This window comes from Psychrobacter sp. NPDC078501 (genome assembly GCF_044900935.1).
Classification (GTDB): Bacteria; Pseudomonadota; Gammaproteobacteria; order Pseudomonadales; family Moraxellaceae; genus Psychrobacter.
In genome coordinates, this window is the sequence record NZ_JBJDOS010000001.1 from 346,029 (window position 1) to 576,714 (window position 230,686).

Here is a 230,686-nt window from a genome sequence, read left to right on the forward strand (position 1 = left end):
AACATATATTAACTATATTTAATTTATTAGTATTTTAACGCCATATATATCTGACTATTAACCTTACACTATATTTAATTATTGATATATAAATTATTCGCATATTGCCATATTTTTATGGTTCTATATTCGAAAAACCCCTTTACCGTTTAATAATCGATACTGAAACAGAAGTATTGAGTGATGTAAAATATCAACCATGAAAACTCCTACAGCATCCAGTCCACGTAAAATCATTCATATAGACATGGATGCGTTTTATGCCAGTGTAGAACAACGTGACTTCCCAGAATTACGGGGCAAGCCACTAGTGGTTGGTGGAGATCCAAATGGTCGCGGTGTTGTAGCAGCGGCTAGCTATGAGGTACGTCAGTTTGGGGTGCGCTCAGCCATGTCTTGTTATGAGGCTCGCAAACGTTGTCCAGAAGTCATATTTGTTAGACCACGTTTTGAAGTATATCGAGCTGTTAGCAGCGATATTCGCAATATTATGTACAGCTTAACGCCTCATGTTGAGCCATTATCGCTAGATGAGGCTTATCTCGAAGTCACTGGTCTCACCGTACATAAAGGCTCAGCGACATTAATGGCCAATTGGTTAAGAACACAAATATTGCAACATACAGGATTGACTGCTTCTGCTGGCGTGTCCTTTAACAAGATGTTGGCTAAGATTGCCTCTGATATCAATAAGCCTAACGGCACCGCTATTATCACGCCAGAAGACGCTGATGCTTTTATCAGTACGCTACCTATTGAACGATTTCATGGGATAGGTAAAGCAACGGCAAGACGATTACATGCAATGGGCGTGACTAACGGTGCTGATCTACGCCGTATGTCAGCCGAAGTATTGATTGATGAGTTTGGTAAGCGAGGACAGTTTTATCATGATATCGCTCATGGTCGGGATGAACGCGCTGTCAAATCTGAGCGCCTGCATAAGTCTGTTGGTTCGGAGACTACTTTTAGAGAAAACCTAAACGATGACACGGCGTTACGTGTACAAATCTATGAACAAAACGCGGATGCCTTCGCGCAACTGCACAAAAAAAATCTCGTCGCTCATACTATAACGCTCAAGGTTAAGTATGCTGACTTTACTCAGATTACCCGTACACACACGCTAACCACCGCTTTTAGTAGTGCTGAATCTGCTCATTACTGGTTAGACAAGTTATTCTTAGATATTCCGCGCCAGCTCCCTATCCGATTAGTCGGGGTCACTTTTTCGTCATTGACACCTGCAGCTCAACTATTGCCTCAATTAAATTTATTTGAGTAAAATAAGTGAAAGCTAACGTGATAAACATTAGGACAGTTAAATATTTTTGCTTAGGCTATTTAAGTAATTCAAATATATTTTGTGCACTTTGGCTACTTAGTAAAGCAACCTTTTATAGCAGTATTTCTGCTACAATTATGCCAAAATTTCTATCCATTTAAAGACTGATTATGACCAACGCTCACACTGCATCTTCCGATTCTAATGCCCCGCTTGATACCAATAACAATAGTGACGTCTTAGATTATCTAAGCGTGGAAGATTACGACTATGACCTACCAGATCGTTTGATTGCGCGATATCCATTAGCGCAGCGTTCTGCTTCAAAACTTTTGTACTTGCCTGCTCACACTGACACAAATGCTACGCCTGTAGAAGATTGTTTGTTTTCTGAATTGCCTGAATTGTTAGACGCTGGAGACCTGATTGTCTTTAATGATACAAAGGTAATGAAGGCACGCCTATTTGGTCAAAAAGACACTGGCGGTAAACTTGAGGTTTTGATTGAGCGATTGGTTACTGTCTCAGACTTAGATGTAGCAACACTGCATTTAGAAGATTCAGATAATGAGTTAGTCAATCAAGAATATATTGCCCTTTGCCATGTTAAAGCCAGTAAAGCACTGAAACTTGGTCAACGCTTTCAACTTGCCGATGGTCATATGAGTGGCGCGATGATTGGCCGTCAGGATAATTTATTTGTTTTAGCCTTTGATGCACCAATTTTGCCTGATTTAGAACTTCACGGCGAGCTACCTATCCCGCCTTACTTTGAACGTCATGCCGATGACACTGATAATACTCGTTATCAAACGGTGTTTCATGATCCCGCTAAGCTTGCAAGCGTCGCTGCACCGACAGCAAGTTTGCACTTCGATGACTTGGTGCTTAATAAATTGGCAGAAAAAGGTATCAATACTGCTTTTGTAACATTGCATGTTGGCGCTGGTACCTTTGCACCAGTTAAAACAGACAATCTACTCAATCATACTATGCACAGTGAGTATGCACATCTGCCACAAGCAACTGCTGAGCTGATTAATCAAACGCATGCAAATGGCAATAAGGTTATTGCTATTGGTACCACGGTGACTCGCGTCCTTGAAACGGCGTATCAAAAAACGGCTATCAATGGGCAAGCACTCTCTAGCTGGTCAGGCGACACGGACATCTTTATTTATCCAGGATTTAAATTTGGTGTCATTGATCGACTGTTAACAAACTTTCATTTACCCAAATCGACGTTGCTAATGTTGGTATCAGCTTTTTCTGGCAAAGCATCGATTGAACATGCCTATCAACATGCTATTGAAAAAGAATATCGATTCTTCAGCTATGGCGATGCGATGTTACTTGACAAGAAAACAAGCTGAACATTAAATAAACATTTATGCATTGGACGCAACAGTTGTGAAATAAACTGGTAAACTAAACCGTACTTTGTTATAACAGCAAAGATAACTTATTTTGTAAAGGACTGCTCATGTCTTGTCATTTATCTCGTCGCTTGACTCCTGTACATCGCGCGGTATCGATGGCATTACTTTATTCTGTAGGTTTGGCCGCTATTATTCCAAGCGCGCAAGCTGCAACTATAGGTAAGACAGTCGTTAGCTCAGCTCAACATGAACCGTTGAGCGCAAGTATCGTGGTCACCGACATACGAGCGTCTGATTTTTCAGCAAGCTTGGCCAATCCAGTTATCTATCAGCAGATGGGATTAACGCCGACCGATTCAATGCAAGTGCGCTTTCAAGCAACTTCAGCGACCAGTGGTCAGGTATTAATCAGCACATCGCAGCCTGTGTCCAAGCCCTTTGCTGATTTGGTGTTATCGATCAATGATAATGGGCAGCAAAATGTAGTACCAAAAACATTATTAATGCCGTTAAACGATAGTCTACCGATTAATAATGCTTCCAAGAACAGTATAAAAGGCACTCAGAAACTCAATTTACCAAGTGTTTCTGCAAGCGCTGCAAAACCGTTAACCGTAAGAAAAGGTGCACCGCCGCCATTAATATCGGTATCTAACGCTGCTGCAAATACAGCAGCAGTTGACTCTTCTATTTCTAGATCGGTGTCTAACATACAAGCTCCGACAGTGACTGCTACTTCGCGGACTAGCAACCTTACTTACGCGCCTAGTCGGCTTGATAATGGGCGCTTAAATAGCGACTCTGATATAAAAAATGCTAGCAGTAATGCAAAGAAGACTGATAACGGACTTAGTTCAGCGAACCGTTTAGATAGCAGTTTCTTAAATGCAAACAACAACACTGAAACTACGAAAGCTGTCATCAATGACAGCGATAAGGCAAGTATTAAAAATACTCCAATCTTAGATAAAGTATTGATTGATAAACCACTCGACACTCTAAATATTCAAGTCACACGGCAGATACAGCCGAGTCGTAAAAAAACAGATACTGACATATCACCCGTATCTACTCCGACTACTAGCATCTTAGCAAGCAATACTGAGAACAATGATACTAGCGTTTTGGCAGCTTCTATTGACAATACAACTTCGAAAACTCCTAACAGCGCTACCAATAATGTACCTTCAAATGATAGAGCAACAGATAGCTCGACAATCAATCAGTACCAAGTACAACGTAACGATAGCCTATGGATTATTGCTCAGCAGATCGCGCAAGAAAATAATCTAGATACTTCCGTCGTGATGAAGCAAATTCAGTCTCAAAACCCTGATGCTTTTATCAATAAAGACGTGGATCAATTAAAAGCAGATGCTAAGCTTATTTTACCCAGTTATGATGTCATACCATCACAGAAAAACTTAGAAGCGGCTATCGATGCACAAAGACAGTATATTCGCAGAGCAAATACAGCGGCGATGCAAAAAACAGCTCAAAGACCTTTTAAAAAACCCTCTATAAGTACGCAAGCGGCCAAACGCCCTGAGAAAACCACGACAACTAAAACACAGACTTTATCAAAAGCACAATTTTCTGTGCTTGCGCCTGGGCGAGATGGCAATGCAGATGGCACTCAAGCGAAAGCAGCATCAAACACAGGAAATGGTTTGAGCACAGATATATTAGCGACACTCAAAGCATCGCGGCAGCAGGCAGCATCACAGGCTCAACGATTATCAAGTACAAGTAGCACTCTTAGTAGCTATACTAAAAAAATTCAATTACAAAACCAAAAATTGGCTGAGCTGCAGGCTCGTCTCGAAAAATTACGCAATCAATAATTGCCTAACTGATTCATACATTAGATTGTGATCACAGGCGTAGGAATAACTATGGACAATATGCTATATATCATCGCCGGATTGGCGCTTATTCTGTTAGTGGCTGCTTTATTCTTGCGCAAAAATAAGGCGCAGAAATCGTCATCACCTTCGCCTATTAATGCAAGAAAAGATACGCCTACTCCATCACCAAAAGTAGACTATGATACTCCTACCCACACTAATGTCAGCAATAGCCATAAATTTGACCATATCACTATTGCTCAGCGTTTTGTGGATCAGCAGCGCTATGACAAGGCGATCGAAACCATTAAACGTGGTCTAAGTGAAAAACCTCATAACAGTGTATTGTCTCTTAAACTACTCAGCATATATGCGACGATAAACCAACCAGAAGATTTCAATAGTATTTATGAGTCTATAAAAATACATAGTGATGAGAGCACTATTGTTCGTGCCAATGAGCTAAAAAGCTTATATTTTGAAGAACAGAATCCAGTAGTCGCTCAAGAACTACCTATAGAAAATACGACCAACTTTGAAAGTATCGACTTTGATTTGCCGCCGAGTAACATTGATACCGATGTAGTGTCTAGTCATTCAATTGTTGAAGACACTAACGATGCTGCCATGAATGCACCTATCGAAAGCTCGGTCATCTCATCTGAGACCAGCCTTGATACTGAGGAAGACAACTTTGATCTTACCCTCAGCGATTTAGAGAATGATTTTGATGCGCCTAATGCAACCCCTATTACACCATTGGACAACGCACATAATGATGTTCTAGAAACCTCTACTAACGATGATACTAGTCATAATGAAGATGACGATCTCAGTGACTTCGAGTTTGACTTTGATTCACTTGACGACAATACTTCAACTGAAGCTTCAGGAGATACTAGTCTTTCACATAGTGACAGCAGTAAGGAAACGGTACTAGAAGAAGATTTTATCTTAGATTTCGATGATTTAGCAGCCGATACAGACAAAGACAATATCGTCCCTAATGACGTATCTACGAATTCAGAACAACACTCTTTTGATACTATTCAAAACAGTGAAGATGACTTTTCTTTATCTTTGGGCAGTCTAGATACATTAGATGACATCGATACTGTCTCCAATGACGACATATCTACGACTGAAGACGACAGTGATTTCAACAATTTTATTCTGGAAAATACTGATTTTGGAAATAATACTTCTGAGAGCATGATCCTTGAAGAAGAGAGCTTTACAGATATTAATTTCGAGGAACCATTACTCAATGATGATATCGAGGTTAGCGATGTTGAAGAATCGAATATCGCACCTGCTACACCATTGAGATTTGATGACAATACGCTGATAGACGATGATTTTAATATTGACGATGCTGATTCTCTATTTGACGCTCCATCGGCCACTACCCCAGTATCTACAGCTGCGCCAGTTGAGATTGACACTTCTATCACGCCTCAAGAGACTGAATCAGTAGAAGATTTCTCATCACGTTTTGCAGCAGACTTTGATTTCGTAAAGTCATTAGACAGTAATCAAGTGACATTAGACTTGGCAGATCAATATCTGCAACTGGGTGAATATGACAGTGCCAAACGTTTACTTAATGAGGTCATAGCTCAAGGTACCAGTGAGCAGAAACAGCAAGCACAGCTATTACTTGAGCGTACTGCGTAGTCAATAGTCTAGTCGCTTATCAGCAAGTATTTCCTAATCACGGGATGCTTGCTGATTTTTTTTGCATTTAACTCTAATACTATCTATTATTGAACCCTTTAGCCATCGTTGCTCAATTCTCCAGCACCTCTTTTCTTCCATACTTGTTTACTGTGTTGATACTATGCCATCTTCTGTTATGCTCAAAAATCTATCCGATCCTATTCAACTGATTTATGCTGGTGGTACCTTTGGTAGCTACGGCAAACCTTTAGCGCCATTATCAGCAGAAGTGTTTTTGCCTACTTTACAAAAGCTTTTGTCTGCACAAGACAGTACAAACAATTTACCAACAGTCTCATGGTTAGAAAACACCCTGATCAAAGACAGCAGCCAACTTACCCCTAGCGACTTTGCGCATTTCTATCAACTACTCCTAAATGCTTATGCCAAAGGTGATAGACGCTTTGTACTCATCACTGGCACGGATACGTTGAGTTACTTAGGTGCATTTTTAGCAGAAGCTTTTGCAGGTAGTGATATTTGTATTGTTCTGACCGCAAGTATGCGCCCATTATTAGACAGTGAGATATTGCATTCCTATAACATCGACGAACATAGCGATGCTTGGGGCAATCTCAACGACTCATTAAAACTAGCCGCTGCTGGTGAATCAGGTGTGAAGATTAGTTTTGGCGGCGAATCATGGCCTGCTCAAACAGTACAGAAAATTCACAGCCATGATCTGATGGCATTTACTGGTCATTCTCGCGCCGCTTATCCAGCCAATAGCTATATAAAAAATCTACCTGACACGCGTAGGCAACATTGGCTCGATGACCAACAAGACTTGCTGTCCAGTATTAAAACACGTGCTGAAAACGCAAGTGTTCATGCGCTATATTGCCTACCTAACGATGTTTCGATGATAAACAACCAGCTACAAGCTTTATTGTCGCAGCCACCATGTGGCATTATTCTATTAGGATTTGGCGCCGGTAACATCCCTTACTCAGCTGCATTAGCAGAGACACTGTCCCTTGCTTATGAACGTGGACATATGGTGATATCAGCCAGTCAATGTCCATTTGGTGGCGTCAGCGATAGCTATGCGGCAGGCAGTTGGCAGTACGAGCATCATGTCATTGCTGGTGGACGTTTGACCATACCTGCTATTTATGCCCGATTACTTTGGTTGCTACTTCGCTATGATAGTCCTGCAAGACGCAGACAGCGTTGGTTGAATAATATCAATCAAACTGGCACTAGCATCAAAAAGCGCTAAGCGATTTTTAATTAATTCCCATTTTATAAGTTTAGAAACCCTAATGTCTGAAAATGAAATTATCGAAACTGAACCAACCTACACTTTAGCGATTGCTATTGAGTTCTTAGGAACGCATTATCATGGCTGGCAACGGCAACGAGAGGTTTTGGGTGTACAAGAAGCCTTAGAGACAGCTATCGGCAAAGTTGCCAATGAGCCTGTAGAAATCATCGCAGCTGGGCGTACTGATGCCAGCGTCCATGCGAGCAATATGATTGCCCATTTTACGACTCATGCGTATCGCCCAACTCATAACTGGTTACGCGGTGTGAACAGCCTACTTCCCGATGATATTGCTCTACGCTGGATACAACCTATGCCAGCTGATTTTCACGCGCGTTTTGGTGCTATTGCTCGTCGCTATCGTTATATTACGCTCAACCAAGCACAGCGTCCTGCCATACTAAATCATCAAGTGACTCATATCTATGAACCGCTTGATTTAGAAGCCATGCAGCAAGCAGCAGCTGATATCGTCGGTACACACGATTTTAGCAGTTACCGTGCTGCTGCCTGTCAATCCAATCAACCAGTGCGTACGATTAGCCATGCAAACCTTTTTGCTCATGGCCAATTTATCGTTTTTGATATACAAGCAGATGGGTTTTTACATCATATGGTTCGCAATTTGATGGGTACATTGTATGCCATTGGTAGACATGAGCTAGATCCAGCAGATTTTTTGAATATTTTGCAGAAAAAAGATCGAACGATTGCACCACCTACGGCTTCAGGTGATGGATTGTATTTTATCAATGCCTATTATCCTGAACGTTTTCAGAGCTTATTGCCAGATGCACCGCTAACACCTGTCTGGTTAAATCTACCTGATTAAATTAATATCATTTGGCATACATATCACTTACATGCTGTCAAGTCAAAAGCAGGTTCGTATTGCTTTAATCCACTAACTTACGTATAATATGGGCTTATTTTTTAATTGATTGATACAAATTATGGCAAAAGACGATATTATTGAATTTGAAGGCGAAGTCATTGATACCCTTCCTAATACTTTGTTCAAAGTTCGTTTAGAAAACGGGCACGAAATCATCGCGCATATCTCTGGTAAGATGCGTAAGCATTATATTCGTATCTTGACAGGTGATAAGGTTAAAGTTGAAATGACGCCTTATGACCTATCTAAAGGCCGTATTACCTACCGTGGTAAAAACTAAATACTGACTGACCAATATGGTTATGAAAGTGTTAGCATTGGTAAGATACAGTCAATAGCCGAATAGCTACGTTATCGCTGATAGCTGATATGACGCTTGGGTAGTGAAACTGATAATAATAATGAAAATGCTAATCTGCTCATTATTGCCTATCAATATTTTAGTTATTTAGTAATTGACTGTTTCTACTTACCATAAAAAATACCGCTAGATTTTAGCGGTATTTTTTTCGTCTATTTTTTATGACTTAGTACTATGGCATTTAACTAAATTCAACAGTTGCGCCGTTAACTAAATTCAACAGTTGCGCCGTTAACTAAATTCAACAGTTGCGCCGTTTTTTATGACTCCGAGCAAACTAAGCGCGTCCCAATTGGTCAAACGCACACAACCTGCTGATGCTTGACGACTGATACGAGCAGGATCTGGTGATCCATGGATGCCATAAGTTGGTTTACTAAGCCCAATCCATACTGAGCCTACTGGATTGTTAGGACCTGGTGGAATGATAGACTTGCTACCGTCATTGGCCGTATAAGTATAGTTGGGCTCGTGCACCTTTACTTTGACAGTATGAGTACCTGTTGGTGATGGGGTCGCTGTACTGCCCACTGTCGTCGGATAGCTAGCGATCAAATTGTTGTTCTCATCATAAGCGTAGAGTGTCTCAGTGGCCTTATCAGCAACGACGCGATGCACAGGCTTGGTATTAGGATTACCAGGGTTATATACCGTGATGATTTCACCCGCAGTAAAACTGGCATCAGGATTAAGCGATTTTAAATATTTTTCACTAATATGAAACTTCTCTGCCAACGCCTCAGTAAGACTTTCGTAGTACATTCCCTCAAGCTTGGATTTGGCAACAGAATCAGCAGGTATGGTTGTGGTTTTGACATTCACATCTGCTTCAGTAAGCTGATAACTGACTAGTACTGGTTGAGTCGTGAGCTTCTCATTTTTGGTCAGCGCTTGCCACGTCTCAGCGTTTAACGTATCAGTTACGTCTAAACCATTCGCTTTTTGAAACGCCTGCATGGCTTTGCGAGTATTTTTGCCCCAGTAGCCATCGACAGGCCCTACTCCGTTATGATGCCAGTTTAATAGAGCCTGCAGCTTTGTTCCTATATTACGATCGATCTCTGCATCCGCCGTCCAAGTGACATTGTTTATCTTTTTTGCATTGTCAGATAGGTTCTCAGTTGTGTATTTAATAGTAGGCAGTAGCTTATTCAATGAAGTCGCAGCTTTACTATCTCCTGTTAATTTTTGACTTACGCCATTAGTCACTGGACTGACTTCTGCCGAAGCCTTGACGCTATTACTTGCGTTCACACTATCCGTTGTCTCTGCTGCGATGCTTTGCCCCATGAATAGTAAGCTAGAGAGACTAACCACTGTCAATGCTTTACTGATTCTTGTTAATTGATACATGTAATACTCCTCATTTAAGAAATTCTATTTTTATTTTCAGTTTTCAAATACTACAGTTTTTTGGATTTTTAGAACTTACCTTTGGCATCTAGATTTTGGATATTTTACTTTTGCTAAAAGCGAAATATTTTAGCTCCTTTATAAGCTACTAATATTGTCATATTACCTTGTGAGCATATAACAGCTTTGTGTTAAAAGGAGCTTTGTTGTACAGCGTCTCTGTTAATACGATACTTATAGATAAGCTAACAAATAAACGATAAAAAACCCATACGCCACTTGGTAGCCTATGGGTATACAACACGCAAACTAAGACTGTGGAAAATGCTATATAGGAATAGCCTTTAAACGCAAGTTAACTTATATCAGTTTGGCCAAAACCGCTTGACCCATTTCTTTACAGCCTACCTGCTTAAGTCCAGCTTCGCTGCTATCTAAAATATCTAGCGTACGTAAACCATCATCAAGCACATCACTGACTGCTTGCTCAATTGCTTGTGCCGCTTCTTCTTGCTTGAAGGTGTAACGCAGCATCATAGCAACAGATAAGATAGTCGCTAACGGGTTGGCTTTATCTTGTCCTGCGATGTCAGGCGCTGAACCATGACACGGCTCGTACATACCCTTACCTGACTCATCTAAACTCGCTGATGGCAACATACCGATAGAGCCTGTCAACATCGCAGCTTCATCAGATAGGATATCGCCAAACATATTACCTGTCACCATAACATCGAACTGCTTAGGATCTTTAATCAACTGCATGCAAGCGTTGTCAGCATACATATGTGATAACGCCACATCGCTATAGTCAGCCTGCTGCATCTCGATCATCGTCTGTTTCCACAGCTCGGTGACTTCTAATACATTGGCCTTATCAACTGAACATACCTTAGCTGCTGTGCCTGCTGCTTGCGCACGCGTTTTTGCCAATTCAAAGGCAACTTTACCAATACGCTGAATCTCACTTGTGCTATACACCATCGTGTTATAGCCTTGTTGCTCGCCGTTTTCTAGTGTGCGAATACCACGAGGCTCACCGAAATAGATACCGCCTGTCAGTTCACGAACGATCAATAGATCTAGACCTGAGATAATTTCAGGTTTGATACTTGAGGCATTAGCCAACTGTGGATATAGCTTGGCTACACGTAGGTTGGCAAATAAACCAAGCTCACCACGGATTTTCAATAGACCACGCTCAGGACGTTTACTACGCTCGATCGCATCCCATTTAGGACCACCGACCGCACCTAGCAATACAGCATCTGCGGCGCGAGCACGATCCAATGTTTCATCTGGCAAAGGCTCACCAGTTGCATCAATAGCCACACCGCCAATTAATCCAGACTCAAGCGTTAAGTCAAGTGAAAACTTATCATTGACAGCTTTGAGCACGTCAACGGCTTGGGTCATGATTTCAGGGCCAATACCATCACCCGCTAATGTTAAAATCGTTGCCATACTGATCCTTTTGAAATATTTTTATTGGTTGGTTATATTTTTGAGCTTTTCATACTCATATTTTATGCTGCCATTTTTTTGGCTTTAGGTGCTGATGTTACTGCTTTGGCCATACCAGTCTCTACAAACTCACCTTGATGCTCAGCGTCTAGTTGCTTACAGAATCGGCGCTGTACTTGAGTGCCTTGCAATAGCTCAATACATAAGGGCTCAGGTGATGCTGTGTCTAATAGACTGCCTGATTTTTCGCTGTTCTTCTTTTGATAAGCACGTAACTGATAGGTGCCTGCTTCAGTGAAATCATGAATCATCGCAAAACGCTCAACATAGCCCATGTTGTTCTCTGGATAAAAATTAACATGAACCTCGTGTTTGGCAGGCATGACTCGTGCATAGTAGTTGGTCAATCCTGGCATACTAGAAGGCGCTAACGGCACAACTTTTATGGCATTTTTATTGACCAGTGGTGTCATATCCATATTCATCGATGTTTTCGCCATACCTTCTTGACGTGGTAAGGCTGTCATAATCTGAGGATTGATTGGTTCGTGACTGTTGGGCGCGATAATGAGTGTTTTATCTATCTGCACAATTTCGCAATGATATGTACCCACACAGGCAATATTTACTTCACCAGCGATAGGTTTAATTTTACCCACCCATGCTTCAGCACTCTCTGCCTCATTTATTTTTTGATAGCCCGTCAATAGCTGACAGCCTGACAATAATAAGCTTGCAGCAACAATTGTACTTGTCCATAGAGCATAACGTTTTGTATTCATAATGGCGGCTACTATTCAAGAGAGATAATAAAATGTAGTGAAAAACTATCCTTCATTTTAGACAGTTCACCGCAATAACTCAACGCTGCGTTGCGACTACTCATATTTTATTAGCAATAGATTATAGAATGACCTTCTACGCTCGTACGTCGTTAAATATCCACGGTGTTTTTTGCATCATTTGTTGCTCATAATCTTTGATAGCATCACTTTGTTGCAAGGTTAAACCAATATCATCAAGTCCGTTTAACAAGCAATGTTTGCGAAAAGCATCTACTTCAAAGGCATACTCTTCACCAGTTGGTGTAATAACGACTTGACGCTCAAGATCAGCGGTCAATTCATAGCCTTCGTTATCAAAAGTCGCCTTCATTAACGTATCGACAATCGCTTCATCCAACACAATCGGCAACATGCCATTTTTGAAACAGTTATTGTAAAAGATATCTGCAAAACTAGGCGCAATTACCGTACGGAAACCATACTCTGAAAGTGCCCAAGGTGCATGCTCACGACTAGAGCCACAGCCAAAGTTTCTACGTGCTAGTAAGATAGTAGCACCTTGATAACGTGGTTTGTTTAATACAAAATCTGGATTGATGACTCGTGTGCTGTTGTCTTGACCAGGATAGCCTTCGTCAAGATAGCGCCAATCGTCAAATAGATTTACGCCAAAACCTGTACGTTTAATAGACTTTAAAAACTGTTTTGCGATAATTTGGTCGGTATCGACGTTTGCGCGATCTAACGGGCAAACGATACCTGTTTGGGTGTTATAAGCTTGCATAAAATTTCCTATCAATTATATTTTTGCTGGCTGATGATCTTGATAAGCATGTTAAATAGTAAATAAGTTTTTACCATCTTTGACAGCATGCTCATATATTTATCGTTAATACAAGCATGATGTCAGCTACTTATTATCAGACTTAAAACGTACGAACGTCTACAAAATGACCTGCCAACGCGGCGGCAGCTGCCATTGCTGGGCTTACTAAATGCGTACGACCACCGTTACCCTGACGACCTTCAAAATTACGATTAGACGTTGAGGCGCAATGCTCTTGCGGCTCAAGTTTGTCTGCATTCATCGCAAGACACATCGAGCAGCCCGGCTCACGCCATTCAAAACCAGCTTCAGTAAATAACGTATCCAAGCCTTCAGCCTCTGCTTGCAGTTTCACTTGTCCAGAGCCTGCAACAACGATCGCTTCTTTTACGTTATCAGCAACTTTGCGACCTTTGATTACCGCTGCCGCATCACGTAAATCTTCGATACGTGAATTGGTACATGAACCAATAAATATACGGTCAAGTTGAATATCCGTAATTTTCTGACCAGCTTCTAGCCCCATATAAGTATAAGCGCGTAACCAGCCTTCTTCTTGAGCTTCATCAATGGCTTGATCTGGTGTCGGTACGGATTGCGTGATATCTACCACCATCTCAGGCGATGTACCCCAAGACACCTGCGGTGCAATTTGACTACCGTCGATTTCTACCACAGTATCAAATACCGCGTCATCGTCTGAATATAGTGTGCGCCAGTAGGCTTCAGCTTGTTCCCATTGTGCTTCGCTTGGCGCATATGGACGACCTTTGACATAATCAATTGTCGTGTCATCGACCGCAACCATACCGACACGCGCACCTGCTTCAATCGCCATGTTACAGACGGTCATACGGCCTTCCATACTCATGTCTTCGAACACTTGACCTGCAAATTCAATCGCGTGTCCTGTTCCACCTGCTGTACCGATTTTTGCAATAATAGCTAACACCACATCTTTTGAAGTGACGCCAGTGCCAAGTTGACCAGTGACGCGGATTTGCATATTTTTTGATTTCTTTTGAATCAAACACTGCGTTGCCAATACATGCTCAACTTCAGAAGTTCCGATACCATGAGCCAAGCAGCCAAGTGCCCCATGGGTCGCTGTATGCGAGTCACCGCAAACAACCGTCATACCCGGCAAGACCAAACCTTGCTCTGGACCGACCACGTGCAAAATACCTTGACGCGCATCATTGATAGTAAATTCAGCAATATCAAACTTAGTGCAATTATCGTCCAACGTGACAACCTGCAAGCGTGATACCTTGTCTTTAATCCCAGGCACCCCTTCTAGGCGCTCTTTAGTGACGGTCGGCACATTATGATCTGGACTGGCAATGTTAGCCGATAAACGCCATGGCGCTCTATTTGCCAACTCCAACCCTTCAAATGCTTGCGGACTCGTCACTTCGTGCAACAGGTGGCGGTCGATATAAATCAGGCTCGAACCATCGTCGCGCTTGGTGACTTCGTGAGCGTTCCAAAGTTTGTCATATAACGTTTGACCAGCCATGTTGCTATCCTTTATAGGTTACTAATTACTTAATTTTTACTTACTTGCACATTGCCAAGCTAAGATTCTACGTAAATGCTATGTCTATCTATAATGTTTAATAATTACTATCGTATCTAAGATTTAAATATTATTTCTTTATGAGACTCTAAATATGACTAAAATTAACGCTTAAAATACGTTTTAAATAGCAAATAGCCAATTTTTTAGAATAAATATGTCACAATATGCCTCGATGTCTTGTGATTATAGCAGGCAAATCCTATAATAATAATTGATGATTTTTAACCAGACGCAAACTTTTATTTCTAATATGTTGTGATTGGGTCAGCCAACTTTTATTTATAGCTTGTAAAGTAGCTAAGGACATTCGTTTGAACACCACAAACTTGACGACATTCGTTACCGTTATGCACACTGGCAGTATCTCAGGCGCCGCAGAAAAGCTATTTATCACGCAGCCTGCTGTTAGTAAACGCATCAAGAACTTAGAAGACGAGTTTAACATTACCTTGTTTGATACGGTAGGACGCGGGATTGTGCCTACTCAGGCGGCTAGCGAAATGCTACCTCATGCCAAGCGTTGGCTAGAAGATTATGAGAACTTTAAAATCAACTTACAGCATTCTCAGCATATCGTCTCTGGCAAGTTAGTCATTGGTACTAGCCATCATATTGGCCTACATCATTTAGCACCCGTCTTGAAACACTTCATTCAAGCTTATCCAGCTGTTCAGTTAGAAGTACACTTCGTAGATTCTGAAAAAGCTCATAAAGCAGTACTAGATGGTGATTTGTCTTTGGCCTTTGTAACTCTACCTCCTGTATATGATAAGCGCTTAACTTATCACACGCTCTGGTCAGACCCTCTTTATTTTATGACGGGTACACTATCACCTTTGGCTACTAAATCTAATGTGACGTTGGAGCAGTTAGCGCGCTATCCTGCCATTTTGCCTTCTGCCAATACCTTTACCAGTCAAATTACCTTGGCTGAGTTTGCCAAGCACAATCTGAAGCCTTATGCCACGATGAGCACCAACCCTCTTGAGTCTATCCGTATGCTGGTATCTGTTGGTCTTGGTTGGTCAGTACTACCACAAACGATGGTCAGTCAAGATTTGGAACGTATCGATATGGCTGACAATATTGAATTACAACGCTATTTAGGTGTGGTTATCAATCCAAAATTAACTCAATCTAGCAGCGTGACCGCCCTACTAGACTTACTTGCGCCTATTGAATAAAAAGAGCTCACTATAACAGTCTAAGAATTAAGCTATTCGCATTTGTGATTCTCATGCGTTATAATACGCTTGACGTTGCTTTTATAACAAAAATTTACCACAAGGACACTGATAGTCATATATTGAATACTTCTAGTAAGATATGATGGTTAACAGTAGGTTTAATGGTTTTGGTTGATTGTGTAGGTTGCCAATACTCATATATAAATAGCAGATGCGAGCAATAACAATAGATAAGTGGAATGCGAAATTCCCATTGTTCTCTATCTCTATATGAGTGCTAGCCATAGAACGACATCAATCATATATAACTACAGAAGATACTGAAAAAAGCCATTATGTCTCAATTAATGGCTTTTTTTGTCTTTAAATATTGTTTTGGACATCGCCTTGTAGGACAGAACTTTTATAGTTAAAAAATAATTACAGCCAACCATGTTGGTTAAGGACAATTTATATGAACGGAGTTTCTAGTGGCGTGCTGATATCACTCGGCGCCTATTTCTTAGTGATGATTGGGATTGGTGTTTACGCTTATTTTAAGCAAGCCAATGATACTGAAGGCTATATGTTAGGGGGTCGTAACTTAGGCCCAGCAGTAACCGCACTTTCTGCAGGTGCATCAGATATGTCAGGTTGGTTACTACTTGGCTTACCTGGTTATATGTTTGCCGATGGTGTGGTCAGTATTTGGATCGCGCTTGGTTTGACATTAGGTGCATTATTAAACTATCTCATCGTAGCACCTCGCCTTCGTGTTTATACCGAAGTGGCTGACAACGCTATCACCCTACCAGATTATTTCGCCAACCGCTTTGAAGACAAGTCGCACATGCTACGCGTCATCTCAGCAGTGGTCATCATTCTATTCTTTACCGTCTATACCGCTGCAAGTCTTGTAGGTGGTGGTAAACTCTTCGAAAGCTCACTTAACCTATCGTATAGTACTGGCCTATGGGTTACTGCTGGTGTGGTTGTGGCTTATACGCTATTCGGTGGTTTCTTAGCAGTATCTATGACCGATTTCGTACAGGGTGTCATCATGCTGTTTGCCATGGTAATCGTACCTGTCGTTGCCTTTACTGATCTTGGTGGTATTTCAGCCACTACAGAAGCCGTTAGAAACATCGACCCTACCCTTTTAGACGTTACTAGCGGTATGAGTGTCATCGGTATTATTTCGTTAATGGCATGGGGCTTAGGTTACTTTGGCCAACCGCATATTATCGTACGTTTTATGGCGATTCGTTCAGTGAGAGATGTACCGACTGCACGTAATATCGGTATGAGCTGGATGGTTGTGAGTCTGGTTGGTTCACTAATGACTGGTTTTGCTGGTCGTGCCTACGTACAAAAAACTGCGATGACGTTGGATGATCCTGAGACTATCTTCTTAGTATTCACTCAGTTCTTGTTCCATCCATTGGTTTCAGGTTTCCTATTAGCAGCTATTTTAGCAGCAATTATGAGTACTATCTCATCGCAGCTATTGGTTGTATCAAGCTCTCTAACCAAAGATGTATACAAACTATTCTTTGATAAAGACGCACCAGAAGCTCGCCAGGTATTGGTTGGTCGTATCTCAGTTATCATTGTCGCTATTGTTGCCATTATGCTAGCGTCTAACCCAGATAGCTCAGTATTGAACTTAGTTTCTAATGCATGGGCAGGATTCGGTGCAGCGTTTGGTCCATTGGTTATCTTCAGCCTTACATGGCGTGGTATGAACCGTAATGGTGCTGTTGCTGGTATGGTTGTTGGTGCGTTGACTGTTATCCTATGGATTTATGGTCCTTTCCAAGTAGATGGTATGGCACTAAATAGCTGGTTATATGCTATCGTTCCAGGCTTTATCTTAAGTACTATCGCTATCTTTGCCGTTAGTATCATGACTGGTGGCCCAAGACCTTCAGTTTCTGCTAAGTACAAAGAGATGGAGTTAAACTTAAACAAATAAGTTTACGTAATATCTTAAGATTATTGTTATAGAAAAACCTCGTCATTATTGGCGAGGTTTTTTTATGAGTAACGATTTAGTATATTTAACCTACTACAGTATTAAACAAAGAGAACTTATGATCAATGAGACAGTAGTATGGATAGCTCTGTGATGGATATACTAAGCCAGATTGTCCTAGCCTATTTGGCATTCCAACTGCTGCTCACTTTTACGAAGTAAGCCTTTATCAACAATACTTCTTTTCTTAATATCACATTTGATTACCTATTTAGATCTTTTCCTTGTATACCTCAAGTATGCTACGTTATTAACAACTCATTCGGTAAGGTAAGAGTGCGTATAGGTTCTTAAATGCAAGGGTATTTGCTGTATATGGACACTAAGCTAAACTAGGCAAATAAAATGTAGTCGTGCTATATGAATTAATACTATAAAGATTATATTTGCTGTTCTATCTATATTTGAGAACTTACAGTCAAATAGGTAATAGAAAGCCCATAAAAAAGCGACCCATCATAGGTCGCTTTTTTATTATCCAGCAGTTATATAAAGAAGCTATTTACCTTGATACGACAGCTTTAAACCAGCAATATAACCATCATTATCTTGGAAATCACCAACGATCTTTCCACTAGGTAGACGACCTTTTGCATCACCGAACCATAAGTATTTACCACCAGCAGACACGGCCCAGTTTTCCGTCACGTTGTATTTGGCACCAAGACCGACGCTGTAATAGCCATCGACAGGACCTAACGACGTTGTTGGATCACCGGCACCACTATCCCAACCCACAGTACCACTTATAGCAAGTGCAGGCGCGACACGCTTGGCAAGACCTAGCTCCACTTGCCATTGGTCATCTTCGTATTCAACCAAGTCCAAACCATCAGGGCCGTAATTACGTTTACTAACGTCATTATATAATGGTGGTGTGATGGCAAAATCGCTCCATGGTACCCAACGGACCTTTGCCGTTGCTAAAGTAGTCGGATTGATACCTGTTTGGAAATCAAAGTTGACTGATTTAGGGGTTGTAATCTCATAATTACTGTTCCGGTTAGCAGCCGCAGCCCCTATAGCCGCTGCCTGTGCTGGAGTCGCTCCTTGCTGCAAAGCAGCTCCTTGAGCCAAAATACCTGCTATAGGATAATTCTCAGAGATATCTATATCATGGTCAATCTCAGAACGATAAGTCAACGCTGCTTTTAGAGCAATTTCAGGCTTGCTATAGGCAATACCTGCTATATAACCGTAATCCATATCAGGATTGCTGTTTGAGGTATAACCACTAGCAGGCCCATAAGCTAAGCCACGCAGCTTGGTTTCAGATTGGATACGCTGAGCAACTGGACCACCATAAATTTGGAAGTTTTTATTCGCGCCGAACTTCATACCAAGGATACCCGTTAGGCTTTGGCTACGAACTTCTACATTGGTATTTTCACCTGCAGTACTTGCTTCGGCTAGTGCTATGGCACCTGCAGTCTGTGGGTCTACACCATCACCTACCAAAGCCCCTCCTGAAGCATTCCTGTCTTCACTTGCCACAAAATTACTTTGCGTGTATTCAGCCGCAGCGCCAAAAGGCTCATCATATAGTACACCCACACTGAACGTGTCGTTGATATCAGTTTTTACACCATAACGGAAAAAGTCATAAGCTTCAGCAATATCACCCGTTTTGTCGCCGCGCTCATAGTCATTTTGGCCAGGGTTGACATTCGAACTATCGTAGCCGCTTACATCAGCGTCAATATAAGTATAGACCGCTTCAGCGTAAGTGCCATCTTGAAAAAAAGCAGTGACATCTTGACCTGAACGATCAAGACCAGCAGCGTTGGTTACGCTAGCAACAGAGAGAGTAGCAATAGCTACTGCAAGGGTTTTCAAATGAAAGGTAGTGCGCATTGTGTATCTCCAACGGTCCTTGTTGTATTAATACTTTAATAACCATTATGTAGCATTGCTATGCTTAATACTGGTATTACTAAAGTTTCGTCCTAAGTTGAATACTAATGTCTTTTTGACACTAAAACAACATTTAAAGTGCTTTATTTTTCAAATATGACTGAACAGTACATATAAGATATAAATAAAATGCTGTGGTTTACTTTTTGTCTTTAATGTGATTTTTACAGTAATGTTGATAGTCAGAAAATAAATATTTTTACCCATAAGCTGTTAAATGTGATTTTTAAAAATACATAATAAAAAAGCGACCCATAATGGATCGCTTTTAATATTAATAACAAACAGCATCACATAATTCATTTGTGATTTACTGAGCTTGGTAAGAGACTTTTACACCCAATACAAAACCATCGTTACTTTCGAAATCACTAACAATCGTCTTAGTTGGGATTTGACCTTTGGCATCACCGAACCATAGATACTTACCACCAGCAGATATCGCCCAGTTCTCGGTAACATTATATTTTGCGCCAAGGCCAGCACTATAATAGCCTTCGATAGGACCTAACGAAGTGACAGGGTTACCTGCACCGCTATCCCAACCGACAGTACCACTTACTGCCAATGCTGGCGCTAAGCGTTTGGCCAGACCTAACTCTACTTGCCATTGGTCATCGTCATAGCTGACTAAAGATAAACCTTTATCATCATTAGTTGCTTGCTTGCTTACTTCATTATAAAGTGGTGGAACGATTGCAAAATCACTCCATGGTACCCAACGTACTTTGGCAGTCGCTAAGGTTGTAGGGTTGATACCAGTTTGGAAATCGAAGTTAACTGATTTAGGTGTAGTAATATCTAGCGTATTACCTTGATTCGCTTCACCACCTAAAGCTGCTACTACTGGATATATTTCATCGATATTCGAGCTGTGGTCAATTTCAGAACGATAGGTCAAAGCCGCCTTTAGAGCGATTTCAGGTTTACTATAAGATATACCAGCGATATAGCCATAGTCGGTATCAGGACTAATATGAGCGGTATAGCCTGTAGCAGCACTATAGGCACTACCACGAAGACTTACATCAGCTTTGATACGCTGAACAACAGGACCACCGTACACTTGGAATTCTTTGTTTTGACCAAACTTAGCACCTAGGATACCTGTGATGCTTTCGCTACGGACTTCAACATTTGTGCCTTCATCATTCGCAAGGCGACCATCCGCAAAGCCTTCTAATTGCTCAAGTTGATTTAACTGTGCTTGACCTTCTGCTAGCTGCGTTTCGCCAGCGGCGATACCTGCTAAACCAGCATTAATCTGTGGACGCAGTGCAGGCTCAAGTGCTGGGTTTTGATTAACAGCTGCTTGGGCTTGTCTTACTTGCTCTCTAACTGCATTTAAACGAGTTTCAGCAGCAGTTAACTGGTTTTGAGTACCTTCAACTAAACCTTTCAACTCTTCTACATTATTAACGCCTAATCCACCTAGACGCGATGCAATAATATTATTAACAGCATCAGTTGGTGCGCCTACAAAGTTATTATTTCCAGTGTAATCGGCTGCTGCACCAAAAGGCTCATCATATAAGATACCAACACTGAATGTATCGTTGATATCTGTTTTTACACCGTAACGGAAAAAATCATAAGACTCTGCGATGTCATCGATCTTATTACCTGAGGTATCTTTACCAGTAACGTCAGCATCGATATAAGTGTAGACAGCTTCTGCATAAGTGCCGTCTTGTAGGAATGCGGTGATATCTTGGCCTGAGCGATCAAGGCCAGCAGCACTAGCGACGCTAGCAACAGAAAGAGTAGCAACAGCTACTGCAAGAGTTTTTAAATGAAAGGTGTGGCGCATTTTATATCTCCAAACATCCGCATTGTTTTACTGTTTTACCTAGTTTTAATAGGCAATCAGCATCCGAGGTGGAAGATAGTAAAGACTTTTTAACACTAAAACAACTACAAAAACACATTATTTCTATGTTATGACCACATAGTCATCAGACAGTATCTATATATAAAAATACGTATATATCTTCCGCTATTAGATGCTTTCTTTCCAAATTCTACTCATTAATAATGTGGCGGTCTGTCTGCCATTACATCAAACGGTGCAATACCGCTTTCCGTATCTTGACCTTCAATCTGTTTATAAATCAGCTGTAATTGACGTTGCAGCGTATGAATATCTCTGTCTTGTCGCGTGATTACGTCATCCAGTCGTTCGACGGTCACTTCAAGATGCGCGAGGCTCATTTGCAAATCGATTACTTGGGCTTGCAAATCATTTTGAATATCAGAAGTATCATCTGTAATTCTAGGTTGGTTCATATTTTTCTCTAAATTATATTAAGTATTAAATTGAAAGAATGGATTATTAAGGGGTGCTGTAGATTAGCGATAAATCTATAATAATAGCCATTGACTAGCAGCCGTTAGTAAAAGCAATAAATAGTACTGATAAAACTATTTACTCGCACTACAGTGACGCGGTGGCATGTTATACTGCAGGCAATTTTGCAACAACCCCTACCTCACTATTATATAAGCTTAAGATACTCTATGGCACTGATTCATTTAAAAGACATTCACTTAGCCTTTGGCGTCGCGCCTGTTCTTGATGGTATTGATTTTTCTATCAATACAGGCGAGCGTGTGTGCTTGATTGGCCGCAACGGCGAAGGTAAATCTACTTTGTTTAAACTGATCAATGGCTCATTGCAGCCTGACAGTGGCGAGATTATTACCAACAGTAGCATGCGTGTAGCGATGCTAGAGCAAGACGTTCCTGAGACTAGCGGTCGCATATTAGACATCGTCATGGGCGGCAGTCGTCGCACGGCTGATTTGCTCATTAACTATAATAAGCAAGTCGATATGTGCGCGAATGGCGATATGGATGCCTGTGAGCACATGGCGACCCTACAGCATGATATCGATGCGGTGCATGGTTGGGACTTGGAGCGCGATGCCATGCGTCTGATTACGACCATGGGCCTTAATCCAGAAGATGACTTATCATCTCTATCTGGTGGTCGTAAACGCCGCGTGTTACTTGCTCGGGCGCTAGTTACTAAGCCTGATGTGCTACTACTAGATGAGCCAACCAACCATTTGGATGTTGAAAGTATCGAATGGTTAGAGCGCTTTTTGCTTGACTGGCAAGGCCTGACGTTGTTGTTCGTGACTCATGATAGAGCATTCGTCAATAAACTATCGACTCGCATTATTGAGCTTGACCGTGGCCAATTGACCAGCTATGACGTGACACAAGGCGAAGGTGGCTACGCGCGCTATCAAGAGCTGAAAGAGCTACAGTTACAAGCTGAAGAAAAGAACAATGCCAACTTTGATAAAAAACTGGCACAAGAAGAAGTTTGGATTCGCCAAGGTATCAAAGCACGTCGCACTCGTAATGAGGGCCGTGTACGTGAACTAAAAGCCTTACGTGAAGAGCGTAGCGATCGCCGTGAGCAAGTGGGCAATGTAAACATCACCATGGGTCAAGGCGAGAAAAGCGGTAAGCTTGTCTGTAAAGTCAAAAACTTACATCTTGAATATGACGGCAACGTACTAGTAGATGATTTTACGACCACTATTATGCGTGGAGATAAGATTGGTATTGTCGGCCCTAACGGTGCGGGTAAAACTACGCTTATTAAAGCCCTACTCGATATGTCTGATGACGAAGTTACCAAGTCTGGTAGCGTCGAATTAGGTACTAACCTGAAAATCGCATTTTTCGATCAGCTGCGTGATCAATTGGACCTTGAAGCGAGCGTTGCACAAAACGTTTCGGAAGGCTCTGACTTTGTCGAAGTTGGCGGTCGTAAGACGCATATCATGAGCTACTTGCAAGATTTCTTATTTGCTCCAGAGCGCGCACGTACACCTGTCAAAGCCTTGTCTGGTGGTGAGCGTAACCGAGTACTACTGGCTAAACAGTTATTAAAACCTGCCAATATCTTAGTACTCGATGAGCCAACCAACGATTTGGACATGGCAACACTTGAGCTATTAGAAGAATCAGTCGCCAGCTTTGGTGGTACGATTTTGCTGATCAGTCATGATCGTTCATTCATGGACAACGTCGTTACCTCTACGTGGGTGTTTGGCGAAGATGAAGACGGCAAAGGAGTGGTCAGTGAGTATGTAGGTGGTTATCAAGAGTACCTCGTACAAAAAAACCGTGAAGAAACATCCCGTGCTGCCAAAGCACCTGGCAACAATGCGGCTAGTAATAAAGCGACAAACAAGTCTGGCGCAGCAGCGAAACCAAATAAGGCAGCCAAAAAGCTAAATTATAATGATCAACGCGAACTGGATAACTTGCCAAAAGAAATCGCTGCACTCGAAGCCGAACAAGCTCAATTGCAAGAAAAGCTGGCCGATGGCTCTTGGTTCAATACTGACTTTGATGCGGCGACAGCTGCTAGTGAGCGTCTCCTAACCATTGAAGATGAGATGATGCACAAGCTTGAACGTTGGAGTGAGCTTGAAGGCTAATAATGGCAACTCTCTAACTGAGTTTATTGGAATATCGCACATGTACTGCGTATTGCGTATTTCGATAAATAAGTTTCTGATAGTCTGACAAAACCTTATTAATCATTATGAAAACATCACCACTTTATTATATAGAGTGGTGATATTTGTTTTACAGCAACTTACAAAGTAGTTAGATGGTGAAAGTTAGTGAACATTGCCTGAATTTCAAGTATCATTCGCTATTGCTGAAAATCCTTATTATTTATAAGGTCATCACATCATAATCCTTGTTAAAGCAAAGTTAGCGTTAAACGTTGATAATCCAACTGTTTTGGTTTGATTATCATATTCAACCTTCTAATATGTCCTATTGAGGTTGCTTTATTTTTAACGCAATAATTTATTTTATCACCGAAATAGCTTAGAATAGCAACAATTAGCAAAATTAGGCACAGCTAAAGTGGCTTGATATTGTATATTTTCTAAGCCACAAACCCAGTGTGGGATAATCCCATTTCATTCACCTGGAGGAAGTATTAATGAGCCAAGCCGAAGGCGTTAATGTACAACGCCGTAGAGTTCTTATTGCCTCAACTGCCGCGATTGGTGCAGCTGGGGTAGCTGCCGTGGCGACACCTTTTGTCCGTTCTTGGTACCCAAGCGCTAAAGCTGAGGCTGCAGGGGCTGCAGTGACCCAAGATATTGGTTCTATCGAAGATGGACAAATGATCGTCGTCAAATACCGTGGTAAACCTATTTATGTGGTTAAGCGCACCGAAGACATGGTTGCAGGATTAGAGTCAGTCAAACCTCTATTATCCGATCCTGAGTCTGATGCGTCTCTACAACCTGAATATTGCAAAAATCCTACTCGCTCTTTAGATCCAACCGTATTGGTTGTCGAAGGCGTTTGCACACATTTGGGCTGTGCACCAAACTACCGTCCTGATGTGGGCGCGGTGGATTTAGGTGGTAATGATTGGTACGGCGGATTTTTCTGTCCGTGTCACGGGTCAAAATATGACTTAGCAGGTCGCGTATATAGCGGCGTCCCTGCACCACTTAATTTACCCGTTCCAGAATATGGTATGGATGGTACCATCTTGACGGTTGGGGAGGCTTAATATGAGTATGGGTAAAAAGTTAATGCATTGGGTGGACGCGCGTTTTCCAGCGACCGAAACCTATGAATACCATATGTCAAAGTACTACGCACCAAAGAACTTTAACTTTTGGTACTTCTTTGGCGTGCTATCAATGATTGTACTGGTCAACCAATTGGTGACTGGTATATGGCTTACGATGATGTACAACCCAAGTGCCGAAGGGGCATTTGCGTCTGTTGAATACATCATGCGTGACGTAAAAGGTGGTTGGCTCATTCGCTATATGCACTCAACCGGCGCATCTGCGTTTTTCGTCGTTGTATACCTGCATATGTTTAGAGCCTTGTTATACGGTTCATACCAAAAACCTCGTGAGCTTATTTGGCTCATCGGTATGGGTATCTACCTAGCACTTATGGCAGAAGGTTTCTTCGGTTACCTACTACCTTGGGGCAACATGTCATTCTGGGGTGCTCAGGTTATCTTGAACTTACCTGCAGCGCTACCTGTTATTGGTGATGGCCTTGCTGAATGGGTACGTGGTGACTATATCATCTCTGGTATTACCCTAAACCGTTTCTTCGCTCTACACGTTGTTGCTATTCCATTAGTACTCGTGGGCCTAGTATTTATGCATATTGTGGCGTTGCACCATGTGGGTTCCAACAACCCTGATGGTATCGACATCAAAAAGCTAAAAGACAAAAATGGTGTGCCTTTAGACGGTATCGAATTCCATCCGTACTACACTGTGCATGACATGGTTGGTATCGTAGTATTCTTTATCTGTTTCTTTGCAGTGGTATTCTTCTTCCCAGAAGGCGGCGGTTTCTTCCTTGAGCCACCAAACTTTGAGACAGCGAACTCACTGAAAACACCAGCGCATATTGCTCCAGTATGGTACTACACGCCTTTCTACGCTATCTTGCGTGCTGTTCCTGATAAGCTTGGTGGTGTTATCGCAATGGGTGCTGCAATTGCTGTATTGTTCTTGATTCCATGGCTTGATAGATCGCCTGTACGCTCTATGCGTTACAAAGGTATCTTGTCTAAAATCGCGCTTACTGTATTTGCTATTAGCTTTGTTGTATTGGGCTACTTGGGTGCGACACCTGCTACCCCAACGGCAACTATCATGGCTCGTGTATTCACGATTCTATATTTCTTGTTCTTCTTACTGATGCCGTTCTACACTGCCATTGAGAAGTGTAAACAGCCACCAGAACGCGTTACCGGAGGTCACTAATGAGCACGCTAATTAAATCCCTAGCTGGTCTAGGCTTAGGCGCGGCATTGACGTTGACTGCTGGTACGGCAATGGCAGCTGGTGGTGGTGGATGTGGTACGTTTACCAACGCTGAAGGCGTTGACGAGCATTTGGCTTGTAGTACTGCCCCTATTGATTTTACCAATAAGGGCTCGCTACAAAACGGTGCAAAAATCTTTATGAACTACTGTGCTGGATGTCACTCAGCTAAGTATGTTCGTCACTCACGCATTGCGAAAGATTTAGAGATACCGCCTGAGTTGGTTGAAAAGTATTTGATGGTTACTACCGATCAAATCGGTGACCACATTACTGCTGAGATCGATCCTGAGATTCAAGCATCTTGGTTTGGCGCAGCGCCGCCTGATTTATCACTTGAGACACGTCTGCGTGGCGACGACTGGGTATATACTTACCTACTGTCGTTCTATGAAGATCCAAGCCGTCCTTGGGGTGCAAACAACTTAGTACTGGCCAATGCAGCGATGCCTCACGTATTGCATAACATGCAAGAAGAGTTGAGCCAAGAAGAGTTTGAATCTGAAGTTGGTGACTTGGTTAACTTTATGGCGTGGATGGGTGAACCTGCTCGTCACGACCGTCAAGTAATTGGTTTCTTTGTAATTCTATTCTTATTAGTACTGCTCATCCCAGTTTACTTATTGAATAAAGAATTCTGGAAAGATGTCAAATAAGTCATAGTCAGCAGTTAGTTTTTAGAAATAAAAAAGGCACTACTTCGGTAGTGCTTTTTTGTGCCTTGATATAGAGTGTAAATACTAGATAATCCGGAAAATAAGTCGCTCAGCGCTAATGTTTACGTACTCTACCTTGATAAACGTTGCGAGTTTGTTTACGATGACAACCTTCACTATTAACATTAGGCTTTCATGATTGATGCGAATGACATTCCAAGTAGTCAGCTAATTTTGTATGCTGATGACGGCTACGACAGTCATGTGGTACGCCTATTACTTGAAGAAAAAAAGCTCGCTTACTATTTGTCTCGCTTACATTCTGAGCGCCCTGAAGATTTGACTGAGCTAAACCCCTATCATACCTTGCCTGTTTTGCAGCAGCGTGAGATTGCGCTTTATGAGATTAACGTCATTTTTGAATATCTTGAAGAGCGCTATCATACAAATAAACTGCTCCCTGAGACACCGCAAGAGCGTGCACAGTTTCGCCAACTGGCTTGGCGCATTCAGCGTGATTGGTTAGTACTTGGTAAGCGCTTGTTGACGCATCCAGACAGTTTTAATAAAGCACAAGCTGCCATTGCCAAAAAACAGCTCAGTGATTCATTAATTACTCTGTCACCGCTGTTCGCTCATAAGCCTTATTTTATGGCTGATGAGTTTGGTTGGTGTGACGTGTTATTAGCACCACTATTATGGCGATTAGACGAGATGGGTATTGAGCTGCCACGTGCCATTAGCCGTCCATTGTTTGAATACCAAACGAGAGTGTTTGAGCGCAGTAGCTTCCAAAAAAGTGTGCGTTGATTAGACAAGTATCAAAAGCTGTCCTAAAATAAAGTATAAATAAGATAGACGTTAATTAGCATCTGTCATTTGATAAATTGCTAAACGAGATATTTTTCATTATTAAAAATTATTAGTATAGGAAATCATTAGATGAGCGAAACCACCTCTATTACACCTACCCGCCCTTATATGGTACGCGCACTATATCAATGGATAGAAGACAACGCTCTGACACCATACTTGATGGTCGATGCTACCGCTGACAATGTGCAAATACCAACCGAGCATGTGCAAGACGGTCGTATCGTATTAAATATCGCCAGCCGTGCTACGGGTAACATGAGTATGGAAAATGACTATATTCATTTTAGTGCGCGCTTCGGTGGTGTATCACAAGAAATCTGGGTGCCACTTACTGCGGTGATGGGTATCTACGCTAAAGAGAACTCGCAAGGGATGTTCTTTGATCCAAAAGAGTATGACAACTATCAGCCAGAAGACGACTCAGCACCAATGTCTAACAATAGCCCTGCTAAAGCACCTAAACCAAAGCGCGATAATAAAGCTGGTTTAAAAGTTTTAAAGTAGAAACTCTTAAAATAAATAGAACCTTAGAACAGTTCTATTTAACCCAATAAAAAAGCTAGCCATATTTAATATGACTAGCTTTTTTATTAACTATTTAAAGGCTTATTAACTTTCTATAACTGATAAGCTTTTAAACGGACGCCTACTGATTAGGTTCTTGGCAGTGTCACGCCGCGCTGACCTTGGTATTTACCACCACGATCTTTATAACTGGTCTCACAGACATCATCAGCATCGCTTTGGAAAAACAGCATTTGCGCTACGCCTTCACCAGCATAGATACGGGCTGGCAGGTTGGTCGTATTACTAAACTCTAAAGTAACATGACCTTCCCACTCAGGCTCAAGCGGCGTTACGTTGACGATAATACCGCAGCGCGCGTAAGTTGACTTACCTAGGCAGATAGTCAATACATCACGCGGAATACGGAAATACTCCATAGTACGGGCTAAAGCAAACGAATTAGGTGGAATAATGCACTCATCACCAACGATATCGATAAAGCTTTTATCATCGAAGTTTTTAGGATCAACGACCACTGAATGTACGTTGGTAAAAACTTTAAATTCAGGAGCACAGCGCACATCATAACCGTAGCTTGAGGTGCCGTAGCTAACCAAACGCTCGCCTACATCATTAAAGCGCACTTGACCTGGCTCATACGGTTCAATCATGCCGTGCTCTTCGGCCATTTTACGAATCCAGCGGTCAGACTTAATAGACATTGTTGTTCCTTAGCAAATATTTAATAGCGACGATTATACGGAATTGGTGGCTGAATTTATAGAGGAGCGGCTACTTAAAACTGAATACAGCCATTAATCTCATTTATTCCCATGTTATGTCTTAGAAGCTACCATTTGGCAAAATGATCTTCTGCGAGCCCCATGACATTATCAAGCCTAATAACTTCATCTCTTATTCGAATTTCACCACTATAAAAACCTATCCACTGCTCAAAGATACTGGCTATCACACCAAAATTATCGGTCTTTTTATAGACGATAATCGGTGTGAAGCTCAAATCAATATCGACATTGCTCCACCCTAGATTTTGATGATAGATACGCCATGGCTTTGAGATGCTAGCGTCAGTTTCTACATTTTCTATACTTGGCTCAAGACTATCTGGCTGACTTGATCGAATATTTGAACCCTCACGAGCAAACATAACGGGTGGTAAATAGAATATCTGCCCATCAAGCCAGCAAGCATTTTCACTGGCTCCTGTCTCATTGACACCCATAGACAGATTGAGCAAAAAGCGACGGCCATCTGACAAATAGCTAGTGATACAGCTCCAAAACCAATTGGTCTCATGACGCATATAGCCGAGCGTCCAATCTAGATTGGCAATAGTAGCATCGGTGAAAGTTATTTTTTGAGGTTGAGCATCAGGAGCATCAGTATGAAACTTTGACTTGGCTTTAATGAGTAAATGCCCAGATAGTGCGGTCAACGGCTCTTTTCGCGTAAACGTCCAGCCACGCCTACCAGTCGGCGTACATATGGCTAACGGTTGTGCGCTTCGTGCTAACGCTGCTGTTATTGCAACATACTGACTGTCGAGCGCAATAGTCATCTGAGCAGGACTAAAATCCAAGGTGACGCTGAGCTTTGTATGTGTAAATGCCATCTGCCCTTGATAACCATCACCGTCTAAGTGCGTATGATGCGTCAAAGGCTGTAGCGCCTCACAGACTTCCAGCTGCTGAGTATCCTCATTATAAATGTAAACGAAAGCACTAGTCGCAAGCTTAATCGTCGCCAATGCTAGACAGACTCGATAAGGCGGCTGAATGATTTGGATAAAGCAGAATTGGTTGGCTTTTAGTTCTTTACGCCAGTTAGGTAAGGATTTTTGTGAAATGAGATGACTATAATAGTCTAAGTAGTTGATACTTTTGACTTGGGAGAAAACCCCAAAAACAGGCTGACCATTTTGGATAAGATATTCGAGATTTGCCAGTTTTAAATTGGCGGCAGTATACAGTTTGTCGTGGCTTTTATTCATGATATCGGCATCCTAGCCAAATTTTTCTAAAGGTACTATCTGTCCTTGATAGCGAACTTCAGTACATAGAATACTTCTTCTTGCTTTACTGGAGGCTACATGAATCAATTCTATTATCATCCTAGTTTCAACAGGCGTTAATCCATCCAATAGCTCTTCGCTCACATTAACTACCGCAATACCACTGACCCCATAAGAGTGTTTGGGAAATTTATATAGTAAGTCTACTATCGCTTGTGTAGCAGTAGAAAAGTCTATAAATAGCAGACGGCGATTGCTAAAATCAGCATGAATTTCATAACGTTTGCTACTCCCATCTTTATAGTAGCAAACGGCACTCAACTGATTGTTTGAGAGTTCAATGACGTATATCGGTGGGCGAAATAATCGTAGGACTCTATACTGCTTGGGAGTATTGTCTAAATGGCTTTGATAAATAGATAAGTTCAAGATATCCTCTTTTTAGACAATACATTCACTTTAAAAGTCGCCAGCTTAGGCTACTTCTCCACCATCAAAAAATCCGCTTGTCATCGATAGGCTTTGCAAATTTATTGATGTTGGTTTCGATATTTTTGGCAATATCTAGGTAATATTGTGCAAACTCATCATCAGCTAAGACGCTTGGCACACCTTTATCCACTTGTGCACGAATGCCACTGGCAAGTGGTAGCTGACCCAATAGCGGTACCTGATACTGCTCAGCGATAAACTCACCGCCACCCGTACCAAAGATCGCTTCGGTGTGGTTACAGTTGCTACACGTATGTAGCGCCATGTTTTCAACCACGCCAAGCACAGGAATGTTGGTTTTGTTAAACATCTCAACGCCTTTTTGCGCATCGAGCAAGGCAACATGCTGCGGCGTTGTGACAATAACAGCACCCGTGACTGGAATACGCTGCGCCAATGTCAGCTGTATATCACCCGTACCTGGCGGCATATCAATTACTAGATAGTCTAGCTGCGGCCAGTTGGTTTGATTATATAGCTGCATCAATGCACCCGTGGCTTTTGGTCCACGCCATGCAACCGGAGTATTATCTCCATCAAGCAAACTACCGATAGAGAGCATTGCCATACCATGCGCATCAACTGGCACGAATTGCTCATTTTCTAATTGCGGTTTCACATCAGCAACGCCTAGCATCGTTGGCATACTAGGACCATAGATATCGGCATCTAGCACCCCAACGCGATTACCAAGCTTTTGTAGTGCTAAGGCGATATTGACCGTCGTTGTCGATTTACCAACACCGCCCTTACCCGATGCCACTACGATAATATGGCGAATACGCGGATGCGCTGCTAGCGATGCTTGTGTCGGTGCCGCTTTAGTAATCGGTGGCTCAGCGTTATTGCTATTGTCAGAGCTATGACTATCAGGATTAGTGGCAGGCTTGCTCTGACTATCCATCGCATTGGTCGTCTTTGGCATTTGCTTTGGTAAGCTTGAACCTGAACCCTTTTCTGGCGCAGGCAGACGCACGTTCATATGAATCGTGGTAATACCATGCGGGTGTAGCAACTGCCCAAGCTCCTGCTGGATAACTTCAGGATTGCTATCTTTTGGCAAACGCAGGTCTAACGTAAGTGCTTCGCCATCACGCTCAAGTCCTGTGACCATCGTGGCAATACTGACGGCACCTATCTCATATCCAAGTAGGACTTTGTCGACGGCACTATCACGCTCTGCCTGCTGCTGAGGCGTTTCGGTTTTTGTGGTTTTTTTCTTCATAAAGTTAAACATAGCTACTATTATGGCCTATACAAGTGGGTAGATCTGACAAATCGCTCAAGTCGTCTCGTTGCGCATATTACAACCGATAACGTTAATGAGTATATTAGCCAAACCTTCTATCGTGACAGTGTAGCTGAATTGGACGCATAAAAAAACCACAACGCCAGTAGGTCTGACGCTGTGGTATATGCAAATGGCATATATATTAATTCATAAACCAACCATGACTGGCAACGATAGATTGTCCAGTGAATACATTGGTTGGGAAAGCCGCTAAAAATAGCGCCAATTGGGCAATATCTTCTACTGTCGTAAACTCTTTATCTACGGTATTGACCAGCATAATATCGTTAATAACCGACTCTTCACTGATGCCCTTTTCAGCTGCTTGCTCTGGGATTTGTTTTTCTACCAATGGCGTTTTGACAAATCCTGGGCAAATCACATGCGAACGTACCTTATGCGCTGCACCTTCTTTGGCTAACACACGGCACAGTCCTAGTAGTCCATGCTTAGCAGTCACGTAAGGGGCTTTGTATAATGAGGCCTCATGCGAGTGCGCAGAGCCCATATAAATAACTGTGCCGCCCTTATCGCCTTTATACATGTGCTTAATCGCGGCTTTAGTGGTCAAAAAAGCGCCATCTAAGTGGATATTAAGCATTTTCTTCCAATCGCTAAACGCCATTTTATCAATAGGGTCGATGATCTGAATACCAGCATTAGAAACCAAAATATCAATACTGCCAAAAGTATCAACTAGCTGTTGTACACCATCGTTTACCGCATCTTCTGAGGTAACATCCATAGCAATCGCCAGAGCACGTCCACCAGCAGCTTCAATAGCATCAACCGTCTTTTGTGCTGCTTCGAGATTAATATCAGCAATACCAACCGCTGCGCCTGCTTTTGCATAAGTTTCAGCGATGTCACGTCCGATACCACTTGCAGAGCCAGTGACCAATGCTACTTTGCCTGTCAAATCCTGCTGTAATTGGGTGGCCATATAGGTTCCTTATTATGATCTATAAATATCAGAAGATAAATCCTATTGAGCAATACTGACTGGCGTTTTTTCTTGTAACTCGTCAAAGCTAACACCATCTGCTAATTCAACCAATTTTAGGCCACTGTCAGTAACATCTAATACGGCAAGCTCAGTAATGATACGATCAACCACGCCTTTGCCCGTCAATGGTAGCTCACAGTTGGCTAAGATTTTTGGATCGCCATGCTTATTGACCTGTTCCATCAATACAATCACGCGCTGTACGCCTGCGACCAAATCCATCGCACCGCCCATACCTTTGACCATTTTTTTGGGAATCATCCAGTTAGCAAGGTCACCTTTTTCTGAGACTTCCATCGCGCCCAATATCGCCAAGTTGACATGACCGCCGCGAATCATCGAAAAGGACTCTGAACTACTAAAATAACTAGCCCCTGCTTCTGCAGTCACGGTTTGCTTGCCCGCATTAATCAAGTCTGCATCGACGGCATCTGCTGTAGGGAACTCACCAATACCCAACAAGCCATTCTCTGATTGTAGCCATACGTCTACGCCTTCAGGAATATAGTTAGCGACTAGCGTTGGTAGACCAATGCCCAAGTTGACGTAATAGCCGTCTTGTAGCTCTTTTGCCGCGCGCTGCGCCATTTGTTCTCTTGTCCATGCCATGCTGATTTCCTTATTTTTTACGATATTCTATTTTTATTCATTTAGACAGCCAGTTATCTAATCAATTGGCTGTCTAAACTATTATCCATCTAAAATTGACTGTTAATGTCACATACGATTAAGCGTCGACCACGTTTTTATTTACGCGCCTTCTACAGCTTTAGTCGTGGTCTTTTCGATACGTTTTTCAGGGCTAGCATTCAGCACAATACGTTGAACGAAAATACCCGGTAGATGCACTTCGTCTGGATCAAACGTACCTGTCTCAACGATTTCTTCTACTTCAACAATTGTGATTTTACCCGCCATCGCGCAGTCTGGGTTGAAGTTACGAGCGGTTTTGTTAAAGATTAAATTGCCCGCTTTATCAGCCTTTTGCGCTTTAATTAGAGCGACATCAGCGCGTAAGGAATGCTCCAACACATAAGTACGCCCATCAAAATCACGCGTCTCTTTACCTTCAGCGACTAATGTACCTACGCCTGTTGCAGTATAAAACGCAGGAATACCAGCGCCGCCTGAGCGTAATTTTTCAGCCAATGTACCTTGCGGCGTCAATTCAACCTCTAGCTCGCCTGCCAAGTACTGGCGCTCAAACTCTTTATTTTCGCCCACATATGACGAAATCATTTTTTTGATTTGACGTGTCTGTAGTAGCAGACCAAGACCGAAGTCATCGACACCAGCGTTATTACTGATACAAGTCAGCTCTTTAACTTTGCTATCACGCAGCGCTTCGATTAATGCTTCTGGAATACCGCATAGACCGAAGCCACCGATCGCGAGCGTTTGCCCGTCACTAACGACACCTTTTAGCGCTTCTTCGGCACTGTTATATACTTTTGATTGACTCATGCTTGTCTCCTATGACTGTTATTTATATTTTTAATCCGTGCATAAACTAATGCTGAATTAAGTGTCTCAATTATCCGTTTGATTGTTGCTTTTAATAAAACCTAACAACGAAAACTCATCATGCTTATTTTTCTTTTGCGCGTTATAACCTTGTATAGTCGATTCAATTTAAAAATAGTACAAGGCAACCGAGTGTAGATGTATATTAAATACTTCAAGCGAGGTGAACGCAGTAATACTTTTATAGTGAAATGACTATACCAATAGCCAAAACACGCTCATGATAATAGCACCCGATACTGCCAGTACGATCAGGCAATATCCCATAATGGCTCGCGCATCCAAACCTGCGATACCCAATAATGGCAAAGCCCAAAACGGCTGAATCATGTTGGTCCATGCGTCACCCCATGCAATCGCCATTGCAGTAATGGCTGGACTAACACCCAGTTCGATACCAGCAGGAATCATAACAGGGCCTTGTACCGCAAACTGTCCACCGCCCGATGGTACAAAGACGTTGACCAAGCCAGCACTTAAAAATGCAAAAATCGGAAAGCTGTCTGCGGAAGCAGAATTGACAAAAAATTCGGTCACTTGCGTACTGATAGAGATACCATCCGCATTTGCTCCCGTCATAATGCCCATGATGCCACCGTAGAACGGGAACAATAGCACAATACCCGTGATGCCACCTATCCCCGAGTGTACGGCACGATAATAACGCTCTAACGTGCCATGCGATAGCAAACCTATAAATAGGAATAGCCCAATGACGATATTTAGCCCTAGGTTAAAACCGTTACTACCAAACTCACTGATATAGTACATCAGTGCTAAGGCCAATAAGATGACAGCAATAATACGGCTATCATCTAGCTTTTGTGCAGGCGTGTCTCTTTGGGGCGCGACGTAGACCTCTTCTTTGATCAGCTTGGGATCAATAACCGTAGGGTTTTTAGGATGCATAAAGCGATTTAGCAGAGGCAAAATAATGATAAGTAAACCTACTAGCAGCATGTTGTAGCCTGCAAATACCGTCTGCGATAAAGGTACTGCTTCGGTCATGGTATTGCCTGACAGCGTCAGTAGCGTATCACCGCCCGAGCTAAGTGTCAGCGGTATCGAACCTGAAAAACCGCCATGCCAAATCACGAAACCTGAATACGCGGCAGCGACCAATAGCGGATAGTCGACGTTGGCCACTTTTTTTGCCAAGGCTTTGGCAAAGATAGCCCCGATGATCAGACCGAAACCCCAGTTTATCCATGAACCAACCAATCCCACCAAGGTCGATACGATAATGGCGGTCGTAGGAGAGTGAACACGACTAGCCAGATTGTCCAATAAGCGTTGAATGAATGGCGCACTGGCAAAGGCATAGCCTGTCACTAAAACCAATGCCATTTGCATGGCAAAGCTATGCAGTGACCACAGTCCATTGCCCCAATGCCCTGCCATCGCAATCATATCTTGGCCAGTAATTGCCAGTCCTACAGCAAATGCAATGAGGGTCAATACGATCGAAAACACGAATGGGGATGGTAGATAGCGGTTGACTAACTGTACGCTCGCATTAGTGATGGCACTAAACATATTCACATTCCTTGTAAATTTGATGTTTGGTTTTAAGAGTTATTATTAGAGCTTTATCAGACTTGAGAGCGACGACTGCATACTCTACCTGATAAATGGCACGCATTATATTTTACATTATTATCCATAACAATACATTTTATCTCGCTATATCATGCGTGAAACAGTTGTGATAACTTAACATATTATTTTCGTAGTGATTAGAAAATAACCCAAGAGCACGCGAGTCAACAAAGTATTCCTTATCCTTCAATAATATCGCAATTGGATTTATGTTTAATAAAATATAAAAAATAAGGTTTTTTGATTAATTTTATTGACCTATATCGATAAGCGCGACATACTCGCTGTCTTAATTTTGCCAAGGAGGGCTATCATGTTTAGTACATTTGCGATTGTCATCACCCTATTATTACTCATGTTTTTTGCTTATCGCGGTTATTCTGTGCTGATCCTAGCACCGATTATGGCGACGCTGGCAGTCTTACTATCAAGTGACTTCTTAAACACCATCCCCGCTTATACCGATGTTTTTATGGGCGCGTTAAGTGGATTCTTGCTTAAGTTTTTTCCTATATTCTTGCTAGGGGCACTATTTGGCCGCCTAATGGCAGACTCTGGCGCAGCAACCGCCATTGCCAATACGGTCGTCGAAAAGCTCGGTGCTAGCAAGGCCATCCTTGCGGTGATTTTGGTCTGTGCTATTTTGACCTATGGCGGCGTATCGTTGTTCGTTGTGGCTTTTGCTATCTATCCAATCGCTAAGGACTTGTTTAAAGCGGCAGATATCCCAAAACGTTTGATTCCAGCAGCGATTGCCCTAGGGTCATTTACGTTTACGATGACCGCATTGCCAGGTACGCCAGCTATTCAGAACGCTATTCCAATTCCTTATTACAACACTAACGTATTTGCCGCCCCTATTTTGGGCATCATCGGTGGTACGATCATGTTTGTTTGTGGTTGGATGTGGCTACAAACGCGTGCCAGAAAAGCCAATGCAGCGGGCGAAGGTTATGGTCAGCATGATGAAGAGGATACAGGTAGCATTGGTGCGGCGGCAAAAGAAGCTGAGGTATTAAACACTCATCACACTTCTTTTACCATTGCGATGATTCCGCTGGTATTGGTCATTGGTTTGAACGCTATATTGACCTATGTGGTATTCCCATCGATAGACTTCAGTAGTCTACAAACTCAGTTTCCAGATTTAAATGTCGCAGGCTCGCTTGGGTTGTGGTCAATTATTATCTCGTTGGTCGTGGCTTGTGTAGTATTAATTCTGCTCCGCATCGGACATTGGAATAATTTACAAAAAACCATTAACCGTGGTACTTATGATTCGATGTTGCCTATTTTTAACACGGCATCAGAAGTGGGTTACGGTGCAGTTATCGCGTCGCTCGCAGGCTTCCTTATCATTCGTGATAGCATTCTAAACCTAAATCCTGACAACCCTCTGATCTCAGAAGCAGTCGCGATGACTACGCTTGCCGGTATTACAGGTTCATCGTCTGGTGGTTTAAGTATTGCGCTGTCGACATTAGGCGAAGACTATCTAAGAATGGCGGTCAATGCCGGTATCGACCCTGAGTTGATGCACCGCGTAGCCGTTATGGCGGCAGGTGGTCTAGATACGCTTCCGCACAGTGGCGCTGTCATCACCTTGCTAGCGATTTGTGGTCTGACCCACAAACAGTCTTATTTAAACTTGGCAATGGTTACAATGGTCATTCCATTGGTCGCTGTGGTCGCTGTTATTATCTTAGGTACGATGTTCGGTTCATTCTAAGCTAGCTTAGCCATTTAGCCATTTAGCCATTTATTATGACTAACTACTGGTATCACTGGTATCTAAGCAAATAATGGATAAATAAAAAACCCACTTAGCGATTGCTCAGTGGGTTTTTTTCTGGCTGATTGATAACTATTCTATAACTATCAAATACGATGCAAGGCTATTGTTTATGGTTAATAAGTGCTTGCCAAATGAGAAGTAATTACCAAGGAATATCACAAAATTATCTGAATTACGGTATCATAGGCGCACTTTTTGAATTTTTATTATTTTTAGAAGTTTTTAGCATTAACGATGTCGCATCGATGAGCGATGAACCGCTTAAGATGTTCGATAACTAACCCGTTTATATAAAAATATAGGTGATTTTGTGCGTGAGATTCTAGTAACCAGTGCGCTGCCCTACGCCAATGGCTATATCCATTTGGGGCATCTTGTAGAATATATTCAGACTGACATTTGGGTACGTGCGATGAAAGCGCAAGGCCATCAGGTCACCTATGTCTGCGCGGATGATGCACACGGTACGGCAATCATGCTCAAAGCAGAGGCCAATGGCGTAACGCCAGAGGAACAAATTGCCTCAGTTAAAGCCTCACATGAAGCGGATTTTTCAAAGTTCCTTATCAACTTTGATAACTACCACAGCACGCATTCAGAAGAAAACAAACAGTTCTCTGAGCTGATTTATCGTCGTCTCAATGATGCTGGTCATATCAGCACAAAGGATGTCGAGCAACTATTTGATCCTGAAAAGCAATTATTTCTAGCTGATCGCTTTGTCAAAGGTACTTGTCCAGAGTGTGATTCACCAGACCAGTACGGCGATAACTGCGAAGTATGTGGCACCACTTACGATGCAACAGATCTAAAAGATCCGCATTCAACATTGTCTAATGCAACGCCAGTACTTAAAACATCCAAGCATTATTTCTTTGATTTGCCAGAGTTTGAGCAGTTCTTACAGGATTGGACACGCAATGACAACCGCTTGCAAACGTCAGTCGCCAACAAACTTCAAGAATGGTTTGAGGCAGGACTTGCCAGCTGGGATATCTCACGCGATGCGCCCTACTTCGGCTTCCAAATTCCAGATACCCCAAGCGATGAGCCAGATAAATACTTTTATGTCTGGCTAGATGCGCCAGTCGGCTACATGGCAAGCTTTAAAAACCTATGTGATAAGCGTGCAGGGACAGACCAAGCACTTGATTTTGACCGCTACTGGGCACAAGAAAACGAGCACAAAACCGAGGTTTATCACTTTATCGGTAAAGACATCGTTTACTTCCATGCCTTGTTTTGGCCAGCCATGCTAGCTGGTAGTGAGTTACGCACGCCGACTGGCGTCTTTGCCCATGGTTTCTTAATGGTCAATGGCGAAAAAATGAGTAAGTCACGCGGTACTTTCATCAAGGCCGAAACTTACGCTGAGCACTTGCATCCTGAATACCTGCGTTATTATTTCGCCAGTAAACTGTCTGATAAAGTTGAAGACATCAACTTAGATTTAGAAGACTTTATGCAGAAGGTAAACTCTGACTTGGTTGGTAAAGTCGTCAATATCGCCAGTCGTAGTGCAGGGTTCTTGGTTAAGAAGTACGACGGCATGCTGTCAGAAGTTTGCGTCGAGTCAGAGCTGTTAGAAGACATCACCAAAACGGGCGATGAGATTGCTGCTGCTTATGAGAATCGTGAATTCTCACGTGCCATGCGCCTAATCATGCAATGTGCGGACAAAGCCAACGAATATATCGATGCCAAAAAACCATGGTCATTAGCGAAGTTGGAAGGTACTGAGCAAGAAGTTCAAGACGTCTGCTCGGTCGCTATCAACATCTTCCGTCAATTGATGGTCTATCTAGCACCAGTATTGCCTGAGCTAACTAATAATGCTAAAGCGTTCTTAAATCTTGATGATTTAAGCTTTGCCAGTCGTAATGAGTGGTTACTAGGTCATAAAATCAACAAATTCAAACCACTGATGCAGCGTATCGAAGAAAAAGATATCGAAGCCATGGTAGAAGACTCCAAAGCGTCATTGGCTCAAGCCGATGCACCTGCCGCGACTACAGACAGTAAATCTGCTGCTAAAAATGAAGCGTCAGCAGAGATGAATACAGATGATGAGCAAACGGACTACATTGGTATTGAAGACTTTGCTAAAGTTGAGATGAAAGTCGCACACGTTTTAGAGTGTAACCATGTAGAAGGCGCAGACAAATTACTACAGTTCACCCTAGATGTCGGCGAAGACAAGCCACGTAACGTGTTTAGCGGTATTCGTAAGTTCTATGAGCCTGAGCAACTGACGGGTAAGAAAGTCATTTGCGTGACCAACCTTGCCCCGCGTAAAATGAAATTTGGCGTATCAGAAGGCATGGTATTGTCAACTGGCGAGCCAAAGACAGGCTTAACCGTCGTTACCTTACCTGATGCTTGTGTTGTTGGTGATGTATTGGCTTAACGGTTATTTTTAGGATTAAGAAATAAAAAAAGATGCTCTAAGTGGCATCTTTTTTTATGGCTGATTTAGCAAATTACTAAAAACCAAACCTGATACTTATCTGCTCAAAATATCGATGATCTGCAACGTATCATTAATCACCGTCACAATGTTATTTTCTGGCGTACGAATACGAACGTAACGATCATCATAACGGTCTAAAACGACAGAGCGGTCATAATCCCTTCTATCAATCTTACCGACTACTCTATAACCGTATCTATCAAGATCACGCTTAAATGAGGCATCCGGGCTAGCATTGCGATAAGCGTTGATACTTGGGTGGGCGTTGCCATTATGCTTATAGTTTTTACTGACATGGGCAGAGTTACCTTTGCTATTACCATGTCCATTACCGTGCCCGTTTCCATGACCATCTTTTGCCATAGCAGGCAGTCCAATCAAAGAAGTAGCAGTGATACCAGCGATGGTTAATAATTTAAGATTAGCAGTGTTCATAATATTATCCTTAAAATAGTCATTCGAAAAAGTTAGATAAATAATATCGTCTATTTCATATCCACTATGGCAGCACAATGTCACCAAAATGACTGGATTATCCTTAGACCCATCACATTTCTCGTATGAAAATTAGCTTACGTTAATTATGAAGTGAGTACGTAATAGATGCGTTGCTAGGATGTAAGCCTTTTGCATATAGTTTGAGCAAACAAAAGTACCCTAGCGGCATCTGTTATATTTAGATCTACATAAGAGCTTCAATACATCACGCGTCTTAATAAGATAAAAAGAAGTGATGATTTTTTTATTATCCATCACCATGACCGCTACACATTAATTTCTTATTGCGATAACTTACATTACTGTCATAATATGAACATAATAATCGATGGAACGATTACTTTATTTAATTGTTAGCCTGCTATCTCAGCATCAACATAGCATTGACTTGGCTAATCTGCATTCTTCAATATCATGGCAAAAGACCAAAGTACACCAGACAGATGAGCAAAATCACTACTATATAAGTTAGTAGGCTTAGTCAGTCTGGCGGTATCTACTTGGTTTTCGCGATTGATATAACCTATGAGTTAACCTAATAATGACTATCGCTTCTACTCTACGCTTAAGCCTATATGGCGTTGCTCTTAGTGCCATTAGCACACTTGGACTAATCGGCTGCTCAAACTCCTCTACTGAGACCGCAGCGACTGCTGAAAATAGCACGGCTACAGACAAACCTGCCAAATCTATTGCCATTACTCAAATCGTTGAGCATCCATCATTAGATGATATGCGCCGTGGTATTATTGATGAGTTGGCTGATAACGGTTATGTCGAAGGTCAAAACCTAACTGTTAACTTTCAAAGTGCGCAAGGAAACACAGCGACTGCAGGACAGATTGCCAAGCAATTTGCAGGAGACAATCCTGATGCGATCGTAGCAATCTCAACACCTTCTGCGCAGTCAGTGGTAGCCGCGACCACCACTATCCCTATTATTTACACCGCTGTATCAGATCCGCTAGGTGCCAAACTCATCACGGCAGATGGCAAGCCTTTTCAAAGCAATTTGACTGGACTATCAAGCCAGCTGCCATTAGAGCCGCAATTGGATTTGTTACAGCAGATAAAGCCTGACTTAAAGACCATCGGTTATGTCTATAGCCCAGGTGAGGCAAACTCAGTGTCATTGCGTGAAAACCTAAAACAAGCTCTGCCAGCACGAGGTCTGTCACTATTAGACATTCCTGCCAATCGTCCAACGGATATCGGTATGGCGACACGCAGTTTGCAAGGACGTGCAGATATCATCTATACCTCATTTGACAACAATGTTGCCTCTGCCTTTGAGGCCATGACCCAAGCAGCAAATGAGCTCAAGTTACCGATTGTCGCGTCTGATGAATTCAGTGTAAAACGCGGCGCGACTGCTGCGCTTGGTGTTAATGACTATGATTTTGGTCGTACTACTGGCAAGATGGTATATCGCGTGTTAAATGGCGAAGCGGTTAACACCATCAAACCTGAGGTCATGAATGATCTGACCTTATATGTCAGTCCTAAGCATGCCAAAACACAAGGTGTCAGTTTGCCAGCAGAGTTACTAAAAAACGCTATCAATGTTGATATTGATGCCGAAACCAAATAAAAAGTAGTAAGCTATCTATTAGCTCGTCAATTATTTATATAGTGTATGGACACACTATTATTTTAGGAGTAAGGCCCATGTTGTCTCAAAATCGTTTTGGTCGTTTTAATTTCGGTAAGGCTTTATTATTAGGCGGTGTATGTACGGCTATCTTGACTGGTTGTAACCAATCAGCGCAAGATGATGGCTCCACTGATGCTGCCGCTGGTGGTGATGCAGCGACGGCTATGAAGACCGTTGCTATTACCGCTATTGTCGAACATCCAGCACTTGATGATGTACGTAAAGGTGTCATCGACGAGCTAAACGAAGCAGGATTTAAAGACGGTGAAAACCTAACGGTTAACTTCCAAAGCGCGCAAGGAAACACTGCTACTGCTGGTCAGATTGCCAAGCAATTTGTCGCTGATGCACCAGACGTTATCGTCGCTATCGCAACACCGTCTGCGCAGTCTGTTGCCGCTTCTACTAGCAGCATTCCATTGGTATTCTCAGCAGTTACTGACCCAGTAGCCGCAAAACTGGTACCTAAGCTAGATGGCTCTGGCACCAACGTCACAGGCGCATCAGATGCCCTACCATATGAGCCACAGATTGATTTGATGCGTCAAATCATTCCATCATTAAAGAACGTCGGTTACGTCTATAGCCCAGGTGAAGTCAACTCAACGATTATCTTAAAAAATCTAAAAGAGAAGCTAACGCCGCTCGGTATCAATGTACTTGAAGCACCTGCACAGCGTAGTAACGACATCGCAATGGCAGCCCGTAGTCTCGAAGGTAAGGTCGATATGATCTACACTTCAACTGACAACAACGTAGTATCAGCATACGAGTCACTTTATCAAATCGCTAAACAAAGTAAGATTCCTTTAATTGCCTCAGACACCAGCTCAGTTGAGCGCGGTGCCGTTGCTGCTCTAGGCGTGAACTACTATGAGCTTGGCCGTGAAACTGGTAAAATTGTCGTACGTATCTTGAATGGTGAAAAAGCAGGTGCTATCCCTGTTTACACTCCACAAGCGCTTGATCTATACGTCAGTCCAAAACACGCTAAAGAAGAAGGCATCACGTTGCCACAAGCGGTTATCGATAAAGCTAAAGAAGTGGTAGAATAACGCACCTTTGTATTTGGCTCACAATAGCAGGTATAAATAGGAAAGCGACACTACTTGATACTGTGTTGTATACCTTAAATATACAGCTAATGATTAAATAAGAAACCCAGCTATGAGTCATTAGGCTGGGCTTCTTGTCTAAACAGAGTCTTTTTTGGAAGCGTGTTTAATAGTGCTGTATTTGTTTGGTAATTTATCTGATACTTGTTGAGTAGAGGATAGGTCTATTGATTACATTGCAGTGCCTTGAACCATCGCTTCAAACCAAGGTAGCTTATGATCGCTGTTAATCGTGATATGTTTTGGTTTACCCTAACCGCAGATTGCTTAATCTGTTAAATTCACCGCTTAGCTGTTTAGCAGGTAGATGATTTTGGCAATTGCCATTTAATTATCTTGGTACCATACGCTAGACACTTGGTTATGACTTACTGATCTCTTATGTCTTTAATTGCTTTTTTCGGTGCGCTTGAAAGTGGTCTGATTTATGGCCTAGTAGCACTCGGTGTGCTTATCTCATTTCGTACGCTCGACTTCCCTGATTTGACCGCTGACGGTAGTTTTCCGTTAGGGGGCGCAGTCGCTGGTATTTCTATCATCGCTGGTATCAACCCATGGTTGGCCTGTGCTTTTGGGATGTTAGCAGGTTCAGTCGCTGGTATCGTCACTGCGTGGTTGCATGTCAAACTTGGCATTTTGCAGCTGCTTGCCAGTATCTTGGTCATGGTTGCCTTATATTCTGTCAACCTACGTATCATGGGCGCGCCAAACCTACCCCTCCTTGGTGAAACCACAGTGTTTAGCACCTTGGTGACTGATGGTAATGGTTATTGGATGCGTTGCTTGATTATCGGTGTCGTTGTCGCAGCTGCTATGTTATTTTTGAACTGGTTCTATAGCACTGAGACAGGTCTGTCGATGCGCGCTACTGGCTCCAACCTAAGAATGGCACAGGCGCAAGGTATCAACACCTCGTGGATGACCATCATCGGTATGGCGATTTCCAACGGTTTGATTGCCCTAGCAGGTGCGCTGTTTGTGCAGACTCAGGGCGGCGCAGATATCTCAATTGGTATCGGTACGATCGTTATCGGTCTAGCAGCAGTCATCATCGGTGAGACGATCATTCCTGCCAAGCGTATTTGGCTGATCACCTTTGCCGTTGTTGTCGGCGCGGTATTGTACAAACTGTTTATTCAGGTCGCACTATCAAGCGATACGCTACGTAGCATCGGCTTTGGTCCACAGGATTTGAACTTGATTACCGCACTGCTCGTGGTACTAGCCTTGGTATTGCCAAAAGCGAAAACCAAGTTTTTATCACGCAAGGTTCGCGCCTAATGAAAGTCAAAGCAGGTATTTATAACACTTGCGACGCTTGAAGAGATAATAAGGAATAACGATTATGATGCAAGCCACCGATTTACGGTTGACCTTTAACCCAGGCACGCCTATCGAAAACCCTGCCCTACGTGGTATCAGCTTAAATATTGCTGATGGTGAATTTGTCACTGTCATTGGTACCAATGGTGCAGGTAAATCTACTTTTTTGAACGCAGTAAGCGGTACGACGCGCGTCGATAGTGGCTCAATCTTGCTAAATGGTATTGATGTGACCAAAAAATCTGCCCATCAACGCGCGCATTGGGTTGCTCGTGTTTTTCAGGATCCGATGGCGGGGACTTGTGAAGCGCTAACGATTGAAGAAAATATGGCTTTGGCCTACAAACGTGGTGGTAATCGCGGTCTGAAATTTGCACTGAACCAGAACAACCGCGATTTGTTTCGAGAAAAACTATCCGTTTTAAAATTAGGTTTAGAAAATCGTCTAACCGATCGTATGGGCTTGCTCTCTGGTGGTCAACGTCAAGCGGTAAGTCTGCTAATGGCATCATTGCAGCCCTCTAAAATCTTGTTGCTTGATGAGCATACTGCAGCTCTCGATCCTAAGACTGCGGCGTTTGTCTTAGAATTGACTGATAAGATTGTCACGGACAATAAGCTGACTACGATGATGGTCACCCATTCAATGCAACAAGCATTGGCACATGGCACACGCACCGTTATGCTACATCAAGGTCAAGTCGTGTTGGATGTGGCTGGTGACATTCGCAAAGGCATGACCGTACATGATCTACTCGATATGTTCGAGCAAACACGTGGCGAAAAAGTTGAAGATGACAGCCTGATTTTAAGCTAAGTTTTTGAGCTAATACTACCAATAACTTACGACTTATAAATCTGTACCTGTCGAATATAACCACTTCCGACAACTTCAAAGACCTTCAAGAGAATTGATTTTTCTTGGAGGTTTTTTGTTATCTATAGTTAATGATCATATGAACTTTCCACTGACCATTATATAGTTGTCGTCTATCAAAGCTTCGCTGTTGTCACTTACTATATGAGGTCTGTCATGCGCAAAATTCCTATCTACTCCCACCCTGCTGCTGGTTGGCCTGCGCTGATCTCATCTACCCAAAAGCTAATGGACTATAAGACATTTTTGCGCGGCGGTATAAGTGTATTCAAAAGCAATCAGCCGCAAGGCGGATTTGACTGCCCAGGCTGTGCATGGCCTGATCATAAGTCACACAAAGCTATCGATGTTTGTGAGAACGGTATTAAAGTCATTGCCAGTGAGACCATGACCCATAAAGCAGATGCCGAGTTTTTTGCAAGGCATACCGTCACTGAGCTACAGGGCTGGACTGGTTACGAGCTTGAGCATAGCGGCCGCTTATCAGAGCCGATGTATTACGATGCGGCGCAAGATCGCTATGTTCCTATTCCTTGGGAAGCCGCTTATAGCATAATTGCTGAACAATTGGGGCAGCTTGATTCACCCCATGAAGCATTATTTTACACCTCAGGCCGTGTCACCAATGAGCCTGCCTTCTTATTTCAATTGTTCGTACGCTGCTTTGGTACCAATAACTTGCCTGATTGCTCAAATATGTGTCACGAGCCAACCTCAGTAATGCTAAGCAGACAGCTAGGTATTGGTAAAGCGACAGTGATGCTAGAAGATTTTGAGCAGGCCAAGCTGATATTGATGTTTGGGCAAAACCCAGCGACTAACCATCCACGTATGCTAGAGATGCTCGCTCATGCGCATGAGCAAGGCTGTCGAATCATCTCAATCAACCCCATGCGTGAACAAGGCCTGAGTAAGTTTAGAAATCCGCAAAAACCAACACACATGGCAGCTGGTCAAAGCGCTGACATGGTCGATGATGTTATTCAAATTCAAATCGGCGGTGATGCAGCGCTATTGACGGGCATCGCCAAGTGGTTAATTGAAAACGATAAAATCAATCATGATTTTATTACCACTCATACTTCAGGCTTTGAACCTCTCAAACAGTGGCTAACAGAGCAATCATGGTCAGACATCACACTTGGTTGCGGTATTTCTCAGACAGATATTATCAATCTCGCTGAACTCGTGGCCGATAGTCCAGCAACGATTTGTACTTGGGGCATGGGCATTACTCAGCATGTGCAAGGTGATGACAATGTCGCGATGATTACCAACCTATTATTATTAATGGGCATGATTGGTATTGATGGCGCAGGTGCCTCTCCAGTACGTGGACACTCCAACGTACAGGGTGATCGTACCATGGGTATCCATGAACGCCCTAGCAAAAGCTTATTAGACAGTTTAGAGCGTGTATTTGAGCACCCTATGCCGCAAGAGCATGGCTACGATGTCGTCACAGGTGCCAAAGCCCTTATCGCAGGTAAACTAAAAGTCTTTATGGGCATGGGTGGTAACTACGCAGTGGCGGCACCTGATACCAGCGCTATTGAGCAAGCCTTAACCACTACTCAGCTTAATATATTTGTCGGTACTAAGCTCAATGAAACTATGCTATACCCCGGTGCCAACAATTTAATCCTACCTTGCTTAGGCCGTACCGAACGTATTGTCACAACAAAGGGTGAGCAGTTTGCCACTATCGAAGACTCTATGTGTCAGATCGTACCCACTCAAGGCAAACTAAAACCTGTTAGCGACACTCTAAAATCTGAAGCGCAAATCGTAGCGGATATCGCGACTCATGTACTCGGCGCCGACACGTCTATTCCTTGGCTAGCGATGAGTGAAGACTTCAATATTATTCGGGACTATATCGCTCAAGCGATTAATGGATTTGAAGACTTTAATCAACGTATTCGCACCTCTGAGCGTGGCTTTCATTTGTATCATGCGGCGCGTCATCGTGTATGGAATACCGAAAGCGGCAAAGCCCAGTTTGAAGTGCCACAATATCCGATTACTTTTGTCGCAGCACAAATGGCAGCTGCAAATGATATCGATGATATTGCAGATACAGCGCAAAAGGTTTGGCAATTGACCAGTGTCCGCAGCCACGATCAATTCAACACTATGATTTTCGGGTTTAAAGACCGCTATCGTCAAACGGATCGCCGTGACGTGCTATTCATGCATCCAGATGAAATAAGTCGTTCAGGTTGGCAAAAAGGTGACCGTGTTATGGTCACTCGCCAGCGTGCCAAAGACAGCCTAGAGCAACCACGCGTATTGGGCCCATTGGTATTGAGCGAGATGGATATTGCCTCTAACGCTGTTGCTGCTTATTACCCTGAGTGCAATGATTTATTTGATTTAGATACACATGCGCCAGATTCTCATATCCCAGCGTACAAATCGACGACCGTCGTGTTAGAGCGCGTAGAGGCAAATACATCGATAGCTACGCCTGCGTAAATCATCCTGCGGAGAGCTAATGAGAATGACATTTTCATTGGCTCTCGCTTCAAATGACCATAAGCACACTCATAATTTTAGGCCATGATAAACCGTGATAACCATTGAAAACAACGCTGAGCAAAGTGAGGCTCTTATAGACCCCGCTATGATAGATAAATCAACTAGCACTAAGATAGTTACACCTGAGCTGTCTAACGATGAGAGGTTGTCAGAGACACCACTTGCTCGTAGCCATTTGGCACAAAAGTATCATTATCCGTCAGTTATTAGTGGCCCTAATAATGACTCTCACCTTCAAATCGAATCTCAGACCACCAGCTTAGCAGTAGAAGCTGCTGTCTCTATCATTATTAATGGGATTCATTATGCTGTGCTGATGGCTAGTCCTCATCAGTTAGAGTATTTGGCTGTTGGGTTCTTATTTAGCGAAGGATTAATTCAATACAGTCACGAGTTACTCGACTGGGAAGTGACTCACCTTGCAGATATCGCTAGCTACCAGAAGTTCGTTCAAGATTCGAGTGACGAATATCTTGACTCAGTATCAATTGAGCAAAGCTTAGAACGATTTCAAGATTACGATATCTATGTCGTGGAGTTGGTATTGAGCCAACGCTGCCATCAACGTATACAGGCACAAAAGCGGCAGCTCGCAGGGCGTACAGGCTGCGGTATGTGCGGTATTACTGGACTAACGCAAGCTTTGCCTGATTTAAGTACTTACTCACAAGACCATTTACACCATGAACATAACCGACAGACAGGTATAAATGGCATTCAAACGAGCGCACCAAGTCTTGACTCCCTATTGGCACTGCGTCAACAAGTGGATGCCGCGCAACATACGCATCAACTGACAGGTGCGGTACATGCCGCAGCGACGATACATAATCAGCAGCTATATTTATTCGAGGATGTAGGCCGCCATAATGCACTTGATAAACTCATCGGTTGGCAATTACGCCAAAAAGCAGACGTTAGCTGTGTGCTTATGACTTCGCGTCTGTCTATTGAACTGGTTCAAAAGTCTATTCGAAGTCAAATCCCGTGGCTAGTTGGCATGTCAGCGCCTACCAGTACAGCAGTGCGCGTGGCTGAGCGTTATGGCCTTGGATTGGCTGGATTTTTACGTGATAACCGAGTCACTTACTATACCAAACAAGATAATATATAAAAATTCACTTCTACTTGTTCATTGAGAGCAACCATCATCTATCGCTCATTATCTATTTTTCTAATGAAAGCTTCAGCTAACCATTCATAGGTAAAATTTTGCTCATAATGATATATCACTCGATGCTACTAATAATAAAACCTTATCTTTCAATGCTTTATTAAAAATATTATTAAATCTCTTTAAATAAATACTTATATATCATCTTCGGTCATTGTTTGGTAAATATCGGATAATGTTTGAGGTTAATGACATAATAGGTTACTCTTATCCCGCAAATATGTTACAGGCACTTAACAAATATGTAGTTTTATTTATTAATGCCGCTTAGTAACACATCAATCGCAATAGATGAGTAGAGACTTCTCAGCTATTGTTTATTACAGCTGATAAGGCTGTCTAAATCGAGTTCGGGTCATTTTATCATGGCTTAGTGCTTATTCGTAATTCCGCTATAGACACTCATCACATGAGTTTTCTTTAGCATGTAGCTACCTTTGTGTATGCCTATTAATAGCGTGATGGTTTACCCATTAACTGACGCCTATTGAAAGTAGTCCCTGTCTTTTTGATTTGACACTATCTGTCTCATTAAGATTTGGGCGTAACACTTAGCATTTGCTTACCACTGCAGTTGGTATTTTCGCTATTTATATTAGCCACATACGTTCGGTATGAGGACTGTGTAGGCTATGCTGTATTCCTAATGGTTTGGTATCTTTCATTTTTACTGAACTTTATTCATCAACTAACAATTGCGAGGTCTGAGTTTGAAAACTGAGTCATTGTTCCAATTTTCATCATTAACGATTATTTTATTATTATTAGCATTTTATGGCGGCACCTATTTACTGTCCTTATTAATCAAAAAAGATAAAGAGACCACTTCTGGATTTATGGTCGCAGGTCACGGTGTTGGCTTTGGTATGGGTGCAGCCAGCATGACCGCCACTTGGATTTGGGCAGCCTCATTTTACGCTGCGGCCACCTCTGGCTATAAGTACGGCGTATCAGGGCCGATACATTATGGCTTTTGGGGTGCATTGATGATTTTATTCATCTACCCTTTTGGTATGCGCTTTCGTGAATTGGCACCAGATGGCCATACACTAGGTGAACTGATTCATGCCCGCCACGGTTCATCAAGCCAATTAATCTTAGCCATATCCAATATTATGGGCAGTTTAATTAGCTTGATGGTCAACTTTACTGCTGCTGGAGCCTTGGTATCTGTTCTTTCGCCATTATCGTTCCAAACAGGGGTAATGATCGCAGGTATCGGTGTCCTGAGTTATACATTGACATCAGGGTTTCGAGCATCTGTCTTTACGGATTTCGCCCAGTTGGTCGCTCTAATGGCCATTGGCATTGTCATTATTCCCGCCGTGTTATTTGGCATGGGTGGCCCTGAGGTTATGGTCAGCGGGCTGTCGAACCTGACGTTAGAGCAGCAGAACTTTTTCTCCTCTGAGGCATTCTTTCAACAAGGTGCGCCTTACTTCGTCGCTGTATTAGCATATGCTATCGGTAATCAAACCATCACTCAGCGATTATTTGCGATTGATAAAACTAAGATTAAAGCGACGTTTATCACTGCTACAGTCGGCTATGCTGGTATCGTTATTGGTCTTGGAATGATTGGACTAATGGCTGTGACGATTGGCGTGGAGCCACTCGATGGCAATATGAATAACCTCATTCCTCAAATGGTCAGTACTTATCTGCATCCTGTCTTTATCGCCTTATTCTTTATCTTAGTGATTGGGTCGTTGTCCTCGACCGCTGACTCAGATTTATCAGCGCTATCAACCATTATGATGGCTGATGTCTACGGTAAAAATATCGCCAAAAAAGGCCATGTTAAACCTAAAACAATGATGCTAATTGGTCGCGGCACGATGATTGTTGCGACAGCAGCTGGACTAATTTTTGCGAGCTTTAAGCTTGATATTCTCGTCATGCTAGTATTTGTTGGTGCACTATGGGGGGCTATTGTCTTCCCTGTTATCGCCAGTGTATTTTGGAATCGCGTCACCAATACTGCCTTTACCTCAGCAGTTATCGTCGGACTACTCTTATTTTGCGTTGCCCGTTTCGAATTACTTCCAATCACTGGTGTCACCGCCCTATTCTTTGAAATACTGGCCAGTGTCGGTGCAGCAGTTGTTATTGGGCTAATGGTCTTTGGGTTCTTAGGTCGTAAGATTGGCATGGTAGCCGCAGCCATTACGCTAGTGCTGATGCTTATTTTCGCTACTGGCTTCTTACGTCAATATATGGTCCTGCTAGCCTCTCTAACGGCTTACGGCGCTAGTACCGTCGTCTGTGTGATTATCAGCTTGATGGGAGATGAACACTTCGACTTCGACTTAATTAAGCAGCGCGTGGGCAATTACGATAAAAAGTCGGAAATCCCATCGTCACTTAAATCTTAAATTAAAGTCGCTTTATCCGAGTAATGATTAGTCAGGAGTATCTGGCTAATCGCTACTTACTTAGCAATATTATAAGGAGATATCATGGACAACGTTTTTATCTACGGCTTATATATCTTAATTTGGCCTGCCATTACTCTTGGCGTACTCGTATTAATTTGCACGGCCACTTATCGTGATGTGAAAAGTGCCAAACGTAACAATAAAGATATAGTTTAGCGCACTATATTTTAAACCATCATCATCAAACACTGGTTTACTAATAGTTTGAAAAAGCCTATTAACAGTATAAACGCTTCTAAATTGGGGCTAAATATAGATAAGATAATAAATAAGCTGTTTTTAATGAAAAAAGGACTTGTAATTTACTATATTTTTGCTAATATAGGCGACCTTGATTGGCTGGATGGCAGAGTGGTCATGCAGCGGACTGCAACTCCGTTAACGCCGGTTCGATTCCGACTCCAGCCTCCAATTATTTATTAACTTTACGTTAATTTTGGCTTGCATTATTATCACAACCGATTATAATAGCGACCACTTATCTAGTAACTAGATGGTCTATCAGCTAGTTTACATCTTAGATAAAACAAGTTTTGCCCGGGTGGTGAAATTGGTAGACACAAGGGATTTAAAATCCCTCGCTAGCAATAGCGTGCCGGTTCAAGTCCGGCTCCGGGTACCATTACATAGTCCTATACTATCTTATAGAACAGCTAAAGCCCCTGATATCAGGGGCTTTGTTGTATCTGGTGTTCTATACTGTCCTGCTCTATCTATCTCAATCTGTGCATCTGATGTACATTAATCTCTCAGTGCTCGTTTGAAATAATAATCATGATAAGTGATATAGATGACGAGCATCTCAAACGCCCTACTCACCTATACCACTATTCTTAAAGAAACCTATCTAGATTACACACTTGGTTTTGCAAGTAGCATTGTCAATTTATGCTCTTAACAGCCAAATCAGCTACCTAATAACACGTTGCCATAGTCATCACGCAAATCCTTTTTGACCATTTTCCCAGCGCCATTTAGGACGATATTATCTACAAATATGACTTTGTCGGGTATTTGCCAGCTGGCGATTTTACCTTCGTAAAAGCTCAGCACTTGTGGCTCATCGATTTCTGAATCTGGCTCCTTCACTACAATTAGTACTGGACGTTCGCTCCATTTTTTATGCTTTGCAGCAATAGCGGCCGCCATTCTTATCTGCGGATGGGCGACTGCGATGTTTTCCAGCTCTACTGACGATATCCATTCTCCACCAGACTTGATCAAATCTTTTGAGCGATCCCGAATATTCATATAGCCATCGGCATCAATGGTTGCAATATCGCCTGTGTCGAACCAACCATCTTCAGTTATCGCGTCAGGATTTTCTGTGTAATAATCATTGATGATCCAATGCCCTTTGATCTGTAAACGACCTTGAGACATACCATCTTCTTCGACTCGCTGTAGCGGCTCGTCAGTATCTATGAGACGTAGCTGAACGCCGTAGGGCGGACGACCTTGAGAGTTACGCAACTCATTAATCTCATCTTTACTCAGCGATTTATGCTTGGCTTTTATCTGATTCATCGTTCCAAGTGGGCTGGTTTCTGTCATGCCCCAACCATGCACCGCATCGCAGTTAAAGTCTTCTCTGAACGTTTTGATTACTGATGGTGGGCATGCGGCTCCTCCGACGATAGTACGCGTCATGCTATCAAGCTTACTACCTCTGGCTTTGGCAGCGGTTAATAGGCTTTGCCAGATTGTTGGAACCCCTAGAGCAACCGTAACATGACAATCATCAATGAGAGATACTAGGCTGTCACCATCGAGATTTGGACCAGGAAGTATGAGAGAGCAACCAGTCAGGGCAGCTGCATAAGGTGTGCCCCACGCATTGACATGGAACATCGGTACTACGGGTAACAAAACGTCTTGTGCAGAGAGCGCGGAGACATCAGGCATGCACAATGCCATCGCATGCAGCACAGAAGAGCGATGAGTATATAAAATACCTTTAGGATTACCGGTAGTTCCTGAGGTGTAGCATAAAGAGCTGGCTGTTGCTTCATCGAATTGAGGCCAGTCAAAGTCAGTAGAGTTTTCTGCTAATAGCTCATCAAAGAACAGTACATTAGGCAGTTTTTCTACGATACTATCATCTCGATCACTTAGACAAATGAAGTATTCAACACCTTTGATATGCTCTTTGATTGCCATAATTAGCGGTAGGAAAGTAGTATCAAAAAATAGCACACGATCATCAGCGTCATTGATAATGTAGCTCAGCTGCTCGGGGAACAAACGTGGATTGATAGTATGGCAAACCATGCCACTGCCTGAAATCGCATACCAAGCTTCTAAATGACGACGATTGTTCCAAGCCAAAGTTGCTATGCGTTCTGATGATTTAAGTCCCAGTGTAGCCAACGCATTGGCCAATCGTTTTGAGTTATCTGAGACAGTACGCCAATTGGTATGAGTCATCTGTCCGTCGACTTCTTTGGACAAAACCGCCGTATCACCATGATAACGGGCAGCGTGTTCGATTAGACCACTGATCAGCAATGGCTGATACATCATTTTTCCTAACATAATACATTCCCTGTAGTTATTTGAAAGTCCGCTTATTCTTGCTACTGCATCGCCTGATGCGAAGAATAGGCCTCAACTAAGAATAATTAGAATTATTCTTTAAGACAAGCTAATATTATGTTCTCTATAGACAACAAAAAATTGTGACTTAACTTCAAAAACTTAATGATTACTCTATATAAATAGTTTTTACTTTCTCATCAAAAGTTTGTCAGTATCATTTTTTTAATTAACCATAAAATTTGGACAAAAAAATCCGACCACCTAAGTGATCGGATTTTTAATGTTTGGTGGAGATGGCGGAAACTAAACTATAGATATAAGCTATTGATTTGCATAGATATATGTTTTTTAAAATAAGACGATACCAACCATAATACCAACAATCGATTTTTATTTTAATTTTGCCCAACACCTATTATATTGACTGGATGTTATTTTGTAATTGTTTGTCATGATACTATCAACAAATATTTGATTATCGGTGCAATTATTATGAATAAGCTTTTTATCTTACTTACTGTAATCTTTTTGGCTGCATGCAGTGATTCAAATAGTAAACCTGAATATGGCTCAGATTCTAACTTGCCTATCAATTGTCGTGCTTATATAGAGGAAGCTATAAGCTACTATGAACGTGAGACTGAGCCTTATGAATATGAGACTTTAGATGTAAATTATCATTGCTCACCTGATGACTGGTATAGCAGCTCATGCCAAGAACACATAGATAATGTGGGAGAGGCTTTAGAGGTAAAGACCGAACAAGTCAAAATACTAAACGATTCACTTAGAAGTCATTGTGGTTTAGCCGGTGACTTATGGCCTAACTGAATGATTTTGAAAATCGCTGCATTAGGTAGCTGTATCTCTTAACCTCAACTGGTGCAACCTAGTTTATCGAGTGTTGACTGCCATAATTGAGAGGTCAGCTTGTCGTGCTCATTCACTAGCTTATTATAAGTGCTGCGGTGCATTCCTTTAGGTCGCTCACCAATGCCATGAATAACGCCGTCTTGCCAGCCTAGGCGTGTTCTAATCCGATCTAAACGCCTAAATAAGTTATCGATAGGTTGTTCAAGCTGTGAACCATACTTGCCACCTATGCAATGCCTGCATACATAAGCACCTGCACAATAAAGCACTGATACCCGTTTACTGCAATTAGGGCATAACCACCAATGACGATGACCGCCATAGTTGCATGCTGTTCTTGATAGCTTAATACTATAACTGTATGACTTGCCGCGGTGCTCATAGCCTACCTGCATGCTCTCAGCCTTTTGCTGTGTCAGTAGCTCTCGATAGTGCGATATTCTTAGTTTAAAGTGATGACTTAGGTTTGATGCTGTGGCTATTGCTGGCATGTTTATCTCTCAAGGTTATCTAAATCATTAAGCAAATTTGCTTTGTCCTATTGTAGCTTACTTATTTCATGTTCTCTTTATGGACTCAAGAAAGTCACCATTGGTCAACATGCCCCCAATTTTGCGGTTATCTATACGGACCGTAATCGGACCGTCCTAACCTTAAGTTTTATTAAGTCAACGGCTTTCTGAATAACAGGTTTTAACAGGTTCTCATTTTATGGCTTTTTTTTGGGGTTCGTCATCATGTCGAGGGTGTGAAGTTATTAACGCCCAACTTTGGACGGTGCTAATCCTAGTCCCCATTGGTGACTGGGATTGATTTAGATGAATCCAAACTTGGATTTATTCCTCCCTTTTTATGGAGTCCAAGAATTCCTTCACGATGTCCGAAAACCTCCCTTTTTTATGGACTCAAATAATTCAGGATAGTCGTGTTTCCAGTTATTGATTCATGCGCTGTGTGCAATAAGATTCCCACCAACTGTGGAGATTTGAGCCGTTGGCGGTAATTCAATAAATCGGCGAGCTGCGCTTTAGATGTGAGGTTTTGTGAGGTTCACTACTTCGTACTTTCATTTTGAATGTCAAGTTTTGTCAAGTTTTGCGATGTCCAAAAACCTAGGGGAAACCTCAGGTTTGTAGCTAGCTGTTTAAGCATGACCGCAGTTGGTGTAAATGCTAATACGCTCAATGTTGAGCCTATCTATCTTGCTGTTTAAGGGGTCTTTTTATGGAGTCCAAAAAACCCTCTCTAAGATGTCCGAAAACTCACTGACTCATTAGGTGATTACCTAAAACCTTAGGGAAACCTTAGGGCTGTCGATTCAAAATCACGAGGCATAACGCAGCAGCATTGTATAAGATGGTCTTATCAAACATTGTTGAAGGTGTCGTTGTGAAATATTGGTTGAAGTGGATAGCTGGCGTGATAATAGCGCTTCTTGTCGCGTGGGGCTTGGTGGTGTTGTTTAATAAATATAATACACTACTAGTTTTGTTCATTCTGTGGCAAGCATACCGTCTCGATACGATAGAGAGGTTATTAAAGTCTAAAGTAGAACGTCACGAAGAAACTCACGCAAAAATATATGCTGCCATGGATAGGTTGCGTGAAAGAACTGAGGCTAGAGAAGATAGGTTGTGTGATCGGTTATCTGAGTTAGATGATGACACTAGAAAGTTAAAGCGTCAGAACAACTTTTATGATGATAGTGACCGCTACAAGTATGACTAATATCATTTTATACTCTGTAAAAAGCCGCTAAAGTTGCTAAAGTTCCTCTAAGCCTTGTTGATTATAGTCTGTAGCTTAGATTGCACCTGCTAATGTTCTGCTAAAGTTGCTATAGTTCCGCTAAAGTTAGCCAAGTTTAGCTATAGATTAGCAAGTTTAGCAATGCTTAGCAGCGCCCTACCTAAAGTTAAGCCCTTGACTGGCAAGGGCTATATAAAGTTTAGCAAGTTTAGCAGCTTGTCAGGGTTAGCTAAGGTTAATTGATCAGTTTAGGATTGATACAAACTAAGCGCCTGCGCCCGTCACTTTCCAGCCTGATATGTCCTACGCTTTGTAAGTCTTCAAGTAAGCCGTTAAGCTTCTTGCCTCTTAGTGCATTGGGTGCATTTTGAGTAACAAATGACTTATTCAATATAGGTGGGTTTTTACCCCTCACTTTATCGACTAGCCAGCTACTTAGCTTCTCACTATCGTTCTGCTCACCTGCTGGCGTTGCATCAAGATAGCGCAAGCGTTCGGCTGTTGAGTATTCCACTAGCATAAAAGCGCGCGTTATATCATCAATAGTTACTACCTTGCGCTCATCAAAGAACGCCATCAATGATGCTATACGACTAGCATTTTCTGCCATCCGTGATGCATACGCTTTTAAATACTCCAATGTTTGTCCTTGTGCTTGACGATTCTCTATTGCCTGCATATGTTTATAGAAGACTTGCTCTGCACCATCTGCCCACTGCATTTTGATACGCTGCGGTGTGCCTGTGCTGTCATTGGGTAGGCTGGCTGGTAGCGGATCAAGCAAGCTATGACAACGTGACCAGTAAGCGATCAAATCAGGATTATCGTATGGGCTGTCATTCCTGCGCTGCTCGTCGTCCCAAGTTCTTTGACCGCGTAAGTCTTCAGGACAAGCAATTAAGGCCCTTGCTAAAAACCCTTGTCCGTTCATTAAAGGATCAGTTAATGCCTGCTCTAACACTACCCGTTGACCCTGTAGCAGTAGTGTCATGCGTACGCCATGTGCATCTGTTTGCGGCGTGGCATAAGCAGACTTTTGCGAGCGTAAACGAGACACTTCACCATCACTATATAGCTTAGTAATTGCAGAAAGTGCGCTGCCTGCAGTGTCACCAGTCATCGTATGGCCATTGAAGAATTGCCCTGCTTCATCTGTGGTCCACGATGCGTTGCTCATTTCACCACTAATAAACCTATCGAGTATCGGCTCAATAGTTGCATCATCAAACAATGTCTTAGGATTTTGCGGTTTAGGGTTTTCATCTAAGAATGTAGATAACTCTTTACCCTTTAAACTAGCTTTATCACTTTCCCAAGTTGATACGTCATCTAAATAGCTAGCGTACTTCTGTCGCTCATACTCTTTAATTTTGAAGTGAGTTAAGCCCATTGCTTGTGTCTTACCGCTACCGCTTTCACCTTCCGTTATTAATATCAAGCAAGCTGCCATATGACTATGACCAAAAGGTGCATCAATAAACCGCTGCCCCATGTGTGCTAGTGACCCTAAAACGCACTGACCTGCCATGGCAAGCGGCACTTGTGCATAGTACGCCACTAACTCAATAACCCGCCTTAGTAGTCCTGTGAAAGCATTAATTGGGTATGGTGTGGGTTTGCTAGGATCATTGGCTAATGGTTCAGGTTCGCCCCATATTTCAGCTTGTAGATCGAGTATGGTTGTATCATCAAGGGCTAATATATCTCTATAGCTTAGCTCGCCATATTCTAAATGCTCTAGTACGTTTCTATCACTGGTAACAATGGCTTTGACGTTCTCACCTTTGAAAGGCTTACAAACTGTGTCTTTCTTATCTAAAGTAGTAAAGATAGTCACGGGGTAGGCTTCGGCAAAATGACTAACCATGCTGTTGAATAGCAGCTTATCAAGGCTTACCAGTAGCGTGACGTTATCAGCTATGAGGTAGTAAGCGAGCTTTACAACGTCCTCCAGTGGGACGTCAATCGCTACAAGCTCATTACCACTATCTAACGTGCCAATGATTAAAGCGGAAGGCTGCATACGGTCAATGATTAACGGATCATGATTGCCATTGGCGGTAATGCTGGCAAGGGTGACGGGTTTATCTTGGTTACTGCTCAGTACTAGCCCTATCGTGCCAGCCGTGGGCACTGTCTTACCTGTATCAAAGCCCGTGGTTATGGTAATATTACTATCAAGGTGCAATAGCTTATCTTGCGAACATAACTGCTCACATAGGTTATATAAGTTTAATAATGTATTGTCATCTGCCAGCCCATGCCGTGTGGCTGCATTAAACCTACTTATCATCTCAAAGCCTGCGCTAAATGCGCGGGCTTTTTTATGGGTATCTGTTGGTGTGGTGGTCATCTGTTCCCCCTTGCATGTGACTGTTTTGGCTGGCGCGTAGCTCTGTACTTCTTGTAGTGGCTTTTGCGCTTGGCGTACTTACGGCTCTGTTTTGGAGGGTATGTTCTCACTGGCTGCCCTCCTTGCCGTAACGAGTCATTGCTAGGGTTTTCTTGATTGAACCTAACTGGCTTTGCAGTAGCTCATGCCATGTTTCAGTGGTGTCATGCGTTAAGCGAGCCATTGATATAGCAACATGAGTCTCTATTTTCTCATAGTGGATCAGTGCTAATAACTTGCCAATGTCACTTATAACAACGGCTGCGCTTTCGAGATCACAAGCAATATCTGACAACTCAAAGGCAGACATTAAGATCACTTCGGTGTCGTCTGCTTCGGTTATATCTATTACTGTGCGGTGGTTGGTTTGGTTGCCACTGTATAGCGTGGCTATCGCTTGGCGATTGGCTAGCGTGTCATGGAATAGTGACGGCAAGGCATCTTCAGGACTGCTACGCCCATCAGTATTGAATGAATATTCTATGTTTGCATGATGGATAACAAGGCGTTTGCTGTGCTTGTCTTTGCTCGATTGCAGCTTGTAGCTTTGATTGCTTACAGCTGCCCACAGAACGCTATCACCTGCTTTGAATGCGGATGGCGTGCTGATAGTAGCGGTTTGGGTGTTTGAAGTCGTGCGGATTGAATTAGGCATGATAGCCTCCTGTTAGATTTTGAGTAGGTGCCAAGCTATACGATAAAGGTATAGGGTGACGGGGTTCACTCTCGGTTCTAACAGAAACCGCCCTGCATATTCGCCCAAAGGCTATTTTATTTTGCAGTGTCATCCCGTCATAGTTGTTTGGCAAGCATTGAGGTGCTGCCATAAATATGAGGGTTTGCGCCCTTGATGCGCTTAAGTGCGCTTTAGGGGCTGTGCTTGAATAGTTAGAATGGGTTTGAGAGTCCACTCCATTATCAGGCACAAAAAAAGCCAAAGGGTGACGGCTGGCATGACCGCTGTTAGAATTTGAGAGGACTCTATAGTAACGCTTGTTATCATGACTTGTAAAGCTATGGTTTTCGTTATTACCAGATGTCAAAAAACTACCTAAAAATGGGTAATCTCCCCTGTTACATCCTTTTTTTTCATTGTCAGAAAATAGGTCGTTGTTTGTGTTTTTCGCTAACTTAGTGACCCTATTTGTAATATTACGAATAAGACTCAAATTTGCAGCATTTAGGCTCAAATTTTGGCTATTTACACTCAAATTCCCGTCAATTAGGCTCGAATTTTCACCGTGACGAGCTTTTACATCAGTTTTGGTATAATTATCACTCATGACTTGTTACCTCCTCCTGTGGTACTGCTAATAAGCCGTCCAACTGACCACTTAAATCTTCAGTGATAGTGGCATTACCTGATAGGGCCATGATGACTGCATTAATCACACCTTTTGATATCGCGCAATCGACTTGCACCGCTTGCAGCGCCATCATTAGGTGTTCAGTATCGATCGTTAAAAGTATTAACTGCTCATTGATATGCTCTAACGTGTCTGCTATCTGTAATAGTTTGTCGTTGGACTGATTCATGGTGTCACCTCGTTAGCGTTATTATCTGTTGGCTGATCTATCCAATACCGTTTAAAGCGTTTGCCGTTGTTCTTTACCCATTCATCTTGAATAGTTATGCCTTGATCTCTTAGCTCACTGACGCGCTGTAAAAAGCACGTTATGTTGTAGAGGTCGTACGCTTCATAAGTGGATAGAGTCTTACCTGCTAATAGGTGATTAAGAATGATTTGCTTGTACTTCTGCTTTGTTTGCCGTGTATGCATGAGTTATACCTCGCTAGTGGTTGACGTGTGAGAGTTTAGCCATGCATGAATGTCTGCATAACTCCATGCGGTCATCGTTGGCGATAGCTTTCTGCCCGCTGGGAAACGTCCATCCTTTGACCATTCAAAAAGTGTGGTTTTACTGAATGGTAGGAATGGCAGAATATCTTTAGCTCTACCCATGCCAGTAGTAGGCAGTTGAATAGATAGATTGTTTTCATTAGTTGGTGCGGTATCGTGCGAGGTGTTATCAGTAAAAGAAATTACTGGCGTGTTTTGGGCGGCTTGTTGCTTTGCCATGTTCATAGCTCCATGTCATGCCGTTACACTACGGTGTGTAACGGTTCATGGGCTTATCTTATGGTGTGGGAGTTTATGAAGGTTCTATAGTAGATAGCAGGTTATCTATAGTAGATAACTTTCTTTATCTATAGACACAAAAAAGCCCTACTAATAAAAGTAAGGCTCTCTAATTGATTTGGGCTAGTCTAATTTATAGATAATTGAGCTAATAACATCCAAACTGAGTACACGTTTTTCTATAGGTGTTTCCCTGCGAGTCAGTACCAGAATAAGTCGTACCCATCGCCCCATTGTTTTGAATGGTTTGACGCCATGTGCTACCGTTTGAGCTTGTGCCATTCTGGTATGTGGTATTTCCGTAGGTCGATGAGTTTTGACGCCATGTACTGCCAGTTCTGGAGTTAGTACCAGTCATGTAAGTCGAATCACCAATTTTGTTTACTTGGTAATTATTCCCTGACTGAATATCGTTGCAAGAATACAAAGTATCTGAGCCAAAGCAAGCAGCATTTGCGCCACTGACAAACAACCCGCTTAATAATAAAATAGCTAACTTACCCATACCTACCTCCACATTAGTTGATTCAATAAACTATAAACAAACTAATGCCGCTTAGCAATTCTAATTACTACCACTTGCACCCAATGCCGCGCCTGTCTGCCCTGTGCGCTGCGGTATCAATCCTAGCAGCTTCATTTGCTCGTCAGTCAACCCTAAGCCGCTACCCCTTGTTATGCCTGCCTGCCCATTCATAGCCTTTGCTGTGGCTGTTGCGGCTGCGCCTTTTTTGGACATATTAACCGCACCTGCTACGCCACCAGTTGCAACATTGGAAAGGTGCCCTAGTCCTAGTGGTATCTTGCCCGCCCAGCCTGCCACGCCTACCAAGGCGTTAATCAGTGCGCTTGAAGTGTTCGAGTGGTTCACATTAGAGCCTAGAGGTTGTTGCATCAAAATATCACTGACTTGTTTGATGTCATTGATACGGCTTATTTGCTCAGGCGTGAATAAGGCTTTCATGCGATTGTCACCAAACGAGTTAATAGCCTTGTTCAGTTGTGCGGGACTGAATGCGCCATTGTTGGCCTGCGTTGCACTGCGTAAAAAGTGCTCTATTGTTTCCCCTTGCAAATCGGCTAAGTTTTGCGTGCCCTCTGGTGTGCTCTTTAGGTCATCGACTAATCGTACAAGGTCGCGCTCATCAGCATTGAGCACGTATTTTTTAAAGGCATTATCGGGGGCTTTATCGTCTATTGCGGCTCTTAACGCGGGGTTGCTTTCAATGTTTTGCATACGGCTGGCATGTGCACCCTTTGCACCTGTCCATGCTTCACTGGCTTGCTTGCCAGCGCCGCCGCCTAAGGCATTCATTGTTTCGTCAACTTCTTTGGCTAGATGATCTTTAACCAGTCCCAAGGCGTAACGCTCATTGCCGTCTGTTGTGGTTTTTAATCTAGCGTTGAGCACCTTGTTAATCTCCTCCGACTTGCCTAGTGTCAGTTGAAAATTAGGGTCGTCAAACATGCCTTTGAATATGCCACGTATATCACCTTTTAAGAATGTGCCAAGCCCTTGCGCTTCTAACTCTTGACTGGCACTGTTAATAAAACGCATGTGGTTCAATGGTACGTCATTGCCTGCGCTTGCCCTTGCATTGTCATACAAGCCGCTGACATTCGCCTTTGCTGCTTCATCGCCCTGCTTGAGCGTTTGCAATGTCGAGGCCATGCGCGTGTTGGTGTCTGTAGGCGTTGCGCCTGTTTCATCAGCTAATGACTGCCACTTACTAGCAATTTGCTCATTGTTGTTAGTATGGACACTGTTTAACGGGTTGCCATCTTGTTTGGCTAATTCACGTTCGGCTGCCCATTCTTGTGGATTACGTGATATTTGCGCCCGTGTGCCCTTAATACCATTGTCATCAAGTAGTGACTTGCGAACCGCTGCGGCTGCGTCAATCTGTTTTGATTTCATCAGATTTTTATTAGCTTCATTGACTAGCCTAGCACGTGCGGCTGGCTTGACTGCTATGCCAGTATCGCGGATTGCATCATCGACTAGCTTTGTTGCTGCTCGTGTTGTTGCACCTGATTTGTTAGACCCGCGTCTTGCTACTTGCTTGCCTGCATAGCCTACACCTTTGCCAACTGTTAAGCCTGCCACCCCGCCAACTGCCCCGCCTACCGCGCCAAGTGCTGTGTTTCCCACTTGCTCCGATGTTGAGGTTGAGTGGCGTAGCGAGCCGTCTAAACCGCCTATTGCTGCTTCTCGACCGGCAAACGCGCCTAACCCTTTTAATCCTGCTGATGGCGCACCACCTGCGACATATAACGGTACTTTGGCTGCAATATCACCGCCAAGCTCGCCTAAGTCCATACCGCTGTAGTTTGCTTGGTCACGTAGCTGCTTACGTCTTGCGTCCATGCTCGCTACGTCACGGTCATAGGCTTTGCGGTTGCCTGTCGGTATGTTTGTACCTGTCACGTTATTTATTGCGCCTGACACGGTATCTAACCCGCTGTTAGCCACCTGTGCAACTTTACCGAACGACTTAGCAACACCTGTCATTGCACTGTAATTGGTACTTTTAACTTTATCGGCTAGCGTGGGGTTTTTGTTCTTGGTTCGCGCTTTTGGGTCTAGCTTGGTTGTCTTTAAACCGAAGTATTCCCCTATGGCTTGCGACGGCGATAGGTCGGCCGCTCTTAGTGCTTTAATCATCTTTTGAGCATCTTTACCAGCTTGCCCTGGTATATCAGTCATACCCACTACAATCTTGGCATCAGATGTGCCCTTTCGCTGCTCAGCTTTGATGTATGCTCTGATTTGCTGTTCTGAGTTTGCCATGTTACTACCTCTCTAAGTTATGCCAATGCAACATGCGGCTTTCATTGGCTATAGGGCAAGCGACTAAGCCGCTTTAACCCTAACTTAGATTAAGAGTTGCAGACTCTCTAAGGTTCTATAGTAGATACCAATTTATCTATAGTAGATAAGTTGGTTCAAATACTAAGTATAATGGTAAGATTTTCACATTAAAAACCCTGCTCAGTAGCAGGGTAGTATGTGGTTAAATTAAACCTCTATTTCATGGGCTGAACATTTTTAACTCTAGTTAACCATTTGCCTATGGCTTGGTACTCCAGAGTTAAGCCGTCATTTTGTAATATGGTAGCAATACTAGCGTTCAATGATGGGTTGTTTTGGCTATACGGTCCTGTATTACTTAGCTCAGAAATTTTAGCCATTGCATACATAATCCTATCTACAGTTCTATATGATTGGTGTGGTACATCTTTTAAATCCTCATCAATTGCAGTTGGTCGTTCTTTCAACTCGTTTTTAAGTTTTACTATTTCTGCTTCTGCGCCTGCCACCTGCTTCTCAAGTTCAGCTACTCGCTTCTGATAAAATGAATTTTCTTTATTTAAGCTACTCGTATCGCTTGCTAGATTATCGTTGAAGCCAGTCATTACCCAGCCTTTGCTACGTAAGAATGACTTTAAATCGTCACTATTAAGTTGCCCATCATTATCAAGTGTCAACCTCTCCTTTTTGACACCTCCCTCAATAACTCCTAATGCAAGTTCTAAATCATCATCACTACCGTCAAAGGCAGGGTGCAAGCCTGCGATTAAACAGCCTGCCTGGTGCGGTGTAAAATAATCATAAAGCATCGTTATACGTTGATAATCGTTGGGAGAAATAGCACCTTCATGCTGCTTTGCTTTGATTACATCGCCTATCGTTATTTTCTTAAATTTTGGGGCGTTTACTTTAATGTGGTTTGGTGGTGGTGGTGCTTTTGATTGCCTTACGGCTATATTTTGTGTTTTAGGAGGATTGGATCCCACATAATCATAGAATTTTTTTGCCTCTGAGAATTTAAAATAGAAGTCTTTAAAAGGTTGCATATCTGCATGTGGATAAACTATACCTGTCTGTTCATTGTCTAAACAATCATAAATTGACTGCACAACTTCAGTTGAATTTTCATAATCCAAAAGGCCGGTTGATTTAACTAAAGTATAGGTATAACTACTCTTTCGGTATAAGGCTAAACCAATGAATGAATAATTGGTACCTAAATAATCTAGGATATTTTTTAAAGGCATCTGAGGTGTAGCGTACTTATATAAGTTATCAATCAACTTTAGAACTTGGATATACTCCCCATCTATATTTGCTGCATACGTTTCTAAATCCATCACATTCACACCCCTACACCCTTTAATAAAAATAGGTGCAAGGCAGTGACAGCATAAGGGTGTGTAAATAGCTGTCGTTCGGGTAATTAGTCCTAGCCTTGCATAGTCGTTACAGCATGATATTAGCCATGCTTTTGTTTATGTTGTTTGAAATCTGCACGGATCACGTTATCTATCTTGCCAGCGTAAGCATCATCAATGAAGTTTGCCCACTGGTTCATCATGTCTATTCTGTATGGTAGGTGCTGCGCTCCGTTGTATGCTGCGCTTATCTTGTTTTCTCTGTCATGTGCCAGCTGTAGCTCTATCGCTTCGTGCATAAACTCTTTTTCATGCAGTGTGGTACTAGCAAGCCCTCTAAAACCGTGCCCCGTCATTTTGCCTTTATAACCCATATTCCATAGGGCATTAATAAATGCGCTTTGGCTGTATGGCTTGCGAGTTGAGGTATTAAAGAAAACGTACTGATCGGAAAAACCTAGCTCTTTGATCTGCTCTAATATTGCCAGTGCTTGCGGTGCTAGTGGCACAATGTGCAAGCGCCTAGCTTTCATCTTTTCAGCTGGGACAGTCCATAAGCCACGATTAAAATCTACGTCCTGCCATTCCATGAAGCGTAATTCATTGGTACGCACAAACGTATAGCATAAAAACCATAAGCCCAGCTTAACCAGTACATCACCTTGATAAGCATTGATGTCTGTTAGTAGCTTTGGCAGTTGCTGGCTAGTAATGCGGTGGTGGTTGGTCGTTTTGTGTGGCTTGATGGCTTCGGCTAGGTCTGTGGCTGGGTTATGTGTGGCTAGTCCATTGCGTATCGCATGTTTGAATATCTGCCCTACTTCTCTAATGGTGCGCCTTGCCATTTCATTAGCTCCGCGGCTTTCTACTGCTTTGCCAATGGCTAATATATCAGGCGCGGTTATGTCGTTGATGTTCTTTTGACCAATAGAGGGCTTAACATCGCGCATGTAGGCGGAATAGTTACGGGTAAAGGTGCTTTCTGCTAGGTAGGTTTTGCGTTCTGCATACCATGACTGGGCTATGTTATCGAAAACATTTAAACCGTCTTGGCTGGCTTGCTGCTCTTTCTTGTGGTCTTTAGGGTTCACACCATCAGCTATTAAGCGTTTGATCTCAATATTGCGCTGCCTTGCGTTCTGCAAGCTCATAACTGGATAAGTGCCAATAGTGAGGGTTTGCTGCTTACCTTGCCAACGGTATGCGCTGATCCATGACTTAACGCCCGTGTAACGCACCCATAATTGCAGCCCGTTACCGTCACTATGCTTGTCAGGTCGCTTTGTATCAATCGAGGTGTTACTAGGCTGTAGCTTATTGATAACGGTATGAGTTAAGGGCATTGGGCTATCCTTTGTTGGTATTGAGAGTATGTATAAACTCTAATACCAACAATAATACCAACATTCTATATGGTTCGCCATACCCCTACGAGGTAGTGAAAACCCAAAAAATGCCCAAAATAAAGGGCTAACAGTCTATGACGGTCAGCCCTTTATCAGTGTTTGGTGGAGATGGCGGGAGTTGAACCCGCGTCCGCCAGCATTACGCTCATGAATCTACATGTTTAGTTTCTGTCTTTAGTTTTAATCCGCACCGATCCGACAGTCAGGATGGATTGGACGATTCTCTACTTTTGAACCCAAGCAATTGAGACAATCACTTGTGGCGAGCCTACATGCGGACGCTTCAACTTAGTTAACCAACTGTAGGTAATCAGCAACTAAGTAAGCAGGGTTTAAGCTGCTAGAGCGTAAGTTTCGTCGTTTGCGACTATAACAATATATGTTTGATTAACGAGAGGACATACACTCTCGACATGCATCATTGAGTTTCATCACCAGCGTCGAAGCCAGAACATCCCCAATAAGACTGGCTATTATATAGGAGATATCGGTTATGTTTCAACCTATAAGTAGCCTGCATTACATTACGTTACAGCTTAATGGGCTATGCTAAAACAGTGTTTAACCATTTGCCGATATTTTGAATCTGCGGCATACAGACTTGATGTGCCATCGGATACGTATTGTAAGACACATTATAGTCCTTTGCCGACAATAACTGCTGGGCTTGCTCACCTAGGATGACAGGCACAACTGGATCATGAGAACCATGCTCAATCAAAATCGGCATATCTTTATTGGCAGCACTATACTCAATATTGTCATTGGTTGCTAAGTAGGTAGAGAGCGTCATCAAGCCAGCCAAACGTTTTGGATAGCCAAGTGCCACATGGTACGCAACTGCCCCGCCCTGCGAAAACCCTGCGATAACGATATGCTCTGGTAACACGCCGCGTTCTATCTCACGACTGATCAAATCTTGTATCTGCTGAGCAGACTCTTCAATCTGAGCCACATCTACTTTACGCTCCAGACTCATCTCTATGATGTCGTACCATGCTGGTATCACCATGCCGCCATTTACCGTGACTGGGCGTTTAGGTGCATGGGGGAAGATAAAACGTACTGCCATATCATTAGCCAAGCCAAGCTGCGGTACCACTGGCTCAAAATCATGACCGCTAGCACCTAAACCATGCAGCCAAATCACCGCGCGATCTATCTTTTTTTGAGAGGGATTGTGCTCAACGACGACGGCGTCTAAATAGTTATTCATAGTTATCCTTAATAATGTAGTGAGAGATGCCTTAAGCATTTCTATATTTTTTGCCAAAATAATGTGTGTGTCATTATATGGTCAATATCATCTGTTAGTTTGAGAGTATGGTCAATAGTGAGGTACTAAACGAACAATAGCAAAAATGAGAACAGTATAAGAAGACACGTATGATTTTACGACCGATAAGCTCAATACTATCAAGTGTAAATACTGTCAGCTGTCTATTCTTTAGTACATGTGCCTACAATTGTATCCGCATTAATGCTAAGTTCTTACAAGACCAAGTTCTTACAAGGCTAAGCTTTTACAAGAATGCATAACCCTTAGCTTCTTTTGGCAAGTAACAACCAATAGTCAAACGTTAATTTTTCAATTCCTATCCATACGTCCGATGGGATTTTTTATAATTTTGCAGGAACATTTTACATGACAATTTCTAATAAATCAGCGCTTGAGCTGAGTAAGCACACGCCGGCTAAAGTTAATAAGATGAATCTCGCCTTACCTTTAACGCTGATCAGCTCATTGTTGATAGTAGGCTGCACTACCGATAACCGCTCGACGCTCACATCAAAAACCCCTATATCGACAGCGCAACCACAATTGTCCTCACCTGTCGCATATACCTATGGAGTGCGTCCGTTTTATTTGATAAATGATATGGATGAGGGACCACTAAAAGAAGAGCTACAGGCATGCCGAGGGCAACTGCCAAGTAAGACAGATTTCTCTATTGCGCATCGAGGTGCGCCGTTACAGCTGCCTGAACATACTTATGATAGCTACGTGGCATCAGCACAAATGGGTGCTGGCATCTTGGAATGTGATGTCGCTTTTACCAATGATGGTGAGCTTGTCTGTCGTCATGCTCAAAACGATTTGCACACCACTACTAATATTCTAACCACGCCGCTCGCCAAGCACTGCACTGTACCGCCCACCTTAGATGCTAAAGGCAAACTTACCAATGCTGATAGTATCGAATGCCGTACCTCAGATATCAGTGCCGCTCAGTTTAAAACCTTGACGGGTAAGATGGATGCTGCCAATAAAAAAGCAACCAGTATTAGCGAATATATGAACGCAACCGCGCCTTGGCGAACGGATTTGTACTCGCAAAACGGCAAAGTATTAACCTTAAAAGAGCATATCGCATTGGCTCGTAAGCTAGGTATGAAGCACACGCCTGAGTTAAAAGCTCCCGCCGTGACCATGCCGTTTAACGGCTATCGTTTGGACGATTACCGCCAACAGCTGATAGATACTTATAAGGCAGCGGACGTGCCTGCAAGTGATGTATTTGCCCAGTCATTTAATATAGAAGATCTTGATTACTGGATCAAAAACGAGCCAGCTTATGGTGCTAATGCCGTCTATCTGATCGATGACAGCAATGAGACCGCTAAGGCGAAAACATTTGATAAAAATGACGCAACCACTTGGAAGCACTCATTGGCTGATATCAAAGCACGCGGTATCAATACTATTGCTCCAGCACTTTGGTTGCTAGTCACTACTGATGGTAAGGGAAATATGCAACCATCAGAATACGCAAAACAAGCCAAAGCCAATGGTCTAAAAATCATTACTTGGTCGATAGAGCGTTCAGGACCATTAACCGATGGTGGCGATTGGTACTATAGCGGTCTTGGTGATGCTATCAACAATGACGGTGATATGATGAATTATATTGACGTACTAGCGCAGGACGTCGGTGTCCAAGGTATTTTTTCAGATTGGCCCGCTACAGTGAGCTACTATGCCAACTGCAAAGGTTTTAAATAGATTTTCGCTTAGTCTATTAATAAACAATCACGCTTAGTTTTTATTACCAAGGCCAGCTTATTTATTGAGCTGGCCTTTTTGTTAAATGTATCAAAATGATCAAATCGCAAACCGTCCACTTAATACCTTATTTTTCCATTAACTTTTCACACCATTTAACCCGTGGCAGCAAGAGCAGCCTGCTGTTTTGTGCTACGATAATTTACTAAGCCTATAAGACGATGTAGAGACTATGACCCATATTTTACTGGTAGAAGATGATCCTGCGATCGCGATGTCGCTTAAGGTTACCTGCAAGCGCGAAGGCTGGCAAATAACTTGGTTGGATAATGCCAGTAGTGTGTTACCCATGTTGCATAGTCATAAAGCACAAGATCTATCGGCGATCATTATGGATGTCGGTCTACCAGATGGTGATGGCTTGAGCCTATGTCAGCAAATACGTCATACGCCTGATATCGACGCCTTAAAAGATTTGCCTATCGTGTTTTTGACAGCGCGTAGCGATGAGGTCGATCGTATTCTAGGATTGGAGATGGGCGGTGATGATTATTGCGCCAAACCCTTTAGTCCACGTGAGTTGGTCGCGCGTTTAAAAGCCATTTGGCGACGTGAACAGCTAATTCAGCAGTCAGGCTCTCATACCACAAACTCAGATAACAGTACTGATACTACTTCCTCGAATAATCTATCAGGACAAGCATTAACGTTTGAGAACCAATCTGGTGTGTGGCATTATCAACCGCTCAACTATTCATTAACGTGGCAAGAGCAAAAGCTTGAGCTTAGTAATACAGAACGCAAAATTTTGCTGACACTATTACAAGCACCGCAGCAAGTCTTTAGCCGTGAGCAATTACTTAGCGCAGTAAGCGACTATCCTGACCACCGTTTGGCACGCACGATAGATAGTCATATTAAGTCAATTCGTAAACAGCTTGCTATGGTAGATGTGAATATCGATGTCATCCATACGCATCGCGGACTGGGTTACGCATTATGTCCCGCTTAACAGTGGCTGCTAGTTTATGAATAATAAAACCAATCCTGCTGAAAATGCTATTCATAACGACCAAAGTAATTGGTATGCCAAACTGCATCCTATTGGTACTGCTCAGCAAGCCCCTAAACGCAAACGACTGCTCAATTTAAGTATATTTTTTAGAATTTGGCTAGCCGTTGCGTTGGTGCTCGTCATATGCGGCGTGGTCGTGTTTACTCAATTGTTTGGCTACGTCAAGCCAACTGCGCAACAAGTCATCGAAGACACGCTCTTAGACACCAGTAAATTACTCGCGGCCAGTCTACAGGTGCCGTTATCTACAGGACAGCTCTATGATGAGAAATATCAAGCGCAACTTGATGCTGCATTTGTCGGCATGCCAGCGATGGACGAAACACTCAGTCCTGTCGATCGAACCAAAAGCTACAGTAGCTTTCGCGTATATGTGACAGACAGTAGCGGCATAGTCATTTACGACTCCCTGCCCAGACCTGATAATAATGAAGGGCAAAACTATGGACGCTGGAATGATGTCTATCTCACGTTAAAAGGACAATACGGCGCGAGAAGTACACTGCAAGATTATCAGCGGCGCGATGGTTCGGTCATGTATGTGGCTCAGCCCATCAAAAATCCGTCTGGAGATATCATCGGTGTGGTCAGTGTCGGTAAGCCTGTCGCTAGCGTATTGCCTTATTTAGATGACACACGTAACCGCATGCTTATCACCGCACTACTTATCAGCATCGCTGCCCTTATACTGGCAGGTCTAGTAGCATGGTGGCTCAAGCAGAGCATTACCTTGGTGACTCAATATACCAGTGCATTGGCAGAAGACACTAAAAAGCCCTATTTCTATCTGGGTCATGAATTAAACAGCCTGACAGATACTATCGAGACCATGAAGCATCGACTCGAAAATCGTGCTTATGTCACTGATTATGTCCATACTTTGACCCACGAGCTAAAAAGCCCTTTGACTGCCATACGCGCCAGTAGCGAGCTGTTAGAGGACGATGGACTAGATGGCAATAAACTGGATAATGAAGATCGGCAGATGCTTATTGAGACTGTTGGTGAGCAAAGCGTAAAAATGCAGCAGCTCATCGACCGACTACTGCTACTTGCGAAAGTAGAACAGCCTACCTTTAAGCTCAACCGACAATTGGCTTCCCTATTACCGCTTTTGCAAAGTTTGATCAGAGATAATACAGCCAAGCAGCAACAGCAGAATCTATACCCTATCGATATACATATTGATAATAAGAATGTGACCAATACTGCAAACTTGCCAGTAGAAGTATTGGCAGCGACTAGTGTGTATGCTGACCAATTTTGGTTAATACAGGTATTGCAAAATGTGCTTGATAATGCGATACACTTTGCAAATCGTACCGTTGATATCACTTTGCATAGCACTGCTCGAACCGTCACTATCGATATATTCAATGATGGTAAACTACTACCCGAATATGCTGTTGCAAAAGCATTTGAGCGTTACTTTAGCTTATCTCATCAAAGCCAACCCTCAGCTCAAGCAACGAATCACACAGACAGCAATGATCTATATAAAGAGTCGGCAGATCCAACGACTGAGCCGAGGCAGACTGATTATAATAGTAATACGCTTAAAAAAGGTACTGGCCTTGGTCTAACACTAGTAAAGCAAGTAATTGAACATCATGGTGGTCAGGTAGCCATTAATAATGTTCATGCCAACGATAATAAAATTAGCCCTGATAACACTGATACTGGTAAAAAGCAGCTTTCTGGTGTGATGGTTAGTATCACCCTGCCCTTAGCTTGAGAGTAATAATTTATAGTCGATTCAATTTAAGGGTAGTACAAGGCAACCGAGTGCAGATGTATATGTGATACTTCAAGCGAGGTTAACGCTGTAATACTTTTATAGTGGAATGACTATATATGGATTCATCAACTTTCCATCATGACTACACAAGATTTCTACTTCATTGTTTTACGATAGCACTAAGATCTGTTGAACCGTCAAATTCGTAAAGTAAATTAGGAGTAGAAAATCTATGTCACATCAATTAACGGATAACCCTATTATCAAGAGCCTAATCGGCTTTAGCCGTCATCACTGTACACAAACTTTATCAAGCGAAGGCGTCGATAGTATTGAGTTTGGTCATTGGCTCGCGATTCCTAGTCAGCGGTTGTTATTGGTGTTTCGACATCAACAGTGTGTGGCTATCGATGAGTATCAATTGGCAGCCTAATACTTTACTCACTCAATGCATTGATTGTATTTAAATATAATTCACATTAGGGTCTGTTGAACATTCAAATGTGGTGCTGGCAGTCACTATAACAATCCATAAAAAAGCCCTTTATCATTTCTAGTATTAAACTACTGGAAACAACAAAGGGCTGATTACTCTACGACAAAAATACTAAGTAATCGATTGTACTGGCGGCTTCACATCCGCGTTTTGACCACGGTGACGCAGATAATGATCAAGCACTACAATCGCTAGCATTGCTTCGGCAATAGGCGTAGCACGCACACCAACGCAAGGATCATGACGACCCTTAGTCAGCATATCAACTGCTTCACCTTGAGTGTTGATGCTCTTGCCAGCAGTGGTAATACTAGACGTTGGTTTTAGCGCAATACTTACACGGATATCTTGACCTGATGAGATACCGCCCAAGACACCACCAGCATGGTTGGCTGCAAACCCATCTGGGGTCAGCTCATCACGAGCGCTATGTCCGAATTGACCTGCCACCGCCATCCCATCGCCAATCTCGACACCTTTGACCGCATTGATACTCATCATCGCATGAGCGATATCAGCATCTAAACGATCAAATACTGGCTCGCCTAAGCCTACTGGCACACCGCTCGCAATGATATCAAGGCGCGCGCCACAGCTAGTACCTTCACGGCGCAAGTTATCAATCAAGGTTTCAAAACGGCCAATCGCTTCTTTGTCTGCACAAAAGAACGGATTGCTGTTTACAAATTCCCAATCGATCTGGTTTGGGTCTAGTACATTACTATGCTCGTTACCGATTTGAGTCACATGACCGCGGATTTGAACACCCAGACGTTCTTGCAAATACTTCTTGGCGATAGCACCAGCAGCCACTCGCATAGCCGTCTCACGCGCTGACGAACGACCGCCACCACGATAGTCACGGAAGCCATATTTCATACTATAAGTATAGTCAGCGTGTCCAGGACGGAAAGTATCTTTGATATCGCTATAGTCTTTAGATTTTTGATTGGTATTACGAATCAATAGACCGATAGACGTACCTGTAGTTTTACCTTCAAATACGCCAGAGATAATCTCAACTTCATCAGACTCACGGCGCTGGGTTGAATACTTAGACGTACCCGGTTTGCGACGATCCAAATCTACTTGTAGGTCGTCTGCAGATAATGCTAAACCTGGTGGTACGCCATCAACGATGGCCATCAGGCCTGCGCCATGTGACTCACCGCAAGTGGTGACCGTAAAAACCTGCCCAATACTATTGCCTGCCATAACTGTCCTTAAACAAGTAAACGCTACTGATGACTATGTGACCAATCACTCATGGTTATTGCTTATACTGCTTATAATGAGTAATTGTATTGTTATTTATAGTTTCGGCTCGTGCAGCCGATGTCTATCCGACCCAATATCTGTCTATTGAAGGCTATCTAATAGCTGAACATAAGAGGCAAACAATTGACGGTTTGAGACTAGCTCATCATAGGTAATCGCAAAGACACCTTGACCGCCATGTGCAAACTTCAACCAATCAAACTGGATTTCAGGATAGGCTTGTTTTAGTGCCCATTCGCTGTCACCTACTTCACAGATCAGCAAACCATCTGGGCTAAGGTAATCTGGCGCTTCAAATAAGATACGATGTACCAAATCTAAGCCGTCTTGGCCAGCTGCTAGTGCATGCTCAGGCTCATACAAAAACTCAGGCGGTAAATCTGCCATGATAGCCGCATCGACGTACGGTGGATTGGTGACGATAAGCTCATACTGGTTTTCAGCAGGTATCTTGGCAAACAAATCAGACTCGATTACGTTTACTTGATGGCCAAGATCATGATGATCGACATTGACCATTGCCACTTCTAATGCGCCTTTATCGATATCAACAGCATCGACCAACGCATCAACGAAACGGGTAGCAAGCGCGATTGCGATACAACCAGAGCCAGTACACAAGTCCAAGATACGCTCAGGCTGCGACAATTGCTTCACATCCAAGCCATGGTCATAAAATACCGCTGACTTTTCGTTCGGACTGACACCCAGTGGTTTGGCCAATTCAGTAACTTCAAAGTACGGATGGAACTGCTGACGAATCAACTCTGCAATCGGTGAACGCGGGATAAGAACACGCTCATCGACATAAAAAGGCAGGTCGCAGAAGTATGACAAGTTAATTAAATAACTGAGTGGCTTACGTTCAGCGATACGCTCTTCTAATAGTCCTAGTACCAACTGTTTTTCAGACGTGGTCAGACGACAGTCTAAAATCTGCTCATTAGCAGACCAATCGAGAGACAAAGAGTGCAAGACAATGGCTGACGCTTCTGCAAACTCATCGGTCGTACCTTGTGCAACAACGACGTCGTAGTTACGCAGCTGCGTGACTGAAAAACGAATAAAGTCGCGAATACTGACAAGCTGCTCACGTGCTTCGTTTAGCTCTGCATGTAAGTTAGCAAATTCATCGTGCTCACCAAGAAGTCCAGTCTCTAAATCATACTCCATCTCACCGTCTAAGCCTTCAGACTCATCATTGAAGTATTGGTTTTGAAACTCTTCTGCACTCATTGTTTGGTCTTCTGACATATCGCACCTTGTGGATTAACTGCTAGCGGGTTAAATTGCTTTTTGCTAAAAATCGTTATATTAAATAAAATTCAGTCATACATTATAGACGTAAACCTCTAGTAGCGCCAATAACTGTCATTTTTACTTGCACAAAAAATAGTGCGAATAATGGACAGTTTGCGTAAGAATCGAGCACGACGCCATACACACCTTGGTTAAATTATTACCCAACTGTAGCGAATACGTCAGCAGTTGACGTTTGGCAAGTCTTAAATGCAAAAAGATGTGTCAAAAGTTTGCGATGCAATCAAATTATGCGCATAATAGCCGCATTAGTAGCAACCACAAGTGACTCAATATGATGAAAATAAAGCCAATTATTACTGCCATATCTATCGCAGCTGTAAGTGCTAGTGTAGCCGCACTTGCTGCACCTGCCGATAGTACTCGCACATTGCCAGTACGCACGGCTGACGCTATGCCAGGTCTTGCCAAAAAGGTTAGCCTTAATGTGCAAGAAAACCGTAGTCGCTCAGATGGCGCTGCTACTGTACAGTTAAATACAGAGAAAGCGAAACCAGTCGACAGCATGAACCAGCTTATCAATAATAAGCAAGAAGCCAATCAAAATGTGCCAGCCCCAGCTGCTGACAATATGAGTGCAGCAGAACTGACGCGTAAAGATGAGCAAGCTGACCGTAACGATGACATTAGTGAAGGTCAAGCCGTCGCTGCGCCTAGCGACCTATCATCTATCGACTCGTCTGATCCACTCGCTTTTGAGTTGCCAGAGAGTGAGAAGCGTCAAGACTTTAGCGATGATCCGACCATCAAAAACATCGAAGACAAAGATGGTAAGAAGCATACAACGCTGAACTTGTCGAACTATGCCAAGCAAGTGAACGGTGCTGTTTGGTCACCTAATATGAAAGTCAACTCAGCGATGACCATCAAAATGCAGGCGCTGCTCGATTGGAACCATGCTTCTCCTGGTCCTATCGATGGCGGTTGGGGCATGAACAGCAAAAAAGCCCTTGTTAACTTCCAAACGATGAAAGGCTTGCCAGCGACTGGTAAAATGGATCAAAAAACTTGGGACGCCTTGGTTAAAAACATCCCTGCAAACAAACCTGTCCTTGTCACTTATACGTTGACCGCAGACGATATCAATACCAATTTTGCGACCACACCTTCTGGTTCAGAAGCGAAGTCAAAAATGAAAGGTCTTTATTATCAAGATATCAAAGAGATGTTAGGTGAACGTTTCCATATGGATGTACGTTACTTAGACAAACTCAACAAAAACAAAAAGTATGCTGTTGGCGAGACTATCACAGTGCTAAATACTCGTGACAAGCTGAATCAACGTATCAATCGCGTAGTCGCCAACAAAGCCGACAAAACATTGTATGCCTACAATGGTGATAAGTTGGTTGCTACTTATCCGACGACCGTTGGTAGCGATGCCACACCATCTCCAAAAGGCACGTTCAAAATTATCAATAAAGTAAAAATGCCTTGGTATAAATCAACCGTCGGTGAAGGCGCTCAAAAGAAAGTTCATATGATAGCACCAGGACCAAACAACCCAGTCGGTGTCGTTTGGATGGGATTATCTAAGCCTTCTTACGGTTTACATGGCTCACCAGTACCTGAAGGTATCAGTCGTCAAGGCTCAGCAGGTTGTGTTCGTTTGACCAACTGGGATGTGTTAGAAGTTTATGCCAACATCGAAAATGGCGCGGTTGTCGAACTTCAATAAATAGAACTGTATTAAATCTAGCTTCGATGCTAGTTAGCAAATATTTTTAATGATGACAAAAAAGACCTCAATATTGAGGTCTTTTTTTGTTTGTTGATGGGCGGTTCCACTTCACATCGATAACACTTTCACATCGATAACACTGCTTGTCTTTGTGTCTTACTGTTCGCCTTTATGTCTTATAGCCTTCCTCATTGCCAGTAATACTGCCAATTTTTTTGGTAAAGAATAATCCTGCAGGTATCGAAGCTAGAACGCCCAATCCCACTGCTATTTGAATATGAAATATCTCATCGAACCCTGTAATGAGAGCACCAATCATAAAAAGTCCGATAGTCACAGTAGCTGCCATTGAGTAGATGACAGAAAATAACGGCCAGTTCATAAATTATTCCTTATCTTTATTGTGGATATAATATATTTAACCTTAATTCCACAAAAAAAGTAAGTATTTATCGTGAACCCTTGTAGCATCTATATTGAATGACTTTAGAATAAAAACCATGCTATTATTAAGGTTTTAGACTTAATCATAAGAAATACCAGTTCTTACTCCCACCTTCTCTCAACTCTTTTTTATATTTTCAAGAATCTCCTATATCTTTATCTATTTATCATTACAATAATGACTTTCTTTATCTACTAAGAACGCTATCTGCTATGTCCTCATCTGAAAAAAATACTGCGTCTAACTCAGTGGATCAAAATGATTCATCAGCCACTACTGACGCCTCTCACAATCAAGACGCGACAATCGATCCAGTAGTTGATGATGCCGCTGTAGACAATGATGAAAGCGAAGACAATCAACACAAACAATCGACTGATACAGATGGCGAAACAGACTCCGAAGTAGACACTGAATGTGCGCAGCCACCTGACGCTGAGATAACCATGGAAACCATCAGTGACGATGTGGTCGTAGCAACATTGGAATCGACAGAACCTGAGTCACAGTCAAATACTGAAGCGTCTGAGATTGCAGAGTCAGAAACTATAGAAGCGAAAGAAAAGTCCGATTTCTTCCAGTCGGATACGGCAGAAACAACAGAAAAAAGTGCTCGAGATGATAGTGATGCTGAAGTAACGGTAGAAGTAGAAGACGACTATGCTGATGACCCTGCTGATGACACAAACATCGCAGCACAGTCATCAGATAACAAAATAGCCAATCAACAAAAAACAAAAAACAAATCTAGTCGCAATAATGACCATCAAAATAATGACTCAGAGGATAATAATCAAAGTAAAGAAACCGATGTAGAAGACAGCGACGCTCAAAAGTCTCAAGGTGAAAGTGACGAAGATGAGGTTCAAGAGGAAAAAGAAGCCAAACTTGAGTCTTATAAGCAGTTTGTCGCCGAACAGTTTAGCAATCAAAAAGTAGATTACCCAGAAGTACGGGTTAGGATTGAGGCGAACGCGCTGCCTAGCAAGATGTATTTCATCATGAACATCTTATCTGCCATTATTGCCAGTTATGGGCTAGTGACCAATTCAGCAGCCGTGGTCATCGGAGCTATGTTGGTTGCGATGATGCTAGGCCCTATCACGGGTATAGCACTAGCAATTATCGATCACCGTATGCCATTGCTACGTAAGTCGCTCTTTACCGTCATTATCGGTGTCTCACTGGTGGTATTAGTCGGCTTTATCGTTGGTTGGCTACATAAAGATCAACCGCTAACGGCAGAAATCCTATCACGTACCCAGCCTACTTCCATGGATCTGATGATTGCCTTAGCAGGTGGTACTGCTGGCGCGTACGCGATGGTATCTCCGCATCTCTCGGTTGCTGTTGTTGGCGTTGCAGTTGCCACAGCCTTAGTACCACCACTAGCAGCTAGCGGTATCTTGCTCGCTAATGGCGAGATGCAGCTTGGGCTTGGTGCGCTGTTATTGGCAGCGACAAACATTCTTGCTATCCAGTTTACCAATGCGCTTGTATTATGGGTATTAGGCTTCCGTCGTTTGGTCGATGACGATTATAAATCCAATACTTATCTGACTTTTTTGCAGCGTAACGCGGTGACTTTATTACTACTCGGGGGCTTAGGTGCCTACTTGACTATCAATTTACAAACCAATGCTAAGCAGCAAGTATTTGAGAGTAGTGTAAAAGAAGCCATCAACAACTACTTTATCGATCAAGGCAATGTATTAACCAATACGCAGTTTGATACCTCAGAAGAGAACCAAGTGGTGCGGGCAATCGTACGTGGAGAGACTTTGCCGAGCTCATACGACGTACGCCAGATTGAGACACTCATCACTAATGATATGGCAGAGAATTTCCCAGAGTACTTGCCAATCAAGCTTCAACTACGCTATTTGCCTGTGCAAGTAATCGAGTCTAATCCAACCACACAAGACAAATTGGATGAAACGGATGCGGCAATTTTGACCAACTAGCCTGCATACTCTACAAATTAGGCAATGACTAGCACACGTATAATAACCTAGTAGTTATAACTCTTGTACCAAGAGCTTGGGCGTTTGTGCTAAAATCGCTTGCAAAATTATTTTATGTCATTTACTCAATTCTATCCGTCAGTAAGGAGCCGCTGTGAGCCAGCCATTTCGCTCAGCCGATATTCGCCAAGCCTTTATCGATTTTTTCATAAGCAAGCAGCACACCCAAGTTTCATCGTCTAGCTTGATTCCGCACAATGATCCGACATTGCTATTTACCAATGCCGGTATGAATCAGTTTAAAGAAACTTTTTTGGGTATGGAACCACGTGACTATACACGTGCGGTAACCTCGCAAAAGTGCGTACGTGCTGGCGGCAAACATAATGATTTGGATAATGTCGGCTATACCGCACGTCATCATACTTTCTTTGAAATGCTTGGTAATTTCTCGTTTGGTGATTATTTCAAGCAAGCAGGCATCGAGTATATCTGGGAGTTTTTGACCTCGGAGAAGTGGTTAGCGATTGATAAAAATCGTCTCTATGTGACTATCTATGAGACTGATGACGAAGCCTTTGAGATTTGGAATAAAAACATCGGCATCCCGAGTGAGCGCATCATTCGGATTGGTGATAACAAAGGTGCTCCTTACGCTTCTGATAACTTTTGGACGATGGGTGATACTGGTCCTTGTGGGCCTTGTACCGAGGTCTTTTATGACCACGGCGCCGATATCGAAGGCGGCTTGCCAGGTACGCCAGAAGAAGACGGCGATCGCTATATTGAGATTTGGAACTGCGTATTCATGCAGTTCAATCGTCAAAAGGACGGCACACTATTACCACTGCCTGCACCTAGCGTCGATACAGGCATGGGGCTTGAGCGTATTAGTGCCATCATGCAAGGCGTTCATGGCAACTATGAAATCGACTTATTTGTTCATTTGATGGATGCAGCAGCTGACATCTTAGAGATCAATAATGAGCAACAATCATCATTGAAAGTCATCGCCGACCATATTCGTGCTGTAGCATTTTTGATTGCTGATGGTGTTACGCCAAGTAATGAAGGTCGCGGCTATGTATTGCGCCGTGTCATTCGTCGCGCGGTACGTCATGGCAACAAGCTTGGCGCTGATAGCGAGTTCTTCTATAAGATGGTTGCGCCGCTTGTAGCTGAAATGGGCAGTGCCTATCCTGAGCTACAAGACAAACAAAGCGTCATCGAAAGTGCTATTCAAAAAGAAGAAGCACAGTTTGCTAAAACATTGGCACAAGGCTTACGTTTACTTGCCAGCGAACTTGAAGGCTTACAAGATGGCGATACGCTATCTGGTAAAGCTGCATTTAAGCTCTATGATACCTATGGTTTCCCACTTGATTTGACCGCAGATATCACTCGTGAGCGTGGTATTGCTATTGATGAAGCCGAATTTGATGAGCATATGCAGGCACAACGTGAGCGTGCGCGTGATGCTGGCAAGTTTGACGTCGATTACAGCAGTGTCATCCAAGTAGAAACGCCAACGACATTTATCGGCTATGAGCAGCTTGAAGAAGACGGCGTGACTATTGACGCACTTTATCAAGACGGCAACCTAGCAGACAGCTTAACAGAAGGCATGGAAGGCGTTGTGGTATTAGATCGCACCCCATTTTATGCTGAAGGTGGCGGTCAAGTTGGTGAGCTTGGTGAAATCCGTACAGCATCTGGCGTCTTTGAAGTACAAGATACCAAAAAATCTGGTCAGGCGATTATCCATTATGGTGTCGTGACCATGGGCGATATCAGCACTAAGCAAACCGCTGAAGCGCAAGTACTGTCTAGCATTCGTGCAGCCAGTGCCAAAAACCACTCAGCCACTCATCTATTGCATGCAGCGCTAAGAGAAGTGCTAGGCGACGCGGTCACGCAAAAGGGCTCATTAGTTTCAAGCGAAGTACTACGTTTTGACTTTGCTTATGATAAGCCTGTCAGCGCCGCTGAAATCATGCGTGTCGAACGTCTTGTTAATGAGCAAATTCAAGCCAACACCCCTGCCCGTATCGAGCACATGTCGATTGACGAAGCGATGAACCAAGGCGCTATGGCGCTGTTTGGCGAAAAGTACGGCAGTGACGTTCGAGTCCTAACCATGGGTACAGACCGTATCGTTGATGGTCAGCGCAAGCCTTTCTCTATCGAGCTATGCGGTGGCTTGCATGTACAGCGTACGGGCGATATCGGTGTGCTAAAAATCACCAGTGAGTCTGGTATTGCGGCTGGTATCCGCCGAGTTGAAGCGGTCACAGGTATGAATGCGGTCAAAAACATTCAGCAAAGCGAGCAACAGCTAAGTGAGTTGGCAAGTCAGCTGAAAGTAAAACGTCCTGAAGTAGCGCAGCGTGTCCGTACTATGGCTGATAAGCAACGTAACCTAGAAAAACAACTAGAGCGTTTGCAACAAAAAATCGCCAGTGCTCAAGCAGCCAATTTGCTTGATGATGTACAGACTATCGCTGGCACTCCAGTTCTTATCAGCACTTTAAGCGGTATCGATGGTAAATCCATCCGTACACTGATGGACGATATCAAATCAAAACTGCCTGATAGCGTGATTGTATTGATTGGTGATAAAGATGACCAATTAGCACTCGCAGCAAGCGTCGCAAAATCTGTCACTGCCAAAGTGAAGGCTGGTGATATTATTCGTCATTTGGCAGGTGAGCTTGGTGGTAAAGGTGGCGGTAAGCCTGACTACGCGCAAGGCGGTGCACCGAAGTCTAGTAACAGTGCAGCGGTTATCAGCGCTCTACCTGCTTGGATTGAAACCCAGCTTAGCTAAGCTAGCGAATATTAAACTCGCGAATATACTGGTATAGCGCGTCACAATGTACCTTATATTTATCGCATAGCTTTACTCTACTACGCATAGAATACGTGATTGGTTATAACTACTATAACCAATCGCCATACATCTAAGCACTCCTGAGGCTTAAAGTTATGCGGTAGATATGGTATAAAGGTCAACGTTTGGGCATATTGTTCATTCTATAAGGTTGATAGATACCATTAGAAGAATGAAAGACCTAAAGGCATAACTCTTATCATCTGGCTTTATCTATACAAGCATTGGCGAGTATCACATTGACTCTCATCAATGACAATAAAAAGTCATTATTGAATAAATAGGTAGATTTTTATGGCGTTAATAGTACAGAAATACGGCGGCACCTCGATGGGCAGTATCGACCGCATCAAAAACGTCGCCAAACGAGTCAAACGCTGGCATGACAATGGTCATCAAGTGGTCGTCGTGGTCTCAGCCATGAGCGGCGAAACTAACCGTTTGATTGATCTAGCTCGCCAAATTAGCACGCAACCTGATCCTCGCGAATACGATCAGATGGTCTCAACAGGTGAGCAGGTTTCTATCTCACTACTCGCTATGGCGATTAAAGAGCTTGGTATTGGTGCCCGTTCAATGACTGGTCGCCAAGTAGCGATTAAGACCGACAACGCCCATAACAAAGCCCGTATCGAAAGCATCGATGACAAAAACATACGTGAGCAATTAGATGCTGGCAATATCGTTATTGTGGCAGGTTTCCAAGGTATCGACGAAGAAGGCAACGCGACCACATTAGGACGCGGCGGTTCTGATACCACAGGTGTGGCGATTGCTGCGGCCTTAGGCGCTGACGAGTGTCAAATTTATACCGATGTCGATGGTGTCTATACCACTGACCCTCGTGTGACCTCAAAAGCCAAAAAGCTTGAAAAAATTACGTTTGAAGAAATGCTTGAAATGGCCAGTCTTGGCTCTAAGATTCTACAGATTCGCTCAGTAGAATTCGCTGGTAAATATGGCGTGCCGCTGCGTGTACTTTCTAGCTTTGATGAAAACACAGACGGTAGCTTTGACCAAGAATTTCAAGACAACGTGGGTACCCTAATTACGATAGACGAAGGAGACAATATGGAACAGGCAATCATCTCAGGTATCGCGTTCAACAGAGACGAAGCAAAAATCTTAGTACGCGGCGTGCCTGACCATCCTGGCATCGCCTCTGCTATCTTAAGCCCAATTGGTCGTGCCAATATCGAAATCGATATGATTGTACAAAACCTTTCGGATAACGGTACCACTGACTTCACTTTCACAGTTAACCGCACTGATTTAGATAAGACGCTAAAAGTGCTTAACGAAGAAGTGAAAGATGAAATTGGTGCCAAAGAAATATTGGGCAACAGTGAAGTCGTCAAAGTATCATTGGTTGGTGTTGGCATGCGCTCACACGCAGGTGTTGCTAGTCTTATGTTCCAAACACTGGCTGAAAACAACATCAACATCCAAATGATTTCAACCAGCGAAATCAAAGTGTCGGTTCTGATTCAAGATCAACACTTAGAAAAAGCCGTTAAGTCATTGCACACAGCATTTGGCCTAGATCGTGAAGACGGTGAAAGCAAAATCGCTGGGCTATAAGACACAAAAACTGTTAAAATATAGCATTAGCATTGATGGTTATCTATTAATCGCTATTAATGCCTTTATATAGTATGTAGACAAACAGCATTTAAATTAATAGCGTTTGAATTAATAATATCTAAATAAATACAGTACTTAAATAAAATAGGATCTTTTTAGGTCCTATTTTTATTTTTTAGCATAGTTGAAATGAGCATTTACCTAATAGTTTTGTGAAAAACCGTGACAGTATCTGTTATGCCGCCTATAATGGGGCTTTCATTTGGGCTAAATGAATCTACCTATCATTACCGCTATTGGCACGATATCTGGCATCGTGATAATGGTTATATTGCGTGTTTGGTGCTGCGGTAATGTTCTGCAATTGAGAAGTAATCTGATGAGTAATAATTTGTTGATGCGACATAAGGAGTGTGACGCATGTTAATTTTGACACGCCGCGTGGGCGAAACGCTAATGATTGGCGACGAAGTAAGTGTGACGGTTCTAGGCGTCAAAGGCAATCAAGTACGTATCGGTGTAAACGCACCTAAAGATATTGCAGTACACCGCGAAGAGATTTATCAACGTATTCAGCATGAGCGTTCTGTACAGTCGCAAATGCAGCATCTTGAGCAAGGCAACTTTTCGCCTTCGTTTGATGACGAAGACTACTTTAATCGCTAAGCTAGCTAAATTATAATGCTGAACGCTCAACGGCTATTACCATCATTGAGCACACATAAATATTATATTGTTTTTTTAATCTGCTCTGAGGTCATTTATTTATGAGTATCCGCCAATCAGATGTATCGGCATTACTTAATGGTTTGAACAAAAAAGCCATTGGATTCAATGATGTCATCAGCTTTATCGATGATTTTTATCGCTATGCACCTGCCCCTTTTGTAAATGGAATGGTACATAATGCAGCCGGTGAAAACGAAGGTAGCGCAAAGATTTTTGGTTTTGCTAAGCACCATGGCCTGAACCAATTGGACACGCTTAAACTATTTGGCGAACATTATGCCAAGGTTCAAGCAACGCCTAATGGTACCGATCATGCCAATATCCGTAATTTTTTACATTGGGGCTGGCAAGGGTTTTTGATGCAAAAGAACCCGCTAACGGTTCGTCCTAGTGTCGATACGACTGCTATTTAATCATCTATGATGATTAAGCTATTTCTGATAATTTAATTATTGGTAAAGTAAAAAAAGCCACGCTATATAGCGTGGCTTTTTTATGGTAGTTGTTTTTATAACAACCATTATAGACTTACTTATTTGTAGATCTATTTATCACGGAACTTAACAGGCTGTACCGCGCCTTTAGGATTCGGCATATTAGGATAGTGATGCTCGTGCTCGACGTCACATTCAGCGCCAACGACAGAACCATCATCTTTTACGGGTTTATGAATATAACCTGTACGCTCGGCTGGCGGCAGGTGCTCATGCTCCCATACCATCACTGCTTGCATACAAGTCTCGCGCTGCTCAGCGGTAATCTTACGACCGTCAGGCCATTTACCTAGCTCAATCGCCATACGAAATTTATCAACCACTTCGGGCGTTAGACTTGCTAGTATTGTTTGTTTATCCATCTTACCTACTCTCCACTACCATTTTTTGTATCATATTTTGGTCTAATAGATACGCTTATTCATTGTCTATAATATCATCATCGACATCAAGACTGAATTCTTCGGCATGTACGTTCCAGTGCAGCTTTGTACGGCAGGCCTCATAAAAGTCAAACCCAGGTGGGTGCAACAAGGTAAGCTTATCAGGATGCTTACGAATGTGTAGGCGCTGCTCTTGCTCAAGTGGCACGCTTGGCTTACCGTCCGCACTCACCATCGGCTGAGTACGATTGTCTTCATGAATACGAATACAGACCTCACTATTACCGCTGACCACAATCGGTCTACTAGATAATGTATGGGGATGCATCGGTACCAGACAAATAGCGTCCATACTTGGATGAATGATTGGACCGCCACCTGATAAAGCGTAAGCGGTAGAACCAGTCGGTGTTGCTGCTATCAAGCCATCACTGTGCTGTCTATAAACATCATGTCCATCAATTTTCATCTGAAAATCAATCATATGTACGGATTTACCAGCATGCAGTACGATGTCGTTCAGCGCCATATCTTCATGGATAATTTTGCGCCCTTCTCGTATCTCCATCGTCAATAAAAACCGATGATCCAGTTGATAGTCTCCCATCAATACTTGGCGTAACTTAAACGCAGCTTCATCAGGTTTTACATCTGCTAAGAACCCTAAGCGACCACGGTTTACACCAAGTACAGGTACACGGTAGCGTGCTAGCGCTTCAGCAGCATGTAATATCGAACCATCACCGCCAACCACAATAACCAAATCACAAATCTCACCAATCAAACCACGTTTAACGATTTTGACTCTTTCTATATCTGTGAGGTCAAGCGTTGGTAAATTGGCCGTTTGTACATCCATTATTAACGTCAAATTCATATCATTGACGGTTTGGGCAATCTGTACCAAGCTTTGAGTGACACTACGTTTACCAGCACGGCCCATTAGACCAATACGCCTAAAGGCAGGGTTTTTAATAGCGTGGAATAGCTCTGATTCATGTAAGTGTGGCAATCTTGCTGACTGCGCTGAGTTTTCCATAAAACGACTCGGTATAACGGTGAAGTACAAGGTAATGATAGCGATAAATGCGCGCTTAGACTAGCATGTTTATGAATTATCGTTGTTAACTGTCGTAACTGACCCCATATAAAAGCTATCGAATGTTTTACTTAGTCAGATCTTTCTGTTCAGTTTTTCAATTAGCGTATTGGGCGATACTGTAGCTCGATGCACTAGACAATGAACAGCCTGAGGTTGCACCGCAGCAGTTGTCACGCAAACACAGTTGACAATAATGGCGGTTTTGCTAAAGTAACTAACATCACTATTTTTATATTTTATTATTAAGGACTTATGTATGGCCAATCCTATTGTCAGTCGCGCAGAACTTGCGATCGGCGGTAATCCAATGACGGTCAAGGGCGTAATTCAAAAGACCAGCTTATTACTTGGTTTATCAGCCATTACTGGTGTGGGCTTTTTCTTTTATGCGCTTATGGCAGGTTTATCGCAAGGTTTTATTACGATGGCAGCTTTTGGTAGCATGATTGCTGCGTTTGTTCTGGCGCTTTTTATTACCTTCAAGCCGCAAAAAGCCAAGACTTTGGCAGTGCCTTACGCCTTGCTAGAAGGTATCTTTTTGGGCGGTATCTCATTATTTTTCATGAGAATGTATCCAACAGTACCAGTCACGGCAATGTGTGCAACTTTCGTCACAGCTGCGGTTATGCTAGGTTTATATCGTTCAGGTTTAGTTAAAGTTACTGAAAAGTTCCGCTCTATTGTGACCTCGGCGGTTATTGCTATCATGCTTGTCTATGTAGCACAGTGGGTACTTTCTCTAGCGTTTGGCTCATCATTACCGTTCCTATTTGAAGGTGGCGCTATCGCTATTGGCTTTAGCTTATTTGTCATCGTTATCGCTTCTTTCACCTTGCTGTTAGATTTCGATAATATTGATCGCGGTGTTGCGATGGGTGTTTCTGAAGATTACGAGTGGTTGTTCAGTATTGGTATTCTTGCGACCTTAGTCTGGATGTATATCGAATTTATGCGTCTGCTAAGCTATCTACAAGACTAATTGTAAGAGCTGCTTAACAGTATCTCTTTATAGAAAAAACCGCCCTTCATTTGATGGAAGGCGGTTTTTTTATGATCAAACTTTACAGGCTTGTTTAAATTAAGTACTTCTTAAAGAGGCTAAGCACGTTTTAAGCGCAATGCATTTAATACGACAAATAGCGAACTGAGCGACATACCAATTGCAGCGAGCCATGGTGGTACATAACCTAAAGCCGCTGGTATCAGAACAATACTGTTGTAAGCGAGTGCCCAACGGAAGTTTTGCTTGATAATACGTTCCGTCTTATCAGAGATACGTTTAGCCGCAGTGATGGCCTCGATTTGTCCATTTAAGATAATACTATCACTAGATACTTGTGCTAAGTCTGCCGCACCTGCAATCGAGGTCGACACATCTGCTGCTGCTAGCACTGGTGCATCGTTGATACCATCACCTACCATCAATACCACAGCACCGTTAGCTTGCAACTGCTGAATATGATTGACCTTATCGGTTGGTGATAGTCCGTTGTATGCAGATTGCATTCCCAAGTTCTCAGCCATCACTAACGCTTGCGGGCTTGGATCACCTGTCAACATAACAGACTCGATACCTAGTCCTTTGAGCGTATCGAGCATCGACTGCGCACTATCACGTACCTTGTCATTGAAATAAAAGCATGCCAGCGCCTGCCATGTTTTGCTATCAGTATTTTGACAAGACAATACCACTGCTGAGCTGGCTCGCTGAGCTACCAGATTAATGGTTAAATCATTACTAGCATCTATATCATTGACGCTATTATCTGTTTTATCTAGCGCAAAGTCCTTATGACCGATTCGATATACAGTGCCTTCAATCATTGCTTCTACACCGCCTGCTGGATAATGCTGTACGGCTTGTGTCGATGGCAGGTGTAACTGATAGGCCGCCGTCAGTAATGCGTGGGCAATTGGATGACGACTTCCCACTTCTAGCGCAGCTGCAATGGCCAATAGCGTATCTTTTTGCACTATTAATGATAAATCGTCAATTTCGGTCTGGCTTTTTGGTGTGATTAATTCGATATTTAATAAATTTGGCTTACCATAAGTCAGCGTGCCTGTCTTATCAAAAGCAACGTGCGTGATTTCAGCTAGCGTTTGTAAGGTATGGCCACGCGTCGTCAAAAAACCATAGCTTGCCAGACGATTGGTTGAGACGGTCAAGGCAATCGGCGTCGCCAATGACAATGCACATGGACAAGTAGCGACTAAGACTGCCACGGTTGCCCAAATGGCTTGGCTTGGGTCAACAATATACCAGCCGACAAATACTAAGACGGATAAAACCAAAATACGCGCGACAAACCAACGTGCCAGCTTATCTGCTTGCTGCGCCAATTTGGGTTTTTCGCTCATGGCACGATTCATCAATCGATCAATTAAGCCTATCTGACTGTCTTTTGGTAAGGCGGTGACTAGCATCTCAAACGGCTGGCTATCGTTTTGTGCACCACCAACAATATAATCGCCTTGAGATTTGATGATTAAATCACCCTCGCCCGTCAGTAGACTTTGTGACACTGTTGCAGTAGAGCTTAGCAAGATACCATCACTGATAATCTCAGAACCCGCTTCAACCAAAATGATGTCGCCCACTTGTAAACTATGAGCGGTGACCATTTGCTTTGACTCTATATCGCCTTCGGGCTGTGATTGCGTATTCGGTTGGTTACGTGACTGCTGCCATTCTTGAGCGATACGCGATGTGAGCTGATAAACATTGGCGTCCATACGCTGCATAAAGTCAGGCATCGGCTCTACTGTAGCCGACTCACCTTTAGTAGTTTCATTTTCAATAAGCTCATCTTGCTGAGACTCATTTTCTTTCAGCAGTTGTAAAATACGCTCGGCAGCTGCTTTGTCTTCAGCGACTTTTTGCACCAATACCGGCTCGACCACCACCAAATCATTAGCCATAGTCGCGGCTTTTAGACGTGCGTTATGCTCGATATAACGCCCTGCTAACAGAAAGAAGATAAACATGCTGACCGAGTCATAATACGTCTCCCCTTGCCCAGTGATGGTAGCGTAGAGACTGGCAAAGAAAGTGATAATCAATGCAAGACTGACGGGCACATCCATATTGACTTGGCGCGCACGAATTGCTGACCATGCAGAGGTGAAGAAAGGAATGCCAGCATAGAAAAATACAGGCGTACTCACAAATAAAGACACCCAACGCAAAAAGTCACGTTGGAATATCAACATGTCGCTATACTCACCAAAATAAAGCGCAACGGCATACATCATCGCTTGCATCGAACCTAGTGCAGCGATGCCGAGACGCAATAGCATTTGATTGTTATGACGTGCCAGCATGGCTTCGTGTGTATCTTGGCGATAAGGCTTGGCTTCGTAGCCGATTTCGTTGATGACCGCTAAAATACGACTGATGGGTAATTTGTTTTCATCCCAAATGACCCGCATACGTTGGTTGGTCAAATTTACCTGACATTTACCAATACCCTCTAGCTCATCGAGGCGCGACTCAATCAGCCAAGTACAGGCAGCACAGCGTAAGTTATTAACAGACAGCTCTGCTACTGACATGCCATCTTGCGCGTAAACGAATTGCGATTTTATCTCGTCATGATCGTAGACCTCGAGACGCGTCAGCTGAGTTGGCAAACTTGCCGTACGGTTAATCTCTGAACGGTCAAGATAATATTGCTCAAGACCAGCCTCTACTATGCTTTGGGCAGCTAACTGACAGCCCATACAACACATCTCTCGTGACTGACCTAATATCTCAGCATAAAACGGTGGCTGAGGTACAGGGTCACCACAGTGAAAACAGTGATCAGCCAGCGGAAGCACTAATCCTTCGATGATAGAAGTGTCTTCATAAGAATGATTGGTAGCAGATGATACTGATGATGGGATACTAGACATAGTCGCGCTTACTTCCTTTGACAGGCTTGCTTAAAATGCATTCATTTAAAGCAAACTTGCTCGTATTGACTGTACTGTACGTCATGCAATAGAGCCGTTTTTAATCACTTAAATATCACTACCGCTAGTAGCATAGTATTAATAACAAACGGCTAATAGCAAACCATTAGCAACAGCGAATTCATACAAAATACATCGTGAGGGCAATCGTAAATTGTTATCTTATATGGCGTTTATCTACCAGATTGAAAGTGACTGACGCTTTCTTACAAGTATCGGTATTTTAATAGGGATTATACTATAAGCCATTGCTATGAGCAGTACCATCGCTCATGGCCTACGACCAATAAATGCCCGCGTTGACGATGATAGATTGAAAAATTTGTCAATTTGCGTCATTATGAGGCAGTTTTTTATCCAAAAATGGTGCGACATCCGTGCAAAAACCTAATTACAAGTTACCAAATACCAAGTTATCAGCGTCATCTAAGTCTGCTATGCACACGCTACCCTCGCAGCAGCGCGGCTTGGTCTTTAGTAGTCTGCTATTAATTACCATCATCGCAGGCATGGTGCTGTTGGCGCTATATTTGATCAAACTTGATCGCACCATTACTCATAAGTTTGAGGGTAAGCGCTGGGACATTCCAGCCAAAGTGTATTCGCAGCCGCTTGAGCTGTATCAAGGCGCCAATGTCGATAGAGATACAATGAAGACATGGCTAGAGTTGCTTAACTATCAAAGCAACAAGGCTTATGACCGCACAGGTACTTATCATCGGACTGGCAATACTTACTTTATTCACACTCGCGGCTTTACGTATAGCGCTAATGATAAAGATGCCGAGCAAGTCATCAAAATGACGATTTCTGGCAATAAAGTAGAATCTATCCAGAGTACTCTGCCGGCTAAGAGCGGCATCATTCGTCTAGAGCCTGTCAATATCGGTGGTATCTATCCAGACAGTAATGAAGATCGGATGGTTGTGTCTTTGGACGAAGTGCCTCAGCCGTTGATTGATGCCCTTATCGCTACCGAAGATCGCGCGTTTTATGAGCACAAAGGGGTATCAGTACGTGGTATCGCCCGTGCCGTAATCAATAACTTTACTGGTGGTGCCAGACAAGGTGGCTCGACCATCACCCAGCAGCTGATCAAAAACTTCTATCTCAATTCAGATCGCACTATCAAACGCAAAGCCAATGAAGCATTGATGGCCGTGTTACTTGAGCTGCATTACAGCAAAGATGAGATTTTACAGACCTATTTGAATGAGATTTATCTGGGTCAAAATGGCAATCGCTCTATCAATGGTTTTGGTTTGGCTTCACAGTTTTATTTTGACAAACCTCTTAATGAGCTGCGCTTAGATCAGCAAGCAATGCTGGTTGGTATGGCAAAAGGTCCAAGTATTTATAACCCACGTCGCAATCCAAATGACTCAAAAGCACGCCGCGATGTGGTACTTAATAACATGCTGACCATGGGCACACTGAGCCAAGAAGACTACGACAAAGCCTTAAAGCAACCGCTTGGTATCGTGGATAAGCCTGCTGAAGGCAAAAGTCAGTTCCCTGACTTCTTAGATATTGTCAAACGTGAGCTAAATACCGTTTATTATTCTGACGACCTCAAGAACGAAGGTCTGATTATTATCAGTACCTTAGACCCTATCGCTCAATTAGCCGCAGACAAAGCTGTTGATAGAAAACTTGGTGAGCTGCGCCGTAACAGTAGCAAAACTAAAGATTTACAAGGTGCATTAGTGAGTGCCAACCCTGAGACTGGCGAGCTAGTGTCTGTCGTGGGTAGTGGCAGTGAATTTACAGGGTTTAACCGCGCGGTAGATGCCAAACGCCAAGTCGGCTCGTTGCTGAAGCCTATCATTTATATGACTGCGCTTGAGAGCGGTCGTTACAACTTGGCCAGTTCAGTAGATGACTCCCCTATTACGGTCAATCTAAACGACGGTACTGACTGGAACCCTAAAAACTACGACAACCGTGATCATGGCTATGTACCATTTACCACGGCACTATCTCAATCCTATAACCAAGCAGCAGTACGCTTAGGTATGGAGTTCGGCGTTAATACCTTTGCTAAGCAATTACAGCGCATGGGTATCAAAGAAAAAATACCACCTTACCCATCAGCATTGTTAGGCTCAGTTAATTTGAGTCCGATGGATATGCTTGGCATTTATCAAGTCTTTGCCACTGGTGGCTTCCGTACGCCTATTCATAGTATTCGTACGGTCATTGATGATCGCGGCCGTATCTTACAGCGTACTGGGCTTAACACTCAGCGCAGTATTCCACCTGAAACCAACTTTTTGACCAACTATGCATTACAGCAAGTCGTCTCAAATGGTACAGCCAGACGCGCCCAATCACTCGGCAGTAATTTAAACCTAGCCGGAAAAACAGGTACAACAAACGACTACCGTGATGCTTGGTTTGCAGGCTATAGTGGTAACTATGTGAGTGTCGTTTGGGTTGGTCGTGATGATAATAAACCGATTGGTTTAAGTGGTGGCACTGGCGCCTTACCAGTTTGGGTAGATTATATGAAACGCCTAAAACTGACTCCAGTTGCCCTACCAGAGCCAGAAGGTATCGAGTGGTTATGGCTAGAGAACAATTCAGGCAAACTGTCTAATGAACGCTGCGCTAACGCTCGCTACTTACCAGTAATGTCAGCTCACCTACCAGAAGAAGCCAGCAGTTGTGCGCTGAGCCTGTATCAGCAAGATCGCGCTCGTGAACAGACACAGTTTCAGAACCAGCAAGGTGATATCAATCAACAACGTCGCCGCGAAGGTTTAGAGATTCCAAATGTTGAATCTGATGATGCAGCAGGTAGCAGCGAGCAAAGTGAAGGTGATGAAGACCGTGCTGATACTTGGTATGACCGTGCTGTTGAATGGTTCTAGCTATTGAGTGGTTCTAGCTGTTGAATGGCTCTAATAGTGTTTTTGATATTTAGCTTTTAATATTTAAAAAAGGTTTTAACATGATGGTGTCATCTTTACGGACAACTACTTCAGTAAAACAAACCATAGTGCTATGGCGCAATAAAATCACGTCAAACAATACATTACTTGCAGGCAGCGCGATCGTTGGCATGCTAAGCCTAAGTGCTTGTCAGACGGCACCTAGCACGTCGACTACAGTGCAAACCACGCCTGTTCAAACATTACCAACGTCACAACCGACCGTGCCATCAACGACAACTGCTCCAGCGCATATCACGGAAGCAAATGATCAAAGCAACTATCCAACCGAGCCTTACGATGCGGTTGAACAGTCCGAAACACCAAATCCGTTAACGCAAGAAACCCCTGTATTTACGCCTCCTGCTCCAGAAGTGATGCAGCCTGATCCTGTTATCATTGCACCTTCTCGTAACGACTATATCATCTCTGAACCATCAGTACCGTCGCATAATGAATTACTGGAGCACGCTAGAAGAAACTCGCAGCAACGTACTCAACAATCTGCCAGCAACAATAGTAATCTACCTGCATTTCGCAATTTGATGCAAGTAGGTATCAGTCAGTTGAAAGCGGGCAATCTAACCAATGCAGAAAGCAGCTTTACCCGTGCGCAGCGTCTAGCGCCCAAGTCATCGGCGGTATACTTCTATTTGGCACAAGTAGCATTAAAAAAGAACCAACCCCGTAAGGCAGAAGCGATGGCACGGCGTGGTCTTAGCGTCTCTCAAGACAGTAATCGTAGACGAGCACTATGGCAAGTTATATTGCAATCAGGACAAGCTCAGGGTAACTCACGCGTGGTCAATGAAGCAAAACAAGCACTGCGCTAATAGCTGAGTATTTGTGCCTCTTAGATTCATTAGTTAAAACATCTATATACATCATGAATTTCGTTGTATGTAGACTTATCTAGGGTATTCCCTAACACCTACACTTATTTTTATTTCCGCTTAAGGTTATCTTTATGGCATGGCAACAACTGCATTTACAATGCGAAAAATCAAACGTCGACTTGGCTGAAGCGCTTTTGTTAGAAGCAGGCGCATTATCAATAGCTTTAGACGATGCTGGCGATCAACCTTTGTTTGAGCCACTTCCAGGTGAATCGCCGCTTTGGGATGAGGTGATACTAACAGGATTGTTTGATGCGACTACTGATGCAGGTAGTCGTCAAGCGGTTGAGCAATTAAGTCATGAAATTGCTGCACAAGTACAGGCTACTCGTATCTGGCTAACGGCTGTTGATGATAAAGACTGGGAGCGCGAATGGATGAGCAACTATCATCCTATCGAATGTGCTAATGACCTATGGATTGTGCCTGACTGGCTAACACCGCCTAACCCTGAAGCCACCAATATCATTATGGACCCAGGTTTGGCATTTGGGACTGGCTATCATGCTACGACTCGCCTATGCCTAGACTGGCTAACAGAGCAAGACCTAACAGATAAAGTGGTTATCGATTATGGTTGTGGCTCAGGTATTCTAGGGATTGCTGCTTTGCTATTGGGTGCACGTCAGGTATATGCAGTCGACATCGACCCGCAGGCGGTACTTGCTACCAATCAGAATGCGGTACGCAACAATGTAGGCGATCGTTTGCAGGCATTTTTGCCAGAAGAATTTACAGAGTACTGCTCGCAACATGATGTGTTGCCTGTAGAAGTGATCGTTGCCAATATTCTAGCAAAGCCGCTTATTGGTTTAGCACCTTACTTTGCAACACTGGTTGCGCCAAAGGGCCGTATCGTTTTGGCAGGTTTGATTGAGTCGCAAACCGAGCAAGTCACTGAAGCTTATCAGCCATATTTTGCACTCGATCCTAAGCATGCTTTTACTGCGCAAGAAGACCAGCATTGGCAACGTTTATCAGGTACATTTACTAGCTAGCAACATTTAATTACATCTGTTACGATAGAGGGCAGTCAAATGTTATGTGTTTGACGCCACTCTGTCTTTGCCTACAATTCATCGAAATTAAATAAGTAAAATGCGTATTGTGGGCAGCTATTGGTGAGTGGCTAAGCGGTATTGATAACCATACTTTTTTGGATTCGCCTCTATGACCACACCAATAAAAACCCAATGCCCCCATTGCCAAGCTTGCTATAGCGTTAAACAAACTCAACTAAATCAAGTCAATGCTACCATCAGCTGTGATCGGTGCCAGCAAAGTTTTTTGGTCAATAAACATCTTGTGGTAAATTCTGAGGTCATTCAAAAACCAACACCACAAAAAAATATTCCTGCTCAACAAAAAGCTCAAACTCAACCAATATCAAACGAGCAAAAAGCGTCTACTAGTAGCAATCAGCATAAGCCTCAAAATATTCCGAAGCCCCCCACAGCTTCAACCAATAAGAAAAAATCATCTGATACTTTGATTCATGACGACTTAATCTATGATGATATGGATATAGACGATCCAGAAGAGAACGTTCAAGAGTATGACTCATTAGATAGCATGGATGCATGGTTAACCCAAGCCAGTAATACCAGTCCTAGCGTATCAACCATAGAAAAACCAAAAGCGCCTCCTTCTAAAGAAACTATCAAAAGCCCTAATCCATCAATAAAGAAACCATCTACTAGTACAATAACAGCATCAACATCAACATCAACATCAACATCAACATCAACATCAACATCAACACAGAACATGCTCAGCTCGGCAGCGGCCAATGATATTCATGCTAATATTGAGAGTACTGATAACAATTCATGGCTGCAAAAACTATTAGAAGAACAAAATCAAGACGAAGAAACACCGCCAGATGACACAGACTTATCACAGCTTCTATCTGATATGGGAGTACCCGTTAAAGATGAAGACCCTACTGCCGACGATCGTTTAAGAAAAACCCAGCTACCGTTTGCACCAACCCAAACGACACGTTCAATTGCATCACTATTATGGATATTAGGTTGTTTGGTCTTAGCACTCCTACTCGCGGCTCAGTATGTTATTTTTAACTTAGAGAACTTAGTGAAAAACCCAGCCTATGCTCAGCGTCTCCAGTCAATATGCTCTGTCGCTGCCTGCAGCTTGCCCAGTGCAGATTTATCAGCGCTTACCATCAGCAATACCTTTCATAGAAGCAGTCAGATTAAAACTGCTGGTACATTTAGCGATATAGGCGCTACTCTAAGTAATGGCAGCCCGCAATCACAACTATACCCAAATGTAAAAATAAGCGTTTACGGTAGAAATGAGCTTATTGGAGAGTTTATTGCGGATCCAAACGATTATTTATTAGGCAAGCAAAGTCAGTTAGCTGCCAACACCGATAGACAGCTATTATTTACTATCCCTATCGCTAATGCGCAAATTCGCGACATTACTATGACCGCTCTTTATTAAATTAGAGTGTTATATATAAATAAGTCTGAGTAGAAAACACGCTGTAAATTCATTTTCAATTAAACCGTGATAGCTAAGATAACGATGAATCTATCAGCGCTAGGCGATATTAATTTGATATACTATGGTTCTGACCCCTTACAATCAGAATTTTTCTTCATCTCAAGGATATTATTTTATGGCACCTCATGCACAGCATAATGCCAATCATTTTGCTAAAAGCTCTGAGCACCCTGCCGATTATAATAAAGACGAATACCAACCACCTACGCACGGCTTTGATTTTGCTAGTCAACACTATACAAGTAGTGCGCAGCAACCTCTACGAGTTCATGTAGAGCGTGTGGTACGTCAGTACTTTGCGATGTTAGGAGATGAGATGCCCACTGATTTATATGAGCTGATTTTGAAGCAAGTCGAAGAGCCTCTCTTATCTGTCGTCCTAGAAAAAACCAGAGGCAACCAAACCAAATGTGCTCAGATATTAGGACTAAATCGAGGCACTTTGCGCAAAAAAATGAAGACCTATGATTTAATGTAGCATTGTTATATGAGCTTACCCATCATCATTGACTATCATTATGTATGGCAATCAAACGTTCGTCGCTTTATCTATCATGATACGGCATACCGTTGTCATCATCACCTTGCCAGACGTTTACGTCAGGCTTTTTTTATGGAAAATTTCTTATGAGTACAACCCCACTTGCCCTACTATCGGTCTCCGATAAGTCTAATATCGTCGAGTTTGCTCAAGGCCTTCTCAAAGCAGGTTTTGGTTTATTATCTACTGGCGGTACTTATCGTCTGCTCACAGAAAACAATGTCGCCGTGACTGAAGTATCAGATTACACAGGCTTTCCTGAAATGATGGATGGCCGTGTTAAAACGCTACATCCTAAGATTCACGGTGGCATTCTAGGACGCCGCGGTACAGATGATGCAGTTATGAGCGATCATTCGATCGAACGTATCGACTTAGTCGTCGTGAACTTATATCCGTTTGCTGAAACGATTGCACGTGCTGACGTAACTATGAACGACGCTATCGAAAACATCGATATTGGTGGCCCTACCATGGTACGTTCAGCGGCGAAAAACCACGCTCATGTAGGTATCGTAACTGATCCAGCTGATTATGACCGTGTACTTAGCGCCTTAGATGGTGGCACCGAACTGACAACTGCTTTGCGTTATGATTTGGCAGTAAAGGCGTTTGAGCATACGGCACAGTACGACGGTATGATTGCAAACTTCTTAGGTAGCCGTGTCAACGAAACTCAAGAACCAGAAAACTTCCCGCGTACATTCAATGTACAGCTTGAAAAAGCACAAGACCTACGCTATGGTGAAAACCCGCATCAAAACGCGGCTTTCTATACTGAAAACCAGCCTTTAAAAAGCAAACAAGCCTCTATTGCCACAGCTAAGCAGTTACAAGGTAAGGCGCTGTCATACAATAATATTGCCGATACTGACGCAGCCCTTGAATGTGTTAAAGCCTTTAGTGCACCTGCTTGCGTTATCGTTAAGCATGCCAACCCTTGTGGTGTCGCGGTTGATAACGACCAAGTAGCAGCTTATCGCACTGCTTTTAGCACCGATCCTGAGTCTTCTTTTGGTGGTATTATTGCATTCAACCGCCCGTTGACGCTTGCAGCTGCAAAAGCCATTATCGACAATCAGTTTGTAGAAGTAATCATTGCACCTAGTATCGAAGACGGTGTACTTGAAGCGACAGCTACTAAGAAAAACGTACGTGTCTTGGTATGCGGCGAGCTACCAGCACCAGATCAGCGTGATATCCAACTTGACTATAAGCGCGTTAACGGTGGCCTACTGGTACAAGAGCAAGACCTTGGTTTAATCACTGCTAACGACCTAAAAATCGTCACTGATGTACAACCAACTGAAGCGCAAATGGCAGATCTACTGTTCAGCTGGAACGTGGCAAAATATGTCAAATCTAATGCCATTGTCTATGCAAAAGGCCAACGTACTATCGGTGTTGGCGCGGGCCAAATGAGCCGCGTTAACTCAGCACGTATTGCTGCTATCAAAGCAGAGCATGCTGGACTAGCAACTGAAGGTGCTGTTATGGCATCAGATGCGTTCTTCCCTTTCCGTGATGGCATCGACAATGCTGCTGAAGTAGGTATCTCTGCTATCATTCAGCCAGGTGGCTCTATGCGTGATGACGAGACCATTGCTGCTGCTAATGAGCATGGTATCGCAATGGTATTCACTGGCATGCGCCATTTCCGCCATTAAACAATCACCTATTAGTTTAAGACTGGGATTAGTCGCAGCAATTATATTTGTCACTGCGACTAATTTTCAGTCTATATAACATTTGTGATAATTATCGTTAAAGCATCACCCAAAAAAAAGCCACTGCATCAATCGATACAGTGGCTTTTTTAATATCTAAGAATAATAAACTAGCAAATACTTAGCGTCCTTGTGCGTTTGCCATGTTGCTTTCATTAATCTCAACCGTATACACCATACGTAGATAGTCCAAATAGTCTTGCAACTGGTCTTGGCCTAAATTGTCACGGATAATACTGGCTGTTTGCGCTCTTTGCATATCAGACAGTGGCGACTGCTGCTCAGTTTTAATACGGTCTCCAACCAGTAGCGTTGCACCCATCTCAGTCTCACTAGCGATCGCGACAACACCGTTATCAGCGGCTTGCTGGCTAAATGCCAATCCACGCTCTTTGTCTGTTAGCTGCGTCGTTTGACGGTTAATCTCACCCAGTGCTTGGAAGCTTACCGACTGCTTACTTATATCAGCTGGCGTCTTGATACCAGCAGCCAATGCTTTAGCATCTTTTAAAGCTAATGCTGTCGCTTTCTGCTGACGGAGTATTTGAGTGATTCTTGGGGTTGCATTTGCTAAAGCAAGCGTCTTAGTAGGACGATAATTGCTTGGCTGTAGCCATACGGTACCGTTACCAACTTCTACGCCTGCCGTTACCGCTTGATCTTGAATAGTAAATTCATCAAAGGCCTGTTTAACCACTGCTGGTTGCGGTAGTGCTGATTTGTTGTTCACTTTACGATAATCTTTGATGCGCTTTAGGCTGACGTTTTCTTGCTGTGCAATATCTTCAATACTGAAGCCATCTGCCGCCAAATCATTGATTGACGTCACTTTATCAGCATAGATTTCCTGACGTTTATACTCTTTTGCTTTCGCAGTCAGCTCATCACGCATACTTTCTAGGCTTGGAGTCTTTTTGCCATTGTCTTCAGTAACCGTAAATATCTGATAACCAAAGCTAGTCTTGATAGGCGCAGTCACATCACCAACGCTCAACCCTTTTAATGCCTCTTGTACAGTATCCGCGTCACTGCCAAACACTGACGGATTAAAGCGTCCGATATCACCACCTGTTTCACCTGATGGATCATCCGACTCTGCTTTAGCAAGCGCAGCAAACGCTTCACCTTTATTCAGACGCGCTTTCACTTTATCGGCTCTTGTCTTGGCATCTTTACCAGTAAACAGTATCTGACTGACTTTACGCTCATCAGTAGCCGCAATGCTCTGCTTATATGCTTCATACTGCTGCTGCAACTCTTCTGCTGTTACTTCATCAACCTTGATAGTTTGCGGGCTGAGCTGGATATAAGCCAAGTCAACCATCGCTGCACTTTTCAATGTGTCTTTGTTGGCATCATAGTATGATTGAATGTCTGCTTTACTAAGCTTAACTTTGTCAGCATAGTCTTGCCAATTAAAACGATGCACCCAAACGTTGCGCGACTCAAGTTGCAAGTCAATCAATTGACTGACCGCTTGCATAGGATAGACGGCCGTCCCAACAATACTGGCATTTAATTGATCCAAGCTTAACTGATTGCGAAATTCTGCAAATAGCTGGTTTTTAGTCATGCCGCGTTGACGCAAGAAGTTTGAGAACTGATCGTTTGAAAAGTTACCTTCTGCATCTTGGAATATTTCTTCTTGACGCAGCAAACGATTGATCGTGTCGTCAGAAACTGTCATACCAAGCTTACCTGCTTGCTGCTCTAACAACGTACGGTCGATTAGACCCTTTAATACTTGCTCATGAAGCACATCTTCATTCAATAAGCTGGCATCTTCAACTTGCTCTAATACTTCAGAACGACGGCTATTGACAGCAGTTTGATACTCGGACAGTCCTACGCTTGCCTCACCTACCTGCGCAATCTGGTTGGGATCGACGTTGCCGCCAAAATAGCTTTCGACACCCAAGAGAGCGAGCGGCGATAGGCATAAAATCAATAAAATGCGACCTGGCCAGCTTTTTAAGAAATCGCGCAATTTATCCATAGTTATCTCTGCTTTATTAACCTATATTGATGAAAAACCATTGTAATACTGTTAGGAGCTGTTGAGTGCAACCTGTCAATATCAGTACTATTTAAGCTAGCAATGGTAAGAGTAAGAGCGTATGCATTTTATAGTAAAAAACGAAATTTACTAAAGAAATCTGACTTAAATGACACACCTATCGCGCGCTCTATGATACGTGATTTTTCATGCAGACTCAAAATATTCACGACGCATGATACAAACTATAGCGATAAAAAAAGCACCTAAATATTAGGTGCTCTCTTCGATGGCTAGCTCATTACTTCAGCTATAGACCATCGACTATCATTTTATGCTTAAAAAATCGGCTTAGTTCAAGCGCTCTTTTAAGTTTTTACCAGCTTTAAAGCTTGGTACTTTGCTTGCTGGAATGCTTAATTCTTCGCCAGTCTTAGGGTTACGACCAGTGCGTGCTTTGCGATCTTTTACACTGAAAGTACCAAAGCCAACTAATGAGATGCTATCGCCAGCTTCTAGCGCTTCGCCAACACTTTCCATAACAGCGTTTAGTGCATCACCAGCTTGGGTTTTATTTAGACCACTTTTGTCTGCGATGCTATCAATTAATTCTGACTTATTCATAAAATTTCCTTCAAGTTTAAGGGGGTAATAAATGCTCACGCCAAGTATTGTAACGCTCTCATGGTGCTTACGCAATAAAAACTACCTAACTGGCGCATTAACAGGTTCTTCTTTGTTATCGTCTTTATATCAAGGCAGCATAAGGAGCGCAAGCGATTTTACATATTTTTGTGCTCTACACTACGTATTTGACACCTAATGTTACGCAAAGCGTTAGGAATTTATATATAAGTGGCTCTGTATAACTGAGACGATTGGCTTTCCTATTTTCTACGCTTTGAAAGATTTGTCAATTGCTGTCTATGCATTGCTATACATTAAGTTTGTATATCACTGGTCATAAATAAGAGTGTCTTTATTGACTGCTAAATTGTAATGTAATAATTTAGCCACTACAGAAACTAGCGTTACTTTTTATTATAAAGACGTTACTATAAGCAAAATATCACTGCAAGACTTGGACAAATACAGACTTCTGTTTGCTCAATATCTAAAACTTGCTAAATAAAAAACGGATTACTTACATGAAGCGTTCTACGTTGTCTCACTCTTTTCTTAATATCATTTTAGTATTTATCGAGTCGGCGCTGACATTATTGTTACGTTTGGATCCTGAACTGCGTAAGGCCGCTTATCCGCTTGCTAAGCAAGGCACCGTGGTGGCGCTTCGCCTGTATTTACCACATGTAGAAGTATTTGCCACCTTTAGTACCAAGGGCGTGTTACTAGATGCCCAGCTGCCGATTGGTCGTAGTGAGCCTGACGTGGTTATCAACGCCTATAGCATTCAAGTTATCAACGCCATCACGACTCATGATAGCGAAACCACCGAAAAGCTACAGATGCGCGGTGAGTCGATTCAAGTACAACTGGTCAAACAGTTTATTATGCAACTTGGGCTTGGCAGCTTGATTCAAGGTCTGATCAAAAAGATAAAGGGTGGTAAAGCCAAAACCAAACCTACAGAAGCTGACTTGGAAGAAAAAAAGAACAACTACAAACTTCGTATTAAAGAACAGCAAACACAGATTAATACCTTGACCATTAAAAATCGTGAACTTGAAACAACCGTAAGAGAGCTTCAGAGCAAGCAAAAGACACTGATGATTGTCACTGTTGTCGCCCTCGTCATTATGATCGGTTCAGTCATCGCACTATTGATGAATTAGTTTTGGTTCGCTGAATTACCTATAAATAAGCGTTCAATGTCTTCTATAGATATTGAACGCTTATTTTTTACTTCGTTAAATATATCTGTAGAAGACAAATTAAGCTGCTTGTGTCTTACTCATATATCTCTTCTAAACACCATTGTTTTTATCAATCATAGCGATAAGCTCGATTAACCATTTAATCACACTTTAATCTTGACTAAATTACTCAGGATTAAGTATAATTGACCTAATCGTTGCACACATCGGGTTAACCATCTGTTGTTTAATAACGATAAGACACAACTTGAACGGATATGATTGACAGCTTTTATATTGATCTATTATTGACTGCATCTATCCCTTTCCAAGAACGTTATTAAATAAAAATGACATAAAAGTTTGGAGATAACACATGCGTTTAACTACTCGAGGCAGATATGCCGTTACCGCTTTACTAGACTTGGCATTACAGACCAGTCAACAAGAGAGCGCAGTATCTCTATCTGATATCGCTAAACGGCAGTCAATTTCTATCTCCTACCTCGAACAGTTATTCTCCAAGCTACGCAAACGTGGCCTTGTGACCAGTATTCGCGGGGCAGCTGGTGGTTATAACCTAGCCAAGCCATTGAACGAGATAGATGTGATGAGCATCATATCTGCTGTCGATGAATCCGTTAATGCGATGCAGTGTGAAGGACGCGGTGACTGTCAAGGTGGTACAATGTGCCTGACCCATGACCTATGGTGTGCACTATCAAATCATATTGAACAGTACTTGAAAAATATAACATTAGCGCAATTATTAGATATGGAAAACGTGCAGTCAGTATCAGAACGTCAGCACAACTCTACAAAAGATATTTCCATAAAAGACATCAATACCATTACTCTATCGAACAGCGAGGCAAACCCAGCATGAGCCAACATAACAACCTTATATACTTAGATTATGCCGCCACCACACCAGTTGCCAAATCAGTAGCTGCTAAGATGAGCGAATATCTGACAGTAGATGGCATCTTTGGTAACCCAGCCTCGCGCTCGCATGGCTATGGCTGGCAGGCAGAAGAAGCCGTAGAAACTGCTCGCGGACAAGTGGCTGAAGTCATCAACGCTGATCCACGTGAAATCGTCTTTACTTCTGGTGCAACTGAATCTGACAACCTAGCCATTAAAGGCGCGGCTCACTTTTATCAGTCTCGTGGTAAGCACATCATCACTAGTAAGATTGAACATAAAGCGGTATTAGATACTTGCCGTGAACTTGAGCAAGAAGGCTTTGAGATTACGTATCTTGAGCCGCAACCAAGCACAGGGCTTATCTTGCCAGAGCAAGTAAAAGAAGCGCTACGTGAGGATACGATTTTGGTATCGCTTATGATGGTAAACAATGAGCTTGGTACGATTACTGATGTTACAGCGATTGGTGAAATCACTCGTGAAGCGGGCGTAGTTTTCCATGTTGATGGTGCACAGTCTGTTGGTAAAGTAAAAATCAATCTTGAAGAAATGAAGATCGATTTGATGAGTTTCTCAGGACATAAAGCTTATGGCCCTAAAGGTATCGGCGCATTGTTTGTTCGTCGTAAGCCACGTATTCGCCTAAAAGCAGAGCAACATGGCGGTGGTCATGAGCGTGGTATGCGTTCAGGTACATTGCCAACGCATCAGATCGTTGGTCTAGGCGCAGCGTTTGCTTTAGCTAATGAAAGCTATGAAGCCGACCATGCACATGCAGCCAAATTACGTCAAAAGCTTTGGGATGGCCTACAAGATATCGAAGAGATTTACTTAAATGGTGATCTTGAGAATAGCGTACCAAACATTGTAAACATCAGCTTTAACTTCGTTGAAGGCGAGTCATTGATGATGTCACTTAAGGACTTAGCTGTATCATCAGGTTCAGCCTGTACGTCAGCAACGCTTGAGCCATCGTATGTACTACGTGCAATCGGTCGCCCAGATGAGTTAGCACATAGCTCAATCCGTTTCAGCTTCGGCCGTTATACCACTGATGAAGACATCGATACCGTTATCAAACAGATGCATGAAGCCGTTGATAAACTACGTGCCCTATCACCACTTTGGGATATGTACCAAGAAGGTGTTGATCTAAACTCAGTCGAGTGGGCTGAGCACTAATTTTTAATACAGCTTTTTAGTATAGCTAGCAATATATATTTATTAAACAATTGATCAGACAATTAAATTAAGCGTTTGACCCCAATTATCGATGAGTAGTTAGACACTTAAAGTTGATAAACGACTACTCATCATCTAACTAGGAGAAAACCCCATGGCCTATAGTGACCAAGTTATTGATCATTACGAAAACCCACGCAACGTTGGTAATCTTGATAAAAATGCCAAAAACGTTGGTACCGGTATGGTCGGTGCCCCAGCATGTGGCGATGTAATGCGTCTACAAATCCAAGTCGACGATAATGGTATTATCGAAGATGCACGTTTCAAGACTTATGGCTGCGGTTCAGCGATTGCTTCAAGCTCGCTTGTTACTGAGTGGCTAAAAGGCAAAAGCTTGGATCAAGCTGGCGAAATCAAAAACAACGATATCGCTCAAGAGCTAGCATTACCACCAGTAAAAGTGCATTGCTCTGTACTTGCAGAAGACGCTATTAAAGCCGCTATTAGCGACTATAAAGGTAAGCATGGCGTAGCAGCTCCAGCAGAAGAAGCTGCGATCTAAATTAAGCTAGGCTAAGCCTGCTAGCGTATGCGCTATGTTGTACTAGCAACGCTAAAGTAGCAATGTGTAATCGCTACTGACGCTAAAGAGGTGACAATGACACTTATGTAATTGTCACCTTTTGTTTTCTAATAGTCGCAAGCCTATTGTTTTGGCAATCTTGTAATTCTGGTTGTCAGTTTATCTAGATTTTTTTATTGATATTTATGATTAATAGTCAATGGGAGTTGGCATGATTGAAATGACAGAACGCGCCGCTCAGCATGTTCGAGACTTTTTGGACAATCGCGGCAAAGGCGAAGGCATTCGAGTTGGTATCCGTACGGCGGGTTGCTCGGGCTTGGCTTACGTTTTAGAGTTTGTAGATACCCCTGATGAAAATGACACGCGTTATGAAAGTCGTGGCGTTAGCATCTTTATTGATCCTAAAAGCCTCGTGTATTTAGACGGCTTGTTGATGGATTATGAAAAAGAAGGTCTAAACGAAGGCTTTAAATTCACCAACCCTAACCAAAAAGGTGAATGTGGTTGCGGTGAGTCGTTTACAGTTTAATTGTTCAATGTCTTAATTGTTCAATGGCTGAAAACTGATAGACTTATGCTTCAATAAGCTTTCATAAGAATAGTGCAGTGTTTCTGCTATAACTATGAAGAAAGGTTAATGTAGTTGAGTAGCCAAGCGATTCAGTATTCTTAGCTAGGTCATGACTTCAAAAATAAATAAAAAAGCAAGGCATCGGATTATGACAGATATTACTTCAGAACCACAGTTTGATAACTTCTTTGCCCTATTTGAGCAGCCTGTACAATTTGAAATTAACCAAAGCAATCTAGAGCAACGTTTGCGCTTGCTGCAAAAGCGCTTTCATCCTGATAATGTTGCCAAAAATCAGACCGATATGGTTCAAGCACAGTTGCAGTCTGAAAAAGCCTCGGCTTTAATCAATCAAGCGTATCAAACACTAAGCGCTCCTGATAGTCGTGCTGGTTATTTATTAGACATGGCAGATCAAGCACAAAACATAGAGCATTCAATCGCAGATTTAGACTTTTTGGAAGATGCGATGCAGATGCGTATGGATCTAGATGATGCTATCGAAGACAAAGATCTTGCAGCCTTGCAGCAATTACACCCTCAAATTACAGAGCGTCTAGCAAATCAATCTGAGCGCTTTAATAGTGCTTATCAAAATCAAGATTGGCAAACAGCGATTGATGCGACACAGAAGCTAAAATTTTTAGTTAAGCTAAATGCTGATGTGACAACTGGGCTTGATGATGTTGCAAATTCATCGCATTCAGATGACGATGATTTATACGTCTAAATATCTGTGGTTATATCTCTCACTGATAAGCTAAATTCTATATATTTGGTTAAAATAGTGCCCGTGATACCGTATAATCTTTGAGTCTAAGCGCATCAAACTGTCAGAATCTATCTTCTTTATGGAATGAGATTACCGACGTTAAGCTCTCGTACTGCATATGCTATATTTGCTCCATTTCACTTATTCATTTTATCTCTGAGTTATCCTTATGTCTTTAATGCAAATTGCTGAACCCAATCAAAGCGCTCAACCTCACCAACATAAATTTGGCTTGGGCATCGACCTCGGTACTACACGCTCGTTGGTTGCTGTGGTGCGTTCAGGTAAGGCACAAGTCTTAGAGGCAGGCGCGGCGACAGATACATTATTACCGTCTGTTGTCTATTATCCAGCTACTGGTACGCCATTGGTTGGCTATGACGCCCTAGCTCATTTAGCGGATGATCCAAAAAATACGATCGTCTCGGCTAAGCGTTTTATGGGTCGTAGTCAAGCTGATATCAAATTCTCTCATCCTTATGAGTTGTCTGGTAACAGAGACGATATGCCCGCCTTTGTAACGGCTCAAGGTGAAGTTTCTCCTGTTGCAGTATCGGCGCGTATCTTAGCCGCGCTTGAGCAACGTGCAGCGAGTGCCCTACCTGCAGATAGTATTGAAGGTGCCGTAATTACGGTTCCCGCTTATTTTGATGAAGCACAGCGCCAAGCAACCAAAGATGCCGCTCAAGCAGCGGGCATCAATGTACTTCGCTTATTGAATGAACCAACAGCGGCTGCGGTCGCTTATGGGCTTGACCAATCATCAGAAGACAGTAAAAAAGAAAGCTATTACTTAATCTATGATTTGGGCGGTGGTACTTTTGACGTCTCTATCTTAAAGCTTACCGACGGCGTCTTTGAAGTGTTGGCAACTGGCGGTAATAGCGCACTAGGCGGCGATGATATTGATCGCCTTATTACCAATTGGATTATTAAACAATTAAATATCGACCCAAAAGACGTAAGCCTACATGACAAATCAATACTAGCTCAGCAAGCCAAGGCTTATAAACAAGCATTGACTGATGCTGAGCAAGTGGATATCAATGTCACTGTCAATGGTCAGTCTTATCAAGGCGTATTAAGCCGTACAGATGTGCTAACTATCGTAGAACCTGTCAGTCGCCGTACGCTAAGCGTGTGCGAACAAGTCCTACGCGATGCCAAGCTGTCTACTACAGATCTAGATGAAGTTATCTTAGTGGGCGGTTCGACTCGTATGCCTGCCGTGCAGCAAGTCGTGACTGAGTTTTTTGCTAAGCAGCCACTTTGCCGCCTGAATCCAGATGAAGTGGTTGCCTTAGGTGCTGCCCAGACTGCTCACCAACTGGTTAATGGCGATAGTGACAACAATTTGTTGTTATTGGACGTAACGCCATTATCATTAGGTCTTGAGACCATGGGCGGTTTGGTTGAAGTACTCATCCCACGCAACACGCCTATCCCTGTGAAGAAACGTCAGGTATTTACCACTTATCAAGATGGTCAAACAGGCATGGTGATTCATGTGGTGCAAGGTGAGCGTGAAACGGTGGAAAACTGTCGTTCTCTTGGACGTTTCGAGCTGTATGGCATCCCGCCAATGAAAGCTGGGTTTGCGCGTATCGAAGTTACCTTTAGTATTGATGCTAATGGTCAGCTTACTGTTAGTGCGCAGGAAACTACGACTAAAACAGAAAGCAAGATCGAGATTGTGCCTTCTTATGGTCTATCAGATGAGCAAAAAGAACAGTTGCTTGTTGCAGGGTTTAAATACGCAGAAGAAGACAAAAATGCACGTTCTTTAATTGAGACAAAAGTAGAAGCGGAACGTGAAGTACTTGCCCTAGAGTCGGCACTTAACGAATTTGCAGCATTACTCTCTGTCGAAGAACAACAATCACTAGCAGAGCATATACAAGCGCTACGTAACTCTCTTAGCACTGATGACTTAGCGCTTATTGAAGCACAACAAGCACAGCTCAAACCACATAGTGATGCCTTTGCTGCACGTATTATGAATCAAAGCGTCAAGACCAGTATGGCCGGTACTAGTGCCAAAGACTGGTAATAAATACATCGACATATATAGCTTAGCTAACACGTTAAGCTAACTTCTAATATTTTTTAAATTGATTAGCATCGGACAGATAATTTATGCCAAAAGTTACCGTACTACCCCACCACGAAATTTGCCCTGAAGGCGCAGAAGTTGAGCTACAAGCTGGTGAAAACTTATGTAAAGCACTATTAGAAAAAGGCATTAAAATTGAGCATGCCTGTGAGATGTCAAAAGCTTGTACCACATGTCATGTTGTAGTACGCAAGGGTTTCAACAGTTTAGATGAGATGGATGATATCGAAGCCGATCTACTTGATCGTGCTTGGGGCTTAGAGCCTGATTCACGTTTGTCTTGTCAAGTCATGCTTGATGATGAGGATTTGACCATCGAAGTTCCTAAATATACCCTCAATCATGCTAAAGAAAATCATTAAACACTGATAATACTTCTTAGTTAAGATTAAAAAAGGCCAGCTATCACATAGCTGGCCTTTTTCTATATATGAATTTGAGATATCAAACTTGAAACGCTTACTTGCGATTGGCATTCTCACGTTTACTTTCTGCGGCTATGCCCTTCACTACTTTTTCTTCCTCTTGCTCGATACGTTCCAACGCAAAATTTAAACGAGCTCTAATATCTTGATAATCATTGTCTTTCATATCTTTAAAATTCAAATGCAAATTGAAACCAGGCAATGTGTGATCGACCCATTTAGACAGATGACCTGTACTGGCACTAGGATCAAGCACTTGCCATGCATCGACCTTTTCATCAATACCTTTTAAGCAAAATGCGGCAACGTGCTCACATTCATAGTTATGGCATATATAATCGTAAGTGCTTTCACTGACCAATATCTGATCTTTGCCCGCACAGGACTCAAGCCTAGAGGCCAAATTGGCTTCTTTACCAATGATGGTATAGCTTAATCGACTATTACTACCAAAATTACCAACGTGGCAGTAGCCAGTTGTGATACCAACACGTATATATAAGCCTTCAAACCCCATCAACCGCCATTTTTGGCGTAAAGTACGCATTTCTCGGCGCATATCAATTGCCATTGCCACACAATCTAATGCATCTTGACGCGAACCACGGCTATTCGGTTCACCAAAGAAACATACCATGCCATCGCCGATAAACTTATCAAGCACTGCACCGTGTTTGTCAGCGATCGACGTCATGCAATGCATATAAGTATTGAGGATGTCTGCTAAATTATCAGAGCTTAGACTATCAGACAACTCAGTAAAGCCGACAATATCTGAAAACATGATAGTTATTTTTGCGCGTTTATTAGAAACCCTAACAGGGCTATCCGATTTGACAATAGGCCCCCAAATTTGTGGTGGTACAAAACGGGTAAGCTTATTGATCACTGATACCATTGTGTTCAGGCGTCCACTAGCCTGATGGGCACGTACTTTAAAAGTAATATGTTGCTGATAGATACGCCAGAACTGGTATAAAATAACGCCTAGACTTGCCACCATTACTATCAATGGTAATAAGCCTTCATCAAAGTCCATACTGTCTGCATTTAAGACTGTGCTAACGTAGAAAAACACAATGATAGTCACAACAGATACAGATAACAGTCTGAGGTGATTCTCAGGTCGGCTAAGAATGATACGTACACCAATCAAAGCAGCCAAACTGATTGATATGACCGTACAGCATTGTAGCGAGCCAATGACAACCGATAATAGAATAATAACGATATTAGACGTCCAAAAGCTGGTCTGGCGTCGGTAGTTATATATCAGGATCATAAGGCTTGGCAATGTAATAATAACCAATAGTGCCATTGAGATAGAGCGGAAGTCGTAGTATATAGCACGCAAAACAACCGTCAGTATCAACACGAACACTTCTGGATAGTCAAAACGACATGTCCCGGTGTCCTTTAACGGTGTCATTGGTTTGAATGTCTCTGAGAAGGTCATATGAGATTCACTTAAATAAGGTGAGCTACCTGAGAGACAAAGGCATACTACACTAACATATGTACGTTATTTGTCCTTATGACGATTTATCATAAGATATATCTAATAATATATTATACTTTTGAAATAAGTTTAAACAAGGTTACTGATGACTATAAGGCGACCTTTTGTCTAGTTTATTCACTGTTTTACAGTTTTTATCCAAATTTAAATAAAAAGAGAGGCCAGATACATTTAAGTATCTGGCCTCTCTTTTTACATATAAAATTAAGGTTCAAGCTATTCTTATTAAAGGTAGGATAGATTGATAATTACATTTGCCAATCAAACGGCATTTGGTGATGACCACGTAATGCCATCATCAATGTTTGCTGCATTTGCGCCAACACTTCTTTAGTATATGGCACAGCTGGCACACCCCATACTGGGTTTGGCCATTGCATGTCATTTTGATAACGGACAATATGATGGAAATGAAGTTGTGGCACTTGATTACCAAGAGCGGCCACATTCATTTTATCGGCTTGAAAGGTTTTAGCTAACTGACTCGACAACCAGCTGGACTCTCGTAAAAACTGTGTTTGATCTGCCTCAGACAGCTCATATAACTCTTTGATACCGGAGACACGTGGCACTAATATCAGCCAAGGAAATTGGCAGTCATTGATTAAACGACAAGTGGATAATGGAAAATCCCCCACTAAAAAACTATCAGCAGCAAGTTTATGATGAAGTTGGAACATAATGACGGTTCTCTTGTTGTTTAATGCAAATAAAATACAGAGGGTTAAAAAGTTAGTTGGGCTATTTTATCAGTTATCGGGTTGATAAAATAGCACCATAATTTATTGGTTTAATATGACTACTGAGCCTACTGATATCTAGCCATGTACTAAGCAGGCTCTGTCACCATGTGCTCGCTAAAATAGCGCAGCAGCTCTTGTATGACCGTTACGCGCTGTTGCGGTGTGGCCAGTTTATCGCTATTTTGGTAACGGATACCAGATGCGCCATTCATACGATAATGCTGACCATTTGATTGGATCAACTTAATAATCGCTAACGCATCAACTGGAGTATCTGGCGCAAATTCCAGCGTCATACTACTACTGTTGGCATCAATTTTGTTAATCTTAAGCGGCTCTGCTTGTAAGCGTAATCCATGAATAGCGAATAGCTGCTTGGTTTGATCTGGCAGTGCTCCAAAGCGGTCTATCATCTCCGTACGAATATCTGTCAATGCTTCTTTATCATCGGTATTACTAATACGCTTATAGAACAATAAGCGCTGATGCACGTCATGTAGATACTCTTCTGGAATAAGAGCAGAACTATGTAAGTTTATTTCACTGGTTAGCGACAATGGTGTATTTAAATCAGGCTCCTTGCCAGCTTTAATGGCTTTAGTCGCACGCTCAAGCATATCCATGTATAAGCTAAAACCAATCGCCTGCATATTGCCACTTTGCTGCTTACCCAATATCTCACCTGCGCCGCGAATCTCTAAATCCTCACTTGCCAGCATAAAACCTGCACCCAAAGTATTGGCGCGTTCAATCGCATGTAAACGGCGCTTGGCATCACCTTTGAGTCCTTTTAGAGATGGCACTAGTAAGTAACAATACGCTTGATGATGACTACGTCCTACTCGGCCACGCAGCTGATGTAATTGCGCAAGACCAAACTTATCTGCACGCTCAATGATAATCGTATTAGCATTGGGCACATCAATACCCGTCTCGATAATGGTAGAGCAAACCAACACGTTGAACTTTTTATGATAAAACTGCTGCATGATCTGCTCAAGCTGACGCTCTTGCATTTGCCCATGTGCCACCCCTACTCGCGCTTCTGGCACTAGGTCACGAATGGTCTCTGCCATACGCTCGATACTAGCAACATCATTATGTAGTAGATAGACCTGCCCACCACGTAATAACTCACGCAATATGGCTTCTTTCATCAGGGCTTCTGTCTTTTGCATTACAAAAGTTTTGATGGCAAGACGACGGGCAGGCGGTGTGGCGATAATCGACATATCACGCATACCTGAGAGCGCCATATTTAGCGTTCTAGGGATCGGAGTCGCCGTCATAGACATGCTATCAACATCTGTCTGAATGGCTTTGATACGTTCCTTATGACGCACTCCAAAGCGATGCTCTTCATCAACAATCATCAGGCCAAGGTTGGCAAATTTCACATCTGGTTGTAGCAGTTTATGAGTGCCAATGACAATGTCCACTTTGCCAGCAGCCAAATCAGCCAATACCATTTCTTGATGTTTTTTGCCGCCAAAGCGCGATAAACTTTCAATACGAACTGGCCAATCGGCAAAACGATCGCGGAAATTGTCTTCATGCTGACCGGCAAGTAATGTGGTAGGCACCAGGACGGCAACCTGATAACCAGCACTAACGGCAATAAACGCCGCTCGCATCGCGACTTCTGTTTTACCAAAACCAACGTCGCCACAAATAAGACGATCCATCGGTTGGTTTTGTCTCATGTCTTCCATTACGGCATGAATGGCGTTGGCCTGGTCAGCGGTTTCTTCAAAGGCAAACTGACTGGCAAATAGCTCATACTGCGATGGGTCTATCTTGAAATGAATACCAACTTTGGCCTCACGTCTTGCCTGCATATTGAGCAATTCAGCAGCGACGTCATGAATTTGCTCTAATGCTTTTTGCTTGGCTCGGTCCCATTTACCACTACCAATCTTATGTAGCGGTGCTAAGGCTGGATCGCCGCCACTATAACGGCTAATCATTTGCAAATTGGCAACTGGCACATAGATACTAGCGTCATCAGAATATTTTAAATGGATAAACTCTTGCTCGCCATCGCCCACATCTAAGGTAATCAAGCCATTATAACGACCGATACCATGCTCAATATGCACTACTGGACTGCCATCTGTTATCTCAGTGACGCTTTTAACCAAGAACTCTTCTGATACCCCGCTTTGGCGACGACGGCGCGTCTGTAAGACTTGACGACCAAACAGCTGTGTCTCGCTAATCAACACCAAGCGTTCAGGCACATAGACACCGCGCTCAATTGGCGCTACGGTCAGACCGACATGTGGTAAGTGACTGTTATTAATAGCGCTGGTTTTATCTGCGGCTAGAAAGGCTTCAAAGCTATCGTACGCCTTGATATCAATCTTGCCTTTAAACAGCTCAATGAGAATCTCGCGACGGCCTGCGGTTTCTGCAACGATTAGTACGGGTGTTGAAGTCTTTGATTGCGTATCCAAGAAGTCGAGCAATTCAGATAATGGTTCAGACTTTTGATGATTGACTGCTAACTGTGGCGGCTCTTGAGCACTTAATGTCACCAGTCCTTGTTGTTTAGTGACACTCACTGGCAATGGTATTTGTGAGGCATCTATACTTTCTGAAACTGCCACATCATTCATCGTAGCCAGTTCATCACGAGCACTTAATATCACTCTTGGATACTGGTTTAACTGCTCGTTAAGCGCGTTAGATAATAGATACAGCATTGCTGGCTCTAAGATAGGCTTGTCAATATCATGGCGACGCTCTTCGTAGCGGCGCTGGATTTGTGACCAGTAATCAGCTTGTTTTTCATTGATTAATTCATCGGTGATAAATAACGCATCGCTTGGTAAATAGGAAAATAAACTACTCTCCGCCTTCCAGTCTTTTAAGTCAAAAAATAGTGGTTGATAATACTCTAATCCGCTACTAGCAATTCCTGCCATTACGTCTTTGTGCAGCTCAGACTTACGGCTACTGGTATTAGGGAACATCGCAGCAAAGTTCGTGCGAAACGTCTCCCGCCCTTCGTCAAGTGGAAACTCTTTTGCAGGCAAGATTTGAAATTGTTCAATAGGTTTAGAGATATCTGGCATTTTGTGCAGTAGTGACAGCGATTCTTTTGCCATACTGGTATCGTTGCCCGTTAACATCGCCTTCAAATCATCAGCAGTCAATGTACGCTGCGTTTGAGGATGAAAAAAGCGAATCGTTTCGATTTCGTCATCGAACAAGTCTAAACGTAGCGGAAAAGGCTGACCCATGGCAAAAATATCAATAATACTGCCACGTACCGCAAACTCACCTGGTTCAAAGACATTTTCAACCGCGCGGTAACCTGCTTTTGCCAACAGCCCACGTTGGGTATTGATATCAAATCGATCGCCAACACTCAAATCAAAATGCTGACCAATTAACCAGCTTGGCGGTGCGACGCGATGCACCAGCGCCTGTACTGAGATGAGCAGCACGCCCGTTTTTGGCATATCCGTCAACAGATTGATGCGCTCACTAACGATGTCTTGATGCGGTGATAGCTCATCATAAGTTAGTGTCTCCCAGTCAGGGAACACATAAGCATCGACTCCGCAAAATGCCAGCTCAGTCTCTATCTGATTGAGTTGGTTTTGGTCACGTGCCACCAAAACTTTTAGGCGCTCGGCAACATTCCAAATAGGCGTTTGAACCAAGCTTGCCAGCCACAAACTGCTGACTGCCCCATGGACAGGCGCTAGCCAACGCCGCTCGGCATTTTGGATAGGAAACAACTGCTGGTTAATAGGGTCAAACGCGTCAGTCAGAGCAGTAATAGGCATAAAGAATAGGATCAAAGTTAAGGAGACAGAAAGCTATTATACGAATATTTGAGCAATTACCAAAGCTTATGCCGTAACGGTTTGTCACTTAAGAGTTTACTCATTAATGATTGAGGGTTAACAACGATTATCGCGCTTTAACTGTCATTACATAACAAAAAACCCCAACTTATCAGCTGAGGTTTTCGTTTTTACTAATCAAGCCAAGCCTAAAACTTCAGCTGATAAGTGGTTTATCGCTAGCAATAATGCCATTATTATCAGCATAAACGAACATACCCGAGTTCAACGTTAAGTCACCGAAGCTGATTTCGATATCCGTTTGACCTTCATCACGGCGAGTTGATTTGCGCGGGATACAACCAAGCGCCATCACACCAAGATCCATCTCTGCCATGTCATCAACATCGCGGACACAGCCATATATAATAACCCCAGCCCAGCCATTATCGATAGCTGATTGTGCAATCATATCGCCTAGTAATGCACAGCGCATAGAGCCGCCGCCATCAACGACCAATACCTTACCGTTGCCTTCTTTATCTTTGCCATCGCTCTTCAATAGTGACTTAACACGACTATTGTCTTCAAAGCACTTAACCGTCACGATTTCACCGCAGAATTTGTCTTTTGCACCAAACTGACGGAATGACTTGCCTTCGATATTTGGCAAGCATACTTGCGACTCAGGATTGGCATCCAATAGATCACAAGTGACAAAATTTTCTCTATCCATTTGTATCGATTCTGACATTGCTCCTGCTCCTTGTTTTAGTGATTAAACTGACTGTTATTCAAATACTTATTGATGCTTTGATAATAGTTATTGTATTTTTTACTCTTGTGTTCTTGTTCTGACGCAATTAGAAATCGATATCTATAGATTTCCGGTTTTGAGACTGAGTCTGTCACTAGAAAAAAAGTACTTTATTTTTTGACACGAGTCATCGCTAGCATCTGCTTATTTTCGATAATGTCGATATGCTTGATTTGAGGTTCAGTACGGTATTTACTACGATGATAAATATCATGAGCACTCATGGCCATAGCACTAGCAACGCGTTTAGCAGAAATAGGATGTAACGATAGCGACTCTGACACGAGCGGCGAAATGAGTTTAAAGGCTTTTTGACCAATGCTTTCAAGCGGACGACCTTTATGCTTACCAAGCAATAATGACGGGCGGAAGACGACCAACTGGCCAAAATCTAATGCCATAACAGCCTGCTCTGTCTCAGCCTTGACTCGATTGTATAAAAAACGACTGTCAATATCCGCATTCATTGAGGAGAGTAAAAAGAAATTCTCTACCCCTTTGTCACGACATAACTTGGCAAAATTTACGTTATAGTCTCGATCTACCTTGCGAAAAGCCTCATCACTACCAGCTTGTTTCTTTGTCGTACCCAAACAACTAAAAGCATCCGTGGTTCGATCGGCACCAACGCTTGCAAACACTTCAGAGAGATTATCAAAATCATTGATTTGATAAAAACGCATGCTGGCATTAATGTAGCGTGGCGGACGACGAGCAATCACAATCAATGTGTCATAAAGCTCACTCAGTTGCTTTACCAAATGCTGCCCTACTAACCCTGTTGCGCCAATCACAATTGCTTTTCGCTGCATACCCTATCCACTTATATAACATTAGATGAACTATATTGATGAGAAAATACCTATATCAAGGTCTATCGTTAGAATATCATACCTAAATTCCTCAATAACTGACGCTATTATATAGGATATATTGTAAGAGATTTTATCAACCCTCTACGTCTATCAGCGCTTACTACTGATTTAGTTACTAGAATGACCCAAATTCGATGATATTACGTAACTTCTTTGAGCATTAATCATCAAATATATTGTCCTTAGTTCAATAATTTGCTAAGATAATCGGCTTTACACGTCAACGCTGTTTAATTATTCCAAACAGCTCTGACGCTTACGATGATCTATTCATATTAGATACTTTAATATCAGACATCGACATCATATTTGACGAGACGGCTGCTCGTCACCGATGATTGTTAAACCCATTATTGCAATCAACATTCATATTTTTATCTATCTTTATCAAGGAGATACGCGTGGCTAATACTGCACAAGCTCGTAAACGCGCCCGTCAAAACACCAAACGTCGTCAGAACTCTGCGTCACAACGCTCTATGGTTCGTACTTACTTAAAACGTGTTGATGCGGCTATCGCAGCTAAAGATTATGACGCGGCTACCGAAGCTTACAAAAAAGCGGTACCAGTTCTTGATCGTATGGCTGACAAAGGTATTATTCATAAGAATAAAGCTGCTCGTCGTAAGAGCCGCCTAAACAAAACAATCAAAGGCCTACAAGCTTAAGATTTGTATTGGTTAGACCGCATTTCGCTTTTATAGCGTAATGACTAAAACCTTGTCACTGGTTCTAATACCGTGGCAAGGTTTTTTTACGTCTACTAGAATGTATTAAATGAATTGCTTCCCTATCAACTCATTTCAATGTGCGATTAAGAACAAAACATCAATTCCACTGCACTTCTGGTGGCAATAGCAACTTACTAGGATGGTAACCAGCTGCACGATAACCGTCTAATAATGAACTAATCGGCCGAGTATATACCTGACCTCGCCAAATAAAATGCGCGCTCGCTTGATCAAATGGCTTATCATCGAACCATAAGAATACGCCCTCCATCATCTTTGGCCAATCATTCCAATCAATCTCTACCACATCGAACATAACGGCTAAGAACGCAGATAGCAACGTATCATGACTCACAGCAAGCATCAGATGGCCATGCTGCGGCTGATTCTGGTAAAAAAGCGACAGGATATCCAAACCGCCTTGATAGGTGTTTTTAGTCCCTTCGAGATTGCCTTGCAAAAAACGATTAATAAAGTTCAGGACGCCAATTTCTTTGAACACAGGGTTGGCTATTTCAGGCTCGGTGACGAGGCTACCAGGCTCAACTAACAATGATTGATGCGTAATGTCACGCCGTAGTCCTGCCCCCTCTTGCATCAGCTGCGCGGTATCGATACAACGCCCAATGGGGCTAGAGATACTATCGACATCGAGCGAATATGGTAGATGACCTGATAACCAACGACCCCAAGACTTTGCCAGTATGCGTCCTTTAGGAGTCAACGGTAACTGATAGCTGGCAAAACCATTACCATCAGAACGCTCGCGTAAAGAGTGCCTAGTAAATAGAATCAGCCGCTTATTTTCAGGCAATAGACTGACGGAGGAGATCATGCTATTTGGTAGGTGCGAAGGTGCAGGCGCGCTTGGGGTATGACTCGCAAGCTTGTCAGCAGATATTTTTGACAGGGTGTTATTCAAATATTTACTCATGACAGCAAGCCTAGCAGATTTCTTATCAGGAATGAACCACAGACAAATCTAGTTGCAATATATCTTATAAATACTCTGCACTCTTTAAAAAAAACGCTTTATTCAAAAGAGTCTATGTCTAGAATAAATGAAGTTTTACAAGATATTTACACACGGTCCTAGCCAATATCAATAACTTTGTCCCATGCAAACTCTAATGCCGTACTACTAACCTCATTTGGATAGGCTCGTGGATTGACGATCACTCGCGTATTACCAATTCTATAATCAAATGCTTCATGAGTATGTCCATGTACCCATAGCATCGGTGCCCAGTCTTCGTGCATCCATCCTGACAAGTCACTAACGAAAGCCGCATTACTCGGTAGATTGGCATATTTTTCAGATACTGATAACGAACTGACGCTGTGATGACTCATGACTACTGTTTTTTTACCAAGTTTATGAGATTCCATCAAAGCTTGCTGTAGCCACTGACGATGCTTGGCATGAATCTGCATAGATACTTCAGGCGAAAACAGTTCGTTGCCTGCATAGATTTGCTTATAGTCACGCATAAAATGACGAGCAGCGGCCATGGTGTCTTCGTTAGCATGATACTGATAATCAGTCCAAAGCGTACAACCTAAAAGGCGTATATCACCAATATCGATATGCTGACATTGTAATACGCGAACGCCTTGATTATACGCAGCATCATAGTTATCCCAAGTTGCCAGTTTACGGTCAAAGCTCAATACGTCTTCATCAAAGTATTCATGATTACCAGCGATAGTAATCAGGGGAATTTCTAAGCGCGCCGCTTGTTCTTGCAACCACGGCATACCTTTGTCGCTATTAGCAGTATCCCCTGCTACCAGCACTATATCTGCATCAGTTTTGGGAATATGTCCAACGGGGTGCGATTGACGTGCATAACTATCAATATGTAAGTCACTCAATATCTGTAATTTCATATTATCCAACATCACTTAGTGGCGTTATTATTAAAAATCTAATTAGCGATAAACGCTCATAGCAGTACTACTGATCTTTAGCTACATGAGCGTTGTCAATATAGTTATTATATTTTAGAAAGGTTGTAAGAATAAATTTAAGTAGTGTAGCAGCTTTTCCTTGACCATCAAAAAGTAAAAAGACAGCCATTTAGGCTGTCTTTTTTTCTTAACATCTATTCAAACTTAAATACTTTGAAGTATTGTCTGTAGTTTAGCAGCAGGGTCTGAGGCTTGAGTGATCGAACGACCAATGACTAAACAATCGGAACCGTCTATTAGCGCCTGACTTGGTGTACAGATACGTTTTTGATCATCCGCATTGTCTTCAGCTAGGCGTATGCCAGGCGTTACCAGTTTAAAATCCTGACCACATAATGCTTTAAGTGCCTTTGCTTCTTGAGCCGAGCAAACTACCCCATCTAGACCAGCTTGCTTAGTCAGTTGTGCTAGTCGGCTTACTTGGGTATCTAAGCTATCAGTGATGCCTGTTTGCATCAACGCTTCACTATCCATAGAGGTTAATACAGTAACTGCAATAAGTAAGGTATCGAGATCTCTATCTAGCAAGCGCTGTTTTGCCAACGACATGGCCTCTAGACCTGCGCTAGCATGGACATTCACCATCCATACACCAAGTTCAGCGGCAGCCAATACTGCTTGAGCAGTGGTATTCGGAATATCATGAAATTTCAAGTCTAAGAACACTTCAAAATCACGTTGATGTAATGCCTTGATGATATCAGGACCACAACGCGTAAACAGCTCTTTACCGACTTTCAATCGACATTGGGATGGATCTAACTGGTCAGCTAACGCTAAAGAAGCCTTTACCGTCATATTGTCTAGAGCGACGACAACTGGAGAGTTAATTACTTTATTCATGGTTTTACCATATATTTTGAAGTTATCAAAGTATTGTATTTGAGGTCAGTACTGCGATCGTTGAACTGTCACTTAGCAGAGCACCTAAAAGATTACCTAAAGACTTAATCTCGTCTACGCTTAGATAGAGTAGAGCCTTCAGTTAGGCTAGTTGCATCGGTATTGTGCACGTTAGTAGCAGAAGCACCATAAACAGCTTCATCTACTGTTGGCGCGCTTGCTTGACGATCGATAACTGTATTGGCTTGAGTCAATTGCTCTTGCAGGTTTGCGTTTGCTTTTTGCAGACGTGAGATTTCCCACTTATTCTGTAGCACACGAAAGATAAGTAATGCCAGTAAAATACCAATAACAATACCTAGCATCAAACACAAAATAAGTAGCAACCCTAGATTCATCGTAGGTGCTTGTGAAAACAGTAGGTTGACTCCGACCTCAGTATTATTTGCCAATACCAAACCAAGTGAATAGGCAAAGCTCAAGAATAGCAATACAAATAGTAGAAAGCGCATGAGACAGTTACCTCTGTTTGGAATGAGAAATTTTGACGGTTAGATAGCCAGTGCTGGTTTAATTAACCGTTTGCTACCGTATCGTTTACTGCTTCGCGTAAAGCCTTACCTGGCTTAAAATGTGGAATCGCTTTAGCCGGTACAGGTACGCTTTCACCTGTCTTAGGATTACGTCCCATACGGGCACGGCGATGATGTAGACAAAAACTACCGAATCCGCGAACTTCGACTCGGCCATCATTGGCTAAAGTATGGGTCATCAAGTTTAAGATTTCACGCACTGCGTCATCAACCACGGTGTCTGCCATGTTGTCACAGTTTGCACTCAAATTACTAATAAATTCGGATTTGTTAATCGCTTGCTGCATTATTACGCTTGCCTTGTTGATTGATGGATAAGCTGATGATAAGTCAACGCTCTATAGTACGTAATTGCGTTTGTATAATTAAACTATATATACTGAATCTTTGAAAATTAACATTCAGAATCACATTATGACTATAAAAAGCTTATAACTATCATCTCGTTACTCAATGGTGCAAATGATAGCGGATATTAGCGTAAATGGGAATAAGAGTTTGCCGATTTGGCTAAAAACCTCTCTTACTAACTGTATTAATAAAATCTAATCATAAAAAAAAGCGACCGAAGTCGCTTTTTTTATATTACTTTTATGTCAATAGTTTGCAGCTTACTGCATTTGCTCTTTGATCAAATCACCAATAGTTTTTGGCTGTGCATCAGAACCTGGAGCAGCAGTAGTGTTCGTGCTACCAAGATCTTTAATCGCTTGACGCTCTTCAGCTTCGTCTTTCGCTTTGATAGACAAGTTGATGTTGCGTGTTTTACGATCAACACTGATGATTTTCGCTTCAACGTCATCACCAACAGTCAGATGCTTAGTTGCATCTTCAACGCGGTCACGTTGGATTTCAGAAGCACGTAGATAAGCTTCAACTTCGTCAGCAAGTTCGATAGTAGCGCCTTTAGCATCTACTTCTTTTACTTTACCATTAACAATAGCACCACGGTCATTGTTGACTAGGTATTCGTTGAATGGATCAGAGCTTAACTGCTTCACGCCTAAGCTGATACGATTGGCTTCTGCATCTACAGACAATACCATTGCTTCAACGGTGTCACCTTTGTTGTAGTTACGGATAGCATCTTCGCCAGTTTCGTTCCAAGAGATATCAGATAGATGAACAAGACCATCAATACCACCGTCTAGACCGATAAAGATACCGAAGTCAGTGATTGATTTGATAGTACCAGTGATTTTATCACCACGCTCATGTTTCTTATCAAACTCATCCCATGGGTTAGCTAGAGTTTGTTTGATACCTAGGCTGATACGACGACGTTCTTCATCGATATCAAGAATCATTACTTCAACTTCATCGCCCACTTGAACCACTTTAGATGGGTGGATGTTTTTGTTGGTATGATCCATTTCTGATACGTGTACTAGACCTTCGATACCTTCAGAAATCTCAGCGAAACAACCATAGTCAGTCAAGTTGGTTACGCGAGCTTTTACAACACTACCTACTGGGTAAGTGCCGCCAACGTTATCCCAAGGATCAGTACCAAGTTGTTTTAGACCTAGGCTAACGCGGTTGCGTTCACGGTCAAACTTCAATACTTTAACTTTTAGGTCTTGGCCAACTTCAACAACTTCAGATGGGTGCTTGATACGGCGCCATGCCATGTCAGTGATGTGCAATAGACCATCGATACCACCTAGATCAACGAACGCGCCGTAATCAGTAAGGTTCTTAACGATACCTTCGATCTCGATGCCTTCTTCAAGCTTGTTCAATAGCTCTTCGCGCTCAGCTGAGTTTTCAGCTTCCATAACTGCACGACGGCTAACAACAACGTTGTTGCGTTTCTGGTCAAGTTTGATGACTTTGAATTCTAGCTCTTTGCCTTCAAGATGCGTTGTATCACGGATAGGACGTACATCTACCAATGAACCTGGTAAGAACGCGCGTACTGAACCGATATCTACAGTGAAACCGCCTTTAACTTTGCTTGAAATGATACCTTTAACGATTTCATCGTTATCAGCGATTTTTTCAAGGAAGTTCCAAGTTTCAACACGTTTAGCTTTCTCACGTGACAGCAAGGTTTGACCCATGCCGTTATCAACCGCTTCAACTACGACATCAACGCTATCGCCAACTTCAACTTCAAGTTCGCCTTCTTCGCTTAAAAACTCTTCACGAGCGACGATACCTTCAGATTTAAGACCAGTATCTACTGTGATCCAATCGCTATCGATGGCCACAACAGCACCTGTAATAACCGAGCCACGCTCGATATCTAGGCCCTGCTCTTCAATGCTCGCTTCAAATAGTTCAGCAAATGATTCCATTATGTCTACCTTTGTATAGCCGTATCCTGTCCAGCACAGTACGGATCAAATTTATGATTGTATAGAACGAAATACTGGTTTTATATCCCATACAATCATATAAAAAAACGTTTGTTGATAGCGAGCTCATTATAATTAAAACTGACTAACAACAACTGTCTTATATCGAATGCAATATCTTGAATAAACTAAGTTTTTCTTATGGCTTCAATAAAATTTAACTTAACCGTATTATTTTATACTAAAACAATGATTAATAGGAAACTTTTTAGTACTTAATATGTTTTTTTCACTAGCTATTAAATGACTAGCTAGTGAAAAAAACACCTTTATCTTGGCAATGCTTCTTAACCTGCTCATATACTGCATCAGCATTAAGCGCTGAGCTATCAAGTAATAATGCATCTGCCGCAGGCTTCGATGGCGCTGTACTGCGATTTTCATCACGATCATCACGCTCTTTTATCGTCGCTAAAATCGCCTCAAAATCTGCTGTTTGACCAGCATTCAATAACTGAATCACACGGCGCTCTGCACGTGCTTCAGCACTGGCCGTCAAAAACACCTTAACATCAGCATCTGGGAAAACAACCGTACCCATATCGCGACCATCAGCAACCAAACCTGAACGAGTGGCCATATCTTGTTGTAGCTTGAGCAATGCTTGACGAACTTGTGGAAAGACAGCTATCTGTGATGCATAGCCTCCGACCGTTTCATTGCGTACTTGCTCACCTACTGCTTGTCCATTAACAATGATATCTACACGTCCTGAGTCATTGTTTGGTACAAACGCTATCTCTAAGCTTTCAGTCAATGCTAATACAGCATCTTCATCAATTGGTTGGCTAGTATCTGCGCTGATTAAACCCGCTTCAAAGGCTTTTAGCCCAACAATTCTATAAAGCGCACCAGAGTCTAACAACTGATAGCCTAACACTTGTGCTAGACGCCATGTGACCGTACCTTTACCAGCGCCACTGGGACCATCGATACAAATAACAGGGTAGCGCACTGATGAGGTATGGCTATCCTCTGTATTGAGTAAAACATTATCAGGTGTAGAACTAGTCATAATACTTACTCAATAATATGCGTTACTTATATCGCTTATCGTATGTCATTAATAAAACAATATTTATTCGTATGTTAAGTCTTTAATAGCCCATTGAAATGGGTGCTATCAAATAGGGCAATATTATAGCAAAAAATCATCGTGACCACTAGCACCAAGACTGATATCTTGTTTATTAGTATTTTGAGTTTACATAGTGGCCTTATTCTTTTTCGCCGCTTGCCTACGCTCACGAAAAAATGTCTTAAGTATTTGACTACTATGCTCGCTGCATAATCCACTATAGGCTTGAATACTGTGATTATAGAAAGGTTGTAATGATAAGTCCATTTGACTACCAACCATCCCAGCACGCGGTTCACTCGCTGCGTACACCAGCTTGTTTACACGCGCATGAATTAATGCACCAATACACATTGTACACGGCTCCAGAGTGACATATAAAGTAGTCTGTAGCGGCAGTCGATAATTTTCTAAACGCGTACAAGCATCTCTTAATGCAACTATCTCTGCATGAGCAGTAGCATCATGGCTACTGATGGGTTGATTAAAACCTCGGCCGATAATCTGCTGATCATGTACCAATACCGCACCTACCGGCACCTCTCCACGCTCAGCACCTTGCTTAGCAAGTTGGATTGCTTGTTGCATCCATATAACATCTTCAGCTAACCAAAAGGTGCTGACCTGAATATTTAAAGATTGGTACGGCATTAAGCTTATATTCTGTATATTTTGCATTTATTGTGGTAATTGCCAGTCAATTGGAGTTTGGCCATACTGCACCAAGTAGTCATTTGTTTTAGAAAAAGGTTTAGTGCCAAAAAAGCCGCCACGGTTCGCCGCTAGTGGTGATGGATGTACCGCTGTCAGAATCAAATGCTTATCCGTATCGATATACTTGCCTTTCTTCTGGGCTTTACTACCCCACAAAATAAATACGGTATGCTTTGTCTGTTCATTGACTGCATCGATGACAGCATCAGTAAACTGCTCCCAGCCTTTATTTTGATGACTGTTTGGCTCGCCTTCTCGGACAGTTAGTGAGCTATTAAGCAGGAGAACGCCTTGCTGTGCCCAGTATGTCAAATCGCCATGCGCTGAAGGCCGAATACCAATGTCATCTGCCATTTCTTTGAGCAAGTTATTCAATGATGGTGGCTTTGGAATGGCTTTAGGAACAGAAAATGATAACCCCATAGCCTGACCTGGACGATGATAAGGATCTTGGCCCAAGATTACCACTTTGACTTGTGACAAAGGCGTGAGGTTAAGCGCATTGAACATCAATGGTGCAGGCGGATAGATACTATCATCGGACTGATAGGCTTCCTTTAAAAATGCGCGTAGATTATCCATATTCTCAGACGTTAGTTCATCTGCTAATGCTGTTTTCCAATCTTCTGGTAAACGGACATTGTCTAAAATCGCCTGTTTTTGTTCTGCTGTTTTGGTTGTCGGTTCATCAAACAGTTCCATATTGTGTCCTTTTTATACTTGTTATCTTGTTATAAGTTCAATAGATTTGTTAAAGCCAGCTTACTATAAATAATCATACTAACAAAAAATAGTGTGCACTTTGTTGATGAATTATAGCAATAAAAAAACGGCTACCGCAGTAATACGGTAGCCGTTTTTGTGACATCAATATTAAACAACTTAGCTAGCAAGAGATTCAGAATCGGGTTGTGGTTCATGAGTTTCAACGACTGTCAGAATAATACGACTATCAGCTGAGCCTTTGTCTGACACCTTATCAGGCTTCATCGTATCATTCTCTTGAGAATCATCGACTTTAGGCTCTAAAGTCAGATGTACGACACCGCCATTGACCAAATCACCAAACAAAATCATACTTGCCAATGGTTTTTTGATTTCATCCTGAATCAAACGCTGCATCGGACGTGCACCCATTAGACGGTCATAGCCTTTATCCGCCAAGTAGTCACGTACATCGTCATCAATCTCTAATGTCACTTGCTTATCATCAAGCTGTACTTGTAATTCAACCAAGAACTTATCGACAACCGATACAACAACTGACGTATCTAGAGGATTGAACTGAATAATGGCGTCTAAGCGATTGCGGAACTCTGGCGTAAAGACACGTTTCAGCGACTCTGTATTATCACGACTATGGTCTTGTTGCGTGAAGCCCATTGACGAGCGACTGATACTATCAGCACCAACGTTCGTTGTCATAATAACGATGACTTGCTTAAAGATGGCCACACGACCATTGTTATCAGTCAACGTACCATGATCCATCACTTGTAGTAACAAGTTGAACACATCTGGATGCGCTTTTTCAATCTCATCAAGCAACAATACACAATGTGGATGCTGATTGATTTTTTCGGTGAGTAAGCCGCCTTGATCATAGCCAACATAACCTGGAGGTGCACCGATCAAGCGTGATGCCGTGTGCGCTTCCATATACTCTGACATATCAAAGCGTACTAATTCTACACCTAACAGGTTCGCTAACTGACGCGATACTTCTGTTTTACCCACACCAGTCGGACCTGCAAACATAAACGAACCAATTGGCTTATCTGGGGCTTTTAATCCTGCACGTGATAGCTTGATAGCATCAGCCAACGTAGCAATCGCCTCATCTTGACCAAATACCAAGTGCTTTAGATCTCGATCTAGGTGCTCAAGGATACTCTTGTCATCACTCGATACAGATTTAGGTGGAATACGTGCCAGTTTAGCAATGATAGCTTCGATATCAGCTACATCGATTTTCATCGGTGGCTTTTGACCTTTTGACAATTTCACACCATCTGCTGATTTAGCACTATCGCTTGCTTTCGCAGTCGCTGCTTCATCCTGCATTTCATTGTCTGTATCACCATCGATACCTTCGATATCAGCATCAATCTGCGCATCAAAATCTTGCTCTAAATCAGCAATGAAACTTTCTTCCGCTTCGATATCATCGACATCAGGCACCACGCCTAAGCGCTTGTACGCACCTGCTTCATCAATCACGTCAATGGCTTTATCAGGTAAAAAACGCTCATGAATATGCTTGGCTGATAACTGTACCGCTGTGACCAACGCTTCATCCGTATACTCAACATTATGGAATTCTTCATAACGAGGTTTTAGGCCACGCAGGATATCGATGGTGTCATCCACACTAGGTTCTTTAACATCGATTTTTTGGAAACGACGCGACAATGCATGGTCTTTTTCAAATACTTGGCGATACTCAGTAAAAGTTGTTGAACCGATACAACGCAGCTCACCGTTAGCAAGCGCTGGCTTAATAAGGTTCGATACATCCATATTGCTGCTCATAGATGAACCAGCACCAATAATCATATGAATCTCATCGATAAAAAGAATAGCATTTGGTTTTTTCTTTAACGCATCAAGCAATGACTTCATGCGTTTTTCAAAGTCACCGCGATACTTAGTTCCCGCAATCAGTGAGCCAATATCAAGGCTATAAATCACGCAACCGTTAAGGGGCTTCGGTGCTTTGTCATTAATAATTAACCATGCTAAACCTTCAGCGATAGAGGTTTTACCTACACCAGGCTCACCTACTAGCAATGGGTTATTTTTACGACGACGACACAGTACTTGGGCAGCACGTTCAATTTCAGAAGCACGACCAATCAAAGGATCTGTTTTACCTTCAGCAGCTCGCTGATTTAGATTGGTTGCAAATTCAACTAAGGGATCTTTGCTGGTCTTTTCAGAAGCACTACGACGCTCAGTGCCTGCAGAACCACGTGATTCAGATGGCTCTTCTTTATCTTGACCATGTGATAAATACTGGGTTAACTCAAGGCGACTGATGCCCTGTTTTTTAAGCAGGTAGACAGCATAGGTATCATGTTCTGAAAACATAGAGACCAAAATATCAGAACCTTCTACCAATCGACCACCACCAATTGACTGCACGTGAAAAATAGCACGTTGCAAAATACGATCAAAGCTTTGAGTCGGCTGCGGTGACTGTTCTGTATCAGCATCGATAGTTGGCGTGTGTTTATTAATATAAACCTCAAGCTCAGTACGCAACGCCGAGACATTAGCATTACAAGCAGTCAACGTATTGGCAGCATGAGTGTTTTCTAATAAGGCCAAAAGCAAGTGTTCAACAGTGAGATACTCATGCGATTTTTGGCGCGCAAGCGTCATTGCTAAACGTAGAGAAACTTCAAGATGACGACTTAACATAACAACTTCCTACGGTTATATCTATCTTTATAATTGATAGTTTTATGAATGAGTTAGTAAGTAAATCAGGGCGATAGATGAATTGTTCAAGGGCTATATTCGTATTATTAGACGTCATGAATAAATAAGGTGAGCGGTAGACTATTGATTAAATACTATAATCTCGCTATCAGCCAACAGTAATCACAACTATCCATGGCCGCTTTTCTTTATATCAACACGATACTTCGACGGAGTCAATCTATTAACACAGACTAAAATGTATCAAAGCGTGCTACAAGCTAGTAGCGACAACCTTAATAACGAATATTAAATGTTGAAAAACTGATTAGATAGAAAGAGAGATTGATAGTTGAAAAGCTAGAAATGACGGAGTTTTATCAAGTTCAACGGAGATACTTAGTCTAAAACTATTGGACAGGCTGTTTAATAGATAGGGTTATTAGCTATAAAAATCAATACTATATGGATAATAAAACTATTTTAAAAGGCAAAGTTCATTTATAAGAGGAGTGACTGAAAAGTCAAAAAAGCTCACTATAAAGGTGAGCTTTAAGAAGGATTACTTAGAAATAAGGAACAGTAGGTAAAACTTTAATAGAGCCATATATCAGTACAAGAAATGAATAAATTGCTCTACTCGCCTTGATGCGGTTCGATTTGGGTCAATAATGGATAGCCTTCACGATGTGCCAGACTATTTACTTTTTTGGCCTTAGTCTCGGCGATATCTTTGGGATAAATGCCAGCAATGCCTTTGCTGCTATTATGAATGGTCAGCATAATCTCAACTGCAGAATCCATACTATGACGAAATTCTGACTGCAATATGTATACAACAAACTCCATCGGCGTGTAGTTGTCATTGTACATAACGACCGCATACATGGGCGGTTTGGCTACTTCAGGCTCTGCGACCAATACATCTGCTTGCGGTGACGTTTCGCCATCGGTATCACCGTCTTGTGCACGATGAGCAGGCATATTGGGAAAGTGCCAATCAGCAACCGTTGGCGTGGCTTGTGATATCATTTTTTTCATCATAATCAAAATATAATTATAAGGTAAGTTTAAGATAGAGAATGTTAAGGCAGGCGATAAGGCATGGTATAAAGCACAACCACTAATTAAGGTCATTGTGCTTTGATTTCAACCACAGCATCGTCACTGAGTATTTTATTAAGACATGAGGTAATTAAGGTACGATAGGACTTTCATCAACTTCTGGTAAATCTAGGAGCGATGGTAGCATGTTATCCACACTATCACCGAGCTTCCAGTCATACAATTGCTCTACTTTCTGACCACCAGCTTGCAAAGTCAGTTTTGCTTGCAATGGTCTAAAGCCTGATGGCATTACAAAGCGACCACGTATCCGAACGATACCTTCGATCATATGGTATGCAGGATCAAGTGGTACTTCTACAAGGTCATCATTGTTAAGTAGCGTCAATACAGGCCTTAAGCGTTTGGCTTGACCATCGCTACTTAGCATCCCAATATCAAAACCATACTCAAAAGCATTTTCAGGTAATGGCGAAATTTTGGCACCTAATACCTGTAAAGGCATACCACCTTTCTCACGGATGACATCTGAATATAGCTCATTGAGCTGTGATACTTGTTTATTTTCTACCGTCAATTCTTGCTGGCTTTCACGCAGTTCTTTTAAATTAGCCAAACTGATGGCCAGTTCTTGTTTGGCAGTTGCCGCTTGGTTAATGGCTATCTTATTGCTAAGGCGCAAGTCTTCTAGTGCTTGTGTCGCTTCAGTGCTATCGATAATTGCTTGCTTGGCTTCTGTTTCCATCGAATGAAGGCCACGTTGGTAGCCAAGCTTATGACCAAATACCAGCCCAACCACCGCTGTCACTAATACGGCTACAACGAACAGTGCCAATACCAATGTAGAAGCGCCGCGTTGTGAGCTAGCAATACCACTTATAGGGACATTATTATTTCTAAAGGAATGCTGTTTGCGCTCCAAGCTAGGTATAACCAAGTCTTTGCACAATAGACGTGCTGGCTGTGAGCAAAAGCGTAGTACGAGCTGAGAACGCATTTAGACAGTATCTCTTAAGGGTAAGGGCAAGTCATTATAGCCGAATTTATAATCAATACCTAGCACCGCAAATGTGAATGATTGGAATATGAAGTCGTTGATATTAAGGAACAATCGGTGCAAAGTTCAGCCCCATTGACTCATCAAAACCAAACATTACGTTCATGTTTTGCACAGCCTGACCAGCAGCACCTTTGACTAAGTTATCTTGAACAACGATAACTGTTAGCTCAGCACGCTCATTGTCCTGATGTACCGCAATACGTAAACGGTTACTAGCACGAACACTGCGCGTATCGGGATAAAGCCCCTTTGGCATGACATCAACAAACAACTCTGACGTATAGCTATTTTCAAATGCTTGCTGCCAATCGATAGCAGCGCCAGCATCGGTCAGCTCCATATGAATAGAGCTTAGCATGCCCCGAATCATCGGTACTAAATGCGGCAAAAAGCGAATGCGATGCGCGAACTGACTGTCTAATAACTGTGCAACACCCTGCTCAATCTCTGGTAAATGACGATGGCCTTCGACGCTATAAGCCTTAAAGCTATCTGTTGTCTCAGCATAATTGAGTGCAAGTGATGCTTGACGACCTGCACCAGACACACCAGATTTTGCATCAATTACAATACGAGACTCAATCAAACGCTCTGCTTGCTTATTCTGAGCTTCGATAATTGGTTTTAGACCCAAAATCGCAGTGGTTGGATAACAGCCTGGGTTGCCTACTAGTAACGCATTCGCAAGCTTGTCGCGATTGATTTCTGGTAAGCCGTAGACTGCTGTTTTCAACAGCTCAGGACAAGCATGTGACTGTTTGTACCAGTGCTCAAAGTCAGTCAGTGACTGCAAACGAAAATCAGCAGCCAAATCGATGACCTTGACGCCAGCTTGGGTAAGCGCTTCAGCTTGCTTCATTGCTACGCCATGTGGCGTCGCAAAAAACACAACATCACATTTTTGCAATGCAGCAAGCGTATTATCACCTAAGTCGCTAAAAACGATGTCAGACACACCGCGTAAGCTTGGGAAGATTTCATCAGCACGAGTGCCAGCTTCGCTACGAGAAGTTAATAAATCAATAGAAACCTCAGGATGAGCAGATAATAGGCGAATAAGCTCAATACCCGTATAGCCTGTACCACCGACGATCGCTGCTGAAATCATAAAACACCCTTTTCTTGGTAAATACTAAATATGCACTGATAGATTCTATATTTGCCTGTAATGCGTGTAGTTCTACAAATCATGCAATTCTACAAATACAGAACAAAGACAGAATCACTCTCTAAATATTCTGACTGTTAAATTTTATAGTCGTGTACTGCATCTACAAACACTTTGGCGTTGTCAGGGTTAACCCATTGGGTGATACCATGACCTAAGTTTGCTATGTAACCAGTCTTTTCACCATCAGCGTAAGCACGGTCAAGCATGGCGTTCACTTCCGAACGGATAGTTGCAGGCGAACCATATAACGTCGCTGGATCTAAGTTACCTTGGATAGCTTTGCTGCTTTGCAGTTTTTTATGCTTTTTGGTCAATTGACGCTGACTTTCAGTCAATACTTGACGTGCACGATCAATCGGCATCGTCCAGTCTAGACCTAGCACATCTGCTTCGCTGTCAGCCTGAATATCAAGCCATAACCCACCACCTTTAGTGAATAGCACTACAGGTACTTGTGGATGACGTTCCTTTAGTTCGGCGACAATACGTTTATTATAAATGTGTGAAAATTCGATAAATTGACGATGGCCTAACGCCCCGCCCCAACTATCAAATATCTGAACGATTTGAGCGCCAGCTATGATTTGGGCATCTAAGTAGTCGATAACTGACGTTGCAAGCTTGTCTAGTAACTGATGTAAAAAATCAGGGTTACTATATAAGAAGCCTTTGGTATAACGATAATCTTTCGAGCTACCGCCTTCTATCATATAAGTAGCCAATGTCCACGGACTACCAGAAAAACCGAATAATGGAACTTGACCATTTAGCGCTTTACGAATGCTGGTTACCGCACGCATGACATAGTCTAGAGAATCGTTTGGCTCAAGCACTGGCAATCTATCAAGATCAGCCTGCTCACGGATAGGATGTTTGAACTTAGGGCCTTCACCCGTTTCGAAATACAAGCCCAATCCCATCGCATCAGGGATAGTTAGAATATCACTAAATAAAATGGCAGCATCTAAATCATAACGGCGCAATGGCTGTAGAGTCACTTCAGTAGCGCGGGCTGTATCTTTGCACAGACTCATAAAGTCACCCGCTTCAGCACGAGTGGCTTTATATTCTGGTAAATAACGACCAGCTTGACGCATCATCCATACCGGTGTGGTATCAATGGGCTCAAAACGTAATGCACGTAGCAATCTATCATTTTTTAAAGGTGCAAACTGTTGCTGAACCGAGTTACTACCGTCTGAAGCACTCATGTACAAATCTCCAAAACAGCACAATATCCATATTTATCAATGGATATTGTGCTGGATAAAATAAGTTGAATAAAAAAGGTTATATGAAAGTGTTATACAGTTAATGCAAGGTTGTCGCGGTGTACCATGACGACACGTTCTTCGCTACTGCCAAAGATCTTATCGAACTGTTCGGTACGCTCACGAGCAACGCGGCGCGCATCATTCGATGAGAAGTTTACCTGCCCAACGGCTATGCGCTCACCTGTATCTTGATGAATGATTTCTACCACATCACCTTCATCAAATCCGCCCTGCACTTCTACAACGCCCACTGGCAATAAACTTCTATTGTGCTCAGTCAATGCTCTTGCAGCGCCTGCATCAACGACCAAGCTACCTGACATACGTAGATGCGCAGCTAGCCATTGCTTACGCGCAATGATTTTATCTTCGTCATTAGTCGTCAGCAACGTACCTACCGCTTCGCCTGATACCACACGGGTAATAACGTCATCGATAGCACCGCTGACGATAACGGTAGGACAGCCACCCATAGCAGCAAGGCGTCCAGCACGGATTTTGGTCAACATACCACCGCGTCCAAGCTTACCGCCGTCTCCTGCAATATCAAATAAATAATCAGCCATTGCACGCTCTTGACGAATCATCTTAGCATCAGGATTATCACGTGGGTTATCAGTGAAGACACCTTCTTGATCGGTTAAGATAATGTACAAATCAGCATTAACCATCGCGGCTGCCATCGCACCCAAGGTATCGTTATCGCCAAATTTGATCTCATCAATTGTGATGGTATCGTTTTCATTAATAACAGGTAGTACGCGCCATTCTAATAACTGTGTCAGCGCACCCGTCGTGTTGAGATAACGACTACGATTAGACAAGTCATCATGAGTTAGCAAGAGCTGCGAGCTTTGAATACCATGCTGAATCAAAGCTGACCACCATGTTTCAATCAACCCCATCTGACCAATAGAAGCACAGGCTTGTAGTGCTGCTAGTTTCTTGGGACGTTCCTCAAGGTTCATACGTACCACACCTTCAGCAACAGCACCTGATGATACCAGCAGTACCTCAACGCCTTTTTTGTGTAGCTTAGCAATCTGCTTTGCCCACTCATATATGGCAGTACGATCCAGCCCTCGACCGTTATTGGTTAATAATGATGAACCAATTTTGACAATAACGCGCTGAATATCAAAGTTGCGAGTTTGCTTAACAAATCTTGCTTCTTTCATCGTGTTTGCTATGTCATCTGCCATATAAACTCCTTTTTTTTCATATCAATTGATTGTAGGGATTAAATTCACAATTCAAGTATAACTGCTCAAGCATACTAGCTTAAGGAACGTACATTACCTCAACGCCATCGTCATCATCGTCGTCAAAATCAGACGCATCCAAGCCTTCACGCGCCGCTTTACGAGCCGCACGATATGCTTCACGCTGTGCTTCAGTGTTCAGACGCACTTCAGCTTCTAAACGCTCGAAACGTTCTTTTTGTGCTTCAGCGAAGATAGGATCTTCTATTTCACGCTCACGCTCAAGTTCGATATCATTCATTAGATGATATTTGACCGCATCAACGCCTTCACCAGTTAGCGTTGCCGTACGGAAGACCATACCAGTCCAACCAAGCTCTGCGACGATATGAGTACAAAGCGCATTCAAATCTTCATCATTAACCTGATCGATTTTGTTTAATACCAAAATCTGCGGCAAATTAGCCAATTCAGGAGAAAAACGCTCAAGCTCATTTAAAATAACACGAGCATTCTCAACTGGGTCGCTGCCATCAACAGGCTTGACATCAACTAAGTGTAGCAGACGACGCGTACGCGCAACATGTTTTAAGAAGCGAATACCAAGTCCTGCGCCTTCTGATGCGCCCTCGATAAGACCAGGAATATCTGCCATTACAAATGAGCGATGACGACCAATATCGACCACACCCAAGTTTGGAACTAGGGTGGTAAACGGATAATCAGCCACTTTCGGTCTAGCAGCAGAGACTTGACGGATAAAGGTCGATTTACCAGCATTAGGCAAACCAATCAAACCAACATCAGCCACTACTTTTAGCTCAAACTTAAGAACTTTTAGCTCACCTTCAAAACCTGACGTCGCTTTACGCGGCGCTTGGTTGGTCGAGCTTTTGAAATGAGTATTACCTAGACCACCGTCGCCACCTTTGGCAATCAGTAGTGTCTGGCCAATCTCAATCAAATCGCCCAATACTTCGTCTGTCTCGGTATCAACTACCGTCGTACCAACTGGTACTGGTAAATAAAGATCATCAGACCCTTTACCTGAACAGTTTCTACTATGGCCGTTCTCAGCACGCATGGCGTCATGACGACGCGTATAACGATAGTCAACTAGGGTGTTGGTGTTGTCTTCTGCAATGACGTACACATCTCCGCCCTTGCCGCCATCACCACCATCAGGTCCACCACGCGGGACATATTTCTCTCGGCGAAAACTGGCGATTCCGTTACCACCGTCACCTGCTTTTACCGTTACGACGGCTTCATCAATAAATCGCATCTTACGTTCCTTAATTCACAATCCAGTCTAGAAACTGGTTACAACCAACGGTTGTATTTTGGGGTTTTGCTATGTTGTTGCGTCAAAATAAACACTGTATAAAGTCTACTTTTACTTAGTGCCCATTATGACAATAACACCCGATAATCAATCGGACTATCGGGTGTTTAAGTATGACAGTTAAAGTCCTACCAAGCTATTCAAAGTAATATCTGCTACAGCGCAATCTTATGACACGATAGCCCTACTATACTTGGTATGACGTTATTGCTCTACTGTATTTAGTAATCTATGCTGGAATCTGAGCGTAGCTGATTCCGGCCATTTGTGTCGCCAAACGCAATACCTGAGTACTATAACCTACTTCGTTGTCATACCAAACATATACGATAGCTTGGTTGTCAGTCAAAATAGTGGCTTGAGCATCGATAATACCAACATGAGTCGTACCAACGAAATCCGTTGATACCGCTTCTGTAGAATCTGTATAAGCAATCTGCGACTGCCAAGTGCTGCTGTTAGCCGTTTTGCGCAAGAACTCATTTAACGCATCAGCGCTTGCTGGTGCAGTTTTTAGATTCACGTTCAAGATTGCTAGGCTGACGTTTGGTGTTGGTACACGAATAGCGTTACCCGTTAGCTTACCGTTTAGTTCTGGCAATGCTTTACCAACAGCTTTTGCAGCACCAGTACTGGTGATAACCATGTTCATCACAGCACTACGACCACGGCGGTCTGCTTTATGATAATTATCAACCAAGTTCTGATCATTGGTAAATGAGTGAATAGTCTCTACATGACCATTTACAATACCGTACTCATCATTCAATACATTCAGCGTTGGCGTAATCGCATTGGTCGTACAGCTAGCAGCACTAACGATCGTATCATCACCAACGGTGTCATTGTTCACGCCATAAACGACGTTTTTGATATCGCCGCCAGCAGGGGCTGTTAGTAGCACTTTTTTCACGCCAGTAGACTGTAAGTGCTTGCCAAGGCCCGCTTCATCTTTCCAGATACCTGTGTTATCGATAACAAGAGCATTGTCGATTCCATAAGCAGTATAGTCGATTTCGCTTGGGTCTTTGGCATAGATAACTTGTACAAAACGACCATTAACGATCATGCCGTTATTATCATCATCAATGCTAATGCCGCCTAAGAATCTACCATGGATTGAGTCACGCTCAAGCAATGAGATACGCTTAGCCAAGTCACCAGCAGCGGCTGGACGTACAACAATCGCTTTTAGTTGTAGACCTTTCGCGCTTGACGCTTGTGACAATAGCAGACGAGTCAAGATACGACCGATACGGCCAAAACCATACAGTACAACGTCTGTCGCGCCGTTTACAGCACCAGCGTTATTGATAGACTGTAGAGCGGTTTGTAAGTCCGTATCATTAGCAATCAATTGACCAACATCGATACGAGTGGCTTGGATATTAGTGTTTTCTGAGATAACTTTTACCATCGCTAGAGTATCAGCGATATCGATAGCTTTGGCGCCATGGTCGCGTAGCGCTACTTTTTGATGCAAGGCAAGTATTTGACCAACTGAAGTAGCGTCTAGCGTTTCGCCAAACAAAGTCACTTGTACGTCTTGCTTGTTATAGAGCTTGTTTAGTAGCCCCATAAGCTCAATCGCTTGTTGCTCTTGATTGTTGTAGTTGTTCAAGTGGTCTTGATGTAATTGGCGTAAGGTATCAGCGTTGCTCACGAGAAACATCCTTATGGTCAGTAATGTATGATCAATAAAATATGAAGAAGTGTAAAATAGATAGGTTGTGTATGCTCTAAATGGCGACTCTAATATGATAATCAACCACTATCAATATGGGTTATTGACGCTAGAGTATTTGAATCGCCTAGATTTTAGCCTAAAACGCCTCATTTTGCCAGTAGTAACCGATTAGCTAGCGTGCATAATAGGTTTCATTCTCTTATATAGTTCTCATATACAGCTAGTAATAAAAATAAAGGCAGCCATGTATGCTGCCTTATCGAGACGTAATTAAATAATAATCGCTATAGGGCTTAATTAACCAAAGCAGTAAATTTAGTTATAACACTTATGGTGCTAGACTCACCGTTTGGTTGCTCTGCGACGTCAATGTAAACTCTTTTAAGTCATAACCTTGCTGCTGAGCAATTTGACGATATTTGGTATACGTTTCCCGACTAATATTTGGCGAGCGTGCTAGTAGCCATAAGTATTTTTTATCAGGCGTCCCTACTAGCGCAGTTTTGTACTCTGAATCACGTGCTAGCACCCAATAATCAGCACGGCCGACTGGAATCCAACGAATCCACTTCGGTAAGAACGTCACTTTTAGTTTGCTACCGCTTTCATCGACTGGCTTAGCTAAACCTTCTGCGACAATACCTGAACCGTCCTCGCTCACACATTTGTTAGTAACCGTGATTCCTGAGCCGTCATCTTTTTGTGCATAGTTAGCGGTCACATCACCAGCACACTTGCGCTGGAAATACATTGGCAAACGACCAATCTCATACCAAGTACCTGCATAGGTATTTAGATCTACGCTATCTACAGTAGTTGGCGTACTTGCAGATTTATAAATAATATCACTTGGCTTAACCGATAGCATATCGGTCGTGGTCTTCTCATTCATCACATCATCAGACATTCCATTAGTTGCCATGTTCATTGGCGGCGTGGCTGCATAGGCTGAGAACGCTGCTAACGGTATAATAATCGCTAAGGCAATGCCTGTATGTTTGATCAGTCCATTCATAAATATGCGCTCCGGTATTTCTTTGTAAGATGAATTATTTGTTGATGCATCACTCATTTGCTCAGCGTCGATGGCCTGTTCAGAACTACTGTTTAGATTATCTATTTGATCCTCTAACAGTCCTGACATTAGTGGCTCATCTTCATTTAGTTTTTGTGGTTGTTTCTTTGGTGATGACTTATAGCCAGATGATTTGTAGCCACTAGCCACGTCATGATTGTCCTCATTGCTATTTTTTAGATCTTTGCTTATTTCATTGTTACTCATAGCTGACTCTTTTGCCCTAAGGCTTTTGTCGGCGCTTTTGTATCCAAAATAGCTGTCTTGCGAAGACGTGTCTTTTGCCAGATGGTGCGAATATTCGCCATTCGAGCTGTCACGATTATAGCTAGCATCGTTACTAGCTTGGTTTGTCTGTTGGGTATCATCGCCATATTCATTGTCATTGAGCGATTGCTTAGGCTGCTGAAGTTGAGAACCAGCTGCCTGTGAATCAGTCCATGCTGACTCAGGTAACTTATTGGTTTTCATAGGAGTACCATTCTTAAATAGTGATTGTTAAAAACGCTTTATGTACGGCATCTATTTGGTCTCGTTTTCTAAAAGCCATTTGCTTTGGTATAAATTATTCGTGCAAAACTTGACTCTACAAAAGCTTTTTTATTATTGTATTTTGAACATCACTTTTGATCAGTCACTCGTCTATAGAAATAAGATCAACGTATCGTAGATATGCAATATATATTAAGGACAACTGGACTATTAAAACAGTAGTGCAATGTAGGAAAACGCAACGGTTTGTAAGTAACTATGGGGTTTGAGTGTTGTTTGAACACATCATAACCACATAGTTACTTGCTGGATAACTAAGTTAAAAATCAGTTATTTGAACTTACTAAGCTTAATACAGAAGTCTAATGCGGGTCACATTCAGGCAAATGGCACGATGGATTCCCTATAGCTTTCTTGAAGTATGCGGATTATATAAACTGACGGATACCTGCCACACTGATACCGCCATATTGCAATGCTTGATTGAGCATAGCAGGCTCCAGCCCGCCTAACCCAATGACAGGCATATCAGCTAATTCTGCTAACTCTGACCATGCTTCCCAGCCAAGCGGTGTGTCATCAGGATGCGTTTGGGTAGCGAGCACAGGCGATACGAAAGTACCAATCACTGGTGGTAATGCATTCTGTATGCGCATGCTGGCAAGTTTGTTGGCTGCCGTTATGCTTGCAATGTCATGACAGCTGACGATAAGCGGATAGTCTTTAGATAACGACTGTGTAAGAGCTGTAGAACTGCCTACCTCATTGAAACACTGCATCAGTGTCGAGTGTGTTAAATGCTTAGCAATTATCCGCTGGCCAGTTTCTGTCTTCTTAGCAGTTAGTGAGCCCTCAATATCTAAAGGTTTTTCTTTGTCATTAGGTAAAATCGCTAAAATATCTGGGCGTACCGTCATCAGTTGCTCAGCAAGATGCTTAGAATTTGCATCCTTCAATCGGATATATACCCCTGACTCTGATGCTAACTTTTCTTGATGATGCTGTAGCCATGCTGCCGCTGCATCAGTGTGTGTGCCAAAATGTGTCAGAGGATAAGTAATCGCTATCTTCGATGGGAGTTTCAACCATTCAAGGATTGTCTTATTAGCAGCGGGCAGATGATACTCTCCTGCCAAAAGATTTGATTTGCTTACCCAAGTCAGTGCCTGCCCTTCTAAACCTTGTTCACAGTGTCTATGCTGCTCGTACTGCTCTACTGTCAGCTCAATCTTATAAACCTGTAAGCTGACCTGCTTATCGCCATAATCATGATGCAAACGCCCAAGCTTAACAATAGTATTATTATCAAGCAGGATATCCGTCTCTTCAGCCACTTCTCTTATCAACGCCTGCGCTGCTGACTCATTTGCTTCTATCTTTCCCCCGACAAACTCATAACGATTTCCTTGATGCTGAGTAGCATCTCGAAACCCAAGTAAATACTGATCTTTATAATGAATGACAGCCACTGCAACATTTACGATGTTAGGTTTGTTAGTTTTCGTCTTACTTTCCGGCTTGGTCTCTGATTGTTGATTTGACCCGTTCAACATATTTATATCCTTTATTTCGGTATTTACCTTGATTATTTTTGATAATTTAATAGTTTTTATAGGCTAGATGATTTATTTGGATTTAGCACTTAACTCATTAATTTATTTAAATAAAATGCTTAATCGAGATAGTTTATAACAGTAAACTTAGATAAGTTTACATAATAACTGCATTTTATTTTATCAATTGCCTTGCAAATTTATCAAATCTAAATGATAATTATTATCGTTAAAAACAATTACGCTATGGTTAGCCAATTTTTTAAGCCACTTTTTTTCAAAAGGAATTTACTATGAGCATGGTTATCTCTCGTTATTTAAACTGTCGTGAAAACCGTCTACCTACTTTGCAATCACAACATCTATTTGCACTAACCAAAGAGGTACGTATCGAGCATGAAGGCGAAGAGTATCGACTACGCCTAACTCGCAACAATCGCTTGATTCTAACCAAGTAACGTCTATTTCAGTGACACCTTTTTCAATACTCCTATAAAAAAACGCCTTCATTATGAGGCGTTTTTTTATAGGTTCTACAACTTAAAAATAATTTCAAAAGCGCTCTCAGCTGACATCAATTAGAAAGCAGTCGTCCTCTAAATAAACAATTTAGAACTGCCAACTATAGACCACATCTACTGCATTTTCCGCTGCTGAGCTTGCTTCTACATAGATACGGCGTGTCAATTGATAACGAACAGAAAGGCTATTTTGCGCATTGAAAACACCCACACCATAACGAATGTACAAATCAGGGGTCACGTAACCTGTGACGTTGACATTGGTGTCCTCGCTACTACCTGAGGCATCAACTGTCAGACTCTGCAAACCAAACGCTTGCCCAATTTGATTGGTCAGGCTACGAGTACCACTCAGACCAAAGCTCAGTCCAGCGGCAGCCAGATTATTAGTCACTTGCGACTTAAACCCTTGCTCACTGATTTGTGTGGCGCTCTTATTATCGATGCGACCTGTCACCAACGCGTTCATGGCTTGCTGCTGGGTCAGTCCTGCATTGTTAAAGACGATAATATTGGGACTTTCAGTCGTTCCTTTGACACGCAGACCAACTGTTTTGCCATTAATCGTTTTTGCCGCTTCAATGCTCAAGCTCGGTTTCATCACATCGCCATTGAAACGCACTTGACCATAATTTAGCTCTAGGCTTTGGCCAAAGGCATTGATATTGGTACGGCGTGAGACCTGTACAACACCTCTGGCACGCATAATACCTGTGCCATTCTGCGTCACATTAATCGCACCTGCCAACGGAATGACGGCGCCAAAACCACGGAAATTGATATCATCGCCCAAATCAACACCGATATCAGCATTGATTGACCAAGGTTTTGAAATAGCCAGTACTTCATCGATATTACCAATCAAACGACGGTCTAGTACGACTGCATCTTCAGTCTGAGTAATGATATCTTCGCTGGCTTCAGGCGGACGAATGGTCGCAGACGGCACACTGATCGCCCCTTTTATATCAACATAACGGTCGCCTGGACGCACGATAATATCAATATCAGGATCAATTTCAGCAACCAGTAATGGCGGTTGAGTGATGACTAGGCCTTCACCGACAATACTCAACTTGGCCTGCAGTTTTTGCTGCCAATTGACTGTCCCCGACAATTTGCCTTCACCTGTACCACTATTAAATGTGCCATCAATGGTCGCTTGCGTGCCGCGGATTTTGGCTGCCGCATTTACTTTGGATAGATTCACGGGCAAATCAAGCATGGCTATACGGCCGTCAGAGAGCTTTACGTCGCCATAGAACTGTGGTTTGGTTAAGGTGCCGCCTAGGCCACCAGCCATTGTGACGTTACCTCTTAGGACGCGCATACCGGGGAAGAATGGCTTAAATATCGCAAGATCAAGCTCGTTCAGCACCAATGCACCAGAGATTGGTTTAGGGTCTTTATAAGGATCGACGATCACCTCAGCATAGCCACGCGCCCCGCGTCCAGTATTGATATCAGTACGCAGCTTGATGCCCTTAGGCACAGACAGAGCAATGAGAGACACGCGCTTGTATGGCAAGGTCATTGATGTGCTTTCGCCGTCTTGAACAAGGCCAATCTTGCCGTTATCTGAGTATAGCGTGGTATTGATAGTTGGCGGACGACCACGTTGCCATCCGACGATTGCTTTACCATTAATCTTACCATTCCAGTCAATATCTTCTGGCAAGAACACTGAGAATAACGACGTATCTAAATTCTGCAACGCTACATTGACTTCACCTTGGTCTGGCGATGCCACTAGTTTTTCACGTAGACAGAGCTTGCCAGTTTGATCCGTGGCCTGCCAACAATGAGCGGCAAGCTGTACTTTTAGATCACGATTCTCACCACCCTGATTGTAAGGCAAATTCACAATCAGCTGTGCAGGTTGTAATTGATTCAAAGTCGCATATTTAGATTTGATGCGGCCTTTTCCAATGACACCTGACCAGCTTAGCCTATCTCGATCAAAACCACCTTTTAACCTAGCGCCGACATCGAGTTGCTTATTGGCTACATTTAAATCGACCACATGAGATTTTTCGGTACCATTAAAGGACGCTTTAACACTATCGAAACTTTGACCAGCAGCATCTAGGCCTTCAGCCGTCACGATTAACTGGCTTGGGCTATTGGCTAAGTTGACCAGCTTGCCGCGTACACGGCCTTGACGCAATATAAAGCCAGGTAGCGCGAGTCGCTCACCGACCAAGTCAATATAAATAGTAGGTAGTGCTTGACCAGCTGGTTGAGACAGCGTGGCACCGCCAGTGACTTTACCAGCCAATTGGCTAGATAGTTGGTCTAGACTGGTGATGTTAATTTTGGTTTGTAGCTGTTTGGCATTGCCGTTAGCCGTGACATAGTTGTCACCCCAACGCAGCACAAGGTTATTAGCGTTTAAGCTATCAATCAAAGCGTTTACTTGCTTATATTGTGCTTGAGCATCTTGGGTCTGAAGTTGTTTGAAGTAACTTGCTAAATCTTTAGGCAAACGCATTTTCGCTGATAGGCTGCCTTTGGCACTCAGTTGCTGCCCTTTTAGCATGCCATTTAGATTAACTTGTTTAATATTGACAATCTGCTGCGTGTCACTCCAGCGGCCATCTGTATCAATCGTACCAGTGATAAGGCTTGGAGTATCTTTTAGGAAGTAGCCAATGTTAAAACGATCCATCACCGCGTTGATATCCCATGCAACGCCTTGACGCACATCAACGGTACCGCTGGCATCGATACTACCTGCCGCACCCACATGACGGAAACGATTGATGCGGATCAGCTGACTGTCACCACTGGCTTCTATATTCAGCTTACCTGCTGGCAATTGCTCGGCATCTAATATGCCGTTGAAATTTACGGCAAAGCGCTGCAAGGTACCTGCGGTGTTTTTGCTGTTTTTTGGCGCATTTTGCCATTCGCCACTGGTTTTTAGATCGCCTGTGATTATCGCTGGATTATTGGGTAAAAAATAACCTAAATTGAACTGGTCAAAACGACCATCTATATTCCAGCCGATATTTTTACGTAAGTCGATAACACCTTTCGCATCAACTGCGCCCGCTTCACCCTTATAGTTCAGCTTACGAATACTAATCAGCTTTGGCGTACCCGCAGCATCGATAGATAGACGTCCCTGCGGTACATCTGCTGTATCAATCCGACCATCAAAACGCGCATCGAACACCGACAGCTCACCACCTACGATATCAACACTGGCATCACCAGCACCTGTGATACCAATAGCACGATCTGCTTGCGTCGCATCGAGCTGCGCTTGCATATCGGTATTGTTTAAAGTAATCACATGACGCTGACCACTGACACCATTTTTGGTGATATTTAGCAGTCGACCACGCGCACTTATACTACCTGTTAGGCGCTCAAGCGGTAGATCGCTACGATATTTCTTAGGGAGTAGACCTTTAGTACTGGCATCAATTTGCCATGTCAGTGGACGCTGTTTGCTCGCTAACTGAATCTGTCCTGTGCCAGATAAGTCTCCTACTATGCCATTGTAATTGAGACGATTGATATCAATGACATCACCAGCCTTACGTATACGTAGATCGTAGTTGCCCTTGGGGGCAGCATTGAGCTCATTGATAACGGCATTGGCATCGACTGATAGGGTCGAACCTCGAACGATAACGTCCGCCTGCCCACTAGGACTGTCTATATTGCCAATATTGGGTACGTTACGGCGGGTTAGGTTTTTCCAGTTAGCGTCAATATACCAAGGCGCAACTTGCTTGGACTTGGCAGAGGTTTTACCGCGAACCATATTGGCATTGATGTGCTCACCATCGCGCTGACGTAAATCTGCATCGATCTGCGTATTACCAGTGGCATTCTGCTGCTGATAACGCAGTGACAGCCTACCGTTAAGGGTTTGCGGCGCATAAGCTTTAAAATCAGTATATTCATCAGGAATAGCACGGCGAATATCAAAGTTGCTACCCGTCGCACGCACCGTGGCCTCAAAGCTGTCTTTCCAATCTAAAATACCTTGTAATGCCAAACGTCCCGCTGGCACGTCAGCATCTAGGCGATCTATACGTAGCTGACTGTTGGCAATAACGGCACGGCCTTGATAATGACCTGATGGGATGTCTTTGGCCGTCAATTCAGTATTGATACGCAATCGTATCTCAGAGATGACACCAGAAGCTGTGGCTGTACCGCTTTGTAGGCGAATGTTTTGGCTATCAGCATAAGGGATAAGAATATTATCCCACTGTAGTTTTGCATCAAACGGCGCACCTGCATCTAGCCCCTGTACTACAAAGTCGCCTTTCACATCGCTATCGTTATAACGACTACGTACTTTACCGACAGTACGTTTAAGCGTTCCCGTTGCAGAGATATTTAACGGGTCGATATAGGCTTTTTCAAGGGCGCTGACTTCCGCAATCGCACTCAAATCTAGTGGATAGTCGCCCTGTAGGTCGATCTCTCCTTGTAAGGCACTGACTTTTACGATATCAGCGTACTGCAGGTCACCACGGCCAACGGTCACCGTACTACCTACCCACGTCAGGTCACGCGCCGTAATATCTTGAATAACGATAGGATCTTTGGTTACTTGCTTATAGGTGATTTTCTTAATTTTTGCTTGGTCAAAACGCAAGTTTACTGGCAACTTTAAAGTTTTATAATCAAACGGTTCACCAGTAGGCGGTTTTTTATTGATAATCTCTATGGTCTGGATATCTGCATCGCTTAAATGCACTTCTTTGGCAAATACTGCACGCCAGCCTATTTTTACATAGGCCTTATCTACTAATATCTCAAGATCCTCAGTCGCTTCAATATCGATATCGGTGACCCAAATACCATCGCGCAAGTTACCGCGTCCGTATTTGAAATCAATACCTGTTTCAACACTGATTTTCTCTAATATAAACTTCGTACCAGCGTCAGTCCCTGCCGCATAAAAAAATATGGCAAACATAATCGCCAGTACGATAAGCACCAATACCAGCAGTTTGAGCAGAAATGACAACGGATACCAACGCCTAACGGCACGGGCATCACGCTGTGCTGGATCTTCATCTGGAGCATTATTAGGCGGGGTATTTTCTGTCAGCATGACACTCAACTACGTTAAAAAATGAAGACCAGCAATCGGTACGATAAGTGATAATTAGAACATTTGGAGCGACTAAACATTTGGAACTACTACATTAAGCGATTATAACGGTGAACCAATAAAGAAGTGCAGTCGTACTGGAATGCTTTCCTCGGTCACACCAGCAGCCACATCGACACGTACCATTCCTACAGGCGATGCCCAGCGGATACCGACACCAACGCCGACTTTTGTCTCAGTGTCAAAATCTTTGTCGTAGGCATTACCGACATCAGTAAAGAATGCGCCACGGAAACCTGGTTTAAATTCATAATTATACTCAGCACTACCGACCGCTAGCACCTGCCCGCCCGTTAGATAGCCTTTATCTAATGGTGACAAGCTCTCATAGTCATAACCGCGGATACTCTGATCGCCACCTGCAAAGAAACGCAACTTATAAGGTACGTCATAAAAATCATCCGCCCAGATATAACCGGCATTGGCACTACCTAATACTTGATGCTTTTTGTCTTCGCCAAAGCTATAGATACCACTAACGCCTGCGCGAATAATCGCCATATCGGTATCACTGAATGCGCTATCAGTGCCAGCCTCGATTGAGTAGTACTGGCGCATACCCTGCGTTGGGTTGGTAGCGTTGTCGGTATCTGTTTTATTCATACCATAGCCAAACAATAACGCGCGCTGTTTCGGACTTGAAGAGGTAAAGCGGATAGGCAAATCATCTAATGCTGCCCCATCAACCCCCGTCTCAAGCTCATCCAAGCGGTAACGCACAGAGTAGCTGCGATTCCAGCCAGTGTCACTACGAATGTTACGTGCCAAAGCCGCTTTTAGCGTTGTGGTTGATAGATCAAAGTTGCCTTCACCTTGGTCAATCACTTCCTCTTCATAAGTAAGACGTGCATCTAGCTTATCATTGAGCGGGTGCTTCCATGGTCGACTGGCATACACAGCCACGTTTTTGCTGATTCTCGAAACTTCCGTTTCTGCACCTGCTTGATAGCCTTGGCGATTGAGCAAGTTGTAGTCTATTTTTGCGGTGGCGCGAACGCCAGTATCTGTACCATAACCCAGACCAACTTGAGCATCACGTGGTTTATCCGCGTATACAAACACATATAAAGGTACTTTTTTGCTTTCTGCAACGTCTTGAGGCGTTTTACGTCCTGCTAATGTTGGAGGTACAAAGTTCTCATCATTAATCAAAATCTTCTCATCAGGGAATATCTTTTGTGCGACATTGCTGATTGAATCACTGATTTTGCCCAATAAATTATCGGCTTCCTGATCTTTTTCATCAAGCACGCGATCATTCGGCAAGCGGCTTAATCGTTCTGCTTTTTGTCTGATGGCTTGCAGCTTATCAAGGGTGGCTTCATCAGCCTCAAAATCAATAGCAGCGATATCCGCTTCATTGACCGTCTCGCCACTATTAGCACTCAGAGCACTATCGCTCTCTGCACCTATATCACTATTATCGTTAACCGTATCTTCTTTACTAGCCGTCACATTTAAGGCAGCTGCGCCATCATTGCTACTCAGATCTGCGACGCTATCATTGTCCACATTATTAATATCGTCATCTAATGTGTCGTTACCCTCGGTAGCAGCATTGTCAAACGCTAAGGTACCAGCTGCACTACTATCAGTTGGTGGTAGTATAGACTCGACGTTGACCGTATTAAAGTAACGAGTTGCCGATAAGTCGTTACTAAACTTCGTGACTGCAGGACGATAAAACGGCTCGCCCGGCGTAAAGCCATAGAGCTGTTGTAACAATGAAAGCTCTACTGGTAGCTTGTCAGGGTCTTGGGTCAGCGTATTGGTTTCTTTGTCGTAGGTAAAAAACACCACATCGTCAAACTCGTAACGATCACCTGTGTTGTAAACCAACGAGACATCTGCTTTGTTGTCCGGCAAAATGATATCAACGGATTTGTTCAGCCAGTACTGGTCAAAATACCCGTAGGTATTGCTCAAGGACTCTAAAGCCGCTTTGCTACTCTTGTAGACACGATGATTAAAAATATCGCCTTCTTGCGGTGGCAAATCTGCCTCAAGCGTTGCAAATTCTTCTTGCTCACTGCCCTCACCGCGAATCTCAATAATACGGCTGTCTACCAGTACCGGCTCGCCTAGCTCTTCAATCACAACATTGACTGTATCGCGATCAGGCTGGGTCAAACGCATCTCAACCTCGTAGTAACCAACGGCTTTAGCAGCATTCTGTGCTGTTTCGCGCAAACGTGGCAATGCCGCAGTAAAGTCAATAACCGACTGAACGGAAGTGTCATCCAGTGCCGCTTTGATGTTTTTCATTGGCTGAATATCATTGTCAGCCTCAACCAACTGAGCCTTACCATTAGGAGAGTCTTCAGCGGATACTTGCTCTAGATAAATAGCGGTTTCTACATTTGGCAAAGCCACCACGCCACCGTCGTTAAAAAAGCGATTGTAGAGACGCGTCACGATATTACCTCTATTACGCGCGCGTGGCCGTGGTCTATTGGCTTGTTCGATACTTTGATCGACGGCCTGAGTATCATTCTGATAATCTGGTAGATAGTCATTAGGATTGATAATATCTGTTGTCGTACCTTCTACATTGGCAGGCACATTCGTGCCAGCTATCACCTCATCACTACTATCATCAGTCGTCAGGCTATTTTCATTCTTAACAGTAGCTTCATTGCTAACGACATCTTCGTTGCTGACAGCGCCACTTACCTCAATCGGACGTGACATCCCTTCAGCTGCGCTCGCCTGTTCTTCTGTTGTTTCACTTCTACCCAACGTATCAAGGTTGTTAGGTGCTGGCAAGTTTGTTGCATCTAGCTCTACATCGAGACCAATTGGCGATGTTGTGTCATCTAACGTAGCGATTGGTGCATCAAAGTCACTGTCGTTATTACTAATATTGATACTATCAATGTCTTGAGCATTCTGCGCATCCATTGCAGCTAGCTCACGATCGATCTGCTCAGGCGTCATCATTTGATAGCCTTGCTGCTGAATCTCGGTTGCTTGTTGCAACAGGTCATCATTAGAAGCGACTGATTGAGCATTGTTTGGATTATATGAAGTACTTGGACTATCAGGGAAACTCTCTAAATTCTGAGAGTTGTTGTTTTGAGAAGTTGTATTTTGTGAATTACTGCTCTGAGAAGATAGGTTTTGAGCATTGGCATTTTGCGTCGTCGAGTTTTTAGAGCCTGACTTTGTCGAGTTGGGTTTTTTAATTCCTAAGCTCTGTTCGCTATAGTCGTCCAATACTGACTGATCAATGATGCCTTGTTCCACTGCTTTTTTTAGACGTAGCGCATCTAGAGCCATATCTAGCTGAGTGTCGTCATCGGACAATGTAGCTGATTGCTTGATAGATGCTTGCTCATTAGCAGCTTGACTATTGTTATTCTGGTTACTAAACGTTTGACTGCTATCAGTTTGGTCAGCAGCAGATAAGTTGGTGATAGCCGTATTGTTTGCATTATTAATGGTATCTGCCATTGCCGCAGGTGCCATACCGAACAAACTGGTCGCAAGCGCAGTGCACAGTGCAGAGCGTCTGAAATTTTTACGCGGCGCTGCTGGATATGTACCTGGATTATTACTATCGTTTTGGATTATGGCTGTGTCACGCTGCATCATTAGACCCTTGCATGCTCGAGTTGAAGGCTGCTTTATCATCTTTACGTCCTATCAGCTCACGCGGCACAATCTTATCAACGATAACGATCGTCAAGTCTGACCGGTGAATAAACTTATAGCAGTTATCTGGAATTAATGGTTTACTACTTTAATTTTATGACTGGTTATCTATAGTGTCGGCTTTAGCACTGTATGTCTACTGCCTTATAAGGCTACTAGCTTAGAGAAGACTACTAGTTTATAGATAGCGTTGATGGGTAGTAGCAGCCTTTGTTTTCACTACTATTTATACCCTAAAATGCAATCACATAAAATTTATAAATCATAACTTAGTTAAATATCGAATCATAGCATTGACTGCATGTATTTTCACCGAAGCCTTGCTATTATACGGCTTAATATTGATAAAACCTATGCTATATCTTGATATAGTTTTTAATAAAATTTACGATTATCATCATAAAAAAATTGTCGTTCAGCGCCGATATTTTCTCTATCAGTCGCGATTTATCTGTAGGAATGTCCATGTCCAACCAGTTTCAGTTGTTCAAGCGCCGTCGTTTTAGCGCTATGTTTTTCACCCAGTTTTTGGGCGCATTCAATGACAATATTTTTAAGCAGGCGCTCATACTGGTGCTGACTTATACTGCCGCCAGTAAGTTAGGTGTAGAGGTCAGTATTCTTAATAACTTGGCCGCCATGTTATTTATTCTGCCCTACTTTTTGTTTTCTGCTTTGGCAGGACAGATTGCTGATAAGTATGAAAAATCAAAGCTCACACAGTTTATCAAACTCCTTGAACTGGTCATTATGGCAGTTGCCGCAGTCGGTTTTGTCTTTGAATGGTATGCACTGCTATTTGTCGCGTTGTTTTTGATGGGTACGCATTCGACCTTCTTTGGACCGATTAAATACGCTTATCTGCCACAAGCGATGAAAGAAGATGAGTTGGTCGGCGCCAACGGCCTTTTTCAGATGGGTACGTCGCTGGCTATTTTGGTCGGGATGATTGTCGCTGGTATTTTGACTCAGCTATCGCAGTCACTGTATTGGATTAGTGCTACGGTGTTGGTTGTGGCTGTTTTAGGATATCTAGCTGCGCGCTATATCCCTAATATGCCAGCGATGCAGCCTGACCTGAAGATTAACTGGAATATTATTACAACCAGCTTAGCCACGGTTCGTTACTTATACTCTCTGCCTTTTTTATTCTTTATCATTCTTGGTAACAGCTGGTTTTGGTTTTATGGGGCGACATTTTTGACCCAAGTGCCAGAGTTCAGCAAGGTGATTTTGCTTGGTGATGAGTCCGTCGTTATTTTCTTACTCACATTGTTTTCTGTTGGTGTGTCAATCGGTTCGGTACTGTGCAAAACATTGACCAAAAATAAAGTTAGCTTGCGTCTATTACCTTTTGGTATTGCTGGATTAAGTATCTTTGCTATTGATTTGTATTTTTCACTTTCAGGTTTAGATATAAATGTGAATAATGGCACATTACTTGGCATCGGTGATTTGTTTAATATAAGCGGTAGCTGGCGGGTATTCGCGGATTTATTCTTATTAGGGTTTAGTGGTGGTTTGTACATCGTACCGCTATATGCTTCTATGCAAGCCTACGCACCTAAGAGTCATCGAGCACGTATTGTTGGCGCAAATAACATTTTTAACGCGATATTTATGGTCACATCAGCGATTTTTGCGATTGTTATCTTAAATGTTTTAGGATTTACGCTGCCGCAGTTATTTTTGGTGACAGGGCTATTGAATATTGTGTTTGGCGCATTCTTATACATCAAACTCAATAAACATATTAAGCATGCCGTTATCCAAACTAACGATGGTATAGCACCGTAAATATGGTTAGCTCAATAGATACAGTCTAACCGTTGCGCTGATGATTTTGTTGCTGTTATAGCTATAGTAGTCTACCAACCATCTATAGATTATTTATGAGCTATCTAGACAGTAATATTTGAGCCGATAATTTGGATTGTTTGTTATAGTAATACGCATTATGCCGTTGCATTTAGACGGTAATACACTTTATTTTATTGACAGTTTTTAACACCATCAGGAGTGAGTTATGACCCTGCGTCCTTTATCTAAAATTGACCAGTTGTTACTTGGGGTCGATAAGGCATTACGAGCTGTCGTGCCCCATTCCAATCCAAGCACGCGTCCGTTGCCCGTCAGTAGCGATGAGATTCCTGAGCTGACCATTACAGAGGCGCGGCACGTCTCAGGTCTTATGCGTATTAATCATACAGGTGAAGTATGTGCGCAAGGTCTATACCATGGCCAAGCGTTTGCCGCGAAAGATAGTGGTGTCAAACAAGCCATGCAACAATCGGCCGAAGAAGAAGTCGATCATTTGGTCTGGTGCGAGACTCGTCTAAGCGAGCTTGGTAGCCATGCCAGCGTATTTACGCCGCTTTGGTACGGTATGTCTTTTGGACTCGGTGCGGTAGCAGGCGCGATCTCCAATGAGTTTAGTCTAGGGTTTGTAGCGGAGACAGAAGCGCAGGTCAGCGAGCATCTACAGGATCATATCAAGCAATTACCTGAGCATGATCAGCGCTCAAAAGAGATACTGGCACAAATGGATAAAGAGGAGCTGCATCATCGCGAGCTAGCACTTGCAAGTGGCGGCGCTGCTTTGTCTCCCCCAGTACGTCGGACCATGCGATGGATGGCAAATCGTATGAAAGATACCGCTTATCACTTATAACTTATGATTACAGGTACTGTGGTTAGCTGCTGTTGTCGATTTTCTTACTAATTAATAGCTGCACAGATTTACGTAGGTTTGCTTAATTCTAGCGATTAACAATCCTACCACAGATAGCGTAAAGCTTAATTTGCTACGGTATTAAAAATTTGTACGATTTTGCAGCAATGCGCTATTTATATTACCGTCCAATCAATGAATAACAACCAAATAAATTAAACAAGGTAACGATTTTTATGAAAGCGATTTTCTCTAGTAGCCACTCTATTAAGTCACCAAAGTTTGCGACGTTGACCGTTATGGCTGCAACCTGTGCCATGCTGTTATCTGCACCTGTGAATGCAGCAGAAACTGACGCAACTGCAACGGCTGTACCTAGTGCGATGGATTCAAGCAAACGTGTGATTCGTCTTGCTCGTCCTAATGCAGCTATCAGTCCTGCTCAAGCCAATGCCGCACAAACAAGCTTGCCAGCAACACCTGCGAGCAACAGCCAGCCGACTAATGCACAAACAACTAACATGCAATTAAGCGGCACTCTGCAAAGCAATGCATCTCAACCTCAAACACCGCAAATGATGTCACCTGCTGCTGCACCTGTCATGAACGGCACTACTCGCGTTTATGAGCCTGGTCCAATGACAGCTACTGGTATCGACCTGCGTAGCGGACAACTTCCGAATATTCCTACACCGCAAGTACAGCTCTCAGACATGAGCTTTGTTAAAACCGTACTGATTCCACAACAAAAAGGGCTAGGTACTGATAAGCTTGATGTTAGTTTATTAGATGATTTCATCGCTGATGTATCCCCTAACGCGCGCCACTATCCACCAAATTTCCCTAACCGCACACAGCGTCATTACACTCGTGAAAAAATCAAAGTATTAGCGGATTGGATCGAACCGTATGCCAAGTCCCCAAATGCTTCTTATGACGTGTTGCTTCGTGCCGCTAAGCTAAACGGCATGGGTCGTAACCTAGACTTAGGTTCAGACTACACAGTACGTGGTGGTCAGTATGTCGATCGCGCTATCAAACTGCAACCTGATAGTGGTGAGGCTAACTTCCTATACGGCATGATGCTATCAGAAGGCGGCGGGTTCAAAGAAGGTCAAAAGTATCTAGATCGCGCTGTCGCTTTAGGATACACCGAAGCAGAGCAAAGCTTGGCACAGTCAGATCTACTCAGTGACCGTCGTTCTAATGCATTAGAACGCTTACGTCGTCTTGAAGGACAATACCCTAACAATACTGTTATTCCTCAACAAATCAAACTTGTTGAAGAAGGCAAATTCTACATTTGGGATATCCCTGCCCCTGATATTAGCGTAAAACCAGGTGCGTAGAAATTATGTACTTGTTGAGATTAGCTATTGAGGGGTTGATTCATAAGATATTTGTTTCATAAGACTTTCACTAGGTCAAATATCTAATAAATAATCTAAGCTTTAAATACCAAGCGCTTTTGTTTTATATCTATAAGACAAAAGCGCTTTTTTTCGACTAGTAGAAACCCTTTCGTTTTAAAACACACCTTTGTAGAACTGCAAATGAATAGTCTAACGCCAAAAGTTGCGCTACACTCATTATCAATTGCTACCTTCATTACTCATACTTTCATAACCACCGTTTATTGGACTGACTTATGACTTTCGCTGGCTTTAGCAAACAGACAGTAATGCATATTAATAAAAAAACCCTGCCCATTACGTCACTTATGCTTTTGGCGGCAGCAGTATTGCTACCAGCGTGTAGTACGGTGACGGTCGATAAACAAGCCTCGGCCAAGACCATCTCAGCGCAGCGCGGCAATATCGTCACTGACAATGCGCTAAGTAGCGACACAACATCTGCTTTGCTATCAGCAGGACTGAATGAGCAAGCCTGTATGCAGCAATTTGACTTATGCTTGACTCAGCTCTCTGATAGTATGCTTAACAGGCACTATCGGCCTGCCTTAGCTATTTTTGCAGAACTGCACTATGCAAAAGCGCGTCAACTATCTGATTCAAAAAACTGTCGTAATGCGCTTGCACGCCCGCCACTTGATCCGTATTACGCCAATGCGCCTTTAAGTAATGAGGATTCAAAAACACAGCAAGAAGAGACTGACCTGTGTTTAACCGATTATCAAGCAAGATTGTTTGATGCCGTCAAATACAGCTACACCTATCTATTTTATGACAGTTTGACCCATGACTTTGAAGGTGCAGAGCAAAATAGTAATAGCCATCGTGCGCAAAACCGTATTCCGAATGACAATGATATCCAAACCCAAGATATTTATAACGCTGCTAGCAATGACGTTATTACTCAAATTTATCAATCGACTGAAAACGCCAATAAATTGATGGGTGATACAACAGTAGAGTATTTGCCGATAACTTCTACCAAGCGTGACAACACGGATGAAGCAGCAATTGCCAATCGACCACCGCTAAAGGGCAAAGCAACAGACCAAGTCAAAGTCATGAAAGTAACCGTAAATGACTATAACCTCGATATTTATTTGCCCAACGAAAACAACTATCTGCAAAACGCTCATAAACAAACTTCCGCTTTGGCAGACTTATCATCCACTTATGAGCTACGGCTCTCCGGTCTCAATTCTGTGAGTAAGCGTCCCGGTTTAGGCATCAGCTTGGTGGCGTCGTTGGATGATCGCTATACCACCACAATCCGTCAGTTACTGGTCGCCTCCTTATCTGGTCGACTAACAAATGAAGATAAAAACACCGACGACAGCGAGCCAAGCTCACGTATTTATCCGACTGGACACCTTTTACTAACGGGTCTGATTAAGCCAGACGGCGATAGCGTATTAGATGCGCTGAGCAGTCGTAAGCTTGATATTCATTTATACAATCCGTACCAAACTGAATCCGTAAATATCCTCAATGATGATTACCCACTGGCAGCCAATTTTTCCGCGGGATATGGCTTATGGTTATCAGAAAACCAGTTAGATGGCGTGGGTTATTTAAACTTGATTACGCGCCAGCCAAATGCTCAGCTGCCCAAACTCTTCATGCTTGAGCCTTATGATCCTGATAAACGCGTGTTGATTATGTTGCATGGGCTAGCCTCTAGTCCGGCCACTTGGGTCAATCTTACCAACGATATTCTTAATGATGACAAGCTGCGTGATAATTACCAAGTTTGGCAAATATTCTATCCAACCAATCTGCCTATTTTAGAAAATCGTTATCAGATTCAGCAGTTAATTAACACGACTTACGAGCAGACGGACCCAACAGGACAAAATCGTGCCAGTCAAAACAGTGTGATTATCAGTCATAGTATGGGTGCCATTATCGCTCGTATGATGCTATCTGATGAAAATTTAGTCGATGATTTAGATAAGCTCAATGACAAAGATATCCTCTCTAGTAATGAGAAACAGCAAATCCGTAACGCGCTCAAAACGTCTTTTGGCGAAGATGAATTAAAGGAACGATTTGAGCTACAGGCATTGCCACAAGTAGACACCGCTGTTTTTCTATCTGCACCTTTCCGTGGTACAGATTATGCAGATCGTTGGTTTACGCGGGCGCTGCGCCGTATTGTTTATTTGCCTGTAGGTTTGGTCAAGACATTCACAGATAACTTAGCGACCATTGCAACACAAGGCGACTTGGCGCAAAACCCACTGGGCGCGTTATATTTGCAGAACGGTGCCAGCCAGTTAAGTGACAAGTCTTCTTTTATAGAGTTAACCAAAGACATCACTATTAATGAGCGTATTACTTACCATTCCATCATTGCCAACAATGATGCCGATATCACTAAAGGACTAGCACAAACGCAACCAAATGGTGCCAAAATTGATTTATCGCAAGCGCTAGAAGAAGACGCTAAAGACGAGCGCGCCAGTGTCAGCGTGTCAGAGGACACATCAGAGCTGCCTCCTGAGCCACTGGTTGCTGCCGTCACTGTTGATAAAAATATCAGTCAGGCCCTAACCCAACGTTTATCAGATGGTATTGTTCCCTATACCAGTGCTCACCTAGATGGCGCTGCCTCTGAAACTGTTATCAATGGCGGTCATAGTATTCAAACCAATCCACAAACTATTTTGACGTTGCGACAGATTTTGCATAAACAGTTACAAGAATGATGTATGTTTTTGTTATTGGGGAACATTTTAATGCATGGGACACCAAGTAATAAACAGAACAGATGTTTTATGAAAAAGCACTCGCTATTCCCAAGTCATTGTTATTCATAAATTTAATTTTATTTTCAAGGGTGTTTTATGATTGTTTTTCTGACTGCTAGGTATGCAGCTGTCTAACGGTACGGGTTGCGTGACTATCTAGGGAAGCGCATAATATATACAGCACATGACTGTAATATATGAATTTATAGGGACATAAATTATTCAATTCAGCTAAACAGTGAGTCGCAAGCTTAGCCACAATTTATGCCTAATGTTGCTAAAGTAAAGTTTTGCGTCATTGAGCCATTGCCCGTAATCTTTGTCACCTTGATTTATGTACAGTTACGGACAGTTACTTGAGCGTTGTACGGAAGCCAGCGCTATTCAGCTAACAGATGAGAGTAACCGTTTATGTTCGCTACGTTTATGATTGACCAGCTCGATGCGCTGACACTCGCGCGCATCCAGTTCGCTTTTGTTGTCTCTTTTCATATCGTCTTTCCCGCTTTTTCTATTGGACTTGCCAGCTGGCTGACCGTACTAGAATTTCGTTGGTTAAGAACTGGCAAACCTATCTATGCTGAGGTCTATAAGCACTGGGTCAAGATATTTGCCGTAGTCTTCGGTCTAGGTGTGGTATCAGGCGTGGTGATGTCCTACCAGTTCGGTACCAACTGGGCAGTATTCTCAGATAAAGCTGGCAACGTCATAGGCCCACTACTTGCCTATGAGGTATTGACCGCGTTTTTCTTAGAAGCCTCCTTTTTGGGTATTATGCTATTTGGCTGGGGCCGTGTAAGCAAACGCATGCATTTTACCGCCACTGCCATTGTTGCCATTGGTACACTGATATCAGCTACTTGGATTTTGTCGGCTAACAGTTTTATGCAAACCCCTCAAGGTTTTATGGTGGGTGCAGACGGCCTGCTCTATCCTACTGACTGGCTTGAGATTATATTCAATCCCTCATTCCCTTACCGTTTCGCACATATGGTGACGGCGGCGTTCTTAACCACTGCCTTTGTCATTGGCGGTATCGGTGCCTACTATATCCAGTCCAAAAAACACGCCGAGCACCGTCAGCATGGTCGTGTCATGCTAGGTATGGCAATGATTATGGCCATCTTTGTGGCACCAGCACAGGTGTTGATCGGTGATGAGCATGGTTTGAATACGCTTGAGCATCAGCCAGCCAAAGTGGCTGCGATGGAAGGTATTTGGGAAGATGAGCGTGGGGCCGCATTGCGTCTCTTTGCGATTCCTGACCAAGAAAATCAAACCAATAAATACGAAGTAAAAATCCCTTATGTCACAGGTTTGATTCTCACCCATTCGTTAGATGGTGAAGTGAAGGGTCTCAAAAACTGGGCACCAGAAGACCAACCTCACGTCATTATTGTGTTTTGGGCGTTCCGTATTATGGTCGCTATTGGTATGTTGATGGTACTGGTCGGTTTATTTAGTGCCTATAAATACTTCAAAAAACAGCAATTCAATCCCGAAAGTGTCTGGTTCCACCGTGCGTGGATGATGATGACACCGCTTGGTTTTATCGCATTACTATCAGGTTGGTTCGTAACTGAAACAGGACGTCAGCCTTGGACGGTTTATGGGGTTATTCGTACTGCTGAAAGTATGTCACCAGTCGCTGCACAGCAGGTAGCCACGACGTTGATTGGTTTTATTGTGCTGTATATATTTGTTTTTGGGGCAGGTAGCTTTTATATCTTGCGTTTGATTGCTCAAGGTCCCAAGCCTTATACAGATCCTGCTGAAGATAATTTCTATGAGCATTCAGTGACAGAGAGCCAAGGTCGCGCGTTAAGTGGTGATAGTAATCCTGCCAAAGGTACTGAAGAAGGCTTAGATGAGCCTGCAAACGATGTCGATGATGGAGGATTACGCTAATGTTTAACTTCGGTGATGTATTAGATTTACCTCTTATTTGGGGCGGTTTGATTGCTTTGTCTGTCTTTGTCTATGTACTGCTTGATGGTTTTGATTTGGGCTGCGGTATCTTGTTCCCTTTTGCAGGCTCAGATAAAAACCGTAGCCGCATGATGAACTCTATCGCACCATTTTGGGACGGTAATGAGACGTGGCTAGTACTAGGTGGTGGTGGTTTATTCGCAGCATTCCCTGTTGCTTATGGCATCATCATGACAGGTCTTTATTTACCCGTGACCGCCATGTTGTTCGGTCTTATCATGCGCGGCGTGGCGTTTGAGTTTCGCTTTAAATCCTCTTCACGTCGGCATGTATGGGATACCTTTTTCTTTGTCGGTTCAGTCGTCGCCACTTTCTCTCAAGGCATTATGCTTGGGGCGTTAGTACAAGGGTTAGAAGCCAGTAACCGTCTATATACTGGTGGCCCATTTGATTGGCTCACACCCTTCTCGATTGTGTGCGGATTTGCCATGATTATTGGTTATGCCTTACTTGGCTCTACGTGGCTTATCATAAAAACAGAGCACACATTACAAGTATGGGCGCGCCAAGTTTCTAGATGGATGCTTACTGCGTTACTAGTGGCGATGGTTGTGGTCACAGCGTTTATGTACTTCTCAGACATCGATGCATTAGAAGGCTGGTTTAGTTTCCCAGATTTGTTATACCTTGCTCCTATGCCTATCATTGTCATGCTTTTATTCTTTATCATGCGTAAAGACTTAAAAACTGAGCGTGAGTATCGTCCATTTTTACTAACGGTTGCCTTATTTTTAATGGGTTACATTGGGGTTTGTTTCGCCCTATTCCCTTATATCGTACCGTATCAAATGACGATTTATGAAGCGGCGGCTGCCGATACTTCGTTATCATTTATGCTGATTGGCGCATGTATCATGTTACCGATTATCTTGAGCTATACAGCATTTGCTTACTATACCTTCAAAGGTAAATCTGATCACAATCCGATGTACTAATCGTTAATCGAGACGGGCAACGGATCGGCTAAAAAGGGTGGCTATTATTGTTTATAGATGGTAGCCACACTTCATACGCTAATCAGGAGATCTCTATGAAAAAGTTCAGTAAAAAACAATCGCAATGGGCATGGTTTGTGGGTCTATATTTAGCAGGATTTTTAGTGGTGTTTACCATTGCTCAGCTAATCAAGTTGGCCATGGGTGTTTAGCATAATTGCCTAATCATACGATTGAGTGCCAGTTAGTTAGCTAATGAGTAGTTTCTTAGATGCTAAATTTGCACTTTTGTCTTGCCAATATACCCTCTAGACATGTTGTAAAAAATAATTCTATATGCATAAAAAAAGCAGCGTTGAATAATCGGCGCTGCTTTTTGTTTATCTTAAATTTATCAGTTTGGCCTACCTGCATGCTCGATATCATGCTGTTCGATAAACTCATTAACCTGTGTTAGACGCTCTGGGGTCCCCACGTCTATCCAATTATCTGTTGTCACTTCAGCGGTAATCTGAAACTTTATCATTGCTTGCTTTAGTAGTGGTGCTAATGCCGCAGGCTGTCCTGATACCAGGCTTTCTACCAATTTTGGTGACATTACGCTAATACCCGCAAAGGTATACTTATCCGCATCGCCCACCGGCTGCTCACTAGCAAGACCGTTATTGATGGCGAAATCGCCGCCATTATTGTGCTCTGGATTATCTATCAATAATAAGTGCGCGCGCTGATCCGCTCCCAATGTATAGTCTGTTAATTGAGAGAAATCATAGGTAGTCCAGACGTCAGAATTGACCAGAATAAACGGTTCATCCTTTAGTTTACCTGATTGTAATGCCTGAAAAATGCCACCTGCGGTCTCAAGTGGTTCATCGTTTTCTACTGACCAATGCAGATTTACGCCATACTGTGAACCGTCACCTAAGGTATTCATTAGCTTGTCCGCTAACCATGAGGCATTGACCGTGATATCGGTGATGCCTGCTGCTTGTAGTGCTTTAATATGCCATACAATAAGCGGTTGACCTGCGACTTCAACCAAAGGCTTGGGCGTCTCAAGCGTTAATGGACGTAGGCGTGTGCCCTTGCCCGCTGCTAAAATCATGGCTTGTGTAATCGTAGAGGTAGACATCTGCGCTCCTATCTTTATTATTTAAATTAATTTAGCTGAGCGTAATCTACGCTGAAACAAACTTCTCTTTATAAGCAGGTAGCACTGCCTCTTGTAGCCATTGATTAAACGGTATAACTGATTGCTTTAGTTCATCGTTGCCATGTTCGGCAAGCCAGTTTAATTCAATAATCAAATCGCGCATGACTTTAGGAATATCCGCCAAATAGCGGTCTTTGCCATCACGCTCAGATAAACGAATAAAAATCCCTAATACCTTTAGATGACGTTGTACGCCTATGACATTCATATCTTTTTCAAACTGCACCGCGCTATCAGCAGTGGTTAGTGACTTTTGTTTTTGTAGCTGCCAAAAGTCCTCAATCCATGCAGATATTTGGCTCTCTGGCCATTCAACATAAGCATCGCGTACTAACGACACTAAATCATAAGCATACGAGCCAATGACGGCATCTTGAAAATCAATCACGCCCAGCTTTGATTTATCTGCTTGATCTTGCATAAGGTTGCGGCTGTGATAATCACGATGGACCACTACTTGTGGCTGTCGCAAAATCTCATTCATTAATGCTGTTTTTAGTTTTCCCCAGACTTGCTCATTTAGCACTATACCAATATAAGGCATAAACCATTCGCTAAATAAATCCATCTCGCGGTCTAATAGTGCTGTGTCATAATCTGGTAGCTGGTGTTGCGACTTTGCCGTTTCTACTGGTACCGTTTGTAGCGCAACTAATGTCTGCATTGCTAGCTGATAGTAGTCATTGATTTGGTCTGCGGTGGCATCGACAAGCAAATGGGCAAACTCTACTGTGCCAAAATCTTGTAATACCAAAAATCCTTTTTCTACATTTTGTGCAGTCAGAGTCGGCACGTTGACAGCAGGTGCCATCAGCTTAGCGACATTGATAAACTGCAGCATCGCATCTTGCTCGTCAGCAGAGTCCATGACGATATAATGCTTGTTGGCGCTTTTGTCTGTCTCTGATAGTTCGATACGATGATATCGGCGGGCACTAGCGTCACCAGGTAAGCTATCTAGACTAAATGTTTGATCTAAAAATACTTGCTGTAACCATTGTTCTAATTGCTGTTGGCGGTTGTTATTTTCATCGATCATATCAGTCTCTAAAGTCATTTTGTCAGTCATATTAGGCATCGCTGGTTAAATATAAGTCATAAATAATTAAAGTAGTGATAAGTCTGACAAATACTTGCTAAAATAGCGATATGCGGCGGTGCTATACAAGCTGCCACAAACGTATTGCTATATCATTCAATACTTGATGTCGGATAGAATCGCTATCGCTACTTAAAAATCAGCATGGCTATATTATAAATTTTGGTAAATAGTGTAGCTGATTTGGTTTTTTTTGACTATGATTAGTCGTCATTATATGTAAAACATCCAAATTTTTGAGAATACATTAGTCATATTTTAGTCGCTCGTTCACTGCTTTATGTCGTTCGGTGATACCGCTACTAAACTCAGTCATGCAATCCAATAAGCTCTGCAATCATAGGTGTGCCCTTGTTATATTCTCCGCTTTACCAAAGCATCCGCTTGATCTTATTTGGTGCCTTAGGTTTATCTAGCCTAACTGTCAGTGCTGCCATTGGTGATGCCAATACGCAAAAAACTGAACCACTCACTACGGACAGTACAGGCAGCTATGCGTCTAATAGTGTGGCGACTGACGCCAATAGTATTAGTCGTACTCAAAGTAATGAGGGCTATCAAGAAGCAGATATTCTAAATGATAGCTATCCAGACGATGCTAATTCTGCTAATACGAACAACGCTACTTTATTAAATGATACTGCGTTAGATAGCAGATTCTCTGAGAACAATGACCTAGATATCACAGATATTAATGAGGCTGCTGACTCTGAAGCTTTTAGCAACGAAGTTTCTAATACTGCTAATTTAAATACAGAAACTAACAACCAAGCAAGCATTGATACACCAGATAGCAGTGCCTTTGTTCCTAAAGCGATAACAACTGACAATGGCAAGCTAGATCTTAATGATGAGAGTATTCAAGCCAGTCTAATGCGCTTAGCAGAGTTTTATGAGCTAACGCCAGATACCGATGCGTCAACATTAAACAATGAGGCTATCAGCACTGAAGCGAACAATACTCATAATAATGCGATGCCTGCTGCACAGACGATTCCAAAGGTCGGTAGAGATTTGCGTCTGTTGCCAAATGCCGTGGACAGTGCCCAGCGCTGTGAAGGTCAATGGGTATATCCGCAGAGTAACCCCAATTATCAACGCGCTGTAAACGAAGCTGGTACGGCAAACGGACAACCAGCACCAAATGTGGCTAGCGTTCCGAACAATCAAGCCCCTTTATTTACCGAGTCTGATTACGGTTATTACAATAACGTGAATTACGCTGAGCTCTCAGGCAATGTAAAAATTGACCAAGGCACTCAGCATATCGAAGCAGAAAAAGTCATGATTGACTTGAGCAATGGCGTTGCAGCTGCTCAAGGCAAAGTCATGTTTACAGATAATGCGACTGGACAGCGTACAAGCAACGTCTCTACAAACAATGCCGCTACGAATAACGGCCAAGCCAGCTTTAATGATAGAGCGGCACAAGGCGGCCTAATTGGCGTTGCAGATAGCTTGAATTACAATACTGAGACTGGTCAATCAACGGCCAATGATGTGGCGTTTGCCAGTGTCGGTCTACAAGCGCACGGCTATGCCAAACGCTTAAACAAACCGAATGAGAGTGAATACGAGCTGGATCAGGTGATGTTTAGTACCTGTCCACCTACCAACCGCAAATGGCAGTTTGAAGCCAAAAGTATCGATCTAAATACCGATACAGGGCGCGGCGAAGCGTATAACACCACTTTCCGTGTTGCTGACATACCCGTATTTTATCTCCCCTACTTTAACTTCCCGATAGACAGTCGCCGTAGTAGTGGGTTTTTATTGCCAAGTGCCAGTGTCAGCAGTGAAAGCGGTCTTGAAGTTGATATTCCTTATTATTTCAACTTAGCACCTAACTACGATGCCACCCTTAACACGCATATTTATACTGACCGTAACCCGATGCTATCAGGTGAGTTCCGTTATCTGACTGAGAGCTATGGGGAAGGTATTTTAAACGGTTCATACTTACCTAACGATAAAGAATATGACGACGAAGATCGTACCAGCTTGTTTTATGACCATACTTGGTCGTCGAAAAGCATTCCACGTTTAAGCGCCGACGCTGAATACAACTATGTATCAGATGCCGATTACCTTAATGATTTTGATACGTTGGGCTTGTCAGACAGCACGATAAACTTGCCACGTCGTGCTCGTGTCAATTATTACAATGATTATGTCGATGGTGAACTGAAAGTAGAAACTTTCCAGACTCTAGATGCATTCACTGATAGTGGTGAAGCGTTAGAAGACAAAGACAAGCCGTACTCACGTTTGCCACAGCTCAAATTAAATTATCGCCTGCCTTGGGCTGAGCGCTTCGATATCACTGGTATTCATGATTCTGCATACTTCAAAAAATCCATTGATGATGGTTCTGAAAACGAAAAAAGTGGCGCACGTATTTATAATAAACTGAGCGCCGCCTACCCGATGGAAACCTCTTGGGGTTATATCAAACCTAAGCTTAGCTTGCAGCATCTATATACGTCATATGATGAAGATAGCTTAGAAGATAATCAGCTTAGTGAAGAAGATGGCAGTCAGTCGGTTTTTGTTCCGCAAGCCAGTATCGATGCAGGACTACACTTCTATCAAGCGGGCTCACCATTTGGTGCGTTTGACGATACGATGGGCGGCTATCGTTTACTTAGCCCACGCGTAAAATATACGTATTCACCGTATAAGAACCAAAACGACATTCCTAACTTTAATACGCGTATTGCCTCTATTAACTATGAGCAGCTGTTTTCAGACAGTTGGTTCTTAGGTCATGATCGCTTGCAGGATTTGCACTCTATTACGCCTGGCGTCAATTATCGTTACATCGATGCAACGGGTGTGACACGTTTTGATGGTAGCATTGCAGAACAGTTCTATCTAGATGATGGACGTGTAACACTTGATGACGATCAGCCAGTATTTACCTCGTCTTCTTCAGGTATGGTATGGGATACCAGCACTCAGCCTTATAATAATTTTTGGGTTGATGTTAGCGGTGCCTTAACCAGTAATTATGATTTGAACTACATTACGACTGAACTTCGTTATCAGCCATCAGACAATAGCTTATTTAATGTGGGTTATGTTAAGCGTCAGCGTGATGACAATACCGATCAGTTGCCATTATCGGCGTTTACCGCTTCCGCTGTTTTCCCTATTAATAACAGCTGGCGTATATTGGCTCAAGGTCAGTACGATTATAATCGTAACAAGATGCTTGATTCACTTATCGGCGTTGATTACGAAGATTGCTGTTTTGGCTTTGCTGTTTATGGTCGCCGCTATTACAATGACCTAAACGTAAAAGACGAGCCAACACAAGCTATTATGGCAGAAGTTAGATTAAATGGTCTTGGCAGCGGTAGTAGCCGCTTGACACGATTGCTTGCTGATAAAATCTTGGGCTTTGAACCTGTACAGACGGCATGGAAAGACTAACCAGTTTTTTGCTAGATTAGAATTATTTACGTAAATATTTATAAGACACTATTTGAACCCCTATTATGGGAAACGCTGTCGAATATTTTATTATTAAGAGTATTGGATAGAGTTGACCAACTACCATCCGATGCAATGACATTGATGAGGAGCATCATGAGATTTTTTTCTTTACGTCAGACTAGCAGAGCAGTATTGCTATCTATGGCAGGCCTTACGCTTACGTTAAGTGCCAACGCTGCTACTGTCAAACCTGCAGCGGCTCAAGCTTCTACTTCTGCTACGCAAAGCTCAGTTGATCGCTTGACGCCAGCCAATAGCACAGACGGTATTATTGCCCTAGTTAATGAAAATGCTATTTTAAAAAGCGAACTGGTTGATGCTATCGAGCAAACCCAAGCACGTGCCAAAGCTGCTGGTGAGCCTATCGCAAACTCAGCACAACTACAGTCTGAAGTATTAAACGCGCTTATTTTGCGTGAACTACAACTGTCTATGGTCAAACGTGCGGGACTGTCTGCCGATGAAGCAGAAATCAATCAACGTCTTGGTCAAATCGCTCAAGCTGAAGGCCTTAATAGCATTGCAGCATTGCAGCAACGTCTAGATGCAGCGCAACCTGGTAGTTATGCCAATCTACGCGCCAAACTGATCGAAGAGGCTTCTATCCAAGCGCTACAGCAGCGTCAAATTACTCGCCGAGTACGTATTAGCGAGCAAGACATTGATGCATTTTTGGCCTCACCTGAAGCCAAACGTCTGAATCAAAGCGAATATCAAACCATTCACGTACGTGTGCCTTATATAGATGACTATAGTCGCCTATCGGCCGCTCAACGTGAAGAAGCATTAAAAGTCGCGCAAGCGTTACGTACGCGTTTGCTTGAGCCAAATGTCAACGTTGCTGAAGCTGTTACTGCTAGCCAAGGAAGCTATCCGATTCCATTGCAAGGTGGAGATATGGGCTTTCACAAGGCAGCTTCTTTACCGACAGAGCTATCTAGCAAAATTACCAAGTTAGACGTTGGTACCGTAAGCGAGCCATTATTGACTCCTGAAGGTATTGACATCATCAAGCTTGCTGATAAAAAAGCCAGCAATACGATGCTGATACCACAGTGGCATACTCGCCATATCCTAGTCAAAGTCGATGATCTACAAACTGACGCGCTTGCTGAACAAAAAATCAATGATCTATACGAGCAGCTTCGTGGCGGTGCTGACTTTGCTAGCTTAGCCTCAACGTATTCAGATGACCCAGGTTCTGCGGGACGTGGCGGCGACCTTGATTGGGTTAGCGAAGAAGATATGGTTGGTCCATTTGAAGCCACAATGAAAAATACGGCAGTTGGCGACTACTCTGCGCCATTTAAGACACAGTTTGGTTGGCATATCCTAAAAGTTGATGGTAAGCGCGATCAAGATATTAGCGAGCAATATCGTCGCAATATGGCACGTCAAGCACTGTATCAACGCCTAGCACCACAAGCTCAAGAAGACTGGTTACAAGAGCTACGTGCTGGCGCTTATATTCAGATACTTGGCTAATATGTTGTAATAAGCTAATAGTATTAAGTTAGCTAGAATATTGAAACAATTTAAATAAAGAAGGGTATATGCAATGGCATATACTCTTCTTTGTATGCGCAGTTAAACATTTAACTGGAAGCTTTAAAAGAGATATCAAAGTTAAATAGTTTAAATCTTGATAAACCAAAATCTATATGCAAAGAAAAACCCCGAACCTAGGGCGATTGGTTCAGGGTTTCAATACTTCATGTTATTGTTATTATCTCTCTTCCGTGCTGACTCATCCTAAGTCATTTAACAGTATTATATAAGACAGCGGGCTGACCTGTGCTTTTATTGGTACTGTCTCAACACTACATCCATGCGTATCCTTGTGTTGATGGATGTATTATAGGCCAATGAATTTTGTGCCGATAGAAGCTAAAGACTCTATTTTGCGTAAGCATATGCTTACATCACTTTTATGTATTACCGTTAATAAACAGCCTCTTTTATCAACCAAAACTGCGCTGCTCTTGTCTGTGCTCTTCTGACACTTTTTCGCCTTCTTTCTTGCCTTCTTCGATTTTGTTGTCAGTTTCTTGGATATCTTCTGCTTGTGCAGTAGGCGCATTGCCTTCTTGCTTGCTTGCTTCTTCTGGCTCATATTGCAAGGTAGTCATCACAGGAAAGTGATCAGATCCTACGGATGGCATACGCTGAATATCAACCACTGTAAAGCAGGCACTATGAAAGATATGGTCTAGAGCCCAACGCAGAAATGGATATTTAACATGGAAGGTATTAATGAAATGTCGACCAATACGAGGATCTAGTAGTCCTGAGATACGTTGAAAGCGACGCGTGGTTTTTGACCATGCGACATCATTAAGATCACCTGCCAGTATCGCCGTTTGGTCGTTTTCTTTTATGTGTTTACCTACCATGAGCAGCTCAGCATCACGCGTAGTGGACTTATCAGCTTCAGTTGGACTAGGCGGCATGGGATGCAAGCAATATAACCAAACGACGCGGCCTCCTTGCAAACGCAACTGTGTATGAATAGACGGTATATCATCTATCATCAAATACTTAACTTCAGGATCGATAAGCTCAAGCTTAGAATACAAGTGCATACCATATAAATTATCTAGTGGCACTTTCACGGTATAGGGATAGTCAGACTCGACTTGCTGTAAGGCTTGCTCCCATTTCTTGTCACTCTCTAATGTAATTAAGATATCCGGCTGCTTTTGCTTAACCAAATCGACCAGCTTTTGCGTTTCGTCATTGGGTGTCAATACGTTTGATACCATGATTTTTATTTGATGCGCTTGCCCTTCTGGCTTATCTTTTGCCTTTTGAACTTCTTTTTTCCACAGCTTAGTATATGGCAGTACCATTCTCAGCTGAAATGCTAACGTACCGCTCAACACAACAAACAATATCCATTGCCCTAACTCCCACTCTGAGAAAAACACTATCATGCCGACCCAAGCAATAATACCAAGCACCATGATTTGAATGCGTGGAAACTCAACACCGCGCACCCACCAGTTATCCAGCGGCAACCAGCCCCAGATTGTGACAAAGGCGATGAATCCTGCTAAACCTTGTAAGGCGTAATATAATAGTGAGAGATCCATAAGTAGGTACTAACCGTTGATTGAAATATTAATAGAGCTGATGATGTATATTGGTTAAGCTTTAACTCACCTGACATCAAACAACTAACGTCGAGTAATTGTGTTTGAGACTTACTTTAGCATTTCAGAAGATTCTCGCCTACTGGTGAGTCTCAATTATGCGACAACTATCATAAAACGTTACAATATTGACTCATTCAATATAATGAGTGCTTTATTAAACATTATATTTTTGAGGTCGCAAGATCGCCAAGTATCTCTTCAATAGTAATAACTTAAAGTTATAGTCGACATAGTTAATAGTGTATGGAAAACGACCAAATAATAGCCGAAACGCCTTGCTTTTTCGCGCCATTCACGGCATTGTTATCGGTTGACGATGCAACAAATAATTGTAAATAGGATTGAACTTCATGAGTGATTTAACAGTAGGTTTGGTAGGCTGGCGCGGTATGGTAGGGTCAGTATTGATACAACGTATGCAGGAAGAAAATGACTTCAACGGTATCACACCGGTGTTTTTTTCTACCAGTAATGCTGGTGGCGATGCACCAAAATTCGATGGTATTGAAACCGGCCAACTAAAAGACGCTCATGATATTGAAGCACTTGCTGCTTGTGATGTCGTGATTACTTGCCAAGGTGGTGACTATACGTCAAAAGTCCATCAACCATTGCGTGATAGTGGTTGGAACGGCTATTGGGTTGATGCGGCAAGTACGCTGCGAATGAAAGATGACAGCATCATCATCCTTGATCCAGTCAACCGTAACGTTATTGATAGTGCCCTAGCCAATGGCAAAAAAGACTTTATCGGTGGTAACTGTACCGTATCATTGATGCTGATGGCTATCGGTGAGCTGTTTAATAAAGGTTGGGTCGAATGGGTCAGCGCGATGACATATCAAGCTGCTAGTGGCTCTGGCGCAAACAACATGCGCGAGCTCATCAACGGTATGGGTGTGTTACGTGATGCCGTTCAAGACGAATTGGCTAACCCTGCTAGTGCGATTCTTGAGATTGATAAAAAAATCGCTCAGACTCAGCGCTCAGCAGACTTTCCTACACAATACTTCGGTGTACCATTGGCTGGTAGCTTGATTCCTTACATCGATGCGCAGCTAGAAAACAAACAGTCAAAAGAGGAATGGAAAGGCGGCGTCGAGACCAATAAAATCTTAGGTAATGATGAAGCCAGTACGATTCCTATCGATGGTATGTGTGTACGCGTCGGGGCTATGCGCTGTCATGCGCAAGGCCTAACGATCAAACTGAAAAAAGACATTCCGCTAGAAGAAATCGAAGCCGCACTCAAAAACAGTGGCAACGAGTGGTTGGACTTGGTCGAAGATGACAAAGAAGCTACCATGAATCGCCTAACTCCAGTGGCAGTGACTGGTACCTTAACTGTTGCTCTAGGTCGCTTACGTAAGCTTAATATGGGCCCTGAGTATCTAGGTGCTTTTACCGTTGGTGATCAGTTGTTATGGGGCGCAGCAGAACCATTACGTCGTATGCTTAATATCATCCGTGAGCAAAACGTCTAACTCAGATACCTTAAATGAAGCACAAAAAAGACAGCGATTGCTGTCTTTTTTTATGGGCTGATTACTATTTAGATCGATAAGCAATCATCACCTCATTGCGGCGTAAGAATGGTAGCGTCCAAGGTGGGTTATAACGTGCCAATTCAGGCTCGCCTATAGGCGTCAAATTCTGGTCTTGCATCCATGTTTGCAGCGCTTCGGTTTTTTCCGCTACTTTGTCCTCTCCTGCGAGCCAAGAGAACTTAATCACACCGTACGTCTGTGCAGGCACTTCTATAATCTCAACGTTTGGATTGTTTGGCTTTGGCAGTGTTTGCATCGTATATTTACTAGGCATCGTAAATTGCACGCGCCACTTACCATCGTCTTGTTGCATACTGACTGGTGCTGTCATGGCAATTTTTTGTGACTCATTATCACTTTTTTTGTTATCAGCTTGCATCGTGACAGGTGCCGTCATACTAATTTTACTACTGTCTCCACTTGGGGCTGTGTTATTACCAAAAATATAGTCCGCTAAAATCTTAAACCCTTCACGACTTGCTGAGTCTTGGTCACCACTCACCCACGTTTGCGCCACTAGCTGCTCATCATAACGACGCAGCTCAAAGTCACCTGTTTGCGACAATAACGTGTACTCTGGCTCTTCTGTCTCAGCAGCCATCGCCCCTTTTGATATCAACAATAATCCGCCCATTAATAATAAATAACCTGTCTTTTTCATATTATCTTCCTAGTGTCTTAAAATAAAACTGTTTCTTAAAATAAGTCTGATGACTGTCTGATAACTTTGAGTGCGCCACCTATATAACTTCTACTGTATCAACAGACCTCTAGCACTGTCTGTGTCTTTTGGGGTGCTATCTGTATTTTTTGGTTATGGCAAAGCGGTATTGACCAAAGTGTATATTGAGCATATATCGATAACACCTAATACCTATAGTTAAAAAATGCTAAAAAGGGTACAAGGCTGCCGACTGAAAATTGTACAAGTAGTACATTTAGGGAGAGTAACGCCGTAGCAGTTCAGTGATTCTCCGACTATATGTCCAAAAAAACCGCTAACAATGCTATAATTAGCGCCATTTTCATAGCTTAAATAGCGGTTATCATATGCAATTTGTCTTACATAAAACGGCCAGCGGTGCAACGCGTGCACGCCGTGGTACGGTTCATCTCAATCATGGCGACGTGCAAACGCCTGCTTTTATGCCTGTTGGTACTTATGGTACGGTCAAAGGCATGCTGCCACGTGATATCGAAGCCATCGGTGCTGATATTATTCTAGGCAATACCTTCCATTTATGGTTACGTCCGGGTACCGAAGTCATTGATAAATTTGGTGGCTTGCATAAGTTTATGCATTGGGACAAGCCTATCTTGACCGATTCGGGCGGTTTCCAAGTATTCAGCCTCGGCGCAATGCGTAAAATTACCGAAGAAGGCGTAAATTTTAAATCTCCTATCGATGGCGCTAAAGTATTTCTCTCACCAGAAAAATCTATGCAAATTCAGTATAGTTTGAACTCAGACATCGTCATGCAGTTCGATGAGTGTACGCCTTATCCAGCCACTCATGATGAAGCGAAAAAGTCGTTAGAGCTATCATTACGTTGGGGACAGCGCTGTATCGATGAGCACAACAGACTGGGCAGTACCAACGCATTGTTCGGTATTGTACAAGGCAGTATGTATCCTGATTTGCGTCAGCAATCACTTGAAGGCCTGTTAGAGATCGGCTTTGATGGTTATGCTATTGGCGGTCTATCAGTTGGCGAGCCTAAAGAAGAGATGATAGATGTCTTAGACTACCTGCCTGACGATATGCCAGCAGATAAGCCACGCTATCTTATGGGTGTTGGTAAGCCTGAGGATTTAGTTGAGGGCGTACGCCGCGGCGTAGATATGTTCGACTGCGTGATGCCAACGCGTAACGCGCGTAATGGCCATTACTTTGTGACGGGCGATGCATATAATGCTGGTGTGGTACGTATTCGTAATAGCCAATATCGCAATGATGAAGGCCCACTAGATCCTGAATGCGACTGCTATACTTGCCAGAACTTTAGCCGCGCTTATCTGTACCATCTTAATAAGTGCAAAGAGATGCTAGGTGCTCAGTTAGCCACCATTCATAATTTACGCTATTACCAACGTTTGATGCAGGGTATTAGAGATGCTATCGAGCAAGATAAATTTGATGAGTTTGTCAGTGAGTTTTATGCCAAACGCGGTCAAACGGTTCCTGAGTTAAACTTGCGTTAATCCTGTTTAACATTCACGACCGTATAACGGATATCTGTTGAAATAAAAAAGGGCTTAAGAATAATCTTAAGCCCTTTTTCTGTGCTACTTTTATCATTTAATGATTATCACTTAATGATTCGAATAGTCTCCATTTTGACTACTATCCCATCAATGACGTCACAAATACTACAATAACAGCGATTGGTGCGATGAATTTCGCAACGATTTGCCACAGCTGCCATGTACCATTGGATAAACCAAGCTCTTGCTGAATGTTACGTTGATCCATTTTCCAACCAACAAATACGATTGCAGCCAGACCGGTTAGAGGCAATAGGAACTTACTAGTGAGTTTATCTAATGCATCAAAGATACCATTACCCATGATAGTAAAGTCAGACCATAGGTTGAACGATAGCAATGCTGCAATACCTAACAACCAGATTACTGTACTTGCCACGATGGTCGATACAGTACGACTCATCGACGTACGCTCTTCTAACAGCTCAACGGTTGGCTCAAGTAACGAGATAGATGAGGTGATTGCGGCAAAGGTAATAAGCAAGAAGAACAATGCACCAATGATAGTACCCGCACCCATGCTACCGAAAGCAATTGGTAAGCTTACAAAGATAAGACCAGGACCTGATGCAGGATCTAGACCGTTGCTAAAGATGATTGGGAAGATGGCAAGACCAGCAGCCAACGCAATAACTGTATCCAGAATAACAACGGTACGTGCTGTTTTTAGCAAGTTCACTTCACGGCCCAAATATGAACCATAAGCGACCATAATACCCATACCAATTGATAGAGTGAAGAATGCATGACCTAATGCTGCAAGCATAACATCAGCCGTTAGTTTGCTAAGATCTGGCGTAAATAGGTAAGCAACTGCTTCACCAAATCCACCGTTCATTACGTTGTAACCAACGATAACGAACAGAATCACACCCAATAATGGCATCAAAATCTTAGCTGTTTTTTCGATACCACTTGTCACACCAATACCAACGATGACAGCGGTTAAGATCATAAATACCGTATGCCAGATCGTCAATGTACCAGCTGATGCAAGCATAGCATCAAAGGTTGCAGCAACAGAGTCACTGTCTTGACCAGCAAAGCTACCTGTTGCAACTTTAGTAATATAGTTAAGCGCCCAACCACCGATCACACTATAGAACGATAGAATTAAGAAGCCACCTAAGATACCAGTAGCACCAACGATGCCCCAGCTACGTGACTTACCTTCAGTCGCTGCTACGTCTGAAAAAGTATTGACTGGGTTTTTTTGACCACGTCGACCAATTAACCATTCAGCAACTAATATCGGAAAACCGACCAGCGCGATACAGAACAAATAGGCAATAACGAAAGCTGAACCACCGCTTTCGCCAACCATGTATGGAAATTTCCATATGTTTCCTAAACCAACTGCTGAGCCTACTGCTGCCAATACGAAGCCAAAGCTTGAGCTCCATTGGGCATGTTCTTGTTTATTGATAGCCATTTTTTCCGTCCTCGTGCTTCAATTAACGTTACTGATAATCTTCCTTGATCAACATAAATAGTCGGCCTTACTGTGGGACTATTTAGTAAACGCTTCGATGTGAAACGCCCAGCAACATTAAGAAAGAATTGATTACAATATCGTAAACGCTCAGTTTCTGCTAAGCGACCAAAAAAGTCAAGTGCTCATAAATATAAAAAGCCATAACAAATAGTTATGGCTTTCATCTAATTCGCCTTCATTCCATAAGAATTTAGCTCATTAAAAGTATCAAACTCATCATGAATCGAGTTATGCTTTTTTAGCGCACAACACCACGGCTGCTATTTTGTAAGGAATCAATAAGTAGCTGAATTTTTGGCTCTTTAGCCAATAGCTCACTATGTAAGACTTCCAACGCTTGTGCAGTGGTCAAACCTGATCTGAAAATCGTACGATACGCTTGACGTAATACATTAATGGTTTCTTTTGACCAACCTTTACGGCGCATACCCTCTATATTGAGTCCATGAGCCTTTGCTGGATTGCCAGACACCATCGTAAATGCAGCCACATCTTTTAGAATGAGGCTGGCTCCGCCAATCAAGCTATAGTCATCTACTGTACAAAACTGATGTATGCCTGAGTTGCCACCGATGATGGTATGGTCGCCGATAGTCACATGCCCTGCCACACCAACATTGTTAGCCAGTACGTTATGATCGCCAATGACACAATCGTGTGCGACATGGGTGTTTACCATCAGTAGATTATGACTGCCGATTTTAGTCAGCTCGCCGTCTTGCGCTGTACCACGGTGTAAGCTACAGGCTTCACGAATCGTATTGTGATCGCCGATTTCAAGCCAAGTGCGCTCACCTGCATATTTCAAGTCTTGAGGATCTTCACCAATACTCGCAAATTGATAAAACTCATTGTGTTGGCCAATACGAGTCAGTTTAGTCACAACGACATGTCTATGCAAAACCGTATGCGCACCAATTGATACTTCATCACCAACGATACAATAGGGCCCGATGATAGCAGTTTCGTCAATCTGCGCGGACGGTGAGATGAGTGCTGTAGGATGAATCTGACTCATAAGATGGGCCCTTGTATCATTTGATGCGAGTAAATAATAAAAAAGTATCGCTATTTCAGTGTTACTAACGAAGCTAATACCAGTTATGTTGTTGAGTTTACATATAGCTGTTTATTGCAGTGATAGTGAGCGATTTCAATATCGCTCTTTGTACAGTATGGCTTATTAAAAACTTAAGCACCCTTCGTGTTAGCAGGTTTTTGCTGCTCTTGACGTGCAATCATGATTTGAGCACTAGCAGCCAGTTCATTTTCGACATGAACAGTACAATCAAATTTATAGATACCGTGTCTTTGCATCACGGTCTTTGCACGAATGATAAGCTGATCACCAGGAATCACACGGCGTTTAAAACGGACTTTATCCACACCTGCAAATAGATAGAGGTAACCGTCTTCTGCCGTCAGCCCTGCACTGATAAAACCAAGCACTCCTGACACCTGCGCCATTGACTCCACCATCAATACACCTGGCATAATCGGCTCGTCAGGAAAGTGACCGTTAAAAAACTCTTCATTAATAGTCACGTTCTTGATACCAGTAATACATTCACCTGGCATACAAGCTACAATACGATCTACCAGCATAAAAGGATAACGATGCGGTAAGTAATGCTTAATCGTATGATACGTCAATGGTAGCGTAAGACCTTGCTCAGCCAAGCTTTTAACGTCTTCATCAGTTGGGATATCTATATTGTTATTGCTCATAATGACGCTTCCTTGCTGTGTTTTGAATATCTATTATTTGTTTGTGTTTGCATTAGTTACTGCCCAGCTGACGAAAACGTACAGCAGCACGTCGCCAATTAGCAGTTGGCATTGCAGCAGTACCAGATGAATATGAGCCAGCGGTTTTAATGGATTTGGTTACCATGGTCATGCCAGATAAAACGACATCGTCTGTAATCTCAATATGCCCTGTGATACCGACAGCGCCGCCTATTATACAGCGCTTACCTATCGTAGTACTACCCGCAATACCCGTTTGAGCAGCAATAGCAGTACCGTCACCGATACGGACGTTATGGGCAACTTGTACCAGATTATCAATAATCACGTGATTGCCAATAACGGTATCATCGATAGCGCCACGATCGATACACGTCTGGCTACCAACTCGTACATAATCACCAATAATGACACGGCCTAACTGGGCAATGCGCTCCCAACCTCTGTTACTAGGATCTTTAGTAGGCGCAAAACCAAATCCTTCAGATCCAATGCTTGCCCCTGCATGCAATCTAACGTGATTGCCAATGACACACTCAGGCCCGACAACGACTTGCGACTTAATCACACAATCGGTGCCAATACTAGTATTGGCCTCAACCACGACATGAGCATCGAGTGAGCTACGCGCCCCTATTTGTACATTGTCACCAATCACGCAAAAAGGGCCGATATTAACTTTCTCGCCAATAACAGCACTGTCTGCAATCACAGCACTAGGATGAATCCCGTTAGATAAAGAATGACGTGCAAACAGCTGACTGGCACTGGCATAAGCCAAATATGGATTTGAGACGACTAGCGCTATCGCTGAGGTAGGCACTTGGTCACGATATGCTTCCGTCACCAACACCGCGCCTGCATCACTGCTAGCCAAGCTAGAGATATAGTGAGGATCTGCTAAAAAGCTTAACTGCTGCTGACTGGCCGTCGTCAAACTACCGACACTACTGAATGGTTGACACAATTGCTCAGTATCAATCTCAGCCTTATTAATAATAGGCTGACGCTGCTCAATTCGAGTAATGAGTTGCTCAATCGTTATCATAATGACTATTAATAAAATATGGTTATAAATGAAACGGTCGCCAAAATAACAATGCGTTTTGACGACCTACTAAGCTCTAATGATATTTCCGTCCATTTGAGACAATCTTCGAAACTGCTCAAATAGATGAGAATGATGTCATTAATTTAGAATGTATTACCGATTTGGAACTGGACTTTTTCGGTCTTATCGCCTTCTTTGTCACCAAATGGTACCGCGTAGCTAAGTGAAATTGGACCAATTGGCGTATACCAAGTGATACCAGCACCCGCACTATAGCGGAAGTCATTATCTTGAGTCAGTAATGGAACATCTGAATCATTAAAAGTGCGATCTTCTTTATCAGAGGTGTCAAAGACCTGACCACCTTCAGCAAACAATACTGGACGTACCTGATCTGCCCAATCGCCTTTAAACGGCATTGGTAAAATTAGTTCAGCACCAAACGTTGCTAGTGCATTACCACCAACCTCTTCTGCGGTAAAGGTTTGGTTGTCTGGATCATTGACCGCATCATAATAGACTTGTGATTTAGGTCCCAGAGTAGATGATTCATAGCCACGTACTGAGCCATAACCACCAGCATAGAAGTTTTCATAGAACGGTAAATCATTACCATAACCAAGCTTAGTATAACCACGCGCGATCACGTCTTTATAAATAGGGTAATATACATTGCCGCTATAAGTTAGCTTTTGGTAGTTAGCATCGCCAAGACCGATGGTTGCATCAATTGCATGGCTCATCCCTTTGGTAGGGAATACTGGGCGATCTAACGTGCTGTAGTCCCAGCCAAGTAACAAGTTATAGGTTTGATAGTCGTTTTTAAATGTTGAAACGCCATCAGTATCATCGTCAAATGTTTGTGTGCCGCCCTCGTCTAGAATCTCTTGAACATTAGATATACCCAGATAACGACCACCACGAACCTTTGTGTTGTCTACATTTAGACCAGCACTAAGACGTTTGGTTTCATCAATAGGATAACTATAGTTCAGCGTCGCACCATATGAATCGGTCACATAGTTACTAACATTATCGTCATCATATTTGGTTTTGCGATAATAACCGCTGATACCTTGAGAAACACCGTTTTCTGTAAAGTACGGATCAGTATAACCTAGGCTATAAGAGTCACGTGTCTCTGAACGAGAAAGCGCAGCCTTGACACGGTTACCGGTACCCATAAAGTTGTTTTGAGTCAAATCCAACTGGAAAGTCACACCACCACTTTGTGAGTAACCGGCTGCAATCGTTGAGCTACCAGAAGGCTGCTCTTCAACCACATAGTTCACATCAACTTGGTCTGGCTGGTTAGGTACGGGCTTAACGTCGACAGTGACATTTTTAAAGAAGCCAGTACGCATCAAACGCGTGCGTGACAGCTGAATTTTGTCATTAGAAGACAGCGTACCTTCTAACTGACGCATTTCACGACGTAATACTTCGTCTTGCGTTTTGATATTACCCGTAAAGTTGATACGGCGAACGTAGATAGGACGTGCAGGGTCGATATAGTAATCGACATCAACCATTTTAGTATCGTCATTGATACGTGGTACTGGTCTGATTTGGGCTAAGTAGTAGCCTTCGTTACCATAGCGTCTCTTAAGAGAAGCAGTGGTTTCGTCTAGTTTTGCTTGCGAGTATTTTTCATTAGATGCAAAGCTAACAAGCTCTTTTAGCTCACTGTTCTCAAAGGTAGGTTTACCTAAAAAGTTTACTTCGCCAAACTGGTATTGTTCGCCTTCGCTTAGGCTAACTTCGATAAACACGCTACTCTTGTCTTCACTGATATTTAATACGGCATTATCAACTGAAAAACGCACATAACCATCGTTCTGATATAGCGCCTTTAAACTCTCTAGACTGGCGGCCAGTTTTTCTTGAGCGTAACGATCAGACTTAGACAGTAGACGCGTCCATGAAGATTCTTTTACCGCGAAAACGTCTTTAATCTCTTCATCACTAAAGTGTTTGTTACCAATAATATTGATATCGACAACTTTAGCAGGCTTGCCTTCTACAAAGCGCACATCAAGTTTCACGCGGTTACCATCAAGTACCGTTTGATCTACTTCGATATTACTATTGTAGTAACCTTGGCTAATATATTGCTGTTGTAGCTCATTGGCCACGCCTTGCAAAGTAGACTGCTTGAGCACGTCACCAGCAGACAGTCCAGCATTCTTCAGTCCCTGCTCAAGCCCTTCTTTTGGAATAAGCTTGTTGCCTTCAAAGGTTACTTCAGCGATCGTTGGACGCTCAATGACGTCAAACCTTAGCTTGCCACCTTCCACACGGCTTTGAATATCAGCAAAGTTCTCAGTTGCATATAGCGCCTTAATACTGGCAGCTAAGCTACTATCATTCACCGTATCGCCTACCGTAACAGGTAAGACCGGATAGAGGCTATCAGGGGTTAGGCGTTGTAGGCCATTAAAACCGATGTCAGTTACTACAAATTCTGCAGCCTGTACTGGCATACTCATCATCGCTACAACTAACGGCAACCCAGCCGCGCTCATAATTAAAGGCGTACGCATAAACACTATCCGTCAATAAAAAAATTGCTTAAATTAAGTTAAAAGGCACGTATTGTCTAACCCATGCGCATAAGTTTATAAACCCATGCAAGGGTAACTCAGAACACTTTATATAAATTGCATCACAAAATAAACTAAAAATTACGATTAGTACAGAGGCTGCGACACAGAGTAGCATGTATATCATAACAATAATCAGCCTATAATAGGCGTAAAACCATTAGTATATCGTGCTTTATAAGCCATACTACCCATCAGTTGATCAAAATAGCCGGCTGATGTCATTACCAATTGCTAACACCATGAAACCTGCCAGCAAGAGTAAACCGATATTTAGACCGACCATTTGCACACCTTCAGATAATGGCTTACCACGGATCAGCTCGATAAAATGATAGACAATATGTCCACCATCCAATACCGGAATTGGCAAAAGGTTTAATACAGCAAGACTCAAGCTAATCAGCGCCGCTGTCGATAATACCATTTGCCAACTGATATCAAAGCTTTGCTTGGCGACTTTAGCAATGGTAATTGGCCCTGATAAATTGTCTAAACCAATCATACCTGACAGCATTTTCCCCATCGAGCTTACAGTCATTACCGCGAGCTGCTCAGTCTTTTCAAACGACTTAACTAACGACTCACTAGGACCGTAGACCACGGTAGTCTTGTAATCGTCAGGAATCACAATCTCAGTCTGATCAACCATCGCACCAATCTGTCCGTAATCATTACCCAAGTTGTCTTTTTTACCTTGAGGCATAATCTGCAACTGTACAGACTTATCATCACGCAACACCGTAAAGTTCAATAGCGTTTCAGGATTATCACGGATGATACGTGTGGCAGTAATCCAATCTTCGATTGACTCATTATTAATAGCAGTAATGCGGTCGCCAACCTTTAGACCTTGGCGGCTAGCGGCACCATCGGGAGCCAAGCCGCCTACAATCGGCGCAATCTGCGGTTGCCATGGCAACATGCCAAAGCTGGTCAATGCGTCTTTACCTTGAGCCTCGCCTTGCATAAACTGCGTGACTGGTGCTTGATAGGTTTTAGTCGACTGATCGGTTTGGGCGTCTGACTGCAAGGTAATGCTGACATTATCCGTCTCACCCATACGTCCTGCAAGGCGATAGTTAATACCTTCCCATGTCTGCACATCATGTCCATCAATCGCCACAATCTTATCACCGACTGGCAGCTGTGCCATCGCAGCAGGCGTATCTGGTAGTACTTGTCCAATCTTAGTCGCCAACTGCTCAGATGGGGTCATAAATAGCACCCAAAATAGCGCGATAGCGATGACAAAATTCATGATAGGGCCAGCTGCAACGATAGCAATTTTCTTGAGCGGATGTTGCCGATTAAATGCAAGGTGCTGCTCATCTTTTGCGACATTACCTTCACGCTCATCTAGCATCTTTACATAGCCGCCAAGTGGCAATGCTGAGATACGATAGTCGATGCCGCTTTTTTTACTGGTCCAACCAAAAACTTTAGGACCAAAACCGATAGAGTACGTTAGCACTTTGACACCGCAAAGCCGCGCCACAATATAATGTCCCCACTCGTGTAAGGCAATAAGCGGGCCCAAGACAAATATGGCGGCAAGAAGTGTTAGTAAAAACGTCATGATTTTTTCTCAGTATTGTCTCTCAGCATTTTTATCAACATCTTCGCTAATATCGTTTAGCAATATCATGTATCAGCTAAGAGACGCTTGCTACGATTATGTCAGCTTTGCTACCAACTTATCAGTCAGATGGCGTGCAATCTTATCGATTGCCAATATGTCTTCTATGTCAGCGGTTTCGTTCAATGGTGGCAGCTGTATGTCATTTAAGGCTTGTTCGTTAATATCAGCAATATCCGTCAAACGTATTTTACCATCGAGGAACGCTGCTACTGCAATTTCGTTTGCCGCATTGAGCACAATTGTGGCTTGCGTCCCTGCTTGCATAGCTTGGCGAGCCAAACGCAAACAGGCAAATTTTTGTAGATCTGGCTCAATAAACTCCAAACCACTAAGTGCAAATAAATCTAATGGCTGCGAGCCACTATCAATCCGATCAGGGTAGCTAAGCGCGTGCGCAATGGGCGTTTTCATGTCTGGACTACCTAGCTGCGCCAAAAAACTCCCATCGCTATATTCTACCATTGAGTGAATGATACTTTGTGGATGAATGACCACATTTATCTTATCTTCAGGCAAATCAAATAAGTGACAGGCTTCTATCAGCTCAAGCCCTTTATTCATCATCGTCGCCGAATCGACAGATATTTTTTGACCCATTGACCAATTCGGGTGTTTGACCGCTTCTGCGACGCTTGCCTGCTGCATTTGCTCGAACGACTGCTGCAAAAATGGCCCACCAGAGGCTGTTAACCATAGTTTGCGGACACCATGATTTGACTGATGGATTTGCGTATTATCTTGCTGAATAGCAAGTGGTAAGCATTGAAAAATAGCATTGTGTTCAGAATCGAGCGGCAGCAAAGTGGCTTTGTGCGTCTTGACCGCATCGATCATAACCTTACCTGCCATGACTAAGGCTTCTTTGTTGGCCAATAAAATACGTTTGCCTGCACGGGCTGCTGCTAATGTAGACGGCAACCCTGCCGCCCCTACAATCGCCGCTACCACCGTATCAGTCTGTGAGTCAGTGGCAATATCTACTAATCCTGCCTCGCCCCCTACGACCTCACTATCAATCCCTGCTGCTTTAAGCCTGTTAGCAAAATCATCCACGGCTGACATTGGCACACTGACGCGTTTCGGCAAAAACTGCTGACAGAGTGCAAATAGCTTATCTAAGCGATGATAGCCTGATAAAGCATAGACTTCATAAGTTTGCGGTTGCGCCGCTAATATTGCTAAGGTGCTATCGCCAATCGAGCCTGTCGCGCCTAGTACGGCGATGCGTTGCGTCATAACCATCAATGCCCATGATACTTAAAAATAATAAAAATAGAATATTGTCTGTTAACTATAAAACCACTGCTCTGATAACTTTGCTGGCTATAGCTATACTAATGTATCGTTCACACTTGGCTCACTTATATCAATATTACTGAGAATGAGCTACAGAACAGGTTTAAATAGAACAGTGCTGCTATATAAGCTTACACCACTATCAAACCAAACTGCTGTATCGCCCAAAAGCCAAGGGCAAATATCGGTGTAGCAGACAGCAGCGAATCGATACGATCAAGGATACCACCGTGACCTGGCAAGATAGTGCCTGAATCTTTTACATCAGCACGGCGCTTGAGCATCGACTCGAACAAGTCTCCAAGTACAGAAGCAAGAATAGTGATGGCCGATAACGCTACAAATGCGATTAACGGTACACCGGTCAGCTGTAATTTAAAGACGCTAATGGCTACCACAACTAACAGCCCTGTGACGAGGCCACCAGCCAACCCTTCCATGCTCTTGTTGGGTGAGACATTGGGTGCCATTTTTCGGCGACCAAGTTTGCGTCCAACGAAATATGCGCCACTATCTGCACACCATACTAATAAGAACACATACAGCAGCCACCACGCAGATAACTGCCAGAGATAGAACATCGCCGTGATAGATGCCGTCAAAATAACCGCGCCCATCATTGCCAGCTGGTTGCCGTACCATCTCGTCTGTGTTGGGAAGACTCGAACCCAAGACAGCGCCATCAGCCATATAATGAGTGACGCCACCCACCAAAACAACCAAGTTACCTTGAACATCAGTGAGAATATAGTAAGCGCTAAAATCAATAGAACGAATACCACAGGCTGGCGCCATTTAGGCATCAATTTAGCCCACTCATGAGCGGCGATAATGACCCCAATGGCCAACAGTGGTGCAAATAAAATAGGCGTTTGGCTCGCAAACATTGCAATACCAACGATAATAACGAGAACAATTGCCGTCTTAATTCGTTGCCACATACTTATCGAGCCTTATAATAATGAAGAACAGATGGTCAAAAAATGCATTATAGCAGCTAACTAACGATGGCCTAGTGATAGCATTCAATGCTCATTCAAGCCGTTTATCATTGCATAAACCAACCCTATTGACCAGTTATACAATACTAACTGAACTGAGCCGACTAAACTTATCTATCAGCTCACTGCTCAGTGACCTTGCTGCTCTATCACTACTTGCTCGCTGGTTTTGCCAAAGCGGCGTTGACGTTTTGCAAACTCTGCGATCATCGAAGCTAGCTCTTCTGCTGCAAAGTTCGGCCATAATGTGGGAGTGAAAAACAGCTCAGCATAAGCAGACTGCCACAATAAAAAATTAGAAATACGATACTCGCCGCCCGTACGTACCAGCATATCTACTGCTGGCGTATCGGCTAATTGTACGTAGTTACCTAACAGCTCTTCGCTGACATCTTCAGGTTTTAATTCGCCAGCTTGCACTTGCTGAGCCAGCTGTTGTGCTGCATTTGCAATATCCCACTGCCCACCGTAACTAATCGCAATCACCAGCGTCATCGCATCAAACTCTGCCGTCTTTTCTTCTGCGTCAGCCATTAGCGTTTGTAATGACTCACTAAGTTGACTACGGTCACCGATGAAACGCAAGCGAATACGATACTCATTCATGCGCGGCATTTGCTCATGAATCGTCGATGTGAGTAGCTGCATCAACAATGCTACCTCACTAGGCGGTCTCTGCCAATTTTCACTAGAAAACGCAAATACGGTCAGCACTTCAATGCCTGTATTGACACAATACTCGACGATAGGATCGAGCGCATCTTTGCCAGCCACATGTCCTTGACCGTGGCCCAAATCATTAGCCTTACCATAGCGATTATTACCATCCATAATGATGGCGATATGACGAGGAAGAATAGCGGGCGCCAAAACGGCTGAAGTGGACATAGGCGAACTTGCTTATTGTTGAGGTAAAATAATAATAACGTGTGCAACAGCGATTAAAAAGCGCCATTTATATAATTCACTAACTTATCACAATTGCATTGTTAGTTTTTAGCGTTCAGAATTCGATGAATCCAGTTCAATCAACCACACCTTTGGCTTGCTTTAGATATGGCTTTATATAGTTAATTCAGTTTAAAAGAGAAACAGCGCAACCGAGTGCAGATGTAACTGTGATATTTCAAGCGAGGTTAACGCTGTCACTCTTTATAAAGGATTGACTATATCAGTCTACACAATAATAAACAGCCAATAGCTATAAAGTATTGGCTGCTCAATGACAGATAATCTACCGAACTATTTCTTGCTCTCAATACCAAATATATCAGTATTAAACTTCCATCAAATCGCTTTCTTTCTTACTCAAGCGAGCATCGATTGTTTCGATATATTTGTCAGTGATTTTTTGAATATCATCACTAGCGCGGCGCTCATCGTCTTCTGAGATTTCTTTTTCTTTTGCCAAATCTTTGATGTCATTCATCATGTCACGGCGAATATTACGGATAGAAACACGGCTGCTCTCAGCTTCACCACGTGCAAGTTTTTGCATATCGCGACGAGTATCTTCTGTTAATGCTGGCATCGGCACACGAATAACATCAGCAGACATTGGGTTTAGACCCAAATCTGCTTCACGAATGGCCTTATCTACTGCTTGTACCATTGTACGGTCAAACGGTTGAACCAGTAAGGTACGTGAGTCTTCGACGTTGACGCTTGCCACTTGGTTCAATGGTGTATCAGAACCGTAGTAGCTAACCATCACACCTGACAACATGCCTGGATGCGCACGACCAGTACGAACTTTACTGAAAGTGCTTTCAAGCGCTTCCAACGTTTTTTGCATGCGTGCTTCGCCGTCTTGCTTAATCTCTTTAATCATTGTGTATCCTTATTTATCGTTACCGACAAATCTTTTATTTGCTATTGGGATATTAATTATTTATTGCTAATCGTTAGCTATTTACTGACGTTAGTTGCCAGTATCGCATCAATTAATGAAAAACTCGTGTGCCTTCATTTTCACCCATGATGACATTCAATAATGCATTGGGCTTTGTCATATCAAACACTTGCAGCGGTACGTTGTGCTCACGGCACAATGCGATAGCCGTTAAATCCATGACGCCTAGCTTTTGCTCTAACACTTCGTCAAAAGTCAGACCGTCATACTTGACTGCATCGTCATGTAGACTTGGGTCTTTGTCATAAACGCCATCGACCTTAGTCGCTTTTAAAATCAAACCAGCTTCGATCTCGATACCGCGCAAACAAGCAGCAGTGTCAGTGGTAAAGAATGGGTTACCCGTACCTGCAACAAAGATACAAACTTCGCCGTTTTTGAGATAACGAATGGCATTACGACTGCTATAGCTTTCGGTGACTTCACCAATCGGTAACGCTGACATCAAGCGCGTTTTGATATTGCGACGCTCAAGCGCATCACGCATTGCCAGTCCGTTCATAACGGTCGCTAGCATGCCCATCTGATCACCAGTCACACGGCCAACGAGACCTTCTTTTTGTAACTGTGCACCGCGATATAAATTACCACCACCGACTACGATACCCACTTGGACACCAAGTCCACGCAAGTGAGCGATAGACAAGCTCATTTTATCAAGGACTTCGGTATCGATACCCATGTCTTTACTACCAGCTAAGGCTTCACCGGAGAGTTTCAGCAAGATACGAGCGTAACGCGGGTTTTTGTCAGACATGAGGTCACCTTGTTATCATGAAATTATAAAGAAAATTATCGGTAAAATACAAATCGAGTTTGCCCACAACGCCACACTTACAGCTAAGCGTATTAAAAAGGCTAAATTGCGCTAATTGTAGCAAAAACTGCCCGCCATTGGGCAATTTTCACTCGCATATCTTATTGGATATCTAGCCTTGATAACTGGCGAATAGATCGTATTCGCTAGCATCATCGATAGTCACGGTTAAGAACTGCCCTACTTTAACTTGAGCGTTGATGTCATCAACATAGACATGACCATCAATTTCAGGTGCATCAGCATAACTACGGCAGATAGCAATATTTTCATCGCTATCAATTTCATCGACCAATACCGTTAAGGTTTTGCCGACTTTTTCTTGTAGCTTTTGCGCTGAAATATCTTGCTGTAGCGCCATTAAACGCTCATAGCGAGACTGCTTGACGTCTTCAGGCACATGATCAGGCAAGTCATTAGCAACTGCGCCTTCTACTTCTGAATAAGTAAATGCGCCCACGCGATCGAGGCGTGCTTCAACCAGCCAATCAAGCAAGCACTGAAAATCTTCTTCTGTCTCGCCAGGGAAGCCAACCACAAAGGTTGAACGAATCACGATATCAGGACAGATATCACGCCACGCTTTGATACGGGTCAAGGTGTTTTCGCTATGCGCAGGACGTTTCATCGCTTTTAGGATACGATGACTGGCATGCTGGAACGGAATGTCCAGATAAGGAAGCAGTTTCTTCTCACCCATCAACTCAACGACTTTGTCTACGTGTGGATACGGATAGACATAATGCAGGCGTACCCAAATGCCCAAATCGTTCAATGCTTGGCATAAGTCATAAAACTTAGATTTGAGCGGCATACCATTCCAAAAACTGGTTTTATACTTTAGGTCAAGACCATATGCCGAAGTATCTTGCGAGATGATAAGCAGTTCTTTCACGCCAGCTTTTTTGAGTGCCAGTGCTTCGTTCATCACATTATCAATCGGGCGCGATACCAAATCACCGCGCAAGCTTGGGATAATGCAGAACGTACAACGGTGATTACAGCCTTCTGATATTTTTAGATAAGCATAATGGCTTGGGGTCAGCTTGATACCCGCTTCATTAATCAAATCTATTTTTGGATCATAGTTGGCGTCCTGACTGCGATTTGGCTTAGGCACATGCTGCGCCACTGCCGTAATCACTTCGTCATAGGCATGCGCGCCCGTCACTGCTAGTACAGCTGGATGCATCTCACGGATTTTGTCCGCTTCTTTGCCCAAACAGCCAGTGACAATCACTTTACCGTTTTTGCTAATGGCCTCGCCGATCGCATCAAGTGACTCTTGTACCGCTGATTCAATAAAGCCGCAAGTGTTTACCACGACCAAGTCGGCACCGTCATAATCACTGGCTACTTGATAGCCGTCACGGCTTAGCTCAGTGATAATACGCTCACTATCCACCAATGCTTTTGGACAACCTAGTGACACAAAACCAATTTTTGGTGCTGCACTAACAGGCATCGTAGCAGTGGCATTTGCAGTCGAGGCTGAAGTAGCATCGCTGCTTTGGCCGACACTACGGTTCTGGTTGTGATTGGCTTTATGATGGTAAGGTTGTTTAGTATCTGTTTGACTGACATCTGCCTGACTCTGCGCTTGTACTATGGTAGGCGCGGCAGGATTGAAGATAGTGGCAGTGTCTTTTACGGCAGATAGAGGAGCTGCTGCTGTCGTATTCACTGACTCGGTAGAAGTTTTGGACATGGCTGACCTTGCTAGAGATAAATTGGCTGAGCGCATTGTACGTTTTTTTTGCAAAAATCACCAGTTTTGCCGCTCTATAGTCTTGATTTGTGGTTAAATATTATCTCAAGCATCTGACTTTTTTGGGCACTACTGATGAACGCTGATTTTATAACCGCCAAAACAACCCCTGACCTCGCATTTATATCTCAGCACTTATTCACCGCTATTTTATGGGTCAACGATGAGCTATCAATCACACGGTTGAATGCTCAAGCCGAGCAGCTACTTGCCATTAGTAGCGGCAGACTAATCAATCAATCAATCTTGACACTGCTCGCACCTGATGAGTTAAAGACTAAAGATATTGCATTTATCAATAATGATAGTAGTGAGACAAATGAAAATGAGCCTTCGAGCGAGCCAGCTTACTCTTTGACCGAGCGCTTTGTGCAAGCGCAGAACTACCAACAACCTTTTATCGATCATGACCACATCATAAAAACACCGCTAAACGGTAATTTATCATTGTCAGTCGACTATAGCGTCACACCGGTCATCTATGAACAGCAGCCTTATTTTATTATCGAGATGTGGGGTAAAGATCGTCAAAGTCGTATCTCTGAGGAGCAGCGCCAACAACAGCAGTATACAGTGGCCCGTCATATGCTACGCTCAGTGGCGCACGAAATAAAAAACCCTCTTGCTGGTATTCGCGGGGCAGCCCAGCTGTTGCAACGGCAGTTTATTAAATTCAGTGACGCATCTACTACTAACACCTCTAGCGCTGATAATGCTTTGACAACTACCAACACTGACACGCAGCATGATTTGCAAAAAATGAATCAAAAGCTGCGCAACTATACGGACATTATTATTTCAGAGACTGATCGATTGACTCATCTTATTGGGCAGCTTCTAGGTTCCAATCAACTGCCAAACTGGCAAACGCTCAATATCCATGAGCCTTTAGAGCATGTCTTAACCTTAGTGACCAATCAGTATCCACAGGTAGTGTTACAGCGTGATTATGATTTATCATTGCCAGAGTTGTGTGCAGATAAGGATCAGCTGATTCAAGTGTTTTTAAACCTTATTAATAATGCTTGTGAGTCGATGACTGAGTTCGAACAAACGCTACAACAGAATAAAATCTCAGAGTCTCAAGAATCACTACAAGCTGCCATACAAACTGAGGGCAATTCTGACTATCAACCGACATTGCATATTCAAACGCGGGTTGCTTTTCAGCATACAATCGTCGGACAGCAGCACAAGCAAGTGATGCAAGTTACTATTACTGATAATGGCTCAGGTATTGATCCAGCTCTGATTGGTCAGATATTTTTCCCGATGGTTACTAGCCGTGCAGCTGGTACAGGTCTTGGATTATCCATCGTCCAAGATATTATCAGTCATCATCATGGTATGATTGATGTGAGCTCGACAAAAGAACAAGAAGACAAGCAAACCCGATTTACGCTATATCTACCATTTACTCAACCCATCACTGAGACATAAAACAAATTATGAATTTATGAATTAAAGGCTGCTAAGTTTCATAACGCTAACTCCCAATCCCCAACTTACCATCAATAATTGCTGATTAGGCCCAATACATGACTGAATATAGCGACGACCTCCAACCTAAAAGCGATGATCAATCACCACAATCACAAATAGTAACTGTGAATAATGCACCCAGCGACCACCCTGCAACATTGTGGTTAATCGATGACGATGCAGCCCTACGTATGGTGTTGGCAGACACGTTTGAAGATGCTGGATTGACCGTTATCAGTTTTACTCAAGCACAAGCAGCATGGACTCGCCTTAATGATGTTTTAAAACAGCAAGAGTCAGCCGAGCAATTACCAGACGTCATATTGACCGATATTCGTATGCCAATGATGGATGGATTGTCTTTTAGCGACTGGGTCCATCAGCATTTCCCTAAAATGCCAATCGTAATTATGACGGCACACTCAGACCTGACCTCTGCTATCAATAGCTATCAGACTGGTGCTTTTGAATACCTACCCAAGCCTTTTGACTTAGATGATGCGGTTGCAACGATTTATAAAGCCATCAATTATCAGCCCAATTTAGAGACAACGACTGTTTCCCTTTCAGATGAACCTAATACCAATATAACGTCTGATACTTTCACTGAAGACCTGATAAAACCTAAAGCAGCACCTGCTAGCAAGACAAACAAAGACAATAAGAGCAAAGGTGCCGTCGAAACCAAAAGTAATGGGAACCCTAGCGGCATCATTGGACAGTCACCAGCCATGCAAACGGTGTTTCGTGCTATTGGCAGGTTGGCGCAATCTCCCATTTCCGTCTTAATTACTGGTGAGTCTGGAACGGGTAAAGAGTTGGTGGCCAGTGCATTGCACCAACACTCCCCGCGTAAACAGCAACCATTTATTGCCCTCAATATGGCAGCCATACCACATGACTTGATCGAGTCTGAGCTATTCGGTCACGAAAAAGGCGCGTTCACTGGTGCAACAACGATGCGTCAAGGCCGTTTTGAGCAGGCAGACGGCGGTACTCTATTTTTAGATGAAATCGGTGACATGCCTTTTAGCACTCAGACACGGCTGTTACGCGTCCTAGCCAATGGTGAGTTTTATCGTGTTGGTGGTCAGCAGCCCATAAAGGTCGATGTACGTATCATCGCAGCCACTCATCAAAACTTAGAAGAGCTGGTAAAACAAAGCCGATTCCGCGAAGATTTGTTTTATCGTCTCAATGTCATTCGGTTACCCCTACCACCACTACGTACACGCCCTGAGGACATTCCTGCATTAGCCCTCTACTTTATGCAATCTGCTGCAGAGCAAATGAACACCTCTCCAAAGCATCTACATCCTGCCGCATTGCAAATTATGCAGACGTTTGACTGGCGTGGTAACGTGCGTCAATTAGAAAACGTCTGTTTGTGGCTCACGGTTATGGCTACTGGTGATACTGTGATGGCGACAGATTTGCCACCAGAGCTACTTGAAAACATCTCACCTAATACGGTGCTTTATGAAGAGCATGGCGCATCACAGGAAGACGCTCAAGAGAACTTGGTACAAAGTGGCAATGTATTAAATAGTAGTGCGTTAAACAGTCATCAAAATGAGCGAAGTAGCCCTTTGCCTAAAAACCAGAGTTGGCAACAAGCATTGGCTGATTGGGCTGAGCAGTCGTTAAGCACGGGTGAAACTGATATTCTGCAAACAGCAACCCCTGAGTTTGAGCGTGTTTTATTAACAGCAGCACTCAATCATAGCGGCGGTAAAAAGATAGAAGCCGCGAGCTTACTTGGTTGGGGACGCAATACTCTGACACGCAAATTGCAGCAACTGGATATCTCTGCCCCTAGAGTACCAACTAAAGAATAAATAAACGCATAAAACATGATAATAAATTATTATTAATATCAATCACTTAAAATTAATATCGAAAATAAATGATAAATAATTAAAAATAATTGCAAATAGGGGTTGCCAAACAATTAAAACTCTATATAATAGCCAACCACTGAGACGCACTACCGAATCAGTTAACTATCTAGATAGCGTTTGAGTTTAATCGCTTTTGATGATAGAGTAACGAAAATGGGGCTGTGGCGGAATTGGTAGACGCACCAGATTTAGGTTCTGGCGCCGCAAGGTGTGAGAGTTCGAGTCTCTCCAGCCCCACCATTTTCGGATAGTGAATAAATTGTCTCAAACCTATACTAAACCTGCCTTCGGGCAGGTTTTTTTATTGCCTAAGATTTGATAACTATTCATTAAAGCTGCTGTTGTCGCAGTTTTGGCGCAGTTTCTATAATTCAACTACCGAGGTTACTCGGTAGTTAGTCGCCATAATCCAGCTTCATCATCTCAGCTTGCATACGCTCTGTATTGATCCACTTTGCATAGATCTTAGTGAACGTAATAATATCATGGCCCATCTGGTACGCCGCTGCAGAAACATCGATCATACTATTGAGCATCGTCGTTGCATAAGTATGACGGCAATTATAAGCAGGCCGTGCCCTTATACTGATCACTGGCAGTACTTCCTGAAACTTTTCGGACAACTTATCTGGTCTTGTCCATGGCTCATCGGTGTGCAAACTGATAAACAGGCGTGACTGGTGGCCAGTGAGTACCTTGAGTCTATCCAATACAACCAATATCTTATCGTTGAGATAGATATTACGTATTTCATTGGTCTTAGTTGATAGCTGCACTTTGCCGCTGCTCAACGTCTTACTTATTTTTGCTAGTCGATTGGCTCTATCTATGTCAGCCCAGTCTATGGCCAATGATTCACCAGGGCGACAACCGGTCCAAAACTGCCACACAAAATATAGATACCAAATCTCTTTATCATCTGTCCAATGGCTCTGCATATAATCAAGTATGGCCGAACGCTCATTAGGCAAAAAAGGATCTGGCTCGTCCTTTTGGGTCTTCTTATTACGGATACGTTTAGTGGGCAACTCTTCAATAATTTCGTCAATAAATGCCAAATCAAACACTCCGCGCAGTGGCGTGAGTGCGTCATTAGCAGTTTTAGCGCTGCTAAAGTCATTCTGTGCGAGCGCAGTGCGTACCATTGCCGGTGTTATATCTGCAATGGCTATAGATGCAAAAAAAGGCATCCACTTATTTTTAAGGATGCCTTTATATTTACGTCTAGTGCCTGTATTACCACTATCTAAACTATCAAGATAAAGCTGCGCATAGTCTGCAAAAAGTGGCCTATCATCTGCTGTTGTCTCATCGATAATATTACAAGCCAATTCAATATCTGTTACCGTCAAATTCTCCCATTTTCTACGAGCCATTAAACTAGCTCGTAGCTTTCCCGCTTGGGCAATATTCTTTGGCGTCGCCGTGTACGGGAGGACGAAGTACCTACGCCCTTCTCCTTTGATTGGGATATTAATTTCGACGCTGCCGCTTCGCACTCTAACGCCTTTTGGATACCCTGCTGACTCATCCAATGATTCCACCCCTGTAAACTAAAGTAAATCTTGTTATCAATCTTTTTCCACACCACGCCTTCAGGCCATTTTTCTTTGGCGATATATAGACGTGTGTGCGGTAGACCGATAAGTTTAGCAAATTGGGGGAGAGTTACCCAGTCTAAAGGCACATTTGATTTGATAATTTCAATAACGTCCATCTTACTTTTCCTCCAAACTTATCTGCAAATGCACAAACATCGCTATCACACCTAAGATCAGCGTCGCCCATGCCCCACCCCATTGACTATGAGTTTGTCCGTCAAGACCCAGCAGCATCAACCAAAAGAAGATTAAAATAGGTAAAACATTGATGACTATGAATACCTTAAGAAACATCTTCATTGCTGTATATTTCTTAGCAGTTTTCACAGTCATTCCCCTTTATTTAACTCAATCGATACTAGCCAAATCACTGCGACAATGAGCATACCCAGTAAGATAGCTGTGCCGGTGATTACTAAAAGCTGTTCATTATTAGTTAACATCACCGACTCCTTTCTCAACGCTGCACTGATAGTTGTCAGCGATACATAATGATTTGCCATACTTAGCCAAAACACCATCCATTGTTGACACCCAATAACCCGCTTTATCTAGTACTGGTCGACGCTCAAAGTAAGCGACTGTTCCAGCCTTATCTATTGCCCTCCATGCCATATCAGGATACTCCCAACGCACTTCTTTGATAGACTTAGGTGCTTGGATACCACCTCTCGATGATGGGGGTTCCAGTAGCATGTCTGGCTGAGTACTATTAAAACGCGCCTCAAAGTATTTGATTAGATCTTCAGGTTCTGCGTTTAAGTCGACCGCTTCAGATAGGCAGTGCTTTGAACCATTGAGCGTCAGTAGACTGTCTCTGATGACAAAGCGCTGTGCGTGCTTTTGCTTGATACTGCCTGATTTGGTCACATCATCAAACACAGCGGACATTCGGACTGTAACACCGCCATTGACTGACTCTCGAACTACTGAGCTGTTATTTAGTCTTAACATCACCGTCCCCTTTTCTCAAATACGCTTTGGCAGTCTACACAGAGCGTTACCCCACCCATTGATTGGCGTTTAGCGGGGATATCCTCGCCACATTCCAAGCACTCAGCCAGTGACGGCTTGTCAAACTTTGGTGCTCGACTCAGATACTGAGTCATTGTTAAATCAACATAGTCGTTTGCGCGATCAGCATCATCAGCCATCATTTACCCCATCTTCTCAACAGTCGCATTGATGGTCGTGTAGGTTGACCCAGTGCGATATTCAACTTTATTGCCACGGTCAGCCAAGCGACATGCTCGGCCCACCAGGTGACGCCCTTCCCCGCACGCGCTGACAATCTCCCAGCTGTGCATGTTTATATCAAGCCATTGCAAGCCATAATTGTTATTCGCAAACGTGACTCGTTTAATCTGCTTTGACATTACTACTCTCACTTTCTTTAATGATGTTGCCAGACCACTCATGGATCTCTTTCAAGCGTTCTAATCCAAACTTTTTGATGATGTAATAATCATCGCGCTTTGGGTCTCTTTGGTTTTGACGCTGTAGCTTTATAAATAATTCGTTGTCTAGAACGAATAGATGCGCACGGCGGCTAAGTGATAATGTTTTACTCATCGCGGCTTAACTCCTTAAACTCAAGCTGAATTTCGAATTGCAGCTCACACTCCCAACCAGATAAAGCTTGTTTGACCTCTTCTGAGCCTAAAGACTCATAATTAAAGTCAAAATCAGCTTTACTTATCTGCTTAATAGCAAAACCTTGCACTTCCATATCAAAGTTATGTTCTAAAATACGAATGTGATCTTCCATCACCTGACCAATATTTTGATCAGCAGTTAATACAAACGAGACTCTCATTTCCGAAGCTCCCGCAATATCAAACCCTTAAGCGTACCAGCTGCGTACAGATGGCCATTCTTACCATCTATATCCAGCACATGATGGTTTGGCGTGCCGTAGTGCTCTTTTATGCAGGACAGATACGCGTCGTGATGTCCTAGTGCCGTACGCTTATCTTCATTAGACTTAATAAAGCGTTTGTACACAGTGCCATGACAGCTAAGCAGCACGCTAAGACTCGGCAGCACGCTCTCTTCTTGCCAAACCCAAAGTGGCTGCTGTAACCGACGCTTGATAGCAGACGCTGTATAGTGATGACGGTCTAACAAGATCACATCTAAATGCTTGTATTTATCAAGTATGTAGTCGTCTTCAAATTCAACAGCTTCAATACCTCTACGAACATTGATCACTTCGGTACTGATTGCTTGAGCGTTCAGGCACATAGCGACACGCTGACAGGCTGTTGTCACGCCAATATGTGCCGCGCCATTGATATTGACTAATAAAGGATGTTTTTTTGCTGATTGAGTCAATGACATTACGCCACCTCGCTGTGGTTGGCATCAGTGTTCGCAGCCACGACTGGTACTGGGCGTGGCTCAAAGTTGATGTTGTTGATGATGCCGACATTGAGCGCAGCGTTTAACTTTAGCAACTCAGTCCAAACCAGCGGGTTAATGCGGCATATACGGTTGGTTACTTGTGTCACGATCAAGCTGATGTTGCGATTGATAGCGACCAAATCGGTTTGGTTGCGCTCGTAGTCGTACTTGGCTTGATGCTCCGACCATGTATTGATGGCGTCAGTTAGCGCTTGACGGCTTACGCTATTGCTCAATTGAGCTTTAGATTGAATCATCGCAAGCTGTGCAGTGACATTGAAGGATTGAATTTTACGCATAGCAAGCCTCCAACGCCGCACGAAATGCTGGTAGTTCGGCTTCGGTTATGGCGCGATAGGTATCGTTAGTTTCATAATAGATAGAGGCCCACCCACCAATTTTAGTAGACTCCTCGCATACATTGGCTTTGCTTAATATCATCACGTCAAGGTGATCGTGCTGCGGGGAAGACAATATCTTTCTTTTTCCAGTCACAATGGCAAACTCATTTTGATGATCTTGTTTAGATGCATCTTCGACATCGGCAAACCGTTGCCCTATGATAATATCCCACGGCATCAACTTATCACCGCCAACCGCATAGTCATCTTCACTAAAGCGGTCCATGCTGTGCATACGCTGGATTAGGACTTCAGATAGGTTTTTGATAAAGATAAGCTGCATATCAGCATCAGTGATTTGTGGCACTGACTCAGATAGCCAGTTTGGTTGTGCTAATACGTCGTCAATATGCGGGACGCATTCAGACAAAGAGTCGTATTCATCTATCGCGATAAATGTCGGCATACCGTGTGTTTTTGAAGCTTCACAACTTAGATAATCGACATCATTGACTGATTGGCGTTGAATGGCATAGTGCTCCCAGTTGCTGCCATCTGCCAGCTTACAAACATGTACAGAATCAACGCCCGCACTGGCGCTCCAGTAGCAGTGACCGTCATCAGTAATTTTACCTAGATCCTCAAGCAGGCATTCATAAGCAAAGACACTGCCGTCATAATCCATAGCTGCTGACTGGTACTTTTCATCCAAGCCTTCAAAAGCCCACTGCCCCAACCCTTTAAGCTCAGGCTGTGGCGCATCATTAGCCGCTTCACCAGCCATGACCGCTAGCAGACCACCGGTCGGCATAGAATGGCCAACGTTCAGACGGTGCGCCACGGCATCTAACTTACCTTTTAACGCTGCTATTTCAGCTTTGGTTTCGTCATCAAAGCGTATTTGGAAAGTGCTGATTAACTTGCTCACGCAACACCTCCCAATGACATAACAACAATCAACAAAACGCAAAAAACCATAAGCATGCGAGTGTTTTTACACGCATGCTTATAGCTAATCTGAGAGTTGGTCAGTTGTTGTTCGACAGTTTGGAGTTGCTGATTGCGTTCAGCAAGCAAGTTTTGGAGACGCTTGTTCTCGTAGCGAGAACGCTGCGTTTGTACGCCATCGGTGGTTTGAATATCTGACATGACAATATACCCGTTTTGTTGATTACGGGTATAATTAAAACATTTGTTTTATTTAACGTCAATACATTTGTTATATTTTAGATAAATAAATATAACAATAGAAGTTATTTACTACCATTTTTCATTTGGTGGCCAATCGAATACCCACCCTATAATCCTAATATTCTTTTTAAAATCCTCTTTACTCATGACTTCATCTTCCCACATTTCATTGTCTGAACGTATGATGATGTTGCCACTTGCTGTCTTCAGTAACCTCTTGATTTTCAAATCACCGGCAACGTCAAATGCGTATATCTTGCCATCTCTAATAGCATCATGAGCCTTGCTTGAATCTATTTTTATGGGCGATTTATCCATGATCGTCGGCTCCATACTGCTACCATTAACCATAGCCTCCATAACACAATCAGGCTGTGCTCCTACTGCTCTTATACGCTCGGTGAGCATATAAGAATAGCCAGTTGCATATTGAGTATCTGGTGGGCATGAGCCTGCTCCTGCGCTCAACGCCACATCGTCAAATATAGGTATCACTGTATAACCATCCTCATTTTTATGATTTATGATTACAGCCTCACTCCCTGATTTTGTCATCTGTCCATCGCCAGTGCTTAACCATCCAAGGTCAACATTGAGCGCAGCAGCAATATCAGCTGTGTGACTGCACGTTTTGCTGTCTCTTCTTTCAACATTGCCTATTGCACCTTGCTCCCAATTGATGACATCAGCTAACTGCTGCTGAGTCATATTGCGAGCTTGGCGTGCAAGCTTGATGCGTGCTCCTAAAGCCATGATGATAATCCCTACCCCGGTGGTTTTTATAAAAGCAACTGATGGTTAGACAGTTGGGTTTCTTTTAAGTACTGCTGGTTAGACAGTCTAGTTTGTTCGACAAATATTATTATATAAACAAATGTTATTGTTGTATAACTTCAAATGATGCATTAATTATTGCAATTTAATAAAACAAATGTTTTAATAACTACAAATGTTATTAAGAGCAATCGAAATGTTAAAACATAAAAATCTTATTACTAAAGCAATCAAAGATGCTGGCAGCCTTGCTGAGTTAGTTCGCTTAATCAATAGCAGGGTTGACGTTATCAATAAAAACCTTCCTGTAGACATGCAAATCCGTCATACCTATTCAACTCAAGTAAGCAACTGGGTGAACCGTGACGCTGGTGTTGCCCCAACTCATGTACTGGCATTTAGCCAAGTGGCTGGCTGTAGTTGTCATGATCTACGTCCAGATGTTTTTCCACCAGCAGCCAACGATCCAAGTAATCAACAACATCTAGCATAGCAACAGCACTGCAATAAAAGAACGACAATAACGGGGGCAATATGTCGAAGCAAAAATATACAGCCGCACAGCGTGCTGAAAACTGCGTATTAGATTTAGAAGCAGCAGTCTATCAAGCTGCGATGAAGCCACGCGGCACACTTGGCGGTATCTGTGAGACATTTGGTCTGACGTACAACACAGCAGTGCTGCAAGTTAACCCAAAGCGCACTTGTCACACACTATCACCATTGCTCATTGAGCAAGTCCTAAGTGCTACCCAGTCATCTTTAATCATGGACGCTGTTTGCCGTGCACATGGCAACGCTGGATGGTTTTTATTGCCTGATGAAAACAACCAGTGCGATGAGATGGTTGATATTGCCTTACTTGGTCAAAAGTTCGCAGATCTCAATAGCACATCATTGGACGCTTATGCTGACAAAGTCATTGAGCCTGATGAATATGCGAGCATGCAAAAAGACGGCTATGCATTGATTAGTCATATTCAAACAATCTTAAAAAATGCTGAACGCAATATGGAGAGAAATAATGACAGATAAACGCACACCGCTTGATTTTGACGCCATTCGCGCAGCAGCTATCGGTAATTATGTCTCAACTATATTCCCCGCCGCTGGTATTAGCTTCACCAAAGCTGCCCATCAGCATCAAGCATGCCCGATGTGCGGTGGCTCTAATAGATTCCGTTGTGATGACAAACGCGGTGAAGGCACATGGATATGTTCACAGTGTGGCGCTGGTAATGGCTTTATGCTTGTACAGCAATATACTGGGCTTGATGTTTATGAGACAAATAAGCTGATAGCAGGCGCTATCGGGCTTGATGCAACTAGCGAAGTGACTGATGAGCAGCGCGCACAGTGGCAATCACAGCAAGTCGAGCGTGAAGCAGCAGAAAAAGCTGAAAAGCGCCAAGCTCGTATCGATGCCGCAGCGCGTGCTACTAGTATTTGGGACAATGCAAGACCAGCTACAAACGATCATCCGTATCTGCTGCGCAAAAATATCGCGTCTATCAATCTGCGCCAAGATGCTAATGACAATCTAGTCATTCCTATGAATTACTATAATAAAGACACTAAAGTTGTGACGTTAGTTAACATTCAGACGATAGCGCCTGATAGCGAAAAGCTGTTCTTAAAGGGTGGATTGGTGAATGGCGCTTACCATCTGATTGGCAATACTACGATGTTCGGCGGTGGTATTGTTTTGATATGCGAAGGTTACGCCACAGGCGCTACCATATTTGATGCAATGAGCTACAGCTTGCCTGTTGTTGTCGCTTTCAATGCAAACAACTTAATCCCAGTCGCACAGTCAATACGAGCCCAATACCCTGATCATCGCATCATCATCTGCGCAGATAACGATAGCGCTACAGCAGTCAAGATGCGCGATAAGGACATATCAGAGGGCAAAGAGCCAAAGCCACTTATCGAGTATAACGCTGGTATTTATAAGGCCAAACAAGCAGCGGTTACCGTTGGCGGCGAAATGGTCACACCAAGCTTCGACATATTAGACATAGATAAGGATGCAGCGTAATGCAAGGCAAACAACACACAGATTTTAATGACCTTGCAGCAGCTGCAGGACTCAACGAAGTAGCACGTCAAATCAAATACGCACTGGCGAACCAATCAATAGTGACCCAAGCTGCCAATGATGATCACAGCACTACTGACGCGCCTATCGCACAGCATAACGGCAATGTACCTGCTGACATCGAACAAGATATGCGCTTAGCCAATATGCTCAAGCAGTATTATCAGATTACCGATATCGGCAAAGTAACCAACAAAGTCTATGACATCGTAAATAAGATTGAGTATACAAAGACTCAGTTCGCCAATGAGATCGGTAATAAAAAACTAGCGGCACGTTGGTGGGAGTCTAAGCACGAAAAGATTAGCAAAGCAGACGTTAGCAAAGACCGAGACGAGCTACTAGCGGTTGAAGCAAAATCAATGTTTGACCGTTACTTTCTTATATATGGCACAAAAGAAGTGTGGGACGATGTTGAGCACATAAGGCTACCAGTAGACACCATCAAGCTAGCATGGCCCAATGAGTACGAGATTTGGCTAAAAAGCGAATCACGCACCACAGTAAAAGCTGACAATATCTGGTTCGACCCAACTCACTCCAAACAACCCAAAAACCCTAATGACATCGCTATCAACACGTTTGATGGCTTACCGCTAAAGCCTATCGATACTGAGTTAAGTGACGCTGCTGTTATGTGCAAGCCGATCACTGACCTGCTGCTGCATCTGTGCGAAGGCAAACAAGAAGTCTATGAATGGGTGCTTAGATGGCTGGCCATACCGCTACAGCAGCCTGGTACCAAGCTCGATACTGCCTTGATATTTCACGGTGAAGTACAAGGCGCGGGTAAGTCATTATTTTTCGACCGTATCATGTCACGCATCTATGGCGATTACGCCGTAACGCTTGGTCAAGGTCAGCTTGAGTCACAGTACAATGATTGGGTATCCAACAAGCTCTATGCTCTTTTTGAAGAGATATTCAGTGGCAGCGACCGCTACTCACAGATGGGCATGGTCAAGCAGCTCATCACAGGCAACACTATCTATATCAGCAAGAAATTCATGAGCGGGTGGCAGCAAGACAACTTCGTCAATGCGATATTTTTGTCTAACAACATGATGCCTCTATCACTTGAGCAGAACGATAGACGTCATGTGGTCTGCTATCCGCAACAAAAGATTCCCGCACCCATTCTAAATGATGTCGCATCAGCACTATCTGACAGCGATGACAAGATGCTACGTGCTTTTTACACGCTACTCATGATGATGGATTTAAAAGACCAGACAGCGCATACACCTGCGCTTATGACCAATAGCAAACGTCAGCTCATCCGATTAAGCCAACCAAACTGGGAAGTATTCTATGATGATTGGGTGATCGGCGAAGCCGGTATACCTTATTGCAGCTGCTTAACTGACGATCTTTACGACTATTACCAGTACTGGTGCCGTAAAGGTGGCGAGCGCGGTACTACCAAAACAAAATTAATGACATATATTGGTAGACGTGAACACAAAGAGCGGCTAAGATACCAACTACCTAATAACAGCAAACCTGTCCAGTCCACGATTATTGCTGTTAAGATGCCAACAAACTATCCAACACCTACAGCTGCCAACCAACAAATATGGCTTGGCAAAGAAATACAGCTCATGAAAAACGCTATCGGTCAGAAACTTGAACCCAAATAGCCAACCATGTGCATAGTGTGCACCCCATGTGCATAGTTTAAAATACAACTATGCACGTCTACAGACCTTACCCTATATAGCTTATAGCAACCCTGTGCATAGTGTGCAGGGTTTTTTCGTATGCGCGCGCGGGAAATAATTATTTATTTAATATATAAGACAATCATAGATATTTTTTTTATTCCCATGCGGAGATATAACTATGCACACTATGCACACTATGAACATCAGTCCTATAAGCCAGTAATACCAAGGGTTGTAGATGTGCATAGTTTAAAACCAACTATGCACATCTTGACGTAACTATGCACACGCTCCTATATTGGCTATAAATAACGGGGGATATTTATCATGCGTCAAGAATACTTAAGAGCTGCTGCTGAAGCATATGCAAATCTAAACGACCACCAGTCAGACTGCTACCATTATCTGAACGATGGCTTTGATACAGCTATCCAAGCTCGACTATCAGCAGCCTACTCAACCAAGCTTTCGACAGCAGTACCAAGCAAGCATATCGACAAGATAGTTTGTACCGCATTGGTGGAATGCCAGTACCCGATCAACGAAGCAACCGGCTATGCCTGGAGTGGTAACGAACGTGCAGCCTTTGCCAACATCCCTAAGGCCACATGGTCACGCAATCAGATGTCAGATCATATCGAATTTATACTAAATGATATGAGCCAGAACGCAGCATCGGCAAGGGCTAAGATACAATTTCAAGTGACTGGCTATTCAGAGGCTACTTGATTAATGGAACAGTTTCACCTAAGATTTCTCATATTCGAAGTTCCTGCCTAATCGTAAAGCACACGGCAGCATCAACCAAACATAACCAGTTAAGCCCATTGCCCCCGCAGTGGGCTTTCTTTATGAGCAATCCTTATGCCATCGATGCCTACCACGCTTTGCAGCCATTCAGGTTGCAACGCCAGTGCTGACGCCAATGGCGTTTGCAGGATACATAAGCCCAAACCTAAACGCCAAGCAGAATTCCAAGTCAAGCAAGCCGAACCCGCAAAGCTCAAACGGATAGACAACAGACCGTCATCTGCTCAGCGCGGTTACGATGCCAGATGGCGCTCAGCACGGTTAGGGTTTCTCAACGATGAACCATTATGCAGATATTGCATGATGCAAAGCATCACCAGAGGTGCTGACGTAGTCGATCACATCCTACCGCATCGCGGCAATCAAGAATTGTTTTGGGATCAGACAAACTGGCAGCCCCTTTGCTACTCATGTCACTCAATCAAGACAACGACGGTCGATAATAAATTATCTGACTACGAAATTGCCCAGCTCAGGCAGGGAGGGTGGGGTAAAAAGTAAATATAAAACCCCGCCAAGACCACCGCCCCCAAGAGAATTTTCGCATGGTCAAAACTCTGTAGGGGGTATACCCCATCAATCAATAACTATTCTCAGGTGACACTATGTCTCGTCCACGTAAACCGACGCAGCTCAAAGTGTTGCAAGGTAGCCGTGTCCGTAGCGACCGTGAAGCTGCCAGCAACGCTGCTCAACCAACACTGGCTATACCACCCTGCCCCGACTGGCTCGACGCCAAATCACGCAAGCAGTGGGACAAGATAGCACCACAATTGGTCGCTCTTGGATTGCTATCAGTTATTGATGGCGATCTGTTTGGTGCGTATGCCGAAACATCAGCACGTTATGGCGATGTCTGCACTAAGCTCGAAGATATCGATACTTGGATTGGTAAAACACCAAACGGTTTTATGGTCCAGACCGCACTGGTCAGTATCCGTAACACATTACAAAAACAGCTCATATCATTAGGCCGCGAATTTGGTCTATCCCCTGCTGCACGCTCCAGTATCAAAGTCGATGTCGCTCAAGGCAGTTTGTTTGGCGACAGTGAATTTGGGGAGTTTAACCAAGGTTAAAAAACTATGTCAGATGCTATTGCCTACGCTAATATCGCGACGCAATACGCAACAGATGTAGTCGACGGCACTATCGATGCGTGCATCTATGTGCGCCAAGCGTGCCAACGCCACCTGACAGACCTCAAGCGCGCTGACAATGAATCAGGGTTTGAGTTTGAATTTAATAGTCAGCTGGCTGCAAAGGCTTGTCGTTTTATAGAGCTGCTGCCACACGTTAAGGGCGAACTGGCAAACAACCGCGAATTGATACTGCTTGAACCTTGGCAAATATTCATCGTCGCCAACTTGTTTGGCTGGGTAGACTTTGATGGCAAACGTCGATACCGTTACGCATACGTAGAAGTACCACGCAAGAACGCCAAGTCTACATTGGCCGCTGGTATCGGCTTGTACCTATGCTTTGCTGATGGCGAGATGGGCGCGGAAGTTTATTCGGCAGCAACTACCCGCGACCAGGCACGCATTGTGTTTGAAACTGCGCAAAGTATGGTGCGAAAACGCCCCGATATGCAAAAGGCTATGCGCATAGAAGTGACTGCACATGCTGTCAGCTCCATTGCCACCACATCAACATTCAAAGCCGTCAGTCGTGATTACGGGGGCAACTTGGATGGTCTAAACGTTCAAGGCGCTATCATCGATGAGCTACATGCGCATAAATCAAACGATACTTATGAAGTCATGGCTACGGGCATGGGTGCGCGTGAGCAGCCGCTTCTATTCGCTATCACTACAGCCGGTTTTATTTTAGACGGTGTTTGCTACGAGCAACGCACTTTGGTCGCCAAGGTTTTATCTGGGCTTGAATCACATGACCGTTACTTTGGCATTATCTACACGATAGATGACGCCGACGATTGGCGAGACCCTAAGAGTTGGCGCAAAGCAAACCCCAACTACGGTGTTTCGGTTTATAAAGCTGCGCTCGAAGCTGAATATCAACGCGCAGCTGTTAGTCCTGATGCTCAAGCTGACTTTTTAACCAAGCATTTATGCGTTTGGGTTGCTGCTCGCAGCGGTTGGCTCAACATGCAAGACTGGGACGATGCTACCGACAAAACACTAAAACCCGAACAGTTTAAAAACTACCCATGTTTTGGTGGTCTTGATCTGGCATCCAAAGTTGATTTGGCATCACGCGTTAAATTGTTTGTGAAAAAGATAGACGGTGAGTCATATTATTACTTGTTTGCGAACTTTTATATCAACCGTGCGCAGCTCGACAACGCTAACAATCCCAATCAAAAACGCTTTATTGAATGGGAACGCCAAGGCTGGCTAACTGTTACTGATGGCAATATTACAGACTTTGAGCGCATCGAGCGCGATATTGTTGATGATGCTGCAAATTATGATATGCAAGAAACAGGTTATGACCCTTTTAATGCCACATATTTAGCTATGCGTTTAAATGAGCAAGGTCTCAATATGGTCGAAGTGCCACAGCGCGTCGCTTATTTGAGCGAACCAATGAAACATATTGGTGCGCTGTTACCTGCAAAGCGTGTACTCAACGACGGTAATCCTATATTGCGCTGGTGTATGGGCAACGTCACTGTCAAAAAAGACGCCAATGACAATGTTTTTCCTCGTAAGGAATCAGACGCTAGCAAAATTGATGGGGCTGTTGCTTCAATCATCGCGACCAATCGCGCACAGTACTATGACGAAACAGGCGACTTGCCGAGCCAAGATTTTGAGACACAGCTTGGTGATTATTTAAACGACTTTGTAAGCTTCAGGGGATAACATGGCATTCATACAAACCGTCGCTGCATGGTTTGGTTACGCGCCGCGTGACCCCGTGGACGGCAATCAAAACGCTACTCGTACTGTCACTAAAACAGCCAAGCCTGTCACCTTTGATACCGCGATGACCGTCACGGCGGTCTTTGCATCAATTAGATTGCTTGCTGAAACTATTGCTAGTATGCCTATTGATTTATACACCAAAGACAAAGATGGGTATTTAGACACTAAAGCAGATCATGACGTCATGAAATTGCTGAGATATAAACCCAATAAACGGCAAAACCGCATTGAGTTTATGGAACAACTGATGCTCAACTTGGTCAGTGACGGCAATGCATACGTCAGAATTACACGCGTAGGTGATAAGAACTCTCGTATTCTTAGTCTAGATATTATCAACTCATCGAATATGACGGTTATTTTAAAAGACGATGTTCTTACTTACCGCCACCAGATCACATCAGCTTTCAGCCGTGACTTTAAGGAATCTGATATATGGCATGTAAAGCTATTTGGTAACGGTATAAAAGGCTTATCACCATTGCAACACGCTGCCAAAGCCGTCGCTGTAGCAGATGCGTCAGACGATAAGATAACGTCGCTCATGCGTAATGGCGCTAAGCCCACTGGCGCATTAATGACGAAGGGCTCACCGACTGCCGAACAACGCCAAGCACTTCGCGATGAAATGGGCGAATTAACCAGCGGCGATGAAACCTTTATGCCAGTGTTACCACTTGATATGAAGTTTGAAGCCATTAGTTTGACGCCTAGTGACATTGAATTATTGGCCACGCGCAGATTTAGCTTAGAAGAGATTGCGCGTATGTTCGGTGTACCTAGTATTTTGATTAACGACAGTACGCAATCTAGCAACTGGGGCAGCGGCATCTCAGCAATCATTGAGGCGTTTCATAAATTCAACTTGCGGCCCTACCTTGAGCGCCTTGAATTATCAATGCTAACCACACTAATACCGCGTAAAGACTGGGACAAATATCAGTTTGAAATTGACGCTGATGCTATTTTGCGATCAAGTCGTAAAGAGCGTGTTGAGATGTATAACACCGAGATCACATCCGGTCAGCGAACGCCCAACGAGGTACGACGCGCTGAAGGCTGGAAACCACAAGAAGGGGGCGACGAACTCTATATGCAGCTAGGCTTTGCGCCTCTTAATGTTGTCGCTAAACAATCTTCATTAGACCAAACTAAGGATATCAGCAATGAATAAACACTCACTGCAAACGCTGCACTGTCGCGATGGCCGCAGTGAGCTACTGCAATCTGTCAGTACACGCCGTATTCCAGTCATCGATACCAAGATACGCTTTGCCGAACCTGACAAAGACGGTGCTGCTACTTATACATTTGAAGGCTATGCAGTCAAATGGGATAGCATCAACTTACATGGTGAAAAGTTTGCCCGTGGCGCCTTCGCCGATATGATTAGTGCGTTCAACAATAGCGAAAAAACCGTGCATATGTATTACAACCACGGTTGGCGCAACATGTTTGATACGAATGCAGCTATGCGTGTTGGTCGATGGGTAGAATTTGAAGAGGATGATATCGGCTTACGTGTCAAAGGCGAACTCACCCAAGGTTTACCACTGGCCACTGCTGTTGCTGCAATGATGCGTCACCTTACGGTTGATGGCTTATCCATTTGTTTTTATAACCCAACTGAAATGGATTATGAAGAGCAAGACGGTCATATCTTAATCAAACGCGCAGATTTATTTGAAATCAGTGTCGTTGATGAGCCTAGTGACCGCAGTGCTCGTATCAACCGCCAAGCAGAAACAATTAACAACCTAGCTGATGAACGCGATGCATGCGATATGCTGACCAAGCTAGGTCTTGATCAAGCCGATGCACGGCACTTTCTATCCAAACTTGACAGCATCATGGGCACCAGCGCTGATGATACTAGCAAAGACGATGACCCCTTTGCATTTTTAGACAAGTAATTTATCTTTTTCAACATCAATCAAACCCTAAATAATGCTGCCACTTGGTAGCTATTTTTTTGCCTAAAGGAAAATATTATGCGTGATTTTAAAACTGCTGCAATCGCTGGCGCTATGTCTGGCATGGGTGTTATGACCCGTGATGCGGGTGGCACGTCTAAAGATGAATATGAAAAGCTCGCTGGTCAGCTTAAAACCCGCTTGGCCACGCTCGACGAGCTGATTGAAAAAAAGCAAAAACTACTTGCTGAAAACAAAGATGACACTGAAACGCGCGATGCTATCGAAGATCTGCAAAAAAGCGTAAAAGACGTCGGTGATCTGTCTGCCAGATTTGAAGAGCTTGAGCAACGCATGGTCAAGGGCGTTCAAGACGGTGAGCTTGATGCTAATAGCATCGGCGGCCTACTCTCTCGCAATGAAGGTATCTCGCAAGAAATCAAAGCAATCAAGCACTCACGCGGCAAAGTACAGATTGATGGTGTCTCTGCACGTAATACCGTCATGCTTGGCACAATCAACACGGCTGGCAATATCAACGATGCCAAAATGATTAACCCAGCTAGTAATCCGCTGACACTGGTCAACATGATCAACTGGATTCCAACGTCGGTACCACTTATCCCTTATGTGCGTGAAAGCGCCGTAACCTTTATGGCTGATATTGTGGCTGAAGGCGAGCTTAAGCCTGAATCAAGCCTGACGTTTGGCCCTGATTCATTAGAGATTGACGTCATCGCTCATTGGGTTCGTGTCAGCAATCAAGTGCTCGATGATGCTCCGGCATTGGCTGCTTATATCGAAGGTCGCATGTCTTATGGTTTGCGTCTGAAACTCGAATACTTGGTTATCAATGGCGATACCAAAAGCTTTAAAGGCTTAATGAAAGCTGGCAATAGCCTAACTATCGTTGCTAATGACAATGCTATCGATACTATCAGTACTGCAAAAGCCAAAGCCTATGCCAATTTTCTGCCGCCTGAAACGGTTATCCTGAATCCACAAGATTGGGCAGAGATTGAACAAGCTAAAGGCACGGATGGTCATTACTTATTTGGTTCGCCAGGTGCCGCTGTTCAACCTTTCATTTGGGGGTTGGCAGTCAGTCAGTCACCATCGATGCCAGTTGGTAAATTCTGGGCAGGTAATATTACTATGGCGACTGAAGGTTATATTCGCCAAGACGCGACCGTTGAGCTATCTACTGAAGATGGTGATAACTTCCGCAAAAATCTGGTCACGGTACGTGCTGAGATGCGTGCTGCCTTTGGTGTTGTCATGCCTGATGCTGCTGTGACGGGCGACCTAGTTAACGTCGGTCCATAAGATTAGATAATTATTAGTTGAAAGGCTTCTCCTAGCTGCTGGTAGCACGTCTGCCAGCGGTCTTTTTTATCCTAACTCAATATAGGCATCATCTATGATCACTGCATCTATCACGCTTGAACAAGCCAAATCGCACCTGCGTGTCACACATGAGATAGATGATACGTATATTGCAGGGCTTATCCCTACGTCATTTCAATTAATCGCTGATGAGCTTGATCGTGAGCTAACAGAGGATATCTGCTTAACACCGTCTGGCCAATTATCTGAATCATTAAAACATGCTGCACTGCTTGTCATCGGTGACTTGTACCAAAACCGTGAAGCGCAGCAAACTGAGCAGCTGCACATGAATCTCGCGCTCGATAGACTGCTGAATAAATATCGCAAGATGGGAGTATGACATGGCAAAGATCAGTCGAGGTCGGCTTAGTACGCCAATCGGCATCGTGCGAAAAATAACCACCAGAACTAATACTGGCGCTGTTAAGTCTACCGATAGCGTGACGATGCAAACTTGGTGTGAGTTACTACCCATCAGCACTCGAGACTTTGTGGAAGGTCACGCCGCTGGGTCATCGATAGATGCAAAAATGCACGTCGATATGGCAACTGATATTCAAACTAAAGATGATATACAAGTACTAGATGGCAGTGGCTTCGTCTATGAGGTGCTGGGGATCATGCCTGTACCGCAAGACAATAAAAAAATCGTGGTATGTCGTACAAAGATTAACAGCTAATTATTTCTTATTTGTTTCTGTGATTGCTAGATTAATGCTGTCACTCGTAATATACTTGGCTGTACTTTAACTAATATAAGCAATCTTATGGCAAGCGAAAATAAGTTAAACTGGACTAGAAAACCTGCACTAGCGATCATTGGTATCTGTGTTTTATTTTTCGCTTTGGTCATAGGTTGTGATGAAAAAGAGACCGAGGAAGAAATCGCAAAGAGTGACGCAGTTGTGGCTAAGAGTGACGAAAAGAAGATCAGCGACCTTAGTTTATATTTCGATTGTAAGCCAAAAATACAAGAGCAGCTCACTAACCCAAGGTCGTTTGATCCAAGCGTGACTTCTGTTAAATATAATTTTGTAGATAACGAGCATATCGTTGGCTTTGATTTTTACTCTAAAAACGCTTCTGGCGGAGAGGTCATGCAGCAAGCAATATGTAGCTTCGATGTAGACGGCAATATATTGAAATATGGTGTGTTATAAAGGCAACCCATAAACAAAAAACCCACCAATCGGTGGGCTTTTTATTATTCATTACCTGTTAAATCGTTAATCTTTATCTACTGCATTATTATAATTCTTTTTAATAAAATCCATATCTAGTAGCTTTTTAACGGAGTCAGTAATCACTTGCTCGGCTTTTTCATGCGTATAACCTTCTTCTCGTAAGGTCTGGTACATCGCACTGACAATAAGTACGTTGCTGGCGCTGGGCATATCACTGCTCTCTTCCTGCTTAAAGGTTTGCTCAAGCCTTGCCACAATATCAGCGTTCATAGAACGGTTTTTATTTTCTGCTGAAGATTTGATTTTATCTTTTAGCTCATGCGGCATTCTTAGTTTGTATTGAGGTTCAGTTTGTAAAGTCATATAAATATTCCATATAGTACCTACTAGGTGTTGACACAGAATGCTAGTTAGATTACTATCTAATAGTACCTAGTAGGTACTTATCTAAATAACAAAAGAGAATTTACTATGTCTGCAAATCGAACTCACCCTGTCCAATATCAATTAAGGCTAACCAAAGACCTGCATCAGTGGTTAAAAACAAATGCCGTTAATAATCATCGCTCTTTATTGGGTGAAATTAACATGCATTTGGAACAAGCTCGTGAACAGGTTGAAAAACAATCAGGCACAAAAAAAGCAGATGATACCGTCGAAAGTAACACATCTGCTTCACTAAAATCTAATTCGGAAAGGAACTAAACATGACTATTATAGCAAATGACCCCAATAGAGGCAACAACTTACAAATCAATATTCTTGACAAAGCTATCACTATGATTGATGGGCTGTATTCACTTAATGATCTACATAAAGCAAGCGGTAAGGCGGATAAACATCGTCCTACTTTCTTTTTACGTAATCAAGAAACAAAAGATTTAATTTTTGAATTAGCAGAAGAAATATCCGATGTGAGAAAATGCACATCGGGTAATCCGTCAGTTATTCGAGTAGTAAAAGGTGGTAACAATAGATCCTTGCAAGGAACCTACGTTTGTAAAGAGTTAGTCTACCGTTACGCAATGTGGATTAGTCCAAAGTTTGCACTTTTAGTAATTCGTACTTTCGACAATCTGGTAACAGCAGCTTCAAATATTGATCCATCACAATCATTATCTAGCGTTAAAGATCGTAACGGCTTGGTCAAGGCCGCTAAAATCACTCAATACAAACTTGGTATTGGCTATGATGATGTGTTTAGTCTTATTCATCATCGTTTTAATATTGATAAACTGGGTGACTTGACCGTCAGCCAAGTTGGTGAGGCGACAGAATACATACAGCGGATGAGGTATCCCCAAATTGCTGAGACGTCTCATCAGTCTAACTATGAGCCAACCGCTCTATCAGAAACAGATGAAACGGCTGTCGTCATCGAGCACGGCACTCCTACTACCATGGTCAATCAAGCATTGTCCTCTGGTAAATTCATCGGCACTATCGATAGTAACGGCCGCATGGTCATGCGTGAGCTTGATACTGAGGAGGTTATTGTAACCGTAGATATGTTGCCCCATCTCATCGAGCATCGAAAAATCAATGTGAATGTGCTGTCTAAAATCGCTTTGAATGCGAATCAGCAGCTATATGCGGCAACTTATGGTCTGCGCCCAACGCAAAATGCAGCGATCGCGCAAGGGGAATATCATGACTCAATTTAATATTAATAGTGTCAACACCCTGCATATCCATAACGCCAAGCCGACTCATCCTTACTTCGAAGTGAAGCCGCATAGTCAGATAGACCGTGCAGACGCTATAACCGCCTATCTAGATGGCACTATCGGTGTCGTACAAGAGCTAATCTCAAACGAAGAAAATCGAGAGCTGCATAGCTTGCTGTATTTAATCAACCTCAATCTAGACACCGTGCGCGATATGCTCAATCAGCCAGTCGCCAAATAGATATAACCCAATTAAAAAAAAGCCCCGTCATCCGATGGGGTTTTTTATTGCCCAAAATAAGGAGACCTCATGAGCGCGGAGTTCCGAATAGAAGGACTGGACGAGCTCGACAAACAGTTCGATAGATTGATAGATACCTCAAAAAAAAAGGTGATGCGAAAAGCATTGAACGCTGGTATCGCACCAATCAAAAAAGAAGCCAAAAAACTCGCGCCAGTCGATAAAGGCGTGCTAAAAAAAGACATCCGATCCAAACAAATGCGCTATACCACAAAACCCGCTGTTGGGTTGTTTGTAGGCAGTAAAGGCTTTTACTGGTACTTTTTAGAAAACGGTACCAGTAGCATCGCACCTACTCCATTTATCAGACCTGCTGTAGACAGCAAACACGAAGAAGGTATCGGTAAGTTCAAAGAAGTGCTCAAAGCTGAAATCGACAAAGTAATGATCGGATAACTAAAGGCGCAACCTATGAAAGCTAGCGAGGTTATTTATAGCACCCTAGGCGTATTATTTGAAAATAAGGTCTATCCATTAGTCAGACCAGAGGGCGAAAAAGGTACACCGTATCTGGTCTATACCGTGCTCAATGCCAATGGGACCAATGTCATAGCAGGCTATACAGGTCGAGAACTGGCTTATTTGCAGTTAGACGTCTATGACGACGACTATGACGACTGCGAAGATACAACCAACCAAATGCTCAAAATCCTGAAAGACACGGTAAAGCCGTTTCACTACGATAGCCGTAAATATATGCATGATGAGGATGCTGATTTATACAGACAAAGCGTTGAGTGTCATATCTGGCAAACCAATTAACCAACCCCCACACCGACCACCAATCAGAGAGAGTGATAAATATGGCTATTTCAGCTGATAAACTAGTAAACGTCCAATACACTTGGAGTATTGCGACTGATGATATCCCTACTTTTAATCAAGTAGAGTTTTTGAATGAAATGGAAATGCCAAAGCTGGCTAAAATTGTTGTTGATGTCACGCCTACAGATGCAACCTCTACCGTCAATGCGGTGCCTAACTTTAAAGAAACCTCAGAAATCCCATTTACCTTGTATTACATTCCCACTGACCCGCAGCATATGAAATTAAAGGCGGCCTACAACAACTCTACAGTCATCAAAAATAAGATTGAGTTCATTGATCCTGACGCTGCCGCTGAAGGTTATGTCTTCGACGGTATGATTAAAGAGTTTAATCTGATAGCAGAACAAAAAGACATGCTAAAAGTAGAAGGTGTGTTGGTCATCAGTTCTGAGATCACAGCAACCCCTTAGTTGGCAAAATCAATCCAAATGAAAGGCGTAGAGAGCTAAAAATCTCTGCGCCTTTTTTTTATAAAAAATATCTATAACCTATAAGTGAGTAATCAAATGACCGGAAAAACCTCTAAAAAATTGCTAAGCAAAGCGGACTTTATGCAATTAAAACCCAGCGTAAAGCCGCTTACTATCCCTGAGCTTGGTGATGTGTACATCAAAGTAATGACTGCCGCCGAGCGTGAGGGTTTGGAGCACCTAATGCAAAAGCAGGTAGAAAATAACGGTGTACGAGCCACTATCTTTGTCTACTCAGTCTGCGACGCCGATGGCGTATTAGAGTTTAATGATGACGATATCGAGCTGGTCAAAACATTCCCATCCGCTATTGTGTCCAAGGTCTATGACTTCTCAAGCCAAATCAATGCACTACAACCTGAAGATAAAGAAGATACCGCAAAAAACTCATAGCCCACCCTCTACGGATATTTAAGTTTCGGCTAGCCGCGCATTTAAGCAAAACGGTCGAGTGGATAGATCACAATATGACCGCCCGTGAGCTGACTGAGTGGCAGGCCTTTTATCTATACGTAGAGCCGTTCGGTGGGAAATTCTTGGACATGCAGTTTGCTTCTTTGCGACAGCAAAACTATACAGGTAAAGAAAAGAAAGGCTTGGACGACTTCATGCTGTATGACTATAGCCTGCTCACGGCTGAGCAGAAAGAACAAGAACGACTAAGCACTGCCAAGCTAAAAGCACAGGCCCAAGCCGCTGAGCTAAGAGGCTTCTTTGCATCGAAAGTCAATGATCAAAAAACTGCAAATAAACCATAGGAGGATGTCATGGCTTCGGTGCTGAGTAGAATTCAGGTAATCATGGAGGCAAATACTGCCAACTATAATAACGAGCTCAATAGAGCGCGGAAAAATAGTAAAAAGAGTTTTGGTGATATTGGTAAGTTAGCAGGGAAAATGGCACTAGGTGTTGGCGCCGCTGTCGCTGCTATGGGCGCTAAAACATTGCAAACGGCTGGTAATTTTGAAGAAGCGATGGGCGCAATCAGCGCTGTATCGGGGGCTACTGGCAAAGATTTTGACGATCTGCGTGAGAGAGCCAAACAATTAGGATCAGAAACAGCTTATAGCGCTACCGAAGCTGCAAACGGCATGGAGTTTTTGGCCAAAGCTGGATTAGACACACAGCAAGTGCTGGCAACCATTCCTAATGCCTTAGCACTTGCATCAGCAGGCAGTATCGATCTTGCTATGTCAGCCGATATTTTATCAAACATCATGTCAGGCATGGGTATCGCAGCCGAGGAGTCTGGTCGCGCAGCAGACGTATTAGCAAAAGCAGCTGCCAGCTCCAACGTAGATGTCGAAATGCTAGGCGAGTCGATGAAGTATGTTGCGCCTATCGCAAAACAATTGGGCATGAGTTTGGAAGAAACGACAGCCATTATCGGTGTAATGGGTAACGCTGGTATCCAGGCATCACAATCAGGTACATCAATGCGGGCGATGTTTACTCGTTTTAATACGCACCAAAAAGCAAATGCTGCTTTCATTGAGCTTGGCGTATCGCTGAAAGATGCCAACGGTGATATGCGATCAATGATAGACGTGATGCAAGATCTATCCGTAGCCACTGATGGACTGCAAGCGGATAAAAAGCTCGCTTACTTTAAAGATATGGCAGGCGTCGAAGCCATGAGCGCTCTAGCTGTCGCCGTAGATGCAGCTGCTGATGGTAGTCTGCAAAACCTTAAAGAAAAACTAGACGGTGCCAAGGGTGCCGCTGCTGAAATGGCTGCTATCCGAATGGAAGGCCTCAATGGTTCAATAAAAAGTCTGGTTTCTGCTTGGGAAGGTCTGCAAATCGCTATTGCTGACAGTGGGCTTCTTGAATTAGCGACCGGCGCGATTACTGTTGTCGCTGAGAAAATGCGAAGCTTAAGCTCTGCCCTACCCGAAGTTGTCGCCAACATGACTGCATTTTTTCAAAGTGCTGAAGTCGCTGGGGCTATCACAGCAACTATCGACGGCCTGAAGATGGCATGGGACAACTTAAAATCAGTCATCGAACGTACTGGTGAGATTATTGGCCCTGTTATCGATTTTTTTATTGAGCATGAGGAATTGAGCAAATCGCTTGCTATCGCCATCGGTATCGTAGGCGGCGCCGTTTTGATTTATAACACAGCGATTGTCGTTGGTGCTGCTGCAACGGTAGCCTTCACCGCTGCGTTTGCATTACTAACCAGTCCTATCACGTTGACAGTTCTGGCTATTACTGCGTTAGTTGCAGCGGGTGTTTATCTGTACCGTAATTGGGATGAGATAAAAGCCAAAGCAGTTGAGGTATGGGAGGGAATCAAAACAACGGTCGCGAATAAGATAGAAGCTACAAAGCAAGCGGTTATTGATAAGTGGAACACCTTAAAATCGATGACCGTCAATAAATTTAATGAGATAAAGAATAGCATCTCATCAGCATTGAATACATTACCCAGCAAGATGCTAACCATCGGCAAGCAAATTGTAGATGGCTTGATTAACGGCATAAAAGCAGGCGCTAGTAGTGTCGTCAGTGCTATCGGCAATATGGCATCAAGCGCAGTCGCCAAAGCTAAGAGCGTCCTTAATATCCGATCACCCTCTCGTGTCATGAAAACCGTTGGTGAGCAAACAGCAGAGGGCATGGCAGTCGGCATCAAAAAAGGCGCAAAGTCGGTCATCACTGAAGCACAGCGGATGGCTGAACAAGCCGCCAAAGTAGTTGAAGACGGCATCGATAGCTTTAGAAAACGGATCGCCTTGTTTGGCGATACCAGCGAATTATCTTCCCTGATGTACGATATTAACGCTGGTAAATTTAAAGGCGCTAGTCAGGCACGTATCAGGGAATGGGTCAAACAAGCTGAGACTCTGCAACAGCTAGAGTCACAACTAAAAGCCACTAATGCAATCAAAGAAAGGTTTGATCAATTGCAAGATACGCGCGACAAAATGCGCAAAAATGCGACTGATTTGATATCTGCTAGAGCCGCCCAGTATCAAGTCGATAAAAAATCTATCGGCGTAGATTTTGACGGCTTAGATGTAAACGGCCCTCAGACCGAGGCCGAAAAACTGCGTGTTGCCTATGATAACAAGATGGCTATCGTCGATAAGTATGAGCAGACGCATACAGACAAACAAGCTCAAGCTGAAAAAGCGCGTTTGCGCTTGACAGAACAATTCAACCAATCTACCAAAGATTTAGAGATGCAAAGACAGGCTGCCAACTTGGGAAGCATTACTGCCCTATTTGGCATGGCATTGGGTGAGACCAGCAAAGGCTACAAAGGTATGTTTCTGATTCAAAAAGCCTTTGATTTTGCCAGTGCACAATCTGCCAGCTTCACTGCTATCGCCAAAGCATGGAGTTCAGCACCCTTCCCCGCCAACATACCTGCCGTTGCAACCACTACGTTGCAGACAGGAATTATCCCCGCCGCCATTCAGTCACTAAACCCTAAAGGTTTTATGAAAGGAGGCTATACCGGTGACTACCCTACCAATCAGGCGGTTGGGCCCGTCCATGGCAAAGAGTTTGTTACGCACGCCGCAGCCACCACGAAGTATCGGTCAGAGCTTGAGGCGATGAATGATGGTACGTACGAGCGCTCCAATAGTGGCACAAACAACATCAACGTGAGTGTGACAGTGACTGGCAACGGGCAGTCGTCAGTGGAGTCTGATCAGCAAATGGGCCGCAATTTAGGCAATGTGATATCAGCAGCTGTAAAACAACAAATAATCAAAGAAAAACGTCAAGGGGGCCTGCTATATGGTTGATACATTTCCGTGGCAAATGGATATGGGTGCTAGTGCCGACACTCAATATCGTGTTAACAAAACCCAGTTTGGCGACGGTTACTCACAACACTCATCGTTCGGTATCAATAACATAATCAAAAACTGGTCAGGCACCAAAACAGGTGACTGGGACACCGTCATCGCACCGATATTAGATTTTTTAGATGCGCATGCTGGTGTCAAACCATTCTTGTGGACTGACCCACACGGCAAGACCAAACAATACACTTGTGCCGGCGCATCGACGCCGCAGCGCAAAGGCAATTTTTGGCAGATCACGCTCAATTTTGAGCAGTTTATGAGCGTTTAGGAGACAGTATGACTATTCAAATTCCCAACCCCGGAACGGGCAACGGCGCTACTGGCGATAACGAGTTTGTGCTATGGAGCAAGGTTAAAGATAACTTTGAAGATCAGACTAATGCCGCTAGCAAGTTATTGGGCGCAACAACAGGGCGTGTACCTACAGCTGACCAAACTCATACTGCAACCGATAGTTTTGTTGACGGAGATAAAATAACTAGTGCTGATAACTGCGATGATTTTTTCGCTGGCACTCGCTATTGTGTATTGCGCGGCCAAACACTTAACACGCCACAATTTGGCCCATCTTACTTTGCTATTACTACACGCCTTGGCAGGTCAAATGGCGAATTAATCCAAGTTGCTGAAGGGCTTGGCGTAAATTGCAGCTATATACGTACTTATTATAGCGGCGCTTGGCGGACATGGAGTGCTGTTGCAACGAATCAATCAATTTATAACACTACCACCGCAAGCGGCGCTAACGTTGTCGTTAATAGTGCAGGTGAGCTACAACGCTCAACATCATCTGAGCGATATAAAGACATACTTGCAGATTTAGAGCTTGATGATGCAGCTTACGCCAATGCAATGCAGCTTGCGCCTATTGTCTATCGATCAACTGCTGAAGCTGACAACCCTGATTATCATTACTACTCATTTAGTGCTGAGAAGCTTGGCGCATACGACCCTGCATTTACGCTTTGGCGGGACACTGAGACAGTGACAGATGACGAAGGCAATACTATTGAGCAGCCATTAGACGAGCGTGTAGCAGAAGGTATTAACCTAAACGCTATCGTTGCGTTTTTGCATGCAACGAACGTCAAGCAAGGAAAATTGATTGCCGAGCAAGCTGCTGCAATTGGCACCCTCACAAACCGCATCGATAACATGGCGGCTGAATAAGGAATCATCATGCTCGAATCAGACTTGCAAAAGCTTTCAGTCACAGGGCTTGTAACGCTTTATGAGCTTGATGCTACAGCTTTAGGTGCTGGTATTATGCGGTGGCATGGTCATGTATCGAATGAGGATTGGCAATATATACAAAACTCAAATCCGAACTTGCTCAAGTTTGAGGGTGTAGAGTATTTTCGTAACAACCTTGGGAGTACCGCAGTTGGTAGCTTCTCGGACACCCGCACATTAGTAATAAAAGAGCCGGACGGTCACGGGGCTAGTGCGCTGTTTGATTTTATACCTGCGAAGGCAGGTGAGACCTACACGTTAAGTTTCAAAGAAACTAACGAACCGTCGTACATTGCCGGTTTTGTACTTTACGACGCGAATAAGAATATAATTCAAGAAAGCGGTGCAGCCACGGGCGCCCTAACAGAGAATTTTCAGTATTATCGAGGGTATTACTCACGTACAGATAACCGCGCGACTATAAACTTAATACATCCGGACATCGCATACATCCGCCCGCGAGTAGGCGTATACGATTCGGGGGTCACCGATTTCGATGGGTATTTCAAGAACATTAAGTTTGAGAAAGGCGCGACGCAAACCCCGTGGACACCATTTGCTGATGACGATGTCGACTATGGACGCGATATTATTTGGCAAGGTCAGACGTATAGCCCAATCCCAATACAATCAGATGGACTTGAGATGCGCGGTGATGGTCGTGCATCAACACCAAGCCTTGTACTGGCTAACAATATCGACGGTATACAAGGTGCGATTAGTGCTCTATGCCTCAGACACGATGACTTTGCTGGCGCTAAGCTCACCGTCATCAATACGATGGCAAAATACTTGGACGCAGCAAACTTTGCTGAGGGTAACCCACAAGCAGCTAATGAGTGCCGCAAGCAACTATGGTATGTTGAGCAGAAGACAAGCGAGAACGCCAGTGCAGTCACGTTTGAGCTGTCAAACCCTGTGGACTTTGAAGGCGCACGAATACCAAGCCGTGATATTACCTCGTTCTGTCATTGGGCGGTGCATGGTCGTTATCGCGGTCAAGAGTGTGGTTATACAGGTACAGCCATGTTTACTGAAGATGGTGCGCCAACTGATGACCCATCAAAGGATAAGTGCGGTGCTCGTTTGAGCGACTGCCGTTTGCGATTTGGCGATAACAATCCCTTGCCATTTGGGGGTTTCCCCAGCTCCTCACTCATATCAGGATAAACTATGCTAACCAAATCGATTAAAAGCGCGATCATTGCTCATGCTATCGCTGATTATCCGCGTGAGGCTTGCGGCGTCATCATTGGTAAAGAATACATACCCTGTACTAACATAGCCGCTGATGATGCTCAGTTTGAGATATGTCCGATTGATTTAGTTGGTGCGTCAAAGGAAGGTGACATCAAAGCTTACGTGCATAGTCATCCTGACGGTAGTTGTCAGCCATCAATGCCAGACCGTGTACAGATGAATCTACACGGTAAACCGTGGATAATCACCAATGGCATCGACGTTGAAATGCACAAACCAGACGACTACCAAGCCCCGTTGTTAGGCCGTGAGTATCACCACGGATTAATGGACTGCTACACGCTCGTGAAAGATTATTACCAGCGTGAGCTTGATATAACGCTTAATGATTATAAGCGTGACGATGTTTGGTGGGAGTCAGCGGCCAGCAAGCCACTATATCTTGATAACTTCAAAAAAGAGGACTTTGTTGAGGTCGATACGATACAAAAGCATGATTTGATATTGTGCCGTCTTGGGCGTACTGAGCATGTCAATCATGCCCTAGTCTTTATCGGTGATGGCAAGCTCAAATCTGAGCGCACAGACGATGTGATCGGTGATAGCTTAGTATTGCACCATCCCTATAATCGTGAGTCCTTACGCGAGATATACGGTGAGCAATGGCAAAGGCGTACTGCTATAATTATCAGACATAAATCAATGTTTTAGGGGATTGTTATGAGCTCATCAGATACAAACAAGTCAAAAGTTATATCGCAAGAAGTGACAGATCGTTTGCACCAACTAATTGACTGCATGGGCGATCATAGTCTTATCGGCCGCTGGGAAAGAGAAGCGAGCAAATTGGCTGATGAGATCAGTAACGAGATAAAATAACAATAAAACCTAAAGCAAACCAAACAACCTCCTTAATTGGAGGTTTTTTATGGGCGCAATTTATGAAAACCATACATCTGCATGGCGTACTTGCTGACAAATTTGGTGAGTTTTTTCGCTTAGATATCCAGTCAGCACGAGAAGCCACACACGCTATCGCCTCTCAAATCCCTGAATTTAAAATGTTTATGCTACGCGCCGAGCAAGACGGCATGAGGTTCGCTGTGTTCGCTGACGAAGTAAATGAAAAAGGTAATTTAGGTGAAAGCGACATCGACAACATGACAGCAGCCAGCGTTATTCATATTGTGCCAAAAATCATGGGTGCAGGTGGCGATGCGTTTGGCTGGGTGCAAGTCATTGCAGGCGCTGTGTTAGTTGGAGTCGGTGTTTTTGTACCAGGTATGCAATGGGCCATTGGTGCCGGTGTCGGCCTTATGATTGGTGGTGCAGCCTCACTACTCATGCCAACGCCTGAGCTTGGTGAGCAAGACGAAGATGGTAACCGCGCTAACTATGGCTTTGGTGGTGCAGTTACAACGGTCGCACAAGGCAATCCAGTGCCTATCTTGTACGGTGAACGCTATATCGGCGGCTTTATTTGCTCGGCAGGTATCTACACAGAGGACAATCAATAATGACTATAAAGTGGCGAAACGACGGATCAGGGCTAGGCGATGATGATAACCACCCAAACTTAGTAATGCATGATTGCGTGTATAGATACCCAGTTAAAGGCGCAAAAGCAGGTTCGAGTGAGTCACGCAAACCGTCAATCGCAAAGGACTCAGTAGCAAGCACCAGTACAGCAAAGTTACTGTACGGTTTAGCAGAGGGCGAGATTTCAGGTTTGGTTGATGGTGGCAAGTCAATCCGCTTAGACGGTACGCCATTATTAGATGATGCAGGTAACAGTAATTTTGACGGTGTAACGTGGGATTTTAGAGCAGGTACAAACGAGCAAGAGTACATCAAAGGCTTTCCTGACGTGTCTAATGAGACACCCATTAATGTTGAGCTACGCAGCGATACTCCGTGGATTAAAGCGTTTACTGATACGCAACTAAGTGCTATCCGTGTGCGTTTCAAGTGGAATCGACTATCAAAAACTGACTCAGACGATGGTGACGTAAAAGGCTATCGTATTGATTACGCGATTGATTTACAGACCAATGGCGGTGCGTATCAAAACGTATTAACGACCAAAATTGAGGACAAGACTAGCGCAGGATATGAGCGCACACACCGCATTGATTTGCCAAAATCCACAACAGGGTGGCAGATACGTGTAAGACGCATCACGCCCAACAGTGACAGTGAGTACATACAAGATGATATGTTTATTGATGCAGTGGCAGAGGTTATCGACGTTAAGCTACGCTATCCAAACACTGCGTTACTTGGCTTGCAATATAACGCTGAGACTTTTAGCAGCATTGCAAAACTAGAAGCGCATGTGCGCGGTTCAATTATCCGTGTGCCTAGTAATTATGACGCAGTGGCGCGTACTTACACAGGCATTTGGGACGGTACATTTAAAGACGCTTACACCAATAACCCTGCATGGGTGTACTTTGATTTATGCACACAATGGCGCTACGGTTTAGGTGAACGCTTAGATTTAACGATGATTGATAAGTGGTCATTGTATGCGCTTGGTCAGTATTGCGATCAAATGGTATCAGATGGTCAAGGCGGTTTAGAGCCCCGCTTTACGTGTAACGTCTATCTGCAAAAACAAGCTGACGCTTATCAAGTGCTGTCCAACATTGCTGGTATATTTCGAGCCATGAGCTACTGGAATGGTGAGCGCATTGTACTTGATGCAGATGTGCCACAGGACCCTGTTTATACATTCTCCCGCGCTAATGTCATCGATGGTAATTTTGAATATACCGGCACAAGAGCACGTGACCGACATACACTAGCGAAAGTCGCATGGGACAATCCGCTGAATGGGTTTGAGACCGAGTACGAGTACATTCGCGACGAAAAAGCAATGGCCAAATTTGGCGTTAAAGTGCTCGATTTGGCTGCATTTGGCTGCACCAGTCAGGCACAAGCTCAACGTGCAGGTCTTTGGGCACTTAAAACTGAGCAGTTAGAGACGCGCCAGGTATCATTTGGTGTTGGCTTAGATGGATTTATACCGCAAGTCGGCAACATCATTAATGTATCAGATGAGTTGTTTGCAGGACGTGCCAACGGGGGCCGTGTATCTGCTGTCAGCGATGCTCAATATGTTGTAACCGTTGATCGTGACGTAGTGGTTAATGTCGGTGATGTGCTTATCGTTAATGGCGGCGGTGGTCAATCTGAGCGTCGTAATATCAAGACAGTTAATGGCCGCAAACTAACAGTAACGGCACCATTTACCGCAGCAGAAGCTGAAAACGTCTGGGCTATTGAAACAGCAGATTTAAAGCTAATGCGCTTTCGTGTCATGTCGATTGCTCAAAACGATAACTCAACTTTTAACATCACCGCTATTCAGCACGAGCCGCAGAAGTACGATGCGATTGATTATGGTACAGACGTTCAGCCAACCAATATTACTATCGTTAATCCCGATGTTGTTGATGCACCTAGCAGTGTAACGATCACCAGTCGTCATCGTGTTGTGCAAGGTCAGACAGTTGCTACGCTTGTCATCGGCTGGGCACAAGTCAAAGATGCTGTGGCTTACGATGTTGAATGGCGCAAAGATGATGGTACATGGGTAAAAGTACCACGCACAGGTAATGTATCGGTTGAGATTGAGGGCGTATATAGCGGTAATTACCTAGCGCGTGTTCGTTCAGTGTCAGCGTTTGATGTGCAATCGCAGCCTACAACGTCACTACTAACGGCCATACAGGGTAAGGTTGGATTACCGCCCACCGTTGTCGGCTTGGTCGCCACAGGCATATTGTTTGGTATGGAATTAAAGTGGGGTTTTGGGACAGGTAGTGGCGATTCAGCTTACACTGAAATTGAGACTGGCAGCGCACCAAACACGAACGTAAAACTACTGGGCCAGTATAGCTATCCGACTAACACGCATGCAGTGACAGGCTTACAAGGCAATTTATCGCAGTCTTATCGTGCGCGTTTGGTCGATAAGCTAGGATTTAAGTCTGCATGGTCAGCATGGGTAACGGGTACAACTGATGCCAGTGCTGATAAAGTCATGAACTTGATTCAAGGTCAGATTGATGAAAGTAGTCTAAGCGCAAGTTTAAAGGCTGAAATCGATAAAATAGAAGGCGTTGATGCTGGATTCACAGCGTTAGAAACAACCGTTACTGACGAACTAGGCACTCAAAATCAACGTATAGACGGCATTGTTGCTGACTATAAACCCCAGTATGCAGATAGTACGCAATACGCAGACTCATCTAGAGCAGTAGCTTGGACAACTTGGAGAACCATTGCTAGTGAGAACTACGCACTGTCTGAAAAAACGGAAACCCTGCAAACAACGGTGGGCGCTAATACCGCAAGCATACAGACGCAGCAATCGAGCATTAATGGCCTCAACGCTCAGTACACGCTAAAAATTGATGTGAACGGCCGTGTTAGTGGGTTTGGTCTTGCATCATCATCTACTCAGTCTGATTTTGCTATCAATGCAGACAATTTTTGGATTGCGCCGCCTACTGGCACTGGTAAAGGTGCGTCACCATTTATGGTTTTAACATCACCCCAGACGATCAATGGCACGGTTGTACCAGCTGGCACTTATATGCAAGCTTCATTCATTCATAAAGCTGCTATTGATATTGCTCAGATAAACACAGCTTCTATCACTTCACTTTCAGCACTATCGGCAACTATCGGACATTTTAAATCAGCAACCACTGGCGCTCGATTGGAGATAAAAGATAGTTTGCTTAGCGTTTATGATAGCAGCAATAAATTAAGAGTCCGTCTAGGGCTTTGGTAAGGGGATTAAAATGCCACAAGGATTACAAATATGGGATGCAGACGGAGTCTTAACGCTAGATACCCCATCGCAGACAGTAAAGGTGCTAGGGGTTTTTAAACCTAGTGCCAACCCGGTCACATTCAGCGACCCATTGCTAGCTACCGAAACACCTTTCTATATCGTGTCCCCCGAGTACCGGCACACTGGGGATATGACAGTTTTAGGTGTAACTTTCAACGGTAGCTCGTGTACCGTGACCAACAAAAGCACGTACGATAATCGTACGGTTTACGTAGGGGTGTACTAAATGGGACTAGGCTTTGAAGTTACCAATGACGCAGGGCGTAAGCAAGTGCTTGACACGCACGCGCTACTGAGTTTTAGCGAAACTATAGTTTCTAACGCAAGTAACGAAGGTAATTTATACCGCGATCCTCGTCATATTACTGCCTACCGTCCTATCAATGACAGCGTAATGACCGTGAACTATTTGGTACGGCAACGCCATGTTCTAGATGATGGGCAATACCACTACTTACACCGCGTCCAAGGGTACGGAGCGATGTATAATTTTTCAGAAGTACTACCCACAGCAAACGATAGGTTTGGGCTTCAGGTTTTTAACAGCTTAGGTACTCTGGTATTTTCAAGCGAGCAAAAGCCATTGAAAATACTAGAGATAATAAACATACCTGACGTAAGACAAGTAGGCACTTCGGTAAATGGCAGAACAACGCATTGGCGTAAAAATCACGGATCAGTAACAGCCGCAGTCGTTTTAATTCGTCAGCCTTTGTGGACGAGTGGCTCTAACTTCATGACGTCAGGAGTTTCGCTACGTAGCGGGTACTTAGCAATGGAAGAAACGGTAGAGCATCGAGATAGCAATGCGGCAGACCGATGGATAGGTAATATTTATGGATTGTATGCATTAGTGGTAGATGTGACCAACTTTTAACCAAAGGAGATTGATATGAAGTACCTTTATGTAGTATTTGCACTGATGGTATCTAGTTTGTCTTATGCAGAGGTAGGACTGTTTACAGAGCATACAATAACTGATGTTGTTGATGCTCATGTAAACACAGTGCAAAAAGGTTATGAGCAAAATATTTATAGACTATCGCCCTACAATGGCATCATTGGTATAAAGCTACAAAATAAAAAATACGAATTTTCAAGTGGCTACAGCTACAGAAGAGACAGTGACGTCAAAGAAGGGTTTGGTTATGATTATAGTGGTGTCTTCATCAAACTTAAATATTATCATTGTTTGCACGACTGCTAATTCACCGAACCCCGCCAATTAGGCGGTTTTTTTACGACTAAAATTTGAGGGTTCTTATGGACATCAAACAAACACTGTTAAGGATGTTTTTATTCAATAAATGGCTATGTAAATCGGAATCAGCAAGAAAGACAAGCAAGTCACTTATTAAATTAAAGCGATATTTGGCAATCAGTATTACATTTGCGGAAGTTATTAATGCTCTATTCATACTAACTTTCAGCCTTGTTTTTATCTGCAATAAGGCTTTCGATACTGGTGGATTAGCAATGCCCAGCTATAGGGTTTTTGACTCAGTATCTATTTGGTGGTTTGTAGGATTTTTCGTTTTAGGTGTCCTACAGGTAATAGCAATGCTAGTGCCATCAATAAGAGCAGTCAAAGCGAGTGGACTTTGTCAGATAGCATCATCATTGGCGTGGGGTGTGATCACAGGCGCTTACTATGCTGCCCAACACGGCATGATAACACCGGCAACAGTCATCTTTGGCATATGGGCAGCCGCCATGTTTTTCACAGGCAATAAGATCATCAAGCGAGCGATCTTAAAAGAGCGAGTCACTATTAAGGAGATGTAATGAGCTTAGTATCAGAGGTGATCGCTTCATTCACTCCACAAGTAATCTTCGGTATGTTTGGCGGCTTTGTTGGTGGTATCTACGGCATCAACAAAAAAGGCTATGACGTAAAAATATCATTAATTCTAATTTTTACAGCGATTGTAGCAGGCAGTGCAATCGCTGAAGTTCTACAAAAAAAGTTTGGTCTAACTTACCTATTGCCACTTTGTCTAATATCAATCCCAGCTGGCGCATTCTCCGGCTATTTGATGGTTGCGCTAGACATTGTTAGTCCAAAGTTTGCAGCTCAAGTCGCGGATAAAATAGGCGAAAAAGTAGTTGAGAACATAGACAAATAATAATCAACATTAATTATAGCCCCAATTTTGGGGCTTTTTTAATGCCTAAAATAAGGTAAATATTATGACTACAGTAGTAATTACAGCAGGTCACAGCAACACAGACCCAGGTGCCGTAAACGGCAACATCACCGAAGCATCAATCGCAACTGATATGCGCAATATGGTAGCTCTATATCTTGAGCGTAAAGACATAGAAGTCGTTACCGATGGCCATGGTAGTGACAATCAAACGCTTCGTAACGCAATCAAGCTGATCAAGCAAGGCAAAGTTGCGATCGAGTTTCATTGCAACGCTTTTCACAAACAATCAGCCGGTGGTGTCGAAGCGCTAGCTCAACCCAAAGACAAAGTGATTTGTCGAGCACTTTGCGAAGCGGTCAGCGACGTAATGGGCATCCCCACCCGTGGTAACGACGGCGGGTTTAAGCCTGAAAATAGTGGTCAGCACTCACGCCTTGGGTACGTACGCGGCGGCGGTATCATCTTAGAGCTATTTTTTATCTCTAACCCCACTGAGCTTGCAACGTATCAAGCAAAGAAATGGCTGATTGCGCGTGAGATTGCGGATGTTATCGCTGAGCACGTCGGCGTCAGCTGCAAAGCATAAGTTTGGAGCTAGAACCATGACAATCAAAATACTCTTAGAGATAGCATGGCGCTACTGGCATTGGCTCGTCATAGCCTTGCTCATAGTTGCCATCGCGGTGTTATCTCTATTCTATATACAGCGTGGCCACGCAATTGACACTATCAAAGTGCAACATGAGCTTGTCTTAGCGACTGAGCGTGCAAATTACGAGTCAGACGTTCGAAAAATAGAACGCCAAAACTTCCAAGGAGTCATCAATGCGGTCAATCAAAGCACAGTACGACAAAAGCAAATTGCTGATAAGTATGATAGTGTTGTCGTTATTAATGACAGCTTGTCAGACAGTATCACCAACATCGAAACCAGCCTTATCAGCGCCAATCGAACCGCCGTTATCGATTACACCAAATCAGTCAACGGATTATTTACAGAATGCACAGGGCGATATCTCGAGATGGCAAACAGTGCTGCAAGGGAGCAAGAAGAAGCTAGACGACTCCGCGAAGCTTGGCCAAGCCGATAATTAAATCTGTCGCAGTTTTTGACGCAGTTTGCATTAAAACCATTTAAACCAATCAAAACGATTTATTTTAACTATATGATTTTATTATATTAATTTTTTATTGATTTATATTAGACTATAGCAAAAAGAGTTCGAGTCTCTCCAGCCCCACCATTTTCGGATAGTACATCTTAGACCAAATATCAAAACCTGCTTTTTAGCAGGTTTTTGTGTGTCTGGAATTTGATATTAGAACTATAGAATAAATCATCAAAAGTATTAATCTACTTTTTTAACCTTTCTAAATCCTTTAACACTTCATCCATACGCTAATAGCTCCTCTCTACCCACTGCATCAATGCTTTCATGCACCTACCATAGACAGAACTAATTAATAGAAAGGTTTCCCTCACTATCATTGAATAATGCACTACGTTGATTTTTACGAAGGGCTTCACGTTGAATGATATTTTTTGCATCGACTTTTTCTAAAGGTAATCTTGTTTCGCGGGAAAGATCGCCATCGGCTATTAAAGACAAATAACGAGAACAACAAACTCTTAAAAAAGAGGTAAAATTGCCAATATCATGGTCAGCATCGAGAGATTCAAGGTATAGCTTAGTGATCAGCTGATTAACCGTCATTTGATCGCGAAATGACAACTCTTCTAATATATCCCAAAAAAACACTTCTAAACGAATTGAGGTGACAACTCCCTGGATGCGAAGCGATTTGGTTTTAGAGCTCCACAAGCTGTCGTCAGCACTAATAAAAAGTTGGCACATATATATATTCTCTCTCGTCACTGGGGTCTATTGAGCGTTCAACAGACCCGAATTAATGCTTATAGCAAGGCAACAAACTGCTTTAGCATCGCTGGGTGGGCAGGCCATGCAGGTGCCGTTACCAGTTGGCCATCTGTAATAGCGCCATCCATAGGTAACTCGACATACTCAGCGCCAGCCATTTCTATTTCTGGCTGACACGCAGGATAAGCAGATACTTTTTTACCCTTTAATACGCCAGCAGCCGTCAGCATTTGTGGCCCATGGCAAACTGATGCAATCGGTTTATTAGTATTTGCGAAATGCTGAATCATGGCAATGACCTTAGCATTCAAACGCAAGTATTCTGGCGCACGTCCACCTGGTAAATACAAAGCATCGTAATCTGCGACATTGATATCAGCAAAAGACGCATTAAGGACAAAGTTATGACCGCGTTTTTCGGTATAAGTTTGGTCACCTTCAAAGTCGTGTATTGAGGTAGCGATGCTATCACCTGCCACTTTATCTGGACAGACCGCATCAACCTCATGCCCCATCGCTAGTAGCGCTTGGAACGGCACCATGTTTTCATAGTCTTCAACAAAATCACCAGTTATAATCAGTACTTTAGCCATGATATTCTCACTGTATTGTAATAAAACATTGTAATGAAATACGGGAACCCAAATTAGTTTATAGCGACTTCGCTTAAAATGAGCCTGAATATCCATTCAAACATAAAAAACAATGACTAGGTAATATATGAATACTACAAACAATCACTTTTTAAAATAAAATAATAAATTCAGCTATTTTCTAATAACTTTAAATCTATCAATATCTTATCCATGTCCTGATACCGTCTCTCTTCCCGCTTCGCCAATGCTTTATCGACAATAAATTGATAATGACTATATTCTGCTGACAACGTTGGAATGGGTTGCTGGCAATGCTGAATCGCCCACGCTTTTGATTTTTCATGGCTGTCGGCATTTACTTGAAACGGGCGTTTCCCTGTTAGTATCTCAACCATCATTACGCCAAACGCGTAG

Annotated in this window: 198 protein-coding genes, 3 tRNA genes, 1 other RNA gene and 1 pseudogene (1 of these 203 running past the window's edge); 106 read left to right on the plus strand and 97 right to left on the minus strand. The window is 43.1% G+C overall.

The window, feature by feature from the left end:
- Positions 1-199: 199 nt before the first annotated feature.
- The 7 genes from dinB to infA all read left to right on the plus strand — a co-directional run bounded on the left by dinB (position 200) and on the right by infA (position 8,672).
- Positions 200-1,285 carry a DNA polymerase IV gene (gene dinB, locus ACI2IW_RS01365; protein ID WP_404692395.1) on the plus strand — a complete coding sequence of 362 codons (1,086 nt, stop codon included), beginning with the start codon at positions 200-202 and terminating at the stop codon, positions 1,283-1,285.
- Positions 1,286-1,455: 170 nt separating this feature from the next.
- A complete protein-coding gene (queA, locus tag ACI2IW_RS01370; protein ID WP_404692396.1) occupies positions 1,456-2,658 on the plus strand; it encodes a tRNA preQ1(34) S-adenosylmethionine ribosyltransferase-isomerase QueA in 1,203 nt (400 codons plus the stop codon).
- A gap of 110 nt (positions 2,659-2,768) precedes the next feature.
- Positions 2,769-4,508: a FimV family protein gene (locus ACI2IW_RS01375; protein ID WP_404692397.1), complete on the plus strand. Its 1,740-nt coding sequence runs from the start codon at positions 2,769-2,771 to the stop codon at positions 4,506-4,508.
- 51 nt (positions 4,509-4,559) lie between these two features.
- The gene (locus ACI2IW_RS01380; RefSeq protein WP_404692398.1) at positions 4,560-6,188 is read left to right on the plus strand and encodes a FimV/HubP family polar landmark protein; all 1,629 of its coding nucleotides are present in this window, start codon (positions 4,560-4,562) and stop codon (positions 6,186-6,188) included.
- 163 nt (positions 6,189-6,351) lie between these two features.
- Complete coding sequence (locus tag ACI2IW_RS01385; RefSeq protein WP_404692399.1) at positions 6,352-7,452, plus strand: asparaginase; 1,101 nt, start codon at positions 6,352-6,354, stop codon at positions 7,450-7,452.
- Positions 7,453-7,495: 43 nt separating this feature from the next.
- Entirely contained in the window at positions 7,496-8,329 is an 834-nt protein-coding gene (gene truA / locus ACI2IW_RS01390) for a tRNA pseudouridine(38-40) synthase TruA (RefSeq protein WP_404692400.1), read from the plus strand.
- A 121-nt stretch (positions 8,330-8,450) separates the two neighbouring features.
- A complete protein-coding gene (gene infA, locus ACI2IW_RS01395; RefSeq protein ID WP_021814850.1) occupies positions 8,451-8,672 on the plus strand; it encodes a translation initiation factor IF-1 in 222 nt (73 codons plus the stop codon).
- Positions 8,673-8,984: 312 nt separating this feature from the next.
- Here infA and ACI2IW_RS01400 read toward each other — a convergent pair whose 3' ends face one another.
- The 5 genes from ACI2IW_RS01400 to leuC form a co-directional block, all read right to left on the minus strand.
- A complete protein-coding gene (locus tag ACI2IW_RS01400; protein WP_404692401.1) occupies positions 8,985-10,106 on the minus strand; it encodes a L,D-transpeptidase family protein in 1,122 nt (373 codons plus the stop codon).
- 360 nt (positions 10,107-10,466) lie between these two features.
- Positions 10,467-11,570: a 3-isopropylmalate dehydrogenase gene (gene leuB / locus ACI2IW_RS01405; protein WP_404692402.1), complete on the minus strand. Its 1,104-nt coding sequence runs from the start codon at positions 11,568-11,570 to the stop codon at positions 10,467-10,469.
- Positions 11,571-11,632: 62 nt separating this feature from the next.
- Positions 11,633-12,352 (minus strand): hypothetical protein, encoded by a 720-nt coding sequence (locus ACI2IW_RS01410; protein WP_404692403.1) that lies wholly within the window; start codon positions 12,350-12,352, stop codon positions 11,633-11,635.
- Between the two features lie 136 nt (positions 12,353-12,488).
- The gene (gene leuD / locus ACI2IW_RS01415; RefSeq protein WP_057759322.1) at positions 12,489-13,139 is read right to left on the minus strand and encodes a 3-isopropylmalate dehydratase small subunit; all 651 of its coding nucleotides are present in this window, start codon (positions 13,137-13,139) and stop codon (positions 12,489-12,491) included.
- A 142-nt stretch (positions 13,140-13,281) separates the two neighbouring features.
- Complete coding sequence (gene leuC / locus ACI2IW_RS01420; protein WP_238068399.1) at positions 13,282-14,700, minus strand: 3-isopropylmalate dehydratase large subunit; 1,419 nt, start codon at positions 14,698-14,700, stop codon at positions 13,282-13,284.
- Positions 14,701-15,074: 374 nt separating this feature from the next.
- On the opposite strand from leuC, the gene ACI2IW_RS01425 reads away from it, so the two are divergent.
- Together ACI2IW_RS01425 and putP are read left to right on the plus strand one after the other, a co-directional pair.
- Complete coding sequence (locus ACI2IW_RS01425; protein WP_101205469.1) at positions 15,075-15,947, plus strand: LysR family transcriptional regulator; 873 nt, start codon at positions 15,075-15,077, stop codon at positions 15,945-15,947.
- A gap of 457 nt (positions 15,948-16,404) precedes the next feature.
- Positions 16,405-17,904 (plus strand): sodium/proline symporter PutP, encoded by a 1,500-nt coding sequence (gene putP, locus ACI2IW_RS01430; protein ID WP_101205470.1) that lies wholly within the window; start codon positions 16,405-16,407, stop codon positions 17,902-17,904.
- A 558-nt stretch (positions 17,905-18,462) separates the two neighbouring features.
- Here the strand turns inward: putP and ACI2IW_RS01435 are convergent.
- The 3 genes from ACI2IW_RS01435 to ACI2IW_RS01445 all read right to left on the minus strand — a co-directional run bounded on the left by ACI2IW_RS01435 (position 18,463) and on the right by ACI2IW_RS01445 (position 22,164).
- On the minus strand, positions 18,463-19,818 hold the full coding sequence (locus ACI2IW_RS01435) for an outer membrane protein transport protein (RefSeq protein WP_404692404.1): 1,356 nt from the start codon (positions 19,816-19,818) through the stop codon (positions 18,463-18,465).
- 370 nt (positions 19,819-20,188) lie between these two features.
- Positions 20,189-21,688 carry an outer membrane protein transport protein gene (locus tag ACI2IW_RS01440; RefSeq protein ID WP_404692405.1) on the minus strand — a complete coding sequence of 500 codons (1,500 nt, stop codon included), beginning with the start codon at positions 21,686-21,688 and terminating at the stop codon, positions 20,189-20,191.
- A gap of 218 nt (positions 21,689-21,906) precedes the next feature.
- Positions 21,907-22,164, minus strand: coding sequence for a SlyX family protein (locus ACI2IW_RS01445; protein ID WP_179798783.1), 258 nt, complete (start codon positions 22,162-22,164; stop codon positions 21,907-21,909).
- Between the two features lie 231 nt (positions 22,165-22,395).
- Here ACI2IW_RS01445 and ACI2IW_RS01450 point away from each other — a divergent pair, with 231 nt between their 5' ends.
- From ACI2IW_RS01450 to ACI2IW_RS01475, 6 genes are all read left to right on the plus strand, one after another.
- Entirely contained in the window at positions 22,396-24,339 is a 1,944-nt protein-coding gene (locus tag ACI2IW_RS01450) for an ATP-binding cassette domain-containing protein (protein WP_404692406.1), read from the plus strand.
- A gap of 521 nt (positions 24,340-24,860) precedes the next feature.
- Positions 24,861-25,445, plus strand: coding sequence for a ubiquinol-cytochrome c reductase iron-sulfur subunit (gene petA, locus ACI2IW_RS01455; protein ID WP_057759305.1), 585 nt, complete (start codon positions 24,861-24,863; stop codon positions 25,443-25,445).
- A 7-nt stretch (positions 25,446-25,452) separates the two neighbouring features.
- Entirely contained in the window at positions 25,453-26,673 is a 1,221-nt protein-coding gene (locus ACI2IW_RS01460; RefSeq protein ID WP_371531454.1) for a cytochrome bc complex cytochrome b subunit, read from the plus strand.
- Entirely contained in the window at positions 26,673-27,389 is a 717-nt protein-coding gene (locus ACI2IW_RS01465) for a cytochrome c1 (RefSeq protein ID WP_201579094.1), read from the plus strand. Before ACI2IW_RS01460 ends, ACI2IW_RS01465 begins: the two co-directional genes overlap by 1 nt.
- A gap of 195 nt (positions 27,390-27,584) precedes the next feature.
- A complete protein-coding gene (locus ACI2IW_RS01470; RefSeq protein ID WP_057759299.1) occupies positions 27,585-28,199 on the plus strand; it encodes a glutathione S-transferase N-terminal domain-containing protein in 615 nt (204 codons plus the stop codon).
- A gap of 132 nt (positions 28,200-28,331) precedes the next feature.
- Positions 28,332-28,769, plus strand: coding sequence for a ClpXP protease specificity-enhancing factor (locus ACI2IW_RS01475; protein ID WP_102078541.1), 438 nt, complete (start codon positions 28,332-28,334; stop codon positions 28,767-28,769).
- Between the two features lie 149 nt (positions 28,770-28,918).
- Here ACI2IW_RS01475 and dcd read toward each other — a convergent pair whose 3' ends face one another.
- From dcd to ACI2IW_RS01515, 8 genes are all read right to left on the minus strand, one after another.
- Positions 28,919-29,494, minus strand: coding sequence for a dCTP deaminase (gene dcd / locus ACI2IW_RS01480; RefSeq protein WP_404692407.1), 576 nt, complete (start codon positions 29,492-29,494; stop codon positions 28,919-28,921).
- A 128-nt stretch (positions 29,495-29,622) separates the two neighbouring features.
- Positions 29,623-30,783, minus strand: a complete 1,161-nt coding sequence (locus ACI2IW_RS01485) for a DUF2804 domain-containing protein (RefSeq protein WP_404692408.1) — start codon at positions 30,781-30,783, stop codon at positions 29,623-29,625.
- Positions 30,784-30,795: 12 nt separating this feature from the next.
- Entirely contained in the window at positions 30,796-31,233 is a 438-nt protein-coding gene (locus tag ACI2IW_RS01490) for a hypothetical protein (RefSeq protein WP_404692409.1), read from the minus strand.
- A 64-nt stretch (positions 31,234-31,297) separates the two neighbouring features.
- A complete protein-coding gene (gene apbC / locus ACI2IW_RS01495) occupies positions 31,298-32,533 on the minus strand; it encodes an iron-sulfur cluster carrier protein ApbC (protein ID WP_404692410.1) in 1,236 nt (411 codons plus the stop codon).
- A gap of 196 nt (positions 32,534-32,729) precedes the next feature.
- Positions 32,730-33,530, minus strand: coding sequence for a 3-hydroxybutyrate dehydrogenase (locus ACI2IW_RS01500; protein WP_101204306.1), 801 nt, complete (start codon positions 33,528-33,530; stop codon positions 32,730-32,732).
- Between the two features lie 42 nt (positions 33,531-33,572).
- On the minus strand, positions 33,573-34,202 hold the full coding sequence (locus tag ACI2IW_RS01505) for a 3-oxoacid CoA-transferase subunit B (RefSeq protein WP_179798779.1): 630 nt from the start codon (positions 34,200-34,202) through the stop codon (positions 33,573-33,575).
- A 141-nt stretch (positions 34,203-34,343) separates the two neighbouring features.
- Positions 34,344-35,057 carry a CoA transferase subunit A gene (locus ACI2IW_RS01510; RefSeq protein WP_057759287.1) on the minus strand — a complete coding sequence of 238 codons (714 nt, stop codon included), beginning with the start codon at positions 35,055-35,057 and terminating at the stop codon, positions 34,344-34,346.
- A gap of 255 nt (positions 35,058-35,312) precedes the next feature.
- Positions 35,313-36,653, minus strand: a complete 1,341-nt coding sequence (locus ACI2IW_RS01515) for a short-chain fatty acid transporter (protein ID WP_404692411.1) — start codon at positions 36,651-36,653, stop codon at positions 35,313-35,315.
- A 376-nt stretch (positions 36,654-37,029) separates the two neighbouring features.
- On the opposite strand from ACI2IW_RS01515, the gene ACI2IW_RS01520 reads away from it, so the two are divergent.
- Entirely contained in the window at positions 37,030-38,445 is a 1,416-nt protein-coding gene (locus ACI2IW_RS01520; protein WP_404692412.1) for a GntP family permease, read from the plus strand.
- Between the two features lie 376 nt (positions 38,446-38,821).
- A complete protein-coding gene (gene metG, locus ACI2IW_RS01525) occupies positions 38,822-40,918 on the plus strand; it encodes a methionine--tRNA ligase (protein ID WP_404692413.1) in 2,097 nt (698 codons plus the stop codon).
- Between the two features lie 96 nt (positions 40,919-41,014).
- On the opposite strand, the gene ACI2IW_RS01530 is transcribed toward metG, so the two are convergent.
- A complete protein-coding gene (locus ACI2IW_RS01530; RefSeq protein WP_404692414.1) occupies positions 41,015-41,416 on the minus strand; it encodes a hypothetical protein in 402 nt (133 codons plus the stop codon).
- A 604-nt stretch (positions 41,417-42,020) separates the two neighbouring features.
- Here ACI2IW_RS01530 and ACI2IW_RS01535 point away from each other — a divergent pair.
- From ACI2IW_RS01535 to ACI2IW_RS01580, 10 genes are all read left to right on the plus strand, one after another.
- Complete coding sequence (locus ACI2IW_RS01535; protein ID WP_404692415.1) at positions 42,021-43,070, plus strand: ABC transporter substrate-binding protein; 1,050 nt, start codon at positions 42,021-42,023, stop codon at positions 43,068-43,070.
- Positions 43,071-43,147: 77 nt separating this feature from the next.
- Positions 43,148-44,188: an ABC transporter substrate-binding protein gene (locus ACI2IW_RS01540; RefSeq protein WP_296207968.1), complete on the plus strand. Its 1,041-nt coding sequence runs from the start codon at positions 43,148-43,150 to the stop codon at positions 44,186-44,188.
- A gap of 441 nt (positions 44,189-44,629) precedes the next feature.
- The gene (locus ACI2IW_RS01545; RefSeq protein ID WP_101204314.1) at positions 44,630-45,529 is read left to right on the plus strand and encodes an ABC transporter permease; all 900 of its coding nucleotides are present in this window, start codon (positions 44,630-44,632) and stop codon (positions 45,527-45,529) included.
- A gap of 64 nt (positions 45,530-45,593) precedes the next feature.
- Positions 45,594-46,388 (plus strand): ABC transporter ATP-binding protein, encoded by a 795-nt coding sequence (locus tag ACI2IW_RS01550; RefSeq protein WP_057759272.1) that lies wholly within the window; start codon positions 45,594-45,596, stop codon positions 46,386-46,388.
- A 216-nt stretch (positions 46,389-46,604) separates the two neighbouring features.
- Complete coding sequence (locus tag ACI2IW_RS01555) at positions 46,605-48,926, plus strand: FdhF/YdeP family oxidoreductase (RefSeq protein ID WP_335731697.1); 2,322 nt, start codon at positions 46,605-46,607, stop codon at positions 48,924-48,926.
- 148 nt (positions 48,927-49,074) lie between these two features.
- A complete protein-coding gene (gene fdhD / locus ACI2IW_RS01560; RefSeq protein WP_404692416.1) occupies positions 49,075-50,103 on the plus strand; it encodes a formate dehydrogenase accessory sulfurtransferase FdhD in 1,029 nt (342 codons plus the stop codon).
- Positions 50,104-50,888: 785 nt separating this feature from the next.
- On the plus strand, positions 50,889-52,538 hold the full coding sequence (locus tag ACI2IW_RS01565) for a sodium:solute symporter family protein (RefSeq protein ID WP_320157868.1): 1,650 nt from the start codon (positions 50,889-50,891) through the stop codon (positions 52,536-52,538).
- Positions 52,539-52,622: 84 nt separating this feature from the next.
- Positions 52,623-52,757: a putative transporter small subunit gene (locus ACI2IW_RS01570; RefSeq protein WP_219621825.1), complete on the plus strand. Its 135-nt coding sequence runs from the start codon at positions 52,623-52,625 to the stop codon at positions 52,755-52,757.
- A gap of 181 nt (positions 52,758-52,938) precedes the next feature.
- A tRNA-Cys gene (locus ACI2IW_RS01575) sits at positions 52,939-53,012 on the plus strand.
- A gap of 124 nt (positions 53,013-53,136) precedes the next feature.
- Positions 53,137-53,223 (plus strand) — tRNA-Leu (locus tag ACI2IW_RS01580).
- A gap of 284 nt (positions 53,224-53,507) precedes the next feature.
- Here the strand turns inward: ACI2IW_RS01580 and ACI2IW_RS01585 are convergent.
- On the minus strand, positions 53,508-55,136 hold the full coding sequence (locus ACI2IW_RS01585) for a long-chain-fatty-acid--CoA ligase (protein WP_404692417.1): 1,629 nt from the start codon (positions 55,134-55,136) through the stop codon (positions 53,508-53,510).
- Between the two features lie 495 nt (positions 55,137-55,631).
- Between ACI2IW_RS01585 and ACI2IW_RS01590 the strand changes: the two genes are divergently transcribed.
- Positions 55,632-55,970 (plus strand): hypothetical protein, encoded by a 339-nt coding sequence (locus ACI2IW_RS01590; protein ID WP_270894488.1) that lies wholly within the window; start codon positions 55,632-55,634, stop codon positions 55,968-55,970.
- 44 nt (positions 55,971-56,014) lie between these two features.
- Here ACI2IW_RS01590 and ACI2IW_RS01595 read toward each other — a convergent pair whose 3' ends face one another.
- Complete coding sequence (locus ACI2IW_RS01595) at positions 56,015-56,503, minus strand: hypothetical protein (RefSeq protein WP_404692418.1); 489 nt, start codon at positions 56,501-56,503, stop codon at positions 56,015-56,017.
- 898 nt (positions 56,504-57,401) lie between these two features.
- Here ACI2IW_RS01595 and ACI2IW_RS01600 point away from each other — a divergent pair.
- On the plus strand, positions 57,402-57,740 hold the full coding sequence (locus ACI2IW_RS01600) for a hypothetical protein (RefSeq protein WP_404692419.1): 339 nt from the start codon (positions 57,402-57,404) through the stop codon (positions 57,738-57,740).
- A 256-nt stretch (positions 57,741-57,996) separates the two neighbouring features.
- Here ACI2IW_RS01600 and ACI2IW_RS01605 read toward each other — a convergent pair whose 3' ends face one another.
- The 12 genes from ACI2IW_RS01605 to ACI2IW_RS01660 form a co-directional block, all read right to left on the minus strand.
- Entirely contained in the window at positions 57,997-60,114 is a 2,118-nt protein-coding gene (locus ACI2IW_RS01605) for a DUF3987 domain-containing protein (protein WP_404692420.1), read from the minus strand.
- 106 nt (positions 60,115-60,220) lie between these two features.
- Complete coding sequence (locus ACI2IW_RS01610) at positions 60,221-60,808, minus strand: hypothetical protein (RefSeq protein ID WP_270894492.1); 588 nt, start codon at positions 60,806-60,808, stop codon at positions 60,221-60,223.
- Positions 60,801-61,436 carry a hypothetical protein gene (locus tag ACI2IW_RS01615; protein WP_270894493.1) on the minus strand — a complete coding sequence of 212 codons (636 nt, stop codon included), beginning with the start codon at positions 61,434-61,436 and terminating at the stop codon, positions 60,801-60,803. The genes ACI2IW_RS01610 and ACI2IW_RS01615 overlap by 8 nt, the downstream gene beginning before the upstream one ends.
- Positions 61,429-61,689 (minus strand): hypothetical protein, encoded by a 261-nt coding sequence (locus ACI2IW_RS01620; protein ID WP_270894494.1) that lies wholly within the window; start codon positions 61,687-61,689, stop codon positions 61,429-61,431. The genes ACI2IW_RS01615 and ACI2IW_RS01620 overlap by 8 nt, the downstream gene beginning before the upstream one ends.
- The gene (locus ACI2IW_RS01625) at positions 61,686-61,934 is read right to left on the minus strand and encodes a helix-turn-helix domain-containing protein (RefSeq protein WP_270894496.1); all 249 of its coding nucleotides are present in this window, start codon (positions 61,932-61,934) and stop codon (positions 61,686-61,688) included. Before ACI2IW_RS01625 ends, ACI2IW_RS01620 begins: the two co-directional genes overlap by 4 nt.
- 3 nt (positions 61,935-61,937) lie before the next feature.
- On the minus strand, positions 61,938-62,234 hold the full coding sequence (locus ACI2IW_RS01630; protein ID WP_270894497.1) for an AlpA family phage regulatory protein: 297 nt from the start codon (positions 62,232-62,234) through the stop codon (positions 61,938-61,940).
- Between the two features lie 208 nt (positions 62,235-62,442).
- On the minus strand, positions 62,443-62,799 hold the full coding sequence (locus ACI2IW_RS01635) for a hypothetical protein (protein WP_270894498.1): 357 nt from the start codon (positions 62,797-62,799) through the stop codon (positions 62,443-62,445).
- 60 nt (positions 62,800-62,859) lie between these two features.
- Entirely contained in the window at positions 62,860-65,085 is a 2,226-nt protein-coding gene (locus ACI2IW_RS01640) for a hypothetical protein (protein ID WP_404692421.1), read from the minus strand.
- A 236-nt stretch (positions 65,086-65,321) separates the two neighbouring features.
- A complete protein-coding gene (locus ACI2IW_RS01645) occupies positions 65,322-66,446 on the minus strand; it encodes a hypothetical protein (RefSeq protein WP_404692422.1) in 1,125 nt (374 codons plus the stop codon).
- A gap of 122 nt (positions 66,447-66,568) precedes the next feature.
- Entirely contained in the window at positions 66,569-67,810 is a 1,242-nt protein-coding gene (locus tag ACI2IW_RS01650) for a tyrosine-type recombinase/integrase (protein ID WP_404692423.1), read from the minus strand.
- A gap of 163 nt (positions 67,811-67,973) precedes the next feature.
- Positions 67,974-68,332, minus strand: a transfer-messenger RNA (tmRNA) gene (gene ssrA / locus ACI2IW_RS01655).
- 85 nt (positions 68,333-68,417) lie between these two features.
- Entirely contained in the window at positions 68,418-69,089 is a 672-nt protein-coding gene (locus ACI2IW_RS01660; protein ID WP_404692424.1) for an alpha/beta hydrolase, read from the minus strand.
- 429 nt (positions 69,090-69,518) lie between these two features.
- Between ACI2IW_RS01660 and ACI2IW_RS01665 the strand changes: the two genes are divergently transcribed.
- From ACI2IW_RS01665 to ACI2IW_RS01680, 4 genes are all read left to right on the plus strand, one after another.
- On the plus strand, positions 69,519-70,877 hold the full coding sequence (locus ACI2IW_RS01665) for a glycerophosphodiester phosphodiesterase family protein (protein ID WP_404692425.1): 1,359 nt from the start codon (positions 69,519-69,521) through the stop codon (positions 70,875-70,877).
- Positions 70,878-71,109: 232 nt separating this feature from the next.
- Positions 71,110-71,889: a response regulator gene (locus ACI2IW_RS01670; protein WP_404692426.1), complete on the plus strand. Its 780-nt coding sequence runs from the start codon at positions 71,110-71,112 to the stop codon at positions 71,887-71,889.
- 16 nt (positions 71,890-71,905) lie between these two features.
- A complete protein-coding gene (gene creC, locus ACI2IW_RS01675; RefSeq protein ID WP_404692427.1) occupies positions 71,906-73,687 on the plus strand; it encodes a two-component system sensor histidine kinase CreC in 1,782 nt (593 codons plus the stop codon).
- A 235-nt stretch (positions 73,688-73,922) separates the two neighbouring features.
- The gene (locus tag ACI2IW_RS01680; RefSeq protein WP_404692428.1) at positions 73,923-74,123 is read left to right on the plus strand and encodes a hypothetical protein; all 201 of its coding nucleotides are present in this window, start codon (positions 73,923-73,925) and stop codon (positions 74,121-74,123) included.
- 174 nt (positions 74,124-74,297) lie between these two features.
- Here ACI2IW_RS01680 and aroC read toward each other — a convergent pair whose 3' ends face one another.
- Together aroC and prmB are read right to left on the minus strand one after the other, a co-directional pair.
- On the minus strand, positions 74,298-75,401 hold the full coding sequence (gene aroC, locus ACI2IW_RS01685) for a chorismate synthase (RefSeq protein ID WP_114700845.1): 1,104 nt from the start codon (positions 75,399-75,401) through the stop codon (positions 74,298-74,300).
- A 144-nt stretch (positions 75,402-75,545) separates the two neighbouring features.
- Positions 75,546-76,718 carry a 50S ribosomal protein L3 N(5)-glutamine methyltransferase gene (gene prmB / locus ACI2IW_RS01690; RefSeq protein ID WP_404692429.1) on the minus strand — a complete coding sequence of 391 codons (1,173 nt, stop codon included), beginning with the start codon at positions 76,716-76,718 and terminating at the stop codon, positions 75,546-75,548.
- 340 nt (positions 76,719-77,058) lie between these two features.
- Here prmB and ACI2IW_RS01695 point away from each other — a divergent pair, with 340 nt between their 5' ends.
- Positions 77,059-78,462, plus strand: a complete 1,404-nt coding sequence (locus tag ACI2IW_RS01695) for a L,D-transpeptidase family protein (protein WP_193834241.1) — start codon at positions 77,059-77,061, stop codon at positions 78,460-78,462.
- Positions 78,463-78,634: 172 nt separating this feature from the next.
- Here ACI2IW_RS01695 and ACI2IW_RS01700 read toward each other — a convergent pair whose 3' ends face one another.
- Complete coding sequence (locus ACI2IW_RS01700) at positions 78,635-78,847, minus strand: hypothetical protein (RefSeq protein WP_102094255.1); 213 nt, start codon at positions 78,845-78,847, stop codon at positions 78,635-78,637.
- 275 nt (positions 78,848-79,122) lie between these two features.
- Here ACI2IW_RS01700 and ACI2IW_RS01705 point away from each other — a divergent pair, with 275 nt between their 5' ends.
- From ACI2IW_RS01705 to ACI2IW_RS01725, 5 genes and pseudogenes are all read left to right on the plus strand, one after another.
- Entirely contained in the window at positions 79,123-80,874 is a 1,752-nt protein-coding gene (locus ACI2IW_RS01705) for a DUF389 domain-containing protein (protein WP_404692430.1), read from the plus strand.
- Positions 80,875-81,028: 154 nt separating this feature from the next.
- Complete coding sequence (gene alaS / locus ACI2IW_RS01710) at positions 81,029-83,701, plus strand: alanine--tRNA ligase (RefSeq protein WP_404692431.1); 2,673 nt, start codon at positions 81,029-81,031, stop codon at positions 83,699-83,701.
- Positions 83,702-84,058: 357 nt separating this feature from the next.
- Positions 84,059-85,345, plus strand: a complete 1,287-nt coding sequence (locus tag ACI2IW_RS01715; RefSeq protein WP_057759246.1) for an aspartate kinase — start codon at positions 84,059-84,061, stop codon at positions 85,343-85,345.
- A 423-nt stretch (positions 85,346-85,768) separates the two neighbouring features.
- Positions 85,769-85,936 (plus strand): annotated as a pseudogene (csrA, locus tag ACI2IW_RS01720) (carbon storage regulator CsrA); the annotation flags it as partial.
- 179 nt (positions 85,937-86,115) lie between these two features.
- Positions 86,116-86,490 (plus strand): HopJ type III effector protein, encoded by a 375-nt coding sequence (locus ACI2IW_RS01725; protein ID WP_057759243.1) that lies wholly within the window; start codon positions 86,116-86,118, stop codon positions 86,488-86,490.
- Between the two features lie 131 nt (positions 86,491-86,621).
- Here the strand turns inward: ACI2IW_RS01725 and ACI2IW_RS01730 are convergent, their stop codons facing one another.
- Both ACI2IW_RS01730 and ACI2IW_RS01735 read right to left on the minus strand, forming a co-directional pair.
- A complete protein-coding gene (locus tag ACI2IW_RS01730; protein ID WP_057759241.1) occupies positions 86,622-86,933 on the minus strand; it encodes a YeaC family protein in 312 nt (103 codons plus the stop codon).
- A gap of 55 nt (positions 86,934-86,988) precedes the next feature.
- The gene (locus tag ACI2IW_RS01735; protein ID WP_404692432.1) at positions 86,989-87,993 is read right to left on the minus strand and encodes an NAD(+) kinase; all 1,005 of its coding nucleotides are present in this window, start codon (positions 87,991-87,993) and stop codon (positions 86,989-86,991) included.
- Between the two features lie 319 nt (positions 87,994-88,312).
- On the opposite strand from ACI2IW_RS01735, the gene ACI2IW_RS01740 reads away from it, so the two are divergent.
- Positions 88,313-89,035: a Bax inhibitor-1/YccA family protein gene (locus ACI2IW_RS01740; RefSeq protein ID WP_057759239.1), complete on the plus strand. Its 723-nt coding sequence runs from the start codon at positions 88,313-88,315 to the stop codon at positions 89,033-89,035.
- 119 nt (positions 89,036-89,154) lie between these two features.
- Here the strand turns inward: ACI2IW_RS01740 and ACI2IW_RS01745 are convergent, their stop codons facing one another.
- Positions 89,155-91,953 (minus strand): heavy metal translocating P-type ATPase, encoded by a 2,799-nt coding sequence (locus ACI2IW_RS01745; protein WP_404692433.1) that lies wholly within the window; start codon positions 91,951-91,953, stop codon positions 89,155-89,157.
- Between the two features lie 437 nt (positions 91,954-92,390).
- Between ACI2IW_RS01745 and mrcB the strand changes: the two genes are divergently transcribed.
- The 6 genes from mrcB (at position 92,391) to purH (ending at position 100,582) form a co-directional block, all read left to right on the plus strand.
- On the plus strand, positions 92,391-94,886 hold the full coding sequence (gene mrcB / locus ACI2IW_RS01750) for a penicillin-binding protein 1B (protein WP_404692434.1): 2,496 nt from the start codon (positions 92,391-92,393) through the stop codon (positions 94,884-94,886).
- Between the two features lie 80 nt (positions 94,887-94,966).
- A complete protein-coding gene (locus ACI2IW_RS01755) occupies positions 94,967-95,779 on the plus strand; it encodes a tetratricopeptide repeat protein (protein WP_404692435.1) in 813 nt (270 codons plus the stop codon).
- Between the two features lie 134 nt (positions 95,780-95,913).
- Positions 95,914-96,840: a 50S ribosomal protein L11 methyltransferase gene (gene prmA / locus ACI2IW_RS01760; protein ID WP_404692436.1), complete on the plus strand. Its 927-nt coding sequence runs from the start codon at positions 95,914-95,916 to the stop codon at positions 96,838-96,840.
- A gap of 172 nt (positions 96,841-97,012) precedes the next feature.
- Positions 97,013-98,311 (plus strand): DUF3426 domain-containing protein, encoded by a 1,299-nt coding sequence (locus ACI2IW_RS01765; RefSeq protein WP_404692437.1) that lies wholly within the window; start codon positions 97,013-97,015, stop codon positions 98,309-98,311.
- 178 nt (positions 98,312-98,489) lie between these two features.
- Positions 98,490-98,852, plus strand: coding sequence for a DNA-binding transcriptional regulator Fis (gene fis, locus ACI2IW_RS01770; RefSeq protein WP_101206126.1), 363 nt, complete (start codon positions 98,490-98,492; stop codon positions 98,850-98,852).
- A gap of 149 nt (positions 98,853-99,001) precedes the next feature.
- Positions 99,002-100,582, plus strand: coding sequence for a bifunctional phosphoribosylaminoimidazolecarboxamide formyltransferase/IMP cyclohydrolase (purH, locus tag ACI2IW_RS01775; protein ID WP_404692438.1), 1,581 nt, complete (start codon positions 99,002-99,004; stop codon positions 100,580-100,582).
- A 181-nt stretch (positions 100,583-100,763) separates the two neighbouring features.
- Here the strand turns inward: purH and ACI2IW_RS01780 are convergent, their stop codons facing one another.
- Together ACI2IW_RS01780 and ACI2IW_RS01785 are read right to left on the minus strand one after the other, a co-directional pair.
- Positions 100,764-102,638: a SurA N-terminal domain-containing protein gene (locus ACI2IW_RS01780; RefSeq protein WP_404692439.1), complete on the minus strand. Its 1,875-nt coding sequence runs from the start codon at positions 102,636-102,638 to the stop codon at positions 100,764-100,766.
- A gap of 351 nt (positions 102,639-102,989) precedes the next feature.
- A complete protein-coding gene (locus tag ACI2IW_RS01785) occupies positions 102,990-103,262 on the minus strand; it encodes an HU family DNA-binding protein (protein WP_045445077.1) in 273 nt (90 codons plus the stop codon).
- A gap of 524 nt (positions 103,263-103,786) precedes the next feature.
- Here ACI2IW_RS01785 and ACI2IW_RS01790 point away from each other — a divergent pair.
- The 8 genes from ACI2IW_RS01790 (at position 103,787) to fdx (ending at position 110,968) form a co-directional block, all read left to right on the plus strand.
- Entirely contained in the window at positions 103,787-104,431 is a 645-nt protein-coding gene (locus tag ACI2IW_RS01790; protein WP_102090399.1) for a hypothetical protein, read from the plus strand.
- Between the two features lie 397 nt (positions 104,432-104,828).
- Positions 104,829-105,338, plus strand: coding sequence for an Rrf2 family transcriptional regulator (locus ACI2IW_RS01795; protein WP_058024181.1), 510 nt, complete (start codon positions 104,829-104,831; stop codon positions 105,336-105,338).
- Entirely contained in the window at positions 105,335-106,561 is a 1,227-nt protein-coding gene (locus ACI2IW_RS01800) for an IscS subfamily cysteine desulfurase (protein WP_404692440.1), read from the plus strand. The genes ACI2IW_RS01795 and ACI2IW_RS01800 overlap by 4 nt, the downstream gene beginning before the upstream one ends.
- A gap of 154 nt (positions 106,562-106,715) precedes the next feature.
- Positions 106,716-107,126, plus strand: coding sequence for a Fe-S cluster assembly scaffold IscU (gene iscU, locus ACI2IW_RS01805; protein ID WP_057759218.1), 411 nt, complete (start codon positions 106,716-106,718; stop codon positions 107,124-107,126).
- A 232-nt stretch (positions 107,127-107,358) separates the two neighbouring features.
- A complete protein-coding gene (iscA, locus tag ACI2IW_RS01810) occupies positions 107,359-107,679 on the plus strand; it encodes an iron-sulfur cluster assembly protein IscA (protein ID WP_021814983.1) in 321 nt (106 codons plus the stop codon).
- A 190-nt stretch (positions 107,680-107,869) separates the two neighbouring features.
- On the plus strand, positions 107,870-108,451 hold the full coding sequence (gene hscB / locus ACI2IW_RS01815; protein WP_404672125.1) for a Fe-S protein assembly co-chaperone HscB: 582 nt from the start codon (positions 107,870-107,872) through the stop codon (positions 108,449-108,451).
- A gap of 211 nt (positions 108,452-108,662) precedes the next feature.
- Positions 108,663-110,543: a Fe-S protein assembly chaperone HscA gene (gene hscA / locus ACI2IW_RS01820; protein ID WP_404692441.1), complete on the plus strand. Its 1,881-nt coding sequence runs from the start codon at positions 108,663-108,665 to the stop codon at positions 110,541-110,543.
- Between the two features lie 86 nt (positions 110,544-110,629).
- Entirely contained in the window at positions 110,630-110,968 is a 339-nt protein-coding gene (gene fdx, locus ACI2IW_RS01825; RefSeq protein ID WP_101206134.1) for an ISC system 2Fe-2S type ferredoxin, read from the plus strand.
- A 97-nt stretch (positions 110,969-111,065) separates the two neighbouring features.
- On the opposite strand, the gene ACI2IW_RS01830 is transcribed toward fdx, so the two are convergent.
- The 5 genes from ACI2IW_RS01830 to ACI2IW_RS01850 form a co-directional block, all read right to left on the minus strand.
- The gene (locus ACI2IW_RS01830; protein ID WP_201605565.1) at positions 111,066-112,487 is read right to left on the minus strand and encodes an adenylate/guanylate cyclase domain-containing protein; all 1,422 of its coding nucleotides are present in this window, start codon (positions 112,485-112,487) and stop codon (positions 111,066-111,068) included.
- A 311-nt stretch (positions 112,488-112,798) separates the two neighbouring features.
- Entirely contained in the window at positions 112,799-113,230 is a 432-nt protein-coding gene (locus ACI2IW_RS01835; RefSeq protein ID WP_057759208.1) for an HIT domain-containing protein, read from the minus strand.
- A 149-nt stretch (positions 113,231-113,379) separates the two neighbouring features.
- Positions 113,380-117,090, minus strand: coding sequence for a transcription-repair coupling factor (gene mfd / locus ACI2IW_RS01840; protein WP_404692442.1), 3,711 nt, complete (start codon positions 117,088-117,090; stop codon positions 113,380-113,382).
- A 217-nt stretch (positions 117,091-117,307) separates the two neighbouring features.
- A complete protein-coding gene (gene rraA / locus ACI2IW_RS01845; RefSeq protein ID WP_404692443.1) occupies positions 117,308-117,844 on the minus strand; it encodes a ribonuclease E activity regulator RraA in 537 nt (178 codons plus the stop codon).
- Positions 117,845-118,017: 173 nt separating this feature from the next.
- The gene (locus tag ACI2IW_RS01850) at positions 118,018-118,719 is read right to left on the minus strand and encodes an NAD-dependent epimerase/dehydratase family protein (protein WP_057759204.1); all 702 of its coding nucleotides are present in this window, start codon (positions 118,717-118,719) and stop codon (positions 118,018-118,020) included.
- A gap of 464 nt (positions 118,720-119,183) precedes the next feature.
- On the opposite strand from ACI2IW_RS01850, the gene rpsT reads away from it, so the two are divergent.
- Positions 119,184-119,450, plus strand: coding sequence for a 30S ribosomal protein S20 (gene rpsT / locus ACI2IW_RS01855; RefSeq protein ID WP_010200097.1), 267 nt, complete (start codon positions 119,184-119,186; stop codon positions 119,448-119,450).
- Between the two features lie 160 nt (positions 119,451-119,610).
- Here rpsT and ACI2IW_RS01860 read toward each other — a convergent pair whose 3' ends face one another.
- The 19 genes from ACI2IW_RS01860 to ACI2IW_RS01950 all read right to left on the minus strand — a co-directional run bounded on the left by ACI2IW_RS01860 (position 119,611) and on the right by ACI2IW_RS01950 (position 142,419).
- Complete coding sequence (locus ACI2IW_RS01860) at positions 119,611-120,447, minus strand: histidine phosphatase family protein (RefSeq protein WP_201605555.1); 837 nt, start codon at positions 120,445-120,447, stop codon at positions 119,611-119,613.
- 158 nt (positions 120,448-120,605) lie between these two features.
- A complete protein-coding gene (locus ACI2IW_RS01865) occupies positions 120,606-121,403 on the minus strand; it encodes a metallophosphoesterase (RefSeq protein WP_227684575.1) in 798 nt (265 codons plus the stop codon).
- A gap of 225 nt (positions 121,404-121,628) precedes the next feature.
- Positions 121,629-122,327 (minus strand): orotidine-5'-phosphate decarboxylase, encoded by a 699-nt coding sequence (gene pyrF, locus ACI2IW_RS01870; RefSeq protein WP_404692444.1) that lies wholly within the window; start codon positions 122,325-122,327, stop codon positions 121,629-121,631.
- A 104-nt stretch (positions 122,328-122,431) separates the two neighbouring features.
- Positions 122,432-122,839, minus strand: coding sequence for a lipopolysaccharide assembly protein LapA domain-containing protein (locus ACI2IW_RS01875; protein ID WP_101206142.1), 408 nt, complete (start codon positions 122,837-122,839; stop codon positions 122,432-122,434).
- Between the two features lie 62 nt (positions 122,840-122,901).
- Positions 122,902-123,207 (minus strand): integration host factor subunit beta, encoded by a 306-nt coding sequence (locus tag ACI2IW_RS01880; RefSeq protein WP_057759195.1) that lies wholly within the window; start codon positions 123,205-123,207, stop codon positions 122,902-122,904.
- Between the two features lie 324 nt (positions 123,208-123,531).
- Complete coding sequence (gene rpsA / locus ACI2IW_RS01885; RefSeq protein WP_057759193.1) at positions 123,532-125,220, minus strand: 30S ribosomal protein S1; 1,689 nt, start codon at positions 125,218-125,220, stop codon at positions 123,532-123,534.
- A gap of 307 nt (positions 125,221-125,527) precedes the next feature.
- Positions 125,528-126,295 (minus strand): (d)CMP kinase, encoded by a 768-nt coding sequence (gene cmk / locus ACI2IW_RS01890; RefSeq protein WP_404692445.1) that lies wholly within the window; start codon positions 126,293-126,295, stop codon positions 125,528-125,530.
- A gap of 189 nt (positions 126,296-126,484) precedes the next feature.
- Positions 126,485-127,009, minus strand: a complete 525-nt coding sequence (gene tadA, locus ACI2IW_RS01895; RefSeq protein ID WP_227684574.1) for a tRNA adenosine(34) deaminase TadA — start codon at positions 127,007-127,009, stop codon at positions 126,485-126,487.
- Positions 127,010-127,036: 27 nt separating this feature from the next.
- Positions 127,037-127,774, minus strand: coding sequence for a uracil-DNA glycosylase (locus tag ACI2IW_RS01900; RefSeq protein ID WP_238053193.1), 738 nt, complete (start codon positions 127,772-127,774; stop codon positions 127,037-127,039).
- Positions 127,775-127,954: 180 nt separating this feature from the next.
- A complete protein-coding gene (locus ACI2IW_RS01905; protein WP_404692446.1) occupies positions 127,955-130,495 on the minus strand; it encodes an AAA family ATPase in 2,541 nt (846 codons plus the stop codon).
- 636 nt (positions 130,496-131,131) lie between these two features.
- On the minus strand, positions 131,132-131,527 hold the full coding sequence (locus ACI2IW_RS01910) for an ATP-dependent Clp protease adaptor ClpS (protein WP_101206289.1): 396 nt from the start codon (positions 131,525-131,527) through the stop codon (positions 131,132-131,134).
- Positions 131,528-131,690: 163 nt separating this feature from the next.
- Positions 131,691-132,557, minus strand: coding sequence for a hypothetical protein (locus ACI2IW_RS01915; RefSeq protein WP_404692447.1), 867 nt, complete (start codon positions 132,555-132,557; stop codon positions 131,691-131,693).
- A gap of 103 nt (positions 132,558-132,660) precedes the next feature.
- Positions 132,661-133,728, minus strand: coding sequence for an N-acetyl-gamma-glutamyl-phosphate reductase (argC, locus tag ACI2IW_RS01920; protein ID WP_404692448.1), 1,068 nt, complete (start codon positions 133,726-133,728; stop codon positions 132,661-132,663).
- Positions 133,729-133,865: 137 nt separating this feature from the next.
- Positions 133,866-135,002 (minus strand): uroporphyrinogen decarboxylase, encoded by a 1,137-nt coding sequence (hemE, locus tag ACI2IW_RS01925; protein WP_379543983.1) that lies wholly within the window; start codon positions 135,000-135,002, stop codon positions 133,866-133,868.
- 92 nt (positions 135,003-135,094) lie between these two features.
- Positions 135,095-136,267 carry a glutamate 5-kinase gene (gene proB, locus ACI2IW_RS01930; protein ID WP_404692449.1) on the minus strand — a complete coding sequence of 391 codons (1,173 nt, stop codon included), beginning with the start codon at positions 136,265-136,267 and terminating at the stop codon, positions 135,095-135,097.
- Positions 136,268-136,346: 79 nt separating this feature from the next.
- Positions 136,347-137,552 (minus strand): Obg family GTPase CgtA, encoded by a 1,206-nt coding sequence (gene cgtA / locus ACI2IW_RS01935; RefSeq protein ID WP_057759175.1) that lies wholly within the window; start codon positions 137,550-137,552, stop codon positions 136,347-136,349.
- A gap of 289 nt (positions 137,553-137,841) precedes the next feature.
- Positions 137,842-139,284 carry a glyceraldehyde-3-phosphate dehydrogenase gene (locus ACI2IW_RS01940; protein WP_404692450.1) on the minus strand — a complete coding sequence of 481 codons (1,443 nt, stop codon included), beginning with the start codon at positions 139,282-139,284 and terminating at the stop codon, positions 137,842-137,844.
- Between the two features lie 343 nt (positions 139,285-139,627).
- A complete protein-coding gene (locus tag ACI2IW_RS01945) occupies positions 139,628-140,845 on the minus strand; it encodes a lipocalin family protein (RefSeq protein ID WP_404692451.1) in 1,218 nt (405 codons plus the stop codon).
- 449 nt (positions 140,846-141,294) lie between these two features.
- Positions 141,295-142,419, minus strand: coding sequence for an NUDIX domain-containing protein (locus ACI2IW_RS01950; RefSeq protein ID WP_404692452.1), 1,125 nt, complete (start codon positions 142,417-142,419; stop codon positions 141,295-141,297).
- Between the two features lie 299 nt (positions 142,420-142,718).
- Between ACI2IW_RS01950 and hemP the strand changes: the two genes are divergently transcribed.
- On the plus strand, positions 142,719-142,877 hold the full coding sequence (hemP, locus tag ACI2IW_RS01955; RefSeq protein WP_227672156.1) for a hemin uptake protein HemP: 159 nt from the start codon (positions 142,719-142,721) through the stop codon (positions 142,875-142,877).
- Positions 142,878-143,028: 151 nt separating this feature from the next.
- Here hemP and ACI2IW_RS01960 read toward each other — a convergent pair whose 3' ends face one another.
- Entirely contained in the window at positions 143,029-148,023 is a 4,995-nt protein-coding gene (locus tag ACI2IW_RS01960) for a translocation/assembly module TamB domain-containing protein (RefSeq protein WP_404692453.1), read from the minus strand.
- A 102-nt stretch (positions 148,024-148,125) separates the two neighbouring features.
- Positions 148,126-151,716, minus strand: coding sequence for an autotransporter assembly complex family protein (locus ACI2IW_RS01965; RefSeq protein ID WP_404692454.1), 3,591 nt, complete (start codon positions 151,714-151,716; stop codon positions 148,126-148,128).
- A 486-nt stretch (positions 151,717-152,202) separates the two neighbouring features.
- On the opposite strand from ACI2IW_RS01965, the gene ACI2IW_RS01970 reads away from it, so the two are divergent.
- The 7 genes from ACI2IW_RS01970 to ACI2IW_RS02000 all read left to right on the plus strand — a co-directional run bounded on the left by ACI2IW_RS01970 (position 152,203) and on the right by ACI2IW_RS02000 (position 161,706).
- Positions 152,203-153,534: an MFS transporter gene (locus ACI2IW_RS01970; RefSeq protein ID WP_201571135.1), complete on the plus strand. Its 1,332-nt coding sequence runs from the start codon at positions 152,203-152,205 to the stop codon at positions 153,532-153,534.
- 235 nt (positions 153,535-153,769) lie between these two features.
- Positions 153,770-154,408 carry a 2-polyprenyl-3-methyl-6-methoxy-1,4-benzoquinone monooxygenase gene (coq7, locus tag ACI2IW_RS01975; protein WP_201571247.1) on the plus strand — a complete coding sequence of 213 codons (639 nt, stop codon included), beginning with the start codon at positions 153,770-153,772 and terminating at the stop codon, positions 154,406-154,408.
- A 236-nt stretch (positions 154,409-154,644) separates the two neighbouring features.
- Complete coding sequence (locus ACI2IW_RS01980) at positions 154,645-155,757, plus strand: M48 family metallopeptidase (protein ID WP_201571137.1); 1,113 nt, start codon at positions 154,645-154,647, stop codon at positions 155,755-155,757.
- 299 nt (positions 155,758-156,056) lie between these two features.
- The gene (locus tag ACI2IW_RS01985) at positions 156,057-158,528 is read left to right on the plus strand and encodes a triacylglycerol lipase (protein ID WP_227673235.1); all 2,472 of its coding nucleotides are present in this window, start codon (positions 156,057-156,059) and stop codon (positions 158,526-158,528) included.
- Between the two features lie 453 nt (positions 158,529-158,981).
- Positions 158,982-160,478, plus strand: a complete 1,497-nt coding sequence (locus ACI2IW_RS01990; protein ID WP_227673236.1) for a cytochrome ubiquinol oxidase subunit I — start codon at positions 158,982-158,984, stop codon at positions 160,476-160,478.
- Positions 160,478-161,494 carry a cytochrome d ubiquinol oxidase subunit II gene (gene cydB / locus ACI2IW_RS01995; protein WP_057759155.1) on the plus strand — a complete coding sequence of 339 codons (1,017 nt, stop codon included), beginning with the start codon at positions 160,478-160,480 and terminating at the stop codon, positions 161,492-161,494. The genes ACI2IW_RS01990 and cydB overlap by 1 nt, the downstream gene beginning before the upstream one ends.
- Positions 161,495-161,589: 95 nt before the next feature.
- Positions 161,590-161,706, plus strand: a complete 117-nt coding sequence (locus ACI2IW_RS02000) for a DUF2474 domain-containing protein (RefSeq protein WP_101206161.1) — start codon at positions 161,590-161,592, stop codon at positions 161,704-161,706.
- A 182-nt stretch (positions 161,707-161,888) separates the two neighbouring features.
- Here ACI2IW_RS02000 and murU read toward each other — a convergent pair whose 3' ends face one another.
- Entirely contained in the window at positions 161,889-162,626 is a 738-nt protein-coding gene (gene murU, locus ACI2IW_RS02005) for an N-acetylmuramate alpha-1-phosphate uridylyltransferase MurU (protein WP_102078120.1), read from the minus strand.
- A gap of 46 nt (positions 162,627-162,672) precedes the next feature.
- On the minus strand, positions 162,673-163,776 hold the full coding sequence (locus tag ACI2IW_RS02010; RefSeq protein ID WP_102078121.1) for an aminoglycoside phosphotransferase family protein: 1,104 nt from the start codon (positions 163,774-163,776) through the stop codon (positions 162,673-162,675).
- Between the two features lie 381 nt (positions 163,777-164,157).
- Here ACI2IW_RS02010 and ACI2IW_RS02015 point away from each other — a divergent pair, with 381 nt between their 5' ends.
- Positions 164,158-167,241 (plus strand): LPS-assembly protein LptD, encoded by a 3,084-nt coding sequence (locus ACI2IW_RS02015; protein ID WP_102078122.1) that lies wholly within the window; start codon positions 164,158-164,160, stop codon positions 167,239-167,241.
- A gap of 156 nt (positions 167,242-167,397) precedes the next feature.
- A complete protein-coding gene (locus ACI2IW_RS02020) occupies positions 167,398-168,789 on the plus strand; it encodes a peptidylprolyl isomerase (protein WP_404692455.1) in 1,392 nt (463 codons plus the stop codon).
- A gap of 476 nt (positions 168,790-169,265) precedes the next feature.
- On the opposite strand, the gene ACI2IW_RS02025 is transcribed toward ACI2IW_RS02020, so the two are convergent.
- Positions 169,266-170,396: an endonuclease/exonuclease/phosphatase family protein gene (locus tag ACI2IW_RS02025; RefSeq protein ID WP_404692456.1), complete on the minus strand. Its 1,131-nt coding sequence runs from the start codon at positions 170,394-170,396 to the stop codon at positions 169,266-169,268.
- 413 nt (positions 170,397-170,809) lie between these two features.
- On the opposite strand from ACI2IW_RS02025, the gene asd reads away from it, so the two are divergent.
- Positions 170,810-171,943: an aspartate-semialdehyde dehydrogenase gene (gene asd, locus ACI2IW_RS02030; protein ID WP_404692457.1), complete on the plus strand. Its 1,134-nt coding sequence runs from the start codon at positions 170,810-170,812 to the stop codon at positions 171,941-171,943.
- Between the two features lie 64 nt (positions 171,944-172,007).
- Here the strand turns inward: asd and ACI2IW_RS02035 are convergent, their stop codons facing one another.
- Complete coding sequence (locus ACI2IW_RS02035) at positions 172,008-172,667, minus strand: SOUL family heme-binding protein (protein ID WP_404692458.1); 660 nt, start codon at positions 172,665-172,667, stop codon at positions 172,008-172,010.
- 389 nt (positions 172,668-173,056) lie between these two features.
- On the opposite strand from ACI2IW_RS02035, the gene tgt reads away from it, so the two are divergent.
- Complete coding sequence (gene tgt, locus ACI2IW_RS02040; protein ID WP_404692459.1) at positions 173,057-174,208, plus strand: tRNA guanosine(34) transglycosylase Tgt; 1,152 nt, start codon at positions 173,057-173,059, stop codon at positions 174,206-174,208.
- A 142-nt stretch (positions 174,209-174,350) separates the two neighbouring features.
- Here tgt and ACI2IW_RS02045 read toward each other — a convergent pair whose 3' ends face one another.
- From ACI2IW_RS02045 to rimO, 12 genes are all read right to left on the minus strand, one after another.
- The gene (locus ACI2IW_RS02045; RefSeq protein ID WP_102094408.1) at positions 174,351-175,703 is read right to left on the minus strand and encodes a sodium-dependent transporter; all 1,353 of its coding nucleotides are present in this window, start codon (positions 175,701-175,703) and stop codon (positions 174,351-174,353) included.
- Positions 175,704-176,004: 301 nt separating this feature from the next.
- Positions 176,005-176,784, minus strand: coding sequence for an acyl-ACP--UDP-N-acetylglucosamine O-acyltransferase (gene lpxA, locus ACI2IW_RS02050; protein ID WP_057759135.1), 780 nt, complete (start codon positions 176,782-176,784; stop codon positions 176,005-176,007).
- A gap of 173 nt (positions 176,785-176,957) precedes the next feature.
- Complete coding sequence (fabZ, locus tag ACI2IW_RS02055; protein ID WP_404692460.1) at positions 176,958-177,494, minus strand: 3-hydroxyacyl-ACP dehydratase FabZ; 537 nt, start codon at positions 177,492-177,494, stop codon at positions 176,958-176,960.
- 52 nt (positions 177,495-177,546) lie between these two features.
- Entirely contained in the window at positions 177,547-178,563 is a 1,017-nt protein-coding gene (lpxD, locus tag ACI2IW_RS02060) for a UDP-3-O-(3-hydroxymyristoyl)glucosamine N-acyltransferase (RefSeq protein WP_404692461.1), read from the minus strand.
- A 146-nt stretch (positions 178,564-178,709) separates the two neighbouring features.
- The gene (gene bamA / locus ACI2IW_RS02065; protein ID WP_404692462.1) at positions 178,710-181,109 is read right to left on the minus strand and encodes an outer membrane protein assembly factor BamA; all 2,400 of its coding nucleotides are present in this window, start codon (positions 181,107-181,109) and stop codon (positions 178,710-178,712) included.
- Positions 181,110-181,371: 262 nt separating this feature from the next.
- Positions 181,372-182,748, minus strand: a complete 1,377-nt coding sequence (gene rseP / locus ACI2IW_RS02070) for an RIP metalloprotease RseP (RefSeq protein WP_057759128.1) — start codon at positions 182,746-182,748, stop codon at positions 181,372-181,374.
- A gap of 96 nt (positions 182,749-182,844) precedes the next feature.
- Positions 182,845-184,053 carry a 1-deoxy-D-xylulose-5-phosphate reductoisomerase gene (gene ispC, locus ACI2IW_RS02075; protein WP_404692463.1) on the minus strand — a complete coding sequence of 403 codons (1,209 nt, stop codon included), beginning with the start codon at positions 184,051-184,053 and terminating at the stop codon, positions 182,845-182,847.
- 185 nt (positions 184,054-184,238) lie between these two features.
- On the minus strand, positions 184,239-185,048 hold the full coding sequence (locus ACI2IW_RS02080; protein ID WP_160021660.1) for a phosphatidate cytidylyltransferase: 810 nt from the start codon (positions 185,046-185,048) through the stop codon (positions 184,239-184,241).
- Between the two features lie 189 nt (positions 185,049-185,237).
- Positions 185,238-185,996: a polyprenyl diphosphate synthase gene (gene uppS, locus ACI2IW_RS02085; protein ID WP_201555858.1), complete on the minus strand. Its 759-nt coding sequence runs from the start codon at positions 185,994-185,996 to the stop codon at positions 185,238-185,240.
- A gap of 388 nt (positions 185,997-186,384) precedes the next feature.
- Positions 186,385-186,939: a ribosome recycling factor gene (gene frr, locus ACI2IW_RS02090; protein ID WP_057759123.1), complete on the minus strand. Its 555-nt coding sequence runs from the start codon at positions 186,937-186,939 to the stop codon at positions 186,385-186,387.
- 112 nt (positions 186,940-187,051) lie between these two features.
- A complete protein-coding gene (pyrH, locus tag ACI2IW_RS02095) occupies positions 187,052-187,777 on the minus strand; it encodes a UMP kinase (protein ID WP_057759121.1) in 726 nt (241 codons plus the stop codon).
- Positions 187,778-187,949: 172 nt separating this feature from the next.
- Positions 187,950-189,545, minus strand: a complete 1,596-nt coding sequence (gene rimO, locus ACI2IW_RS02100; protein ID WP_404692464.1) for a 30S ribosomal protein S12 methylthiotransferase RimO — start codon at positions 189,543-189,545, stop codon at positions 187,950-187,952.
- A 135-nt stretch (positions 189,546-189,680) separates the two neighbouring features.
- On the opposite strand from rimO, the gene ACI2IW_RS02105 reads away from it, so the two are divergent.
- The 3 genes from ACI2IW_RS02105 to ACI2IW_RS02115 all read left to right on the plus strand — a co-directional run bounded on the left by ACI2IW_RS02105 (position 189,681) and on the right by ACI2IW_RS02115 (position 193,228).
- A complete protein-coding gene (locus tag ACI2IW_RS02105; RefSeq protein ID WP_201605434.1) occupies positions 189,681-191,045 on the plus strand; it encodes a nitrogen regulation protein NR(II) in 1,365 nt (454 codons plus the stop codon).
- Positions 191,046-191,143: 98 nt separating this feature from the next.
- A complete protein-coding gene (locus ACI2IW_RS02110; protein WP_201605431.1) occupies positions 191,144-192,925 on the plus strand; it encodes a sigma 54-interacting transcriptional regulator in 1,782 nt (593 codons plus the stop codon).
- 218 nt (positions 192,926-193,143) lie between these two features.
- A tRNA-Leu gene (locus ACI2IW_RS02115) sits at positions 193,144-193,228 on the plus strand.
- 155 nt (positions 193,229-193,383) lie between these two features.
- On the opposite strand, the gene ACI2IW_RS02120 is transcribed toward ACI2IW_RS02115, so the two are convergent.
- The 12 genes from ACI2IW_RS02120 to ACI2IW_RS02175 form a co-directional block, all read right to left on the minus strand.
- The gene (locus ACI2IW_RS02120) at positions 193,384-194,364 is read right to left on the minus strand and encodes a tyrosine-type recombinase/integrase (RefSeq protein ID WP_404692465.1); all 981 of its coding nucleotides are present in this window, start codon (positions 194,362-194,364) and stop codon (positions 193,384-193,386) included.
- The gene (locus ACI2IW_RS02125; protein WP_404692466.1) at positions 194,364-194,705 is read right to left on the minus strand and encodes a hypothetical protein; all 342 of its coding nucleotides are present in this window, start codon (positions 194,703-194,705) and stop codon (positions 194,364-194,366) included. Before ACI2IW_RS02125 ends, ACI2IW_RS02120 begins: the two co-directional genes overlap by 1 nt.
- Position 194,706: 1 nt before the next feature.
- A complete protein-coding gene (locus ACI2IW_RS02130) occupies positions 194,707-194,916 on the minus strand; it encodes a hypothetical protein (RefSeq protein WP_404692467.1) in 210 nt (69 codons plus the stop codon).
- 105 nt (positions 194,917-195,021) lie between these two features.
- A complete protein-coding gene (locus ACI2IW_RS02135) occupies positions 195,022-195,543 on the minus strand; it encodes a hypothetical protein (RefSeq protein ID WP_404692468.1) in 522 nt (173 codons plus the stop codon).
- Positions 195,543-195,746, minus strand: a complete 204-nt coding sequence (locus ACI2IW_RS02140; protein ID WP_404692469.1) for a TraR/DksA family transcriptional regulator — start codon at positions 195,744-195,746, stop codon at positions 195,543-195,545. Before ACI2IW_RS02140 ends, ACI2IW_RS02135 begins: the two co-directional genes overlap by 1 nt.
- 202 nt (positions 195,747-195,948) lie before the next feature.
- The gene (locus ACI2IW_RS02145; RefSeq protein WP_201571159.1) at positions 195,949-196,161 is read right to left on the minus strand and encodes a hypothetical protein; all 213 of its coding nucleotides are present in this window, start codon (positions 196,159-196,161) and stop codon (positions 195,949-195,951) included.
- Complete coding sequence (locus ACI2IW_RS02150) at positions 196,154-196,405, minus strand: hypothetical protein (protein ID WP_404692470.1); 252 nt, start codon at positions 196,403-196,405, stop codon at positions 196,154-196,156. The genes ACI2IW_RS02145 and ACI2IW_RS02150 overlap by 8 nt, the downstream gene beginning before the upstream one ends.
- Complete coding sequence (locus tag ACI2IW_RS02155; RefSeq protein ID WP_404692471.1) at positions 196,402-196,929, minus strand: hypothetical protein; 528 nt, start codon at positions 196,927-196,929, stop codon at positions 196,402-196,404. The genes ACI2IW_RS02150 and ACI2IW_RS02155 overlap by 4 nt, the downstream gene beginning before the upstream one ends.
- On the minus strand, positions 196,929-197,291 hold the full coding sequence (locus ACI2IW_RS02160) for a hypothetical protein (RefSeq protein ID WP_404692472.1): 363 nt from the start codon (positions 197,289-197,291) through the stop codon (positions 196,929-196,931). The genes ACI2IW_RS02155 and ACI2IW_RS02160 overlap by 1 nt, the downstream gene beginning before the upstream one ends.
- Positions 197,284-198,261 carry a hypothetical protein gene (locus ACI2IW_RS02165; protein ID WP_404692473.1) on the minus strand — a complete coding sequence of 326 codons (978 nt, stop codon included), beginning with the start codon at positions 198,259-198,261 and terminating at the stop codon, positions 197,284-197,286. Before ACI2IW_RS02165 ends, ACI2IW_RS02160 begins: the two co-directional genes overlap by 8 nt.
- The gene (locus ACI2IW_RS02170) at positions 198,258-198,482 is read right to left on the minus strand and encodes a hypothetical protein (RefSeq protein WP_404692474.1); all 225 of its coding nucleotides are present in this window, start codon (positions 198,480-198,482) and stop codon (positions 198,258-198,260) included. The genes ACI2IW_RS02165 and ACI2IW_RS02170 overlap by 4 nt, the downstream gene beginning before the upstream one ends.
- Positions 198,483-198,593: 111 nt before the next feature.
- The gene (locus ACI2IW_RS02175; protein ID WP_404692475.1) at positions 198,594-199,277 is read right to left on the minus strand and encodes an XRE family transcriptional regulator; all 684 of its coding nucleotides are present in this window, start codon (positions 199,275-199,277) and stop codon (positions 198,594-198,596) included.
- A 217-nt stretch (positions 199,278-199,494) separates the two neighbouring features.
- Here ACI2IW_RS02175 and ACI2IW_RS02180 point away from each other — a divergent pair, with 217 nt between their 5' ends.
- The 14 genes from ACI2IW_RS02180 to ACI2IW_RS02245 all read left to right on the plus strand — a co-directional run bounded on the left by ACI2IW_RS02180 (position 199,495) and on the right by ACI2IW_RS02245 (position 211,229).
- Complete coding sequence (locus ACI2IW_RS02180) at positions 199,495-199,791, plus strand: hypothetical protein (RefSeq protein WP_404692476.1); 297 nt, start codon at positions 199,495-199,497, stop codon at positions 199,789-199,791.
- A gap of 41 nt (positions 199,792-199,832) precedes the next feature.
- Positions 199,833-200,333: a phage regulatory CII family protein gene (locus tag ACI2IW_RS02185; protein ID WP_404692477.1), complete on the plus strand. Its 501-nt coding sequence runs from the start codon at positions 199,833-199,835 to the stop codon at positions 200,331-200,333.
- On the plus strand, positions 200,323-201,339 hold the full coding sequence (locus ACI2IW_RS02190) for a primase-helicase zinc-binding domain-containing protein (RefSeq protein WP_404692478.1): 1,017 nt from the start codon (positions 200,323-200,325) through the stop codon (positions 201,337-201,339). Before ACI2IW_RS02185 ends, ACI2IW_RS02190 begins: the two co-directional genes overlap by 11 nt.
- Complete coding sequence (locus tag ACI2IW_RS02195) at positions 201,339-203,039, plus strand: primase-helicase family protein (protein WP_404692479.1); 1,701 nt, start codon at positions 201,339-201,341, stop codon at positions 203,037-203,039. Before ACI2IW_RS02190 ends, ACI2IW_RS02195 begins: the two co-directional genes overlap by 1 nt.
- A gap of 351 nt (positions 203,040-203,390) precedes the next feature.
- A complete protein-coding gene (locus ACI2IW_RS02200) occupies positions 203,391-203,792 on the plus strand; it encodes a hypothetical protein (protein WP_404692480.1) in 402 nt (133 codons plus the stop codon).
- A gap of 135 nt (positions 203,793-203,927) precedes the next feature.
- On the plus strand, positions 203,928-204,374 hold the full coding sequence (locus ACI2IW_RS02205) for an HNH endonuclease (protein ID WP_404692481.1): 447 nt from the start codon (positions 203,928-203,930) through the stop codon (positions 204,372-204,374).
- Positions 204,375-204,478: 104 nt separating this feature from the next.
- Positions 204,479-204,952: a phage terminase small subunit P27 family gene (locus tag ACI2IW_RS02210; protein WP_404692482.1), complete on the plus strand. Its 474-nt coding sequence runs from the start codon at positions 204,479-204,481 to the stop codon at positions 204,950-204,952.
- 6 nt (positions 204,953-204,958) lie between these two features.
- Positions 204,959-206,704, plus strand: a complete 1,746-nt coding sequence (locus ACI2IW_RS02215) for a terminase large subunit (protein ID WP_404692483.1) — start codon at positions 204,959-204,961, stop codon at positions 206,702-206,704.
- Between the two features lies 1 nt (position 206,705).
- Positions 206,706-207,941, plus strand: a complete 1,236-nt coding sequence (locus tag ACI2IW_RS02220; protein ID WP_404692484.1) for a phage portal protein — start codon at positions 206,706-206,708, stop codon at positions 207,939-207,941.
- Entirely contained in the window at positions 207,934-208,680 is a 747-nt protein-coding gene (locus tag ACI2IW_RS02225; RefSeq protein ID WP_404692485.1) for an HK97 family phage prohead protease, read from the plus strand. Before ACI2IW_RS02220 ends, ACI2IW_RS02225 begins: the two co-directional genes overlap by 8 nt.
- Before the next feature lie 78 nt (positions 208,681-208,758).
- Positions 208,759-210,006, plus strand: a complete 1,248-nt coding sequence (locus ACI2IW_RS02230) for a phage major capsid protein (RefSeq protein WP_404692486.1) — start codon at positions 208,759-208,761, stop codon at positions 210,004-210,006.
- 94 nt (positions 210,007-210,100) lie between these two features.
- A complete protein-coding gene (locus tag ACI2IW_RS02235) occupies positions 210,101-210,409 on the plus strand; it encodes a head-tail connector protein (RefSeq protein WP_404692487.1) in 309 nt (102 codons plus the stop codon).
- A gap of 1 nt (position 210,410) precedes the next feature.
- A complete protein-coding gene (locus tag ACI2IW_RS02240; protein WP_404692488.1) occupies positions 210,411-210,749 on the plus strand; it encodes a hypothetical protein in 339 nt (112 codons plus the stop codon).
- A gap of 87 nt (positions 210,750-210,836) precedes the next feature.
- Positions 210,837-211,229 carry a hypothetical protein gene (locus ACI2IW_RS02245; RefSeq protein WP_404692489.1) on the plus strand — a complete coding sequence of 131 codons (393 nt, stop codon included), beginning with the start codon at positions 210,837-210,839 and terminating at the stop codon, positions 211,227-211,229.
- Positions 211,230-211,295: 66 nt separating this feature from the next.
- Here ACI2IW_RS02245 and ACI2IW_RS02250 read toward each other — a convergent pair whose 3' ends face one another.
- Complete coding sequence (locus ACI2IW_RS02250; protein WP_404692490.1) at positions 211,296-211,616, minus strand: Arc family DNA-binding protein; 321 nt, start codon at positions 211,614-211,616, stop codon at positions 211,296-211,298.
- Between the two features lie 108 nt (positions 211,617-211,724).
- On the opposite strand from ACI2IW_RS02250, the gene ACI2IW_RS02255 reads away from it, so the two are divergent.
- From ACI2IW_RS02255 to ACI2IW_RS02360, 22 genes are all read left to right on the plus strand, one after another.
- Positions 211,725-211,958: a hypothetical protein gene (locus ACI2IW_RS02255; protein WP_404692491.1), complete on the plus strand. Its 234-nt coding sequence runs from the start codon at positions 211,725-211,727 to the stop codon at positions 211,956-211,958.
- Positions 211,959-212,032: 74 nt separating this feature from the next.
- Positions 212,033-212,917: a KilA-N domain-containing protein gene (locus tag ACI2IW_RS02260; protein WP_404692594.1), complete on the plus strand. Its 885-nt coding sequence runs from the start codon at positions 212,033-212,035 to the stop codon at positions 212,915-212,917.
- A complete protein-coding gene (locus tag ACI2IW_RS02265; RefSeq protein ID WP_404692492.1) occupies positions 212,904-213,161 on the plus strand; it encodes a hypothetical protein in 258 nt (85 codons plus the stop codon). Before ACI2IW_RS02260 ends, ACI2IW_RS02265 begins: the two co-directional genes overlap by 14 nt.
- Before the next feature lie 69 nt (positions 213,162-213,230).
- A complete protein-coding gene (locus ACI2IW_RS02270) occupies positions 213,231-213,617 on the plus strand; it encodes an HK97-gp10 family putative phage morphogenesis protein (RefSeq protein ID WP_404692493.1) in 387 nt (128 codons plus the stop codon).
- 15 nt (positions 213,618-213,632) lie between these two features.
- On the plus strand, positions 213,633-213,983 hold the full coding sequence (locus ACI2IW_RS02275; protein ID WP_404692494.1) for a hypothetical protein: 351 nt from the start codon (positions 213,633-213,635) through the stop codon (positions 213,981-213,983).
- A gap of 41 nt (positions 213,984-214,024) precedes the next feature.
- On the plus strand, positions 214,025-214,459 hold the full coding sequence (locus ACI2IW_RS02280; RefSeq protein WP_404692495.1) for a hypothetical protein: 435 nt from the start codon (positions 214,025-214,027) through the stop codon (positions 214,457-214,459).
- 141 nt (positions 214,460-214,600) lie between these two features.
- Entirely contained in the window at positions 214,601-214,912 is a 312-nt protein-coding gene (locus tag ACI2IW_RS02285; RefSeq protein ID WP_404692496.1) for a hypothetical protein, read from the plus strand.
- 74 nt (positions 214,913-214,986) lie between these two features.
- Positions 214,987-215,277 (plus strand): hypothetical protein, encoded by a 291-nt coding sequence (locus ACI2IW_RS02290; protein WP_404692497.1) that lies wholly within the window; start codon positions 214,987-214,989, stop codon positions 215,275-215,277.
- A 9-nt stretch (positions 215,278-215,286) separates the two neighbouring features.
- Positions 215,287-218,283, plus strand: a complete 2,997-nt coding sequence (locus ACI2IW_RS02295) for a phage tail tape measure protein (RefSeq protein ID WP_404692498.1) — start codon at positions 215,287-215,289, stop codon at positions 218,281-218,283.
- The gene (locus tag ACI2IW_RS02300) at positions 218,276-218,614 is read left to right on the plus strand and encodes a phage tail protein (RefSeq protein WP_404692499.1); all 339 of its coding nucleotides are present in this window, start codon (positions 218,276-218,278) and stop codon (positions 218,612-218,614) included. Before ACI2IW_RS02295 ends, ACI2IW_RS02300 begins: the two co-directional genes overlap by 8 nt.
- An 8-nt stretch (positions 218,615-218,622) precedes the next feature.
- Positions 218,623-219,516 (plus strand): hypothetical protein, encoded by an 894-nt coding sequence (locus ACI2IW_RS02305; RefSeq protein WP_404692500.1) that lies wholly within the window; start codon positions 218,623-218,625, stop codon positions 219,514-219,516.
- A 483-nt stretch (positions 219,517-219,999) separates the two neighbouring features.
- Complete coding sequence (locus ACI2IW_RS02310) at positions 220,000-220,749, plus strand: phage minor tail protein L (RefSeq protein ID WP_404692595.1); 750 nt, start codon at positions 220,000-220,002, stop codon at positions 220,747-220,749.
- 3 nt (positions 220,750-220,752) lie between these two features.
- Positions 220,753-221,490, plus strand: a complete 738-nt coding sequence (locus tag ACI2IW_RS02315) for a C40 family peptidase (protein WP_404692501.1) — start codon at positions 220,753-220,755, stop codon at positions 221,488-221,490.
- A gap of 9 nt (positions 221,491-221,499) precedes the next feature.
- Complete coding sequence (locus ACI2IW_RS02320) at positions 221,500-221,658, plus strand: hypothetical protein (protein ID WP_404692502.1); 159 nt, start codon at positions 221,500-221,502, stop codon at positions 221,656-221,658.
- Between the two features lie 62 nt (positions 221,659-221,720).
- Positions 221,721-222,296 (plus strand): tail assembly protein, encoded by a 576-nt coding sequence (locus ACI2IW_RS02325; protein ID WP_404692503.1) that lies wholly within the window; start codon positions 221,721-221,723, stop codon positions 222,294-222,296.
- On the plus strand, positions 222,296-225,583 hold the full coding sequence (locus ACI2IW_RS02330; RefSeq protein ID WP_404692504.1) for a host specificity protein J: 3,288 nt from the start codon (positions 222,296-222,298) through the stop codon (positions 225,581-225,583). Before ACI2IW_RS02325 ends, ACI2IW_RS02330 begins: the two co-directional genes overlap by 1 nt.
- A gap of 289 nt (positions 225,584-225,872) precedes the next feature.
- Positions 225,873-226,523: a hypothetical protein gene (locus ACI2IW_RS02335; protein ID WP_404692505.1), complete on the plus strand. Its 651-nt coding sequence runs from the start codon at positions 225,873-225,875 to the stop codon at positions 226,521-226,523.
- A 15-nt stretch (positions 226,524-226,538) separates the two neighbouring features.
- Complete coding sequence (locus tag ACI2IW_RS02340) at positions 226,539-226,853, plus strand: hypothetical protein (protein ID WP_404692506.1); 315 nt, start codon at positions 226,539-226,541, stop codon at positions 226,851-226,853.
- 56 nt (positions 226,854-226,909) lie between these two features.
- Positions 226,910-227,431 (plus strand): hypothetical protein, encoded by a 522-nt coding sequence (locus ACI2IW_RS02345; protein ID WP_404692507.1) that lies wholly within the window; start codon positions 226,910-226,912, stop codon positions 227,429-227,431.
- On the plus strand, positions 227,431-227,772 hold the full coding sequence (locus ACI2IW_RS02350) for a hypothetical protein (RefSeq protein WP_191115008.1): 342 nt from the start codon (positions 227,431-227,433) through the stop codon (positions 227,770-227,772). Before ACI2IW_RS02345 ends, ACI2IW_RS02350 begins: the two co-directional genes overlap by 1 nt.
- Positions 227,773-227,836: 64 nt before the next feature.
- Positions 227,837-228,382: an N-acetylmuramoyl-L-alanine amidase gene (locus ACI2IW_RS02355; RefSeq protein ID WP_404692508.1), complete on the plus strand. Its 546-nt coding sequence runs from the start codon at positions 227,837-227,839 to the stop codon at positions 228,380-228,382.
- A 16-nt stretch (positions 228,383-228,398) separates the two neighbouring features.
- Positions 228,399-228,887, plus strand: a complete 489-nt coding sequence (locus ACI2IW_RS02360) for a hypothetical protein (protein ID WP_404692509.1) — start codon at positions 228,399-228,401, stop codon at positions 228,885-228,887.
- 366 nt (positions 228,888-229,253) lie between these two features.
- Here ACI2IW_RS02360 and ACI2IW_RS02365 read toward each other — a convergent pair whose 3' ends face one another.
- The 3 genes from ACI2IW_RS02365 to ACI2IW_RS02375 all read right to left on the minus strand — a co-directional run.
- Positions 229,254-229,652, minus strand: coding sequence for a ribbon-helix-helix domain-containing protein (locus ACI2IW_RS02365; RefSeq protein ID WP_404692510.1), 399 nt, complete (start codon positions 229,650-229,652; stop codon positions 229,254-229,256).
- Positions 229,653-229,711: 59 nt separating this feature from the next.
- The gene (locus ACI2IW_RS02370; protein WP_404692596.1) at positions 229,712-230,272 is read right to left on the minus strand and encodes a DJ-1/PfpI family protein; all 561 of its coding nucleotides are present in this window, start codon (positions 230,270-230,272) and stop codon (positions 229,712-229,714) included.
- 167 nt (positions 230,273-230,439) lie between these two features.
- On the minus strand, positions 230,440-230,686 hold the 3' portion of the coding sequence (locus ACI2IW_RS02375) for a serine/threonine protein kinase (RefSeq protein WP_404692511.1). It continues 794 nt past the right edge of the window; 247 of the gene's 1,041 nt are visible here — the last part of the coding sequence; the start codon falls outside the window, past its right edge; the stop codon is at positions 230,440-230,442.

Bases quoted from the DNA above. Each gene is read 5' to 3' on its own strand.
- dinB (WP_404692395.1), top strand. From the start codon at position 200: ATGAAAACTCCTACAGCATCCAGTCCACGTAAAATCATTCATATAGAC.
- queA (WP_404692396.1), top strand. From the start codon at position 1,456: ATGACCAACGCTCACACTGCATCTTCCGATTCTAATGCCCCGCTTGAT.
- ACI2IW_RS01375 (WP_404692397.1), top strand. From the start codon at position 2,769: ATGTCTTGTCATTTATCTCGTCGCTTGACTCCTGTACATCGCGCGGTA.
- ACI2IW_RS01380 (WP_404692398.1), top strand. From the start codon at position 4,560: ATGGACAATATGCTATATATCATCGCCGGATTGGCGCTTATTCTGTTA.
- ACI2IW_RS01385 (WP_404692399.1), top strand. From the start codon at position 6,352: ATGCCATCTTCTGTTATGCTCAAAAATCTATCCGATCCTATTCAACTG.
- truA (WP_404692400.1), top strand. From the start codon at position 7,496: ATGTCTGAAAATGAAATTATCGAAACTGAACCAACCTACACTTTAGCG.
- infA (WP_021814850.1), top strand. From the start codon at position 8,451: ATGGCAAAAGACGATATTATTGAATTTGAAGGCGAAGTCATTGATACC.
- ACI2IW_RS01400 (WP_404692401.1), bottom strand. From the start codon at position 10,106: ATGTATCAATTAACAAGAATCAGTAAAGCATTGACAGTGGTTAGTCTC.
- leuB (WP_404692402.1), bottom strand. From the start codon at position 11,570: ATGGCAACGATTTTAACATTAGCGGGTGATGGTATTGGCCCTGAAATC.
- ACI2IW_RS01410 (WP_404692403.1), bottom strand. From the start codon at position 12,352: ATGAATACAAAACGTTATGCTCTATGGACAAGTACAATTGTTGCTGCA.
- leuD (WP_057759322.1), bottom strand. From the start codon at position 13,139: ATGCAAGCTTATAACACCCAAACAGGTATCGTTTGCCCGTTAGATCGC.
- leuC (WP_238068399.1), bottom strand. From the start codon at position 14,700: ATGGCTGGTCAAACGTTATATGACAAACTTTGGAACGCTCACGAAGTC.
- putP (WP_101205470.1), top strand. From the start codon at position 16,405: ATGAACGGAGTTTCTAGTGGCGTGCTGATATCACTCGGCGCCTATTTC.
- ACI2IW_RS01435 (WP_404692404.1), bottom strand. From the start codon at position 19,818: ATGCGCACTACCTTTCATTTGAAAACCCTTGCAGTAGCTATTGCTACT.
- ACI2IW_RS01440 (WP_404692405.1), bottom strand. From the start codon at position 21,688: ATGCGCCACACCTTTCATTTAAAAACTCTTGCAGTAGCTGTTGCTACT.
- ACI2IW_RS01445 (WP_179798783.1), bottom strand. From the start codon at position 22,164: ATGAACCAACCTAGAATTACAGATGATACTTCTGATATTCAAAATGAT.
- ACI2IW_RS01450 (WP_404692406.1), top strand. From the start codon at position 22,396: ATGGCACTGATTCATTTAAAAGACATTCACTTAGCCTTTGGCGTCGCG.
- petA (WP_057759305.1), top strand. From the start codon at position 24,861: ATGAGCCAAGCCGAAGGCGTTAATGTACAACGCCGTAGAGTTCTTATT.
- ACI2IW_RS01460 (WP_371531454.1), top strand. From the start codon at position 25,453: ATGGGTAAAAAGTTAATGCATTGGGTGGACGCGCGTTTTCCAGCGACC.
- ACI2IW_RS01465 (WP_201579094.1), top strand. From the start codon at position 26,673: ATGAGCACGCTAATTAAATCCCTAGCTGGTCTAGGCTTAGGCGCGGCA.
- ACI2IW_RS01470 (WP_057759299.1), top strand. From the start codon at position 27,585: ATGATTGATGCGAATGACATTCCAAGTAGTCAGCTAATTTTGTATGCT.
- ACI2IW_RS01475 (WP_102078541.1), top strand. From the start codon at position 28,332: ATGAGCGAAACCACCTCTATTACACCTACCCGCCCTTATATGGTACGC.
- dcd (WP_404692407.1), bottom strand. From the start codon at position 29,494: ATGTCTATTAAGTCTGACCGCTGGATTCGTAAAATGGCCGAAGAGCAC.
- ACI2IW_RS01485 (WP_404692408.1), bottom strand. From the start codon at position 30,783: ATGAATAAAAGCCACGACAAACTGTATACTGCCGCCAATTTAAAACTG.
- apbC (WP_404692410.1), bottom strand. From the start codon at position 32,533: ATGTTTAACTTTATGAAGAAAAAAACCACAAAAACCGAAACGCCTCAG.
- ACI2IW_RS01500 (WP_101204306.1), bottom strand. From the start codon at position 33,530: ATGGCCACCCAATTACAGCAGGATTTGACAGGCAAAGTAGCATTGGTC.
- ACI2IW_RS01505 (WP_179798779.1), bottom strand. From the start codon at position 34,202: ATGGCATGGACAAGAGAACAAATGGCGCAGCGCGCGGCAAAAGAGCTA.
- ACI2IW_RS01510 (WP_057759287.1), bottom strand. From the start codon at position 35,057: ATGAGTCAATCAAAAGTATATAACAGTGCCGAAGAAGCGCTAAAAGGT.
- ACI2IW_RS01515 (WP_404692411.1), bottom strand. From the start codon at position 36,653: ATGTTTAGTGCCATCACTAATGCGAGCGTACAGTTAGTCAACCGCTAT.
- ACI2IW_RS01520 (WP_404692412.1), top strand. From the start codon at position 37,030: ATGTTTAGTACATTTGCGATTGTCATCACCCTATTATTACTCATGTTT.
- ACI2IW_RS01530 (WP_404692414.1), bottom strand. From the start codon at position 41,416: ATGAACACTGCTAATCTTAAATTATTAACCATCGCTGGTATCACTGCT.
- ACI2IW_RS01535 (WP_404692415.1), top strand. From the start codon at position 42,021: ATGACTATCGCTTCTACTCTACGCTTAAGCCTATATGGCGTTGCTCTT.
- ACI2IW_RS01540 (WP_296207968.1), top strand. From the start codon at position 43,148: ATGTTGTCTCAAAATCGTTTTGGTCGTTTTAATTTCGGTAAGGCTTTA.
- ACI2IW_RS01545 (WP_101204314.1), top strand. From the start codon at position 44,630: ATGTCTTTAATTGCTTTTTTCGGTGCGCTTGAAAGTGGTCTGATTTAT.
- ACI2IW_RS01550 (WP_057759272.1), top strand. From the start codon at position 45,594: ATGATGCAAGCCACCGATTTACGGTTGACCTTTAACCCAGGCACGCCT.
- ACI2IW_RS01555 (WP_335731697.1), top strand. From the start codon at position 46,605: ATGCGCAAAATTCCTATCTACTCCCACCCTGCTGCTGGTTGGCCTGCG.
- fdhD (WP_404692416.1), top strand. From the start codon at position 49,075: ATGATAGATAAATCAACTAGCACTAAGATAGTTACACCTGAGCTGTCT.
- ACI2IW_RS01570 (WP_219621825.1), top strand. From the start codon at position 52,623: ATGGACAACGTTTTTATCTACGGCTTATATATCTTAATTTGGCCTGCC.
- ACI2IW_RS01585 (WP_404692417.1), bottom strand. From the start codon at position 55,136: ATGTTAGGAAAAATGATGTATCAGCCATTGCTGATCAGTGGTCTAATC.
- ACI2IW_RS01590 (WP_270894488.1), top strand. From the start codon at position 55,632: ATGAATAAGCTTTTTATCTTACTTACTGTAATCTTTTTGGCTGCATGC.
- ACI2IW_RS01595 (WP_404692418.1), bottom strand. From the start codon at position 56,503: ATGCCAGCAATAGCCACAGCATCAAACCTAAGTCATCACTTTAAACTA.
- ACI2IW_RS01605 (WP_404692420.1), bottom strand. From the start codon at position 60,114: ATGACCACCACACCAACAGATACCCATAAAAAAGCCCGCGCATTTAGC.
- ACI2IW_RS01610 (WP_270894492.1), bottom strand. From the start codon at position 60,808: ATGCCTAATTCAATCCGCACGACTTCAAACACCCAAACCGCTACTATC.
- ACI2IW_RS01615 (WP_270894493.1), bottom strand. From the start codon at position 61,436: ATGAGTGATAATTATACCAAAACTGATGTAAAAGCTCGTCACGGTGAA.
- ACI2IW_RS01620 (WP_270894494.1), bottom strand. From the start codon at position 61,689: ATGAATCAGTCCAACGACAAACTATTACAGATAGCAGACACGTTAGAG.
- ACI2IW_RS01625 (WP_270894496.1), bottom strand. From the start codon at position 61,934: ATGCATACACGGCAAACAAAGCAGAAGTACAAGCAAATCATTCTTAAT.
- ACI2IW_RS01630 (WP_270894497.1), bottom strand. From the start codon at position 62,234: ATGGCAAAGCAACAAGCCGCCCAAAACACGCCAGTAATTTCTTTTACT.
- ACI2IW_RS01635 (WP_270894498.1), bottom strand. From the start codon at position 62,799: ATGGGTAAGTTAGCTATTTTATTATTAAGCGGGTTGTTTGTCAGTGGC.
- ACI2IW_RS01640 (WP_404692421.1), bottom strand. From the start codon at position 65,085: ATGGCAAACTCAGAACAGCAAATCAGAGCATACATCAAAGCTGAGCAG.
- ACI2IW_RS01645 (WP_404692422.1), bottom strand. From the start codon at position 66,446: ATGGATTTAGAAACGTATGCAGCAAATATAGATGGGGAGTATATCCAA.
- ACI2IW_RS01650 (WP_404692423.1), bottom strand. From the start codon at position 67,810: ATGCCCTTAACTCATACCGTTATCAATAAGCTACAGCCTAGTAACACC.
- ACI2IW_RS01660 (WP_404692424.1), bottom strand. From the start codon at position 69,089: ATGAATAACTATTTAGACGCCGTCGTCGTTGAGCACAATCCCTCTCAA.
- ACI2IW_RS01665 (WP_404692425.1), top strand. From the start codon at position 69,519: ATGACAATTTCTAATAAATCAGCGCTTGAGCTGAGTAAGCACACGCCG.
- ACI2IW_RS01670 (WP_404692426.1), top strand. From the start codon at position 71,110: ATGACCCATATTTTACTGGTAGAAGATGATCCTGCGATCGCGATGTCG.
- creC (WP_404692427.1), top strand. From the start codon at position 71,906: ATGAATAATAAAACCAATCCTGCTGAAAATGCTATTCATAACGACCAA.
- ACI2IW_RS01680 (WP_404692428.1), top strand. From the start codon at position 73,923: ATGTCACATCAATTAACGGATAACCCTATTATCAAGAGCCTAATCGGC.
- aroC (WP_114700845.1), bottom strand. From the start codon at position 75,401: ATGGCAGGCAATAGTATTGGGCAGGTTTTTACGGTCACCACTTGCGGT.
- prmB (WP_404692429.1), bottom strand. From the start codon at position 76,718: ATGTCAGAAGACCAAACAATGAGTGCAGAAGAGTTTCAAAACCAATAC.
- ACI2IW_RS01695 (WP_193834241.1), top strand. From the start codon at position 77,059: ATGATGAAAATAAAGCCAATTATTACTGCCATATCTATCGCAGCTGTA.
- ACI2IW_RS01700 (WP_102094255.1), bottom strand. From the start codon at position 78,847: ATGAACTGGCCGTTATTTTCTGTCATCTACTCAATGGCAGCTACTGTG.
- ACI2IW_RS01705 (WP_404692430.1), top strand. From the start codon at position 79,123: ATGTCCTCATCTGAAAAAAATACTGCGTCTAACTCAGTGGATCAAAAT.
- ACI2IW_RS01715 (WP_057759246.1), top strand. From the start codon at position 84,059: ATGGCGTTAATAGTACAGAAATACGGCGGCACCTCGATGGGCAGTATC.
- ACI2IW_RS01725 (WP_057759243.1), top strand. From the start codon at position 86,116: ATGAGTATCCGCCAATCAGATGTATCGGCATTACTTAATGGTTTGAAC.
- ACI2IW_RS01730 (WP_057759241.1), bottom strand. From the start codon at position 86,933: ATGGATAAACAAACAATACTAGCAAGTCTAACGCCCGAAGTGGTTGAT.
- ACI2IW_RS01735 (WP_404692432.1), bottom strand. From the start codon at position 87,993: ATGGAAAACTCAGCGCAGTCAGCAAGATTGCCACACTTACATGAATCA.
- ACI2IW_RS01740 (WP_057759239.1), top strand. From the start codon at position 88,313: ATGGCCAATCCTATTGTCAGTCGCGCAGAACTTGCGATCGGCGGTAAT.
- ACI2IW_RS01745 (WP_404692433.1), bottom strand. From the start codon at position 91,953: ATGTCTAGTATCCCATCATCAGTATCATCTGCTACCAATCATTCTTAT.
- ACI2IW_RS01755 (WP_404692435.1), top strand. From the start codon at position 94,967: ATGATGGTGTCATCTTTACGGACAACTACTTCAGTAAAACAAACCATA.
- prmA (WP_404692436.1), top strand. From the start codon at position 95,914: ATGGCATGGCAACAACTGCATTTACAATGCGAAAAATCAAACGTCGAC.
- ACI2IW_RS01765 (WP_404692437.1), top strand. From the start codon at position 97,013: ATGACCACACCAATAAAAACCCAATGCCCCCATTGCCAAGCTTGCTAT.
- fis (WP_101206126.1), top strand. From the start codon at position 98,490: ATGGCACCTCATGCACAGCATAATGCCAATCATTTTGCTAAAAGCTCT.
- purH (WP_404692438.1), top strand. From the start codon at position 99,002: ATGAGTACAACCCCACTTGCCCTACTATCGGTCTCCGATAAGTCTAAT.
- ACI2IW_RS01780 (WP_404692439.1), bottom strand. From the start codon at position 102,638: ATGGATAAATTGCGCGATTTCTTAAAAAGCTGGCCAGGTCGCATTTTA.
- ACI2IW_RS01785 (WP_045445077.1), bottom strand. From the start codon at position 103,262: ATGAATAAGTCAGAATTAATTGATAGCATCGCAGACAAAAGTGGTCTA.
- ACI2IW_RS01790 (WP_102090399.1), top strand. From the start codon at position 103,787: ATGAAGCGTTCTACGTTGTCTCACTCTTTTCTTAATATCATTTTAGTA.
- ACI2IW_RS01795 (WP_058024181.1), top strand. From the start codon at position 104,829: ATGCGTTTAACTACTCGAGGCAGATATGCCGTTACCGCTTTACTAGAC.
- ACI2IW_RS01800 (WP_404692440.1), top strand. From the start codon at position 105,335: ATGAGCCAACATAACAACCTTATATACTTAGATTATGCCGCCACCACA.
- iscU (WP_057759218.1), top strand. From the start codon at position 106,716: ATGGCCTATAGTGACCAAGTTATTGATCATTACGAAAACCCACGCAAC.
- iscA (WP_021814983.1), top strand. From the start codon at position 107,359: ATGATTGAAATGACAGAACGCGCCGCTCAGCATGTTCGAGACTTTTTG.
- hscB (WP_404672125.1), top strand. From the start codon at position 107,870: ATGACAGATATTACTTCAGAACCACAGTTTGATAACTTCTTTGCCCTA.
- hscA (WP_404692441.1), top strand. From the start codon at position 108,663: ATGTCTTTAATGCAAATTGCTGAACCCAATCAAAGCGCTCAACCTCAC.
- fdx (WP_101206134.1), top strand. From the start codon at position 110,630: ATGCCAAAAGTTACCGTACTACCCCACCACGAAATTTGCCCTGAAGGC.
- ACI2IW_RS01830 (WP_201605565.1), bottom strand. From the start codon at position 112,487: ATGACCTTCTCAGAGACATTCAAACCAATGACACCGTTAAAGGACACC.
- ACI2IW_RS01835 (WP_057759208.1), bottom strand. From the start codon at position 113,230: ATGTTCCAACTTCATCATAAACTTGCTGCTGATAGTTTTTTAGTGGGG.
- mfd (WP_404692442.1), bottom strand. From the start codon at position 117,090: ATGCCTATTACTGCTCTGACTGACGCGTTTGACCCTATTAACCAGCAG.
- rraA (WP_404692443.1), bottom strand. From the start codon at position 117,844: ATGTCAGAATCGATACAAATGGATAGAGAAAATTTTGTCACTTGTGAT.
- ACI2IW_RS01850 (WP_057759204.1), bottom strand. From the start codon at position 118,719: ATGCAGCGAAAAGCAATTGTGATTGGCGCAACAGGGTTAGTAGGGCAG.
- ACI2IW_RS01860 (WP_201605555.1), bottom strand. From the start codon at position 120,447: ATGAGTAAATATTTGAATAACACCCTGTCAAAAATATCTGCTGACAAG.
- ACI2IW_RS01865 (WP_227684575.1), bottom strand. From the start codon at position 121,403: ATGAAATTACAGATATTGAGTGACTTACATATTGATAGTTATGCACGT.
- pyrF (WP_404692444.1), bottom strand. From the start codon at position 122,327: ATGAATAAAGTAATTAACTCTCCAGTTGTCGTCGCTCTAGACAATATG.
- ACI2IW_RS01875 (WP_101206142.1), bottom strand. From the start codon at position 122,839: ATGCGCTTTCTACTATTTGTATTGCTATTCTTGAGCTTTGCCTATTCA.
- ACI2IW_RS01880 (WP_057759195.1), bottom strand. From the start codon at position 123,207: ATGCAGCAAGCGATTAACAAATCCGAATTTATTAGTAATTTGAGTGCA.
- rpsA (WP_057759193.1), bottom strand. From the start codon at position 125,220: ATGGAATCATTTGCTGAACTATTTGAAGCGAGCATTGAAGAGCAGGGC.
- cmk (WP_404692445.1), bottom strand. From the start codon at position 126,295: ATGACTAGTTCTACACCTGATAATGTTTTACTCAATACAGAGGATAGC.
- tadA (WP_227684574.1), bottom strand. From the start codon at position 127,009: ATGCCGTACCAATCTTTAAATATTCAGGTCAGCACCTTTTGGTTAGCT.
- ACI2IW_RS01900 (WP_238053193.1), bottom strand. From the start codon at position 127,774: ATGGAACTGTTTGATGAACCGACAACCAAAACAGCAGAACAAAAACAG.
- ACI2IW_RS01905 (WP_404692446.1), bottom strand. From the start codon at position 130,495: ATGTTAAGTCGTCATCTTGAAGTTTCTCTACGTTTAGCAATGACGCTT.
- ACI2IW_RS01910 (WP_101206289.1), bottom strand. From the start codon at position 131,527: ATGATATCACAAGCCACGCCAACGGTTGCTGATTGGCACTTTCCCAAT.
- ACI2IW_RS01915 (WP_404692447.1), bottom strand. From the start codon at position 132,557: ATGCGTTCTCAGCTCGTACTACGCTTTTGCTCACAGCCAGCACGTCTA.
- argC (WP_404692448.1), bottom strand. From the start codon at position 133,728: ATGATTTCAGCAGCGATCGTCGGTGGTACAGGCTATACGGGTATTGAG.
- hemE (WP_379543983.1), bottom strand. From the start codon at position 135,002: ATGAGTGCTTCAGACGGTAGTAACTCGGTTCAGCAACAGTTTGCACCT.
- proB (WP_404692449.1), bottom strand. From the start codon at position 136,267: ATGGCAGATGACATAGCAAACACGATGAAAGAAGCAAGATTTGTTAAG.
- cgtA (WP_057759175.1), bottom strand. From the start codon at position 137,552: ATGCGATTTATTGATGAAGCCGTCGTAACGGTAAAAGCAGGTGACGGT.
- ACI2IW_RS01940 (WP_404692450.1), bottom strand. From the start codon at position 139,284: ATGTTTCTCGTGAGCAACGCTGATACCTTACGCCAATTACATCAAGAC.
- ACI2IW_RS01945 (WP_404692451.1), bottom strand. From the start codon at position 140,845: ATGAAAACCAATAAGTTACCTGAGTCAGCATGGACTGATTCACAGGCA.
- ACI2IW_RS01950 (WP_404692452.1), bottom strand. From the start codon at position 142,419: ATGTTGAACGGGTCAAATCAACAATCAGAGACCAAGCCGGAAAGTAAG.
- hemP (WP_227672156.1), top strand. From the start codon at position 142,719: ATGGTTATCTCTCGTTATTTAAACTGTCGTGAAAACCGTCTACCTACT.
- ACI2IW_RS01960 (WP_404692453.1), bottom strand. From the start codon at position 148,023: ATGCTGACAGAAAATACCCCGCCTAATAATGCTCCAGATGAAGATCCA.
- ACI2IW_RS01965 (WP_404692454.1), bottom strand. From the start codon at position 151,716: ATGATAAAGCAGCCTTCAACTCGAGCATGCAAGGGTCTAATGATGCAG.
- ACI2IW_RS01970 (WP_201571135.1), top strand. From the start codon at position 152,203: ATGTCCAACCAGTTTCAGTTGTTCAAGCGCCGTCGTTTTAGCGCTATG.
- ACI2IW_RS01980 (WP_201571137.1), top strand. From the start codon at position 154,645: ATGAAAGCGATTTTCTCTAGTAGCCACTCTATTAAGTCACCAAAGTTT.
- ACI2IW_RS01985 (WP_227673235.1), top strand. From the start codon at position 156,057: ATGACTTTCGCTGGCTTTAGCAAACAGACAGTAATGCATATTAATAAA.
- ACI2IW_RS01990 (WP_227673236.1), top strand. From the start codon at position 158,982: ATGTTCGCTACGTTTATGATTGACCAGCTCGATGCGCTGACACTCGCG.
- cydB (WP_057759155.1), top strand. From the start codon at position 160,478: ATGTTTAACTTCGGTGATGTATTAGATTTACCTCTTATTTGGGGCGGT.
- ACI2IW_RS02000 (WP_101206161.1), top strand. From the start codon at position 161,590: ATGAAAAAGTTCAGTAAAAAACAATCGCAATGGGCATGGTTTGTGGGT.
- murU (WP_102078120.1), bottom strand. From the start codon at position 162,626: ATGTCTACCTCTACGATTACACAAGCCATGATTTTAGCAGCGGGCAAG.
- ACI2IW_RS02010 (WP_102078121.1), bottom strand. From the start codon at position 163,776: ATGACTGACAAAATGACTTTAGAGACTGATATGATCGATGAAAATAAC.
- ACI2IW_RS02020 (WP_404692455.1), top strand. From the start codon at position 167,398: ATGAGATTTTTTTCTTTACGTCAGACTAGCAGAGCAGTATTGCTATCT.
- ACI2IW_RS02025 (WP_404692456.1), bottom strand. From the start codon at position 170,396: ATGGATCTCTCACTATTATATTACGCCTTACAAGGTTTAGCAGGATTC.
- asd (WP_404692457.1), top strand. From the start codon at position 170,810: ATGAGTGATTTAACAGTAGGTTTGGTAGGCTGGCGCGGTATGGTAGGG.
- ACI2IW_RS02035 (WP_404692458.1), bottom strand. From the start codon at position 172,667: ATGAAAAAGACAGGTTATTTATTATTAATGGGCGGATTATTGTTGATA.
- tgt (WP_404692459.1), top strand. From the start codon at position 173,057: ATGCAATTTGTCTTACATAAAACGGCCAGCGGTGCAACGCGTGCACGC.
- ACI2IW_RS02045 (WP_102094408.1), bottom strand. From the start codon at position 175,703: ATGGCTATCAATAAACAAGAACATGCCCAATGGAGCTCAAGCTTTGGC.
- lpxA (WP_057759135.1), bottom strand. From the start codon at position 176,784: ATGAGTCAGATTCATCCTACAGCACTCATCTCACCGTCCGCGCAGATT.
- fabZ (WP_404692460.1), bottom strand. From the start codon at position 177,494: ATGAGCAATAACAATATAGATATCCCAACTGATGAAGACGTTAAAAGC.
- lpxD (WP_404692461.1), bottom strand. From the start codon at position 178,563: ATGATAACGATTGAGCAACTCATTACTCGAATTGAGCAGCGTCAGCCT.
- bamA (WP_404692462.1), bottom strand. From the start codon at position 181,109: ATGCGTACGCCTTTAATTATGAGCGCGGCTGGGTTGCCGTTAGTTGTA.
- rseP (WP_057759128.1), bottom strand. From the start codon at position 182,748: ATGACGTTTTTACTAACACTTCTTGCCGCCATATTTGTCTTGGGCCCG.
- ispC (WP_404692463.1), bottom strand. From the start codon at position 184,053: ATGGTTATGACGCAACGCATCGCCGTACTAGGCGCGACAGGCTCGATT.
- ACI2IW_RS02080 (WP_160021660.1), bottom strand. From the start codon at position 185,048: ATGTGGCAACGAATTAAGACGGCAATTGTTCTCGTTATTATCGTTGGT.
- uppS (WP_201555858.1), bottom strand. From the start codon at position 185,996: ATGTCCACTTCAGCCGTTTTGGCGCCCGCTATTCTTCCTCGTCATATC.
- frr (WP_057759123.1), bottom strand. From the start codon at position 186,939: ATGATTAAAGAGATTAAGCAAGACGGCGAAGCACGCATGCAAAAAACG.
- pyrH (WP_057759121.1), bottom strand. From the start codon at position 187,777: ATGTCTGACAAAAACCCGCGTTACGCTCGTATCTTGCTGAAACTCTCC.
- rimO (WP_404692464.1), bottom strand. From the start codon at position 189,545: ATGTCCAAAACTTCTACCGAGTCAGTGAATACGACAGCAGCAGCTCCT.
- ACI2IW_RS02105 (WP_201605434.1), top strand. From the start codon at position 189,681: ATGAACGCTGATTTTATAACCGCCAAAACAACCCCTGACCTCGCATTT.
- ACI2IW_RS02110 (WP_201605431.1), top strand. From the start codon at position 191,144: ATGACTGAATATAGCGACGACCTCCAACCTAAAAGCGATGATCAATCA.
- ACI2IW_RS02120 (WP_404692465.1), bottom strand. From the start codon at position 194,364: ATGGCTCGTAGAAAATGGGAGAATTTGACGGTAACAGATATTGAATTG.
- ACI2IW_RS02125 (WP_404692466.1), bottom strand. From the start codon at position 194,705: ATGGACGTTATTGAAATTATCAAATCAAATGTGCCTTTAGACTGGGTA.
- ACI2IW_RS02135 (WP_404692468.1), bottom strand. From the start codon at position 195,543: ATGTTAAGACTAAATAACAGCTCAGTAGTTCGAGAGTCAGTCAATGGC.
- ACI2IW_RS02140 (WP_404692469.1), bottom strand. From the start codon at position 195,746: ATGATGGCTGATGATGCTGATCGCGCAAACGACTATGTTGATTTAACA.
- ACI2IW_RS02145 (WP_201571159.1), bottom strand. From the start codon at position 196,161: ATGAGTAAAACATTATCACTTAGCCGCCGTGCGCATCTATTCGTTCTA.
- ACI2IW_RS02150 (WP_404692470.1), bottom strand. From the start codon at position 196,405: ATGAGAGTCTCGTTTGTATTAACTGCTGATCAAAATATTGGTCAGGTG.
- ACI2IW_RS02155 (WP_404692471.1), bottom strand. From the start codon at position 196,929: ATGTCATTGACTCAATCAGCAAAAAAACATCCTTTATTAGTCAATATC.
- ACI2IW_RS02160 (WP_404692472.1), bottom strand. From the start codon at position 197,291: ATGCGTAAAATTCAATCCTTCAATGTCACTGCACAGCTTGCGATGATT.
- ACI2IW_RS02170 (WP_404692474.1), bottom strand. From the start codon at position 198,482: ATGTCAGATATTCAAACCACCGATGGCGTACAAACGCAGCGTTCTCGC.
- ACI2IW_RS02175 (WP_404692475.1), bottom strand. From the start codon at position 199,277: ATGGCTTTAGGAGCACGCATCAAGCTTGCACGCCAAGCTCGCAATATG.
- ACI2IW_RS02180 (WP_404692476.1), top strand. From the start codon at position 199,495: ATGTTAAAACATAAAAATCTTATTACTAAAGCAATCAAAGATGCTGGC.
- ACI2IW_RS02185 (WP_404692477.1), top strand. From the start codon at position 199,833: ATGTCGAAGCAAAAATATACAGCCGCACAGCGTGCTGAAAACTGCGTA.
- ACI2IW_RS02190 (WP_404692478.1), top strand. From the start codon at position 200,323: ATGACAGATAAACGCACACCGCTTGATTTTGACGCCATTCGCGCAGCA.
- ACI2IW_RS02195 (WP_404692479.1), top strand. From the start codon at position 201,339: ATGCAAGGCAAACAACACACAGATTTTAATGACCTTGCAGCAGCTGCA.
- ACI2IW_RS02200 (WP_404692480.1), top strand. From the start codon at position 203,391: ATGCGTCAAGAATACTTAAGAGCTGCTGCTGAAGCATATGCAAATCTA.
- ACI2IW_RS02205 (WP_404692481.1), top strand. From the start codon at position 203,928: ATGCCATCGATGCCTACCACGCTTTGCAGCCATTCAGGTTGCAACGCC.
- ACI2IW_RS02210 (WP_404692482.1), top strand. From the start codon at position 204,479: ATGTCTCGTCCACGTAAACCGACGCAGCTCAAAGTGTTGCAAGGTAGC.
- ACI2IW_RS02215 (WP_404692483.1), top strand. From the start codon at position 204,959: ATGTCAGATGCTATTGCCTACGCTAATATCGCGACGCAATACGCAACA.
- ACI2IW_RS02220 (WP_404692484.1), top strand. From the start codon at position 206,706: ATGGCATTCATACAAACCGTCGCTGCATGGTTTGGTTACGCGCCGCGT.
- ACI2IW_RS02225 (WP_404692485.1), top strand. From the start codon at position 207,934: ATGAATAAACACTCACTGCAAACGCTGCACTGTCGCGATGGCCGCAGT.
- ACI2IW_RS02230 (WP_404692486.1), top strand. From the start codon at position 208,759: ATGCGTGATTTTAAAACTGCTGCAATCGCTGGCGCTATGTCTGGCATG.
- ACI2IW_RS02235 (WP_404692487.1), top strand. From the start codon at position 210,101: ATGATCACTGCATCTATCACGCTTGAACAAGCCAAATCGCACCTGCGT.
- ACI2IW_RS02240 (WP_404692488.1), top strand. From the start codon at position 210,411: ATGGCAAAGATCAGTCGAGGTCGGCTTAGTACGCCAATCGGCATCGTG.
- ACI2IW_RS02245 (WP_404692489.1), top strand. From the start codon at position 210,837: ATGGCAAGCGAAAATAAGTTAAACTGGACTAGAAAACCTGCACTAGCG.
- ACI2IW_RS02250 (WP_404692490.1), bottom strand. From the start codon at position 211,616: ATGACTTTACAAACTGAACCTCAATACAAACTAAGAATGCCGCATGAG.
- ACI2IW_RS02255 (WP_404692491.1), top strand. From the start codon at position 211,725: ATGTCTGCAAATCGAACTCACCCTGTCCAATATCAATTAAGGCTAACC.
- ACI2IW_RS02260 (WP_404692594.1), top strand. From the start codon at position 212,033: ATGATTGATGGGCTGTATTCACTTAATGATCTACATAAAGCAAGCGGT.
- ACI2IW_RS02265 (WP_404692492.1), top strand. From the start codon at position 212,904: ATGACTCAATTTAATATTAATAGTGTCAACACCCTGCATATCCATAAC.
- ACI2IW_RS02270 (WP_404692493.1), top strand. From the start codon at position 213,231: ATGAGCGCGGAGTTCCGAATAGAAGGACTGGACGAGCTCGACAAACAG.
- ACI2IW_RS02275 (WP_404692494.1), top strand. From the start codon at position 213,633: ATGAAAGCTAGCGAGGTTATTTATAGCACCCTAGGCGTATTATTTGAA.
- ACI2IW_RS02280 (WP_404692495.1), top strand. From the start codon at position 214,025: ATGGCTATTTCAGCTGATAAACTAGTAAACGTCCAATACACTTGGAGT.
- ACI2IW_RS02285 (WP_404692496.1), top strand. From the start codon at position 214,601: ATGCAATTAAAACCCAGCGTAAAGCCGCTTACTATCCCTGAGCTTGGT.
- ACI2IW_RS02290 (WP_404692497.1), top strand. From the start codon at position 214,987: ATGACCGCCCGTGAGCTGACTGAGTGGCAGGCCTTTTATCTATACGTA.
- ACI2IW_RS02295 (WP_404692498.1), top strand. From the start codon at position 215,287: ATGGCTTCGGTGCTGAGTAGAATTCAGGTAATCATGGAGGCAAATACT.
- ACI2IW_RS02300 (WP_404692499.1), top strand. From the start codon at position 218,276: ATGGTTGATACATTTCCGTGGCAAATGGATATGGGTGCTAGTGCCGAC.
- ACI2IW_RS02305 (WP_404692500.1), top strand. From the start codon at position 218,623: ATGACTATTCAAATTCCCAACCCCGGAACGGGCAACGGCGCTACTGGC.
- ACI2IW_RS02315 (WP_404692501.1), top strand. From the start codon at position 220,753: ATGCTAACCAAATCGATTAAAAGCGCGATCATTGCTCATGCTATCGCT.
- ACI2IW_RS02320 (WP_404692502.1), top strand. From the start codon at position 221,500: ATGAGCTCATCAGATACAAACAAGTCAAAAGTTATATCGCAAGAAGTG.
- ACI2IW_RS02325 (WP_404692503.1), top strand. From the start codon at position 221,721: ATGAAAACCATACATCTGCATGGCGTACTTGCTGACAAATTTGGTGAG.
- ACI2IW_RS02330 (WP_404692504.1), top strand. From the start codon at position 222,296: ATGACTATAAAGTGGCGAAACGACGGATCAGGGCTAGGCGATGATGAT.
- ACI2IW_RS02335 (WP_404692505.1), top strand. From the start codon at position 225,873: ATGGGACTAGGCTTTGAAGTTACCAATGACGCAGGGCGTAAGCAAGTG.
- ACI2IW_RS02340 (WP_404692506.1), top strand. From the start codon at position 226,539: ATGAAGTACCTTTATGTAGTATTTGCACTGATGGTATCTAGTTTGTCT.
- ACI2IW_RS02345 (WP_404692507.1), top strand. From the start codon at position 226,910: ATGGACATCAAACAAACACTGTTAAGGATGTTTTTATTCAATAAATGG.
- ACI2IW_RS02350 (WP_191115008.1), top strand. From the start codon at position 227,431: ATGAGCTTAGTATCAGAGGTGATCGCTTCATTCACTCCACAAGTAATC.
- ACI2IW_RS02355 (WP_404692508.1), top strand. From the start codon at position 227,837: ATGACTACAGTAGTAATTACAGCAGGTCACAGCAACACAGACCCAGGT.
- ACI2IW_RS02360 (WP_404692509.1), top strand. From the start codon at position 228,399: ATGACAATCAAAATACTCTTAGAGATAGCATGGCGCTACTGGCATTGG.
- ACI2IW_RS02365 (WP_404692510.1), bottom strand. From the start codon at position 229,652: ATGTGCCAACTTTTTATTAGTGCTGACGACAGCTTGTGGAGCTCTAAA.